Source organism: Bacillus sp. Marseille-Q3570 (assembly GCF_946151055.1).
Taxonomy (GTDB): Bacteria; Bacillota; Bacilli; order Bacillales; family Fictibacillaceae; genus Pseudalkalibacillus.
The window spans coordinates 1-163,994 of sequence record NZ_CAMGYZ010000009.1; the positions used below are offsets into that span (position 1 = coordinate 1).

152 protein-coding genes, 2 tRNA genes and 3 other annotated features are annotated in these 163,994 nt (G+C 41.5%); of the genes, 18 read left to right on the forward strand and 136 right to left on the reverse strand.

What is annotated here, in order from left to right; translation table 11 throughout:
• Positions 1–336: 336 nt before the first annotated feature.
• The 25 genes from obgE to N8M93_RS14825 all read right to left on the reverse strand — a co-directional run bounded on the left by obgE (position 337) and on the right by N8M93_RS14825 (position 21,319).
• The gene (gene obgE / locus N8M93_RS14705) at positions 337–1,623 is read right to left on the reverse strand and encodes a GTPase ObgE (protein ID WP_261133064.1); all 1,287 of its coding nucleotides are present in this window, start codon (positions 1,621–1,623) and stop codon (positions 337–339) included.
• A 19-nt stretch (positions 1,624–1,642) separates the two neighbouring features.
• Complete coding sequence (locus N8M93_RS14710; protein WP_261133065.1) at positions 1,643–2,179, reverse strand: sporulation initiation phosphotransferase B; 537 nt, start codon at positions 2,177–2,179, stop codon at positions 1,643–1,645.
• An 89-nt stretch (positions 2,180–2,268) separates the two neighbouring features.
• A complete protein-coding gene (rpmA, locus tag N8M93_RS14715) occupies positions 2,269–2,559 on the reverse strand; it encodes a 50S ribosomal protein L27 (protein WP_236334226.1) in 291 nt (96 codons plus the stop codon).
• Positions 2,560–2,578: 19 nt separating this feature from the next.
• Positions 2,579–2,902: a ribosomal-processing cysteine protease Prp gene (locus tag N8M93_RS14720; RefSeq protein ID WP_261133069.1), complete on the reverse strand. Its 324-nt coding sequence runs from the start codon at positions 2,900–2,902 to the stop codon at positions 2,579–2,581.
• Positions 2,903–2,904: 2 nt separating this feature from the next.
• The gene (gene rplU, locus N8M93_RS14725; RefSeq protein WP_261133308.1) at positions 2,905–3,213 is read right to left on the reverse strand and encodes a 50S ribosomal protein L21; all 309 of its coding nucleotides are present in this window, start codon (positions 3,211–3,213) and stop codon (positions 2,905–2,907) included.
• A complete protein-coding gene (locus tag N8M93_RS14730; RefSeq protein WP_261133071.1) occupies positions 3,197–3,415 on the reverse strand; it encodes a hypothetical protein in 219 nt (72 codons plus the stop codon). Before N8M93_RS14730 ends, rplU begins: the two co-directional genes overlap by 17 nt.
• Before the next feature lie 227 nt (positions 3,416–3,642).
• Entirely contained in the window at positions 3,643–5,100 is a 1,458-nt protein-coding gene (locus tag N8M93_RS14735) for an Rne/Rng family ribonuclease (protein ID WP_261133073.1), read from the reverse strand.
• 47 nt (positions 5,101–5,147) lie between these two features.
• Positions 5,148–5,894 carry a M50 family metallopeptidase gene (locus N8M93_RS14740; protein WP_261133075.1) on the reverse strand — a complete coding sequence of 249 codons (747 nt, stop codon included), beginning with the start codon at positions 5,892–5,894 and terminating at the stop codon, positions 5,148–5,150.
• Positions 5,895–5,989: 95 nt separating this feature from the next.
• Positions 5,990–6,724: a M23 family metallopeptidase gene (locus N8M93_RS14745; RefSeq protein WP_261133076.1), complete on the reverse strand. Its 735-nt coding sequence runs from the start codon at positions 6,722–6,724 to the stop codon at positions 5,990–5,992.
• Positions 6,725–6,889: 165 nt separating this feature from the next.
• Positions 6,890–7,687, reverse strand: coding sequence for a septum site-determining protein MinD (gene minD / locus N8M93_RS14750; RefSeq protein WP_261133078.1), 798 nt, complete (start codon positions 7,685–7,687; stop codon positions 6,890–6,892).
• Between the two features lie 17 nt (positions 7,688–7,704).
• Positions 7,705–8,394, reverse strand: a complete 690-nt coding sequence (gene minC, locus N8M93_RS14755) for a septum site-determining protein MinC (protein ID WP_261133079.1) — start codon at positions 8,392–8,394, stop codon at positions 7,705–7,707.
• A gap of 62 nt (positions 8,395–8,456) precedes the next feature.
• A complete protein-coding gene (gene mreD / locus N8M93_RS14760; RefSeq protein WP_261133080.1) occupies positions 8,457–8,975 on the reverse strand; it encodes a rod shape-determining protein MreD in 519 nt (172 codons plus the stop codon).
• Positions 8,972–9,865, reverse strand: a complete 894-nt coding sequence (gene mreC, locus N8M93_RS14765; RefSeq protein ID WP_261133082.1) for a rod shape-determining protein MreC — start codon at positions 9,863–9,865, stop codon at positions 8,972–8,974. Before mreC ends, mreD begins: the two co-directional genes overlap by 4 nt.
• Before the next feature lie 12 nt (positions 9,866–9,877).
• The gene (locus N8M93_RS14770; protein ID WP_261133084.1) at positions 9,878–10,921 is read right to left on the reverse strand and encodes a rod shape-determining protein; all 1,044 of its coding nucleotides are present in this window, start codon (positions 10,919–10,921) and stop codon (positions 9,878–9,880) included.
• A gap of 74 nt (positions 10,922–10,995) precedes the next feature.
• Positions 10,996–11,730, reverse strand: a complete 735-nt coding sequence (gene radC / locus N8M93_RS14775; RefSeq protein WP_396125605.1) for a DNA repair protein RadC — start codon at positions 11,728–11,730, stop codon at positions 10,996–10,998.
• Positions 11,699–12,292, reverse strand: a complete 594-nt coding sequence (locus tag N8M93_RS14780) for a nucleoside triphosphate pyrophosphatase (RefSeq protein ID WP_261133086.1) — start codon at positions 12,290–12,292, stop codon at positions 11,699–11,701. The genes radC and N8M93_RS14780 overlap by 32 nt, the downstream gene beginning before the upstream one ends.
• A gap of 549 nt (positions 12,293–12,841) precedes the next feature.
• Positions 12,842–13,873, reverse strand: coding sequence for a hypothetical protein (locus N8M93_RS14785; protein WP_261133088.1), 1,032 nt, complete (start codon positions 13,871–13,873; stop codon positions 12,842–12,844).
• A 162-nt stretch (positions 13,874–14,035) separates the two neighbouring features.
• The gene (locus N8M93_RS14790; protein ID WP_261133090.1) at positions 14,036–14,593 is read right to left on the reverse strand and encodes a hypothetical protein; all 558 of its coding nucleotides are present in this window, start codon (positions 14,591–14,593) and stop codon (positions 14,036–14,038) included.
• Positions 14,590–15,201 (reverse strand): hypothetical protein, encoded by a 612-nt coding sequence (locus N8M93_RS14795; RefSeq protein ID WP_261133092.1) that lies wholly within the window; start codon positions 15,199–15,201, stop codon positions 14,590–14,592. The genes N8M93_RS14790 and N8M93_RS14795 overlap by 4 nt, the downstream gene beginning before the upstream one ends.
• A gap of 5 nt (positions 15,202–15,206) precedes the next feature.
• Positions 15,207–16,175 carry a type IV pilus biogenesis protein PilM gene (gene pilM / locus N8M93_RS14800; protein ID WP_261133093.1) on the reverse strand — a complete coding sequence of 323 codons (969 nt, stop codon included), beginning with the start codon at positions 16,173–16,175 and terminating at the stop codon, positions 15,207–15,209.
• Between the two features lie 15 nt (positions 16,176–16,190).
• Entirely contained in the window at positions 16,191–16,925 is a 735-nt protein-coding gene (locus N8M93_RS14805) for an A24 family peptidase (RefSeq protein ID WP_261133095.1), read from the reverse strand.
• Positions 16,926–16,987: 62 nt separating this feature from the next.
• Positions 16,988–17,404, reverse strand: a complete 417-nt coding sequence (locus tag N8M93_RS14810; RefSeq protein WP_261133096.1) for a type II secretion system protein — start codon at positions 17,402–17,404, stop codon at positions 16,988–16,990.
• A 15-nt stretch (positions 17,405–17,419) separates the two neighbouring features.
• A complete protein-coding gene (locus N8M93_RS14815) occupies positions 17,420–18,631 on the reverse strand; it encodes a type II secretion system F family protein (protein ID WP_261133098.1) in 1,212 nt (403 codons plus the stop codon).
• Positions 18,632–19,681: a type IV pilus twitching motility protein PilT gene (locus N8M93_RS14820; protein WP_261133100.1), complete on the reverse strand. Its 1,050-nt coding sequence runs from the start codon at positions 19,679–19,681 to the stop codon at positions 18,632–18,634. It lies immediately after the preceding gene.
• A 9-nt stretch (positions 19,682–19,690) separates the two neighbouring features.
• Positions 19,691–21,319, reverse strand: coding sequence for a GspE/PulE family protein (locus tag N8M93_RS14825; RefSeq protein ID WP_261133102.1), 1,629 nt, complete (start codon positions 21,317–21,319; stop codon positions 19,691–19,693).
• 115 nt (positions 21,320–21,434) lie between these two features.
• Here N8M93_RS14825 and N8M93_RS14830 point away from each other — a divergent pair, with 115 nt between their 5' ends.
• Both N8M93_RS14830 and N8M93_RS14835 read left to right on the forward strand, forming a co-directional pair.
• Positions 21,435–21,812 carry a prepilin-type N-terminal cleavage/methylation domain-containing protein gene (locus tag N8M93_RS14830; RefSeq protein ID WP_261133103.1) on the forward strand — a complete coding sequence of 126 codons (378 nt, stop codon included), beginning with the start codon at positions 21,435–21,437 and terminating at the stop codon, positions 21,810–21,812.
• Complete coding sequence (locus tag N8M93_RS14835; RefSeq protein WP_261133105.1) at positions 21,809–22,309, forward strand: PilW family protein; 501 nt, start codon at positions 21,809–21,811, stop codon at positions 22,307–22,309. Before N8M93_RS14830 ends, N8M93_RS14835 begins: the two co-directional genes overlap by 4 nt.
• Here the strand turns inward: N8M93_RS14835 and N8M93_RS14840 are convergent.
• The 4 genes from N8M93_RS14840 to N8M93_RS14855 all read right to left on the reverse strand — a co-directional run bounded on the left by N8M93_RS14840 (position 22,306) and on the right by N8M93_RS14855 (position 29,268).
• Positions 22,306–23,295 carry a type II secretion system protein gene (locus tag N8M93_RS14840; protein WP_261133107.1) on the reverse strand — a complete coding sequence of 330 codons (990 nt, stop codon included), beginning with the start codon at positions 23,293–23,295 and terminating at the stop codon, positions 22,306–22,308. The two genes, N8M93_RS14835 and N8M93_RS14840, sit on opposite strands and share 4 nt — an antisense overlap.
• Before the next feature lie 156 nt (positions 23,296–23,451).
• The gene (locus N8M93_RS14845) at positions 23,452–25,149 is read right to left on the reverse strand and encodes a diguanylate cyclase (RefSeq protein ID WP_261133108.1); all 1,698 of its coding nucleotides are present in this window, start codon (positions 25,147–25,149) and stop codon (positions 23,452–23,454) included.
• Between the two features lie 110 nt (positions 25,150–25,259).
• Complete coding sequence (locus tag N8M93_RS14850; RefSeq protein ID WP_261133109.1) at positions 25,260–26,558, reverse strand: folylpolyglutamate synthase/dihydrofolate synthase family protein; 1,299 nt, start codon at positions 26,556–26,558, stop codon at positions 25,260–25,262.
• A gap of 61 nt (positions 26,559–26,619) precedes the next feature.
• Entirely contained in the window at positions 26,620–29,268 is a 2,649-nt protein-coding gene (locus N8M93_RS14855; RefSeq protein ID WP_261133111.1) for a valine--tRNA ligase, read from the reverse strand.
• A 306-nt stretch (positions 29,269–29,574) separates the two neighbouring features.
• Positions 29,575–29,799 (reverse strand) — a binding site (T-box leader).
• A gap of 161 nt (positions 29,800–29,960) precedes the next feature.
• On the opposite strand from N8M93_RS14855, the gene N8M93_RS14860 reads away from it, so the two are divergent.
• Positions 29,961–30,158 carry a hypothetical protein gene (locus tag N8M93_RS14860; protein ID WP_261133113.1) on the forward strand — a complete coding sequence of 66 codons (198 nt, stop codon included), beginning with the start codon at positions 29,961–29,963 and terminating at the stop codon, positions 30,156–30,158.
• Positions 30,159–30,346: 188 nt separating this feature from the next.
• Here the strand turns inward: N8M93_RS14860 and N8M93_RS14865 are convergent, their stop codons facing one another.
• The 9 genes from N8M93_RS14865 to hemA form a co-directional block, all read right to left on the reverse strand.
• Positions 30,347–31,348 carry a spore coat protein YsxE gene (locus tag N8M93_RS14865; RefSeq protein ID WP_261133115.1) on the reverse strand — a complete coding sequence of 334 codons (1,002 nt, stop codon included), beginning with the start codon at positions 31,346–31,348 and terminating at the stop codon, positions 30,347–30,349.
• A complete protein-coding gene (locus N8M93_RS14870) occupies positions 31,345–32,256 on the reverse strand; it encodes a hypothetical protein (protein WP_261133117.1) in 912 nt (303 codons plus the stop codon). Before N8M93_RS14870 ends, N8M93_RS14865 begins: the two co-directional genes overlap by 4 nt.
• Before the next feature lie 12 nt (positions 32,257–32,268).
• A complete protein-coding gene (gene spoVID, locus N8M93_RS14875) occupies positions 32,269–33,372 on the reverse strand; it encodes a stage VI sporulation protein D (RefSeq protein WP_261133118.1) in 1,104 nt (367 codons plus the stop codon).
• A gap of 822 nt (positions 33,373–34,194) precedes the next feature.
• Positions 34,195–35,502 (reverse strand): glutamate-1-semialdehyde 2,1-aminomutase, encoded by a 1,308-nt coding sequence (gene hemL, locus N8M93_RS14880; protein ID WP_261133120.1) that lies wholly within the window; start codon positions 35,500–35,502, stop codon positions 34,195–34,197.
• Between the two features lie 20 nt (positions 35,503–35,522).
• A complete protein-coding gene (gene hemB / locus N8M93_RS14885; RefSeq protein WP_261133122.1) occupies positions 35,523–36,500 on the reverse strand; it encodes a porphobilinogen synthase in 978 nt (325 codons plus the stop codon).
• Complete coding sequence (locus tag N8M93_RS14890; protein ID WP_261133125.1) at positions 36,497–37,285, reverse strand: uroporphyrinogen-III synthase; 789 nt, start codon at positions 37,283–37,285, stop codon at positions 36,497–36,499. The genes hemB and N8M93_RS14890 overlap by 4 nt, the downstream gene beginning before the upstream one ends.
• Complete coding sequence (hemC, locus tag N8M93_RS14895) at positions 37,285–38,220, reverse strand: hydroxymethylbilane synthase (RefSeq protein WP_261133127.1); 936 nt, start codon at positions 38,218–38,220, stop codon at positions 37,285–37,287. The genes N8M93_RS14890 and hemC overlap by 1 nt, the downstream gene beginning before the upstream one ends.
• 149 nt (positions 38,221–38,369) lie before the next feature.
• A complete protein-coding gene (locus tag N8M93_RS14900) occupies positions 38,370–39,197 on the reverse strand; it encodes an inner membrane protein YpjD (RefSeq protein WP_261133129.1) in 828 nt (275 codons plus the stop codon).
• Between the two features lie 26 nt (positions 39,198–39,223).
• A complete protein-coding gene (gene hemA / locus N8M93_RS14905) occupies positions 39,224–40,594 on the reverse strand; it encodes a glutamyl-tRNA reductase (protein ID WP_261133132.1) in 1,371 nt (456 codons plus the stop codon).
• Between the two features lie 274 nt (positions 40,595–40,868).
• Here hemA and N8M93_RS14910 point away from each other — a divergent pair, with 274 nt between their 5' ends.
• Positions 40,869–41,333, forward strand: a complete 465-nt coding sequence (locus N8M93_RS14910) for a hypothetical protein (protein ID WP_261133133.1) — start codon at positions 40,869–40,871, stop codon at positions 41,331–41,333.
• A gap of 329 nt (positions 41,334–41,662) precedes the next feature.
• Here the strand turns inward: N8M93_RS14910 and N8M93_RS14915 are convergent, their stop codons facing one another.
• From N8M93_RS14915 to N8M93_RS15040, 26 genes are all read right to left on the reverse strand, one after another.
• Positions 41,663–42,385 (reverse strand): amino acid ABC transporter ATP-binding protein, encoded by a 723-nt coding sequence (locus N8M93_RS14915; protein ID WP_261133312.1) that lies wholly within the window; start codon positions 42,383–42,385, stop codon positions 41,663–41,665.
• Between the two features lie 32 nt (positions 42,386–42,417).
• Positions 42,418–43,077, reverse strand: coding sequence for an amino acid ABC transporter permease (locus N8M93_RS14920; protein WP_261133135.1), 660 nt, complete (start codon positions 43,075–43,077; stop codon positions 42,418–42,420).
• A gap of 134 nt (positions 43,078–43,211) precedes the next feature.
• A complete protein-coding gene (locus tag N8M93_RS14925; RefSeq protein WP_261133136.1) occupies positions 43,212–44,006 on the reverse strand; it encodes a transporter substrate-binding domain-containing protein in 795 nt (264 codons plus the stop codon).
• Between the two features lie 295 nt (positions 44,007–44,301).
• Positions 44,302–44,883, reverse strand: coding sequence for a ribosome biogenesis GTP-binding protein YihA/YsxC (gene yihA, locus N8M93_RS14930; protein ID WP_261133138.1), 582 nt, complete (start codon positions 44,881–44,883; stop codon positions 44,302–44,304).
• Positions 44,880–47,204, reverse strand: a complete 2,325-nt coding sequence (gene lon, locus N8M93_RS14935) for an endopeptidase La (protein ID WP_261133140.1) — start codon at positions 47,202–47,204, stop codon at positions 44,880–44,882. Before lon ends, yihA begins: the two co-directional genes overlap by 4 nt.
• A gap of 404 nt (positions 47,205–47,608) precedes the next feature.
• Positions 47,609–49,276 (reverse strand): ATP-dependent protease LonB, encoded by a 1,668-nt coding sequence (lonB, locus tag N8M93_RS14940; protein ID WP_261133142.1) that lies wholly within the window; start codon positions 49,274–49,276, stop codon positions 47,609–47,611.
• 210 nt (positions 49,277–49,486) lie between these two features.
• Positions 49,487–50,761, reverse strand: a complete 1,275-nt coding sequence (gene clpX / locus N8M93_RS14945) for an ATP-dependent protease ATP-binding subunit ClpX (RefSeq protein WP_221566317.1) — start codon at positions 50,759–50,761, stop codon at positions 49,487–49,489.
• Positions 50,762–51,121: 360 nt separating this feature from the next.
• Positions 51,122–52,417 carry a trigger factor gene (gene tig, locus N8M93_RS14950; RefSeq protein WP_261133145.1) on the reverse strand — a complete coding sequence of 432 codons (1,296 nt, stop codon included), beginning with the start codon at positions 52,415–52,417 and terminating at the stop codon, positions 51,122–51,124.
• Positions 52,418–52,524: 107 nt separating this feature from the next.
• The gene (locus tag N8M93_RS14955; RefSeq protein WP_261133149.1) at positions 52,525–53,574 is read right to left on the reverse strand and encodes a hypothetical protein; all 1,050 of its coding nucleotides are present in this window, start codon (positions 53,572–53,574) and stop codon (positions 52,525–52,527) included.
• Between the two features lie 315 nt (positions 53,575–53,889).
• Positions 53,890–53,966 (reverse strand) — tRNA-Arg (locus N8M93_RS14960).
• A gap of 151 nt (positions 53,967–54,117) precedes the next feature.
• Positions 54,118–54,191 (reverse strand) — tRNA-Gly (locus N8M93_RS14965).
• Between the two features lie 81 nt (positions 54,192–54,272).
• A complete protein-coding gene (locus N8M93_RS14970) occupies positions 54,273–54,788 on the reverse strand; it encodes a metallophosphoesterase family protein (protein ID WP_261133150.1) in 516 nt (171 codons plus the stop codon).
• Between the two features lie 22 nt (positions 54,789–54,810).
• Positions 54,811–55,404 (reverse strand): XTP/dITP diphosphatase, encoded by a 594-nt coding sequence (locus N8M93_RS14975; RefSeq protein WP_261133151.1) that lies wholly within the window; start codon positions 55,402–55,404, stop codon positions 54,811–54,813.
• Between the two features lie 9 nt (positions 55,405–55,413).
• On the reverse strand, positions 55,414–56,157 hold the full coding sequence (gene rph / locus N8M93_RS14980) for a ribonuclease PH (RefSeq protein WP_261133152.1): 744 nt from the start codon (positions 56,155–56,157) through the stop codon (positions 55,414–55,416).
• Positions 56,158–56,359: 202 nt separating this feature from the next.
• Positions 56,360–57,445, reverse strand: a complete 1,086-nt coding sequence (locus N8M93_RS14985; RefSeq protein ID WP_261133154.1) for a GerMN domain-containing protein — start codon at positions 57,443–57,445, stop codon at positions 56,360–56,362.
• A gap of 203 nt (positions 57,446–57,648) precedes the next feature.
• Positions 57,649–58,443 (reverse strand): glutamate racemase, encoded by a 795-nt coding sequence (gene racE / locus N8M93_RS14990; RefSeq protein WP_261133156.1) that lies wholly within the window; start codon positions 58,441–58,443, stop codon positions 57,649–57,651.
• Positions 58,444–58,470: 27 nt separating this feature from the next.
• On the reverse strand, positions 58,471–58,887 hold the full coding sequence (locus N8M93_RS14995; protein WP_261133314.1) for a MarR family winged helix-turn-helix transcriptional regulator: 417 nt from the start codon (positions 58,885–58,887) through the stop codon (positions 58,471–58,473).
• 288 nt (positions 58,888–59,175) lie between these two features.
• Entirely contained in the window at positions 59,176–60,894 is a 1,719-nt protein-coding gene (gene ptsP, locus N8M93_RS15000; protein WP_261133157.1) for a phosphoenolpyruvate--protein phosphotransferase, read from the reverse strand.
• Complete coding sequence (locus N8M93_RS15005) at positions 60,894–61,160, reverse strand: phosphocarrier protein HPr (RefSeq protein ID WP_261133158.1); 267 nt, start codon at positions 61,158–61,160, stop codon at positions 60,894–60,896. Before N8M93_RS15005 ends, ptsP begins: the two co-directional genes overlap by 1 nt.
• A 15-nt stretch (positions 61,161–61,175) precedes the next feature.
• Entirely contained in the window at positions 61,176–63,251 is a 2,076-nt protein-coding gene (gene ptsG / locus N8M93_RS15010; protein WP_261133160.1) for a glucose-specific PTS transporter subunit IIBC, read from the reverse strand.
• A 189-nt stretch (positions 63,252–63,440) separates the two neighbouring features.
• Complete coding sequence (glcT, locus tag N8M93_RS15015; RefSeq protein ID WP_261133161.1) at positions 63,441–64,280, reverse strand: glucose PTS transporter transcription antiterminator GlcT; 840 nt, start codon at positions 64,278–64,280, stop codon at positions 63,441–63,443.
• A 651-nt stretch (positions 64,281–64,931) separates the two neighbouring features.
• On the reverse strand, positions 64,932–65,156 hold the full coding sequence (locus N8M93_RS15020; RefSeq protein WP_221566329.1) for a response regulator transcription factor: 225 nt from the start codon (positions 65,154–65,156) through the stop codon (positions 64,932–64,934).
• Between the two features lie 131 nt (positions 65,157–65,287).
• Complete coding sequence (locus tag N8M93_RS15025) at positions 65,288–65,743, reverse strand: thioesterase family protein (RefSeq protein ID WP_261133163.1); 456 nt, start codon at positions 65,741–65,743, stop codon at positions 65,288–65,290.
• A gap of 358 nt (positions 65,744–66,101) precedes the next feature.
• Entirely contained in the window at positions 66,102–66,863 is a 762-nt protein-coding gene (gene sdhB / locus N8M93_RS15030; RefSeq protein WP_261133165.1) for a succinate dehydrogenase iron-sulfur subunit, read from the reverse strand.
• A gap of 5 nt (positions 66,864–66,868) precedes the next feature.
• The gene (sdhA, locus tag N8M93_RS15035; RefSeq protein ID WP_261133166.1) at positions 66,869–68,629 is read right to left on the reverse strand and encodes a succinate dehydrogenase flavoprotein subunit; all 1,761 of its coding nucleotides are present in this window, start codon (positions 68,627–68,629) and stop codon (positions 66,869–66,871) included.
• 13 nt (positions 68,630–68,642) lie between these two features.
• The gene (locus tag N8M93_RS15040; protein ID WP_221566333.1) at positions 68,643–69,293 is read right to left on the reverse strand and encodes a succinate dehydrogenase cytochrome b558 subunit; all 651 of its coding nucleotides are present in this window, start codon (positions 69,291–69,293) and stop codon (positions 68,643–68,645) included.
• A gap of 845 nt (positions 69,294–70,138) precedes the next feature.
• Here N8M93_RS15040 and N8M93_RS15045 point away from each other — a divergent pair.
• Positions 70,139–70,612, forward strand: a complete 474-nt coding sequence (locus N8M93_RS15045) for a YslB family protein (RefSeq protein ID WP_261133167.1) — start codon at positions 70,139–70,141, stop codon at positions 70,610–70,612.
• 238 nt (positions 70,613–70,850) lie between these two features.
• On the opposite strand, the gene uvrC is transcribed toward N8M93_RS15045, so the two are convergent.
• The 12 genes from uvrC to zapA all read right to left on the reverse strand — a co-directional run bounded on the left by uvrC (position 70,851) and on the right by zapA (position 84,839).
• A complete protein-coding gene (gene uvrC, locus N8M93_RS15050; protein WP_261133169.1) occupies positions 70,851–72,644 on the reverse strand; it encodes an excinuclease ABC subunit UvrC in 1,794 nt (597 codons plus the stop codon).
• 282 nt (positions 72,645–72,926) lie between these two features.
• Positions 72,927–73,241, reverse strand: coding sequence for a thioredoxin (gene trxA / locus N8M93_RS15055; protein ID WP_221566336.1), 315 nt, complete (start codon positions 73,239–73,241; stop codon positions 72,927–72,929).
• Between the two features lie 378 nt (positions 73,242–73,619).
• The gene (locus tag N8M93_RS15060) at positions 73,620–74,591 is read right to left on the reverse strand and encodes an electron transfer flavoprotein subunit alpha/FixB family protein (RefSeq protein ID WP_261133171.1); all 972 of its coding nucleotides are present in this window, start codon (positions 74,589–74,591) and stop codon (positions 73,620–73,622) included.
• A gap of 15 nt (positions 74,592–74,606) precedes the next feature.
• Positions 74,607–75,377 carry an electron transfer flavoprotein subunit beta/FixA family protein gene (locus N8M93_RS15065; protein ID WP_261133172.1) on the reverse strand — a complete coding sequence of 257 codons (771 nt, stop codon included), beginning with the start codon at positions 75,375–75,377 and terminating at the stop codon, positions 74,607–74,609.
• A gap of 19 nt (positions 75,378–75,396) precedes the next feature.
• A complete protein-coding gene (locus N8M93_RS15070) occupies positions 75,397–76,170 on the reverse strand; it encodes an enoyl-CoA hydratase (protein WP_261133174.1) in 774 nt (257 codons plus the stop codon).
• A 13-nt stretch (positions 76,171–76,183) separates the two neighbouring features.
• Positions 76,184–76,780: a TetR/AcrR family transcriptional regulator gene (locus N8M93_RS15075; protein ID WP_261133176.1), complete on the reverse strand. Its 597-nt coding sequence runs from the start codon at positions 76,778–76,780 to the stop codon at positions 76,184–76,186.
• A 487-nt stretch (positions 76,781–77,267) separates the two neighbouring features.
• On the reverse strand, positions 77,268–78,956 hold the full coding sequence (locus N8M93_RS15080) for an AMP-binding protein (protein WP_314728290.1): 1,689 nt from the start codon (positions 78,954–78,956) through the stop codon (positions 77,268–77,270).
• A 479-nt stretch (positions 78,957–79,435) separates the two neighbouring features.
• The gene (locus N8M93_RS15085; protein WP_261133178.1) at positions 79,436–79,843 is read right to left on the reverse strand and encodes a DUF350 domain-containing protein; all 408 of its coding nucleotides are present in this window, start codon (positions 79,841–79,843) and stop codon (positions 79,436–79,438) included.
• Positions 79,844–79,858: 15 nt separating this feature from the next.
• Positions 79,859–82,216, reverse strand: a complete 2,358-nt coding sequence (locus tag N8M93_RS15090; RefSeq protein WP_261133180.1) for an endonuclease MutS2 — start codon at positions 82,214–82,216, stop codon at positions 79,859–79,861.
• Between the two features lie 25 nt (positions 82,217–82,241).
• Entirely contained in the window at positions 82,242–83,954 is a 1,713-nt protein-coding gene (gene polX, locus N8M93_RS15095; RefSeq protein WP_261133182.1) for a DNA polymerase/3'-5' exonuclease PolX, read from the reverse strand.
• An 87-nt stretch (positions 83,955–84,041) separates the two neighbouring features.
• Positions 84,042–84,590, reverse strand: coding sequence for a CvpA family protein (locus N8M93_RS15100; RefSeq protein ID WP_221566344.1), 549 nt, complete (start codon positions 84,588–84,590; stop codon positions 84,042–84,044).
• Between the two features lie 3 nt (positions 84,591–84,593).
• Positions 84,594–84,839: a cell division protein ZapA gene (gene zapA, locus N8M93_RS15105; RefSeq protein WP_221566345.1), complete on the reverse strand. Its 246-nt coding sequence runs from the start codon at positions 84,837–84,839 to the stop codon at positions 84,594–84,596.
• Between the two features lie 656 nt (positions 84,840–85,495).
• Between zapA and rnhC the strand changes: the two genes are divergently transcribed.
• Positions 85,496–86,443 (forward strand): ribonuclease HIII, encoded by a 948-nt coding sequence (rnhC, locus tag N8M93_RS15110; RefSeq protein ID WP_261133185.1) that lies wholly within the window; start codon positions 85,496–85,498, stop codon positions 86,441–86,443.
• Positions 86,444–86,897: 454 nt separating this feature from the next.
• Here rnhC and pheT read toward each other — a convergent pair whose 3' ends face one another.
• The 3 genes from pheT to N8M93_RS15125 form a co-directional block, all read right to left on the reverse strand.
• A complete protein-coding gene (gene pheT, locus N8M93_RS15115; RefSeq protein WP_261133187.1) occupies positions 86,898–89,330 on the reverse strand; it encodes a phenylalanine--tRNA ligase subunit beta in 2,433 nt (810 codons plus the stop codon).
• Between the two features lie 185 nt (positions 89,331–89,515).
• Positions 89,516–90,550, reverse strand: a complete 1,035-nt coding sequence (gene pheS, locus N8M93_RS15120) for a phenylalanine--tRNA ligase subunit alpha (protein ID WP_261133189.1) — start codon at positions 90,548–90,550, stop codon at positions 89,516–89,518.
• Between the two features lie 481 nt (positions 90,551–91,031).
• A complete protein-coding gene (locus N8M93_RS15125; RefSeq protein WP_261133191.1) occupies positions 91,032–91,793 on the reverse strand; it encodes an RNA methyltransferase in 762 nt (253 codons plus the stop codon).
• Positions 91,794–91,929: 136 nt separating this feature from the next.
• Between N8M93_RS15125 and sspI the strand changes: the two genes are divergently transcribed.
• Positions 91,930–92,136: a small acid-soluble spore protein SspI gene (gene sspI / locus N8M93_RS15130; RefSeq protein WP_261133193.1), complete on the forward strand. Its 207-nt coding sequence runs from the start codon at positions 91,930–91,932 to the stop codon at positions 92,134–92,136.
• A 47-nt stretch (positions 92,137–92,183) separates the two neighbouring features.
• Here sspI and N8M93_RS15135 read toward each other — a convergent pair whose 3' ends face one another.
• The 26 genes from N8M93_RS15135 to N8M93_RS15260 all read right to left on the reverse strand — a co-directional run bounded on the left by N8M93_RS15135 (position 92,184) and on the right by N8M93_RS15260 (position 119,386).
• Complete coding sequence (locus tag N8M93_RS15135; RefSeq protein ID WP_261133195.1) at positions 92,184–93,269, reverse strand: M42 family metallopeptidase; 1,086 nt, start codon at positions 93,267–93,269, stop codon at positions 92,184–92,186.
• Between the two features lie 32 nt (positions 93,270–93,301).
• The gene (locus N8M93_RS15140; protein WP_314728291.1) at positions 93,302–93,802 is read right to left on the reverse strand and encodes a dUTP diphosphatase; all 501 of its coding nucleotides are present in this window, start codon (positions 93,800–93,802) and stop codon (positions 93,302–93,304) included.
• A 127-nt stretch (positions 93,803–93,929) separates the two neighbouring features.
• A complete protein-coding gene (locus N8M93_RS15145) occupies positions 93,930–94,502 on the reverse strand; it encodes a TVP38/TMEM64 family protein (protein WP_261133196.1) in 573 nt (190 codons plus the stop codon).
• Positions 94,503–94,525: 23 nt separating this feature from the next.
• Positions 94,526–94,813: a DUF1294 domain-containing protein gene (locus N8M93_RS15150; RefSeq protein WP_261133198.1), complete on the reverse strand. Its 288-nt coding sequence runs from the start codon at positions 94,811–94,813 to the stop codon at positions 94,526–94,528.
• Complete coding sequence (locus N8M93_RS15155; RefSeq protein WP_396125613.1) at positions 94,810–95,106, reverse strand: HNH endonuclease; 297 nt, start codon at positions 95,104–95,106, stop codon at positions 94,810–94,812. The genes N8M93_RS15150 and N8M93_RS15155 overlap by 4 nt, the downstream gene beginning before the upstream one ends.
• A gap of 458 nt (positions 95,107–95,564) precedes the next feature.
• Positions 95,565–95,924 (reverse strand): 50S ribosomal protein L20, encoded by a 360-nt coding sequence (gene rplT, locus N8M93_RS15160; RefSeq protein ID WP_221566353.1) that lies wholly within the window; start codon positions 95,922–95,924, stop codon positions 95,565–95,567.
• Between the two features lie 83 nt (positions 95,925–96,007).
• Positions 96,008–96,196, reverse strand: a complete 189-nt coding sequence (rpmI, locus tag N8M93_RS15165) for a 50S ribosomal protein L35 (protein ID WP_225064171.1) — start codon at positions 96,194–96,196, stop codon at positions 96,008–96,010.
• A gap of 68 nt (positions 96,197–96,264) precedes the next feature.
• Positions 96,265–96,783, reverse strand: a complete 519-nt coding sequence (infC, locus tag N8M93_RS15170) for a translation initiation factor IF-3 (protein ID WP_261133319.1) — start codon at positions 96,781–96,783, stop codon at positions 96,265–96,267.
• 76 nt (positions 96,784–96,859) lie between these two features.
• Positions 96,860–97,008, reverse strand: a sequence feature (ribosomal protein L20 leader region).
• Positions 97,009–97,428: 420 nt separating this feature from the next.
• Positions 97,429–99,363 (reverse strand): threonine--tRNA ligase, encoded by a 1,935-nt coding sequence (thrS, locus tag N8M93_RS15175; RefSeq protein ID WP_261133201.1) that lies wholly within the window; start codon positions 99,361–99,363, stop codon positions 97,429–97,431.
• Positions 99,364–99,477: 114 nt separating this feature from the next.
• Positions 99,478–99,697: a binding site (T-box leader), on the reverse strand.
• A gap of 78 nt (positions 99,698–99,775) precedes the next feature.
• Complete coding sequence (ytxC, locus tag N8M93_RS15180) at positions 99,776–100,633, reverse strand: sporulation protein YtxC (RefSeq protein ID WP_261133202.1); 858 nt, start codon at positions 100,631–100,633, stop codon at positions 99,776–99,778.
• Positions 100,634–101,045: 412 nt separating this feature from the next.
• On the reverse strand, positions 101,046–101,984 hold the full coding sequence (dnaI, locus tag N8M93_RS15185) for a primosomal protein DnaI (protein ID WP_261133204.1): 939 nt from the start codon (positions 101,982–101,984) through the stop codon (positions 101,046–101,048).
• Between the two features lie 12 nt (positions 101,985–101,996).
• The gene (locus N8M93_RS15190) at positions 101,997–103,352 is read right to left on the reverse strand and encodes a replication initiation and membrane attachment family protein (RefSeq protein ID WP_261133206.1); all 1,356 of its coding nucleotides are present in this window, start codon (positions 103,350–103,352) and stop codon (positions 101,997–101,999) included.
• Between the two features lie 64 nt (positions 103,353–103,416).
• Positions 103,417–103,878: a transcriptional regulator NrdR gene (gene nrdR / locus N8M93_RS15195; RefSeq protein WP_221566360.1), complete on the reverse strand. Its 462-nt coding sequence runs from the start codon at positions 103,876–103,878 to the stop codon at positions 103,417–103,419.
• A 281-nt stretch (positions 103,879–104,159) separates the two neighbouring features.
• Positions 104,160–104,540, reverse strand: coding sequence for an adenosylmethionine decarboxylase (gene speD, locus N8M93_RS15200; RefSeq protein ID WP_261133209.1), 381 nt, complete (start codon positions 104,538–104,540; stop codon positions 104,160–104,162).
• A 626-nt stretch (positions 104,541–105,166) separates the two neighbouring features.
• Positions 105,167–106,207, reverse strand: coding sequence for a glyceraldehyde-3-phosphate dehydrogenase (locus N8M93_RS15205; protein WP_261133210.1), 1,041 nt, complete (start codon positions 106,205–106,207; stop codon positions 105,167–105,169).
• A 187-nt stretch (positions 106,208–106,394) separates the two neighbouring features.
• The gene (gene coaE / locus N8M93_RS15210; protein WP_314728292.1) at positions 106,395–106,985 is read right to left on the reverse strand and encodes a dephospho-CoA kinase; all 591 of its coding nucleotides are present in this window, start codon (positions 106,983–106,985) and stop codon (positions 106,395–106,397) included.
• A 10-nt stretch (positions 106,986–106,995) separates the two neighbouring features.
• A complete protein-coding gene (gene ytaF, locus N8M93_RS15215) occupies positions 106,996–107,649 on the reverse strand; it encodes a sporulation membrane protein YtaF (protein WP_396125615.1) in 654 nt (217 codons plus the stop codon).
• Between the two features lie 80 nt (positions 107,650–107,729).
• Entirely contained in the window at positions 107,730–108,554 is an 825-nt protein-coding gene (gene mutM, locus N8M93_RS15220) for a DNA-formamidopyrimidine glycosylase (protein ID WP_261133213.1), read from the reverse strand.
• A 72-nt stretch (positions 108,555–108,626) separates the two neighbouring features.
• Complete coding sequence (gene polA, locus N8M93_RS15225; RefSeq protein WP_261133214.1) at positions 108,627–111,263, reverse strand: DNA polymerase I; 2,637 nt, start codon at positions 111,261–111,263, stop codon at positions 108,627–108,629.
• A gap of 563 nt (positions 111,264–111,826) precedes the next feature.
• Entirely contained in the window at positions 111,827–113,548 is a 1,722-nt protein-coding gene (gene pnpS / locus N8M93_RS15230) for a two-component system histidine kinase PnpS (RefSeq protein WP_261133216.1), read from the reverse strand.
• The gene (locus N8M93_RS15235; RefSeq protein WP_261133217.1) at positions 113,549–114,256 is read right to left on the reverse strand and encodes a response regulator transcription factor; all 708 of its coding nucleotides are present in this window, start codon (positions 114,254–114,256) and stop codon (positions 113,549–113,551) included.
• Positions 114,257–114,371: 115 nt separating this feature from the next.
• Entirely contained in the window at positions 114,372–114,848 is a 477-nt protein-coding gene (locus N8M93_RS15240) for a MaoC/PaaZ C-terminal domain-containing protein (RefSeq protein WP_261133219.1), read from the reverse strand.
• A 209-nt stretch (positions 114,849–115,057) separates the two neighbouring features.
• Positions 115,058–115,996 (reverse strand): malate dehydrogenase, encoded by a 939-nt coding sequence (mdh, locus tag N8M93_RS15245; RefSeq protein ID WP_261133221.1) that lies wholly within the window; start codon positions 115,994–115,996, stop codon positions 115,058–115,060.
• Between the two features lie 12 nt (positions 115,997–116,008).
• Positions 116,009–117,286, reverse strand: coding sequence for an NADP-dependent isocitrate dehydrogenase (icd, locus tag N8M93_RS15250; RefSeq protein WP_261133324.1), 1,278 nt, complete (start codon positions 117,284–117,286; stop codon positions 116,009–116,011).
• A 143-nt stretch (positions 117,287–117,429) separates the two neighbouring features.
• Positions 117,430–118,545 (reverse strand): citrate synthase, encoded by a 1,116-nt coding sequence (gene citZ / locus N8M93_RS15255; RefSeq protein ID WP_261133223.1) that lies wholly within the window; start codon positions 118,543–118,545, stop codon positions 117,430–117,432.
• Between the two features lie 379 nt (positions 118,546–118,924).
• A complete protein-coding gene (locus N8M93_RS15260; RefSeq protein WP_261133225.1) occupies positions 118,925–119,386 on the reverse strand; it encodes a DUF441 domain-containing protein in 462 nt (153 codons plus the stop codon).
• A 103-nt stretch (positions 119,387–119,489) separates the two neighbouring features.
• On the opposite strand from N8M93_RS15260, the gene ytvI reads away from it, so the two are divergent.
• Positions 119,490–120,608 carry a sporulation integral membrane protein YtvI gene (gene ytvI / locus N8M93_RS15265; protein WP_261133326.1) on the forward strand — a complete coding sequence of 373 codons (1,119 nt, stop codon included), beginning with the start codon at positions 119,490–119,492 and terminating at the stop codon, positions 120,606–120,608.
• Between the two features lie 221 nt (positions 120,609–120,829).
• Here ytvI and N8M93_RS15270 read toward each other — a convergent pair whose 3' ends face one another.
• The 8 genes from N8M93_RS15270 to N8M93_RS15305 all read right to left on the reverse strand — a co-directional run bounded on the left by N8M93_RS15270 (position 120,830) and on the right by N8M93_RS15305 (position 131,772).
• Positions 120,830–121,225: an FxsA family protein gene (locus tag N8M93_RS15270; RefSeq protein ID WP_261133227.1), complete on the reverse strand. Its 396-nt coding sequence runs from the start codon at positions 121,223–121,225 to the stop codon at positions 120,830–120,832.
• 51 nt (positions 121,226–121,276) lie between these two features.
• On the reverse strand, positions 121,277–123,031 hold the full coding sequence (pyk, locus tag N8M93_RS15275; protein ID WP_261133231.1) for a pyruvate kinase: 1,755 nt from the start codon (positions 123,029–123,031) through the stop codon (positions 121,277–121,279).
• 129 nt (positions 123,032–123,160) lie between these two features.
• Positions 123,161–124,120 (reverse strand): 6-phosphofructokinase, encoded by a 960-nt coding sequence (pfkA, locus tag N8M93_RS15280; protein ID WP_261133328.1) that lies wholly within the window; start codon positions 124,118–124,120, stop codon positions 123,161–123,163.
• A gap of 123 nt (positions 124,121–124,243) precedes the next feature.
• The gene (gene accA, locus N8M93_RS15285; RefSeq protein WP_261133232.1) at positions 124,244–125,221 is read right to left on the reverse strand and encodes an acetyl-CoA carboxylase carboxyl transferase subunit alpha; all 978 of its coding nucleotides are present in this window, start codon (positions 125,219–125,221) and stop codon (positions 124,244–124,246) included.
• Positions 125,221–126,075: an acetyl-CoA carboxylase, carboxyltransferase subunit beta gene (gene accD / locus N8M93_RS15290; RefSeq protein ID WP_261133234.1), complete on the reverse strand. Its 855-nt coding sequence runs from the start codon at positions 126,073–126,075 to the stop codon at positions 125,221–125,223. Before accD ends, accA begins: the two co-directional genes overlap by 1 nt.
• Before the next feature lie 120 nt (positions 126,076–126,195).
• Positions 126,196–126,831, reverse strand: a complete 636-nt coding sequence (locus N8M93_RS15295; RefSeq protein WP_261133235.1) for a FadR/GntR family transcriptional regulator — start codon at positions 126,829–126,831, stop codon at positions 126,196–126,198.
• A gap of 29 nt (positions 126,832–126,860) precedes the next feature.
• The gene (locus N8M93_RS15300; protein ID WP_261133236.1) at positions 126,861–128,099 is read right to left on the reverse strand and encodes an NADP-dependent malic enzyme; all 1,239 of its coding nucleotides are present in this window, start codon (positions 128,097–128,099) and stop codon (positions 126,861–126,863) included.
• Between the two features lie 301 nt (positions 128,100–128,400).
• Positions 128,401–131,772 (reverse strand): DNA polymerase III subunit alpha, encoded by a 3,372-nt coding sequence (locus N8M93_RS15305; RefSeq protein ID WP_261133237.1) that lies wholly within the window; start codon positions 131,770–131,772, stop codon positions 128,401–128,403.
• Between the two features lie 150 nt (positions 131,773–131,922).
• On the opposite strand from N8M93_RS15305, the gene N8M93_RS15310 reads away from it, so the two are divergent.
• From N8M93_RS15310 to N8M93_RS15320, 3 genes are all read left to right on the forward strand, one after another.
• Complete coding sequence (locus N8M93_RS15310; protein WP_260412276.1) at positions 131,923–132,249, forward strand: YtrH family sporulation protein; 327 nt, start codon at positions 131,923–131,925, stop codon at positions 132,247–132,249.
• 3 nt (positions 132,250–132,252) lie between these two features.
• Positions 132,253–132,756: a sporulation membrane protein YtrI gene (ytrI, locus tag N8M93_RS15315; RefSeq protein ID WP_261133242.1), complete on the forward strand. Its 504-nt coding sequence runs from the start codon at positions 132,253–132,255 to the stop codon at positions 132,754–132,756.
• A 105-nt stretch (positions 132,757–132,861) separates the two neighbouring features.
• Complete coding sequence (locus tag N8M93_RS15320) at positions 132,862–133,050, forward strand: hypothetical protein (protein ID WP_261133244.1); 189 nt, start codon at positions 132,862–132,864, stop codon at positions 133,048–133,050.
• Between the two features lie 348 nt (positions 133,051–133,398).
• Here N8M93_RS15320 and N8M93_RS15325 read toward each other — a convergent pair whose 3' ends face one another.
• Positions 133,399–134,349: a bifunctional oligoribonuclease/PAP phosphatase NrnA gene (locus tag N8M93_RS15325; RefSeq protein ID WP_261133246.1), complete on the reverse strand. Its 951-nt coding sequence runs from the start codon at positions 134,347–134,349 to the stop codon at positions 133,399–133,401.
• Positions 134,350–134,466: 117 nt separating this feature from the next.
• Here N8M93_RS15325 and N8M93_RS15330 point away from each other — a divergent pair, with 117 nt between their 5' ends.
• A complete protein-coding gene (locus tag N8M93_RS15330) occupies positions 134,467–134,769 on the forward strand; it encodes a YtpI family protein (protein ID WP_261133248.1) in 303 nt (100 codons plus the stop codon).
• A 62-nt stretch (positions 134,770–134,831) separates the two neighbouring features.
• Here N8M93_RS15330 and N8M93_RS15335 read toward each other — a convergent pair whose 3' ends face one another.
• The 5 genes from N8M93_RS15335 to N8M93_RS15355 all read right to left on the reverse strand — a co-directional run bounded on the left by N8M93_RS15335 (position 134,832) and on the right by N8M93_RS15355 (position 139,349).
• Entirely contained in the window at positions 134,832–136,148 is a 1,317-nt protein-coding gene (locus N8M93_RS15335) for a CBS domain-containing protein (protein ID WP_261133250.1), read from the reverse strand.
• 80 nt (positions 136,149–136,228) lie between these two features.
• Positions 136,229–136,474, reverse strand: coding sequence for a hypothetical protein (locus N8M93_RS15340; RefSeq protein WP_261133252.1), 246 nt, complete (start codon positions 136,472–136,474; stop codon positions 136,229–136,231).
• A gap of 82 nt (positions 136,475–136,556) precedes the next feature.
• Complete coding sequence (locus tag N8M93_RS15345; RefSeq protein ID WP_261133254.1) at positions 136,557–137,237, reverse strand: metal-dependent hydrolase; 681 nt, start codon at positions 137,235–137,237, stop codon at positions 136,557–136,559.
• 445 nt (positions 137,238–137,682) lie between these two features.
• Positions 137,683–138,807, reverse strand: a complete 1,125-nt coding sequence (gene ald / locus N8M93_RS15350) for an alanine dehydrogenase (RefSeq protein ID WP_261133258.1) — start codon at positions 138,805–138,807, stop codon at positions 137,683–137,685.
• Positions 138,808–139,184: 377 nt separating this feature from the next.
• Entirely contained in the window at positions 139,185–139,349 is a 165-nt protein-coding gene (locus N8M93_RS15355; protein ID WP_261133260.1) for a hypothetical protein, read from the reverse strand.
• A gap of 150 nt (positions 139,350–139,499) precedes the next feature.
• Between N8M93_RS15355 and N8M93_RS15360 the strand changes: the two genes are divergently transcribed.
• Entirely contained in the window at positions 139,500–139,814 is a 315-nt protein-coding gene (locus N8M93_RS15360; protein ID WP_261133263.1) for a hypothetical protein, read from the forward strand.
• 59 nt (positions 139,815–139,873) lie between these two features.
• On the opposite strand, the gene N8M93_RS15365 is transcribed toward N8M93_RS15360, so the two are convergent.
• From N8M93_RS15365 to sppA, 9 genes are all read right to left on the reverse strand, one after another.
• Positions 139,874–140,395 carry a molybdenum cofactor biosynthesis protein B gene (locus N8M93_RS15365; RefSeq protein WP_261133265.1) on the reverse strand — a complete coding sequence of 174 codons (522 nt, stop codon included), beginning with the start codon at positions 140,393–140,395 and terminating at the stop codon, positions 139,874–139,876.
• A gap of 14 nt (positions 140,396–140,409) precedes the next feature.
• Positions 140,410–141,246, reverse strand: a complete 837-nt coding sequence (locus tag N8M93_RS15370) for an EcsC family protein (RefSeq protein WP_261133267.1) — start codon at positions 141,244–141,246, stop codon at positions 140,410–140,412.
• Positions 141,247–141,509: 263 nt separating this feature from the next.
• On the reverse strand, positions 141,510–142,697 hold the full coding sequence (locus N8M93_RS15375; RefSeq protein WP_261133269.1) for an acetate kinase: 1,188 nt from the start codon (positions 142,695–142,697) through the stop codon (positions 141,510–141,512).
• A 566-nt stretch (positions 142,698–143,263) separates the two neighbouring features.
• Positions 143,264–144,253: a class I SAM-dependent methyltransferase gene (locus N8M93_RS15380; RefSeq protein WP_261133271.1), complete on the reverse strand. Its 990-nt coding sequence runs from the start codon at positions 144,251–144,253 to the stop codon at positions 143,264–143,266.
• A gap of 240 nt (positions 144,254–144,493) precedes the next feature.
• Positions 144,494–144,994: a thiol peroxidase gene (gene tpx, locus N8M93_RS15385; RefSeq protein ID WP_261133273.1), complete on the reverse strand. Its 501-nt coding sequence runs from the start codon at positions 144,992–144,994 to the stop codon at positions 144,494–144,496.
• Between the two features lie 164 nt (positions 144,995–145,158).
• Positions 145,159–145,659 carry a GerW family sporulation protein gene (gene ytfJ, locus N8M93_RS15390; RefSeq protein ID WP_261133275.1) on the reverse strand — a complete coding sequence of 167 codons (501 nt, stop codon included), beginning with the start codon at positions 145,657–145,659 and terminating at the stop codon, positions 145,159–145,161.
• Positions 145,607–146,308, reverse strand: a complete 702-nt coding sequence (locus N8M93_RS15395; protein WP_261133277.1) for a DUF2953 domain-containing protein — start codon at positions 146,306–146,308, stop codon at positions 145,607–145,609. The genes ytfJ and N8M93_RS15395 overlap by 53 nt, the downstream gene beginning before the upstream one ends.
• A 104-nt stretch (positions 146,309–146,412) precedes the next feature.
• Complete coding sequence (locus N8M93_RS15400; RefSeq protein WP_261133279.1) at positions 146,413–146,904, reverse strand: RDD family protein; 492 nt, start codon at positions 146,902–146,904, stop codon at positions 146,413–146,415.
• Positions 146,905–146,915: 11 nt separating this feature from the next.
• Complete coding sequence (gene sppA, locus N8M93_RS15405) at positions 146,916–147,923, reverse strand: signal peptide peptidase SppA (protein ID WP_261133281.1); 1,008 nt, start codon at positions 147,921–147,923, stop codon at positions 146,916–146,918.
• Between the two features lie 188 nt (positions 147,924–148,111).
• Here sppA and N8M93_RS15410 point away from each other — a divergent pair, with 188 nt between their 5' ends.
• On the forward strand, positions 148,112–148,909 hold the full coding sequence (locus N8M93_RS15410) for an NAD kinase (protein ID WP_261133283.1): 798 nt from the start codon (positions 148,112–148,114) through the stop codon (positions 148,907–148,909).
• A 36-nt stretch (positions 148,910–148,945) separates the two neighbouring features.
• Here N8M93_RS15410 and N8M93_RS15415 read toward each other — a convergent pair whose 3' ends face one another.
• From N8M93_RS15415 to N8M93_RS15435, 5 genes are all read right to left on the reverse strand, one after another.
• Complete coding sequence (locus N8M93_RS15415; RefSeq protein WP_261133285.1) at positions 148,946–150,532, reverse strand: amidohydrolase; 1,587 nt, start codon at positions 150,530–150,532, stop codon at positions 148,946–148,948.
• A 206-nt stretch (positions 150,533–150,738) separates the two neighbouring features.
• Positions 150,739–152,328 (reverse strand): acyl-CoA synthetase MbcS, encoded by a 1,590-nt coding sequence (gene mbcS, locus N8M93_RS15420; protein WP_261133287.1) that lies wholly within the window; start codon positions 152,326–152,328, stop codon positions 150,739–150,741.
• 232 nt (positions 152,329–152,560) lie between these two features.
• Complete coding sequence (locus tag N8M93_RS15425) at positions 152,561–152,752, reverse strand: alpha/beta-type small acid-soluble spore protein (RefSeq protein WP_221566401.1); 192 nt, start codon at positions 152,750–152,752, stop codon at positions 152,561–152,563.
• A gap of 92 nt (positions 152,753–152,844) precedes the next feature.
• Entirely contained in the window at positions 152,845–154,053 is a 1,209-nt protein-coding gene (gene thiI / locus N8M93_RS15430; RefSeq protein ID WP_261133291.1) for a tRNA uracil 4-sulfurtransferase ThiI, read from the reverse strand.
• A 1-nt stretch (position 154,054) separates the two neighbouring features.
• Positions 154,055–155,200, reverse strand: a complete 1,146-nt coding sequence (locus N8M93_RS15435) for a cysteine desulfurase family protein (RefSeq protein ID WP_261133293.1) — start codon at positions 155,198–155,200, stop codon at positions 154,055–154,057.
• A gap of 359 nt (positions 155,201–155,559) precedes the next feature.
• On the opposite strand from N8M93_RS15435, the gene brnQ reads away from it, so the two are divergent.
• Positions 155,560–156,915 carry a branched-chain amino acid transport system II carrier protein gene (gene brnQ / locus N8M93_RS15440; protein ID WP_261133294.1) on the forward strand — a complete coding sequence of 452 codons (1,356 nt, stop codon included), beginning with the start codon at positions 155,560–155,562 and terminating at the stop codon, positions 156,913–156,915.
• 419 nt (positions 156,916–157,334) lie between these two features.
• Here brnQ and ezrA read toward each other — a convergent pair whose 3' ends face one another.
• Positions 157,335–159,041 carry a septation ring formation regulator EzrA gene (ezrA, locus tag N8M93_RS15445; RefSeq protein ID WP_261133296.1) on the reverse strand — a complete coding sequence of 569 codons (1,707 nt, stop codon included), beginning with the start codon at positions 159,039–159,041 and terminating at the stop codon, positions 157,335–157,337.
• Positions 159,042–159,253: 212 nt separating this feature from the next.
• On the opposite strand from ezrA, the gene hisJ reads away from it, so the two are divergent.
• Positions 159,254–160,072, forward strand: a complete 819-nt coding sequence (gene hisJ, locus N8M93_RS15450; protein ID WP_261133298.1) for a histidinol-phosphatase HisJ — start codon at positions 159,254–159,256, stop codon at positions 160,070–160,072.
• Positions 160,073–160,124: 52 nt separating this feature from the next.
• Here the strand turns inward: hisJ and refZ are convergent, their stop codons facing one another.
• Entirely contained in the window at positions 160,125–160,805 is a 681-nt protein-coding gene (gene refZ / locus N8M93_RS15455) for a forespore capture DNA-binding protein RefZ (RefSeq protein WP_261133300.1), read from the reverse strand.
• Positions 160,806–160,952: 147 nt separating this feature from the next.
• On the opposite strand from refZ, the gene N8M93_RS15460 reads away from it, so the two are divergent.
• The gene (locus N8M93_RS15460) at positions 160,953–161,432 is read left to right on the forward strand and encodes a GAF domain-containing protein (RefSeq protein ID WP_314728293.1); all 480 of its coding nucleotides are present in this window, start codon (positions 160,953–160,955) and stop codon (positions 161,430–161,432) included.
• Between the two features lie 148 nt (positions 161,433–161,580).
• On the opposite strand, the gene megL is transcribed toward N8M93_RS15460, so the two are convergent.
• Positions 161,581–162,783: a methionine gamma-lyase gene (gene megL / locus N8M93_RS15465; RefSeq protein WP_261133304.1), complete on the reverse strand. Its 1,203-nt coding sequence runs from the start codon at positions 162,781–162,783 to the stop codon at positions 161,581–161,583.
• 364 nt (positions 162,784–163,147) lie between these two features.
• Here megL and rpsD point away from each other — a divergent pair, with 364 nt between their 5' ends.
• Positions 163,148–163,750, forward strand: coding sequence for a 30S ribosomal protein S4 (gene rpsD, locus N8M93_RS15470; protein ID WP_261133306.1), 603 nt, complete (start codon positions 163,148–163,150; stop codon positions 163,748–163,750).
• The last annotated feature ends 244 nt before the right edge of the window (positions 163,751–163,994 follow it).

The window sequence follows — 163,994 nt, forward strand, 5'->3', positions numbered from 1 at the left end:
ATGGCACCAGTACAGTATTACGAGCGCTTTAAAGCAGGGATTTCGCCACAAATAGTGGTCAATTTATAAAAAACTAAGAAAATCAAAGAAATTTAAAGGTCGTGTCTAAAATAAGGGGGCCAGACCGGAAGTGAACAGTTTACATATGAAAGTGAACAAATCAGCCCTTGAGCCCGTGTGGAAGTGAGGCTCGGGGATTCAGGGCTTATGTTTGGAAGTGATTTCTATCTTAGCGACCAAATACTTCCGCTTTTCATTTGCCTGCGAAATTTCGAGGAAATCTGCGTCATGCATTCACAAAAGCTTAAGAAAAAAATAGACCGTCACTACGACAGTCTATTCGATAAATTCAAATTCATAGTCCATGATGCGGACGATGTCACCATCTTCAGCACCGCGTTCTCTAAGAGCATCATCAATTCCCATCCTTCTCAGCTGTTGAGCAAATCGTCTGACTGATTCATCTCTGGAGAAGTCCGTCATTTTGAATAGACGCTCAATTTTGCCACCGGAAATCACAAATGTACCATCATCTTCTCGTGAAAGTTCAAAAGGCTGTTCTTCCTTTTGATGCTTATAAAGAACTCTTTCATCCTCTTCTTCCTCATCATCTATGAGTGGGAATTCAGGGGTTGTTTCTAATTTATTCGCAATTTCAAATAACAAATCCCGTACTCCGTCTTTGGTTATCGCTGAAATCGGGAAGATCGGGTATTCATCTCCAACCTGTTCTTTGAATAACTCGAGATTATCTTCTGCATCTGGCATGTCCATCTTATTTGCAACAACAAGCTGAGGACGTTCTGTCAAACGTAGATTATATTGCTTAAGCTCCTCATTGATTTTCAAGAAGTCTTCGTATGGATCTCTTCCTTCCATACCTGACATATCAAGGACATGGACAATCACTCGAGTCCTTTCAATATGTCTTAAGAACTGATGACCCAAACCGACTCCTTCGTGTGCACCTTCGATCAATCCTGGCAAATCCGCCATGACGAAACTCCTGTTATCCTCTGTTTCAACAACGCCAAGATTTGGACTTAACGTGGTGAAATGATACTCGGCGATTTTAGGCTTAGCTGCTGATACGACGGACAAAAGCGTTGATTTCCCGACACTAGGAAAACCGACAAGCCCAACATCCGCAAGTAATTTCAATTCTAATGTAACTTCTCTCTCTTCACCTGGCTCACCATTCTCGGAAAGTTCAGGTGCAGGATTTTTCGGGGTTGCAAAACGTGTATTCCCACGTCCCCCTCTACCACCTTTCGCAATGACTGCTTGCTGTCCATGATCAACAAGATCAGCAATGACCTTACCACTCTTGACATCAGTCACAACTGTTCCTGGAGGGACTTTGACAACCATATTTTCTGCATTGCGTCCATGCATGTTTTTAGACATTCCGTTTTCCCCTCGTGGAGCTTTGAAGTGACGGTTGTAACGGAAATCCATCAATGTACGTAATCCTTCTTCAACCTGGAAAATGACGTCTCCGCCCTTTCCCCCGTCTCCACCAGCAGGTCCCCCATCTGGTACATATTTCTCTCTGCGGAATGCAACCATTCCGTTTCCACCATCACCTGATTTTATAAATACAGTAACCTGATCGACAAACATGATATTTTCTCACCTCACCTTATGATCCTAGTTCAAGGATATATAACAGTTCATTTTCCTGACAGTAGCTTTCGACGATCGTGATTGAATTATGTAAAGGATTCAGTGAATCCAATGCCTTACAGGATTCCATATCAATTTTCCCTGCAAAATCATAAGTGATTCTTGATCTTCCATGAATCAATTGGATGGTAATCATCAGATGCGGTTCTCCATCTGGTTCAATCAATTTATCAAGCTGACCGATGAATTCTTTGGTCCAGTCATAAATCGTATCGTCAAACGACGAAAGATCTTGTTCGTCACCGATCACTTCATAATCGAGTCGATACTTGTTCTGCTGCCAATTGTATGTTAATAAAAATTCAGCCATTTTCGGCATCCGAAGATTTGAGACCTTCGCCTCGTTCTTCGCTTCATGCACAACGTTTTCTATTATTTCTTTAGCCCGGTCAGTACGGTCTAGTGCTAAGTTTCCTTTTATCAGTTGAAGTTGGTTCAGCCAATCATGCCGAGCATGACGTAATAGACTAACGGGGTCCCATTTTTCCTTCATATCAGCACTCCCAAACGTTAAAAATTAACCGTTTTTTAAAAAGGTATAAGAAGAAAAAAACTCTAACCAGTCCGGTTAGAGTTTATGTGTTACGCTTCTTTGGCTACTGGGTAAACACTTACTTGCTTACGGTTACGACCTAGACGTTCGAATCGAACGACTCCGTCTACCTTAGCGAATAAAGTGTCATCTCCACCGCGGCCAACGTTCTTACCAGGATAGATCTTTGTTCCGCGTTGGCGGAAAAGAATAGAACCACCAGAAACAGTTTGTCCGTCAGCTCTCTTAGCTCCTAGACGCTTAGAGATTGAGTCACGACCGTTCTTTGTACTACCAACACCCTTTTTGGATGCGAAGTATTGCAGGTTTAACTTAAGCATGAGATGCACCTCCTAAAACCTAATTGATTTTGATATATTGACCATAGTCACGTTCGATTGACTTCAATGCAACCAGCATACCTTCAAGTAAAAGCTGTATCTTCTCTGATGTTTGTTCACTTACAGAGGAAGGTGTCTTGAATGTAAAATACCCGCCGTCTTCACGAGTCTCCACTTCAGGTTCAACCTGGCAGAGTTCTTCGATTGCATTTACAGTTCCAAAGGAAACAGCTGTAACTGCTGCACACACAAGATCTTGTCCGTATGGACCTGATTCGGCGTGCCCCGTAATGCTGAATGACACGATTTTACGCTGATCACGAATTATATTGACCCTTAACATGATTATACGTTAATTTTGTCAATAACAACTTTTGTGTATGGTTGACGATGTCCTTGTTTACGACGATAGTTCTTTTTAGGCTTGAACTTGTAAACAACGACTTTTTTCGCACGGCCTTGCTTGTCGACCTTAGCAGTTACAGTCGCTCCGTCTACGAGTGGGCTTCCGACTTTTACGTCATTTCCACCAACCATCAATACACGATCGAATGTAATTGTATCGCCTGCTTCACCATTCACTTTTTCAATGTAAAGCTCTTGTCCTTCTTCTACACGGAATTGTTTTCCGCCAGCTTCAATAATTGCGTACATCATATGCACCTCCTGTTTTACTCAGACTCGCCATTACAGGTGCTTCTGAATCAATATAGCCGTCGTATTTCTTTGTTGCGTCGTTACTGCGGTCCTCAAATAGGATTTCTATTATCCGGTCCTCGAAACTTCCGCGCCTTGAACTACTTGACTCTATTGTTTCATCTTCAAATAAATTGAGCGGCGAATTTCTGCGTTGCATCGTGACTCCGGTCCTCATGTAGGTCATTCTACACTCCGATCCTCGTCCACTTCTGCGCCTTGAACTTCTTGCTCCCTTTATCTGAAATCTGGTTCCAGTATAAATTGAGCGGGGAATTTCGCCTCAATTTTATCATTAAGCTTGAAAACCTGCTTTGAGCGGTTGGAGCATGAGGCTCCAAAAACTAACGAAAAAATCATACCATAAAATAAAAGGCATTGTCAATGTTATTCCTTCTCTATTCGTGCTTCGATCATATCGCATGACCCGATTTGCCTCACGTGAAAAGAAGGATGTTCAATCCCGGATTTTTCCGTTATATACAGTTTAGCAGAAATCAGGCTTGAAAGGTTATTTTCCAATTCATTTTCTGGAGCTTTGATATAATCCCGTAATGGTTTGGAGACTTCCACCCAGATCCCTTCTTCCTCTGTATGACGATGTTCAAATAATGTCCGTTCTAGAGCATAATAGATGGTTTCAACGGATAATTGCCTGTGGTTTGATTTACAAACCGTACATGGTTCAGTCATTTGTGCAGAAAGGCTGTCTTTCACCTTTTGGCGGGTAAGTTCTAATAAACCAAGTGCAGTGAAGCCATGAATTCTTGTCCGAATCGGGTCTTGATTGAACGTGTTTTCAAGACGCCTAATAACCTTGTTTTGATGATCTTTACTATTCATTCGGATGAAGTCGATGACGATCATTCCACTTATATTACGTAGTCTCAATTGTCTCGCAGCTTCTTCTGCTGCGTGTAGATTCGTCTCTAAAATTGATTGTTCACGGTCTTGTTTACCGGTGAATTTTCCGGTATTCACATCGATCACTGTCAACGCTTCTGTAGGGTCTATATTGATATGCCCCCCGTTTTTCAACCAAATAACGGGCTGAAGTGCTTTATGGATCGCCTGCTCAATATTATGATAGCTGAAAAGATTTTCAGTTCCTTTATATAAATAGGTCTTCTCAGAGAAGTCCGGATATTTATTCTTAAAGGATCGGTATACATCGAAGTCATCAAAAATGTACGTCATTTCCTCATTAGAGGTATGGACTAAAGCATGCTCAATCAACGTATTCCCCTCAAACAACAAAGAAGTGCGCTTTAAGGTCTCTGCTTTATCTGTAAGAGTCGTCCATTGCTGCCTGAGTCTTGAAATCTCTTGATCCAACTGTTCAACTGATACTTCTGAGCTCAAAGTACGCATGATCAAGCCTTCAGGCTCTACGGTAAGGTCATCGCCCACTTTTCTCATCTGCTCCTTATCATTCTCTGATAACTTTTTTGAAACGGCTGTGTAGTTCCCGAACGGTAAATAAACAAGGTGCTCTCCAGGTATCGTAATGTTTTCCGTAAGGAGAGGTCCCTTGCTTTTAGAAGCTTCTTTTTTCACTTGGACAATAATCAACTGGCCTTCATGTATCTTTTCGGAAATGATTTTATTTTCCTTCTCCGTTATCGTAACCAAATCAGTCGCATGAATGAATCCATTCTGATCAAATCCCACGTCGACAAAGGCAGCTTGAATACCCGGGAGTATTTTGACGACACGTCCTAAATATATATTACCGGCTTTCGGATAAGCATTGGGACGTTCAAACATGACCTCGACCAATTGGCCATGATTGACAAGCGCAGCTCTCTTTTCAGATGTTGTCATATTAAATAAAAGTTGTTTCAATATAGATCCTCAATTCTCATCTTTTACGTTTGAACTTCTTCTTTATTTTAACGAAAAAGATCCTCGATTGCACATGAACCAGCACTCCTCTTAAAGTAAGCCGATAGAATATCCTTTTCTTTACACATGTAAGGAGGCGCTGATTTTATTAATATGTCATGGCTGCACCCTTTGTATAATCCTGCTAGTACATTTTCTACACTTGTTGCAGGGTGAACGCTGATGATTTTGTTCCTTTTCGGTTTTTCTTCTGTACTCATCCTTTCCAGCAAGAATCGGACAAACACATACGGGTGATGTTTCCATTCCACATAGTGAGCGTAAAGTAAGAAAGTTACGATGATGATCAAATTCAAATGAAATGCAAACCAAAGGAGCGATCCCCCTGTAAAAATGAGCAGGAATATACAGGAGATCAACAACATGGATTTCTTCGCTTTTTTATATGGGGAAAACAAGGTGATGAATAGGAAAAGGAGTTTTCCTCCATCCAGCGGCCAAATGGGAAGTAGATTGAACAATAAAATCATCCAATTCATCGATATAAGAAGTTCAAGTGTATACGGATCAGCTAATCCATTATATATGCAGAACATTCCGAGGCTGATCATCCAAACATGTTGTAGAGGACCTGCTAATGTAACGATGATTTCTTCATGATAAGGTCGATTCCCGTACTCGTCCATTTCCGCAACACCTCCAAAAGGCAGTAGTTCCACTTTAACCAACCGCCATTTGAAAAAAAGTGCCGCGAACGCATGTCCCAGCTCATGAATGAGGATGATGAGGAACAAGACAAGAAACTCCCGAAAGTGACCAGTTGCGATGCCGATCAATGCAATCAGCCAAAGAAGAGGGTTTATTCGTATTAAAGGGATGACCTTGAGCATTATTCAGTGGACAATACTTTCAGAGGATCTACAAACCCGCCGTTATCCTTGATTGCGAAATAGAACATGCCCGCTTCTGATCCCTCTTCCATCGTTACCTTACCTAAAGTCGTCCCCAAATCGATATAATTATAAAGTTTGACGCCGCCATCAATTTTATCAAGCTTTCCATACCAAGATTCGCTCCCATCAAAATGCTGGACCACAACCGTTTTGCCTAATTTGTCCTTTTCACCTACAAAGATGACGAATCCTTCTTTAATGGCTGAAACATCTGTTTTATTACCGGTTTCCAGCAAAATCCCCTGGCCATTATCCTCGAACGATTGAAGGATTTTCGTGTTCGCTGGGAGCGCATAATCTTGCATTTTCTTGCCCGTATCAGCAACCTCGCTCCCCTTACTTTCAGTCGGAAACAACGCGAGCGGTTTTCCGAATTTCTCTTCGTACCATCCTGCGATCGAAGCGAATTGAAACTCCTGATCAAAGGAATTATTGACCAAGGTACGTATAGGATTGAGGTTTTCAGATGGGTTCTTGAAGACGATCCCCACAATTAAAAATAAGCATACCGCTGCCATCAATCGAAAAAGGAATCCCTGGGAAGAAAATAAAGGATGGCCACCTTCATTTCGTTCATCCTTAAAGTCATGGTAGGAATGATTGGAAACAGGTTTATTACTTTTTATGTGATTGTGATACTTTCTCCGTATCTCATCCGCTCTGTTTTTCATAGACACCCATCCTCTACATCTGGTTTGTACATGTTTATGACTTGTCCGGGGTGTTTATGACTATTGGAGATTTACACTCAAGTTTGGATGAAAAGCTGTATAGAGTCATCTAAAAAACGAAAAAGCCGGATTCTCCTGGGTTTCCCAATCGAATCCGACTTTGATTTATGATCTCATTCCGAAGAATTGCTTCACTTTTTTGAATAAACCTTTGTCTTGCTCCAACGACATCAACGGTACAGATTCACCGAGAATCCTGCGAGCGATGTTCCGGTATGCCTGCGAGGCTTTGGTATCCGGATTCAACGCAATCGGTTCACCACGGTTGGAAGCGCGGATGACTAGTTCATCATCTGTAACGATCCCCAATAATTCGACCGCTAAAATCGAAACAATTTCATCGACATCCAGTGAGTCGCCACTTTCCATCATATGAGGTTTCAGGCGGTTGACAATGAGCTTAGGAGCTTCGATTTCTTCCTGTTCCAGTAGACCGATGATCCGGTCTGCATCCCGTACTGATGAGGTCTCAGGATTTGTAACCACGATCGATTTATCTGCGCCTGCAATCGCATTTTTGAACCCTTGTTCAATTCCTGCAGGACAATCGATGATGACATAATCATAATCCTGTTTGAGCTCGGTCACCATCGCTTTCATTTGTTCAGGTTTGACGGCACTTTTATCTTTAGTCTGTGCGGCAGGTAATAAGTATAGACACTCGAATCGCTTATCTTTTATCAAAGCTTGATGTAATTTACAGCGGTTATGTGCAACATCCACAAGATCGTAGATGATACGATTTTCGAGGCCCATGATCACATCCAAGTTTCGGAGCCCGATATCTGTATCGATCAAACAGACCTTCTTTCCAAGAAGTGCAAGTGATGTCCCTATGTTGGCTGTGGTTGTGGTTTTTCCAACTCCGCCTTTTCCAGATGTAATAACGATAGCTTCACCCACAAAACATTCCCCTTTCCCTACAATCGGTTTAAACCGGGTCTGAGCTGGTGTAAGGTGTGCATACGATCGAATTTGATCCTATTGTCCTCTTCATCTAAATATGCACAATCACCAGAGTACTCTAGTTCATTTTCTTCTTCATTTATAAATTGATCTGCAATACGAACTAAGGTTGGTTTCAATACTGAAGCTGCTATGACGGCTGATTTACGACCTTCACAGCCTGCGTGGGCGATCCCTTTCAATGTCCCCATCACAAAAATATTTCCAGTAGCTGCGACAGTACCACCAGGATTCACATCACCCACTAATAGTAAGTCGCCTTGAACCTTCAATATCTGACCAGAGCGTATCATTCTGCTTACAGAAGTGATTTCATTCTCTTTTTTCATGAACTCTGCTTCTTGACGCGTAATGACGTCTGATTCAATTACATCGACTAACAGGTTCTTCTTTTGGTAGATGATATTTCTCAAAGTCTCTTCCTGAGGTTCACTCAAATATCGCTTGCCCACTTTTACCTTCACAGTAATCTTTGGGCTTTCAGATGAATCTTCTGTTCCAGGATAGATCAACTTCGACTCCAGTTCTTCCAAAAGTTGATTGAAAGAGCATGTATCATCAAGATGAAGAATGAGTCCTTCTTTCGTCCCCTTAATCGTTACATGATGAGTATTTGATTTTTGTTGTTTTTGTTTCTGTGCCATTACCCTGTTCACCTCAACATACACAAATTCGACAATGTCAAATGGGAATCCTTTTTTCCACTCTATTTTTCTTGCAATTCCATGGCGATATCAAGCAGCCATTTCCGGAGTGGGTAATACACTAAAACGACGAATACACCATTCAAGATCAAGGTCGGTAGATAACGCTGATAGATAAAGGTTTCCAACATTACTTTCGTGACACCTATTAAGCTATATAACCCATAAATTAAAAATTCAAAAGCAGAAAGGCCAATTAGCATAATGAATACCGTCACAAATATGTTCCCATGGAAATATCTAGCTATGAAGGTCGTCACATAAGCTGTCAATCCCATTGAAAACATATACACCCCCAGCAAATCAGTAAAAATAACATCATAAAGCAAACCGAAAGCTATTCCATAAATGAGACCACGGATCGGTGAAATATACATAGCGATGAAACACACTATGACCACGACAAAGCGTGGGATAAGAATTGTTTCGTTATCCAGGTGCTGTGGTGTAAAAACCTGCATGACGGTACTTTCACTTATAAAAACAAGGTATGTAATAAAAGGAAGAAGAAAGCGGATCATGACGTTTCTTCCTCCTCTATCTGGTCTGGATTCCCGATTTCAACATCCACTTCTTCCATCTTCCGCTTGATGATCATCACATGGTTGATATCATAAAGATCCGCAGCTGGCTCTATGTAAGCAGTTTGCGTCGGTTCGACCTTATCAGGTTCTACTTCTACAATCTTTCCAATCTCCAAACCTTCAGGAAAAATGCCTCCAAGACCAGATGTCGTCACAGTTTGACCTTCTTCTAATTTCTTATCGATCGGGATCATTTTCATCAAAAGCACTTTCTTCTTATCGTCAAACCCCTGAATCAAACCATATACTCTCTCTTTTTCACCATTAACCACTGCCGAAATCCTGCTGTTCGGATCATGGCTGCTTACCAACTCTACACTTGAATGGAATGCTGAAACCTTGTCGATCTTCCCGATCAATCCCTGAGCAGAAATGACAGCCATGTTTGGTTCGATTCCGGCCTGCTTACCTTTATTGATTTTTATGGATTGATACCATCTCTCCGGGGATCTTCCGATGATAGAAGCTTGCCATACCGTATAATCTGACAAGGTTTCTTCTTTTTCCAGTGTGTTCCGCAGGGTTTCATTTTCTTTCTTCAAATCTTTCACCCGGCTCGCGAGTGAATCATACTCATTCAACTGTAACTTCAGGACTTTATTTTGTTCATAGATTTCTTTCATCTCAATTACATTCCCAAAGAAACCCGCTACAAAATGTGCGGGTTTATAAAAGACGGATTGTGTCCATCCAACGGTATCTTGCAAAAATTGTTCTGGCCATGAAATGTTTTCCCGTTCTTTCATGGAAAAACCGATCATAGCCACCAGAACAATCATACTTACTAATAGAATAATCAATCGCTTATTAGAAAAAAACTGCGGCACGATTTACACCTCTTACGATTTTGATTTAGAACGGCCGCCGCCAAATCCTGGTTTACTGCTGATCTGCTGGTAGTTTTCAATTGCTCGTCCAGTACCAATCGCAACACAGTCTAATGCGTTTTCAGCTACAATCACTGGCATTTTCGTTTCTTCACTGATGACACGGTCCAAGTTTCGTAGAAGTGCTCCTCCACCAGTCAGTACGATTCCACGATCCATGATATCAGCAGCAAGCTCAGGCGGAGTCTTTTCCAACGCAAGCTTCACAGCATCCATGATCGTATCGACTGTATCCTTCAATGCACCTGCTACTTCTTCCCCGGATATCGTAATCGTCTTCGGTAATCCAGTTAATAGATCACGTCCACGAATATCCATTTCTTCCATACCATCTGAAACATCTGCAGACCCGATATCCAACTTGATTGTTTCTGCTGTACGTTCCCCGATGATCACGTTATACGTCTTTTTAATGTACTGGATGATTGCGTCATCCATTTCATCACCTGCTACACGGATCGATTGTTTTTCAACAATTCCACCAAGTGAGATGATCGCGACTTCTGTGGTCCCTCCACCGATATCGACGACCATACTCCCAGTCGGCTCCCAAACAGGAAGATCTGCACCGATTGCTGCCGCAAGAGGCTCTTCGATTGTTTCCACATCACGAGCTCCCGCTTGTTTTGTCGCTTCTTTCACCGCACGTTCTTCAACATGTGTGATTCCAGATGGAACACATACCATGACAAATGGTTTTCTAGAAAACACAGAACGGTTTTTCTGAGCTTGTTGAATATAGTACTTCATCATCGTTGCAGTAGTATCGTAGTCAGCAATAACCCCGTCTTTCATTGGACGGCGTGCGACGATGTTCCCAGGTGTACGACCGATCATATTCTTTGCCGCATTACCGACTGCTTCGATGTCTCCACTTTTTGTGTTGATGGCAACAACGGAAGGTTCACGTACGACTACACCCTTCCCTTTTACATATACAAGCGTATTCGCTGTACCTAAATCAATTCCCATATCTCTTGAAAATCCACCAAACATTTATGTAAATCTCCCTTCATTACTAGCAAAACTCATAACTTTGATTATACTCCAAACAGTAAAGCTTGAACAGTCTAAACGTAGCCTTTTTCTTTAAGACTTACAAATTTCCGATCACCGATGATTATATGATCCAAAACATCGATTCCAACGATCTTTCCACACTCTGATAAACGTTGAGTTACTTCAATGTCTTCACGACTCGGATTCGGATCACCACTCGGGTGATTATGGAAGCAGATGATCGATGCTGCAGATCGACGCATTGCTTCTTTAAATACTTCCCTTGGATGGACGATGGACGCATTCAAGCTTCCAATGAATACGGTTTGTTTGTGCAACACCTGATTCTTCGTGTTCAAATAAATACACACAAAATGCTCTTGTGACAAAAAACGCATCTCATCCATCACATAATTGGCTCCATCTTCTGGGGAACGGATGATGTACCGGTCCTCGATTTGAAGCCTGTTCACTCGTTTTCCTAGTTCAAGAGACGCCAGGATTTCGACTGCTTTCGCATTGCCGATTCCTTTGACAGCAATAAGTTCATCTATCGTTGCATCCTTCAAAAGGTTCAATCCTTCAAACTGCTGAATCAATCTATGTGATAATTGAAGAACAGATTCTTCCTTTGTTCCTGAACGTAAAATAATCGCGAGCAACTCCTGGTTAGAGAGAACACTGGCACCTTCCTTCAGCATACGCTCTCTTGGTCTTTCATTCAATGGAAAATCACGGATTGTCAGGGGTTTGATTCCCAAATGCAGATCCTCCTTAGGATATATTCCGTGACTGACTAAGATCATTTGAAATTCCGAATTCTTTCAATTCACGTACTGTCTGTGCTATTGGCAAACCGACTACATTGAAATAGTCTCCCTTGATCTCTTTGACCAGCGTCGATCCATAGCCTTGTATACCATATGCACCTGCTTTGTCTGAACTTTCCCCACTACTTACGTATTCTTCTATTTCCTCAGAAGAGAGATTCCAAAACGTCACTTCCGTCACACCATGGAAAATCCGCTTTTTTTCTTCTGAAATTATCGCGACACCTGTGAATACATGATGGGTTTCGCCAGATAACATCCTCAACATGTCGAACGCTTCTTTGTCGTTTTCGGGTTTCCCTAGGATCTGCTTATTGAACACGACAACAGTATCCGCCCCCAAAACAATTTCAGACGGATTTTTACTATAGATGTCTTGTGCTTTATGTAAGGCCAATTGTTCGACAAATTGTTCTGGAGAGTATTCTTTACTGATGTCTTCAGAAACAGCGCTTTTTTGGACAGTGAATGATAGGTGGGCAATTTCGAGTAATTCTTTACGTCGAGGTGAGCCTGAGGCTAAAATGAGGCTTTTCATGCAATCACCCTTTACGTCTAGAGTAGAGGTTATGATTGTCATTTCACTACTTTTGAAGGGATTATTTACAGAATATCAAATCCCTTCCAGTTAGACAACCAAAATTAGTCATTACCCTCCATTTTTATAATTCGTAAAGGTAGGCACATTTATGACTATATTCTTGTCGAAATATAGAAGAATTTTAGAGGTAATATTTCACAGGTGGATTTATGTAGGTTGATGAGGTGAAATTCTGTGGTGTCTGGGTTATTCCGTAAGTTTCCACGATTACACTATTGAAACTTTGTTACGTTTAGCCATTAACGGACACAGGAGACCTTATTTATCCAAATCACACTGTTTTTCCGAAACTAACGGACGCCAGAGACCCTATTTTCAAAAAACACATGGAAAAACACCAGATTTTTTATAAATAACGGCTCTCCTGTCCGCTAAAATCTCCAAAACACCATTTTTGTCACAAATAACGGCTCTGGTGTCCGTTAAATTTACTGAACATCTTTTTTACAAATAACTGCTACTTACAATCAACATAGAAAAAGCTTTTTAGAAACTGTTGATCAAGGATTTGTAATGGATTACAGCATCCAACTTCGCTTGCTGTAAATCCCATTTATCATCTGTATTTTCAGATATTGTCGAAAGAGCGTTGATGAATGCTACTGACTTTTCTTGTTGTGCTGTTGAAAGGACAGAAACGGAACCGAGGGATTTGTTCTTCCACTCTAGCATTTCAGACTGCATCCCATTGATTCCTCCCGCGTCCGCTGCCAACACTTTTTCAAATAACATCTTTCCTGATTCAACCCATTGGAGCTGATTCTCTTCATTCACAGCAATTTCTTTTCCGGAAATCGTCCATTCTTTCGAATACGCATCTGACACTATGGTTTGGTAGTCAGGAAGGAGTGAGCTCAAATTCTCATTACTGCCAACACCAAAAATGACGCGATTATCCACCGGATCGAACACAGCAGCAAATCCGCCTGCTTTCGCTTGATCAACGACTCCCTGAGCACTCTCACTGGACGTGTAGACACCACCTTGAATGATGTTTGTCTTAATAGAAACATCGATGCTCGTTGATTCAACTGCTGTCCCTGTTGTCCCTGCTTCTGTTCCAGCACGGCTTTCCTGGACGATACCTGTTGATTGGGGCTCTGTATGAGACTTGAACTCATCTCCAGTAAAAATCATTAAAACGATCAAACCGATCATGCAACCGATAATCACTGCACTTCCAATCGGTATAAGCAAGCGTTTCGGAAATTGAAATGACATTTTCGGGGATGGCAGTTGACCCTTGAAAGGCATACGTTGTTTCTTTCTATGGATAGGTAATCCTGGTTTACGGTCATATGAAATCGGTTGGTATTCTTCCAATTGCTTTTCACTTCGGTCCTGGTTAAAGAAATAAGTATTGTCAGAAGGCTTGTCTTTTGGGAGAACCCATTCAAACGGAGTTTCAATAGAATCCCGATCAATTGCAGCTGCAACTTCTTGCTCTTCCTTCGTTTCCAGCACAGGCCTGTCCTTCCCGTTCACTTTGATCGATATTTTATCAGACTCGTTTTGCATCTCTATCAACTCCTTCTATACTCCATCTATTCTATGTACGAACTTCCTTCTTTAGAACACCGATGGTAGAGTGGTAGGAAGACTATATCACAAAGGATATAAAAAAGAACAAGACCCCTGTCGTCTTGTTCTTAAAAGCGTTCGAGTAATTTTGACACACCTTCATTTATAATGATATGTTTCCACTTCCAATTGATAGGTCAACGATTTAGCATTCTCTCCACCACTTGCAGTTTCCAGAGATAAAATTTTGTAGAACCTATCTGAATGTTCAACTGTATCGATGAACGTTTTAACAGAATCCAGATTTGGAGCCTTTACAAGGACTGAAAACGTATTCGGTTGTAAAACCGACAAAGGTTCTTGTCCATCATTCACCCCATTATCACCGGGGCCAGCGTTGTCATGTTGCATCAGAATTTCTTGGATGTCACTTTTAGCAGCATTTTCTGCATTATGCAGGTCAAGGACAATCTGATCTGTTTCTTTGCTCTCTGGTGTCGTATGTATACTTGCTTCTTTTTGATCGCCATTTTGTACGTCCATCTTTTTTCCAGCAGTTTCAATAAAGGTCTTTTCCACCTGAATTTGCGACTTTAACGTATTGATCCGGTCGAGAGAAGGATAAACAATCATCAGATAGCCTGCCACAACTAGCAGGGCTGCGATGATTGAAAATAGAATCATCAACCTTTTTTGTGAAAGAGCCTTCTGCATCATCCTCCCCCTCCTTTTTTAGTGAATCGCTCAGTATGGTAGGCAATCTCAAAATCAGCATAATAGTTTTTGCTTGTTTCCTGTGTTTCAGATGTTTCTTTCGTTTCGCCTTCCAACACCTCAGCAAGCTGCTCACTCTCCTGATCATTTCTCGACACACGGATGATCGTGACATCGATGATTCCATCTGACTCTAGCAATTTCCGTTGATACTCTGCAATTTCCTCTAGTTGCGTAAACGTTGTCCCAAGAGTCACTGTACCACTTTCGGAATAACCGATTTGTTCAATGGATCCCTTTTTTAACGGTCCAAGTATTTCATCGATAACATCAGTTGTAGCTATCCTGCTCGTGATAAGTTTGTTCAATTCCTTCAACATCTCTTGACTATTGTCTGTGCTTTTATTTAATTGCCTTTCGATGTTACTCCGTTCATCCTGCAAAATTTCTACTTGCTTTTCAAGGTCAGCGATTTCCAGCATGGCAAAGATCTTCGTGGTCGTAATCCCTACAATACCTGTAATGATGATAGCCAAAAGGAGCAACACCATTTTCCGGTTTTTCGAAGATGATGTCTTTTTTTGTGGGAGTAGATTGATATCAACCTGCATGTCCATCACTCCCCTTTCAGCCCAAGTCCTACGGTTGTATGGAACATTTTCGGAACCTGGAGGCCTCTCTCAAGCACCACTTTTTCCTGCGGAATTTCTATAAGAGGCAAATCAAAATAAGATGTCGATTGCCTTGCAAATTGCTCTCCTTGAGGATGATCACCACATATGATGAATGCATCAAACGTATTGGATTGTTCCGATAATGAGAATTGATAAAAGCTCATGACACGGTCGATCTCCGTCACAAGTTCATTCCATCTCTCCTCAATATCAAAAGGTTGCGTAATCACCCGGTCGTTGGTAACTTCATCAGCAGGTTCCGGTGATAACATCGGGATGTACCGTGTGAAAAGCGGCACATGCCGATGAAAAGCAGTCGCGTTGACCCCCATTCGATCAAGATGAAGACATAAGTAATGATGATGGTCATCTACCAAATCCAGCTCGGAAAAAAGACGGTAATTTGCAAGCGACGCCAGTTCCACTCCTACAGGTTTCAACTTCACTTCATCCAACACACTTACATACTCTTTCATTACATCCTCAGGTGCCGCAAAAAGTAGATACTCAACCTTTTCTTCCTTTTTCTGCAGCTTATGTAGATCGAATATCGGCTCTTCGAATGGTATGTGAATCGAGGCTCCGAGCTCTACCTGGATATATCCCTTTAATTCATTGTCAGGGATTATGGCTGGAACAGGAACTTTACGGATGACAGAGATCGAATCAGGTATAGCGATCCTGACTTTCTCGCCTTTGATCTTCCATTCCTGTACACACTTGTTAAGCATTTGGGTAAGGAGCTTAAGATTCTCGATCTTCCCTTCTTGTATGACGCCAGAGGGGATGATTTTTTCCCCAACTTTTTCGACAATCAGTGGAGAGCGGCTTTTCAATTTTACATATCGAATACAATCATCCTGGAATACAAGAAAGATCGGGTATTTCTTTTTAAAAGATAACCATGCCATGATGAACAAACTCCTTTAGCTTAAATACCAGCGTAGGATCGGTTCTCCCCAAAACAACGTCACGATTGCGGCTACTACAATGAACGGACCGAACGGCACGTGCTGTTTCCGTTTGACCTTCTTCATCACGAAAAGGCTGATGCCGACGATAGAACCGATAAGTGATGCCAGGAATAACACGAGCAAAATGCCTTTCCATCCGAACATCAAGCCCAATAGCGCAAATAATTTGATGTCACCGCCGCCCATTCCGCCTTTACTGATGACAGCTATTAAAAATAACAGGCTGAATCCGATCAGACTACCTATCCAGGCATCCCACCACGGATCCGTTGGTATCCATAATCGATATAGGATGATGAGGGGTGCAAAAAATAACAGGATCTTATTCGGAATCAACATAAAGAAAAGATCACTAACGAAAATGATCATCAATAGCGAAATCAAAATGAGACTGCCGTACAGCATCGGTGACCATCCGAAATTATGGAAACTGAAGACAAACAGAATGCCCGTCACCAGTTCTATGATTGGATAGATGATCGAGATCCTGGTCTTGCAATAACGGCATTTCCCACTTGTAAAAAAATAAGACAGGACAGGGATTAAATCGATAGGTTTCAATGGTTTCTGACACTTTGTGCAATGCGAACCAGGCAGGACTATCGATTCCTTTTTCGGAACTCTTAACCCGACCACATTGAAAAACGACCCGAAAACCAAACCTAACACGAAAAACAATATGTACATGTTGAATCTACTCCGTGTATAGAAATGAACCCTCTCTGGTGGAGAGGGTTAAGCTTAATGTATTAATTATCTGTACCTTTCAATTCAGCTTCTGTCCAACTTTTCTTACTCATTCCTCCACCATTTAAAGTGATTGAATAAGTCTTCTTCCCATTACTGTTATTATGATTTATGGTTACGTCAGCAACATTGTATGAACCTTCACCGCTTGGGTTTTTGGGTACTGCTTCTAAAAAGCCTTCTCTGCTTAAAGTCTGTGCATTAACTGACGTAGCTGAAGGGTCTTCTGAAAGTACATACAACCTCGCTGCTTCAATAATTTGCATTGCATTTGCTTTATGTGTATCTTCTTTAGTATTTTCAATCAGTTTCCCAATCGACGGAACTGCGATTGCAGCGATTATCCCCAAAATAACGATGGTTGCGAGTAATTCGACTAGCGTAAATCCTCTCTCTGACTTTACCATACTTTTTTTCATTTCGTGACTCTCCCCTTAAAAATTGATATTTTCGTACAGATCAAACATCGGTAACACGACAGACAAGACAATGACACCAACAACGATGGACAGGATCAAAATCAAAATCGGCTCAAGCAGCGTTCGAAGACGATCCGTGATGTGTTCTACCTCTGCTTCATAAAAACTAGCAATCTTATGAAGCATTTCATCGAGGTTACCCGTTTGTTCTCCGAGGGAAATCATATGTAAGACTAAAGGCGGAAAGACCCAGCTGTTTTTCATCGGAACCGTCATCGATTTCCCTTCTTCTACAAAATCGATTGATTCATCCACTATTTTCTTGAAAACTGTGTTGTTAAGGACATTCCTGGTGATGGACATGGATTGCAGGATGGGGACTGAACTAGTGAATAAGGAGCTTAGTGTTCTAGCGTACTCGATAATTAGCGTTTTTTGTATAATCGAGCCAAATATTGGTACTTTCAATATAGCATAATCTAAGTAATATTTACTAGTATTATTTCTCCAAAACGCATATAAGACTACAATTGATAGACAGATGATAGTTCCATTCACCCACCAATAGGTGTTACCGAACTCACTGACAGCTAAGACGATTTTTGTCAATTGCGGTAATTCATTGTTCGAATTTGCGTACATTGCCGTAAATTGCGGAACAACGAAGTAAAGCATCACATTCAGGACGGCGATCGCGACAATTCCGAGTAAAGCAGGATAGATCAGTGCAGAAACTACTTTTTGACGCATTTCATAACGTTTTTCAAAATAATCCGCTAGACGAAGCATGGCCTCATCTAAGTTTCCGCTCACTTCTCCTACACGCGTCAATTGAATGACCATAGGCGGAAAGAACCTTTTATACTTTTCCATCGCGATTGAAAGCGACTCCCCTTCTTGAACCTGTTCCCTGATGGAGATCAACGTGCGTTTGAACGTTTTCTGTGCTGCTTGTTCTTCTAATACTTGTACCGATTGGACGACGGAAACACCCGCGTCCAACAGCGCAGCGAATTGTCTTAGGAAAATGACCAGGTCACGCGGCTTGATCCGTGTGCTGATCGAGAGCTCTTTTGTTAACAAATTTTCTTTGTACTCGACGATCTCTGTGACCGCGATGCCACGTTCCCTCAACATACTGACTGCATTCACACGGGTTTCTGCATCGACTTGGCCATGTGCTTTTTTTCCATAAAGATCTCGACCTTGATACGAATAACTAGGCATCTATACCATCATCTCTTTTAGGTAAGGTTGGGCGGCTTCCTTTGAAATCTTGCCATCCCGGAGTTTTTCTTGTATTGACATTTCCAGTGTGTACATCCCTTGTGACTTGCTTGTCTGCATCATGCTTTTGATCTGATAGATTTTTTCATTACGGATCAGATTCGACACACCTGGATTGTTCATCAATAATTCGGTGACAAGGATCCTGCCATCTTTTTTGATGTTCGGGATCAACCGTTGTGAAAAGACCGACACGAGTACAGAAGCCAGTTGAATCCGAATTTGCGCTTGCTGCTCAGGCGGAAAGACATCGATGATCCTGTCGATGGTCGATGGTGCATCGGTTGTATGGAGGGTCCCCAATACGAGATGCCCGGTTTCCGCGGCTGTAATCGCAGTAGAAATCGTTTCAAGATCACGCATTTCTCCGACGAGTATGATGTCTGGATCCTGCCTTAAAGCAGAACGCAAACCAGCCGGGAATGATTTCGTATCCAGTCCAATCTCACGTTGGACAATGATGGATTGTTGATGTCGATGCAAATACTCGATGGGATCTTCAAGAGTGATGACATGGCGATTCAAGTGATGATTGACATAATCGATCATTGAAGCCAATGTAGTCGATTTTCCGCTCCCAGTCGGTCCTGTGATCAAGACCAGTCCTTGTGATTTGTTCATGATACTTTTCAAAGTATCGGGCAGTCTTAATTCTTCAATAGAGGGAATGATGGTCGGAATCACTCTGATCGCGAGACTAATGCTGGAGCGTTGATAGAAAGCATTGATCCGGAACCTTGACACACCCTGGATCCCATATGAAAAATCAATCTCGCCCAACTCGATGAACTCGTCCCATTGCCGTTCATTCATGAGGGACTTCGCAATCAACTGAGTATCTTCTGGAGTCAATGGTTCCATATCTCGAGGGATGAGTTCACCATGTACTCGAAAAATCGGAGCGAGTCCGATGGACAAATGTACATCAGACGCTTTCAGTCCATGCGCATACGTCAACATTTGATGAATCCGTTCGATATCGTAATTCATGATTACCCCCTAATCGATCGTCGTAACTCGAATGACCTCTTCAACCGTTGTCCAGCCTTTTTTAGCTTTTTCAAGGCCATCATCAACCAACCATTGGATCCCGTTTTCATGAAGGTGTTCCTTGATCCTGGAATTCGAGTTTTTTTGTAGAATATGTTCGCGAATAACATCGTCGACCTGAATTACTTCTTGAATAGGTATCCTTCGATTGAAGCCAGTACATCTGCAGCTTACACATCCTTCTCCAACTTTTAGGGTTCGAACATCCTTGCTTCTTGTATGGAATAATTGTCTTTCCTGGTCTGAAGGGATGTATTCGGTTTTACAATCTTCACAGATCCGTCTGACCAATCGCTGTCCGACTACTCCTGTAACGGCAGCAGAGATCAAGTAGGGTTCGATCCCCATGTCGATCAGTCTGGTGATTGCACTTACAGCATCGTTCGTATGTAATGTCGATAAAACGAGATGGCCGGTAAGGGAAGCTTGTATGGCAATCTCCGCTGTTTCCGCATCACGGATTTCTCCGATCATGATGATATTCGGGTCTTGCCGTAAAATGGATCTTAAACCACTCGCAAAGGTGAGGCCAACTGTATTGTTCACCTGAATCTGATTGATGCCTTCCAGTTGATACTCTACAGGATCTTCAATTGTTATGATGTTGTCTTCTTCTCTATTCAATCGGTTCAAGCCGGTATATAATGTTGATGTTTTCCCGGATCCCGTAGGTCCAGTCAAAAGAATCAATCCGTTCGGTTTATCGAGAAAACTGAGGAAGGTCTGTTCGTTCCGTTCACTCATGAATAAATTGGCCAGACGGAGATTCGTTTTTGAGAGATCCAGGACCCGTATGACCACTTTTTCTCCGAACATCGTCGGAATTGTAGAAATCCGCAAATCGATTTTACTGTTATTCAGCTTTAGCTTTATTCTTCCATCCTGTGGTATTCGAAATTCTGTAATATCCAAATCGGCCATCACTTTGATCCGTGAAAGAATCGCACTTTGCATCGATTTTACAAATGACTGTTCATTCCTGAGCACCCCATCAATTCGGAATCGGACGACTAAATGGTTTTCCTGCGGATCAAAATGGACATCGCTCGCCTGGTTTTCAACGGCATCTGACAAAATCTGTTCCACAACCCTTACTGCAGAGGCTTCTATTTCATTCGTATCTCCTGTCGTGCTGTCTGTGATGATTTCCTTACCGTGACCCCCATAGTACTTATGGATTGCCTGGATGATCTCCGTTTTACTAGCGATGACAGGGGTGATTTGAAATCCGGTTGATAGCCTCAAGTCTTCAACAGAGTAATAATCCAAAGGATCGGCCATAGCAACAACCAGTTTATCGTTCTGTTTTTGAATCGGTATGTACACATTACGTCTCGCGGTTTCTTTAGAAACGAGTGCAGTCAAACTTGAGTCGATCGGTATACTCGTCAGTCGAACATGTGGAATGCCCAATTGGAATTCCAACACTTCAATCAATTTTCGTTCTGTGATGTACCCGCGGTCCAAAAGAGCATCTCCAAGTTTTTGATTATTCGATTTTTCCTCCAGAACTTCATCTAATTGAGCTTGTGTAATCATGCGTTCGTTGACTAAAAGATCCCCTAATCGAACTTTCATTGACTCCCCTCCTTTAATCATGTGCATTTTCCCTTTATATTCTACTATTGTACTATAAAAGAGACCAGAATAATGTTAAAATATAGATTATTATGAAGAAAGTGGTTGGAATTTGATGATACATAATCAAAAAGGACTCTCTTTGATTGAAGTGCTCGTGACTATAGTCATAATCAGTCTCGTCTTTACACTACTTTCGCAATCTACGGATTTTTTCACAACAGCTACAATCAAACATGACGCTCGTAAACAAGCCGTTGAAATCCTAGAACAAGAATTGAATAAGACACTTGATCAGTTAAAAAAGGGGGACTCCGTCCAGGAAACTTATGTCGTTGATCATTTTTTCGTAACCATACACACCGCCAAACTATCAAATCCAGAAGAAACTCCTTCTACTTCTTTACCGCAGCAAGTGTCAATGTCAGGTGTTTTCGATGATAATGAACCAAAGCTAGTTACGGTAACCGTTTCATGGGGGGATCAGAGATGAAGAATGAACGTGGAATGACATTAGTAGAATTATTAGCAGCAATTGCAATCTTTTCCATGATTGTCGGTGTCCTTTACAGTTTATTCTCTTTTGCCCAGGCTTCCTGGAAGCAAACAGAAGGTGTTGCTCGTACTGAAACACAAGTGCAAGAACTGAAGACTGTGCTGACACGGGAACTTGCTTCACCGGTTTACCTCAAGTTGTGCGATAGCGAAATACACTTTGAAACGCAGGAAGAAACCTTCAACATTCTAGCATTAGAAAACAATCAACTTCACCTTTATCAAAATGAAGAAAAATTCTCGACCGCCTCTCTATTACATCAATTCACTCTACCAGTGGATCATTTTGAGTTGTTAACCCAAAATAAAAACCCGGTCTCATTCGGAGCCGAGGTAAAAGAAGGATACTCTTATCTTAAAATTTATTATAAAAAGGACGGTTTAAAGAAAAAGGATGTTAATCTATTGATTCCCATCAAAATCTTCGCATATTAATCTTCTACCACTTGTCCAGAAGCTTTTTTAATGATATCCGACTTATTTTTATTTACATAAATAATAGAGTTATGTATAAGTATATCTTTATCCAGGGCTTTAATTTCATCCGTTCCTTTATCCATACCAGCATAAATATAAATATACCTTTCCGCTTTAATTGTAGATTCTAGAATTGAGACATTTCCATAAGGTGCATTGAGTAATATGAAGCTATGGTTACTGTTTCCTGTACTGATCAATTCGGTCTGGTCAATTGTAATATTCCCAGCATTTGAAATTAATGAGATCTCTGATTGCCCATTATGATTGGTATTGATCGTGTTTCCACCTTTGATCGAAAGATTTCCTTCAGTGATGATCGTCATTTTATTTGTTTCATCATACACATGATTTTCGCCAACACTGAAAACTGTCACATCTCCTTTAATGGTTACATTGTCAAAATTTTGTATGAATTCTTGAAATGACATCCACAGCGTTTCTCCATTCAGTTTTTCAATAAGGACTTCTCCATTGGCAACCTTCTCTACTGCAGTCATTCTATGTTCATAGAAATAGGGTTCATCAGCATTCTTTTGTTGATCTTGATTAAGGTCCCCTGCAATCGCTCTGGTGACAACTGTATACTCACCTGAATAATTCTCCAATTGTTCAGAAGTCAATCGATTGCCCTCGCTATCTTCTGCGTATTGGTAGAGGTGCAGCTTGTGCATTCCATCTTTCATGACGTGCAACGGGTTTTCTAAGGTATATGTATAGGTCTTCAAATAATCAATTTTGTCCAAACTATCCTGCAGTTTGAACGTTTCCATCGCGCTCACGGATAGATTGACAGCTTGTTTTTGTTGGAGGATCCGGTTCTCATTCATAAATAACTTATTGTACCAGTTAAACCCAGCTGGGATAAGGATTCCAAGAACCATGATGACCATCAATACAATCACAAGTGTACTTCCATTATTCGATTTGAGGTTACGAAGCATATGATCACCAGAGTTTTTCAAGATATGTAAAAAGGGGATGTCCAAAAATTGCCCGAGTCTCTCCGGACTCAACAACATTTTGAGAAAAATCGTGGTATTGATACAAAATGTTGGGTTGGAGGTGTCTGACACTTTTCTTCTAGGACAGCCCTGTTCCTATCCGATATAGCTTGCAACTTTATTTCTTCCTTGCTGTTTTGCACCTGTATACATTGCCCGGTCAGCATTCCGAATTAACGTCAGTGGATCCTCACCTTGTAATGGAGCAGTTGACACCCCAATACTGACAGTCAAATGGATTCGTTTATTGCGCAGGTCTCCAAGGTCATTCTTAATAGTGAAATGCGAACTTGAAATGTCTTCCCTGATTGCCTCAGCAAGATCCAAGCTCTCTGCATGATCCATATTCGGAAGGACGATGACAAACTCTTCCCCGCCGTATCTTGCTACAGTTCCATGTTTTCCTATGATATCTACAAGTCTATCGGCAACCTGACACAATACGATATTGCCGGCTTGGTGACCATACGTATCATTTACACGTTTGAAATGATCGATATCCAACAGGATAAGCGAAAATGGTTTATGGGTCTCCTCATAATTCACATACATTTCTGAAAGCATATCCTCAAAATAACGGTAATTGTAGAGATTTGTCAGGTGACACCGTTCACTTTTGTTCTTCGTAGCTTCATAGTTCTTTGCCTTATCGATTGCCACTGCTAGATAGTTTGATAATATTTCAAGGATCATCGCATGTGCTTTGTCGTATGCTTTCTTCTGATTCGATGCGAACGTGATTACACCTACTACTTCATGGTTCCGGATCATTGGAACGGAAAGGACGGATTGTACAGAAACTGGCAATAAACCTCTTGAATATTTCCGCCATTGATGGCGTGCTGTAAAACGGAGACTATGACCGCTCTCCCACACTTTACCGCTTATTCCTTCCCCTTTTAATAGATAAGGATGGTCAGCGTTGAAGGCGTTCTTTGATTCGTATTTCCGATTAACTTTCAATTGCGTTTCATCTTCAATATCCAGTATGTACGCATAATCGACTTTCAACATTTTCGTCATACGGTCCATATAGATATCTAATATTTCATCTACTTTCAAGCTTTCGGTCAATTCTTGTCCAATTTTACTCGTAAACTTCAGTAAATGGTTGATCTTCTGGCTGGAATGATACATATTCACAAATAATGAAATGACGACAAAAGGGATACCGACGAATAGAATGGCTGTCGTACCAAGTTGTGAGTAAATGATGTAGAAAGTGATCCCGACAGGAAGGATGAATGACTCCATGAACATTTCCCAGAGGAAATCTTTATCAAACAATGAGCTCGATTCTTTATAGATGTATCTACGCAATAAATAGAGGATGAAATGGTTCGTAAGGATAGCTGTAAGAGAGTAACCGAGAACTGGTATGATCTTCGGATACTCATTCATCCCCAATCCGCCGACTTCTCCACCAAGCAGGTAATAGACCAATGCTGCTGATGCAGAAACCAACATGAACATGAGTGAACTTGTCCCAAATCGATAGAGCGGATATTTCAACCTGATCATCGAAGCTGCAATCGTAATCTGTACGAGGACCAATTCGATCAGTAATCCGAAATGCAGGAAGACGGCGAGGGATATCCCTTGTATCAGGGAGATGTTCGTCCCCTTCACATGGATCGGGAACAATGAAACGACAACCATCATGATCAACATGCCGATAATATCTAACCAATAGCCTTCTAATGATGGTATCGAGTAGGTGAAGAACGCCCACAGGACCAAAGTCCATGCTAACGCACAGAGCATTATGAGCACACGTTTTGCACCTTTTGTCATATTCATCCCCCCTCGCCTTTACCCTTACAATCCGATTGAGTCTAACGTACTATTTATCCTTATTCACATTTTATCAAAACTTCTCAAAAAATGTAATTAAAATATTCAATTTATTTCATATTTTTGAAAATTTCCCTAGCCATTGATATGAAGTATAAGGATCCTGTAATAACGAGGACATCTTCCTCACCCATTCGATCCATCTCTAAGCTCAATGCAGTATTAAAATCCTCTTCTAGGTCTTTTGGTTCATATTCACTTCTTTCAAATAACGATTCCGCGGAGCTGGCCCTCGGAAAATCGAAAGATGTAAACATGAGGTGATCGATGCAGTCGTAAAGTTCAGATAGCATTTCATTGACCGGCTTATCCCTTAAGGCACTGAAGATGATTCTCTTTTTTCGATTTGGATAATGGCTGGTCAAGGTTTGTTTGAGGCTTTCGATTCCTTCTTTATTATGAGCACCGTCGAGAATAATCAGTGGGTTTTCATTTACTTGTTCAAAACGACCTGGCCATTGTGCTTGAAATAAACCGTCAAAAATATGTTGTTCTTGAATTTTGAGATCGATTCGTTCACCCAATGATTCAATCAAGACAATCGCCATCGCTGCGTTTTTCACTTGATGGTAGCCATTCATTTTCACACGGAGATTTTCATAGATTCGAGATGGACTCTTTAACGTAAAGGATTCTCCCTCTTCCAATACTACATGATCGGTTATGAAATAATCTTTTTTCAAGCGAGTGATCGGTGCCTTTTGCTCTTTCGCCTTTTCTTCCACAACTTTGATGGCTTCTGCTTGTTCAACCCCAGTGACAATAGGAACTCCGGCTTTGATAATTCCGCTTTTTTCGTAAGCAATTTCTTGCAATGTATTACCCAAAATTGCGGTGTGGTCATACCCGACGTTCGTAATGCCTGTGAGTATAGGTTCGATGACATTCGTTGAATCGAGCCTCCCCCCGAGCCCAGTTTCAAATAGGATGATATCGGCTTTACGGTACCTGGCGAAATAAACGATCGAGAGGATCGTCACAACCTCGAACTCGGTCGGTGTCCCTAAATCGGTAGCAGCCAATTTTTCAGCTATAGGTCTCACATCATTCGCTACGCTTACCAGCTCGTCATCCGTCATCGGCTCTCCGTTGATGGAGATCCGCTCATTGAAGCGCTCAATATAAGGTGAAGTGAATGTCCCGACGGTAAAACCTGCTTCTTGCAAAATACAACGCATATACGTTAAGGTGGATCCTTTTCCATTTGTTCCGGCAAGATGGATGGCTGTCAAGTCTCTTTCGGGGTGGCCAAGTTCCTTCAACATCCATTCCATCCTCAATAATCCGGGTTTCATGCCAAAGGCGAGAAGTTCATGGATCCAGTATAATGTCTCTTCATAAGTTTTCATTTCGCTACTCCTTGATAACTATGAAGAAGACGAATCACTATGATCCGTCTCCTTCACTCGATTAATTCTTTAATTCCTTGATACGCTCTTCAACCTTTTGTCGATTTTCCAGATACGTTTTTTCCTTTTGACGTTCTTCTTGAACGACTTTTTCCGGTGCTTTCTTGACAAATCCTTCATTACCTAGTTTTTTCTGTACGCGCTCAACTTCTGAGTTCCATTTTTTATACTCATTTTCCAAGCGTTTGATCTCTTCTTCAATATCGATCAACCCTTCTAGCGGTAAGAAGATCTCCACACCGCTGACGATTGAGGTCATCGCTTTTTCTGGTGCTTCTAGTTCAAGTCCCATCGTCAATGGCTCTGGGTTACAGAAGCGATCCAGATACGTTCGATTCTTCTCCAATTGTTTAAGAATTTCACCCGTATGAGGCTTAAGCTGAATTTCGATCGGTTTGCTTGGCGGTACGTTCATCTCCGAACGTGTATTACGGACCGAACGAATGATTTCAGTCAACACCTTCATTTCCTTTGCAGATTCTTCAAAATGAAGATCCTTGCGTTTAACCGGCCAATCAGCAACTGTTATCGAATCACCTTTATGCGGGATATGTTGCCAGATTTCCTCGGTTATGAATGGCATGAACGGGTGAAGCAGGCGTAAAGTCTGATCGAGGACATATGCAAGAACAGATCGGGTCGTTTTCTTACGTGCTTCATCCTCACCATAAAGGGGAAGCTTCGCCATTTCGATATACCAGTCACAGAAATCATCCCATATGAAGTTGTATAACGTTCTGCCAACTTCTCCGAACTCGTAGGCATCAATCAATTTGGTAACGGATTCGATCGTTTCATTCAGACGAGTCAGGATCCATTCATCAGCTAGTGATTTCTCACCGGATAAGTCGATTTCATCCACTGTCATACCATCCATATTCATCAATGCAAAACGTGAAGCGTTCCATATCTTGTTTCCGAAGTTCCAAGTCGATTCAACTTTTTCCCAATAAAAGCGGAGGTCGTTTCCTGGCGAGCTTCCTGTTGAAAGGAAGAACCGAAGTGAGTCAGCTCCGTATTTATCAATGACATCCATCGGATCGACACCGTTTCCAAGTGATTTACTCATCTTACGTCCTTCTGAGTCCCGAACCAATCCATGAATCAGAACATCCTTGAATGGACGTTCACCAGTGAATTCAATCCCCTGGAAGATCATACGTGCAACCCAGAAGAAAATGATGTCATAACCTGTTACCAATACATCTGTCGAATAGTAACGCTTGAAATCAGCAGACTCTTTATCCGGCCACCCCATTGTAGAAAACGGCCATAGTGCCGAACTGAACCAGGTATCGAGTACGTCTTCATCCTGTTCCCAGTTTTCTAGATCTTCTGGTGCCGTGCGGCCGACATATATTTCACCGGTTTCTTTATGGTACCAGGCAGGAATCCGATGCCCCCACCAAAGCTGTCGGCTGATACACCAATCACGGATGTTTTCGATCCAACGCATATACGTCTTTTCGAAGCGGTCTGGAACGAAATGGACCTTGTTTTCTTCCTTTTGCAATTGGATAGCTTGATCAGCTAACGGCTGCATTTTTACGAACCATTGTGTGGAGAGATATGGCTCGACAACCGCTCCACTTCTTTCAGAATGACCAACTGAATGCATGTGGTCTTCAATTTTGAAAAGGACACCCTGGTCTTGGAGGTCTTTGACGATCTTCTTCCGACATTCAAAGCGATCCAACCCTTGATATGGACCTGCTTCTTCGTTCATCGTTCCACCTTCATCCATTACGAGGATCCGTTTAAGGTTATGACGGTTTCCAATTTCGAAGTCGTTTGGATCATGTGCAGGAGTAATCTTGACCGCTCCTGAGCCAAATTCCATGTCAACATAATCATCTGCTACGATTTCGATTTCACGGTCTGTGATCGGAAGCTTAACTTTTTTACCAATCAAGTCTTTATATCGATCGTCATTAGGATGGACAGCAACAGCAGTATCTCCAAGCATTGTTTCTGGACGAGTCGTCGCTACCTCGATATGTCCGCTACCATCTGCAAGAGGGTATTTCATATGATATAGGGCGCCTTGTACATCCTGATAGATGACTTCGATGTCTGATAATGCAGTCTTCGTCTGTGGATCCCAGTTGATAATGTATTCTCCACGATAAATGAGACCTTTTTCATAAAGCGAAACGAAAACCTCTTTAACAGCGTCGGATAATCCTTCATCCAGTGTAAAACGTTCGCGGGAATAATCCAGGGACAGTCCTAGCTTCGACCATTGCTTCCGGATGAACTCAGCATATTCATGCTTCCATTCCCAAGAAACCTCCAGGAATTTTTCACGGCCGAGCTCGTATCTCGAAGTTCCTTCTTCCTTCAACTTCCCTTCTACCTTGGCCTGCGTAGCGATCCCTGCATGGTCCATCCCTGGCAGCCAAAGGGCATCATAACCTTGCATACGCTTTGTACGGATCATGATATCTTGTAACGTTGTATCCCATGCGTGTCCAAGATGCAGTTTACCGGTTACGTTCGGTGGCGGGATCACGATGGTATAAGGCTTCTTGTCTTCCCCGCCTTTTGCTTCGAAAAACTTTCCATCGAGCCAATATTGATACCATTTTTCTTCTGTCTTTTGTGGATCATATTTTGTCGGCATCGAAATTTCTTGCTCTTGTTCAGACATTTATTACTCCTCCTTTAAACATCATCATTCATTTTAATTACAATTCTTTTTTAGAATCCGGCTTTATAACCTTAGTAGTTGATTTGTTTTCCAGTTCCCTACGTGATTAAGCGGTTGCTTCCGCTTTTCTTGAGTCCGCGGATAGGGAGCGAATTTTCGTAAAATAACCAATGAAAATATCAAAGCCTTGATAAAGAAAACTTGGCTAAGTCAAGCCTTAGCGCAGGCTGAGCCTTAGTTGCCCTTATATTGAAGAAAGTATTTATACTTTCTTCAAATGAAATAAAAAAAACCTCTTTTACATCCTCAAAGGACGAAAGAAGTTCGCGGTACCACCTTTGTTTACAGCTCAATAATAACTAGCTGCACACCTCTAATCGATAACGGTCAGAATCCGACTTCTCTTACTTTTCTGGTTCAGAGAAGTTGCTCAAGGGTGACATTCAACTGCTACCTCCTGAGAAATCTTTCAGCTGATGATTTCCCTCTCTTTAGGTTTCACAATCTACTCTTCCCTATCGAAGCATCCTATACATTTTTAAGCACGTATCAGTAGTATATAGTTTACCTTTTGAATTGTCTTATCGTCAATAGGCTTTCCACAAATTTTCTCTTTTAAACAAAAATGGGCACGGAAGTTAGGCAAGTATCATAACATATAGTAATCCCTGTAAAAGAAAGGATTCATCACAATGAGGAGACGTCGAGGCTTCAACAAATACCGGTTTCATTATCACCTCCGACAATTCAGAAGCATCTGTGAGCAGTTTGTCTTTCCGTTGTTGATATTCCAGGCGATCCGGACACTGCTGTTCCCGTCGGCATTCGATATCATACTTGTAGTCATCCTTCTTGCTCTCCACCTGGCGATTTATTATGAATTCTGGTGATGTAAACCCAAACCTTAGTGATGGCCGAGCCTTTAGTTCCTTGAAAAAGCAATTGCTTTTCTTTCGTGCCGTACATTGGTTCCGAAGCCGCCAGCTTGTACACTTATATTGTAGAAGGTATTCTTTCTTCAAGTAAAAAAACAAAAACCCTGCTTGAAAGCAGAGTTTCTCGTTCAAATTGTCAGCCGCTAATTTGGTGTCGTTTGAAGAAACTGATCTGTAAAGCGGTCAAGAGATTTCATGACATTCAATTTGCGATCCAATTTACGGACAAGCTCAAGCTGGGAGATATCTGGAGAACTTTGGTACATCTGGATTGTAGAAAATACAGGTTCAGGGAACTTCAGATAACTTGCAAGTAAAATCTTTTCCTCTGGTAATAATGGCAGATGGCTCTCATAACGTTCTAGCCAATCTATCGCTACATGTTCACTCCATTCCGGATATTGTGCTGCTGTCCGGAAGAAATAGGCCAGGTCACGTACAGGAGTATCTAGTATCGCCCTTTCAAAGTTGATGAAGCTTCCTTCACCAAGTTGATCCTGGACGACATGCCCCCTGAACGGACGGCCATGGCATAAAACGCTCCGATAGCGCTGGTGTTCTTCACAGCCTTTATACCATTCCGAGACTTTCTGTTTTGCTTCTTCAGCAATCCACATCATTTTATGGAACTGGGAAAGATAGCGAAGTTCAAAAGGTGAGATATATGTTTGTCGTTCAGCTAGCTCAGTGAACCTCTCCATCTCCAGCTGTCTTTGCTCGAAACGCCTCGTCAGTCCAGTATATGAATCCTTGATCACTTCTTCTGAGAAAGATTGCGCTTTTACGGTATTGGCATGGAGTTTTCCAAGCTCCTCGATTATGAAATCCTCATAAGGAAAGCTAGAACGCGAGTCGTTTTCATACCATTTGGTCAAATAGTAGTAACGGTTGTTGACAACAACATAAGGATCGCCATATTTCGTCCTGGTCAATGGAACGACATGATCATACCCGATTTCATTGAGCCGGTCCATGCAATGCAAGAACCAATCCACCTGTTCCTTGTTCATGGTCGTTTCTTTAAGGGCGAATGTTCCACGTTTTGAAGTAATACGTTGAACATGGCCATAAGACTCGATTTTTTCTGGGAACAAGTCATAATAATATAGGATGATGCCATCGATTGACATTGATGAGGCTTTCATCGTACCACCTTCTTTGCGCGGTGCTCAATCCAGTGAGAAACCTCTTCTACTAGCAGTCTGTTCGATTCCCACTCACGCTCGAACATATCCAATATTTCACTTGGTGATTGACCTTCTGTTGATTCGAGCCGCCGCACACACCTTTCCACCTCTCTTGGTGCAATGAGATCTGCTGATAGTAGTTGATCATATCCACCTTCAAGTGGAAAATGATCATGGATCGAATCAAGCACTCTATACATCGATTGGGTATCCGTCGCCAAACGCCAATCAGAAAGAAAATCACATAACCCTTTCATGCTGTATTCAGGGGTATTATCCCCGCCCTGCCAAAACAATCTTCCATGGACACGCTTTCCCTGATGAGTCAAAATAGTTGACTCCAACACAGGAATTTTAAGGTGTTTGAATCGATTTCTTATCGTTTCGACAGTCCTCAGCCGCCTTTTTGCCTCAGGTAGGCTTCGATTAAGAACTGGCATGTTTAGGTCTGATCGATTCAATCCATACTTTTCTACCATCTGCTCTCTTGTTTCAGAGAAATATGCATCCTGGTCGTCTGCATTTTCAACTCCTAGAGCTAATAATTTACCGATGAACATCCCCCACGTTTGTTCATGGTTGTGCTTCGGAAAAGGTTCATACCTCTCATCATGGAGAGTCAGGAATTGGCCATCATAAGGAAGGAACCACTCTGCATCCAACGTCCGGATCATCCGATCTGTCAACACATTGTTGCTTTCCAGACGTTCTCTCCAGCTGAAATGCCAGTTCATTGTCGATTCATCTGACCAGATACGAACTCTTTTCGTTCCAGCATCAGTTTCCAGAACTTCATTTTTATGTTTCCAATGCAACGGTTTTAGAGGGTAGTGTTTTTCGATGAGCTCCAGTATATCCATGCTCATAAGGACACCATCCTAACGTGCTGAAACTGGTATATATAAAATTTGTCCTTCTTCAATCTCTTCACTCTCTAGGCGGTTGACCCGCATAAGCTGACTAGGCGGTACATCATATCTGCCAGCAATCGAATCTAAGGAGTCACCTGCTTGGATGATACACATCTTCATCTTTGTGAGCTCTTCGTCATCCCTTGTAAGCATCTTTGTTAAATAAAGTGCATTTTCTTCACGCGGTGGACGGCTGGATGACGTCTCCTCTACCTCTTGCTCTTCATATACCTCTCCGGACTCTTCCTCATAGTAATACTCATGGTCCTCTTCTTCATACTCAAATTGTTCAGGACGATAGGTTTCTTCTTCCTCGTATTCGATTTCAAAGCTAGAAGAATCTGAATCATCCATATCACTGTCATATTCATATGATGCCGAACGGTCATAATGCTCTTCTGCCCTGCTCATAAATTCAACTTGAGGCTCTCTCCTCACAGCTTGATATTCTGTTTCAACATTTTCATCTTCTTCACTTTGCGGGGCTCGACGTGATTCGAATTCCAGGATAGGGAATGGATTCGATCCACCTTCATATAATTCATCATCGTCATCATCTTCTTCACGAGTTTCATAAACTTCATTTTCATAAACTGACTCTTGATGTTCAAAATCTTCAGCAACATATCCCTGGCTTTCATAAACACCTGTGACACTGACAGCTGCTGAAACCTCAATACAAGAAGGTGTCGGCATGTCATAATCAAAGTTATCAACCGTCACGTAAAGTTCATCCTTATCATGAACTCGATTCTTCGGGAGGGTGATATCAACAGGGAAACGGTGATCCAACTTCACTACATCATTTGATACTTCATTCAATTGGGAAAAAGAGCGATATCCAAGGAAGTTGGAGTCTTCTGCAGATGGCTCTTCCTCCTCTTGGTCAGCGCGTCTGTATTCACCCGTCAAACAGAGATACCCTTTAATACAGATTTGATCATCCACTTCTTCAATCGTCACTTCCGGGTCCAAGGCTACACTATAAAGCTCCTCAACCTCCTGTCCCTTATTTAGCCATACTGATTCTTCTATTGAAAACTGTAACTTAGACTGATTACGCTCTGTCAAAGCAAGCTCCCCCTCTCAACACAATTATTCCTGTACAATACAGATGTATGTCTGAGTCGTGATTTTATACCTAAAAATGACACGGTTAATGACTGTTCCGAAAGATTGTCCAATTTAGGGACTAACTTTTAAAATTAGGATATATCGTTTATACCAAAGGTGCTTTTTTATTGGCTCTGATGCGTCTCACTTTAACGGACACAGGAGACCTTATTCGGGACAAAACAAGGTGATTTTGCAATTTAACGGACATGAGAGACGCTATTTTGCGAAAACAGTAAGTTTTATCAGCTGAATCAGGTAAATAAGGGCTCTGGTGTCCGTTACGTACCTGAAATTTGGGATATGACCACAAATAAGGGCTCTGATGTCCGTTAGATGTTCTAATTCAATATTTCTCCCGAATCGCAGCTCTATTTTTCTTATGTTTCAAAGGCTCTTTTCTAAAAGATTGTTCCTTTTGAGTCATTTTAAAAAAAGCACCTTGTGCAAGTTGATTGGAGAGCAAGGTGCGAGACTCCTGCGTGATCAGAAGGACGGGTGAGACCATTCCATGTCGCAGGCGACGAGTGGGCTCACAGCACGCCCCGCGGAAAGCGAGCATCCTGGAGCGGAAATCAACGACTTTTAAAGAAAACTTGGCGAGACCAAGTCTTCTGTAGGTCGAGCCTTAGTTGCCCTTATACTGAAGAAAGTATTTATAATTACTTTCTTTAAGTGCAAGAGCAACAACGTTTGCAAAAACAGCCGTTCACAAAAAAGCAGGCAGGATATGTATGATATCCTGCCTGCTATCTTTGAATGCTTGCTATTTGGTGACTTTTATTTTTGTAGAAATTCCGCTACTTCTTTAAAGGCGTTGTCGCTTGCTTCAATCGTTTTTTCAATATCCTCATCTGTGTGTTTCGTAGATAAGAATAATCCTTCATATTGTGACGGCGGAATGGAGATGCCTTGATTGATCATGGCCTTGAAATACACTGTGAATGCATCAAGATTGGAAGAGCTTGCCGTTTCATAATTGATGACTTCATTGTCAGTGAAGAACAACCCGATCATCGAACCTGCACGGTTGATATGATGCGGAATCCCATGTTTTTCAGCAGCATTTGAAAGACCGTGCTGGAGTCGGTCTGCTTTTTTACCGAATTCTGTATAAGACTCTTCTGTCAATTGACGCAATGTTTCATAGCCAGCAGTCATCGCCAATGGATTTCCTGATAACGTACCAGCTTGATAGATTGGTCCGCTCGGTGCGATCCGATCCATGATTTCTTTTTTACCGCCATACGCTCCAACCGGCAGTCCGCCTCCGATTACTTTTCCGAGACACGTCAAGTCAGGTGTCACTCCAAAATGACCTTGTGCGCATTGGTATCCGACGCGGAATCCGGTCATTACTTCATCAAAAATCAATAATGTATCGTGGTCTTCTGTAATCTCACGCAAGAATTCCAGGAAGCCGTCCTTAGGGGGAACGACACCCATATTACCTGCAACTGGCTCTACAATGACACCTGCAATATCCTTACCGTATTGTTCAAATGCGTATCGAACACTTTCCTGGTCGTTGTATGGAACCGTAATCGTGTTCTTAGCTATTGATTCTGGAACTCCTGGACTATCTGGCAATCCAAGTGTTGCAACCCCAGAACCAGCCTTTATAAGGAGTGAATCCCCATGGCCATGATAACACCCTTCAAATTTCAGGATCTTGTTACGTCCTGTGTATCCCCGCGCGAGACGGAGAGCACTCATTGTAGCTTCCGTCCCTGAGTTCACCATTCTCACAACGTCAATGGATGGTACGCGTTCAATCACCAATTCTGCAAGTTTTGTTTCCATTTCATGTGGAGCACCGAAGCTAGTCCCTGCTTCAGTCGCTTTTTTCAATGCTTCAACGACATGATCATCTGCATGGCCAAGGATTAGCGGCCCCCAGCTCAACACATAATCGATATATTCATTATCATCCAGGTCGTAGATTTTAGAACCTTTCCCGCGTTTCATATAAATCGGATCCATATCTACAGATTTGAAGGCACGGACGGGACTGTTTACGCCCCCTGGCATGAGTGGTGTCGCTTTTGAAAATGCTTGTTTTGATTTTTCGAATGTACGATTATTCATCTTAACACCCTTCCTATCGATTATCTTTCATCAATGTAACGTGACGCATCCTTTGCGAAGTAGGTGATGATCAGGTCTGCACCTGCCCGTTTCATACCTGTAAGTTTTTCAAGAACAACTTCCTTTTCGTCGATCCAGCCATTTTGTGATGCTGCTTTTATCATCGAATACTCCCCACTTACATTATAGGCGACTAGCGGCAATGCGAAACGGTCTTTGATCTCCCTTAAAATATCGAGATATGCAAGTGCCGGCTTGACCATAAGGAAGTCTGCTCCTTCCTCATAATCCGATTGTGCCTCACGGATCGCTTCAAGTCGATTAGACGGGTCCATCTGATATGTCTTCCGGTCACCGAACTGTGGTGAACTATGAGCTGCGTCACGGAATGGCCCATAGAAGGCAGAAGCATACTTGACTGCGTATGACATGATCGGAATATCTTCAAAGCCAGCTTCATCAAGTCCAGCACGAATCGCTGCTACGAATCCGTCCATCATATTGGATGGCGCAATGATGTCTGCTCCAGCTCTTGCTTGGGAAATCGCTGTCTGTACTAACAATTCCAGAGACTGATCATTCAAAACATCTCCATCATGGATGACCCCGCAGTGGCCGTGGTCTGTGTACTGACAGAGGCATGTGTCAGCAATCACCGTCAATGAAGGATAGTTTTCTTTGATAAAAGTAATGGAACGTTGAACGATTCCTTTTTCTTCATAAGCAGATGTACCACGTTCATCTTTATGTTGTGGCACTCCGAAAACAATGACAGATTGAAGACCAAGCCCAGTAATCTCATCAAGTTCTTCTTGTAAACGGTCCAAGGAATAATGGAATACACCTGGCATCGAGCTGACCTCTTCCTTAACTTCCTCACCTTCTACAATAAAGAGTGGGTAAATCAAATCTTCTTTTCGTAAAAATGTTTCCCGCACTAATGAACGCATACTACCAGTTCTTCTTAATCGTCGGTGTCTTTGGAATGCATTGTTCATCGTCGTTCCTCCTTTTCTAAATAAGACTCGAGCGAAGCAATCAAGCCTTCTGCCGTATATTCTTCTGCAACGATATCAGCAGTTACTCCATATTCTTCAAGTGTTTCAGCGGTTATCGGTCCGATACACGCACATATCCGATCATTTAACCTTTTATCCACCTTTGCCAATTGAAAGAAGAAATGAACGGTGGATGAACTCGTAAACGTAAGGATATCAACATCTCGATCTCTCAATGCTTGGTGTAATGCTTCTTTATTGGCATCATTAGGGACGGTCTCATAGGTGATGACAGGTTCAACCTCTAGACCTGATTCAGTCAATTCACCCTCGATGATACTTCTTGCTAAATTCCCATGTGGAAGCAAAATACGCTCACCTTTGACCGTTTGACGTATGAACTCTTTCGTAAATTGTTCCGCTACAAACCTTGAAGGGACAAAATCTACTTTAACTCCATACTTTTCCAGGAGTTCTAAAGTCTTCTTTCCGATCGCTGCAATTTTTAATGATTCAAGAAGCTCAATTGAATGGCCCTCTTCCTCTAACTGTGTGAGAAAATAACGGACCGTGTTTTGACTCGTAAAAACGATCCACTGAAAATGTTCTATCTCGTGGATCGCTCTTTTTAATGCTGTATTGTCTCTTGCTGTTTGAAATGAAAGAAGAGGGATCACAACAGCTTCCCCTCCCCTTTGTTCAATTGAATGGACAAGCGGAAGAGCCTGTTCTTCAGATCTTGTTATTAATATTTTGTGACCTGAAAACGGCAGTCCCTTTTCCATTACTGATCAAGCTCCTTTTTAACCCGATCTAATATATCTTTCGCACCACGACCACCAAGATCCTTAGCTAATTGGACTCCGATTTTTTCTGGGTCAGTGCCCTGAATTGTATCTTTGATGATTGTCTTTCCATCTGGAGTAGAAACAAATCCTGTAAGTGTGATTGTTTTCTTGTCATCGTCAAGCTCAGCGAGTCCTCCAATCGGAACCTGGCATCCACCCTCAAGAGTACGTAAAAACGCTCTTTCAGCACGAACAGTATCGAATGTATCTGGACAATTGATTTTTTCCAACCAAGCCTTCAGCTCCTGATCACTCCCTCGGCATTCAATCGCAAGTGATCCTTGTCCCACTGCAGGAATGCAAACGTCCTTCTCCAGGTATTGACTGACGACATCATCAGACCATCCCATACGTTTCAATCCAGCTGCAGCTAAAACAATGGCATTGTAGTCTTCATTTTCTAGTTTTGCAAGTCTTGTATCAATGTTCCCACGTATCCATTTTATAGAGAGATCCGGCCGTTTCGCAAGCAATTGTGCTCCTCTTCTCAAGCTGCTCGTCCCAACCACCGCCCCTTCAGGCAATTCTTCAAAAGGCGTATGATTTTCAGAAATAAGCGCATCGCGATAATCTTCACGAGGCGGGGTGCAGGCAAGTTCAAGTCCTTCTGGGAGAATAGACGGCATATCCTTCATACTATGGACAGCGAAGTCGATTTCCTTATCGATCATAGCCTGTTCAATTTCTTTAACAAAGAGACCTTTCCCTCCCACTTTTGAAAGGGTCACGTTCAAGATTTGGTCTCCCTTTGTTACAATCTCTTTGATTTCGAACTCGAATGGTGCTCCTGCTTTCTTCAATTGCTCAATCACCCAACGTGTTTGGGTAAGAGCCAGTTTACTTCTTCGAGAACCGATGACAATCTTACGCATAATTGACCTCCAGACAAAAATTCTTTTTCATGGTGATATTCCACAATTTGACGGTGTCAGGCACGACAATTCAGCCCTTGTACTCCAAGAGTTCCAGAAATGTGCCTGGCACCCTTGCTGAATACGCCGTTTATTCTTCATTAATAAAGTTAATACCACAAATGAAACTCCGTTAAAGTAGCCGCTAAAAAGTAGTTGATCAGTATGACGAGTAGCCCTGCGACATTCCAGTATGCTAACTGGCGCCCGAATGCCCCTTTGCCTACCTTCAAGTACAAGTAGATCCCATACACAGATAAGACGATGAATGAGCTGATCACTTTAGCGTCTGTGAAAATCGCTTGTGTCTCGTACACTTTATACCCATAAATCAGCCCTAGTATCAGGCTTAGGAACAGGATCGGGACCCCAACCATATTCAGTATGAAAGGCAGTGTTTCCAAACGTGTAAGGCTTTCAAAACGCCACATCCGTTTTCCCACTTTTTTCTGCTTCAGCATATTGTATTGTACAAGATACATAATCGATAGAATGCTTGAAACCGTAAAAGCTCCATAAGCAATGAAGGCCATCGTAATATGTATGATCGCCAACTCGTTGATCAGTTGATCGGAAAATGCTTCTGAAACTTGATTATTTGGAGCAAACCAACTGACTGCCATGAGGATGAAACCGATGATATTCGTAAAAAACACAAAGAAATGCACACGGAAGAACCAGTTGATCAACAATGAAAGGGTGACGATCACCCATGAATAAAAAAATAACCCTTCCGTAGGCGTGAGTATCGGAAAACGGTTCGCTTCAAAGATCCGTAATAGTAAAACAAATGATTGCAATACCCAGACAATAGAAAGCAACCAGAAGGCAATTCTGTTCGCCTTCCGGTTGTTTTGTAAGAAATCCATGAAATATCCTAATACGCTGAGAGCGTATAAAATAATTGTAATATCGTAAATCCACCTGATACTACTCACGATACAACTCCTCTCCTGGGAGCAAGCTAATTCGCCGCTGGGTTGGAGACAGTTTGAAACGATTTCTCCGATTCTACCTCAGTCGACTTATGTTCGCGAGCAAGACGCTCCTCTTTTAGTACATGTTCCAACTCTTCTTCAATCCCGAATAACTGTGTGAAAAGCTCTAAATGCTCATTAGAATCAGGTTCTGCAGCCAACTCTTTCACCTTTGTTATCGGATCACGGAGCAGTTGGTTGATGATGCTCTTTGTATGTTTGCTGAGAACTTTACGTTCACGATCGGTAAGATCAGGCATTTTACGCTCGATGCTTTTCATCGTTTCAGCTTGAATGGAAAGAGCTTTTTGTCTTAATGCAGTAATGACAGGAACAACACCTAATGTATTGATCCAGTTCAAGAATGCAAGCAGTTCCTCTTCAATAAGGACCTTGATCTTAGCAGCCTCTTCCTGACGTTCGGCCAAATTCGCCTCAACGATTCCTTCAAGATCATCAATGTCATATAAAAAGACGCTTTCAAGATCCTGCAAGTCAGGGGAAAGATCACGTGGAACAGCGATATCCATCATGAACAAAGGCTTCCCTTTACGCTTTTTCAAAACGGGTGCTACGTTTGCCTTTGAAAGCACAAATTCTGTTGAACCTGTGGAACTGATGACAATGTCCGCTTTTTGTAAAGAAGATTCCAACTCTTCCATGGTAGAAGCTTGTCCGTTGAAACGGGCTGCCACTTCCAGAGCTTTTGCATATGTGCGGTTGAGTACTGTAATTTCATCAACCCCATTACTGCATAAGTGTTTTGCAGTAAGTTCGCCCATCTTTCCGGCACCGATGATCAAGACATTCTTCCCCTCTAGTCCATCGAAAATCTTTTTAGCAAGCTCTACTGCAGCATAGCTGACAGAGACTGCATTTTCTCCGATTTCCGTTTCGGAATGGGAACGTTTTGCTAGTGTAATGGCTTTTTTGAACAGTTCGTTGAAAACGGTACCTGTTGTTCCAATCTCTTGGGCTGTAAAGAAACTTGAACGTACTTGTCCAAGAATTTGCGTTTCGCCAAGAATCATTGAATCCAATCCGCAAACCACCTTGAATAAATGCTCGATGGCATCTTCACGTTCCTGGATCTGCAAATATGGGTTCAGCAAATCTTTATCTAATGAAAACCAATTCGCTAAAAAGGCTTTAATGTAATATCGGCCTGTGTGTAACTGATCAGCGACGGCATATATCTCAGTACGGTTGCAGGTCGATACGATGACACATTCTAGGATACTTTTTGTTTTTCTTAAAGACTGTAAAGCTAATTCTAACTCACCAGGTTGAAAGGAAACTTTTTCGCGTATTTCAACTGGAGCAGTCTTATGATTAAGTCCAACTTTTAAAATGTGCATCGTTCGTCACCCCCTGTTTTTATGTAAAACGAAGTAAATAATATTATTCCCACTTGCATTATAGCATGTGTGTTAAATCATAGCAGAAACAAATGTGAACAGTGTTTGAAAGTCTTATGGTAAGATGATTTTTAGCAGGCAAAAATCAGTATTCCCTAAAATCCAAATTTTAGTATATCCTTGCTTTATCAAGGCTTGACACACATATAATGTATCAAATTTCGAAGGTTTTCGCAAAAGAACAACATGATTCATGCTATATGAGGAGGAGATTATGAAACAAGGTATTTTTCCAGGTACATTGATCGCAGGGTTGGGTGTATATTTTTTAGCAAGACAATGGTCTGTCCCTTTCATTGGTGAAATTGATGTACTTCCTGCATTTTTACTAATCATCGGGATAGCGTTCCTCTTGCAAAAGAATGAACCGTACGCGCTTTTCTCAGGAGTAGTCATTTGCGGGATTGCAGTCCATTATTATGCCAGTGGAAATATCGCCAACTGGCCGGCACTCTGGATTATATATTTCCTCAGTATCGGGATTGGCTTTATCTTACAATATAATAAAACAAAGCAAGGAAGTATCTGGATCGGCGCGGCTTTAATCATCATTTCCCTGATTGCCCTGTTTTCAACCAATACAATCGGAATCATCAATACTATAGTCGATTATACGGAACAATTCTGGGCAGTCATCCTGATAGTGATCGGGTTTTACCTGATACGACGGAAAAAATAGTCCACTGGAAAAGTTTCCAGAAAAACCGGCATAGGGTGAACCATTAATTCCAGAAAAATTCAAGATAATTCTAGATATTTTTTGTTAATTCTAGAAAAAATGAGCACGATTCTAGAAAATAATCCGAGAAAAAAGTACTAAGATGCATCATGTTTAGCATATTAGCCCTCAACATCCATTTCTTCAACTACCGAAAAAGGTGTTGCCCGTTTGCGGACAACACCTTTTTCACACTTAAAGAAAGTATAAAAATACTTTCTTCAGTATAAGCGCAACTAAGGCTCAGCCTTTACCAAAGGCTTGGCTGAGCCAAGTTTTCTTTATATCGTTTAGAGGATTGAGCTTAAGAAATCTTTCGTACGTTGTTCTTTCGGATTGTTGAACAGGTCTTGAGGATGGCCACGTTCAACGATACGTCCATCATGCATATAGAAGACCCAATCTCCGACTTCACGTGCGAAGCCCATTTCATGGGTGACGACGACCATTGTCATTCCTTCCTGTGCTAATTGCTTCATGGTCGCTAAAACTTCCCCGACAAGCTCAGGGTCTAATGCAGAGGTCGGTTCATCGAACAACATGATATCAGGCTTCATAGCCAGAGCTCTTGCAATAGCTACACGCTGTTTCTGTCCACCAGACAGCTTCGAAGGATACACATCCGCTTTTTCTGCAAGACCTACTTTCTCAAGCAGCTCTTTCCCTTCTTTTTCAGCTTGAGAACGGTTCATACCTTTAACCATCAAAGGTGCCTCGATGACGTTGCCAAGAACCGTTTTGTGGGGAAACAGGTTGAAGTGTTGAAAGACCATCCCGATTCGCTCACGGACCTTATTCAGGTTTTCTTTCTTAGGGTCGATCTCTTTTCCTTCCACGATGATTTTTCCACCGTTTTTGATTTCCAGGAAGTTCAGACATCTAAGCAGGGTACTTTTCCCTGATCCACTTGCTCCTATCAATACGACAACATCATTTTCTTTAACTTCCATATCAACATCTTTCAATACATGCAAATCGCCGAAACTCTTGTTCAGCTTTTCGATTTTGATCATTTCACGTTTTTCAGTCAACATCAATCACTCCCTTAATCACTTGCAGATAGCTTCTTCTCCATCAGGCTTACGACAGCTGTCAATAAGAACACAAGAATCAGATAATATACAGCTACGATTAGTAGATACGTCATTGAATCGAAATTATTTGCACCTGAAGTAGTAGCGACATTAAACAGCTCATACATTCCGATGAAGGCCGCTAATGATGAATCTTTCAATCCAATGATGAACTGGTTACCGAGTGGAGGAAGTGCCCGCCGAAAAGCCTGAGGCAGGATGATTCGACGCATGGTCAATCCATTCGTCATTCCTAATGAGCGTCCAGCTTCCATCTGCCCTTTATCAATTGATTGGATCGTACCTCTGAAAATCTCTGCAATATACGCACCATTATGGAAAGCCAGTGCGAGTGTAGCAGACCAGAAACCTGAAATATTGTACTCGGAAAGTCCGAAGTAAAAGATGAAAATCTGTACAATTAACGGCGTCCCACGGACGATGTAAATGTAAACATTAGCGATTGCTTCCAAAACTTTGATTTTAGAAATTTTCAGCAACGCAAAGAAAAGTCCTATGAATATAGCAATCAAAATCGATACAGCCGTTACTTGCAGTGTTAAAAGCATACCTTTGAAAAAGACAGGATAACTCTCTATGAATGTGGAAAAAAAGTGCGAAAAACTAGGCAAAGTATATCAGCTCCTTAATACCTCAAAAATACAAGTTGAATCGTATAATTCCTTTGGAAAAGTTATGCAATACATGTCTTAAGTAACAAATGTGCGCAAATCTGCGCACATTCGTCATCTTCCCATTTCAATTCTTATTCTCCTTCAGGATCAGATGTGATATCGTCTCCAAAGTACTTTTCACTCAATTCTTTCAATGTTCCATCTTCTCTAAGCTTCTCTAGTGCTGCGTTGATATCTTCAAGAAGCTTTTCATTATCCTTTGCGACAGCAATTGCTTGTTCACTGCGTCCTAGAAGTTCTTTACCTTCGATTTTAAAATCATTTCCGATTGCTTCCTTACCTGTAACGAAGTCTGTTATGACTGCGTCGTGCTTCCCTTCACTTAACGCTTCTAGAGCAGTGACATCACTATCATAAATTTTGATATTGCTTGTCATTTCTTCAGCACTCTTCGCATATGTCGAACCTTTTGAAACTGCGATTTCTTTATCCTTCAAGTCATCCTTCGTTTCGATATCGCTATCTGGTCTTGTGAAAATTTGTGGACCAGAATAATAATATGGTTCGGAGAAATCTACATGTTCGGCACGTTCAGGTGTGATCGTGTGGCTGGCAACTGCTGCATCGAACCGTCCAGTTTTAACACCTTCAACGATACTTGCAAATTTGAATTTCTGTGGACTGGGTTCCAAACCTAGTTCTTTCGCAACCGCTTCAGCTACCTCAATATCGAAGCCTGTCATTTCACCTTCTGCGTTAGTGGAACTGAAAGGTTTGAATTCTCCGGAAGAAGCAAACGTGAACTTTCCATCTTCTTTGAGGTCATATCCACCATCTGCACCTCCACCGCCATCTGAACCACCGCAAGCTGCCAGAAGCATAGAAAATGCTAATACCATGACTGCCCATAAACTAACTTTTTTCATTCTGTTTTGACCCTCTTTCTGTAGATTTTTGGATACTACACTTGAGAGAAACATACAGTGGCAAATAGACCATAAACCTGATTTTTCAATACATCCTATAAAGTATGTAGTGGAGACAATGCCCACTGTCATTCTACCGACCATACTTTCTATATCTCTCAACCTCTGTATATTTCCCTTATCTAAGACGAACTAAACAGCACCTTAGTCCTACTTTCTCAAAGTATCCTAAGTACTACCTTCTACATAAAAACAAAAAACCCTCCCCGTTTTTTAAAACATGGAGGGTTTCAGCTTATATAAGGCTTTCAATAGTCGACCAGACTTTTTCTTTTCCGAACGATGTTTCTGCTGAAAATAGGAGGACCGGCTGCCCTTGTTCAATCGTAAGGGTTTCACGGATCTTTTTGATGTGCTGTTGGTGCTTCCCTTTAGGAATCTTATCCGCTTTTGTAGCTACGACAATCACAGGGATCTCAAAATGCTTCAGCCAATCATACATCAACTGATCGTCCTTTGATGGTGCATGACGCAGATCGACTAATAAGACAACTGCCCTTAACTGCTCACTTTCCATCAAATAGGTCTCGATCATCCGTCCCCAGGCATCGCGTTCTGACTTGGAAACTTTCGCGAACCCATAACCAGGGACATCCACAAAATACATCTTGTCATTCAGAAGATAAAAATTCAACGTTTGTGTCTTGCCGGGTTTTGAAGAAGTCCGTGCAAGGGCCTTACGGTTGATCATTTTGTTGATGAACGATGATTTCCCGACGTTTGAACGTCCGGCAAGTGCAATTTCCGGCTTCTGATCATTCGGGTATTGTTCTTTCTTAACGGCGCTGATAATCAGTTCAGCTGTATTTACTTTCATTTTCCCCCACCTATCAATGCTTCTTTTAATACCTCATCCAAATGAGAGACAGGTATGAAGGTGAGATCCTTCTTTACACTATCCGGAATATCATCCAGATCCTTTTCATTTTCTTTAGGGAAAATGATCCGCTCCAATCCTGCTCGATGGGCACTTAATGTTTTTTCTTTTAAACCGCCAATTGGAAGTACACGACCTCGGAGAGTGATTTCTCCGGTCATCCCGACTTCTTTTCGGACAGGGCGGTTAGTGAGCGCTGATATAAGCGCTGTAGCCATCGTAATCCCTGCTGAAGGACCATCCTTTGGTGTAGCTCCTTCCGGCACATGGATATGAATATCATTTTTCTCAGAAAACTCAGGATCGATATTCAATTCTTCAGCACGAGAACGAATATAACTGAAAGCTGCCTGTGCAGATTCCTTCATTACATCGCCAAGCTTCCCAGTCAAGATCAGCTTTCCTTTCCCAGAAGATACTGAAACCTCTATGGAAAGTGTATCTCCGCCGGCAGTCGTATAGGCGAGACCCGTAGCAGCACCGATTTGATCTTCTTCTTCCGCTTGTCCGTATCGGAATTTAGGTTTGCCCAGGTAATTTCCAAGCGTTTTCTCAGTAATGATGACACGTTTTTTATCGCCTGAAACAAGTTCTTTTGCTGCTTTTCTACATAAGGAAGCAATCTGTCGTTCGAGATTACGTACACCTGCTTCACGAGTATAACGCCGGATCACTTGCATAAGTGCCTCATCACGGATTTGGAATTTTCCTTTCGTCAATCCATGTGCTTTCGTCTGTTTCTTTACAAGGTATTGATTCGCGATGTGGAGCTTCTCAACTTCAGTATAGCCAGCAATCTGAATCATTTCCATCCGATCCAACAACGGTCCAGGAATCGTAGAAATGTTATTAGCGGTCGTTACAAACAACACTTTAGATAAATCATAAGGTTCTTCAATAAAGTGATCGCTGAACGTATTATTTTGCTCAGGATCAAGCACCTCTAACAAAGCTGATGCTGGATCGCCGCGAAAGTCATTGGACATCTTATCGATTTCATCAAGTAAAAATACCGGATTCACCGAACCAGCTTTTTTCATTCCCTGTATGAGCCGTCCTGGCATCGCACCGACATATGTTCTACGGTGCCCGCGGATTTCTGCCTCATCCCGTACACCACCTAGCGAAATCCTGACGAAGTTACGACCAAGCGTCCTTGCAATCGAGCGGGCAAGAGATGTTTTCCCGACTCCCGGAGGTCCTACCAAACATAGGATCGGTCCTTTCAGAGAATTTGTAAGCTGTTGTACAGCAAGATATTCAAGGACTCTTTCCTTCACCTTTTCAAGTCCATAGTGATCCTCATTCAGGATTTTTTCAGCATGATTGATATCAAGATTGTCTTCCGTCTCTTTTACCCAAGGAATATTCAAGAGCCAATCGATATAGTTACGGATTACGCCGCTTTCAGCAGAGCTTTGCGGCATTTTTTCATACCGGTCCAGTTCTTTCAGTGCCGTTTTCCTAACGTTATCAGGCATTTGGGATTCTTCGATTTTTTCCCGTAGTGACGTGACTTCCCCAGCTTTACCTTCTTTGTCACCCAATTCCTTCTGGATGGCTTTCATCTGTTCACGAAGGTAATATTCTTTCTGGGTCCGTTCCATTGACTTTTTGACGCGCTGGCCGATTTTCTTTTCAAGACCGAGTACTTCTTTTTCATTGTTCAGAATTTGAATGATTTTATTAAGACGGTCTTTGATCTCGAGTGTTTCTAAAATTTCTTGCTTTTGTTTGATTTTTAACGGCAAATGGGATGAGACGATATCTGCCAATCTGCCAGGTTCTTCGATGTCTTGGACAGATGCAAGAGTTTCAGCTGTCACTTTCTTCGAGAGGTTTATGTATTGTTCGAAATGATGCAATAAGGTACGCATCAGAGCCATTTCTTCAGCATCTGCCTCATCACGCTCCTCGATCAATTTGACTTTCACTTCAAGATATCCTGTTTCTTCTTCATCTTTATATGAAGTGATTTCCCCTCGTTGAACTCCTTCAACAAGGACTCTGATTGTTCCATTCGGAAGCTTTAGCATTTGATTGACTTTTACAATCGTCCCTAATTTATAAATTTCATCTTCCGTTGGTTCTTCTATGGCCACTTCTTTTTGAGTGGATAAAAATATGTGCTGGTCGTCCATCATTACTTTCTCAAGGGCTTGTACAGACTTCTTGCGTCCAACATCCAAGTGGAGAACCATACCTGGATAAACAAGAAGACCTCTTAGTGGCAACAATGGTATTTTTCTCGTTTGAGCCATAGAAACACACCTCCAAGTTCTATTTAACACGCTGATCTTAAATTCCTTCCCTGATTTCAATGGAAAAGCCGGAAAGAAAGCATTCAACTCAGCTTCATGATCATAACGAAAAATAGGTATTTCATCTTATCAATTTTACCCGTAAATCCAAGGTTTGTCTAATAAGTACCATTCATATTTGTCTGTTGTTAATGTACGCTTATGATTCAATATATAGGTCCTGGAAATCTATAAACAGTGGAAAGATACGAGACTCCTGCAGGAAAAGGGACCCAAGCGATAGTACCCAACACTTTTAAAAGGATCTTCGAGTATGAAAATGAACTTCGACTGAATACCACCACGTCCTATGGTGAACGTCGATCCACGGCATTAACAATATAGTACAAAAAGAAACCCCCGCCTCAAACAACCTTTGGCGAGGACTCTTGCGTAGTGATACTATCGACTCTTTCTTTATGATATTTTTCCTTGAAGACGTGTTCAAAAACCTCTTCTAAGTGTTCGACGTATACAATTTCGACACCTTCGATTTGTTTAAGGATCGATTGTTGGTTTTCTTTTGGTACAAAGACAGTTTGGACACCTGCTTGACTTGCGGCTGAAACTTTTGCAAAGACACCGCCAACAGGTTTTACACTTCCGTGTATACTGATCTCACCCGTCATCGCTATTTGATTGTCCACTTTAATACCCTTGATCGCAGAATAAATAGCGGTTGCGATCGCTATACCTGCTGAAGGTCCATCGACTGGAGCACCACCTGGGAAATTGATATGGATATCATAGTTACTAGAAGGAACGCCCATTCTTCTAAGGACCGTCAACACATTTTCAACTGAACTTTTCGCCAGGCTTTTACGTCTTATCGATTTGGATTGGCTTCCGATGCTCTCCTCCTCGACGATACCTGTAATCATAATCGAGCCTTTTTCTTTTGATGGAATCACGGTCGCTTCAATTTCAAGAAGAGCACCAGTATTAGGGCCATAGACCGCTAATCCGTTGATATAGCCGACTCGAGGAACTGGATATATCTTGGATTCCATTCGAGGAGACAACTGACTTGAATGGAGGACCCATTCTATATCATTTTTTGTCAGATGGTTACGATCTTCAGTTATCGCCAGGCCTGCTGCGATCTGAACACTGTTTACAGCTTCGCGCCCATTCCGAGCATACTGGGAAAGTAAGGTCAAGGCACTTTCTTCAATTGTAAAATGGATTTTCTCAACTGCTCTCTTTGCAATGCGGATGATATCATTGGCAGTAAGCTCTTTGAAAAAGATTTCAAGACACCTTGATCGGATAGCAGGCGGAATTTCATCAGGAGTCCGTGTCGTTGCACCAATCAAGCGAAAATCAGCCGGTAATCCATTTTGAAAAATATCATGGATATGCTGGGGAATCTGGTTGTTCTCTTCACTGTAATAAGCACTTTCTAAAAAAACTTTACGATCTTCTAATACCTTAAGAAGCTTGTTCATTTGGATCGGATGCAGTTCTCCGATTTCGTCGATGAAGAGTACTCCGCCATGCGCATTCGTGACTGCCCCTTGCTTCGGTTGTGGAATACCAGCTTGCCCCATCGCTCCCGCGCCCTGGTAGATCGGGTCATGGACAGAACCGATCAGCGGGTCGGCAATTCCACGCTCATCAAAACGTGCTGTAGTTGCATCCAACTCTACAAAAACAGCATTGGGTTTGAAAGGGGATCGGGCATTTTTCTTTGCTTCCTCTAATACAATTCTTGCAGCAGCAGTCTTCCCGACTCCTGGTGGCCCATAGATGATGACGTGCTGGGGGTTAGGACCACATAACGCCGCTTTTAAAGCCCGGATTCCTTCAGCCTGGCCTATAATTTCATCAAAGCGGGATGGTCTCACTTTTTCAGATAATGGCTCGCTTAACGAGATACTTCTCAATCTTCGAAGCTGATCCATTTCCTTTCGTGATTCTTTATCTATCGAGACTTTTTGAGTCCGTTGATTTCGTAGTAAATTCCAAAAGTAGAGACCGATGATGACGCCAAAGAACAGCTGGATGATCAATGCTATTCCTGTCCAACTCATGCCTTCCCCTCCTATATGTATGTGTTTTCGTATCAATTAGTATCTCCGAGCATGTGTTGGACTAAACGTTATTTTCTGAATTGGATGAAGGAATTTACTTTAAATTAAGCTGCTATTTCGTTCATTTGAATAGTTAAAGGATACAAGGATGCTTATTTTTTGACAGAAAAAAACACTCTGCTCGAGGCAGAGTGTTTGATCAATCACTCATTATGCACTTTCTTTAGGTTTCTTTTTTTCATCGATAACAGTACCATCTTCAAGAACAAGCTGCGGCGGTACTTTATCTGTAACAGTTTCTGCGGTAATGACACACTTGTTGATATCTTCACGTGATGGAAGATCGAACATTACATCAAGCATGATACCTTCAATGATGGAACGCAGACCACGTGCTCCGGTTTTACGTTCAATAGCTTGCTTCGCGATTTCGCTAAGGGCATCATCAGTGAACTCAAGCTCGACATCATCCAGCTGCAACAACTTCTTGTATTGTTTTACAAGTGCGTTCTTCGGTTTAGTCAGGATTTCAACCAATGCTTCTTCATCTAGCGGCGTCAAGCTGGATGTAACAGGCAGACGACCGATGAATTCAGGTATAAGCCCGAATCGAAGCAAGTCTTCAGGTAATACTTTTGATAAGTATTCACCTTGTTTAAGTTCAGCTTTTTCGGAAGTCTCAGTCCCGAATCCGATGACTTTCTTACCGAGACGACGTTTAACAATCTGTTCGATTCCATCAAATGCTCCACCACAAATGAACAGGATATTCGTGGTATCGATTTGGATGAATTCTTGATGAGGATGCTTACGTCCACCTTGAGGAGGCACACTTGCAACAGTTCCTTCAAGGATTTTAAGTAAAGCTTGTTGTACACCTTCACCAGATACATCACGTGTGATCGATGGATTTTCAGACTTACGTGCAATCTTGTCGATTTCATCGATGTAAATGATACCGCGCTCTGCTTTTTCAACATCATAGTCTGCAGACTGGATCAATTTGAGCAAGATATTTTCCACATCTTCCCCTACGTAACCAGCTTCAGTTAAAGATGTAGCATCAGCAATTGCGAACGGTACATTCAAGATACGCGCTAATGTTTGAGCCAGTAATGTTTTACCGCTACCGGTCGGTCCGATCATTGCTATATTACTTTTTGCCAGCTCAACATCATCTGATTTTTTAGATGCGTTGATACGTTTGTAATGGTTATAAACCGCTACGGACAGCGATTTTTTCGCTTGGTCCTGACCGATTACATAATCATCAAGGATTTTCCGGATTTCTTGTGGTTTCGGAACATCTTTAAACTCAACATCTTCTTCCGTTCCAAGTTCCTCTTCTACGATTTCTGTACACAATTCGATACATTCATCACAAATATAGACACCTGGTCCGGCAACCAGTTTACGTACTTGATCTTGTGTCTTACCACAAAAAGAACATTTCAATTGCCCTTTTTCTTCATTAAATTTAAACATTGAATCACCCCTAAGAATGGTTTGGATGAGTTGTTACTTTTAGTTATTTGTCATAGTGTGTATTTTACACATTGAAAGATTTCCAATATGTTTTGAGAGTAACAAATCTGTCTTTGGAATCCATTATTGTTATGTATTTGATTTTATCACGAAGAGCCGTAAAACAAAAATAATAACGCTTTGTTATGTAAAATTCAATTGGTGATATGTATCAGTATAGTCATAAAACAGCAGGACGATTCCTAAATAAAAAATATATTTTCGTCACTCACACACAATGATATTCGAGGCTGAAAAGAGCCATTTTTGTATAAAACAAGGCACGAAAATTCGCGCCTTGTTTTAATATCTTACTTTATATTATGCAACAGTCTTGCTATTCTCTACAAGAAAATCGATTGCTTTACGAACTTTCAAATCACCCTTCAACAAGTCCGGGCCACCTTGCATAGCTAACATTTGCTTCATCTTTTCAACTTCCATTTGGTACATTTCAGCCATCTTCTTGATTTCTTCTTCAACTTCTTCATCAGAAATTTCGATGTTTTCAGCTTCAGCGATCGCTTCAAGAGTCAAGTTTGTACGAACACGCTTTTCCGCGTCTTCTTTCATTTGTTCTTTCAATTGATCTTCAGAAGTTCCTGAGAACTGATAGTACATATCAAGGTTCATACCTTGCATTTGTAGACGTTGGTCGAATTCCTTCATCATACGGTCAAGTTCAGCATTCACCATTGCTTCAGGCACATCGATTTCTGCGTTATCAGACGCTTTTTGAACAAGTTGATCTTTCATTTCATTTTCAGCTTGAGTTGTTTTATCATTTTGAAGACGCTCTTTGATTTGGGTTTTCAACTCATCAAGAGTTTCAACTTCTTCATTAGCATCCTTAGCGAATTCATCGTCAAGCTCAGGAAGTTCCAGCTGCTTGATTTCATGAATTTTCACTTTGAATGTTGCTGCTTTTCCAGCAAGCTCTTCAGCATGGTATTCTTCAGGGAATGTTACTTCAACATCCTTTTCAGCTCCAGCTTCTTCACCTTCCAGTTGCTCTTCGAATCCTGGGATGAATGATCCAGAACCGATTTCAAGGGAATAATTCTCAGCTGTTCCGCCTTCGAATGCCTCACCATCAACATATCCTGCAAAATCGATGACGACAGTATCGCCTTTTTCGACTTTCCCATCTTCTTTAACTGTCAGTTCAGCATTCTTCTTTTGAAGAGCTGTCAATTCTTCTTGTACATCTTCATCTGTCACTTCTGTGTCCTGCTTTTCAACTTCAAGGCCTTTGTACTCGCCAAGTTTAACTTCAGGTTTTACAGTAACAGTCGCTTTGAAAACAAGGTTTTTACCTTTTTCCATTTGCTCGATGTCAACATCAGGTTGGTCAACAGGGTCGATTCCTGTTTCTTCTACTGCTTGGCTGTATGCGCTAGGAAGCAGGATATCTAGAGCGTCCTGATAAAGTGCTTCTACTCCGAAACGCTTTTCAAACATTGAACGTGGTACTTTCCCCTTACGGAAGCCTGGTACGTTCACCTTTTTAACGACTTTTTTGAACGCTTGATCCAATGCTTCATTTACACGTTCAGCATCGACATCAATGGTCAATACACCTTGATTACCTTCTTGCTTTTCCCATTTTGCACTCATGACTATAATTCCCTCCAACATTTATCTTCTTATAACTTCATTAACGTACGAATGAGTTTGCAACCACTACATTATAACACATGAACATTGGTTTTCAACTAGTTCAGCTAGTCATCCTGCAGACCGACTTCTTTCATTGATAGACGTTCGATTTCCAAGATCTTTTCAACAACATCATTAAGTAACTCTTCATCCAATGAAAAGGCAACTTGCAGTTCGTCTCCATCATAATCCATACCATTCAACCTGTGTGCAACCTCAAGAACCGCCACTGCCCATAATTGTTCATTGAGAGGTTCGGGCTGAAACGGATAGATCATGAACAAGTAATGATCCCAAATTTGCACGGCCATTTCTAGCAAAGTCGGGTTCTGTTGCTCAAGTTGATGCTCAATAATCGTCTTTACGAGTCGGTAAAACTGTCCTTCCGGTATATCATGTAGTTGATCAGGACTAACACTCATCGTCTTGCCAAATTTATGTATACGGATTGATTCTGATGCGTCACCATCTTTCAACATCTGTAATACAATGGTCTTCAACGATGGATTGGCATCGGGATATGTAAGAAAATTCTTCAACTCGCGGCGTACAGCCGGTTGATCTGGCTTTTCTATGGATTGGACAGCTTGCCATTGTTTTTTCGAGTCCGAAGACTTTAATTGGTCTGAGAGATGCTCAAGTTCCTGATCGGAAAATTTCGTTTCAAAAACAAAGTCCTCACTCGGTTCTTCCTCTGCCATTTTGCGGCTGAAATATAAGAGTTGGTAGAAATTTTCGGCCATTTGCGGTGGCAAGCTTTGTTCTTGTATGACAGCTTCGAGGATTTCCACTACTTCTTCATAATCACCTAATTGGATGAGGATCGATATGTAAATTTGAAGGACATCATAGTACTCTCCGATGTCTTTTTTAAGAATCTCGTCACATTTTTCCTTTGCTTCCCTTAGGTCACCTAACTCAACCAGGCTCAAGACCACTCCAACGTTGCCTTGTGGGTGATCAGGTTCCATTTCGATCAACTGCCGGAAAAAATTCAGTGATTCTTTGTATTTCTTTTGTTTAAGGGCTGACATTCCCTTATTCACAAGCTTTGCAGTAAGGTTTGGGAAGTAAACGATTTTACTGTCACGCGGCCCTTTATGGTCTTTTTCCAAAACAATCTCCCCGCTTTTTATCAATCGTTTAAAGCAAGTTTAGCAGTTTAACTTCCTAAAAACAAATGTTTACATATTAATTCTATATTACAGCTGTCTTTACTGTTTTATTCAATAGGGTTCCGATTTAGGGGTTTTCATATGTAGCATTTATGGGGCAGTTTAATCCTGCTTTTTTGTGCTCGAAGTATCTTATGAACTGTTCATACAGACATTCAGCACAGTATTTCACGCTAAAGTGGTCATATATATTTCATAGTATAAAAAAACGCTCCCAAGCTTTTATGCAAAGGAAACGTTAGTATGTATTAAGTATGGCGTCCCAGGAGCGATTCGAACGCCCGACCGACAGCTTAGAAGGCTGTTGCTCTATCCTGCTGAGCTACTGGGACATAATATCAAGAAGCCTATTCATTTTTTACAACCATCCTGTCCCTTTCTCTACAAGTTAATTCTTGATGGTGATGCGTCGGGACAACTCGTTGACTATTCACCGTGGTATCGCTCGTTGCTGAGCTACTGGGACATAATTCAAGGTGTAAATGGAGCGGGTGATGGGAATCGAACCCACGACCAGAGCTTGGAAGGCTCTTGTTTTACCACTAAACTACACCCGCATCAATCAGCGACAATAATTAATATATCGAATTCTGACTGAAATGTCAATGGTTTTCTTTATGGTCGTGCGTCCATTTCCACTAAAGTTCATATTCTGTTGATAAATCAGTCAATTCCTCTCCATCATATTCAAAGAATCGTACTCTGATATGACTGTTGTCTTTGCACTCGCAGATTGCATAAGTCCGTTCACGTCGATTTCTTGGTAAGCGAAGACTGCCTGGATTCACAAAAACCATGCCATTTTGCTCGAATGATTCTGGAACATGGGAGTGGCCGAAGAACACTAGATCCGCTCCTTGTTCCTCAGCTTTATAAGCCAAATTCATATAAGACATTTTTACATTGTATAAATGGCCATGGGTAACGAATAACCGAAATCCTTGTTCTTCAATAAGGGTTTCATTGGGAAAATCATCATGCCCTAAATCCATATTCCCCTGGACATTGTTGAAAGGTTTCAGCCTCTCATCGTCTGACGGCAGTTCAGAGTCTCCACAATGAACCATCACATCAACCTGGTTTTTATGCAGGTCGACAACTTCTTTCAGTTCTTTGGTAAGACCATGGCTATCACTTACGAGCAGAACGTTCATGTCAGGTCCTCCTTTTATGATTTCAAAAGATTTCAGACCAAGCGTTTCGTAATTCATGCAGCGCATTTGCACGGTGACTGATTTTGTTCTTTTCCTCAGAGATCATTTCAGCTAATGTCTTTTCTTTTGAAGGAACATAGAAGATTGGATCATAACCGAATCCATTCGTGCCTCTTCTCTCGTTCAGAATAAGCCCTTCACATTTTCCTTCGACACTACTCGTTTCTTTCCCCGGTTGGGCTACTGCTAAAACACATACGAATCGGGCGGTACGTTGTTTTTCCGGTACAGGAACCAATTCGGCGAGTACTTTTTCTATATTAGCCTCATCATTCTTTTCTTCACCTGCATATCGTGCCGAAAAGATTCCGGGCCGTCCGTCGAGTGCGTCAATGACCAACCCGGAGTCATCCGCAATGACTGGCATATGAAGTTTTTTTGCGATTGTTTCTGCTTTGATGCTTGCGTTCTCTTTAAAACTGGACCCCGTCTCCTCTATCTCTTCATGAAAATCCAAATTTCTCAGAGAAATTACACTTATCCCGAACTCTTCGAACATTTTGCGGAATTCCTTGACCTTCCCCTCGTTATGGGAAGCAATGATAATTTTATCCATTTCAATCACCTACTTATCTCCGATCAAAAGATGGGCATCCCCTAATGCATTCTTTTGGTGTACGATGAGTTCTGTAATTCCTTTATCCGCTAACTCAAGCATCGTTTGTAACTGATTATAGGAGAAGGTGGCCTCTTCACCTGTACCTTGGAGCTCTACAAATTCTTTTCCACCAGTCATGATTACATTCATATCCACATGTGCTTTTGAGTCCTCTTCATAGCAGAGGTCCAAAATTTCCCCGGTTTCTGGTACTACCCCAACAGATGTAGCTGCTAAAAATTCTTTTATCGGCATCTTTTTTATGACTTCCTGCTCAATAAGTTTGTTGAACGCCATCGTCATAGCAACAAATGCTCCAGTGATACTTGCTGTACGCGTTCCACCATCGGCTTGGATCACGTCACAATCAATCCAACATGTACGCTCCCCTATTTTTTCAAGGTCAACAACCGATCGTAGTGCACGGCCAATCAATCGTTGAATTTCCATCGTCCGTCCTGAGACTTTCCCTTTACTTGATTCACGGATATTCCGTTGCTCTGTGGCCCGAGGCAACATTGAATATTCTGCTGCAATCCAGCCTTTCCCTTGATTTCTCATAAATGGGGGTACACGATCCTCGATACTCGCTGTACAGATGACCTTCGTATCCCCTACAGAAATCAATACAGAACCTTCTGGGTGTTTAATATAATTCGTTTCGATATGTATTTTCCGTAACTGATCATTCATTCTTCCATCTGTTCTCATTGGTTATTCCTCCTCTTTACATCACACTATCGATTAGTATGACCAAGTCAAACAACAAAGTATGCTTTTGGCCATTTTACACACAAATAAAGAAAACTTGGCAAAACCAAGCCATAGGCTACTTTCTTTAAGTATAAGAAAAAGGCGGCTGAACACCGCCTTTACTCTTTCTATCGTAACATAATTACCTGATCTATTCATTTTAAAATTCTACAGTGTTTACATTGACGGGGCGTGACACAGGTTCTGTCAACAGTTTTCCATCCTCACGAACCACTTCACTTTTGCCATTTACTTTTATTTGTACCTTGTCAACTCCTGTAATTTCGGTCAACGACAATACGAGTGAGTTAAGCGTCGCATCAGATATTGCGGTATTCTTTGCTTCACCTAAAATTGCTTCATTGAAATTGAGTGTTATGACACCATCTTCTTCAACTGGAGCACTGACAAGTTCAACTTCATTCCTCATATCCGTCAACAGCCCGGATTGAAGGGATGGACCGCTTAACAATTCATCCACAGTCGCTTTAACGAGACTTTCATTAGAATTTACCTTTCGTGTTACCGGAACGTAATAGAATTGATCGTCGCCATTTTGACCAATGAAATAAACGGTTACAGTCTCACTACCTGTGACATCGACAACCCCATTAGTTTCGATGTTGATTCCATCTGCACGCGTCATGTTCTCACCGATGGGGGTTTGATTGACCGGCATGACTTTCTGGTCTTCACCATTGATTTTGATTTTTACTGCGTGGACATTATCAAACTGGGTAAGCGTATACGTCAATGATTGTAAGATTTTCATTTCATCTTCTGCTGCGTATTCCTTGAAGTCTTCCGAGAAATCGATTGTTGCAGTCCCCTGATCGATGTTCAACCCTAATACCTCAGTGCCTGCAGGTAAAACAGCTCTCATGCCATTCGGGATGGAGTTGGACGCTTTTCCGTCTTTCACTAAGTATTCCACCACTTGTTTAGCAGGGTCTTCCTCGATCGGCATGTTCATCGTCTGTGGAACGACCAGTCCTTTTTCATCGATCAAGTATACTTGCAATTGATGTGATTCTGTGGCACCTGCTGGCGCATCCTTCCCATCAGCCAATGCATCTGTGTCTTTATCGGCATCCTCTAAAGACTCACCGTCATTCAGATAATTGACCTCCTGGGGCGGATCGATTTCATTATTTGTTTTTTCTGTTAACAAGCCACATCCAGACATTAGCAGCAATAGACCTGTTAAAAGAGAAACAAAGACCATTCTCCTCTGCTTCTTCCTCATTCCATTCCCTCCTACAATGGTTTGTACTACTATATATACGAGCCATCTGTCCAATTAGACCATCGTTCTATAATTTTAGGAAATGAAAGGTAAAGATGCATTAGATAGCTTTTTTAATGAGGAATTAAGGTTAATCCCTGTGCCCGTTAAGGTAAGAACCGAGTGTTGAAATAAGAAAAGTGGCACAGTTATGCTGTGCCACTCTATAATTCGATATGCTCTATGTGTTTTACACTTTGATCAAACCACTCACTGCTCAATCGGTTAAAAATTTGACTCGAACCTGTTGTAAAAAAGCGATGCTCAGGAAGACCGCTGCCTGAGTATAGGCGGTTGCTATAATACAGGATTGTACTCACTTCCCTGGCTGTCTCTGCTCCAGAAGAAATGATCTGAACATTGGTTCCCAGCACTTTTTTTATGATAGGGGCCAGGATCGGATAATGGGTACAACCGAGAATCAAAGTATCAATCGGTAAATCGCTTAAAGGTGCAAGTCTTTCATAAACCACTTGTAAGGTTTCTCGGGTATCGATCATACCACTCTCAACCAATGGCACGAATTCCGGACATGCAAGACTATGCACATTGACCTTACTATCAATGTTTTGCAACGCTTTTACATAAGCTCGACTGTTGATCGTTCCTTCAGTACCGATAACACCTATTTCACGATTCAACGTATTTTTAATAGCTGCTCTCGCTCCAGGATGGATGACCCCGACAACAGGGATCGGCAGTTTATGCTGAGCTTCTTCCAATACAGCCGCTGTTGCGGTATTACAGGCAATCACGAGTAATTTAATATCTCGTTCCAAAAAATAATGAATCATTTTCCACGTATAGGTTCGGACTTCTTCCAAAGGACGAGGGCCATATGGGCACCGTAATGTATCACCAAGATAATAGATCCGTTCTTTGGGCAGCTGCCTCATCACTTCGCGGGCTACAGTCATCCCCCCGACACCAGAATCAATTATTCCTATAGGATTATTCAAATAAACCCCTCTTTTTCTCTGTTAAGTCTAGTTGGTAGTTTGAGAATTCATTTTGTCATATAGGAGATGAAGGCTTTGATGAAGGCTTTCGATTTCGTCATCAGAAAAATGCTCCGTCAAATCTTTAAGATAATTCTGTCTCCGTTTAATGACCTCTTCTATTATTTCGTATCCTTTATCAAGTTTCTGTATGCGGACGACACGACGATCTTTCGGATCACGTATCCTTTTAACTAGCCCGTTATTTTCCATTCGATCAATCAGATCGGTAGTCGTGCTATATGCAAGATACATCTTGTTTGAAAGATCTCCGATTGTCATTTCATTTTGTTCAAATAACCATTGTAATGCTACAAATTGAGGTGGTGTAATAGAGAAATCATTCAATATTTCCCTGCCCTTTTGTTTTATATGTGCTGAAATCATTCTTAGTGCTTTTTCCATATCATTGATTTTCTCTTGTTTTACTTGCTCCAAATACGTAACCTCCTGACACAGACTGTTAGTTCTATTTTGCGTTGTTTAGTGGTTTTTTTCAACAACATTTCCCAATAATCAGAAATATTTTGTTCTTAAAGGTATTTCCAGGGTCTGTTTTTTTGATGGAGTGTCGAATAGAAAGCCCGTAATCAGACTTTTATGGCAAAAATCAAAAATAAAGTATTAAAAAGCCAATCCTAAAAACAAATGACCCAAGAGGTGATCTTATCCTCGCGGGTCATCTAATTGCTGTTATTTCAAGAAATGCTGTTGTACATATTGTTTCACTGATTCGTCTGTATCAAGCTGGAGGACATCATCCATATGAGTGGCGACTTCCTCTTTGCTCAATTTCAGAATCTGACTGCGACCAGGGAGGATAGATGTGGCACTCATGCTGAACTCATCAAGTCCCAAACCAAGCAGGATAGGAATCGCAATTTCATCTCCGGCCATTTCTCCACACATACCGGCCCATTTACCGTTTCTATGCGCAGCATCGATTACATTTTTAACAAGTCTTAAGATTGCTGGATTATACGGTTGATATAAATAAGAAACTTGTTCATTCATTCGGTCAGCCGCTAACGTATATTGGATCAGGTCATTAGTCCCGATACTGAAGAAATCGACTTCTTTGGCGAATACGTCCGCCATGACTGCGGTAGAGGGAATCTCAACCATCATCCCGATTTCGATCGAATCGGAAACTTCAACACCGTCTTGTTCAAGCTTTTCTTTTTCCTCTAGAAGGATTGTCTTCGCCTGACGGAATTCATCAAGTGTCGCAATCATCGGGAACATCACTTTCAAGTTCCCATAAGCACTTGCTCGCAACAATGCTTTCAGTTGTGTTCTAAAAATCGTTTGTTGATCAAGACAGAGTCGGATCGCACGATATCCTAAGAACGGATTTAATTCCTTCGGGAGATTCAGATAAGGTAGTTCCTTATCGCCTCCCACATCCAATGTACGGATGACGACAGGCTTCCCTTCCATTTTAGAAAGAACATCCTTATATGCCTGGAATTGTTCTTCTTCCGTCGGTAATTGATCACGGTTCATGTATAGGAATTCAGTACGGTATAATCCGATTCCTTCTGCTCCATTATTCAATACCCCTGTAAGATCTTTCGGGGTACCGATGTTCGCAGCCAGTTCGACGTGTTGACCATCAGCTGATATGGTCGATTCATTGACCAACTTAGCCCATTCCTTCTTCTGTTCTTCATAACGAGCACGCTTTTGCTCGTACTCAATTTTCTCGTCCTCTGACGGGTCAATGATGACGACTCCATCAATACCATCAATTATGACAGTCGTGCCGTTTTCAACAGATTCTGTGATTTCCTTAGTCCCAACGACAGATGGAATCTCCATGGAGCGGGCCATTATCGCTGAATGGGAAGTTCGTCCTCCAATATCTGTCGCAAAACCTTTGACGTAAGTTCTATTCAATTGAGCTGTATCTGAAGGTGTCAAGTCATCAGCGATGATGATCACTTCTTCAGTAATCATACTCGGTGTGTTGAATTCAACATCCATAAGATGGGCTAATACTCTTTTTCGAACGTCACGGATATCTGCCGCTCTTTCTTTCATATATTCATTGTCCATGTTTTCAAACATGGAAATGAACATACCTGAAACTTCATCTAAAGCACTTTCTGCATTGATTTTTTCGTCATTGATTTTACCAGTTACATTATCGATCAATTCAGGGTCTTGCAGGACAAGAAGATGGGCAGCAAATATTGCTGCCTTGTCTTCTCCCAGTTCTTTTTCAGCATGATCTTTGATGCCTTCAAGTTCTTTTTTGGATTGGTCGATTGCTCCCTTAAACCGCTCAACTTCTGCGGAAGGATTCTCGGTTGTGGTTTTTTCTACTTCCAATGCTGGATTTTCAAGTTTGAATACCTTAGCAACCGCAATGCCTGCAGATGCGCCAATTCCTGTAACGCGTTGGCTCATTACTCAGCTAATCCTTCTTGTTTCAGAACTTCAGTTAAAGCAGAAAGTGCATCATCCGCATCGTTACCGTTTGCTTTGATTGTAATTTCAGAACCTTGTTGAATTCCTAAAGACATAACACCCATGATCGATTTTAAGTTGACTGTTTTTTCTTTGTGCTCAAGTTCAATATCAGAGCTGAATTGTCCTGCCTTATTCACCAATGTTGTCGCAGGTCGTGCGTGTATTCCTGATTCACTTGTTACTGTAAACTTTTTTTCTGCCATGTTTCCTCTTCCTTTCTACTTTTCAATTGAAATGATGTCGTTTTCTTTTAGATCAACTGATCCAGACTTCTCTATCTTTACTTTTTCTCCTTCTTGGAGATTCGTAAACACAATTGGGGTAATGATGGATGAAGCATGCTTTGAAATGTAATCAAGATCAGCTTTCATCAGTGTCTGACCATGTTTGACCTCGTCTCCTTGCTCTACCATTATTTCGAAACCTTCCCCTTTTAAGTTGACGGTATCAATTCCAAAATGTATTAAAATTTCTCGTCCGCCAGCTGTTTCTAATCCAATAGCATGCTTCGTCGGAAATACATTGACCACTTTCCCATCAATTGGTGATACGACTGTTCCATCTTCTGGTTTAATCGCAAAACCATCTCCCATCATCTTTCCTGAGAAGACTTGGTCTGGAACTTCGGTGATTGGAAGGATTTCTCCCTTGATCGGTGATACAATCATTTCCTTCTCCTCCTCTAAATCGCTTTTCAAAGCATCAGGAGTAACATCTTCAATTTGTTCTTGAACTTCTTCATCTGTGTCAGTTTCGACCTTGCGTGGACGTTTACCTTTCATGATATCTTGCATTTGTGATTTGATTGAATCGGACTTCGGACCGAAAATCGCTTGAATATTGTTTCCTACTTCAAGTACTCCTGATGCACCTAATTTCTTCAATCTCGCTTTATCCACTTTCTTAACGTCATTGACAGATACACGAAGTCGAGTGATACAAGCATCTAAGTGTGATATGTTCTCTTGTCCGCCAAGTCCTTCTAAGATGTTATAAGGCAACTCGGAAGTGCTCGATTGAGTCGTGTCTTCATCCTCATCCTCAACATCCTCGCGGCCAGGAGTCATCAGATTGAATTTACGGATCGCAAATCTGAATCCGAAATAATAGATGACTGCGAACACAAGACCGACTGGGATTACAAGCCACCAGTTTGTTTGCGGATTGATGACTCCGAACAGGATGAAGTCGATGAGACCTCCTGAGAAAGTCATTCCGATTTTAACATCTAACAAATGCATTGTCATAAAGGATAGTCCAGCAAAAATCGTATGGATTCCAAATAATACTGGCGCTACGAACAAGAATGAAAACTCGATCGGTTCTGTTATACCCGTCAAGAATGATGTTAAGGCTGCTGAAGCCATTATACCAGCAACAACCTTTTTACGCTCAGCTCGTGCTTCATGATAAATCGCAAGAGCCGCTGCCGGTAACCCGAACATCATGAATGGGAATTTACCTGTCATGAATGTTCCGGCAGTCAAGTTTTGCACACCATCTTTAATTTGTTCGAAGAAGATCCGTTGGTCTCCTCGCACGAGATTACCCGCTTCGTTCGTATATGACCCGAATTCAAACCAGAACGGTGCATAAAAGATATGGTGCAGCCCGAATGGAATCAATGCACGTTCAATGACACCGAAAACAAATGCTGAGAATGTTAGATTTGCATGGACCATATTCTCAGAAAATGCATTCAAGCCATCCTGAACCGGCGGCCAGATGAATGTCAAAATGACACCGAGAACGACTGCACTTGCCGCTGTCGCAATTGGCACGAATCGCTTCCCTGCGAAAAATCCTAAGTAAGATGGTAAATCAATGTTATAAAACTTATTATACATGTAGGCAGCTACGATACCGAGTATGATCCCGCCAAAAACACCTGTTTGTAAAGTAGGGATACCTAATACTAGCGCAAATGCCGGATCGGCGTTTTCACCAGTTACATCAGCAATTTCAAGCCCCTGGATGACGCTCATCGTGGCATTCATGATCAAGAATCCGACAGTGGCAGCAAGTCCTGCTACACCGTCACCGCCCGCTAAACCTATGGCGACACCAACCGCAAAGAGTAATGCGAGGTTATCAAAAATGATCCCTCCGGCTCTTTCCATGACTGCGGCAATCATTTCGATCACGGCATTATCAAGAAAAGGTGCCATTTCCAATAAAGTCGGGTTTTGCAATGCATTACCAAACGCTAGTAAAAGACCTGCTGCTGGTAAAATTGCAACTGGTAGCATCAATGCTTTACCGACTTTTTGTAAAGTACCAAAAGCCTTTTGCATTTTTTCATACCTCCATTGTTATTATTGGTCACAATAGCTTAAGAATACGGTTACAGAATGAAAAAAAGACATGAGTAAAAAAGACCAAAATGCACCTAAGGTATATACTACCCCTATTTTGCGCATTTCAATAATCTTCTTTACTCATGCCTGATCGTATCAGTAACACGTAAAGTGTTTATTCTAATTCTATTGTGGTGAAAGCCTTTGCAAATGCATTGTTAAGTATACCGCTTCTGCATCTGAAACGTTCTTGCCGATCTTATGTTGCATGACTTTCATCAGCTTCCATGCAAGATTGTAGCATATAGGGTACTCTTCTTTCAACACTTTTGCTAGTTTATCCTGGTTACCAACTTGTTCCTCATGCTCGATACGATCGATTCCGTGTCTTAAATGTTGAATGAGCCTTAAATAATCAATACTCGAGCGATCAATTGATATATCCAATTGTTGTTCGATAATATGAATTAACGTGTTGATCAGTTGAGAGTAACTGTTCAACTTAGAAACGGACCGATTAGTGGCTGCACTGTGAAGGTGAAGCGCTATGAAACCAATTTCTCCTTCTGGAAGATGAACTCCTGTTTCTTCTTCTATCAAACTAACCACATCTTTAGCAACCGCGTATTCTTTCGGGTAAAGCAGCTCTGTTTCTTTTGAAAAAGGATTGACGATATCGATTCCTTGTTGGATCCGTTTGATGGCAAAAGCGATGTGATCCGTCAAAGCGATATGGATATGTTCATTGAACTTGACTCCTAATTGATTCTCACTGTAAAAAATCACTTCATTCATGACCAATATGAATGATTCATCGACCTGAGACAGTAATTGCTTATACTGGTGTTGTTCTTCGACATCATTCAAAATGTATAACTTGTCCACACTTGGACCATCAAGAATATCATCCTTTTTTTTAGAAAAACCGATTCCGTTGCCGATCAATACAACTTCTAGATGATTGGAATCACGTGCAATGACAACGTTATTGTTTAAAACTTTTAAAATTGTATACTGCCTATCCATGCACCGCCATCCTCTCATCATTTTACATCATAATCAAACGACAACATCATACCTAAACGCACACGCACCGTCAATAGTTATTATAACAGTCTTACTATTTTGTTCTAGTCCATTTAATGCCAGCTTTTTCTGAAACACAGCTTTAATTTTAAAAAGCAAAGGCTATTTTCGTAAACTTTGTTGCTTTTGCACTTAAAGAAAGTAAAAAATACTTTCTTCAGTATAAGGGCAACTAAGGCTCGACCTACAAAGCCGCCAAGTTTTCTTTAAAAGGCGTTGATTTCCGCTCCAGGATGCTCGCTTTCCGCGGGGCGTGCGGTGAGCCCACTCGTCGCCTTGCGATCCTTTTCAAGGAAGCATTTTGTGCTCCTGCGTCTACAAGAAAGTCCTGTCGAAGCGAGCTTCCTCGTCGCATGCCTTGCGAGGAGATTATTCAGGTAGTAGGAACGCTGATCCCGCAGGACAAGGAAAGCTTCGGCAGCGTTATATCGCACGAAGAAAATGCGATTTTCATTTTCGAGGAGTCTCGCACCTGGCTCTCCAATCAACTTGCACAAGGTGAGTTTTTAAAAATGACTCGATAACAACAATCTTTTAGAAAAGAGCCAAAGCAAAAAAAGAGCGGCTTTCATTTTTGAAAGCCGCAAACCTCTAAATTTCCAACTCGCCAAGCCGCAATAGCTCGACGACAGCCTGGGAGCGCCCCTTGACACCTAGCTTCTGCATCGTATTGGAAATGTGATTCCGAACAGTTTTTTCACTTATAAAAAGTTGTTCAGCAATCTCCCTGGTCGTCTTGTCTTGAACAAGAAGTTCGAATACTTCTCTCTCCCTTTTTGTAAGTAGAGGCTTCGGTCGGTAGTGTTTATCTTTCAATGAATTTCACCCCTCCTTGCATGGGCTAACGAGCTGCGTTTCATGCAGAAAAGATATTTAGTCAACATATCATATGAAGGGATGAAATTGGTCGTGACTTGACATATTCAAAAATAATTGAAAACAGAGGTTTATTTTTGCATATTCTTCATGCGATCAACCATACTAACAGTCCATTTTTCAGGAGCACCTTTATGTTTATCGATATGGACGATACGTCCCCGCCCTACCAAAACAGGGTTTTCTTCTGAATTCTCTGCTAAATAATGCAGATCGATCGAGGTAGTTCCAATATAGGCGATCTTCACAAAGATTTTCAGCGTTTCATCAAAAAGAACTTGTTCCAGGTAATTACATTGAAGATCCGCAACGACCGGGATTGTCTTGCTATCCGGTTTATTCCACTCTTGCATGAATCCAAGTTCCTTGAAAAGCCGGATTCGTGCATCCTCAAAATAAACAAATGGAATTGTATTATTCAAATGGTTGAATGGATCGACTTCAGAAAATCGGACCTCGACTGTCGTATAAAAGTGAAAACCTCTCCTCCAGCTCTCCCAATCCTGAATATAATCTATACCTTTCATATTTCCCTCCTTGCTGATGTATTTAAAGTATCTTGGTAATGCCAAGCCTTAGCGCAGGCTGAGCCTGGTTGCCCTTATATTGAGAGGGTGGGACAAATGAACTTTGTTCAATAGAAATTCCGAACAATTTGTCCGGGTTTTCTTTATTGAGCAATAAATGAAAGTTCCGCTTCGCCAACATCCTTCGCTTTTCGTCTTTCATTCTATCCATTATATTTTATTGTTCGTCTTCTCAGCTGGCAGTTATAGTTTTATCCAATTCTCTTTAAATGAAAAAATGAATACCTATTCATTTTTTCGTGATAAACGAGGACTGACTCTATTAGCCAGTCCTCATATCGTTTATCGTAAACAACGATTATTGTGCATCGGATCCAAAGAAATTTCGGAAAGATTGCAATGATGTATCACGGTTCAATGCGGCAATCGAAGTCGTCAAAGGAATTCCTTTCGGACATGATTGGACACAGTTCTGAGAGTTCCCGCAATTTGCGAGTCCTCCATCGCCCATTAGTGCATTCAGTCGTTCTGCTTTATTCATTTCTCCGGTCGGATGTGCGTTGAACAAACGAACTTGAGAAAGTGCAGCAGGACCGATGAACTCAGATTTATCATTGACATTCGGACATGCTTCTAAACAAACTCCACAGGTCATACATTTTGACAATTCGTATGACCATTGACGCTTGCTTTCCGGCATACGAGGTCCAGGTCCAAGATCGTATGTGCCATCGATCGGGATCCAAGCTTTCACTTTTTTCAACGCATCGAACATGCGGCTGCGGTCGACTTGAAGGTCACGTACTACCGGGAAGGTTGCCATCGGCTCTAGACGGATCGGCTGTTCCAATTGGTCAACCAGTGCCGTACAAGATTGACGCGGTTTTCCGTTGATCACCATAGAACAAGCTCCACATACTTCTTCAAGGCATCCCATTTCCCATGTCACTGGTGTCGTGTTTTCACCTTTACTATTCACAGGATTCCGGCGGATTTCCATTAAAGCCGAAATCACATTCATGTTCGCACGATAAGGGATCTCGAATTTTTCATCATAAGCTGCAGAATCAGGGTTATCCTGACGCTTGATAATAAATTGAATCATTTTTCCTTCAGCCATGATTATTATTTCTCTCCCTTCTTCTTAGAGTAGTCACGCTTACGTGGTTTGATGAGAGAAGTATCAACTTCTTCATATTCGAAGTCTGGACCATTCTTCTCTGGATTAAAGATTGCTTTGGTCGTCTTCAACCATTCTTCATCGTTACGGTCAGGGAAGTCAGGTTTATAATGAGCTCCACGGCTTTCGTTACGGTTCAATGCACCGAGAGTGACAACACGTGCTAATTGTAGCATGTGCCATAATTGACGCGTAAATGAAACACCCTGATTGCTCCACTTCGATGTATCATTGATGTTGATATCCTTGTAACGCTCCATCAACTCGACAATTTTATCGTCTGTTTCTTTCAACTTATCATTGTAACGGACAACGGTCACATTATCTGTCATCCATTCACCGAGCTCTTTATGAAGCTGATAGGCATTTTCCGTACCATCCATTTTCATGATCTGCTCAAGGTGATCGGTTTCTTTCTTAACTTGACGCTCGTAAATTTCCTCAGGTATATCCTCGATTGTCTTTTCAAGACCCATAACATATTCTGCAGCCTTAGGACCTGCAACCATACCACCGAAAATGGAGGATAGAAGCGAGTTAGCTCCTAAGCGGTTTGCACCATGCTGGGAATAATCACATTCACCTGCTGCAAAGAGACCAGGGATATTCGTCATTTGATCGAAATCAACCCACATACCACCCATTGAATAGTGGACCGCCGGGAAGATTTTCATTGGAACTTTGCGAGGGTCGTCACCCATGAACTTCTCATAGATTTCGATGATACCACCAAGTTTAATATCAAGTTCTTTAGGATCCTTGTGTGAAAGATCGAGGTAAACCATGTTCTCACCGTTGATTCCAAGCTTTTGTCGAACACAGACATCAAAGATTTCACGTGTTGCTATATCACGGGGTACCAGGTTCCCATATGCAGGATATTTTTCTTCAAGGAAGTACCAGGGTTTACCGTCTTTATATGTCCATACCCGTCCACCTTCACCACGAGCAGATTCACTCATTAGACGGAGTTTATCGTCTCCCGGAATCGCTGTAGGGTGAATTTGGATGAACTCACCATTGGCATAGTGAACACCTTGTTGATAAAGAGCTGAAGCTGCTGAACCAGTATTGATGACAGAGTTGGTCGACTTACCGAAAATCACACCAGGTCCGCCAGTAGCCATGATGACAGCATCAGCTTTGAAACTTTGGATTTCAGAAGTCTTCAAGTTTTGTGCAACGATTCCACGGCATATATTATCATCATCAAGAACCGCTGATTGGAAATCCCAACCTTCATATTTCGTTACAAGCCCTTGTACTTCGTATCGACGGACCTGCTCATCAAGCGCATATAGTAATTGCTGTCCTGTAGTAGCACCAGCAAATGCTGTACGATGGTGCTGTGTACCGCCGAAACGACGGAAATCCAATAATCCTTCAGGTGTACGGTTGAACATGACACCCATACGATCTAATAGATGGATGATACCAGGTGCGGCATCACACATTGCTTTTACAGGAGGTTGGTTTGCCAGAAAGTCCCCACCATAAACTGTGTCATCAAAATGTTCCCAAGGAGAGTCTCCCTCACCCTTAGTATTTACTGCTCCGTTTATTCCGCCTTGTGCACAAACGGAGTGAGAACGTTTAACAGGCACGAGTGAGAACAAGTCAACGTGTGTCCCTGCTTCAGCGGATTTGATAGCAGCCATCAAGCCGGCTAGTCCTCCACCTACAATTATGATATTACCTTTGCTCATCGTGACTCACTCCTTATAGAATTGGTAGGTTTGATGCAAAAGCAAACCATTCTGGATTTACAAATGCAAAAATGGATCGTATTCCAACGATTGAAACTGCAAAGAAAATTCCGATTGTTACATACGTTGCGATCTTTTGGGAACGTGGCGATTGGACAATTCCCCAGCTTACAAGGAAGGACCATAGTCCATTTGAGAAGTGAAAAATCGTTGAAATTACGCCAACAATATAAAATCCAATCATGAAAGGATTATCGAGAATCTCTTCCATCATTGAAAAGTTGACTTTCGCCCCAAATGCAGCTTGTACACGTGTTTCCCATACGTGCCAAGAAATGAAAATAAGCGTGATAATTCCCGTTACACGCTGCAACAGGAACATCCAGTTACGGAAGTACCCGTAGCGGCTTACGTTGTTACGAGCTTGGAACGTTATGTACAATCCGAAAACAGCATGGAAAATGATCGGTAAAAAGATGATGAAAATTTCAAGGAAATAACGGAATGGAAGTGTCTCCATAAAGTGTGCTGCAGCATCGAATGATTCACGACCTCTTGTCGCGAAGTGGTTTACTGTCAAGTGTTGAATCAGATATAAACCAATTGGTATAACACCAAGTAACGAATGTAGTCTTCTTAAAGCAAAATCTCTAGTGTCAGCCATATCTGTGCCCCCTTCTAAATAAGTGTTGCCGCTGCAAAATCAATACATTTTTGAATACCCGATCATACGTTCAGAAATACTGTTATCCGAAGACAAGCTCCGACAAGAATTGATAACATGTCTATTGTACTCCCATCATATAGGACCGTCAAGAAAACGAATACATCCGATTTTAGAAATATCTAGAAGGTGAAAACCTAATGCTGTTCACTTTGAATGTTCATTCAGAATATAGAAATTCGCTCCTTTTCCGTGGGTTTACGAAAGGCGGAAGCGAGAACAGATGCGCTTTAAAAGGTCACTGGAAAACTGACCAGAAGGCACGAACTAAACATAGTCTCACATTTAAGATGTAAGACAACGTGTTGCCGTTGCAAAAAGTTTAAGTGATCCAAGTTATTTGTCGATGGTCTAGACAGCTTTTATGTCTTAGCCTAATTCCGCTCGTTCATCCTTGAAACAAATTACCCCTACACATTAACGGATACTGGAAGCCTTATTTGACCAAAACAATAGGATAATACTACTCTAACGGACACCAGGACCCTATTCTGCAAATATCATAGAAATTCAGCTGCTTTTTTCACAAATAGCGGTTGTGGTGTCCGTTAAACTTCAGATACACTTCATTTTGATACAAATAACGGCTCTGGTGTCCGTTATCTGAATAACATGCTGCTTGAACTTACCTGCCACGTTTAGTTTTCCCAAAATAGACGACTTCATTATCTAGATCATCCATTATATCAATTTAGCCCATTACCGTGAAAGTTAAAGTCGCCCTTTGTCATTCATCTTAAAGATAGTATAATAAAATAATATGAGTGAAGGAGAGGGGAATACATATGAAAAAAGACAATGATGTCCTTCCAGAACCGACGAACGAAACAGAGGGTTACTTATTCGGGTATGAATTGATGAGGGATGTACTGTTGCCTGAATTATTAGGTAAAGAAGATCATAGTCTACTATACTGGGCTGGGCGGACACTTGCACGCAAATATCCTATGGATACTACTGAGGAACTGATACAATTTTTTGCTGCAGCCAACTTTGGAGAACTTCAATTAAAAGAAGAAACTTCCAAAACGATCACTTTCGAGTTAAGCTCTGATCGGATCTCCGAATTGTTGAGAAAACGAATGCACGAAGGATTCCAACTTGAAGCAGGTTTCTTAGCCGAGCATATCCAACGGCAAAAAGATAGAGTCACTGAATCTTTTGAAGAGATTAAAAGAGGTAAAGAAGACAAAATCATTTTCACTGTACAATGGGATCGTAAAGATGAAATCTCAGACACGAATATGTCTGAAGTTTAGTTGAATAAAAGACGATACATATAAATGAGGCTGTCCTATAAGTGTCTGAGTCTCTCCGTACTTATCGACATTTTGGGAAATAAAATGTTGTATCGGAGTGGCTGACACTTTTTATTTTGGATAGCCTCATCTTTTTGTTTTTTTCCGAATTGCGGATTCTTGTAATCAGTAGAGCAAATTTGTGGCAATAGTTGTTAAAATCACAACATTTACTTACCCCCTCACTCCACCAATAAAATTAATCATCTGTCTTCCTCGATTGCTCAGTAAAATAAGAAACAATCGTTTCGGCCACGGATGCAGGGATTTTCGCTTCTTTCAACTCATCTGCAGAAGCTTGCTTGATCTTTTTAAAGGAACCAAAGTGTTTCAATAAAGCTTTACGTCGCTTTTCTCCGATTCCCGGGATCTTGTCTAAGCTTGACTGAACCATCCCTTTTTCCCGAATTTGGCGATGGAACGTAATTGCAAAGCGGTGGACCTCATCTTGAATCCGTTGCAGCAGATAGAATTCTTGACTGTTTCTAGCAAGTGGAACCACCTGTGGGGGATCACCAATCATCAATTGTGCTGTATTATGCTTATCATCTTTTACAAGTCCACAAACCGGTATTGATAAACCTAATTCATTCTCAAGGACATCGATTGCCGCACTGATCTGACCTTTTCCTCCGTCGATGATTATAAGATCCGGGAGAGGTAAATCTTCCTTTAGAACCCGTGAATATCTTCTTCTTGTTACTTCTTTCATGGATGCATAATCATCTGGACCTTCAACGGTTTTGATTTTATACTTCCGATATTGCTTTTTATTCGGTTTTCCGTCTGTAAAAACAACCATAGCAGAAACAGGATTTGTTCCTTGGATATTGGAGTTATCGAACGCTTCAATCACATGCGGGGTTGCTATTCCTAGATGTTTCCCTAGCTCTTCAACTGCTCTGATCGACCGTTCTTCATCCCTTTCGATCAATTCGAACTTTTCACTCAATGCAATCTGGGCATTTTTCGTTGCAAGATTCACCAGATCCTTCTTTTTACCACGCTGAGGTTGGGAAACCGGAATATCTAAAAGTTCTTCTAATAAATGATGTTCCACATGTTTCGGAACGAAAATCTCTTTCGGGATGATGTGGTTCTTTTGCAAATAAAACTGTCCTACAAAAGATAAAAATTCTTCTTCAGAATCTCCATAAACCGGAAATAGGGAGACGTCACGTTCAATCAACTTCCCCTGACGTACGAAGAATACCTGGATACACATCCAGCCTTTATCAACATGATATCCGAAAACATCCCTGTCCTTTTGATCGGTATGCACCATTTTCTGTTGTTCCATTACCGACTCGATATGCCGTATTTGGTCCCTAAGTTCTTTCGCTCGCTCAAACTCAAGCTTTTCAGCAGCTTCTTCCATCTTTCTTTGGAGATCTCGTTTCACTTCTTTATGCCCACCGTTAAGAAAGCGGTAAATCCCTTCGACCATTTCACGGTTTTGCTTTTCTGTTACATCATACACACACGGGGCAAGACATTGACCCATGTGATAATACAGACAGACACGATCCGGCAGCGTCTTGCATTTTCTCAACGGATAAATCCGATCAAGGAGCTTTTTCGTCTCATTTGCTGCATACGCATTCGGATAGGGGCCGAAATATCTTCCTGTTCCTTTTTTTACTTTTCGAGTTGTGATCAATCTAGGTTGTTTTTCATTGGTCACTTTGATGTATGGGTAGCTCTTATCATCCTTCAACATAACATTGTAGCGCGGGTCATGTTTTTTGATCAGATTCATCTCAAGAACAAGCGCCTCTAAATCGGAGGTAGTGACGATATATTCAAAATCATGGATCTCCAGAACAAGTCGTTGTGTTTTGCCATCATGGGAACCAGAGAAATAAGACCGGACTCGGTTGCGGAGATTCTTTGCTTTTCCTACATATATGATCGTGCCGTTCCGATCCTTCATCAAATAACAACCAGGTTGATCCGGAAGGACTGATAGCTTTTGTTTCAATTTTTGAAGCATATTTCAAACCTCCTTAAGGAGCAACATTTTTTCTTTATGTATAGCAGTTTTATAAAAATTTTGTTCTTCATGGAATGGAGTAATGCCGAAAATTTTTGGCTGTGGCATATACGAGAATCCTAAGGATCGCCAGCGGAAAGGGAGTTAATTCCGTAGAAATCCGCAATATGATAATTATAAATTGATTGTATCATCATCGAACATTTAATGGAAAAAAGTCACTCTCGGAGCGTGAAAAAGAGGCTGACCCGTTAAGGAATCAGCCCCTGTTGATTACAAGTTTTATTGGTGCTTATTGATAAGGTCGACTAGTGCTTCTTTTGGTTGGAAACCGACAACTTGATCGACGACTTCACCATTTTTGAAAAGCATCAATGTCGGGATACTCATTACACCGAACTTTCCTGCCGTTTCCTGGTTTTCATCTACATCAAGTTTAACGATTTTAACACTATCGCTCATTTCACTATCAATCTCTTCCAATACTGGTGCAATCATTTTACAAGGTCCGCACCAAGGTGCCCAAAAGTCAGCTAATACAAGACCTTCACTTGTTTCTGAAGTAAAGTTTTGGTCAGTTGCTTTCACGATTGCCATATTCATGCCTCCTCATCATTTCGCTTACAATGCAAAGTATATCACCTTACAAAAAAACTTCCTAATAATTTGTTTTCACTTGTAGCATACCCGATTTTTCAAAACTCACACACTATTTTCGCTAGCAAATCCAGCCTGTTGGCTAAGGATCTGTTCATGTTTATTGCGATCCGCAAGCCTACTGGCTAAGGGGTAACGTAAGGCTCGGTTTATCCACTGAAAATCAACAAAGTCCTTTTACAAAACATTTGTAAATAGGATTGACTCATCTGGTGCCGCTCCTTCTATCGTATACTAATACAAGTATTGATGTGAGAAGTGAGGACTCCGGATGAGTCATTGTTAAGATTCTTGTATTCTTTTATAATGTAGCCCTTATTACACGAGTACTTTCTTGAATTCTTCTGTCAGTTTTGGCACTACTTCGAAAAGGTCCCCAACAATCCCATAGTCAGCTACATTGAAGATATTCGCTTCTGGATCTTTGTTTATAGCTACGATGATCTTTGAGTTGGACATACCAGCCAAGTGCTGAATCGCTCCGGAAATACCACAAGCGATATAAAGATCCGGTGTAACGACTTTACCAGTCTGGCCAATTTGAAGACCGTAGTCGCAATACTCAGCGTCACATGCACCACGGGATGCACCGACTGCTGCCCCAAGAACTTCTGCAAGTTCTTCCAATGGTCCAAAACCGTCTGCAGATTTCACTCCACGACCACCAGCAACGATGACTTTCGCTTCGGAAAGGTCGACACCATCTGTGGTCTTCTTAACGATTTCTTTGACAATCGTACGTAGATCCTTGATTGTCACATCCACGTTTGTCACGTCTCCTGAGCGGCTTTCATCTTTATCAAGTGCTGCAATATTGTTTGGACGGATTGTGACAAACAATACACCATCCGTGATGATTTTCTTCTCAAACGCTTTTCCAGAGTAGATCGGACGTGTATAAATTAGGTTTCCACCTGTATTTTCGATTCCAGTGATATCTGAAACAAGTCCAGATTCAAGTTTAGCTGCAAGGCGCGGAGATAGATCTTTCCCCATTGCCGTATGACCGAAAACGATTCCTTCAGGGTTCTCCTGCTCAATCACCTGCACAAGTGCTTGAGAGTAACCGTCAGTTGTATATGCTTTCAATTTTTCGTCTTCCACTACCAACACACGGTCTGCACCATAATGGATCAGGCTGTTAGCTAAACCGCTGACTGATTCTCCGCATAGGACGCCGACGATTTCTCCGCCTTCAGAAATCTCTTTCGCTGCTGCGATCGCTTCATATGATACGTTTCTTAGTTCTCCGTCTCTGACTTCTCCTAAAACTAATACTTTTTTAGCCATGGTTCCTCTCCCCTTCTATATCACTTTTGCTTCAGATCGTAACAATGACACAAGCTCTTTCACTTGATCGTCTACTTCCCCTTCAAGGACTTTTCCAGCTTGTTTTTCAGGCGGCAAGTAAACCTCCAGTGTTCTTGTCTTCCCTTCAACATCATCCTCATCTAAATCTAGATCATCCAGCTCAAGCTCTTCAAGAGGCTTTTTCTTTGCTTTCATGATCCCTGGGAGTGATGGATAACGAGGCTCATTCAATCCTTGTTGAGCAGTGACGAGAACTGGCAAAGACGTTTCAATCACTTCTACGTCTCCTTCTACATCACGCTCAATCGTTGCAGTCGTACCATCAACTTCTAGTTTTGTAATCGTCGTGACATGCGGGATATCCAATAACTCCGCCAAACGTGGACCGACTTGTCCAGATGCACCGTCAATCGCGACATTACCACCTAGGATGATATCCACTTCTTTATTTTCGAAATACGCGGCAAGGATTTTTGCAGTTGAATATTGATCCCCATCTTCTACATCTTCATCATCGATCAATACAGCTTTATCAGCACCCATCGCTAGAGCTGTACGGAGTTGTTTATCGCTTTCTTCTTCTCCTACAGTAACGACAGTGACTTCTCCACCATGTTCATCACGCAATTTGATTGCTTCTTCTACGGCATATTCATCATACGGATTAATGATGAATTCAACACCATCTTCACTGATCTTACCGTTTTCAATCGCAATCTTTTCTTCCGTATCGAATGTACGTTTTAAAATCACATAAATGTTCATTTACTTTTCCCCTCCAGTATTAACGGTCTTTAAATTCTGGTTTGCGTTTTTCTATAAAAGCTTGAATACCCTCTTGTCCATCATGAGAAGCAAATGCTTTTCCGAAGAATTCAGTTTCTTTTTTTGCGCCTGCTTCGTATTCACCTTTTCTCGCATAATCTACGAGTTTCAATGCTAAATCCACTACAATAGCGCTTTTCCCTGCAGCTTTTCCAGCTATCTCATAGGCTTTATCCAAGATATCATCATCTGAAACCACGTGATTCGCAAGACCCAATCGATGTGCTTCGGTACCGGAGATCGGTTCGCTTGTCAAAAGCATTTCTGTCGCCTTTGCTGCTCCGACATAATGTGGAAGTCGTTGAGATCCAGCAAATCCTGGCACCAAGCCAAGTTGTAGTTCCGGCAATCCTAATTTTGTATTTTCTGTCACAATACGCATGTGGCATGACATCGCCAGTTCAAGGCCGCCCCCAAGTGCTGCACCGTGTACAGCAGCTATGACAGGTTTCGAAAATTGTTCGATCCGATCAAACACCTGTTGTCCGAAAGCACCGAGTTCAGAGAATCCATCCGCATCTTTAACGGTCGTAAATTCCTTAATATCTGCACCAGCTGAAAAGAATCTTCCTTCCCCGCGGATGACGATCGCTTTCACATCTGTATCCGCTTCCAATTCATCAAAAACGGAATCCAGTTCTTTGATCATCGGAGAACAAAGTGCATTAGCGGGTGCGTGTTGCAATAAAATCGTGCAAATGTGGTCTTCCTTCGAATAGGATAAATACTCCAAAATCTCTCCTCCTCTAACTTGATCTATAACGAAAGCCATTAATCAATAATTCGTGGACTGGTTTTGCAAGCGCTGTCAAATCAAACCGATGATCATTCATTACCCAGCTGGTAGTCGTTTCATCTATGGTACCGAAAATCATCTGCCTGACAATCCGGATATCAAGGTCAGGATGGAAAACCTTCTCCTCGATTCCTTCATAGATGAGTGAATCGACAAGTTCAAGGTACCTTTTGAGTACTTCACCGATTTTAGCCCGAAGCTCTCGATTCGTCTGACGGAGCTCCAACTGGGTGACGATTGCAAGTTCATGGTCCACAGATAGCTGCTTGAAGTGCATTTCAATCAACGTTAACAGCTTATCTTCTACAGAATGCTTTTGTTCAATTTCATCTATTGTCGTATCGATAAAACGCCCCATCTTTTCACGAAACAAAGAGATGAGTAGATCCTCTTTGTTTTTGAAATAAAGATAAATGGTTCCATCGGCCACACCAGCTTCACGTGCGATCTTTGAAATCTGCGATTGGTGATAGCCATGTTTTGCTATGACCGTTACAGCTGCATCAATTATCTTTTCATACTTTGGCCCTTTTCGTTTTACGGTCATATGTTTTACCTCCACATAAAGAAAACGTGGCAAAAGCCGAGCCAAAGGTGACGGCTGAGCCATAGTTGCCCTTATACTTGAAGAACGCAAGATACTTCTTCAAGCGATCAAAAAATGAATGAACATTCACTCGGGTTAATTGTACTGTAGTTGAAGGTAAAAAGTCAATGAATCTTTCGTATTTTTCAGAATTTTACGCATCCATTCTCAAGTATACATTTAAGTGTTGAGAATGGCAAAAATTTTCCGTCGCCGAAGTAAAAAGTTTAAGCTTTTAAGCACGTTTATAGATGATCGAGCTGATTTCCTTAATATTTTCCATCAAAAAAACTGTACAGACCGAAGTATACAATTTCAAACAGTCAAATGGATCATTATCTCTACAACTCAGGACGAAACGCTACAATTTTGAAATTACCTCTACAACTTCAAAATTATCTCCATACATAAAAAAGACCCCACTGGAGTGAGGCCCTTCGACGTATCTTCATGCATTCTGTTTTTGCTTCATTTTTTCTTTTTCTTCTTCCACTAGTACTCTGCGAAGTACTTTCCCAACCATTGTCTTCGGAAGTTCTTTTCTGAATTCGTAAAGGCGCGGTACTTTAAAAGAAGCCAGGTGTTTTCTGCAATGTTCATCCAGTTCTTCCTCGGTACAAGTTGCGTTATCCTTCAAAACCACGAAAGCCTTCACCGTTTCTCCACGGTATGGATCCGGCACCCCTATGACGGTAGTTTCCAATACTTTAGGATGTTCAAAAAGGATCTCTTCAATTTCACGAGGGTAAATATTAAAACCACCTGCGATGATCATATCCTTTTTCCGATCAACGATATAAAAGTATCCGTTCTCATCCATGTACCCCATATCACCAGTCAGAAGCCAGCCTTCATGGAAGGTCGAAGATGTCTCTTCCGGATGGTTCCAGTAGCCTTTCATCACTTGCGGACCTTTGATCATCAGCTCGCCTACTTCATTCACCTCGGCAATCGTACCCGATTCCGCTGACAAAATCGCAGCTTCGGTATTCGGCCACGGTACGCCGATACTACCTTTCATACGTTTGTCATAAAGGAAGTTCGCATGGGTGACCGGTGAAGCTTCTGTTAATCCGTATCCTTCTACAAGATTTCCTCCGGTGAGGGACTCGAACTTCTCTTGAACCTCTACAGGCAGTGGTGCTGATCCACTGATACAACTTGCAATTGAGGACAAATCAAAAGACTTGATATTCGGATCATTCAATAATGCGATGTACATCGTCGGTGCACCCGGAAACATCGTCGGCTTATGCTTTCCAATCGCTTTCAATACTTGTTTCGGATCAAACCTAGGGAGAATGATCATTTCTGACAAGTACATGATCGAAAAGTTCATTACACAAGTCATTCCATAAACATGGAAAAACGGTAGTGCACCAAGAATTTTCTCTTCACCATAGTTAGCCTTATACATCCACGTTCGACATTGTATCGTGTTCGCGACGAGATTGTAATGTGTCAGCATGACACCCTTTGCAGGTCCAGTTGTTCCCCCTGTATACTGCAACAGTGCAAGATCTTCTATCGGATCGATGTTAAGCTCGATCGTTTGTGCTGAGGCTTCATCAAGCAGCTTTTTGAAAGCATGGACTTTATCATTGTATGTTACATTGACAACGATATTGGTCTGCCTCTTTTGCACGAATGGATAGATGAGATTCTTCGGAAACGGAAGGTAATCTTTCACACCTGTCACTATTACATTTGTCAATTCTGTACGGCTTTTGACCGCCTCGACTCTCGGAAACAACAGATCCAAACAGATGATCATTTTAGCTCCAGAGTCGACCAATTGATGTTCCAGTTCCCGCTCCGTATACAGGGGATTCGTCTGCACGACTATTCCGCCTGCCATTAAGATGCCATAATAACTGATGACTGCTTGCGGGCAATTCGGCAGCATGATCGCTACCCTGTCACCTTTCCGTATGCCGAGTGAACGTAATTGGTTTGCCATTTTCAGAGAACTTTCATACACTTCTCCATACATCATCCTTTTGCCTAAAAACTCCAACGCAGGTTTTTCTGGATGCTTGCTTGCGGCATCCTCCAGATAAAATTGCAACGGCTTCTCGTCAATTTCGACTTCATGAGGGATTTCTTCGGGATATTGCTGTAACCATTTTTTCTCCACCTTAATCTCCTCCTTTTATACCGCTCCTTTCCATTAAAAACTCACTCTCTACCACCATTATAATGAAAACGGATTCAATTTTACATATATTTAGAATATTTTTTCACTTAAACAATTTTCCAATTCGTTGATTTACAGCGGTTATCAACCATTCCCCCTGTTTTAAACATATGAAAAATGTCGATGAAAAAGACCTTGCAGGGCATAAATACCCGGGAAGGTCTTCTCAGAAAATATAAATAGTATTTTGTAATGTTTCTTCGTGCGATGTGACGCTGCCGAAGCTTTCCTTGTCCTGCGGGATAAGCGTGACAGGTGAAACCATTCAATGTCGCAAGGGGACGAGTGGGCTCACCGCACGTCAAGAGCAACTACGTTTGCGAAAACAGCTTTAAAATAAGAGGTAAATAACTCCTGCCAGAATAAACAACCCACAACAAACCAGCAGGATCTTCCACAATGTTTCCATATGTTTTCACCTATCCAATTCCACTGCCAATTACAAATGATAACCCAATCGAGATAATCATTGAGATCATACCGACAGCTCTATTATCCTTTTGAATTTCTTCATCAATACGGAAACGGGGCGTCAGAAATTCGAACATGAAATAACCGATCAACATCAATAGGAACCCATACGCGCCCCAGACCATCATATCGATGATCGTATCGTTATGCGCAATCGAGTAACGGAAAATGTTAGCTATTCCGAATATTTTTCCACCAGTCGCCATTGCGACTGAAAGATTCCCTTTACTGATTTCTTCCCAATTTTTATACTTTGTGACAATTTCAAAAACAGCCAAGAAAACAACTAGACTTAAAACGACAACACTATAGTTTGCTACGGTTTCAATGTAAGGATTCGTCAACCAACTGCTCATTTCCGCCCCCGCTTTCTATTTCAAACCAACTATCGTCACACCGCTTCCGCCTTCACCTGCTGAACCAAGCCGAGTTGATTTTACATTTGGATGCTCCTTCAATAAAGATTGGACACCCTTTCGAAGAGCGCCTGTCCCTTTCCCGTGTATGATGGATACTTGTGGATATCCAGCTAATAGGGATTCATCTAAAAATTTATCAACAGCGCGTAAGGCATTTTCATAACGCTCGCCTCTCAAGTCAAGTTCCGGCTTTGTGACAGATGACCCTTCAACTTTAACGAATGGTTTCGGTTCACGTTTCTTTTCGGCCTTGATCGGTTCAAGCTCATTCGCCTTAACCGTCATCTTCATGATTCCGATTTGGACTTGATATTCATTTGAGCCAACTTTTTCTACGATGTGCCCCTTTTGGTTTACAGTCAATACTTTCACTTCTTGTCCTGGTTTCAGGTTTTCTGGTGCTTTGTTCGTTTGTTTCACTTTCTTTTTCAATTTCGAATCAAAATCCGGAGTTGCCTCATCCAGACGTTTTTGCGCTTCAATCAGCTTGTGCTCTTTAACATTCCCATATTCTTTTTGATACGTGCGAAGCTCTTTAAGTATAGCATCGGCTTCTTTTCGTGCCTTTTCAACTGATTGTTGCGCCTCTTTTTCAGCCTTTTCATAGAGCTTTTCTTTAAACTGTTCGAATTCAAGCAATTTTTTCTCTAAATCATGTTTTAATACTTCGGCTTCTTCATGAAGTTCTGTTGCTTCAGATCGTTCACGTTCCGCTTTTTTCTGAGCATCTTCCAACGATGCAATCATAACATCGATCTTGTTGTTATCTGCACTGATATGAGCTCGTGCATTCTCGATGATCTTCTCATTCAATCCGATGCGTTTTGAAATTTCAAAAGCATTACTTCGTCCAGGCACCCCGATCAATAAACGATACGTAGGTCGTAATGTTTCTACATCAAATTCCACACTCGCATTCATGACACCTGTCCGATTGTAGGCGTAAGCCTTCAATTCACTATAGTGGGTCGTCGCTACAACCTTTGCCCCACGTTCATTTACGTAATCGAGAATTGAAATCGCTAGTGCAGCACCCTCTGTTGGATCCGTTCCTGCACCTAATTCATCAAAAAGAACCAACGATTTGAAGTTGACTTTATCCAAAATGTTCACGATGTTGGTCATATGTGAAGAAAACGTACTTAAATTCTGTTCAATGGATTGTTCGTCTCCGATATCGGCATAGATTGTCTCGAACACCGTTACCTCGGACTCCTCTTCGGCAGGGATCTGTAATCCCGACTGAGCCAACAAAGACAATAGACCAATCGTCTTCAGAGTGACCGTTTTCCCTCCCGTATTCGGTCCAGTAATGACAAGGGAATTGTAATCTCCTCCTAACTCGACATTGATCGGTACGACTTCCTCAGCTGGAATCAATGGGTGCCGTGCACGCTTCAAATGGATATATTCTTTGTCATTCAATATCGGTTTTGTCGCTTTGATTGAATGACCGTAACGGGCTTTCGTAAAAATGAAATCAATTTCAGCGAGGACTTTGACATTATGGCTGAGAAAGCTTGAAACTTCAGCCACAAGCTCTGTCAAGGCTTTCAATATCCGTTGGATCTCTTGATTTTCTTTACTTTTAGCCTCTTTCAACTGGTTATTGATCGTCACAACAGCCTGCGGTTCAATGAACAATGTAGCACCCGAGGCTGATTGGTCGTGGACCATTCCGCCGAAAGCAGAACGATACTCCTGTTTAACCGGAATGACATAACGTTCGTTACGTATGGTGACAATAGCATCGGAAAGCATCTTTTGAGATTTTGAGGAGCGTATGATCGCTTCGAGCTTTTCACGTATACGAGACTCATAGCTTCTCAACTGCTGGCGGATCGTTCTCAATGCTGGACTTGCAGAATCCATCACATGACCTTGATCGTCGATACAGTCTTTTATTTTAGTTTCGATTTCCATCAATGGATCGATCTGCTCCACAAGATCTTCGAGGATCGGGAGCTCAATTTCATCTTCAAGCATACTTTCTATAAATCTTTTGAACCTTCTCCCCCCATAAATTGTAGTTGCAATATCAACCAATTCCTCGGGATTGAGGATTCCTCCGATTTCACTTCTTTTGAGAGAGGCTCGTATGTCACGAATCCCTCCTAATGGAACATGTCCTTTCAAGCGAAGGACTTGAACACCTTCATCTGTGCTGCTCTGTTGATGGACAACATTTTCGAAATCCGTCCAAGGAACCAAATCATTGATCTTTTCTTTTCCTAATGAGGAGGAGACGTGCTCGAGTAGCTGTTCTTTGATTTTGTTATATTCTAAAACTCTTAAAATTCGTTCGTTCACTTGTAAGCCCCCTGTTAACATTCACTTACTTATGCCTGTCTAAGAAAGTTTTGAATTCTTCCAAACTGTAAGCGTTCAGGACATTTTCTTTTTTCAACAACGCCTGTTGACCGACACATACCCCGATCTCCATATGATCCAAGGTATCCCTGACGTGGGCATCGGTATTGATTGACAGCTTAACCCCATTCTCCTGAGCTTTTTCAAGCCATCTCGGAGCCAGGTCCAACCTGTTTGGATTCGCATTCAATTCCAGCGCAGTATTTGTTTCAGCAGCCATATGAATCAAACGGTCGAAATCCACAGGATATCCATTTCGCCGTCCAATGATCCTTCCAGTTGGATGTGCAATAAGATCCACATGAGGATTATTGAATGCCGTTTCCAAACGTTTCATAATTTTTTCTTCATTTTGTGAGAAGGATGAATGGATCGACGCAATGACAAAATCCAACTCTGCTAATAGAGAGTCGTCATAATCCAATGATCCATCCGGTAATATATCCATCTCAATGCCGGAAAATATCGTGATATCATCCCATTTCTCATTTACTCTTCGGATTTCTTCTTGTTGTTCTTTGATCCGTTCCGGTGTCAGACCATTAGCGACACGTAAATATTGAGAATGGTCTGTGATGACGATATGGCTGTATCCTCTATGTCTAGCTGCTTCAGCCATCTCTTCAATGGAATTTGCACCATCACTCCACGTCGTATGCATATGGAGATCACTCTTAATATCTTCTAGTTTCAGATAATCGACTTTGTTTTTAAAAAGTTCAAGTTCGTTTTTTCCTTGCCGGACTTGAGGAGGTATGAATTCCAATCCGAAGTGGTTGAAAAATGCTTCTTCGGTTTCAAAAGTCTTGATCTCCCCTGTTTCAGAATCCTCAACACCATATTCACTTATTTTTTCAGAGCGTTCCTTCGCAAGCTGTCTCATCTTTACATTGTGTTCTTTCGAGCCTGTAAAATGATGCAGTGTTGATGCAAATTCTTCAGGTTTTACCAGACGGAAATCGACCGAAATATCATAATCATAGGTGACGACTACTGATACCTTCGTCGTCCCAGAAGCGATGACCTCCGTTACGTTTTCAAGCTTTTCGAGCTGTGGAGCGACTTTCTCAGCAACTTGGGTACCGATGATTAAATCGATATCCTTGATCGTTTCACTATAACGGCGTACACTTCCTGCCCTGGAATAACGCTCAACACCATCCAGCAATTCAAGTTGTTCTTCAATTCGGTCCGCAATCGGCAACATCATCGCGATTGGAAGACGTTCAGGACGCTTGCCGAAGTCTTCGATAGCTGCAAGGATCTTCTCTTCTGTTTTCTTACCGAACCCTTGCATTGATTGTACTTTATTTTGTTCACAAACTTCTTTCAATGATCGGATGTCTGTTACGCCAAGCTCATTATAAAGCTTTGCGATCTTCTTACCACCGAGCCCAGGCAGATGGATCAAACTGAGCAAACCTGCTGGCAAATCTTCTTTCAACTCTTCCAGCAACGAGGACTCTCCGGTTTCTATAATTTCTTCGATAACGGATAATGTCCCTTTCCCGATCCCTTTTATTTTTGATAGGTCGTCCATTTCAGAAATGGTCCTCGAATCACTTTCCAATGCCTGTGCAGCTCTTCGATAAGCCGAAACTTTAAAGCTGTTTTCACCTTTTATCTCAAGGTATAGAGCAATCTGCTCCAAAATCCTAATAATTTGCTTTTTGTTCATCAGATGACCCCCCTCTTTAAGAACTTGTTCAAAAGGTTGTGCATGTAGAAAAAGGGCATGACTTATAAGTGTCAGCCCCTTTGCCAGTTAGATCTTCGTATTGATTTCAGCGATCCACATGCTTTTTATTTTTTCAGAAAATACCGGTGTATGCTCTACCATCGCTTTTGCAATAACAGAATCCCCCATAGCTGACTGAACCGAGGTAAGCGGAACAAGGGCAGCAATGTATAGGAAAAGGAAGATGACCAAATACACCTCTACGAAACCTAACACGCCTCCCAACCAGCCATTGATCGTCCTCAATATAGGAAGGTCCGCCAGGAAGTCCAACATCGAACCTAAAATCTGCAAAAGGATCTTTGTAGCAAAGAACAACATCGCAAACGCAATTGCACGATAATACGCATCCTCTAAAAATCCAGCATTCATGAAAATCGCGAGGCTGCTTTCCTCTGACACAGTTGGATACGGAATCCACAGCCTCAGTTTTGGAGCTAATTCATCGAAATAAAGATAAGCGATGATAAATGCAGCAATGAACCCAGTCAAATGGACAAGCTGCAGGATCAATCCCCTTCTAAGACCGATGAAGAAACCTACCACCAATACCCCTATTAAAATCAAATCAATCATTTGTTATTCCTCTTTCTGTTTCTCTAATTGCCTGACACGTTCTTGTAATTTCAAATAATCACTCGTAATATTGACGGCTGTCAAAACAGCTAGTTGCTTTGCATCAAGATTATTGCTTTGATGTCGAATTTCTCTCATTTTCTTATCGACAATCGATGCTACTCTGTTGACATGTCCTGCATCTTCTTCTCCAACAATGGTGTATTGCTGACCATAAATATGTACAATCGTTCGATTACCGTTAGACACCCAAAAGCCTCCTAACTCGAAAATAACTAATCATTATCTTAACACGAACTACTGAGAATGGGAATAATGAGACTCCACGGTTTGACATATTATTACAAAACGATAATCCTTCCATTTCATTTTACTTAATATGTTAATGCAATTTCAACCTATTTCTATTCGCATGCCTCGACCGCCTCCGTTATAATTGTGTTAGGTCTTATCGTTAAGAGGAAATCAAGTGAACTTTACGATATTATGTCAACATGACTGGTCGCTGGATAGATATACTTCCTGCGAAAACTTACTTTCGCACATTATCCACGCTGAAACCAAGTTGCACTGACCCGTTAACGGACACAGGAGACCTTATTTGGCCAATATAATTGAAATTTACAAACTTAACGGACATCAGGGACCTTATTTCGTAAATATCATAGGAAATCAGATACTTTGTTCACAAATAACAGCTGTGGTGTCCGTTAAAGTTTCAGAAACAGCGGTTTTGTCACAAATAACGGCTCTGATGTCCGATAATTTAAATCATGGATTCATGGTCTCGCTTGGCCCGCTTTTTCCCGTAGGAGTGACGCAAATTCACTTTAATCACACATAGTAAGAAATCAACAGTATTATTTCACAAATCCTATACTAAAAGAACGAAGGTGACTGATGGAATGTCTCATGCCGTATTGAAATTGGATCAAGCACAACTCAATAAAATAAAAAATGAATATCACCCATACATACAATCGAATGTTCCTCAGGGAGGTTTATTTGTCGCAAAAGTGGAAGGTTGTACGATCACTGCTTACAAATCAGGAAAAATCCTATTCCAGGGTCCTGCTGCTGAACAAGAATCCTCGAGGTGGAGTGAAGGAGATACTGTTTTAAAAACAAAAGAGGTAAAGGGCCGGAAGAAGCATGCTTATCTGCCTCCTGAACAAGTGGGATCAATGTCCATGATCGGATCGGATGAAGTGGGCACAGGTGATTTTTTCGGACCAATCACTGTCGTAGCCGCTTTCGTTTCAATAGAACAACTTCCGCTTGTCAAGGAGTTGGGAGTAAAGGATTCAAAACTACTGAAGGATCCGCAAATCATCGAAATCGCAAAGGATCTTATTCAAAGTATCCCATACAGCCTGTTAGTGCTCGACAATCCGAAGTACAATGAACTGCAAAGTAAAGGGATGTCACAGGGTAAAATGAAAGCGAAGCTCCATCAGAAGGCGATCAGCAATGTGCTTCAAAAGGTATCAAATCCAGATAATGTTGATGGTATCTTAATCGATCAATTTTGCGAACCAGAGATTTATTTCAGACACACTAATTCACAACCTGGTAAAAAACCTCCCATCTATTTTGAAACGAAAGCAGAAGCGCTCCACCTCTCTGTAGCTGCAGCCTCAATCATCGCCCGTTATGCTTTTCTCAAAAAGATGGATGATTTATCCGATTCGGTCGGTCTTCCGCTTCCTAAAGGAGCTGGTCCACATGTCGATGAAGCTGCGGCAAAGATCATCTTCAAGCATGGCATAGATGGTTTGAAGAAGGTGAGTAAAGCACATTTCGCCAATACACACAAAGCATTGAAGCTAGCTCAACAAAAGCGTAAGGGATAACATTAAAGACTCACCGAGAAAAATTCGATTTGGAATTTTTCATTCGGTTCACAAAACATCCCTCACTATTCAGTCTTTATTAATACTAATCTCCAAAATGAAATGCTGTGTTCGCAAACTTTGTTCTCTTGAAAGTCGTTACTTTCCGCTCCAGGATGCTCGCTTTCCGCGGGGCGTGCGGTTAGCCCACTCGTCGCCTTGCGACCTCAGGAGTCTCCTTTCCAGGGAGCATTTGTGCTCCTGCGTCTACAAGAAAGTCCTGTCGAAACGAGCTTCCTCGTCGCATGCCTTGCGAGGAGATTATTCAGGTAGTAGGCACGCTGATCCCGCAGGAGTCTCGCACCTTCCTCTCCAATCCACTTGCACAAGAATGACCCAAAAGCGACAAACTTTTAGAAAAGAGATAAATGAAAAGAAGAGTAGACGCCACTCAGGTGTCTACCCTTTTCTCCTATCAGCCTCTCATTGTTGCATTGAATTTATCTTTCACGTAACTGAGGACTTTACTGTGTACGCTTTCAACATCTTCATCTGTCAGAGTTTTTTCAGGATTGTAATAGGTAAGAGAAAATGCAACTGATTTTTTCCCCTCATCCATGTGCTCCCCTTCATAGAGGTCGAAGATGGACACCTCTTTTAATAACTCCCCACCTGCGGCTCTAATACCAGATTGGACATCCCCAGCACGGACATCCTGATCAAGGATCAAAGCGATATCTCGTGAAATCGACGGATAACGTGGTAAAGCTGAATATACTACCGGCTCTACATCCGTTTCAAACACTACATCCAAATCAAGCTCGAATAGATATGTTTCTTTTACATCCCACTCTTTTTGATCAGCAGGATGCAATTGTCCGACAACCCCGATCTGTTTTCCATCAAGCAAGACGATCGCTGTACGACCAGGATGGAATCCATCCCGTTTAGCCTGTTGATATTCAATTCGTTCACTTACACCAAGCTTTTTGAACATACCGTCCAGAACACCTTTGACGACATAAAAATCAACAGGTTTCTTTTCTTGCTGCCAAGGATGCGAATGCCATAAACCGGAGAAAGCGCCAGCAAGCTTCTGATGCTCATTCGGGAGTTTTGTCAAGTTATTCTCATCTGATAAATAGGTTGATCCGACTTCAAAAATGGCCACATCGTTCAACTGACGGTTCTGGTTATATTGCACAACTTCCAATAGTTGCGGCAACATGGTACGACGTAAAACTGCCCGCTCTTCACTCATCGGCATCGATACAGAAATGTAAGCCGGATCCTCTTCTGTAGCCAAACCGTGATAAGCGTTTGCCTTCTCCTTCGTAGTAAGTGAATACGTAAGTGCTTGATAAAGTCCGACGCTTTCCAGGTAACGACGTACTTTACGTCTTTTCGTTTGAGCCGGAGTCAGACCTCCAGTTGTTGTCGCACCTTCAGGGAGTGTTGCAGGGATCTTATCATAGCCATAAATTCGTCCGATTTCCTCAATCAGATCTTCTTCCAACGTGATATCCGGACGTCTGGCTGGTACTTCGACCCTGAACTCATCCCCTTCGTTATCGTATGAAAACGCAAGTCGATCAAAGATCTCATGAATTTCACTTGTTTCTATCGATGTACCTAATACTTTATTTGCCCGTTCACCACGAACAATCACTGTTTCTGGATCGACGAATCTCGGTCCTGCTTCTACAATCCCTTGAAGAACTTCACCACCCGCAAATTCGGCCATCAATTCTGCAGCACGATTGGCTGCTTCATAGACACGGTTGCGGTCAATTCCTTTTTCAAATCGTGTAGATGATTCACTGCGCAGTCCAAGGTCTTTTGAAGATTGACGGACAATAGAAGGGTTGAAGAAAGCAGCTTCCAGTAAAATCGTCGTCGTTTCATCTGAAACCTCTGAATCTGCTCCACCCATCACACCAGCAACAGCGACTGGCTGTTTACCGTTCGTAATGACTAGATGGTGTCCCTCAAGCTTGCGATTTTCATCATCTAATGTCTTGATTTCTTCTCCTGGTGCTGATCGTCGGACAAGCACTTCCTTTGATCCAAAACGGTCATAATCAAATGCATGAAGCGGTTGGCCATATTCAAGCAGGACATAGTTTGTAATATCAACGACGTTATTGATTGGACGGATTCCAGCTGATATCAAACGGTTTTGCATCCATTCAGGTGATGGTCCGACTTTAATATTTCGGATTACTTTTGCCCCATAATATGGATTATCTTCGTAATTTTCAACCTGTACTGAAACATAATCCGATGCCGATTCACTATTTTCATTCAATGTCGGCTTTGGTAATGTCAGTTTTCTTTCAAAGACTGCTGCAGTTTCATATGCAACACCAATCATATTCAAACAATCAGCACGGTTCGGTGTAAGACCTAGTTCTAAAATATGATCGTCTAAATTCAGATAGGAGAGCGCATTCTTTCCGATCTCTGCTTCTTCCTGCATCACATAAATGCCGTCCGCAAATTCTTTAGGTACCATTTTGGCATCGACACCTAGTTCTTCTAATGAACAGATCATACCATTGGAAACTTCACCGCGAAGTTTCGCCTTTTTGATTTTGAAATTACCAGGGAGGACGGCCCCGACTGTTGCAACCGGAACATTTTGTCCAGCAGCTACATTAGGAGCCCCGCAAATGATCTGTACTGGTTCACCTTCCCCAATGTTCACTTGACACACATTCAATTTATCAGCATCAGGATGTTGTTCACACTTTTCAACATGACCGACAACCACACCAGAAATGCCTTGATTCAAAGACTCGACACCTTCCACTTCGATACCGCTTTTCGTTATACGATCAGCAAGCTCATCAGGTTGAATACCGTCGAGATCCACATATTCTTTTAACCAATTATAGGATACTAACATGAATTACACTCCCCATATTTAATGTTTATGAATGATTAAAAATTGATTTAAGCGAAATTTGTGGCACTCTGCGGGAAAAGCGATCAAGGCGAGCCCCGCAGGGACGGAGGAGCGAGGAGGTTTGCGGATCCGCCCGTGTGAGAAATATTTCGCAAAAATCAATAATTATGAATCGAACCTAAATTTCATGCTCGTTTGAATTGTTCCAGGAACCTAAGATCATTCGAATAAAAATGACGGATATCATCAATTCCGTATTTCAGCATCGCTATCCGTTCTGGTCCCATACCGAATGCGAAACCTGTGTACTCTTTTGGATCGAATCTAGCCATTTCAAGTACAGTCGGATGGACCATACCAGAACCTAGAATTTCAATCCATCCGGTTTTTTTACAGATTGAACAGCCTGATCCGTGACATTTAAAACAAGAGACATCGACTTCCACAGACGGTTCAGTGAATGGGAAAAAGCTTGGGCGCAGACGAATTTCACGGTCTTCTCCAAACAATTTCTGCGCAAATAATGTTAATGTCCCTTTCAAATCACTCATCCGGATGTTTTTATCAACTAAAAGTCCTTCTATCTGCATAAATTGGTGGGAGTGTGTCGCATCATCCGTATCACGGCGGTAGACCTTACCAGGACTGATGATTTTGACAGGACCTTTCCCTTTGTGTTTTTCCATAGTCCGCGCTTGAACCGGAGACGTCTGTGTCCGTAGTAACAAGTCTTCCGTGATGAAGAATGAGTCCTGCATATCTCTTGCAGGGTGGTTTTTCGGAAGATTCAAAGCCTCGAAGTTATAATAATCGGTTTCAACCTCAGGTCCCTCAGCGACCGAAAAACCCATTCCGATGAAAAGATCTTCAATTTCTTCGATCACTGCAGTAAGCGGATGTGCATTCCCCTGTCGAACCTGGCGGCCCGGCAATGTTACATCGATTGTCTCTTTACTCAACTGTCTATCCAATTCTTCTCTTTCCAACTTCTCTTGTTTCGCTTCTACTTTAGTCGTGATGGCCTCCCTTACTTCATTAGCCAGCTGTCCCATCTTAGGGCGTTCTTCTGCCGGGAGTTTTCCCATCCCTCTTAAGACTTCAGTAATGGGGCCTTTTTTGCCTAAATACTCAACACGAATATCCTGCAATTCTTTTAAAGAAGATGCTTGTTCAATCTTTTCTACAGCTTCCCCTTGCAGGGTCATCAAACGATCTTGCATAACTGGTTCCTCCTTTATCTTCTTACCTTGATACAAATGTTTATCTACACGATGTAGCAGCAAAACGATAATAAAGAAAATTTAGCGCAGGCAAGCCTTTTACGCCAGCTGAGCCGTTACATTTATATTGAAGAAAGTATTCATACTTCCTTTAAATGCAACAAAAAAACCTTCATCCCAGAAAGGGACGAAGGTATCGCGTTACCACCCTAATTAACAGCCAAAAACTGATAGCTGTTCACTTCATTATGTAACGGTTTCCCGGCACAATCTTAGCTCATCGAAAAATCGATCAGTGTTCGAAAGGCAACTCCGGAGTGAATTCCATCATATCTACCATAAGCACGCTCCCAGTCTCTGGCGTCCTCTCCCTGAATGGCGATCCTTGATGTACTACTTTCCATCATCGTTATTTATCAATGATTTAGTTAACTATACTGTATTATAAGGAATCAAAAACGTTCCTGCAACTATTATCGCCTTATTTATGTTCTTTTAGACCATATAACAATATACCGGCAGCTACTGCGACATTTAACGATTCCGCTTGCCCGTAAATCGGCACATAAAGGTTTTGATGAGACTTGGCTAAAAGGTCTTCATGCACCCCATTCGCCTCATTCCCTAAGAGCAGCGCATATCCGCTCGTATCTTTTATGGAAGTATACGGTACACCACCTTGGAGCGACGTACCGAATACTTTGATTCCGTTCTCTTTCAACCGAATAATCCATTCCGCTATATTTCCTTTTACAACCGGTAAGTGGAATACTGATCCCTGAGTCGATCGAAGTACCTTGCTATTGTAAAGGTCTACCGTTCCGTCACCCAGGATCACACCATTAGCGCCTGCACTGTCAGCTGTTCTTATGATCGTCCCTAAATTACCAGGGTCCTGGATTCCATCAAGCAATATATACGTGCCATCAAAAATGATTTGCATATCGTCATTTGACGCATGGACGATGGCGACTATGCCTTGCGGCGACTCGGTATCAGCCAGTTCTTCAATGACAGATGGAGCAACGATCCACGTTGTCACGTTCCCTGTATGCCAATCTGAAGGGATTCGAAATGATTCTTCAACGATCAAGTCCGTTACTTCCGCATTATGCAGTAATGCTTCTTCAACCAAGTGTGGACCTTCGATGATGAACGCCCCTGCTTTATCTCTGCCCTTTTTTCGTTTTAACTTTTTCCATTCCTTGACTCGTCCGTTTTTAGGCGATGTAATCCGGTTCATCTTTTTCATTCCTTAATTGAAAATAATAATGCTATTATACGTGATATTCATACATAATCCAATTCGAGTGGATAAAAACTATCCACATACAAATGCTATGTACATCATTCCTAAATGAAAATCAGAGGTGAAAAGTATGGATCTTAACTTAAGAAAAGCAGTTTTAGCAAACGTTTCTGGAAATAACCACGATGAATTAGAGAGTACAATCGTGGAAGCGATCAACAGCGGTGAGGAAAAGATGTTACCTGGTCTCGGTGTCCTTTTCGAAGTCATCTGGCAGAACTCAGATGAATCAGAAAAAAAGGAAATCCTCGAAATCCTTGCAGAAGGTCTTCAATAATACGAAGTTCCACAAAAAATAGGACTCCTCATGGGTCCTATTTTTGTTTAGAATTGTACGATCTGCTGGACTGTTTTTTCATCAAGACCTTTTACGAGTTCAACCATAAGCCGTACCGTATGATCATAATCATCCCTGTGGATCATGGATGCATGTGTATGCAGATAACGGGTGGCCATTGTAATAGATATGGCAGGAACCCCGTCATGAGTGATATGGATATTCCCGGCATCTGTTCCTCCGCCAGGTGTTGTATCAATCTGATAAGGGATGTTATTTTTTTCTGCTGTTTCAAGTACAAAGTCCCTTAATCCTTTATGGGAAATGGTTTTAGCATCATAAATAATGATCTGAGGACCTTCACCAAGCTTAGATAAGGCATCACGATCGGTAACCCCTGGGGTGTCCCCTGGAATCCCTGTATCGATTGCGAATGCAATGTCGGGTTTGATCATATTGGCTGTAGTCTTTGCTCCACGTAAACCGACTTCTTCCTGGACAGTACCTACACCATAAACCGTATTCGGGTGTTTGATTTTTTTCAATTGTTTCATCGTTTCAGCTACGATGGCACAACCAATCCGATTATCAAATGCTTTAGCCAGCAACATTTTAGGATTGCTCATAACTGTAAATTCAAAATACGGGATAACGGAATCTCCAGGTCTGACCCCGATTTCCAGGGCGTTCTCTTTATCGGTAGCGCCAATATCAATGTACATATCTTTGATAGGTACCGGCTTTTTCCTGGCTTCAGGGGTGAGAATATGAGGCGGTTTCGATCCAATGACACCGACCACATCACCATTCTTGGTTTTTATCGTCACACGCTGTGCAAGTAAGACTTGCCCCCACCAGCCGCCAACAGTTTGAAAACGCAAAAAGCCTTTATCATCGATGCGTGTGATCATGAAGCCGACTTCATCCAGATGACCTGCCAGCATGATGCTCGGACCATTTTTAGAACCTTGCTTTTTTGCGACCAAACTACCGAGATTATCAAAATAAACCTCATCCGCGTAAGGTTCGATGTATTTTTTCATCACTTCTCTCGGTTCTGATTCATCGCCAGGAATCCCTTTGGCATCCGTCAACTCTTTAAGCATAGTGAGTGTCTCATCTAAATTCTTCATGAAGAACCTCCTGATGTCTAATCGTGGTGTTATCAATACCCCTGATCTTGACGTGTGTGGTTCACCTTGTTCTTTGATAAATAAGCGTCTTGTATCTCTTCAATGGTAAAACCTAAAATTCGTCCGATCATCAGATAGTCTTCCATTAATTGATTGTAATTATTGATGTCTTCACGATTGTTTTTGAATGTGGCAACACTCTCATACACTTTCAAAAAGGCATTGATTGTTTCTCCCTCAAAGTTAGCCGGAATATGTACACGTTCTGGCACCTCGAATGGAAGGATCAATCCGATCGATAGCAAGAAATGAACGCCATCAACGTATTCTTCAAGAATGATATCTTTTGAGGAAGGTGGTTTCGAGCTCCAGAATTTGAAGCATCGGGTTTCATTCGCAAGCTCACCAATTTCCACAAGCAAAGCGAGAATTTTTTTATCCAATAAATCCGTGTTTTCCAATCCCCGTTCTGATTCAATACGGCGATCGAGTTCATTTTGCATCTTATACATTTGCTGTAAATTCAGGTCCATTATGTATCTCCTCTCCTACTGCTCCATCAAGTATACCAAGGATCTACACGGACCTTAAAGGATTCTGTTCATCAAAAAGTGCCGATATCCTCGTATAGAGAATTTCCGGCACTCGTTCGGGAAAAATTCATCTTGCGTCCGCAAAAAAGTCCTGCCATTTGTAAACCCATTCTTTTCGCCGTAAAACGTAGAACAACACAGCGAGAATACAGAGGATGCTGATCATCCAATGAAGCGTCAATTTGTTCAACCAGCTTCCAAACGAGGTATAGACGATTGCTAAAGGGACATTTGTGTATAAGGACAGCTTCGTATAATCTTTAAAATTCCTTGCGATTTCAATGATACATAATGAGATGAGATGAAAATGAAGAAATGGGACCAATCTTAAGATGGTGATTTGTCCGATTGATAATTCAGACCGTTTACCAAACCATCTTTCTTTCATGTGCATGACTTTGCTGAATGATTTCGGTAATGATTTTACAAGTGCATAAAAATAAACGCTCACCAACGTTACACCGATTATGGAGTAAATTGTACCGAACACTACCCCAAAAACAACACCGCCTAAAATACATATGAATCCGACTGGAATGAATAAGAATTGCCGTAAAATATGCAGGAATATAAACAGGATCGGGGCTAATGCACCACTTTTACCGAGCCAATGGATGAGTTCCATCGCATGCTGTTCCATTTACATCCCCCCCCATACTCAATTTATGTGATTGAGAATGTCATTAGACCTTTACCATTCACGGACAAGTAGATGTATAGGGCGATCTGCAGAATAATCAAAACAGGAATTCCAATACGAAAGGACGTGTGTTTCGTCTTATGGCGGAACAATTGCATGCCTGTAAAAATACCGATTGCCCCACCTATGAGGGATACAATCCATAAATGAACCTCAGAAACTCTCCATTTTTGTCTTTTCGCTTTTTGTTTATCGATAAACATGATGATAAGGCCGTAAAAATTGATTATTAGTACTAAATAGATGATCATTGTTTTCGTTTCCTTTTCTTATCATTGGACTTTTTCGTTAGTGGAATCACACTTGCAGGCTGCTTCCGGATCCACTTTACGTATTTGTGTATCTTCTCATTTGTGCGAAGAGATTTTAAATCTGGATAAAAAGTAGCAAGTTCTTCATTTGTGAAAAGAGCGTGAACCTGTTTATGGCATGGGATGCATAGATGGGCTATTTCACCGAATGTACCACCGTATTCCCGGGGCACAAGATGATGCTCCGTCGTAGTAACTTCTTGTCTGCCGCATAATTCACATATTGATGTCATATGCATCCTCCACTCATTCTTTAAGTAACTAATTAAAAGCGTACTTTAGATCCGCATTATTCACGATATCAAGGTAAAACCCGGCTTTGAGTACGTCAAAATCGGTTTTTTTGTGTTTTCATGTACTCAAAACTGGGCTATGAGTACATCAAAATCGGTTTTTCGGGTTTTCATGTACTCAAAACCGTGCTATGAGTACATCAAAATCGGTTTTTCGCGTTTTCATGTACTCAAAACCTCTACTCTCCGTCATATCAAAGAGATTATTTGGTTTGGCTCTTTTCTAAAAGATTGTTGCCTTTGAGTCATTTTAAAAACTCACCTTGTGCAAGTTGATTGGAGAGCAAGGTGCGAGACTCCTCGAAAATGAAAATCGCACTTTCTTCGTGCGATGTTGGTTTTATAAAATACTAATAAAATATAAAAAAGGCTGACTACGAATAGTCAACCCCTGTTATTTAACCTTTTAGGCTATCTTTTGCTTTGTTCGCTAGTTCTGCGAATGCTTTTTCATCAGTTACAGCAAGTTCAGCTAGCATCTTACGGTTAACGTCGATTCCAGCTTGCTTCAATCCGTGCATCATACGACTGTATGAAATTCCATTCATACGAGCTGCTGCGTTGATACGTGTGATCCATAATTTACGGAAATCACGTTTCTTTTGACGACGGTCACGGTACGCATAACGTAGTGATTTGAATACTTGTTGTTGAGCAACTTTAAATAATTTATGTTTCGCACCAAAATAACCTTTAGCAAGTTTTAAGACGCGTTTACGACGACGACGTGTTACATAGCCACCTTTTACTCTTGGCATTGTAATCCCTCCAGTATTTTTCAGTATTTATTATTGTTCAAAAAAGCAGGCGAACAGTGGCTTTTTGAACGGTTTATGACACTTTAGATCATGTCTTTGATACGCTTGTAGTCTCCACTGGACACAAGTGCAGATTTACGTAGCTTACGCTTTTGTTTTTGAGACTTGTTACGGAACATATGGCTAGTAAATGCGTGTGAACGCTTCAATTTGCCACTTCCAGTTTTCTTGAATCGTTTAGCAGTCCCTTTATGAGTTTTCATTTTAGGCATAGTAAAAGTTCCTCCTTTGGTTACTTGTTCGAAGAAATTCCGTTCATATTCGTTGTCCAATATGAAAGTTATTTGCTTTCAATCGGAGCAAGAATCAAGAACATACTTCGGCCTTCCATTTTAGGCTTGGATTCGATCGTACTAAGATCCTCACATTCCTTTGCCATACGCATGAGCACGTCACGTCCTAACTCGGAGTGAGTGATCGCACGTCCTCGGAAACGGATGGACGCTTTGACTTTGTTCCCTTTTTCAAGGAACTTTCTCGCGTTACGAAGCTTTGTGTTGAAATCGTGCTCTTCAATATTCGGGCTAAGACGAACTTCCTTCGTCGTAATTGTCTTTTGATTCTTACGAGCTTCTTTTTCTTTCTTCTGTTGCTCATAGCGATACTTGCCATAGTCCATGATTCTGCACACTGGCGGTTTCGCATTAGGGGCAACAAGAACAAGATCCAGATTTGCATTTGCTGCAATTTCAAGTGCTTCTTGACGAGATTTCACGCCAATTTGATCTCCATTGGCGCCAATTAGGCGAACTTCGCGAGCGCGAATGCCGTCGTTGACCATCATGTCCTTACTAATAATGAGCCACCTCCATCGAATTTTACAACCTAATCTTTTTCTTGTAAGTAAGGCAAATCTATTGTTGATATACTAAAAACAAATAGAAAAAGCGTCGGCGCATACCACACCCACACTGAAAGTTTCCGATATTGATCTTTAATTGATCATCGAAACTGGTTCATTGTACCTGTCAACTGTACATCTGTACGCCGATCAGGTGAGAAGCGGGTGCTTCTGCTTGTTTTACAAGAATATACGATTATATCACATTAGAATCATATCATCGATGTCGCACTGATGTCAAGCCATCTCGAGTGCTTCATTTCAACCTTTATAGCGTACCTGATTTCTCTGCAAAAATCAAGGTTTATTTTTCAAAATGCAACAGCTTCTTATTAATACAATAAGGTTGGATCATAAGATGCCTACCCTTTATTAGTGGACAGGAGAGACCTTATTCACCTAAAACCATTGATAAAAAGTCCATTTTCACACGAATAGCGGAACAGTTGTCCTCTGATTTTTGAAAATGCTGCTTTTTGTCTCAGATAACGGAACAGATGTCCTCTAATTTCGATCGTTCACCATCTGGACAATATGATATTAAAAAAAGCGACCCTGACATCAATTTTCATCGACGTTTCGGGTCAGCTCTTTTCATTATTATTAACTATGCTCAACCTCAGTTTTCAAACTATCTTTGAAGCTTTCTAGTGATACAGTTTCGGAATCCTGTTCACCGTACTTCCGTACGTTGACAGCATTCTTTTCGATCTCCTGGTCACCGACAACGAGCATGTAAGGAACTTTTTGCATTTGCGCCTCACGGATCTTGTAACCGATTTTTTCTTCACGGGAATCGACATCGACACGGATACCATTCGACTTCAGTTCTTCCTGTACTTTATATGCATAATCCATATGGACTGCAGAAACCGGGATTACTTTTGCCTGTACTGGTGCTAGCCAAGTCGGAAGCGCCCCTTTGTATTCTTCGATCAAGAAGGCGACAAAGCGTTCCATAGTCGATACGACTCCTCTGTGGATGACGACCGGACGATGATCCTGCCCATCGCTTCCTTTGTAAGTCAAATCGAAGCGCTCTGGTAAATGGAAGTCAAGCTGTACTGTTGAGAGTGTTTCCTCTTTTCCGAGTGCAGTCTTCACCTGGACATCCAGCTTTGGTCCATAAAATGCTGCTTCACCCTCCGCTTCGACATAATTCAGATCCATATCTTCCATTGTCTCTTTCAATAGTGCCTGGGCTTTCTCCCACATTTCATCATTATCGACATACTTTTCTTTATCAGCTGGATCACGATAAGACAGTCGGAACTTGTAGTCATTGATTCCGAAATCTTTGTATACCTTTTGGACAAGTTGGACGACACGGATAAACTCATCTTTCAACTGATCTGGTCTTACGAAAATATGGGCATCATTCAATGTCATTGAACGTACACGCTGTAACCCTGCGAGTGCCCCTGACATTTCATGGCGGTGCATGGTCCCGAGTTCCGCGATACGGACAGGCAGGTCACGATAACTGTGCATTGCATTTTTGTAAATCATCATATGATGCGGGCAATTCATCGGGCGAAGTACAAGCTGTTCGTTATCCATTTCAATAGGAGGATACATATCTTCTTGATAATGATCCCAGTGACCAGAGGTCTTGTAAAGTTCCACACTACCTAGGTGAGGAGTGTAGACATGGTCATAACCAAGCTTCACTTCAGTATCCACGATATAGCGTTCGATGACTCTTCGAATCGTGGCACCTTTCGGAAGCCAGATCGGCAGTCCCTGACCGACTTTTTGTGAAATCGCAAAAATCTCTAATTCTTTACCTAGTTTACGGTGGTCACGTTCCTTCGCTTCTTCGAGGAAATGCAGATGCTCTTCCAGCTCAGATTTCTTATTGAACGCAGTGCCATAAACTCGTTGGAGCATTTGATTGTCACTGTTACCTCTCCAATAAGCACCAGAGATATTCATCAATTTGAATACCTTCAATTTGCTTGTTTGCGGCACATGGACACCTCGACATAGATCGAAGAATTCTCCTTGATGATAGAAGGTGATTTTTTCACCTTCAGGAATCGCTTCTACCAGCTCAACTTTAAGATCGTCACCAAGATTTTCGTACCTGCTGATCGCCTCTTCACGGCTCACTTCTTCACGAGTGATTTCAAGGTTTTCATCAACGATTTTCTTCATTTCTTTTTCAATCTTAGGGAAGTCTTCTTCAGTCAGCCTGTGCTCCATGTCTATGTCATAATAAAAACCATTTTCGATTGTAGGCCCTACACCAAGCTTGATTTTTTGATCGGAAAAGACACGTTTGATCGCCTGTGCCATAAGATGCGCTGTACTATGACGAATGATTTCAAGACCTTCTTCAGAATCGGGCATGACAATTGTTATTGCTCCATCCTCTTCTATCGGTTGACGTAGATCAAGCAATTGATCATCAAGTACTCCAGCGATGGCTTTCTTTTTTAAACCAGGACTGATCGACGCAGCGATTTCTTCTGTTGTTACGCCTTTATCGAACTCCTTGACTGCTCCATCTGGAAAAGTAATTTTCACCTTTGACATGGTCATTCACACTCCTACTTTAATAAATACAAATATAAGTTAACTAGCCTTGCGCAAACTAGAAACAAATCTTTTTACCGTTAAAAATGGAATTAAAAAAACACCCATCCCTGGAAAAGGGACGAGTGTCTACTCGCGGTTCCACCCTCGTTCCGGCAGTCGTATACCGGCACTTGGAATCATTTAACGGTCATTTACCGTCAACGGTTACTGGAAGTTCTCCGTTGAAGTTCAGAGGTGGTAAGTGCTTTTTACTTGGTGAAGAGATTTCAGCAGATTCTCTTCTCTCTGGAAACCAGTATCAAAAGACTCATATCCTCATCGTTACTTTGGTATTGGTAATTGTTATGTAGTATTATATGCAGTCTACCAAAGAAAATCAAGCCTAAAAATACCAAAATATATATTTTTGTCACTTTACCGCAAATTTACGATTTGGAAGGATACGGACACGCTCTTGAAATACATTTTGAATGGTGCGGTTCATCGAATCATCATCCGAATCCGTATATAAATAAATTTTTTCTGGTGCAATCTCAATCAGCACCTTCAATAAATCAGAAGCGATTGCATCCAGATATGCCTTGGCTTTCCCGTTCACCAGCTGTTCCATATCAGTTTCCGTCAGTTCATAATAATGTTCATTATAAATTCTGAAACGTTCCCCCTCAAACTTCAGATGTACTGTTGAAAACAAAGAAACCCTTGACTTCACGAACTGCCTCAATTGATTGATGAAATCTTGATATTCCTGTTCAAATTTAAATTCATCAATTGCACATTCGATATATTTGGTTAAAAGTTCCCTGTAAGGTTTAAGGCGAAATTGTAAAAATGATTCATAAGAAAAGATCATTTCGGAATCAAAAAAATCCTCTAATGCATTGACGATCATATCTTCTCTCGGTGGGAACCCCTTGATTAATGGGATATTTTCAGTGTTACCTTCGATCAGGGACTGTGTGATGGATAAGATTTGAAGCTGCTCATCCTCATCCGTGAAATGAAATTCCGTTTCCAAAATCCTTAAAATCCAAGCATCTTCTCTAGTACGAATAATATGTTTCGCTAGAAAAAGTAATATGGTAGGTTTCAACATGTCACTAACCGGATCCCTTGGATCTAAATAAATGTCCAACGCATTCTCATCAGTATAGTGAATCTTTATGGGAGTCGACCGGTTGGGTATGTGCTGATTATTAAGTAATTTAGTAATTCTTTTAAACAAATAATGGCCTTCTTTTTCATCCAAGAAATGAATCGTAACCAACCTTAATCCTCCTTGTCCACAATCATTGTTACAATATATGAACGACAAGGGAGATTATTCTAAGGAATGACTTTTAAAATTGTTCTGCGTTCGTTGAAGACTCATGCTGATTCCGCTGGTTTCACATTTATTCAACTGAAAATTAATTATAACGGACATAGGAGAACTTATTTGTCCAAAACATTATGATTTTACAAAACTATCGGACATGAGAGACCTTATTTCGTAATTACCGTGGAAAATCAGTTGCTTTGTTCACAAATAGCGTCTCTGGTGTCCGTTAAAATTTGCATCAAAAAAGGAGACTGTCCAGATAAGTCAGCGTCAGTCCGAATTTGACAACATATTGTGGTGTTGATACGAGATGTTGTTAACGCGTCTGATACTTTACTTTTAAGACAGTCCCCTCAAACTATTTGTTTGTTCTTCTGTTTTCACCGCCGAGTGAGATCGGGGTGGTAAAGTGCTTGATCCGTTCCATGATCCGTTTCGCCTTTAATTGTTCAATCCCACCTTTTTGAGAATAGGAAAGATGCTCCTCAAGCTCTTCGTAATCGTAATTGGAGGTATAGCAAGTCGGCAGCTTTTCCATCATACGGTATTGGAGAATTGAACCCAATACTTCATCCCGGATCCAACTAGACATGGTTTCAGCACCGATATCATCAAGAACCAATACAGGTGCCTTTTTGATCACATCCAACTTTTCATCGACTGTTTGGTCGCCAATTGACGTTTTCATTTCCCTGAAAAAGTCAGGCGTATATACAAGAATCGTCTGGATGTTCCTCTTCGCAAGTGAGTTTGCAATTGCTCCCATGAGAAAGGTCTTCCCAACTCCGAATTGTCCATTGACATAGAGACCTTGGGATGAACCTTCTGGACTGGAGACAGCTTTTACAAACTCGGCTGCCTTCAGGGTCGCTTGATACCTCTCTGTGTCTTTCTTATCAAATTGCTCAAATGTTGCTGAGAGAATATCTTTCGGAATGAAATAGCTTTTTATCAACGATTGGAGATTTTCCAATTCATCCTGAGCAATTTTATTATGGCATCGGTTATACGTTACATCGATGATTTGACCGTTGATGAAAAGCTGGGGTTCATACCCTTTAAGCATATTTTGACAACGCTCTAAGTCAAGACAACCCTCACAATTTTTAGATCCTTCTACAAACTCCAATAATCTTGGAAGGCTCCTATCGATCATTTGATTCGTAATTTCCGGATGAGTCTGATGAAAGGCTTTCCAGTCGGGGTGCGCTAGTACCTTTTTCTTCACTTCAATCAATTCTTTTTCTACTTTCGGACGATCAGCAAAGCCTTTCATCGATTCTGATATTGATTTCACACTTTACACCCCCTATAGTCCTTTCAAATATTCTTCAAGCCATTTTTCATCTGTTTCTGAAACCGGTTGATTTTCTTTATCTGTTTTAGGTGAAGCCATCCACTTTGGAAGCTTGTCTTTTCTGACATTCTTTTGTTGGACTGGTCTTCCTGTCTTTGATTTCTGTTGTTTAAAGGATTGATAACTTTTATGTTCAGCTTTGGCAAGTTCCATCGCTTCTCTTACAGAAGAAATTTTCTTGCGCTTCCACTGACTTGCAATTTTTTCGACATGAGCGTGGATCAATTTCATATCATTCGTATTCAACACATAATCGATCAGGACATTTATGACACCTGCTGAAAGCTTCTGGTCGAACATGATTGAGTCGATCAACTTAAGATCGGCACTAGCAGCACGCCCCCCCTCGCTGTATTTTTCAAGCAATGCACGAGGGGATATCGTTTCAAACGTCTTAATCATCATTTCCTGGGGTGATAACTCTTCTTCATTTTTATCGACCGAAATTTCCTTTTGCCTGCGTTCACTAAGGCGTGGTAATTGACCCGGTTTTTCAATCTTATACCAGCGTTGCACCTCTTGCCTTAACGAGTACGGGGTAAGCTGTTCGTCCCTGAAGTAAGCTTGTTGTACGATACTGCTCATTTCCAACGGAGAAATTTGATAAATGAACGCAAGACGATGAATGGATTCCCGAATGCTTTCCGTTAACACCTCTGATGGTATGATAAAGCTGCTCAAGTCCCGTACAAGCGTATTGAAATCGAAGTCATCCTCTGAAAAGGCAGGAGCATTCCCTTCCATATCCTTCGCACGGTCATTTCTGGAAATGGACTGGTGGATCTCCGAGTCGGTCGCCGCTCTGATTTCGGATTCATGTAAAGAGGAAAATACATCGTTGAAACTGGCTGTAACCTCCTCGTATTCATCATGAGTTTCATTTGTGAGAATAAAACGGTTCCTGACATCAAGATACCTTTGTTTTCCCAAACGTCCATATAAATAGACACTCAAAACATCGTCCTGGAAAAACTGCTCCGGTTTTAATATCGGCTGTAATTCATAGATGAAAATGCGGTCATCTTCAATTCTTTTCCGATAGGTCTTCAATAATCCGATCGCCTCTAGCTTTTTCCGCTCTTCAAAGATCTGCTGCATATTCAATTGTGTCTGGTTCATCAATGTATGGTGTGAAGATGCTCCATTTAGGTTTTCGCTAAAGAGAGTCATATATAGACTATATGCTCTGGCACCTACCAATGGTTGATACAACAGTGTCACCATCTTCAATTCTTCAGCTTGTATCCGTCCACTGCTATACACTTGAAAGCGATCGACAGGAAGTAATTCTTTCCAATGATTTTCCATCTACTTCACCTTTTATCATTCATAATTGGTAAGTGAAAAAAGAGCTTATGTATATGTAAGCTCTTTACTCGTTCTCTCGTTTTATTAAATCTTTAAGTTCATCGATAAAGACATTGATGTCCTTGAATTGCCTATAAACGGATGCGAATCTTACATATGCTACTTCGTCAATCTTCGCCAGGTGGTCCATCACCCGTTCACCAATTTCTTTACTTTGGATTTCTGAAGAGCCATCATTGCGCAAATCTTTTTCAACCGTATTCACGACTTCTTCAAGAACCTCAAGTGGTACCGGCCGCTTTTCGCAAGCCTTGATCAATCCACGTAAAAGCTTGTCCCGGTTGAATTCTTCCCTTGTGCCTTCTTTTTTCACAACAACAAGAGGAATTTCTTCCACTGTTTCAAATGTGGTGAACCTGTAATTGCATTTTTCGCATTCTCTCCGTCTGCGAATCGAACGTCCGCCATGGACCGGGCGCGAATCTAACACCCTGGTACCGTTATGTTGACAATGTGGACAACGCATTTAACCAACCCCATATCGATAAACTTCGCTTTATATAATGTCATATTTAGTCGAATTGTAATATTATCCTTAACTATAATGATAGTGGAAAGGTCATCCCATGACAAGAAGTTTTCATATGATCAAATGTGACCTTGGATTATTCACCATTAAAAAAATAGCAAAGCCAAACCTTTGACGTAGACCGAGTTTTAGTTGCGTTCATATTGAAAAAAGGATTTATGCTTTCTTAAAATGTAAAAAAGGTGTGCATCTGCACACCTTGATAGTCATTGTCAATATTAATATGCTGAGACCTTTTTCTGGCCGACTTTAACTGGACCCATACCTCTTGGAAGTTCTACATTTTCTTTAGATGAAGCTCCAAGTGCTTCTGCGATATAATCTGCAGCGACGTTAGGATCAAGATCACCACACGTATAAACATCAATACTTGCATAACCATGCTCTGGAAAACTGTGAATTGTTAGATGTGATTCAGATATGATCACAACTCCACTTACTCCATGAGGTGCGAATTTGTGAAAGGCTACTTCTCTCACCTCTGCACCAGATTTCAGTGCAGCTTCTACAAATAGTTGTTCAATATAAGGCATATTGTTCAACTTCTCTGCATCACAACCCCATAATTCAGCAATCACATGACGTCCCATTGTATCCATTTGCATAGTCCCCCTTCAATAATAATCATGCCTTCAAAAGCATGCGGAAATGGAGGTTTACCACGGGGGAAAGTTAGTCCAAAGAGGTCCTAACCCTTTAAGTAGTATCCAGTTCCTAAATTGCTTATAACTTGAAGTTCACGATGAACAGTATACTGCTTTTCTCTATTTTTTGCAAGAGAATTTTTTCTCCCAGTCTGATTACTGATTTCAGCACCTATACATACTCCTTCAAACCTGTACAAAAAAGGATTGGCTTGATTTTTTCCTGAATGCTAGATCTTCTCATTTACGCACCATCGCACCATAAGTGCCCACTTCTAATTGCGGACAACTGCATGGCTGAAATAAAAATCCGTGATCCATGGTGAACGTGAAGCCAACACATCCTGTGCAAGTGAGGAGGCTTACGGATGTGGGGAATGCAGGTAAGTAATGTCCAGCTCAGCGACCAGTCACTTGTGTATCACTTCAAACATCCTGCAGCGGTATAGCCTCCTCTTCAGTTTTCCTGGTCGTTTGCCCGTGGAGTGGGAGTGAATTTCACTTATACCTAAAACAATCTTAATAATGAAATTAAAAAAAGGATTGGCCATTAGAAGCCAATCCCCTATTTCACATGTTATTTACGCAGTTCCTGACAATCGCTTGTCAGTTAAGGCATCAAGTGTTTCTCCGACTTTTTCTGCAAGATCTACAACTCGGCAAGAATATCCCCACTCATTGTCATACCACGCAAGAACTTTCACTTTACGGTCTTCGATGACCATTGTGGACATCCCATCAATGATTGAAGAATTTTCATTTCCATTGAAATCAATCGATACAAGTGGATCTTTCGTATATCCTAAAATTCCACTTAACTTTCCTTTCGATGCCGTTTCGAGTGCTGCATTGACTTTTTCAACTGTTACATCACGCTTTACATCGACAACAAGATCGACGAGGGATACGTTCGGTGTCGGAACTCGCAGTGCCATACCGTGAAGCTTTCCTTCCAATTGAGGCATGACTTTTGCAATCGCTTTAGCTGCGCCAGTGGAAGTCGGGATGATCGATTGTCCACAAGCACGCGCACGTCTCAAGTCCTTATGGGGGTTATCGATATTTTTCTGATCATTTGTATATGCATGGACAGTCGTCATTACACCATTTTCAATTCCAAATTGCTCATCAAGAACTTTAACGACCGGTGCAAGACAGTTTGTCGTACAAGAAGCATTCGATAAAACATGGTGCTCTTCCGGAATGTAAGCGTCATCATTTACACCCATGACAATCGTCAAGTCTTCATCTTTACCAGGAGCTGTTATGATGACTTTCTTTGCTCCCGCTTCTAAATGATACCCAGCAGTTTCCTTGGATTTGAACTTTCCAGTCGCTTCAATAACGATATCAACGTTCAGTTGAGCCCAAGGCAATTGCTTCGGATCTCTGTTGCTTAATAATTTGATTTCTTTTCCATCTACAATCAAAGAATTTTCCTTAGCTTCAACCTCAAGGTCGTAAGTACCATGAATGCTATCGTACTTGATAAGGTGAGCCAGTGTCTCAGAAGGATAACTTGCATTTATCGCTACAACATCTAATTGTTGGTTTTTCATCGCTTTACGGAATACCATTCGTCCAATTCGACCAAATCCATTAATGGCTACTCTAGCTTTCATGTTGAATCCCTCCACTATCTATAAAGTGCTATACTTTTTTCTGAAAATCTAAAATTAGTATAACATATTATATGTAAAAGGGAACACTAAATTTATTAATAATAGAAAAAACAGGCCTATGCCCGGCCTCTAAAGTTCAAAATTTCGACATATACTTGAAGAATAGCGAATGAGAATCCTACTTCCCTTAGAGTATATCCCATTTAGTAAATATATGTATCAATTGCTGACGGCTCTCTTCAAACGTCCCATTATTATCAATGACATCGTCTGCCCATTTTTTCTTATCGTCCAATGGGATTTGTGAACGGATGCGTGATAAGGACTCTTCAGCGGACGAATGATCCCGGTCCATCAATCTTCTTAATTGGGTTTCCTTATCCACATACACTAGCAATGTACGATCAACCATATGAGTCAGTTTGCTTTCAAACAGCAATGGGATATCCATGACGACATCTTCATGCTCTTCCAAAAGCTCTTCCCTGTGTCCAATCATCCGTTTACGTACAGCTGGATGCACAATGCTGTTCAGCTTCAAACGTTTCTCTTCATCATTGAAAATGATTGAACCTAATTTTTTCCGGTGCAAATTACCGTCTTTTTCAAGAATTTCTGTACCAAAAAATTCAACGATTTGCTTGTATGCTGGCTCGCCCGGCAGCACAACTTCCCGGGCGATCTTATCAGCATCTATGACAGGAATATTCATCTCCTGGATCATTTCAGAAATGGTACTTTTCCCACTTGCGATTCCACCTGTCAAACCAACAATCAATTCTAACACCTCACAGTTTGAAAATACCTAACACGATCAGCATGAGTCCAGGAAAAAAGCTGATTAACCGCATTTTCGGTAACGCAGATAGCACTCTTCCAAGCTTCATACCAGTGACAAGGAACAACACGCTCATCGTTGATACAAAAACAGCCGTCATCAAATGCGGAAATCCGAGTAAGGAAGCACCTAGACCAGCAGCAAAAGAATCCAGGGACAGTGCCAATCCAAGCAATAATGCTTCAAGGCCTGCAATTGTTCCGGAACGGTCGATATCTGCAGCTGCAGGTGTCCGGAGGATTTGAATGACGATCCCTAACGAACGGATTTCCATGTTCCAAATGTATTCTGATTCATTCTTTTTAAACGCTTCTTCCTCTGGTTCAGCACTACTTTTGAAAAATTGCCATAACACATACATGCCTAAACCGATGAGCAAGATTCCACCCAACTTGCCTGCAAAAGCAGGAGAAACGAATGTACTGATGATCGTTCCAACATTCATTGCGGCAAGTAACATCAGAGCAGAACAGAGTGCAATCAGAATGATAGAGAAATACGTAATTTTCATGCGTCGTACACCGTATGTTACACCAACACCGAAGCTGTCCATACTTACAGCTATCGTCAGAGTCAATAGGGCTATCCATCCTGTCACTTCCATACATCCTCCTTGCTTCAGCGCTAGGATAGTATATGGAAGGTGCCCATCCGATGTACGGCATTTTCATGAAATTACCCCAATTACTTTTGGCAGCTCGGGCAAATATGTGTGCCTCTTCCGCCTACCACAATCCGAATGATTTCTGTTCCACAGTTCAAACAAGGTTCTCCTTTCCGGGCATAAACCGATAACCTTTGCTGGAACATCCCCATATCCCCCTGGGAATTGACATAGGATCGGATCGTGCTGCCTCCTTGCTCGACCGCTTCCATCAACGTTTCGACAATTGCTTGATGCAACTTTTCCACTCGCTTTTTCGATAAGGATCTGGCTTCTGCTTCAGGGCTGATTCCAACCTTGAAGAGCGCTTCATCTACATAGATGTTTCCAAGACCGACCAATATAGTCTGATCTAATAATACGGGTTTGATTTTCCGGGTCGTTTTCTGGAGCTTATTCCAGAGTTCAATTGGTTCGAAGGTGGGATCGAAAGGTTCAGGACCTAATTGAGATAATGGTAAATGATCCTCTTCCTCTCCAAGCGGATAAACATGCATGGTCCCAAACTTACGGACATCACGGTACCGAAGTTCTGATTCGTCCGTGAATGAAAAGATCACATGCGTATGCTTATCTGCTTCTTCCTCATTTTCTACATAAACATAACGACCTTCCATCCTCAAATGAGAAACCAGAACAACATCGTCGAGGATTATTTTCAAGAATTTCCCTCTTCTCCCTATTGAACGGATCGTCTGACCCACCAACAAGGATTTGAATTCGACTAAATCATCTGGATGTTTGATGATTTTTGCCCACGTTACAGTGATATCTTCTATTGTTTTTCCTAGTACGAGATTTTCCAATGTTCGTCGAACGGTTTCTACTTCTGGTAATTCAGGCATTTCTGATCTCCCTACCTAAAAATCATAATGGTACCCGGCTTTGCATTCAGAAGACCGGGTACCTGGATGATATTATTTTGCGTCGTACCATGTATTTCCGTATGAGTAATCTACTTTCAATGGAACATCCAATTGAACAGCATGCTCCATGACATCCGGTACGATCTTTTCAAGCTTTTCGATTTCGTCTTTTGGTGCTTCAAAAATCAATTCATCGTGAACTTGCAAAAGCATTCTGGTTTTAAGCTTTTCTCTTTTCAGGCGTTTCGCCATCTCTACCATCGCCTTCTTGATGATATCGGCAGCTGATCCTTGTATTGGTGTATTCATTGCTGTTCGTTCAGCAAAACTCCTCAAATTGAAGTTACGGCTTGTGATCTCAGGGAGATATCTCCTGCGATTCAACATCGTCGTTACATATCCATCTTGTTTGGCTTGTTGTTTGATATCATCCATATATTGTTTGACACCTGGGAAACTTTCCAGGTAACGTTCGATGAATTGTCCCGCTTCCTTACGTGTTATGTCAAGGCTTTGTGACAGTCCATAATCACTGATACCATAGACGATTCCGAAGTTGACCGCTTTCGCTTGTCTCCGCATATCAGCAGTCACTTCATCTTTTCCAACATGGAAGACATCCATTGCTGTTTTCGTATGGATATCCAGCTCATTATTAAATGCATCTATCAATTTATCATCCTGTGCGATATGGGCAAGAACACGTAGTTCAATTTGGGAGTAGTCCGCAGCGAAAACAACCCAATCTTTTTCCGATGGTATGAAAGCCTGGCGGATTTTTCTGCCTGCTTCCAGACGAATCGGAATGTTTTGCAGGTTCGGATCGATCGAACTCAATCGTCCGGTCTGCGCGAGTGCTTGATTGAAACGGGTATGGATTTTCTCCGTATCACGATTCACCACTTTCAACAACCCATCTACATATGTGGACTTAAGCTTACCAAGCTGACGGTAGTAAAGGATTTCTTCGACGATTTCGTGCTTATCCTTCAGTTTTTCCAGAACATCAGCTGACGTTGAATAACCTGTCTTCGTCTTCTTGATGACCGGTAGCTGCATTTTTTCAAATAGGATTTCACCAAGCTGTTTCGGTGAATTGATATTGAATTCCGTTCCTGCCAATTCGAAAATTTTCCCTTCTATCTTTTCCAATTGGTCGTTCAGCTCAACCCCCATCTCTTCCAATCGGTTCACATCGACCTGGACGCCTTGCTGTTCCATCTCGCCGAGCACTATGGAGAGAGGCATTTCTAAATCGTAAAAGAGCTGATCTTGTTCATTTTTCTTAAGACTTTCTTTGAGATGAGGAACAACTTCACGGAGCATATTCGCTTTACGTACAATATGTTCACTTAAAGCCTCTTGGTCTGGAACTTTTTGCTTTGCACCTTTACCGTAGACGGTTTCATTGCTTGATACCCCCTTAAAACCAAGCCTGTTTGAAATCGAGGCGATATCATGAGAAGAGTCGGATGGGTTCAATAGGTAAGATGCAATTAGAGCATCGAATTTGATACCTTTTAAACGGATGCCTTTCCAAGCAAGTGATACAATAGCTTGCTTTGCATCAGCTGCATACTTTTCTACTTTTTCATCCTCAAGCCACTCGATCAGACAGTCTGATTTCAATGCTACATCTGTCGGAATGAAGTACTTCCCTTCATCACTGACAATTCCGATACCTAAAATATCAGAATTGTGATAGTTTTCGGCTAAGCACTCGATGACGATTGCAGCATCTTGGCCGAAGTCGGTTTCCTTAACCTCTTCTAAAATTTCGTAGTTGATTTCTTCAGTCGGCTTATCCGCTTCTTCAGCAGCACCGCTGTCCACTCTGTCTAATAGTGAGTTGAATCCAAGCTCCTTAAAGAGTTTGATGACTTTTTCAGAGATTTCATTTTCGTACTCACAACCGTCGAGTTTGATTTCAATCGGTGCTTCCACTTCAATCGTTGCAAGTTTTTTACTCATTTCAGCTTGTTCTTTATTATCTTCAAGTTTTTCCTTCAGTTTTTTCCCTGAAATTTGATCGATTGAGTCGAGCACTTTCTCAATCGTTCCAAATTCCTTCAAGAGCTTGATTGCTGTCTTTTCACCGACACCTGGCACCCCTGGGATGTTGTCCGAACTGTCTCCCATAAGTCCTTTCATGTCAATGATTTGATCAGGTGTCAATCCGTAACGTTCCTCAACGAGCTTCAAGTCGTATGTATCCACATCTGAAATGCCCTTTTTAGTGAGTGCGACATGCACATGATCGTCAACCAATTGAAGCAAATCCTTGTCTCCGGTGATGACTTTGACATCCCATTCCTTCGACTCTGCCTGCTTCGATAAAGTACCGATGATATCATCCGCCTCGTACTGCTCCAGTTCATATCGTTTGATACCGAAAGCATCCAGCAATTCACGGATCAATGGCAATTGTTCAGATAGTTCTGGTGGTGTCTTTTGCCGGCCACCTTTATATTCATCAAAGGTTTTGTGACGGAATGTCGTCTTCCCTGCATCAAATGCAACAAGCATATGACTTGGCGTTTCCTCTTCCAGCACTTTTAATAACATTGTTGTGAAGCCGTACACTGCATTCGTGTATACACCTTTATCATTGTTTAAAAGGGGCAATGCAAAGAATGCACGGTATGCAATACTATTCCCATCTACTAAAACGAGTTTCTTTTTGCTCATTCGATTTCCTCCTCGTTCAACACTAGCTACATTTTATCATGTTTGGATTTAGAAGGGAAAAAGGGAGGGTGTATAGTTTTTAAAATGACTCAATAGCAACCATCTTTTAGAAAAGGGCCTATTGAGGGTTCATTGTGCAACTTTGGAGTGAAGTCGTGCAATATTTAAGAGGCTGGTACGAAACGATAACTACCAACAGAAAAGACGAACAATAAAGTTTTATAGATAAAAGACGAAAAGCGCAGGCAACATCCGTAGACTCCTGCGGGAACAACACGAGTCGAAGACCCGGGAAGAAAGCGGTCTGTGATTTCTGAGGAGGCTGTGGCCGTGCCCGGGGAAAGCGAAGGATGTTGATGAAGCGGTACCTTCATTTATTGCTCACTCGAGTTTTCTAAGTGAAAAAATTCATTTGTCCCACCACCTTTAAACGCAAAAAAAGACGAGAGCCGTAGGAGTGCTCTCGCCAACAATAAGGGGATCCTTTGAAAAGGATTTTCGAGTTCAGTTTAGCAATGGATTGTGAAGTGCCAATATCGTAGGTGTTAATATTGTGTAAATGTTCAGTCTTGTCTTACTTTGAAAAAAGCTAGTGTAAACGTCGTTCCAACCTCTCTTTGGCTCGTCACCTTGACTGATCCTTTATGGGCTTCGACTAAATGCTTGACGATTGCTAGTCCAAGGCCAGTACCTCCTGAATTTCGGCTTCGGGCTTTATCTACTCTGTAGAATCGTTCGAACACACGCGGAATTTCATCTTCTGTAATTCCAATTCCAGTATCCTTTACTTCTAGGTGTATCCTGTCGTCGACCTCTTTTCCTTTAATCCATACGCTTCCGCCATTAGGCGTGTAAGATAATGCATTATTCAGCAAATTGATCATGATTTGTTTCATACGAGCAGAGTCACCTTCTATTTTAAGGTCTCCCTCAATCTCAACGAATACCTTGATATCTTTTTGTTCTGCTCGTGGTTCGAGTAATGTGACCACATCATTCACAATGGTTTCCAGGTTGATCCTTTGCCAGTTCAATTGAAAATTGGATTGTTCCATTTTCGTAAATTCGAGCAAGTCTTGAATCAAATTTTGCAGCCGATCGCTTTCCTTCCATATGATCGTTAAAAATTTCTCCCTAAGCTCTTTGCTTTCCATTGCTCCATCCAATAAGGTCTCCGCAAAACCTTTTAATGAGGTAACAGGTGTACGCAATTCATGCGAAACATTGGCTACGAAATCTTTTCGCATCTGCTCCAGGTTTTTAAGTTCTGTGATGTCATGAAAAACAAGGACAATTCCTTTTATTTTGTCTTTTTGACCCAAAATCGGTACACATGTTAAATGAAAATGTTTCCGGTCGATGCCGATTGATAACGTGACTTGTTTCTTCACAATTGTTTCGGTTAGAAATGTTTCATCAACCAGCTCGATAACATCCTCGTTCGGCATAACTTCATGGTACAGTGCTTCTTTCCAGTTCTCTGAATCAATTTCAAAGAGAGTTCTATAGGCACGGTTCATCAAGTTGATATAGCCTTTCGAATCGATCAGCAACAATCCGCTATCCATGTTTTCAATCACTGTTGACATCCGTTCTTGCTCTGCCTCTCTCAACTCGGTGATCTGTTCGAGATTCCGAGCCAGTATATTAAGGGAGTGGTTCAGTTGACCCGTCTCTTTCAACTGGTATTCATGTGTCCTGGCTTTGAAATTACCGCGGGCGAGTTCTTTTGCAACACGCATAGCATCATCAACGGGTTTTACCAGCTTTCCAGTCAATCGAAAGGTAACTGCAATCAATAATGCGTAACTTAAAAGGATAGTAAGTAAGACAGGAATCCAGTAGCGGCGCACTTCATTGGTCAGTGTTTTCTCTTCAGCAGATATGACGAGATAATCGGAAGTTGATTGTTCAGGTGAAAGTGTCATGACAAAATCAACTCTTCCATCACGCTCGATTTTTTCCACGTTTTCAGATGGTGTGAACTTTTCCTGTTCAGTAAACGGCGGTTTTTCAAATGTTGTCGCCGCAATCTCTCCCCCTTGTGTAATATACGAAACTTCCCCATCTGTACTGCCTTCATACTGATTCAACGTCTGCTGAAGGTCAGTGTTTCCAAGTTCGATCGCCTTTGAAACAAATTGGAGCTGTTTGGCATACGAATCAAATTGCTCGCGCTCCATGGCACCGATTGAAAGATTAGCAATAGCGAAACTTAACAACAGGAATATGCCGCTTGCAAATATGATGAAAGAATTTAAAATCCTGCCGCGAAAGTTAACCATTTACTGAGGTCCATCCAATTTATATCCTAGTCCTCGGATGGTTTTGATATAAATCGGTTTTCTGGTATTCTGTTCAATTTTTTCACGAAGATGACTGATGTGGACATCGACGATCCTTGTATCACCGACAAAATCATAATCCCAGATCGCATTGAGCAATTGCTCACGTGAAAGGACTCGTCCTCGGTTTTTGATAAGATAGACGAGTAGTTCGAATTCTTTTGGGGTAAGTTCAAGCAGTTCACCCTCGAAAAATGCTTCATAATTGTCTGGGTAGACTTTCAAATCCCCTACCTTCATGGATTCCAGATCGTCAGGTTGAGATGTTTGAGATGTAACATATTGGCTTCTTCTCAATATCGCTTTGACACGCGCCACAACCTCTCGAGGACTGAATGGTTTTGTCAGGTAGTCATCCGCTCCAAGTTCTAAACCTAATACCTTATCGAACTCATCGTCTTTAGCGGTCAGCATGAGTATCGGGATCAGAAGCTGCGATTGACGTAGATTTTTACATACGTCCAAACCATCCATCTCTGGAAGCATCAGGTCCAATACAATCAAGTCGGGTTGTTCTTCACGGGCAAGTTCCAGCCCGGTGACACCATCCATTGCGGTGATCACTTCAAAACCTGCTTGTTCCAAATTGAATTGCAATAATGTATTGATAGACTCTTCGTCTTCGATTACTAGGATTTTTTCTCTCATCTTAACGCCACCTCATCATATGGACATGATTTTGATTTTATTTTTACACATCAAAGCGAAAAAAAAAACAAAAAAGACGAAAACGTCTCTTTTGTTACCGAATTTTTACACTGGCTTAAAAATTATCAAATGTCCGTGAGGTGATCGAACGTGGTGCATATGGTGGACAAACTTCCAGTTCACCATCGATGACCAGTGTCTCAGACTCGTCATAACCCTTGATTATCATAGTCACAACATGCTTTTCCGTATCGACATTTGTGATTTCAAATTTAAGTATGATCGTTGCGTAGTGATAGACAGGCTTCGGAAAGGAAATCGTTTGTTTTAATATAGAACTTCCCGGGCCAGGCAAATATTTACTGACAGCAGAAGTGATAAAACCAGTCAGCATGATTTGCGGGACCACCGGTTTGTTGAAAGGGGTCAATGATGCATAATCATGTTGGATATATAATGGATTGTTATCATCTGTCAATCCAAGATATAACAGAAGATCTTTATCCTCGATCGTCTCAGTGATCTCTAGTTTTTCCCCCACATTTATCTCATCGATTTTTCTGCCGAGCTTTCGTTTTTTCCCTAGTAACATGTCAGTTCCCTCCTCGTGAAGTAAGCGTTTACACCATTTGCGAAAAAGAAATGCCAGATGAATAGAAACATTCTGACATTATGGTGTAAAAGAAAATTGGCTGATTATATTTGTTGATAAATTACTCAACAACAAAAATTAACTAAGCCTAGTGTAAAGAAAGAATTCGAGAAAAGTTCCCGAATTCCTCCTTCTACATTGTTCCATTATTAAGTTAAAACATTCATGACATTTCGGACGGAGTCGGCTGATTTGTCCAATTGAGCTTTTTCATCATCTGTCAATTCAAGCTCAATGATTTCCTCAAGACCTTTTCCTCCAAGGACAGTCGGTACACCTAAGCAAATTCCTTCGTAGCCATATTCGCCTTCAAGATAAGCGATTGCTGGAAGGACACGGCGTTGATCTTTAAGGATCGCTTCCACCATTTCAACAAGGGAAGCAGCTGGTGCATAGTACGCACTGCCATTTCCTAATAGCTGTACGATTTCACCGCCACCTTTACGAGTCCTTTCTACGATTGAATCCAGGCGATCTTTGCTGATCAATTTATCTAAAGGAATTCCTCCGGCGTTTGAGTAACGGATCAATGGCACCATATCATCACCATGGCCGCCAAGCACAAATCCACGGATATCCTTGACTGAAAGGTTCAGTTCTTCTGCAACGAACGTACAGAATCGTGCCGTATCAAGGATACCAGACTGACCGATTACGCGGTGTTTAGGGAAACCAGATTCTTTAAGTACTGTGTAAGTCATTGCATCTACCGGGTTCGTCAAAACGAGGATTGTGCATTCTGGAGAGTATTTCACAATTTCCTGTGTCACACTCTTCATGATCTTCGCATTTGTATTGACGAGATCGTCACGGCTCATACCTGGCTTTCGTGCGATACCAGCAGTGATGACGACGATGTCAGAACCTGCTGTGTCTTCATAGTTTGCCGTACCAGTAATTTTCGAATCAAATCCTTGGACAGGACTTGATTCAAGCATATCCAGCGCTTTCCCTTTAGTTGGGTTTTCCATGTCTGGAATATCTACAAGGACAACATCTCCAAGTTCTTTTTGACCTGCGATGAATGCGGTAGTGGCTCCAGTGAAGCCACCGCCGATTACAGAAATTTTATTACGTCTGTTTCCCATGTATACCACTCCTTATGCCATATTTTTGATCAGTTCGTTACCGAATTCTGAACATTTAACTTCAGTGGCACCGTCCATAAGACGTGCGAAGTCATATGTCACGACCTTGCTTGCAATCGTCTTTTCCATAGACTTCATGACCAATTCAGCTGCTTCGGTCCAGCCGATGTGTTCTAACAACAATACCCCTGAAAGAATGACTGAAGATGGGTTGACTTTATCCAAACCTGCATATTTCGGAGCAGTTCCATGAGTTGCTTCAAAGATAGCATGTCCAGTTTCATAGTTGATGTTCGCTCCTGGAGCGATTCCGATTCCACCTACTTGCGCAGCAAGTGCATCTGAAACATAGTCACCATTCAAGTTCATTGTTGCGACAACATCGAACTCTGCTGGACGTGTAAGGATTTGTTGAAGGAAGATATCAGCGATTGCATCCTTGATGATGATCTTGCCAGCAGCTTCAGCGTCAGCTTGTGCTTTATTTGCAGCATCCTTACCATCCGCTTCGACGATACGGTCGTACTCAGCCCAAGTGAATACCTTATCTCCGAATTCTTCTTCAGCAACTTCATAACCCCAGTTTTTGAAAGCACCTTCTGTAAACTTCATGATGTTTCCTTTATGAACAAGTGTAACGCTCTTACGTCCTTCATTCAGTGCATATTCGATTGCAGCACGTACAAGGCGTTTTGTTCCTTCCTCTGAAACAGGCTTGATGCCGATACCAGAAGTCTCAGGAAAACGGATTTTATTTGCACCCATTTCTTCTTGCAAGAACTTGATGACTTTTTTGACTTCATCAGAACCTTTTGCAAATTCGATACCCGCATAGATGTCCTCAGTGTTCTCACGGAAAATGACCATATCAGTATCTTCCGGCTTTTTTAGAGGAGATGGAACGCCTGTGAAGTAGCGGACTGGACGTAGGCAAGTGAACAAGTCCAATTCTTGACGCAATGCTACGTTCAATGACCGGATACCACCACCAATAGGAGTCGTCAATGGTCCTTTGATCGCGAGTATGTATTCACGAATCACATCCAGCGTTTCAGCTGGGAGCCATTCACCAGTTTGATCATAAGCTTTCTGGCCAGCTAGGACTTCTTTCCATACAATCCCTTTTTCTCCGTTATATGCTTTTTCAACAGCAGCTTCCAATACCTTAGATGCTGCAGCCCAAATGTCTGGTCCAATTCCGTCACCTTCGATATAAGGGATGACCGGGTTGTTCGGTACGTTCAGTACCCCGTTATCAACTTTAATTTTTTCTCCATTTGACAAGTTAATTACCTCCTGATCGTAAAATCTTATTTTCGTTGTTTATCGTAACAGATTTTTTATCAAATGACTCATAAAAAGCGTCTGATGAGGATCATGTCATGATGAATCTCATCCGACACTTTAGCAGTAAGTCGACATTGGTCATTTAATCAGCGATTTTCAATTGTGACATATTTTTGCTTATCAGGTCCGATGTATTCTGCACGAGGACGGATCAGACGGTTGTTTTCATACTGCTCTAAGATGTGCGCTAACCAGCCTGAAACTCTGCTCATCGCAAAAATAGGTGTGAAAAGATCATGTTTCAGTCCAAGGCTGTGATATACAGATGCTGAGTAGAAATCAACATTAGGAAGCAAGCCCTTTTCATTCGTCATCAACTCATCCAGCTTTACAGACATGTCATACCACTTGGATTCTCCTGTAATGTCAGTCAATTGCTTAGACATTTCACGAAGGTGCTTTGCACGAGGATCTCCATTCTTATATACACGATGTCCGAATCCCATGATTTTTTCCTTACGTTCAAGTGCTTCTTTCAAATAAGATTCGACGTTTTCTGGTTCACCGATCTCAGTAAGCATCTTCATTACTCTTTCGTTGGCTCCACCATGAAGCGGTCCTTTCAATGCCCCGATCGCTGCTGTTACACCAGAATAGATATCGGATAGTGTCGCGACACAAACACGGGCTGTGAATGTAGAAGCGTTGAGCTCATGGTCAGCATGAAGTACTAATGCTTTATTAACAGCTTTTTCGGAGATTTCATCAGGTTCTTTTCCGTTTAGCATGTACAAGAAGTTTGCAGCATAGCTGAGTTTTGTATTTGGTTGAATGACTTCTTGGCCATCACGTAAACGAGAGAATGCCGCCACGATGGATGCAAGCTTCGCCTGTAGTCGAATCGCCTTTGTGAAATTCGCTTTCTCATTCATTTCATCTGCTTCACTATCGTATAAGCCTAATGCAGATACAGCAGTTCTGACCGCCGCCATTGGATGGATTTCATCAAGCGGAAAGCTTTTCATCATATCCAATACTTGCTGTGGTAAAGCGTAATGCTTGGATAATTCAGCATTGAAATCATCCAATTCTTTTCGGTTCGGTAATTTACCATACCAAAGTAAGTAAACAACCTCTTCAAAACTTGCATAATCTGCAAGATCGTCAATATTGTAGCCGCGATATGTCAGTACACCATCGATGATCGAACTTACCGAGGATGTTGTAGCTACAATGCCTTCTAAACCTCTAGTGGTAGTCATGGCTCTCTCTCCTTTTAATAAAATTGATTTCTCTGTTCTCTTAATACAATAAAGCACGTGCCCAAAAAGTTTGACGAACTTTTTGTATCAAAGAAATGTTTACCGTGAAGTAAACACATTAATTAAGGAAGGATAAAACGCATACATATTAATTATAAACAAGTTTCTGAACTTTGTGAACGCCTACGACTCGAAAACCTTAATATATCAACGCAATTCTCTAAATTAAAGACAATTTAACGCAAGGTTTTGATGGTCATAATTCCATTTTATGGCACGGAAAATACTGACTTACCGTTGGCGAACCGCAAGATCACTCGCAACCAGCTCTTGGAATTCGTGTAAATGTATATCGACTTTCAACAAGAAAATCATACCTTCATGAAATGTAGTTTACGACTTTCATGACCATATATGCAATTCCTGCTCCAATCAAAGGACCGACTGCGATACCATTAAAAAGACTTACTGCTAAAATTGTTCCAAAGACCAGGGCGGTTGTGATATGCGGATCCTCAGCGAGGAGCTGGATTCCGTTTGCAGCGATTAATGCAACCGCAACTCCTGATCCCAGTGCAATCCATGCATAAGACGATTTCAGTGCTTCTCCTAACTGTTTGAAGCCGATATCACCAGTGGCGATTGGAACAAGAACGGCAATGGTGATAATCGTTACACCCCATTCAATCCCCTTTTTTTGAAAGGCTGGAAAGATTTTATCGCCAAGCCCAACCCATTTGATGACAAGCAGAAAAACAATTGCAATCAATAAGGACTTGTTCTTTGCCCAAAGCGCAATGCCTAATAATACTAACAAAAATAAAGCTGGTTGATCGAACATTCTCTTCTCCCTCTCTCATTTTCATTGAATCTTACCGCCTATAATTGTAAAATAATACTAATCCACAGGGCGACCGACCACCCTGGCGAAAGGATCGATGCAGTTGAATCTTCATTATGTATATAGCTTTTTAAGATTTCTATTAGTCATTGCAATCATCATCTTTTCTTTTTATGCCCTGCTGCTCACCGCGAAAGTCACCTATCCATTCATCATTGCTTTTTTCTTAGCTCTGATGATCAATCCGCTCGTCAATCTTCTTGAGCGGAAGGGAAAAATGCCTCGGGGAATTGCCGTCATGATCATATTGATCCTACTGATCGGGCTGATCGCCGGCTTCTTGACATTGTTGATCAGCGAGATGATTTCGGGATTTGGTTATCTTGCGGAAGTGATCCCGCAGCATACCCAGACATTAGTCCATTTCGGCCAAGCATACTTCACTCAGCAAATTTTACCGATCTACTATGATTTGGTAGCAATGTTCAAGAGTCTTGATCCATCACAACGTGAAACCGTAATCGGTAACATCCAATCAATTGGCGAGAATATTACTGAAAACGTTAAAGCGTTTGTCCAGTCCGTGTTGATTGGATTACAGAACTTTTTACTTAGCTTGCCTAATGTTGTCACGGTTATGATTTTTTCTTTACTTGCTACGTTTTTCATCAGTAAGGATTGGTACCGGTTCAAAGGCTGGTTAGAGAGAAAAACCCCCGAACGGACTGTTGAAAGCGGCAGAAGTGTCTATAACGAGCTTCGTAAAGCACTCGTTGGATTTATTAAAGCACAATTGACACTTATATCAATAACCGCGGGGATCGTATTGGTAGGACTTCTTATTTTACGAGTTGATTATGCTATTACCATTGCTATTCTGATCGGTATAGTCGATCTCTTGCCTTACCTTGGCACAGGAGCCGTTTTCGTCCCCTGGATCATTTATTCCTTTGTCATGGAAGAATTCACCCTGACGATCGGATTATCAATTTTATACGGTGTCGTCATCATACAGCGACAAATTATGGAACCTAAGATTCTATCTACAAGTATAGGATTAGATCCTCTTGCTACATTAATCTCTTTATTCGTAGGTTTCAAGTTATTCGGTTTCCTCGGACTGATCATCGGACCTGTCACTCTGGTTGTTATTCGAGCTTTGAACCAGGCGAATGTATTCAAGGATATATGGCATTTCATCATCGGTAAAAAAGCAGCGTGACATGATACGGGATCGACCGGTCATTTTTGTAAAGAGACACCTTGGGCAAGTTGATTGGAGAGCATTGCGCGAGACTCCTCGAAAGTGAAAATCGGATTTTCTTCGTGCGATGTACCGCTGCCGAAGCTTTCCTTGTTTAAGTGCAAGAGCAACAAAGGTTGCGAAAACAGCGTAATTTAAAAAACTGGACTGACTATATGTGTAGTCAGTCCAGTTTTTAGTTATCGCCGGATGGTGAATGAAAATTGACCTGAGTCAATTTTCTTTTGTATGAATCGTCTCATCCCGATTTTAACGAACGCCCGGGTATAAGGAATCAACAATAAAAATCCTACAGTATCCGTGATGAAACCCGGGGTCAACAACAAAGAGCCCCCTATCAGGATACAAATGCCATCTAAAATCACATCATTCGGTATTTGCGCATTCTGCAATTGGATTTGTGCCAGTCTCAGAGTTTGCATGCCTTCTTTTTTGGCCAGCCATGCACCAATGATACCTGTTGCGATGATGAGTAGGATCGTAATCGGTACCCCAATTGTATTTCCAGACCAAATCAAAATACCTATTTCCATTGCAGGTACGATAATGAGCAATAATAAGAGAATTCGAAACATAGGCTCGCCCCTTCAGAACGGTGTTACTTCCATTATATCTGAAATTACGACTTATAGCACACTTGTCTTACCGCTGTATACCACACCGCGCGAGCCATCAACAGTTATATCCTGTCCATCCTTTAGGAGTTTAGTTGCGTTCTCAACTCCTACGATGACAGGAACTCCAAGACTTAGTCCAACTACAGCCGCATGACTTGTCAATCCACCTTCTTCGGTTATGATGGCAGCAGCCTTTTTCAATGCCGGCATCATTTCACGATCCGTACCGATTGTAACAAGGATATCCCCATCATTGACTTTTGAAGATGCATCTTCTGCATTGTTTGCGACTACAACCTTCCCTGCAACAGAACTTTGTCCGATCCCTTGCCCTTTTGCAATGACATCTCCGACTACATGGACCTTCATCAAATTAGTTGTTCCTGTTTCTCCAACAGGAACACCTGCTGTGATAAGGACGAGGTCCCCGTGATTGACAATGCCGGATTTAAGAGAAGCATTGACTGCAATTTCCAATAATTCGTCTGTCGATCTCGCTTCCTCACTGAGCTGAGGTGTAACGCCCCATACGAGGGACATTCTTCGGCAGACCACCTCTGAGCTCGTCACCGCAATGATCGCTGCTTCAGGACGGTATTTTGAAATCATACGTGCAGTATGACCACTTTCGGTCGGAGCAATGATCGCAGAGATATTCAAATTGTATGCCGTGTGAGAAACTGATTGACTGATCGCATCCGTAATAGTCAACTTGCTTGATTTGCTTCTAGAGTGAAGGATCTCTGCATGATTCATCGCAGTTTCTGCTTTCATGGCAATCTTATGCATCGTCTGAACAGCTTCAATTGGATATAGACCTGCAGCTGTTTCACCTGAAAGCATGATTGCATCTGTTCCATCAAAGATCGCATTCGCGACGTCACTAGCTTCGGCACGTGTAGGACGCGGATTACGCTGCATAGAGTCAAGCATCTGAGTAGCTGTTATAACAGGCTTCCCTTTATCGTTACACTTTCGGATCAATTCTTTTTGGACAAGTGGAACTTCTTCCGCAGGAATTTCAACACCAAGATCTCCACGAGCTACCATCAAACCATCAGAAACTTCAAGAATTTCGTTGATATTATCGACGCCTTCCTGGTTCTCGATCTTTGGGATGATCTGGATATGCTCTGCATTATGGCGTTCGAGGATCTCGCGGATTTCTAATACATCCGATGCCCGGCGTACGAAAGATGCCGCGATAAAATCGACTCCCTGACGAATTCCAAACTCGATATCACGTGCATCTTTATCTGTGATCCCAGGTAGATTTACGGAAACGTTCGGGACATTAACACCTTTTTTGTTTTTCAATGTACCGCTGTTCAAAACGCGCGTCTGGAGCTGGTTGTTTTCGACTTTTGTGACTTCAAGTTCAATAAGACCATCATCAAGCAGGATTGTTGAACCGACCTTTACATCATCCACCAGGCCTGGATAAGTGACTGAAATCTTCGTATCATCTCCAGAAACCTCTTCCATGGATACGATAAGGTCTTGTCCAGCTTTCAATTCAACTTCGCCATTTTCCAATGTACCCGTTCGAATTTCCGGCCCTTTCGTATCAAGTAGAATTGCTACTGTTTTACTTGTCTTTTCAGCTGCCTGACGGATATTTTGGATACGAGCACCGTGTTCGTCAAAATCCCCATGTGAAAAATTCAGTCGTGCGACGTTCATCCCTGCATTGATCAGTGATGTCAATGTTTCTATCGTTTCACTTGCTGGTCCAATTGTACAAACAATCTTGGTATTCCTCATCATGTTCCTCCTTGGAATTAACTCTTCTATATGTTTCTAAAGGAAACTTGGGACAGCCAAGCTTTAGCGCAGGCTGAGCCTAGTTGCCCTTATATTGAAGAAAGATAGCAAACCTTTCTCCGGAAACCTTTATATCGAAAGCTCTTGAGAGAGCAGGTACATCTCATTATCGATTTTGTGGGATTGAGACAGAACATCATTTATGTCATGTGCAACGATATTGTTCTTTTGAATCCCAACTGCTTTTCCAGCTTCTCCAGCAATTAACATCTGGACCGCTTTAGCTCCAAGCCTGCTTGCTAACACACGATCAAACGCAGTTGGTGAACCGCCCCGTTGGATATGGCCTAAAACAGTGACTCTAGTCTCATAGTTCGTCGATTCCTTGATTTGATTGGCGATATCGACCCCACTGCCTACGCCCTCTGCCACGACAATGATGCTATGCTTTTTCCCACGGTCATGTCCTCGGCGTAACCTGTCAGTGATCTCTTCCATTTTAAAGTCTTCCTCAGGAATCAAAATTGATTCAGCTCCACCAGCAAGTCCTGACCAAAGTGCAATATCTCCAGCGTTACGTCCCATTACTTCAATGACATAAGTCCTTTCGTGGGACGTAGCAGTATCACGTATTTTATCTATCGCATCAATAGCAGTGTTCAACGCAGTATCAAAACCGATCGTGTAATCCGTACCAGGGATATCATTATCGATCGTTCCAGGTAATGTAATTGTCGGGAAACCATGCTCCGTCAGTTTTTGGGCACCACGATAAGAGCCATCACCACCGATGACGACTAGACCATCAATCCCGAATTTCTCCAGTTGTTTAACACCTTTCATTTGTCCTTCGTGCGTCTTGAATTCTTCACATCTTGCGGAATATAGCATCGTTCCGCCCCTATGGATGATATCACCAACAGATCCAAGCTCCATCTTTTCGATATTGCCTTCGATCAAACCAGCATATCCATGATAAATCCCGTACACTTCTATTTTTTGATATATTGCTTCCCGTACAACAGCTCGTACAGCTGCATTCATACCCGGGCTGTCTCCTCCGCTTGTCAATACTCCTATCCGCTTCATATCTTTCACCTCGACCAATAGTTGTGTTTGTTGTGTTCTTAAAATATCATGTTCCAAAATGGAAGACAATAGACAATCATCCAACAGAAAAAGTGCTTTCCCATGACAGGAAAAGCACCTTCTTTATTTTACGCTGATGGAATCGCTTTCAAAGGTATATTGTCCGATTTTTTTGTATTTTTCATAACGATGAGCGACTAGTTCCTCACATGTCATGTTAGATAATTCATCTAATGATGCTTTCAGCACTTCTTCTATGTGTAAAGCTTGTGTTTCAAGATCTCGATGGGCTCCTCCTTCAACCTCAGGGATCATCTCATCAATGATACCCATATCAAGCAGGTCAGGTGCTGTGATTTTCATCGCATCAGCAGCCCTTTTGGCTTGAGTTGAATCTTTCCACAATAAAGCTGCTGCTCCTTCAGGTGAAATCACAGAGTACCATGAATTTTCGAGCATGTGCACATGATTTCCTACCCCGATCGCAAGCGCTCCACCGCTAGCACCTTCACCAATAACGATGCATACGACAGGCACCTTCAATCCTGCCATTTCCACAAGGTTGCGGGCAATCGCTTCACTTTGTCCTCGTTCCTCAGCAGACATACCAGGGTACGCACCTTTTGTATCAAGAAGACAAACAATCGGACGGTTGAATTTCTCTGCCTGTTTCATCAAACGTAATGCTTTTCGATATCCCTCTGGGTGAGGCATTCCGAAATTCCTTCGAAGGTTCTCTTTTGTATCCTTACCACGCTGATGACCGATCACAGTTACAGGCTTACCATGGAATTTCGCGATTCCTCCGACGATAGCTTCATCATCACCGTATAACCGATCACCATGCAGCTCAAGAAAATCCGTGAAGAGAGTGGTGATGTAATCTAAAGTTGTCGGTCTTTCCGGATGGCGTGCCAACTGGACGCGATCCCAGGGGGTCATGTTACCGTATATTTCTTTCTCGACTTTCTCCAACCGTTCTTCCAATCGTTGAAGTTCATCACTAAGATCAATCCCTTTTTCATCCATGAATCTCTTCAATTCAGCTATTTTACTCCGCAATTCCTTTGCTGGACGTTCAAACTCTAATTCTCCTACCATCACTCTTCACCTCCTTCATGAATATCCAATACATTTGCAAGTGTCGCTTTCATTTTTGTTCGATGTATTACGGCATCCAACTGACCGTGTTTCAATAGAAATTCAGCTGTTTGGAAATCTTCCGGCAGTTCTTGCCTGATTGTCTGCTCTATGATTCTTCGGCCGGCGAACCCTATCAATGCTTGGGGTTCAGCAAAATTATAATCCCCGACGGATGCAAAACTTGCAGAAACGCCTCCTGTAGTAGGGTGAGTCATGACAGAAATAAATAATAATCCTTCTTCATGATGACGTTTCAATGCAACACTTGTTTTTGCCATTTGCATCAGGCTAAGGACCCCTTCTTGCATTCTAGCTCCACCAGATGCGGTAAAGATGATGAAAGGCTTTCGCTCATCTGTAGCTGCTTCAATTGCCCTTGTAATCTTCTCACCTACAACTGATCCCATGCTACCCATCCTGAAGTGCGCGTCCATCACCGCAAAAATGATGGAATGACCATCTATGTCCCCTTTTCCGGTCACAACCGCCTCATTGATTCCTGTTTTCTTCTGATCTTTATCGATCGTTTCCAAGTAATTCGGAAAATTCAACGGGTTTTCTGTTTGCATTTCTTGATTGATTTCATTAAACGTACCTTGATCAATGATCAGGTTGATGCGCTCTTTTGCGGTCATCCTGAAATGATGATCACATGAGATACAAACTTTATGAGCTTTATTCAGTTCCTTTGTCGTCATGATGGATTTACAAACGGGACATTTGGTCATCAGTCCTTCAGGAACATCTTGCTTTACTCGATCAGATGGGATTGTTGCATATTTTCTTTTTTTGGCAAACAAGTCTTTTAACAAGTTGTTGCACCTCCATAAAACACATATAAAAATTCTCAAGCACCATGACAGCCGTTCTAGCGTGATGAATTATCAAAACGCTTGATGGCTCTGGTACAGAACCATTTATTTTAAATTTTATTACTGCTGAAATCTCTGAATGGAAGCTAACTGCGTTTCTTCCACCCCAGCCTGGATCAACGATGCAATGTGCCGGTAGTCGGATACACAATAGGTGTGATCCCGAGTGGAACCTGTATCATCGTACTCATTCAATTCAACCCATAGCCGGTACAACAAAAAATTTTGCGCTGCATCAAAAATAATTTTGAAGAAGTCCCAATCTATTGGAGAAGGGACTCCTTTTGTATCGTATTTCTCCATACGTTCAAGCTGAGCCTGTAATTTCAAAACCTGTTCATTCGTCCTTCGTTCAGCAGCAAGTACAATCGCATTTTTCTCAATGAGGTTTCTGGTTTCTGCGAGTTCCTTCCTTGCTGTTGCATCATTCAAGATAAAGGAAGCAAGCACCTCGACAAGGCGATGCTTCCTTGGCTCTTTAATAAATGTCCCTTCGCCTCTACGTGTTTCAATCAACCCTAGTAATTCCATAGCCCTCAGTGCTTCACGGACAGAAGATCTGCCGACATTGAGCCTTTCTGACAATTCTCTTTCTGAAGGCAGCTTGTCCCCCGGTTGAAGCTGGTCATCAAACATGATCGTTTTCAGCTTATTTAAAATCTCTACGAACATTTTTTCACGAGGTTTGGTTGTCATTAATAAGGCACCCACTTTTAGAGGCTGGTTTATTTTTCATCAATCAGAGCTAAACGACGGGTTTTCGCTGCAATTTCCTCAGGATCGACCTCGATTCGAGCCACACCTGTTTCCATTGCCGCTTTTGCCACTGAAGCCGCTACTGCAGGGGCAACTCTCGGATCAAAAGGTGCCGGAATGACATAGTCATCTGCTAACTCAGTCGGTTGAATAAGATCAGCAATTGCATAAACAGCTGCGATCTTCATTTCTTCGTTTATGTGTGTAGCACGGGTATCTAGTGCTCCACGGAAAATCCCTGGGAAAGCAAGGACGTTATTCACCTGGTTGGCAAAGTCAGACCGGCCTGTTCCAATCACTTTAGCACCTGCTTCCTTCGCTTCAACCGGCATGATTTCAGGGACTGGGTTCGCCATAGCGAAGATGATCGGATCATCGTTCATTGTTTTCACCATGTCAGGAGTCAATGCCCCTTCAACAGATACACCGATAAAGACATCCATTCCTTTGACCGCTTCTTCTAACGATCCTTCTACTTGCTGCCGGTTCGTAAAATGAGCAACCTCAGCTTTGACCCTGTTCATCCCATAAGGACGTCCTTCATAGATCGCACCTTTAGAGTCACACATGATGATGTCTTTGACACCGAATCTGTTCAGGAGCTTGATGATGGCGATTCCAGCAGAACCGGCACCATTTACTACGACTTTGATGGATGACATCGACTTTCCAGTCAATTTAAGAGCATTCACCAACCCAGCCAATGTTACGATTGCGGTACCGTGTTGATCATCATGGAAAATCGGAATGTTCGTTTCCTTCTTCAAACGCTCTTCGATTATGAAACAATTTGGCGCAGCGATATCTTCCAGATTGACCCCACCGAAAGTCGGTTCGAGCAATTTGACTGTCTGTACAATTTGATCGACATCATTCGTATCAAGACAAATCGGGAACGCGTCTACTCCAGCGAAGCTTTTGAATAGGACAGCCTTTCCTTCCATGACAGGGAGTGCTGCTTCAGGGCCGATATTGCCGAGTCCCAGTACCGCTGTTCCGTCAGAAACTACAGCAACAGTATTCCCTTTCATTGTATATTCATAGACTCTGTTTTTATCTTCATAAATATCCTTGCAAGGTTCTGCGACACCAGGAGAATAAGCAAGACTCAAATCAGTCGCATTTCTCACTGGTACTTTTGCTTTAGATTCTAGTTTACCTTGGTTGATTCTGTGCATATGCAGTGCTTCTTCTCGAGAAACAGACATAAGTTCATCTCCCTTATCCATTTAGCTTTGTTCATTCTAAAGTTGATTCTTCATTAAAAATTTCTTCAAGTGAAATTTACGACTCCCGATCTCAACAATAAAGATAACAAAGCCTTATTTTTAAATAATAGCTACGTCTATTGAAGCATAAAATACACCTTAAAATAAACAGAAAAATAAACAGAACACATTGTTTTTTACAATGCTGAACATTTGTATAATCATATAACCCGAAGTGGTCAGACCACCTATCGACCTATCCATTATAACAAACCTGGTCAAGCTGTAAAGAATTAACGTTTTATTTTAAAACGACATTTTGTGTGCCAAGCAACGCTTCAAACTTTACAACACATTCCCGAGTAGGGTCAATGCTGAACTCCTTTGATAATTTTACAGTTTTTCTGTCCTGTTCGTAATACAAAATGACGTCGGTGTTTCCCGGATATTGGAGAACGATTTTTTTGATTTCATGGAGTACCCCTCGTTCTTGTTGGGATGGTTCTACCTTAAGAAATAGACTATTCGTTTTCTTCTCATTTGGTTTCGGGAGTGTTTGAAGATCAGCAGCTTTATCAATGATGACCTTCAATCCATCAGACGGGTCCACTTTCCCTTCGACAAGAAGAAGACTTCCGTCTTGATATAATTCAGCATTTTGCTGATAAGCTTTCGGGAAAACGATTCCTTCGATTTCTCCTGTTTCGTCACTGAACTGGACAAAAGCCATCCAATCTCCTTTTTTTGTTTTGATCAATTTTGCTTTTGTGACCAAGACGCCTAGTCGAATCTGTTGCTCCTTGTTATCAATCTCACCAATTTTACTACGGTTGTAAACATCAAGGACCTGATTAAACTCTTCTAAAGGATGTCCTGTCAAATAAAAGCCTAACACTTCAAATTCGAACTGCAGGGTTTCCTTATCTTGAAACGGCGGAACGTCTTCCATCACAGGTTGATCAGAGCTTTGATCATTTTCGAATAAATCGATTTGATCTTCTTCCTTCGCCTTTTGGATTTTTGCACCATAATCGATGGCGACATCGAGATTTGCCAGAAGCTGAGCCCGGTTGGTTGAAAAAACATCGAGACATCCTGCAAGGATCAGTGACTCCAACGATCGTTTATTCATCGTTTTCAGAGATACCCTTTTACACAAGTCGAAGATATCCAAATAAGGTCCCCTATGCCGTTCTCGTAATATCGCTTCGATTGCTCTGATACCCACATTTTTAATAACAAGAAAACCCATCCGTAAGCCATCGTCCTCGACCTTGAAGCCTGCATCGCTTTCATTGATTGAAGGGGGATATACCTGCATCCCTTTTTGACGTGCCTCGCTTAGATAAGCTGCTGTTTTCCCATGATTACCAACTGTACTGCTCAACAGTTCAGCAAGGAAGTGCAACGGATAATTCGCTTTCAAATAAGCCAATTGATAAGCGATAACACTGTACGCCACAGCATGGGAACGGTTGAACCCATAATTAGCAAACCTGACGATCAAATCGTAAATGTCATTTGCGACATCCACGTCATACCCTTTGCGAGTCGCCCCAGTCACGAAATGATTCCTCTGTTCATGAAGGACTTCTGCTTTTTTCTTACTTACTGCCCTTCTGAGCAAATCAGCTTCCCCTAGAGAAAATCCTGCCATAGTCGAAGCAATCTGCATGATTTGCTCCTGATAAACTATGACTCCGTAGGTTTTGCCTAAAATCTGTTCCAGATCAGGATGAGGGTAGTTCACCTTAGTCTTTTGATGCTTGCGCTCGATGTAGGCTGGGATGTTTTCCATCGGACCTGGTCTATATAAAGCATTGACCGCGACGATGTCCTCGAATTCTGTAGGCTTCAACTTTCGTAGCACTTTCCTCATGCCATCAGATTCCAATTGGAAAATTCCTGTTGTATCCCCTTTGCTTAATAGCTGATATGCCCTGTCATCATCAAACGGCAGGTCGTTGAGAAACACTTCCTCTCCAATACTTCTCTTAATCGAGGTTCTGATGTTTTCCAGCAAAGTTAAATTACGAAGACCTAGAAAGTCCATTTTAAGGAGTCCGATCTCTTCCAGACCATCCATCGTATATTGTGTCAGATCAAGGAATTCGCTTCCTGTCTGTGTGGGCACAACCTCATTGAGAGGATCTCTGCTGATGATGATTCCTGCTGCATGTGTTGATGAGTGTCTCGGGAGTCCTTCGATCGTTCTTGAAATATTCCATAAAGTCTGGGCTTCTTCAGATTGATCAAGCGTCTTTTTAAGCAAGGGGGACTCGTTGACTGCTTTTTCCAACGTAATCCCTGGCCTTGAAGGGATTTGTTTAGCAACCTTATCGACAAGGCGGTTATCGAGATTCAATACACGCCCGACATCCCTTACAGCGGCCTTTGCAGCCAATGTACCGAACGTAATGATTTGCGCCACTCGTTCTTTCCCATATTTATTCGAAACATATTCGATGACTTCGTCTCTACGGGTATCAGGAAAGTCAATGTCAATATCAGGCATCGTCACTCGTTCGGGGTTCAAAAACCGCTCAAAAAGGAGTTCCTGGTCGATCGGATCGACTTGAGTAATATATAACACGTATGACACAAGTGAACCTGCTGCCGATCCCCGTCCAGGTCCTGTCATGATTCCATTTTCTCTGGCAAACTTCATGAAATCCCAAACGATCAAGAAATAATCATTGAAACCCATTTCCTGAATAATATTCAATTCGTAATCCAGGCGGTTGATCACTTCGGAAGTTAGATTGGCACCATACCGCTCTCTGACCCCTTCTTCACAAAGCTTCCTCAAATAAGAACCACTTGTCTCATCTGAAGGTAATGGATAATGGGGGAGGATCGGATTCCCGAATTCCAGTGTTACATTACATTTGGCAGCAATCTCTTCTGTGTTTTGGATCGCTTCCTGGATATGAGCAAAATGTGCTTCCATCTCCGGGATGGATTTGAAATAGTGCTCATTCGTCGGAAACCGCTCGTGATCTACATCGGTCAGTTTCGTGCCAAACTTTATGGCGCGCAATGCCTCAAACGCATTCGCATCGTCTTGGTCTATGTAATGGATATTATTCGTTGCCACCACCGGAGTATCAGTCTGCTTTGAAAGTTGATTGACATTCAGATTGAGCTCTTTTTCCCTTCCAATTCCGTGATCCTCTATCCCTAAATAAAAATCTTCGCCGAATGACTTCTTCATTTTACTGCACATCTGTACAGCGATCTGCATGTCAGTCTGGAGAAAGCGCTGGATAATCCCGCTCACCCCGGTTGATACAGCAAGAAGCCCCTCGCTGAACCTATGAATATCAGCCAGTCCAAGTGCTGGCTGCTCTTTCCCCTTATATGTCTGGAGCATGGAACTTATTTTGATCAATTGCCGATAACCGATATCATCTTTTGCATATAACAGAAGTTTGGCCGGAGACGAATTCTCGTCGGCAGAAAAATGAATATCGACTTCCAGGCCAAGAATCGGTTTTATCCCTTTTTCCTTACAAGATTTATAGAACGAGAGTATGCCATACATGACATTTCGATCAGTAAGTGCTAACGCAGACATCCGATATTCTTTTGCACGTTCGGTCAACCTGTCTATCCTGCAAGCACTTTCCAACAATGAGTATTCACTATGTACATGCAAATGAACAAATCCCATTTGAGTCACCCCCTTCTTCCTTTTCCTATTTTCATTATATACAAGACAGTGACAACATGAAATGAAGCATACTTATTTGTGGTTGTCCATACTTATAAATAGAGAGGGTATATCAGAATATCAGATTCTCAAGTTAAAGGTGGGATCTGCTTGGTCAGAGAATTTGTTTCAACAACTATCATTTATTATTGTATAGCCTTTGGAATCATATTAGGTGGGTGCTTGGTCGGGGCGATCGGGATGATGTTGACTGGAAAGCCACCATTCCTTTCAATGACACAATTATCTAAGAGCTTGAAAATATGGGCGATTGTCGCTGCAATCGGAGGGACTTTCGATACAATCGATAATTTTGAAAGAGGGTTCGAAAGTGAAGCATGGATAGAAGTCATAAAGCAAATCCTCTATATCGTCTCCGCTCTCCTTGGAGCAAATTCAGGCGGGGTGATCATTCAATGGATTACACAGGAGGATTAGAAGATGAGGATTCCTCCCCTCTATCGCCGTAAAGGGTATCAGAGGTTTTTTGCCGGCATTGTGATCGGCTTCATCATTGGGTGGTTCTTTTTTCTTTTGAGTTTAGGTGGTTTACAGGATTTTTACATGACTGAGATCGATCGAAGGGATGAAAAGATTAGAGGCTTGAACGATGAATTCAAACATTTCAAACAAGATTATGAAGAAAAAAATAAAGAAAATGAAAAGAAGCTTCGCATTCAAGAGATTAAAGTCACCTTTTTAAATCGGGAACAGGCAGGATTGAAAGGACTACAGATAATCGAGCTTGAAAATGCAGTGAAATCAGAGCTCCATGACGTGTTGACAAAAGATATTGAATCAGTCGGTCAAAACGCTAATTTATTGATCCGGACGCTTGAAAACAAAAACTTTCTGATCGGAAAAGAAGAGTATAATGTAAAAGTCTATCAAATGCATCTTTATACAACATTACGTTTATATTTGAAAATCGAACAGGTAAAATAGGCTTGTTTTTTGACAATTGTGAGACATTTGAGTTTCATCGTTAGCAAAGTACATGCACATCGTATACAATATAAATAGGAATAAACGTGTTTAGGGGGATTGTGTATGATCATCAATCGAAAAGAAATGGCAAAAGCGAAAGTCGAAAAGTTGAAAAATGGCTATTCTGCATTTGCAGAAACGAAAGAAGTTGCCGAACTGATTAAGAAGCAAGCGACTGAACTAAATATCGAATTTGTAGAGGACGTGACAGAAATTGGTTCCTGGTTCATCCCAGCCAAACAACAATTATAATGAAATGAAAACATAGCCCCGCCTTTTTCAATAAAGGAACTGGGGCTATTATTTTTTGTGAGTGAACCCTCATGCGGGATATGCGAACCAAGTGTAACCAACAGCCATGCTTCCAGTTAACGGACATGAGAGCCGTTATTTGTGAACAAAACAGTGGATTTCCTATGATATTCACGAAATAAGGTCCCTGGTGTCCGTTAAGTTTGTAAAATTCCATTATTTTGGTCAAATAAGGGCTCCTGTGTCCGTTAAGGATAGTCAGTCATCAAGTAACCTTCGTAACTAATCGGGTTGCTTCCGATTTTCGTTTGCCCGGGAAAGGGCGAATCCGTATAAAGGGAATAAAGCCTATTTTGATTTATATGAATGACAAGCTTCAACGAGATCCTCAATGATCTGTTCAGTCTCTTCGATGGTATAGACGGTAGCCCCCGAAGCCATTGGATGCCCTCCGCCATTATATTTGGCTGCAATCGTGTTGACGATGGGTCCTTTGGAACGAAGTCTAACACGATATTGATCAGGTTCCTCTACAAAGAACACCCAGGTCATAAGTCCTTCCACGTTCGAGAAAGAATTGACAAGTAAAGATGATTCATTCGGGGTCGTATTGAATTTCTCCATAACTTCCCGCGTCAAGTACATATAACCTACACCAGGATCGAGATATTTGAAATTGGATAAGACATGACCATTCAATCGTGCTAAGTTCAATTTCACTTTATACATCTCTTCATAAACTGCAGAGATATCGAATTCATAATTCCGTAATTCACCTGCATATTTCATCGTTTTCTCAGTCGTATTCGGAAACAGGAATCTCCCCGTATCTCCTACGATTCCTGCATAAAGCAATCCTGCACCTTTATCTGAAAGCTTGAACTGGTGTTTTTCCTTTCCATATAAGTAAAACTCATAAATCATTTCACTTACACTACTTGCATCTGTATCGACCCAGATCAGATCACCATAATGATCTTCGTTTGGGTGGTGATCGATTTTAATGATGAAATCCCCGGAAGGGTATCTTTGATCACTGATCCGTGCTTGATTGGCGGTATCACAAATGATGACGAGTGCACCATCATAAACACTATCTGGAATGGTGTCCATTTCAATCATGAATTTCAGGGAATCTTCTTCTTCACCAACGACATATATCGATTTGTCCGGGAAAGAAGATTTTAAAACTTCAGATAATCCACCTTGTGAACCGAGAGCATCCGGATCTGGACGCACATGGCGGTGGATGATGATTTTTTCATATTCTTTGATCTTCTGTATGATTTGTTCTTTCATTACGGACTCCTTTAACTGTAACCTAATGTTCACTTTAGATAACGACTAAGTATAGATTTTATATCCTTTTTTCTATACAATGGTACTCGAATGATTCAACTGTATTGGAGGATTATCATGCCTGTATTCATCATCATTATCGTTTTATCAATCAGCCTTTATATATTCTATAAGATCAAAGAGTTCCGCGTAAAGGCTCCTTATGAGAAGAAATGGACGAAATCGAAGGCTAACATCGCTCTTGGTGTTTTCATAGGAATATTCGGACTAAACCGTTTGTTCATCAATGAGTCCACCTATGATCTGGTCATCGGCGGTGTGTTTCTGGTTTTAGGTTTGATCAATGCATTCATGGGATATAAAGCGTATAAGTACTTCCTTCCCCTTGCTATAGAGGAGAGAGAACAACCCAATTCATAGATTATTTGGAGGCTGTCCAATTAGTGTGAAACACTTATTGGACAGCCTCATTTAGAAGTTCATTAAAGGTGGCGTTCGATAAGTTGGGCCATCATGAGGGCTTTTCCGACTACTTCCCCTTCATGATAGATTTCGACGTCAACTTTCCCATACCGTCTGCTCAGTTCTAGGATCTTTGGTCGGATCGTAATCTTACTATCGATTTGCACAGGCTTTAAGAAGTACAAAGTGATATTTTCTACAACAAGGTCACCCTTCTTCTTCTTGCGCAGAGCCCTGCTCCCGACCTCGGAAACCAATGTTGTCATCACGCCATAAGATAATGTCCCTAAATAATTCGTCATCTGTGGAGTGACTTCACAGGTGAAAAACACATCTTGTTCATTTTCATTATCACGGACATTACTTGTAATCAAGTCATCAAATGTTTCGCCGATCTGCGGTTGTTTTTGAATCATTTGCAGGGCTTTCAACACATCTTGCCTGCTGATGATCCCTTGCAGTGTTTGTTGGGAATCCACGACCGGTAAAAGTTCTATGCCCTCCCAAATCATCATATGGGCTGCGTTTGCAACAGATGTCGTCGCGCTGACAGTGATCGGATTTTTTGTCATCACCTTTTCAATCGCCAAATCATTGTTTTTACCAATGATATCTTTGGAAGTCACAATACCCACGATCCGGTTCTTCTTATCCACTACAGGATATCGGCTGTGGTCGGTTTCTTTATTCAACTCATACCATTTCGTAACCTTCTCATCATTAACAAGATAATTGGTCTGCTCAACCGGAATGGTGATATCACTTACGAGGACGATCTCCTTTTTGATCAATTGGTCATAAATGGCACGATTGATCATCGTCGCTACCGTAAATGTGTCATAACTAGTTGAAATGACGGGAAGTTCTAATTCATCCGCGAGTTTCATAACCGTTTCATCTGTATCAAAACCACCAGTAATCAACACAGCGGCTCCGGCTTTCAAACCAAGCGCATGTGCTTTGGTACGGTTTCCAACGATCAGCAAGCTGTCAGGATCCACATATCGCATCATCGCCTCAAGTTTCATGGCACCGATGACGAATTTGTTCAGTGTCTTATGCAGCCCTTTTTTCCCACCGAGAACTTGTCCCTCGACAACATTGACGACTTCAGCATAGGTCAGTTTCTCGATATTTTCTTTTCGTTTCTTTTCAATACGGATTGTGCCGACCCGCTCTATCGTGCTGACCGTCCCCTGGTTTTCTGCATCTTTTATTGCCCTGTAGGCTGTACCCTCACTAACAGAAAGAGCTTTTGCAATTTGTCTGACAGAAATTTTACTGCCGATTTCCAGTGTTTCGATATACTCTAATATTTGTTCATGTTTTGTTGACATCATTTCACCAATCTTTCTAATAAAACCGATCTCCGCAAATTGCTAAGTCTTTCCTATTATACTAAGGGTATACCTTTACATCAATGCTGTCTGATTCTCTTGCGTTCTTTTACCGGGCGTCTCAGTGTTATCGTTTGTTTTGATTCTTGAGGATACTTTTGGAACAGCAACACAGAAAAATTTCCGCCTATAACGAGCAAAGCAAAGAATAACCAAACCCCAGAAAACCATCCGCCTAATCCTGTCCCGATCTCAGGTAGATAAGGAACAGCAAAGTAGACAAGTGCAAGGGCACTCAATAACGATAAAATCAGTCTATTCTTCATAATCGTTCTCCTTCCTTGTACATGAGGGATGTCCTTATATTTAACCTATGCAGACCCCTTTTAAGAAAGAAGAAAACGTGTATTAAAGTTCGATGGATTCTCCAGATTTCAGAACTTGTCCTTTTTTACCTTCCAACTCATTTACAAACGCTTCAGGATCTTGTTCAATTACAGGGAACGTATTGTAATGTACCGGTACGACATAGTTCGCCTTCAACCAGCTTGCAGCAATGGAAGCATCTTCTGGCCCCATCGTGAAATTGTCTCCGATTGGCAAGAAAGCTAGATTGATGTAGTTCTGATCGCCAATTAATTTCATATCTGAAAACAGTGCTGTATCACCAGCATGGTAAACAGTTTTATCTTCTGCAGTAAAGAGGATTCCCGCTGGCATTCCTGTATAAATGACCGTACCATCCTCTTCGGCATAGCTTGAACCATGAAAAGCTTGCGTCAACTTCACTTTTCCGAAGTCAAATTGATAGGCCCCGCCGATATGCATCGGGTGGGTTTCCACATCTTTCGTACCTAGATAATTCGCCAATTCAAATGGTGCTACGACCAAAGCATTGTTTCGCTTTGCAATATCAACTGTATCTCCTACATGATCATTGTGACCATGAGTAAGTAAGATCACATCAGCTTTTACCTCATCCGCTTTGATATGACATTGATCATTGCCTGTAATGAAAGGATCAATCCAAATCGATTTTCCATTTGTTTCAATAGCGACTACTGAATGTCCATAATACGTTACTTTCATTCAAGATCTCTCCTCTTTCATAATTTAGTATCTGTTTAATTCCTTCTCCTTCAGTCTTTCCGTTTCCTTCTGACAGAAACTAAAAGACAAGGATTGCGCAATTTGCCGGAAACTAAGTAGCCCATTCTTACTACCAAAACGAGAGCCTATCCATTTTGTACCCGTTTCACCCTTCATTTTACACATCCGAATTCGAATTTAAAAACTTTAATATATTTGTTTTCGATTTCTGCGAAATTCACTCCCTCTCCGCGGGTAAACGAAAAGCGGAATCGACCTGCCTAATCACGTAGGTCACTGGAAAACTGACGAGAAGCCTGTTTTGTTTGAAATCAAAACTAAACAAGAGCAGGTAATATACCAAGCCTGCTCAAAGTCATAGTCTAAACTTATATTAATACAAGAAAAGACTGACACCACAGTGCCAGTCTCAGGTCATTTCGAATTATCTTTTATTTGAGAGCATTTCTCTTACATCGTTATATTCCAATCCATGTGCTTCTGATACTGCCTCATAAGTGACATAACCGTCGAGCGTGTTAATGCCTTTAAGAAGCGCTTCATTATCACTGCATGCTTTCACATATCCCTTATCTGCAATTTGTAATGCATATGGGACTGTAACATTCGTCAATGCAATCGTAGAAGTACGCGGAACCGCACCTGGCATGTTTGCAACAGCATAATGGACAACTCCATGTTTCTCATACGTTGGATTATCATGTGTTGTAATGCGATCTGTCGTTTCAAAAATACCGCCCTGGTCGATTGCCACATCTACAAGAACCGATCCTTTTCTCATAGACTCGATCATTTCTTCTGTAACCAATTTAGGCGCTTTAGCTCCAGGGATCAGCACAGCACCAATGACAAGATCTGAATCCACTACTGCCTCGGCGATGTTCAAAGGGTTAGACATCAAGGTATTGATATCAGAGCCGAAAATATCATCTAACTGGCGAAGACGCTCTGGATTCAAGTCGATGACAGTCACACTAGCACCAAGACCTACAGCAATTTTCGCTGCATTCGTCCCTGCAACTCCTCCACCGATGACCGTTACCTTACCTCTGCGCACTCCTGGGACTCCCCCAAGCAGGATTCCCATACCTCCGTGAGGTTTTTCTAGAAAAGAGGCACCGATTTGTGTAGCCATTCTTCCAGCTACCTCACTCATCGGTGTCAACAATGGAAGACTCCGGTTTGGAAGCTGTACCGTTTCATACGCAATACCAACCACTTTATTTTCAATCAGCGCTTTTGTCAATTCAGGTTCAGCAGCTAAATGTAAATATGTAAATAAAATAAGTCCTTCGCGGAAATATTGGTATTCTTCTGGTAATGGTTCTTTAACCTTCATAACCATTTCCATACTCCACGCTTCAGTTGCAGTATCTACGATCACTGCTCCAGCTTCCTGGTACTGTTCATTTGTAAAACCTGATCCAAGTCCTGCATCTTTTTCAATGAAAACTTCATGCCCGGATGTTGTCAGATTGACCACTCCAGCTGGTGTCATTGCCACACGGTTTTCATTGTTTTTAATTTCTCTTGGTACACCAATACGCATTTTTTGCGACCTCCTAAATCAACAAATCTTCAATAAAAATAACGCTTGAATCCAGTCCAAGATGACTGCCATTTAAAGATAACACCAAATGCCAAAAAGAAAAAGGGGAAATATCGTTTGAATGACTGAAACAAGCGCATTTTTACGGCATTTCCATACGTTGCCATCATAACACAAAATAATAATTAAAGTAGGCTTTTCGAATGTTTTCACAGGGAGTTTAAGAAACTTATGTTAGTGCCTGACGAAACAGCCAGACACCATATAGGTCAAGCTATAAAGAAAACTTGGCAAAGTCAAGCCTTTGGCGCAGGTTAAGCATTAGTTGTCCTGATATTGAAGAAAGTATTTTATGCTTTCTTTAAGATGTGAAAAATTCATCTCAATTGATTTTCATCTTCTTTAAGTTGTTCTTCGACGTTTTGGGGGCCTGGCTGGTCGATCACGCCGCTTTGATAGGATTGCATGATCTGTTGTTGAACTTCCACTTCGCCATTGGTTTCAAATTGATACTGCCGGTTTTTACCCTTTTGTTTATCCATGGTGAGTCGCCTCCTTCTCATACGAACTTCTTGAATAGTATGTGAAAGGAACTCATTTGTTATTTGAACCAATATGAGGGAATGTGATCTGTTGAGGATAGCCGAATATCACCATTTTATGTACAATGTTATATGCAGGGGGAATGACTAATGACTTATACATTTACTATAAATGAGCGATTAGGAATCAAGCTGCCATTACTAAAGCGCTCTTGGGACAACTATCCTAAAGAAACACAAGAATTGATCTTATCTGAATGGGAGTCAGTCCGAGGTAAAATTCCTGATAGGATCAAGGAACTCGAAAATGAAATCAACGATAGACAAAGCCAACTTTATCGGGAAGAAGACTTTGAACGTTCTTGTGAACTGAATTCTGAAATATCAGAATTAGCTTCTATCATCAATGATCTCTGGATTTGGTATCGTGCCGATAATCGCATAACGAGAAAAAGTCATTTTTAAATCAACAAAGTGCTTTTACATAAGCATGTAATAAACTCAGAAGGATGACCCCTATCGAGTCATCCTTTTCCTAAGTCTTTCCTTATTTCCCGAACAACATGATTTATTTCAGGAAGAATCAATTTATTCATAGCAAGCTTAACCGCACCGCTTGAGCCCGGTACTGAAAAGATCGCCGTGTTATTCGAGACACCAGCAATAGCCCTGCTCAAGATCGCTGCTGAACCGATATCCTCTGTGTAACTCAACATCCTGAAGAGTTCACCGAAACCAGGGATTTCTTTATCGAGAAGTTCTGAGACAACCTCAACAGAAATATCCCGCTTCGCTATACCGGTTCCTCCATTCATGATAATAACATCCGTTTCGGAATCACTTGTTCCGCCCTTCAATACCTCATGAAGAATCATTGACTCATCTTTTACGATTTTATAAGAGGAGATTACGTGGCCATACTCTTCAAGGGCATTTAAAATATACTTCCCACTCTTATCCGTTTCTTCAGTTCTGGTATCACTTACGGTGATGACCATCACCCGCACATGATCAGGTGCTTCCTGTTTATGTTCCTCTACACTCATCACATATCACCCTCTTAGTCATGTTTTTCTAATAACCAACGTTTCTGATAAAACTGATTCGCAAAGTCTGTGATTTGCCTTGAAAGCTGGTAATTTGCTGTTGCACCATATACCATCCCCATCAGCGGAATACCCTGGATCAAACGTTTCCTTAACATGAAAAGGACCATTCCCTTACCGACCAAACCAACCAGATGCCTCATCCATTGACTGTCAGCAACCAATTCATCCGACTCAAAGAAATACGGATTGATTTCCTGATCCAATACCTCGCTCATCAGCTGCTCCCAGGCTTCTTGCTGATGCTGTTTAGGTAGAGTGGCTGCATGGAACAACTTCAAGGACAGCATTGTTTCATAAGGTTGATTGATTGAATAACCGTACGAAAGGGCAAGTACTTGAATCGATCTCAAGTGTGCCGCGATGCTTGCCGGAATATCGATTCCTAAAAATAATATACCTCCAGCTCCAGAAAGCCCACCCTGTGCAAAAGAAAGCAGTCTATGTTTCGCTACTTGATGTTGAGCTATGTATCGAAGCTGTTCGATCTTGCAATCCTGTACATCTTCCCAAACTTCAACATCTTTGTTCATCGATTGAGCTGCCAATAACACCCTTTGTTTCGTATCTTGTTGAAATTGTGAGTTCAAGATGATTGAATGCAAATGAAAAAGCAGGTTATCGATGGTTTGAAGGACTTTACTACGAATATTGGGACTTATCCTGTTAAAAGCGTCTACAAAGGTCTTTTCGTAAGTCCTGTTGAAGTCAGTCGGAACATATGTAAAATATTCTTGCTCCCATTTTTCGATTGAAGACCATACTTGTTTCTCGTTCTGCGACCATTCCATACCGAACACCTCCACGAAGAACTTTTCATTCATTATACCAAAATTAGCGCGAAGACTATAATACACATGAAAGTAAACCCTTGAGGAGTACTTGTGGTCTCGCCTGGCTTGCTTTTCCCGCAGGAGTGACGTAATTTTCGTTTGAAATCAACATCTTAAGCCTATCCTAAAGATCTTTACCCTACAATTTTGAGGTTTTGGTTAAATCATCACAGTAAAAAAGAACTCCACCAGCATGGTGAAGTTCTTAATCTGAAAATATATTATTGGGCAAGTCGTACTGTGTCTCTTGCAATCATCACTTCTTCGTTTGTAGGGATGATCAATACTTTTACAGGGGAGTGTGGATAGTTCAAAAATGCTTCCTTTCCACGAACCTTGTTTAAAGCCGGATCCCAGTAAACACCCATGAATTCAAGGCCTTTAAGGACTCGCTCGCGGATGACATCACTGTTTTCACCGATTCCGGCTGTGAAAATGATTGCATCGATCCCATGCATTTTTGAAGCGTAAGAGCCGATATATTTATGAATTCTTCCTCCGAAAACTTCAAGTGCCAGCTCAGCTCTTTCGTTTCCAGCGGCAGCTTTCTGTTCGATATCCCTTAAATCACTGGAAAAACCGGATACTCCAAGAAGTCCGCTTTCTTTATTGAGGACATTCATCACTTCTTCAGCGGTTTTTCCTGTTTTCTCCATGATGTATGGGATGAGCGCAGGGTCAATGTTCCCTGAACGGGTCCCCATCGTTACACCAGCAAGCGGTGTGAAGCCCATAGACGTATCGATTGATTTCCCACCTTCAATCGCAGCGATACTTGCACCATTTCCAAGGTGGCAAGAAATCAACCGTAACTGTTCAATCGGTCTTCCTAATAATTCCGCACAACGTTGAGAAACATATTTATGGCTTGTCCCATGAAAACCATACTTACGGATACCATATTCCTTATAGTAGTCATAAGGAAGGCTATACAAATAGGATTGTTCTGGCATCGTTTGATGGAACGCAGTATCAAACACAGCTACAGCAGGCACATCAGGCAGGATTTCTTTAAATGCACGAATACCTACGATATTTGCAGGATTATGCAGTGGTGCCAAGTCGGACACCTCTTCAATTTCCTTGATGATCTCTTCTGTGATCAGCACAGAATCATTGAATTTTTCACCGCCGTGTACGACTCGGTGTCCAATCCCTTCAATTTCATCGTAAGAGTCGATGATTTGATGGGACATAAGTTTTTCTAACAGCATCTTAACCGCAACAGCATGGTTCTCAATATCTGTCACTTCTTTTACCTTTTCACCGTTCACTTCAATTGTAAAAACACTATCAGGAATTCCGATACGTTCGACAAGCCCTTTGGTAACTACTTCTTCCACAGGCATTTTCAATAATTGAAATTTAAGTGATGAACTTCCGGCATTAATGGCGAGTACCTTTCGCATATATAGACAACTCCTTCGTTGTTCAAGTTCATTCCCAAAAACCAATTACCATTAAACCACCGGTCGATGGTTTCCTGCAAGGAAGGAAAACGTTTTCCATCAATATTTGTTATTTTCAGATTTGAATCCGATTTCATACTCTCTTTTCACTTTGATAAACTTTATTCTTGATTTTGCGAAATTCATTCCCTTTCCGCGGGCAAACGAAGAGCGGAAGCTTAAGCAAACTATCCTGGTGGAAACCAAGTTGCACGAACCCGTTAACGGACACAGGAGACCTTATTCGACCAAAATAATGGAATTATACAAACTTAACGGACACCAGGGACCTTATTTCGTAAATATCATAGAAAAACAACTGCTTTGTTCACAAATAACGGTTGTGGTGTCCGTTAAAATTTAGAAACAACGATTTTGCCTACAAATAACGGCTCTGGTGTCCGTTACCTGAAAACATAGCGGCGGGGTCTCGCCTTTCTCACTGTTCCCAGCAGGAGTTGCGCGAATATTGCTATAATCAACCCATTCTTAATCATCATTATTTAACAAAGCCTTGTATGTTTAAGTTAACCAGTAAATGAAGTCTTAAACCAGGCATCGATTTTTTTCATGATCGATTGCAATGCTTTTGGATCCGAAAAGCTAGGAAGCTCTGCCATCAATGCTTCCTTAGGAGCTGCAACACCTTGACCTCTTTTCTGGATGAAAAAGATACTTTTCGCTTGTTCTTCCTTTTTAAACATCGTCAACGGTAATTGGAGAAGCCCGTGGATGACTGCCTGTTCTTTAAGGTACTTGTTCAACTTCTGAGCTTCATCGCCTGCAAATAAGAAATTCGGAATCAGGAAGAACAGGAAACCTCCTTCTTTTGTATGGTTTAACGCTTGTTCGATCATCAAATGATGGGCAAGGGAGTGTCCTTTTTCAGCCTTCAATCGGTATGTGGATGCCGTCTCATCGTTTGGATAATATCCGACTGGCAGATCTGTGATGACAAGATCAACTGGATCGATCATCAATGACTGCAAACTGTCCTGATGATAAAGCTGAATATCGTGCTCCTGTGCATTCAGGTTTACATAAGCAAGCTTAATCAACGTTTCATCAACCTCAGAACCATAGCTGAATACTTTCTTTTTCGTTTGATTCAGGAATGCTGATACAAGGTTCCCAGTCCCGATTGCTGGGTCCAAAAGTGTGATCCTTTCCTTTTTGTTCATAGCCTTTTCGACTAAATAGCCAACGAAAAGAGCAACGGCATCAGGTGTCATCGCATGTTGGGACTGTACACCCATTTTCATTCCTTGCAAGATCGCCAATTGGTATCCTTTACGGATTTCTTCCTTGGATAATTCATCTAATGTGATTGATTCATATTTATAGATGAGATCATTCTTCGTTTGTTCATCAAACTTATCAGGCATTCCACCCTGTACCAGATTTTCTCCAGTCATGATCAGACCATCAAGATATGTAGTCTGTTCTTTCTCAGAAAGGATCGTTGCCGTTTCGTGTAATAATCTATAGAATGATTCGACTTTCTTAAAATCAGCCATGCAAATTCCTCCTATCTTACAACTAGCATTATTGTAACAAAACACCAAGAAATAATGAAAACATGATTTTCACCTTGAAGAAAACTTGACAAAGCCAAGTCTTAACCTGGGCTGAGCCTTAGTGGAAAGTATTTATACTTTCTTTAAATGTAAAAGAGGCCAACCAACCAAAGGTTCGGACCGCTGACCAAACTCTGGAGGTTAACCTCTTTTGTTTACTATTATTGTTGAAATTCTAGTTTACTGGGCAGACTTGGCAGCCTCAATCGCCGCCTCATAATCCGGATGATCCGTCGCTTCACTAACATACTCAACATAGGTCACTTTATCATCTGAGTCGATCACAAATACAGCACGAGTCAATAGACGTAGTTCTTCAATTGCTACTCCATAAGCTTTACCGAATGAGAGGTCACGGTGATCGGAGAGTGTTTGAAGGTTTTCTACACCAGCAGCAGCACACCATCTCTTTTGAGCCATCGGTAGGTCAACACTTACAGTCAATACTTTTACATTATCAAGCTTTGCCGCTTCTTCGTTGAATCGGCGCGTCTGCTGATCACATACACCCGTGTCGACAGATGGAACGACACTGATCAATCTTACAGAACCTTTTGTATCATCCAATGTTACAGGAGACATGTCGTTTGCCAACACTTTGAAGTCAGGAGCTGCGTCCCCTACTTTCACTTCATTCCCTAATAGCGTTACTGGATTTTGTTTGAATGTTACATTAGCCATCATTAACAACTCCTATTTTAAAAGGTATTCTAACACGTTAATGGTAAACTTTCTGAAAATTTGTTTCAAGTAATATGTAGTCCTGAATCATTTTTTCGAGTACAATACACCTAAGATTTAAAAAAGGGCTGCTCTGGTTTTAAGCTGCCCTTCATCTATATCATTTAAAAATCTAAATCTTGCTTTTGGCGTCTTTCATTCTGATGCTGTGACTGATTATTATTGTTGGATTGATTTTTATTCGAATCAGATTTCATCTGAAAGCCACTATTGTTCATCATCCTTTGAACTCGATCTACTACTTGAGGCGCTAAGTCAAGAAGCCGTTCGTACAAATGTGTACTATTATCGAGATGGATGGTCTTCACTCCAGAAGAATTCACAATCAGAAACGCGATTGGCGTGATTGAAACACCGCCTCCGCTTCCACCGCCAAAAGGATGAGATTCTCCCTCTGAAGACTCTCGTCTTGATTGACCTGAATTGCCTAAAGCACTGAACTGGCTTCCTCCAGCAGCAAATCCAAAACCAACCTTTGAAACTGTTAGAATCACACTTCCGTCCGGTGTTTCTACTGGATCACCGATAATTGTATTCACATCAATCATTTCTTTAATATTTTCCATTGCTGTTTGCATCAAGCCCTGAATTGGATGTTCTGACATGCTGTTTCCTTCCCTTCCAATTTTTTACGATCAGATATGCTGCGAGCATAGCTTGCCCGATTTGAAAAGAAAACATACATAATAAATTTGTTTGCACAATAGGGGCTTGAAAAGAAGGCGTAACCTCAAGGACAGGTGGTTTTTCCATTCGCGTTGCAAAGCTTAGAAAGCCTGCCACACTACCCTTGATCGTCCACAACAATCCGGCAAAAATTCCAGTTGAAGCAGCATCCCCGGTACCAATTGTACTGACCCATTGATATTCTTCAATCGTTACTTTTTTTAAGAATTTACGGACGATGCTTCCAAGTTGATAGACAGAATCCATAAGCGCTTTTGTTTCTTGTACTCGTGCAATTAAGGACTCAGCCTCAAATGTCATTTCTTTCGTATCGTGAAGTTTTTTATTGCCGATTTCTGATTCAGTATCGTATTCCATGTGCATAAGTCCATCACCTTCGAGGTCTATATCATTCAATGGTATTTCCCAAGAATAATCGAATAACCCTTTTAAAAAGTGGGCATGTATGAAACACGTATCATCGTTTCCTTGATGGACATATTTGATGGTTACCCGTACCCGGCTGATCATAAGGATACCTATCATCAAACTGATAACGAGTATGATTCCTATAATCCAATACCACATGAGGATCACCCCGAAGTCTCTGGACATACTGTTTCTCTTGTTAATTTGACTTTATAAAAAAATAGACCTATCAGCATTATGTACTGACAGGTCTCTAACAATACCTATTTTCGAGTGTGGACGACTCTCGTATCTGCAAATATATCATGCAACGATTGTTTTTCATTTGTAAAAGCAGCGATGATATACCCGATCAAGAAGATGGTTTTACTGATGAACCGGCCAATCACTTCCCGAAAAAGCAGGGTGGTCCATGGTATATTTTCATCCATATCTTTTGGAACTACTTTTATTGCAAAAAGCATTTTTCCTAATGTCTGACCGAAGAAACGAGTCATCAATACAAAATAGCTGTAGAAAATGATTGCAGCTATTACTGTCTTTAATGAAAACATCCCTCCATCAGATAAAGGCAAATCACGTAATACCCATATCGGCTTAACGATCAGACTGTTCAGACTCCAAATGACGAGCAAGTCTAAGAGGTACGCCCAGAACCGGATCCAAAATCCAGCATATACCCTGTTTGTATTTCCATAGTTCAAGGTCTGAGAGGGTTCTGGGGGATGTCCTTCACCTGATAATGTTTGCTCCAATCCAATCCCTCCTATTCCGTATATAGATATTTGATTTGCGGTGTATTCGTTTGACTCATCAATTCTTGTATCCCTAACAGATCTCCATTAGGCTGGAACAATTTTTGCGCGGTCATGTCCAGGAAAGAATTCCAACCAAGGCGATTTTCATACTTGATGACATTCAAATGGGAATTCCCGAGATCTTTTTTCATTGCTTTGATCGTATCCTCCTGATCACCAAGTTCATCGACAAGATCTGCTTCTTTTGCTTGTTGCCCATCATATACCCTGCCGTCTGCCAATTCTCTCACGTTATTTTCTGAAAGCCCACGGCCAGTAGCGATAACATCTACAAATTGATTGTAGGAATTATCAACGATGGATTGTAAGATTTTCCTTTCCTCATCTGTCATTTCACGTGTAGGGGATAGGATATCTTTATGAGTACCGCTCTTGATCGTCTCCCATTTCACCCCTAGTTTATCAGCCAATTCTCCATAATTCATCGACTGAATGATGACACCTAGTGAACCTGTCAATGTTGAGGAATGGGCAAATATTTTATCCGCAGGTGCAGAAATGTAGTAGCCCCCTGACGCAGCCATATTACCCATCGATATGTAAACCGGTTTTTTATGTTCCTTTTGTATAGTAGTGATCGCATCATGGATCTCTGCGCTTTCGACCACTCCGCCGCCTGGGCTATTCACCCGAATTATGATTCCTTCTACATTTTTGTCCTCACCTGCATGCTCGAGCATATCAAGAAACCTCTGGTGATTATAGCCTGGAGATTGGAATAATGATGTCGCATCACCAGTGTCTTGAATGACACCCTCGACGTTCAAGAGGACAATATTCCGTTTATCGCTCCCTTTCTCCACGACCTTTTCGACAAATGGATCATCTTCTAAAAATCCTCCGCCTTGTAAATTCGTAAAGTTATCAGATGCAGCGGATGATAATACATTCATGATGATGGATCCTATGAAAAGTACTGCTGCAATTCCAAGTGCTGCCCAACGTTTTCCGCTCATAAGAAGCCTCCTAGCATTATTACATTGGTAAGATTGACCAATCTTTGTTAGAATATCATATTTTCAATTTGTATGATGATAATTTGACAAAAACTTTTTAAAAAACGAAGATAAAACTAGCATGTCTAATTTTTAATGATAAGAATCGGGTAACATTAGATATTACTGGAAATCATAGGAGGTTTATGATGTCAGAACGTAAGAATATCCATTTTTTCTATAAGAAAGACAGCCAGTTTGAAGAACAGGTCATCCGATTGAAGAACCTCGCCATTGATAATGGATTTACATTGGTGGAGCAAGCCGACCATGCTAACATCATCGCTAGTATCGGGGGGGATGGCACCTTCCTTCAAGCCGTCAGGCAAACTGGATTTCGCGAAGATGCTCTGTATGTCGGTGTGAGCACCGGACAATTAGGATTTTATTGTGACTTCGACATCGAAGACCTTTCAGGAATGATAGATGCCATGTTGAATGAACAGGTAGAGGTCCGTAGATATCCGACCATAAAAGTTGACATGGAAAACGATGCTTCATTTTATTGCTTGAATGAATGTTCGATTCGATCGGGCATCATTAAAACTCTGTCACTCGATTTGTATATCGATGATTTATTTTTTGAACGGTTTAAAGGAGATGGGATGATCATCTCGACTCCGACTGGAAGTACCGCATACAACAAGTCATTAGACGGGGCGATCGTTGACCCGAAACTTCCATGTATGCAAATCAGTGAAGTAGCGTCGATCAACAATAACCATTATCGTACCCTTGGGAGTTCTTTCATTTTAAGTGATACAAGATCACTCAACATCCGGCTAGTAAACGAAGGAAACAACTTCCCGATCATAGCGATGGATAACGAAGCCCTTAGTATACGAGAGCCTGGATCCATCAACATTTGCCTTTCTGATAAAAGGATCAAGACTGTAAAGCTGAAGGATAATTCATTCTGGCATAAGGTGAAGCGTAGTTTCTTATAAGCCCCGTAAAAAAACTCCCTGCGAGGGGAGTTTTTTTTATCCGTGATAAACAATAGTATTGTTAACCACAGTTTTCGCTACTTTGACATTCGGAATCGCTTCTGGATCAATATGGAACAAGTCTTCAGTCAAAATTGTGAAATCTGCACAGAACCCTTTTTTGATCATACCTGCTTCATTTTCTTTCCCAATAGCATATGCGCTACCTTTCGTATATAATTCGACCGCTTCATATACTGATAATTTTTGGTCCGGATAAAACCCCTCATGTTTATCACCATGCTTTTTACGCAAGACAGCAGCATAGATCGTCAGTAGGGGATCTGCAGTTTCGATTGGTGCATCGGAACCAGCAGCACATGCAATTCCTTCTTTTAATAACGTTTTCCATGCAAAACTGTATTTCATCCTACCTTCCCCAAGACGTTCAATAACCCAAGGGAAATCGGATGCGACGAAATGTGGCTGTATATCAATAATTACAGGAACCTTTTTCAAACGCTCGAGCAGGTCTGGCCGTACAACCTGTCCGTGGACGAAACGGTCCCTTAAACCTGCAGGAGGTGGGATCTCTTCAACGGCATAAAGAGCAAATTCCAACGCAAGGTCTCCGATTGTATGGATTGCGACTGGCATTTGATAATGACGCGCCTTTTTAACGAGTTCTTTAAGGTCTGTCAATGAATGGATTGCTACCCCATACGTTTCAGGCATATCATTATAAGGTTTACTTAAATAGGCTGTCCTGCCACCTAAAGCACCATCAGCAAAAATCTTCATCGCACCGAGCTCGACAAATCCGTTCGATACACCAAACTTCAATCCTTCCTCATGCATGTCTGCAACAACTTCATGATGAACCAAAAGATTTGCTTTGAACTGAAGTTGATCCGGATTGATGACTTTCAAAAAAGTATCGTACGTCCGTTTGAATCCCCCATAATAATTGAGATCCTCACTGTGTCCGCCGACAAGCCCTAGACTCGTAAGATCCTGTACAGACGTAGTCAACGCACGATGAAGATATTCCTCGGTCACTTTCGGCAGGGCATCCTTTACTAATTCTTGAGCTTTATCCAACAGATATCCGGTAGGTTCACCATTTGTATCCCGTACAATGACTCCTCCTGGCGGATCCTCTGTATCTTTTGTTATTCCTGCAAGCTCCAAAGCCTTAGAGTTGGCAAGCAGAGCATGCCGGCAGATCCGGGTCAGTATCATCGGATGATGTGGAGCAATTTCATCAAGTTCGAAGCGATGAAAAATCTTTCGATCCATGAAGTTGTTTTCGTTCCATCCTTCGCCAATAATCCAATCACCGACAGAAGTAGAATAGATCTTCTCTTTCAAGGTCGTCTTCATTTCTTCAGCAGACATCACTTCCGAAAGATCCAATCGCAACAGTTTTTCTCCATGCCCGATCATATGTAGATGACTATCGACAAACCCCGGATACATGACTGCCCCTTCTAAATCCTCTATATGATCAATTTGATGATTCTTTTCAATGCGTAAACGGTCACCGCAGTCGATAATTGTATCGTCTTCAACTAAAACAGCTTCGACTTTATCGAATTCATGTTCCATTGTATAGATGGTGCCATTTGTCCATAACGTTTTCATAATCACACCTCAATTACTATCCCTATTTGTACCAGCATACCTAAGATTCGATTGTAAATCCACAAATAACGAAGACTTGGCAATGCCAATCCTTAAGTACAGGCTGAGCCTTAGTCCAAATTGTGTTTCCCACGTATATATTATTACTATTGACACGGCAATTTGTGTACATAACAAAGGACCGGCTAATGCGGTCCTTCGTTGTTCTAATTTACTGTTGTTTTGTTTTCTTTCATCCTCAATTCGATCCGTCGAATTTTACCAGAAGTAGTCTTCGGAAGTTCATCCACAAATTCGATCAACCGCGGATACTTATAAGGTGCTGTCAGCTTTTTAACGTGATCCTGTAGAGCTGGTATCAATTCACCAGCTGAAGCTTCTGATGGATTTTTCAACACGATAAAGGCTTTGACGACATGCCCGCGAACCTCATCTGGGCTTCCTACTACAGCGCATTCTTTAACCGACGGATGTTTGACGAGTGCGTCTTCGACTTCAAACGGTCCAATTGTATACCCAGAACTGATGATGATGTCATCGCCTCTACCCTCGAACCAAAAGTACCCATCTTCATCCTTCTTCGCTTTGTCTCCCGTAAGATAATAATCCCCTCGGAATGCCATTTTTGTCCGTTCTTGATCTTTATAATATTCCTTGAATAGTGCAGGCACATCGCGATGAACGGCAATATCTCCAACCTCGCCGACCTGGGCGGGTTGCCCTTCCTCGTTGATGATTTCGACATGGTTGCCAGGTGTAGGTTTACCCATTGATCCTGGGCGGACTTCCATCCCTTCAACAATACCTACAAGCAGTGTGTTTTCTGTCTGTCCGTATCCATCTCGTACGGTCACGTTGAAGTAGTTACGGAAAATATCGATGACTTCCCGGTTTAACGGTTCTCCGGCAGAAACAGCACTTTGTAAGCTTGAAAGGTCATACTCCTTCAAATTATCTACTTTTGCCATCAATCTATATTCCGTTGGTGTGCAACAAAGCACATTGATTTGATTTTTCTCCAATAGATCTAAATATGTGTTCGGATCGAATTTTCCATTATAGACAAATCCAGTTGCTCCTGTACCTAGGACAGATACGAATGGACTCCAAATCCACTTTTGCCATCCTGGTCCAGCGGTAGCCCAAACGATATCATTTTCTTTAATGTTCAGCCACGACGTTGCAGCAGTCCGGATATGAGCATAGGCCCATCCATGTGTGTGAACGACGCCCTTAGGATGGCCTGTCGTTCCAGAGGTATAAGAGAGGAATGCCATGTCATCACTGTTCGTAGTCGGAAGTTCGGTTGATGGGTCAAAGGATCCTGTCACTTCTTCAATCGTAGACCATCCTTCAGCTTTTCCTCCAACCGTAATTTTATATTCCAAACTTTCAACAGGATCAACAATGTCATCAATAAGTGAAGTCAATGGTTCATAAGCTATGACCGCTTTCACTTCACCATGATTGATTCGATAGCTTAAATCTTTCGGTCGGAGCATCTCGGAACAAGGGATGACAACAAGACCTGCTTTCAAAATCGCCAGGTAAACTTTATACGTATCAATCAGACGCGGCATCATGACGAGAACACGGTCACCTTTGTTTAACCCTAAGCTAAGTAAGGCTTTTGCAAGGTCATTTGCTTGATCAAATAAATCTTTGTACGTGATTTCATCTACTGCACCCTGTTCGCTGAGCCATTTGATCGCGACACGCGAAGGGTCTTTCGCATACTTTTCCATTTCTTCAGCTGCATTGTACTGTTGAGGAGCTAATAAGGTTTGATTGTTCAAAGCAGACGCCTCCTTATGTATTCATTTCACCTTCTATTATACATAATTTTTGGAATATTTTCATTTTTGGTGTGATCAAGTGGAATGTATGAACGAAATCTTTTCACTTTTCGAGATATTCTGTTCACTTCATAGGTTTTTCTGTTCACCTCGCTTCAAGGAAAACAACAAGAAAGGCCAGCATCAGATGCTGACCTGTTTTCCATCAGTATTATGTTGTAGAAGGTGTGTGTTACTTTTGAGGTTGTTGACCTTGAGCCATAGCAACTAGACGCTTAGTGATTTCACCACCAACAGATCCGTTAGCGCGAGCTGAAGAGTCAGGACCAAGTTGTACTCCGAATTCAGAAGCAATTTCAGTCTTCATAGCGTTAAGAGCTTGTTGAGCTCCAGGTACTACTAATTTGTTTGATTGACGAGCCATGATATTCACCTCCTTTGTACCCATAGGTTACGGAGGCAAAGGCGAATTCATACTCGCTTCTAAGTGGTAAATCTTGATAAGAAAATCACAAGTTAAAATAAGTCTTCGAACGCATTGTCACGGGTTTCAGTCACCTCTTTAAAGTGTACAGTTTCCGTATTGTTTACAGCTTCGTCGACAAGTGCATCGATTTCCATATATTGCTCAAACCGATTCGCTTTTTCTCGTCTTGGTTTCGTTTTCGGTGCAGATGGCAAGAACACAGTACAACAATCCTCATAAGGACGGATCGAGATATCATACGTGCCGATCTTCCTTGATACTTCCATGATTTCAATTTTATCCATTGTGATCAAAGGTCGGATGATCGGAAGGTTCGTCACCTCGTTGATCGTATTCATGCTCGACAATGTTTGACTGGCTACTTGTCCTAAACTTTCACCTGTTGCTATTGCCAACGCATCATTTTGGGCAGCCAGTTTTTCTGTAATTCGAAGCATGTAACGCCGCATGATCGTCATGCTATAGTTATCAGGAATTTGTTTTTTAATTGCTTTTTGCACATTCGTAAATGGCACAACATGCATCTTGATCGTTCCACCGTATTTCGTAAGTACTTGCGTCAGATCCTCAACCTTTTGTCTTGCCCGCTCACTCGTGAATGGAGGACTATGGAAGTGGACCATTTCAACCCGGATTCCACGTTTCATCGTCAAGTATCCTGCAACAGGACTATCAATTCCACCAGATAACATCAACATGACTTTTCCGCTACTGCCAATCGGTAATCCTCCAGCACCAGGATAGTTGATGCCACTGATATAAGTCGCTTCGGGTTTGATTTCCACTTTGATTTCTATATCAGGATGATGGACATCAACTGTAATATCCTCAGAATTCTTTAAAACGTATCCACCGATAAGATGGTTCAATTCCTGTGAATCATGCGGGTATTGCTTGTAATTTCTTTTAGTTGAAATTTTGAAGGTCTTAACAGAAGAGCCCGCTTGTTTCAATGCCTCAAGTGCTGTTTTTTGGATATTCTCTAATTCAAGGTCGCACTTTACAGCCAGAGTCAAACCTTGGATACCGAATATATCTTGTAATTTCTCCACAATTGGTTCGTGATCAGCCCCATGCAGTTCAATAATCATACGATCGAAAGCTTTTTTTACATTGACACTTTCAAATGGCTTCAATTTCCTTCTGATCGTATCCCTTAATTGATTCACAAAGTGATGCCTATTTTTCCCTTTAAGTGATAATTCTCCATATTTGACTATGATGTGGTCGTAAATCATATTATTCCCTCATTACTTTCTTTAAGTTATAAATGGCTTCTTGAAGGATTTGGATGAACCTTTCTCCTTCGTTACGTGTATTTTCAAAACTGAGACTTACACGGATTGCACTGTTGGCCCGTTCACTTTCATGTCCTGTCGCTTCTAATACTCTACTAACTTCAGTCGATTTGGAAGAACATGCAGATTTCGTCGAGACAAATACTTCTCTTTCTTCTAAAGCATGGATCAACACCTCTGGCTTGATACCCGGTACGGAAAAATTAATAATATGAGGTGCACTATAATCCTCTGGCGTGTTAAGGAATATACCTTCTATTTCAGATAGCTCTAATCGTATATAATTCTTTAACCGAACAAGGTTGTCCATTTCGTATTTTGATTTTTCCATTGTGAGCCGAAGCGCTTTTGCCATTGCGATGATTCCAGGTATATTTTCTGTTCCAGCTCGATGTTTGAATTCCTGCGATCCTCCGTGAAGAAGTGGGGATAAGGTCACACCGCTCCGCACATATAGGAACCCGACACCTTTTGGTCCGTGGAATTTGTGGCTCGAAAAGGAACATAAATCAATACCAGATTGTTCATACTGAATAGGAACTTTCCCTATCCCTTGAACATGATCGACATGGAAAAAGATCTTCGGATGCTCTTTCAACAACCTGCCGATTTCTTTTATAGGTTGAACTGTTCCAAGTTCATTGTTTACATGCATCACAGAAACGAGAATCGTATCATCTCTGATTTCATTTCGCAGATCTTGAACAGAAACGCAACCTTTTCGATCCACTGGTAAAAAAGTGACATCGAACCCTAACTGCTGAAGCTGCATGAATGATTCATAACAGGAAGCATGTTCAATTTCTGTGGTGATCAAATGTTTACCCCGTTTCTGATGACGAAGTGCAATTCCTTTGATTGCCAGGTTGTTCGCTTCCGTACCTCCAGAAGTAAATACAATCTCTGCAGGATTGACACGAATAAGACCTGCGATTTGATTTCGGGCTGTACTGATCAGCTTTTCCACTTCGCCTCCTAAACGATGAATCGAAGAAGGATTAGCGAAATAGTTCTCAGCCACAGTCATATACGTCTTCATCGCTTCAGGATAAGGTTTGGTTGTCGCACTATTATCAAAATAAATCATGGTTTCCTTTACCCCTTTAATAGTCGGCTTAGAATAAGCCAAAAAAATGATATCATTGCATCGTTTAATAATATCATATCTATATTGGATTCCAAACATGAGAATCTATCCATCATAGTTCGACATGATTTGACAAAATTTTAAATACAAAATCTTTTCCTTATCTAGCACACAATTCTATTTTCAAAAGCAAAATGAAATATTCTTTAGCAAATAAGAGATGTACAAATATTTCAAATCAAAACAATCTTTCAACTTTTTACTAAAGTATCTATTTTTCGTAAAGATTGTGTTAAGCTTTAACCGATTTTAGAAAACTTAATGATTTCAGTCGATAATTGTCATGGAGGTTTTACAGCATGAAATCTACAAAATCCCTTTCTTTTAAGGATACATTTACAATCGGACTTATGATGTTCGCTTTATTCCTTGGGGCTGGAAATATGATATTCCCACCATTACTTGGTCAAACTGCAGGAACGAACGTATGGATGGCTATTTTGGGCTTTCTGATCACAGGTGTCGGCCTGCCCCTTTTAGGAATTGTGGCAATTGGTCTGACAGGCGGAACATTAAGAGATCTGGCTGGTCGCGTGCACCCATCTTTTGCAATTATCTTTTCTACATTAATCTATTTAGCGATCGGCCCATTTTTCGGAATTCCGAGAACAGGCACAGTCGCATTTGAAATAGGCGCTGTTCCTTTCTTACCTGAAACAATCGATCCCAACGGCATGCCTTTATTCATCTATACAGTCATCTTTTTCGGCATTACTTTTTGGTTTGCTTTGAACCCGACCAAACTTGTTGATCGAATCGGTAAAATCTTAACGCCGATACTCATCGTTGTCATTGGACTGATTGTAATAAAAGGCATCGTTAATCCTATTGGGAGTATTTCAACTCCATCAGGTGAATATACATCGAATCCGTTATTCAATGGTTTCATCAATGGCTATTTGACGATGGACGCGATTGCAGCTTTAGTCTTCGGGATTGTGGTTATCAATGCTGTAAAATCCAGAGGGGTTTCTGATAAGAAAGAAATTGCAAAAGCAACAACGAAGGCAGGAATCATTGCTGTCAGTGGACTTGCGTTAGTCTATCTGTCTCTAGCTTATATCGGAGCAACGAGCAGGAATGTTCTCGGTGCAAGTGATAATGGTGGAACGATTCTTACCGGAGCTGCAGATGTGTTATTCGGTCAGTTCGGAATCATCCTGCTAGCTGTTGCGATCACATTCGCCTGCCTAACTACATCAATTGGACTGGTGACAGCTTGTGGAGAGTATTTCAATGGAGTCATGCCGAACGTATCGTACAAATTGATTATCGGCATATTATGTGTGTTTAGTGCAGCTGTCGCTAATGTCGGACTTACACAATTGATAAACATGACTTTACCAGTATTGATAGGAATCTATCCGCTTGCCATTGCACTTGTCGTTTACTCCTTCTTACATCGACATTTCGGCGGCTATCGCGAAGTATATATTGGTGGTTTGCTCGGTGCCGGGGTTATCAGTATTTTCGATTCATTGAATGAATTGAACGTGAACATAACAGCTATTACCGACGTATTGAATGTATATCTACCTTTATTTGAGCAAGGTGTCGGTTGGATCACACCTTCATTGATCGGTGCGATAATCGGATACATCATCGGACGAATTAGATCGCAGGCAGCTCAAAATACAAATCCGAGAAATGCTTAAAGAATCAGCCCTCGAGGCTGATTCTATTTTTTAACCTCTAGTAATCCTGTAGAAGTAAAACTCCAGCTGGATACAAATCAAGCGGTACCCTGGTGAGAAATAAACAAAGCGGGTCAGGAAAGCTATCAAAATTTTTCACGAATTAAATTAGAGGACCTCAGAGACCTTATTTCCCCCAAATCCCTCACCTTTAGATAATTAGAGATCACCAGAGACCTTATTGGCCAAAAACTTGGATAAATCAGGTCCAATTCACCCGATTAGCGGAACAGTTGTCCTCTATTTTTTAAATCAACCCTTTTTGTCACAAATAGTGGAACGGTTGTCCTCTAATTTCAACTAGTCCAAATTGGTCAGTTTGCAATGTAAAAAGAGGACCTGTCTCCAATTTTCATCGGATACTCAGGTCCCTACGTTGCTCAATATACTTTTTCAAACTCTTGTTGATAATTTTCTTCAAGATCTCTAATGATCTGAGGATCCACTGTATGCAGGGCTTCTGCTGCATGTTCCATGGCCTCTTCATAATCATAGGTACGGAACGATTGTTCAGCCTCGGAAAGCTTTACAGCAACTGCTACATACTGTCTGCGATAACGGTTTCCGTGTTGGATCAACCTCTCTGCCCAAATCGCTCGATCAATCAGTTTATACGTCTTAGCATGTACATCATCAATGGCTTCTTCGGCTTCAATCAACCTATGGAGAACTTCAGCCATTTGCAATGGTTTATCATTCAGCTTCATTGAAACAGTTTGTAATTTGGTTTCAGCATCATTAAGTGATGCATAATACTGATCTGGCAAGCCTGGTAAATTATTTCGATGGATTTCTTTTTTAGCATCAATCAGCTTTTTCCGGAATTCATGGATTTTTTCCACAGCTTCCAATTCATCTTTACGAAGATTTTGCAGCTTTTCTTGATAGATCTCTGTCATTTCCCGAAGATCCTCAAGTTGTTTTGTTACACTTTCGAGCATCTCTTTAAGTGATGTATAGGACTGGTTATTTTCATCAACAGAATGAAAAATCGCTCCGACTCTTTTTTCCAATTTCTCAAATGATGTTTCCAGACGTTCTTGAAGATCGATGTTTTCTTGTTCGATCTGATAACTTAACCGAACCACGTTCGTCTCTTCTTTCATCTTGTTGATTTCCGTCCCAAGTTCCTCGACATCAGCTTGTACCTGTTTGCCGTCTGTCATCACATATTGCTTGGCTAGAACTTCCGCTTCAAGACGATCATACAGTTCTTCGATTTTCTTATTCATCTGAGCAATCTCTTCTTGAGCATCCTCAATATCGACGTCATTCACTTTTTCCGTGACGATCTGATAAGCATAGTCGATGACTTCAAGTTCTTTTTCAACACCCAGCTGCTCGACACGGAATCCCTGATCTGACATTTCCTTCAGGCCGTCTTTCAACTGTTTGATCGTTTCAGGAATTTCAGACTGCAACTGATACAACAACTCTGGTACGACTTCTAATTCATATTGCAAGCGACGGATCTTTTCATCAAGCTGAATGATGTAGGTACGTGCTGCAATGTGGTTTCCATTTTCAGTCTCTTCATCATAACTGGTGAAATCTGCAGAAATGTTCTCCAGACGCTTTTCAAAGGTCTCAACCAATGGACCAAGTGCTCGGTAATGGGTGAGCAGATGCTTTCTTAATTCTTTATAACTCTCTTTAAGCTCACCGATCTCTTTTCGGTTCAATTCTTCACTTTCAACGAATTCATTGATTTCAGATGAAATCTCATCTATCTTCTCTTCTATACTGAAAAGTGATTTCCTAGTGTCACTCAGAATGCCTCTTGCCTTTTTGAAACGATATTTATCCGCGGCATCTTCAGCATCGAATAGATTCTCTTCAAGTCTAGGAAGTTGGACGGTAACGATGTCGTCCCATTCTTCACGCCAAACCTCGAATTTCTTTTCAGTTTCCCCAATCATTTCCAATGCTTTCACTTTCGCGATCTCATCAGACAAAGGCTTATTCATGATATTGACTTTTTGTGTTTCCAGGTGATCGATTTGATCATAAATTTTCTTGCGTGTGTATGTACCGAATGCTATGAATATTGAAACTAACACGATCAGTGCTATAAAAATATATATCACAGGGACCATCCTTTCTTCCCTTTTTCAATTATGTATATTAGACTTATATAAATATCGACATATTTGTTCATTTTTCGCCAAATTTCACTCAGATTCGGCGTTCATCGTAACTACTATAATACCATGTATGCTACTTTTATAACTACATTTTTTCGAAAATTTGATAAAAAATTGCTTTTTTCTTACAAAAGTACCAATTCAGGAGGGTGAACATGAATATTTTTGACGGTCATATCCATACACCATACTGCCCGCATGGCACTAAAGATACGTTCAATCAGTACATCGAACGTGCAATTGAACTTGGATACAAGGGTATGACTTTCACCGAACATGCTCCGTTGCCATCAGGGTTCAGTGACCCTACCCCGGACCAAGACAGCGGTATGCAGCTTGATGATCTTGAAAATTACATTGAACATCTTTCTCAGCTTAAAAAGGAATACAAAAATGACCTTCGTATTAAGACCGGACTAGAGATTGATTACATCGAAGGGTTCGAAAGAGAAACCGTATCATTTTTAGACCATTATGGTCCTTACCTGGATGATTCGATCTTGTCTGTCCATTTCTTAAAAACAAAAAAAGGATACCATTGCATGGATTACAGCCCGGATGTTTATGAAAAGCTACTAGAAGAAACAGGATCAATCCATAATTTATATTCACTCTATTACGATACGTTAAAAAAATCAGTTAAAAGCGAATTAGGTGCATATAAACCAAAACGAATCGGACATATCAGTCTAGTAATGAAGTTTCGAAAGAAATATCCGAACAATGCTATCAATAAGAAGGAAATCCTAGAAACACTCGATATGGTTTCAGAAGGAAAATTTCAGTTAGACTATAATGGTTCGGGTGTAAATAAACCTTTATGTCGGGAACCTTATCCATCAGATTGGATTATTTCAGAAGCCTTGAAAAGAAACATCCCTCTTGTTTATGGCTCAGATGCACATCAAGCTGGGGAACTGGGACAAGGCCTGGATAAACTGCAGAAAGAAGCACCGCTGTCACAGCCTGGTTAGGAGGCTGAAGCGGTGCTTTAATTTTACGCTGCTTCATCAAATTGGAGCAAATTCAGCCTGTTCCAATACTTGAATTCGCTAATTTTTCTTTATCCTTTCCTGAAATCGATTCCGAATCATATTGGATACACAACGTATCATTCACCCAATCTTGTAGGGCACTTGAATATTTGGATGTAAAATAGCGATCGTTCACCGAGAATTGGTAGATTTCCCTTACATATTGTGGGTATAAAAAAGGCATGAACAGCATGCTTCTCAACTGCATCGTCACCATGTTTTTCGAACACGGCTTGAACTCCTTCTGTTTCACACCTTGTTCAAGGATCGTAGTCAAGTAGAATTTTTCCTTCATGAGATAGGTCGTCATGATTTCACGCACGAGGGTGGTATCGATGCTGATTTCACGATGAACAAGCCTTGCAGCCTGTGATCGGCCTTGTTGGTAACTTATGACCTCTTCAATCAATCGGATCAGACATGTCCGAGCAGAATCCTTTTCCAGTCTTTCATAAGCATCTTGTAAAACATGAAGATACCCTTCAAGGAATGACGACATCAAAAATTCAAGAAGCCCTATTTTTCCACCAAAATAGTAGGAGATGAGAGAGACATTCACTCCAGCTTTTTCGGCAATATCACGAACAGAAGTCCCGGCATAACCATTGTTATTGAAAAGGGCTGCGGCTGATTCTGCGACTTTTTCTTTGGTGATGGATAACGCCTTCTTCATGGCAAATCACCTCAATATACGATCATTACTAACACCTTTCTTCTTTTACTATAGAAATCCTTTGAAAATCCTTCGACATATAAGGTGAATGTTTCAACAAATTCTGATATGATAAGACTAATTTCTTAGGATTGTGAGGGAATGCTCGTGTTTCACGTCGAATCATACGCGGGAAATCGTGAAGAAAATTATGAATTACTGAACAAACAATTGAAAGCATTATTGGAAGGTGAAACAAATCAAATCGCAAACCTTGCAAATGCCTCAGCACTATTAAATCAATTCCTTAACGAAGTCAATTGGGTCGGGTTCTATCTTTTGGATGATGACGAGCTAGTGTTAGGACCGTTCCAGGGACTACCTGCCTGTGTCCGAATTCCTCTCGGAAGAGGAGTTTGTGGAACTGCAGTAAAAGAAAACAAGACGATGCTTGTTGATGATGTTCATCAATTCCCTGGACACATTGCCTGCGATGCAGCCTCTAGGTCCGAAATCGTCGTACCGATTGTCAAAGACGAAAAAGTGATTGGTGTTCTCGATATTGATAGTCCTGTCACATCGCGTTTTGATGAAATTGACAAAAAGCATCTTGAACAATATGTGCAAACGTTGAGAGAATATCTTTAAACTAGGCTCTTTTCTAAAAGATGGTTGCTTTTGAGTCAATTTTTAAAAACTCACCTTGTGCAAGTGTGTTTGCAAAAACAGCCTTAAATTAAGAATTATCTTATATAGAAACGAGGTTGCGCGGATGGCAACCTCGTTTTTATACATTTTATACGGTTTCTGATTTTCTGATATGACTTTGCAATGCTTGCTCGAGATCTTCCCAAATATCTTCTCTTGCTTCTAATCCAACAGACAGTCGGATCAAGTTATCAGTAATACCCATCCTCTCCCTCGCTTCGTACGGGACGACGGCATGGGTCATCGTAGCCGGATGCTGGATCAACGTTTCTGCGTCACCAAGGCTTACTGCAATTTTCAATAGCTTCATCGAATTGATGAGATCCTGTGCGTCCTTTTTATTGCCTTTTATTTTAAAAGAAATCAAGCCGCTTGAACGAACCATTTGTCTTTGTGCTATTGGATAATCAACAAATTCCGGATCTCCTGGAAAATAGACGGATTCGACAGCAGAATGTTCCTTCAATTTCCTTGCAATATACATCGCATTATCACAATGTCGGTCCATTCGGACAGGTAGTGTTTTCAACCCACGCAACAATAGCCATGCATCAAAAGGTGACATGATGCCCCCAATATCCTTTTGAGTTGTAGCTGCGATAAGATCGATTGTTTCTCTATCACTAACAACGAGACCTGCTACGACATCACCATGGCCACCGATATATTTCGTCGCACTATGAATCACGATATGGGAACCAAGTTCTAGCGGTCTTTGCAAATACGGGGTGCAGAATGTATTGTCGACGACGACCTTGATATGATACTTAGCTGCAATCTTTCCGACCATCTCTAGGTCAACAAGAGCCATTGTCGGATTGATCGGGGTCTCTAAGAATATGATTTTCGTATTGGGTTGGATGTGGGCTTCGATCACATCTGGGTTTGACATAGCAATCAGATCGTGTTCCACATTATACTTCTCTTTGAGCATTTGAAGGAGCCCGAACGTACACCCATAAACACCCTGAGAGCATAAGATATGGTCATCTGACTTCGTCAATCCCATAAGTACTGCAGACACAGCAGCCATTCCAGAGCCAAAGGCCAGTCCCTTCTCTCCACCCTCTAAAATTGCAATACGCTCTTCCAGCATTTTTACCGTCGGGTTCCCGAGTCTTGAATAGATATAACCTTCTTGTTGCCCCGCAAACCTCTGCTCCCCGGATTCTGCATTCGGAAATACGAATGTGGAAGTAGGGAAAATCGGAGGTGCCAATGCTCCATGATGCTGCTCAGACGAATACCCTGAATGGATGACTTTTGTTTCGAACTTGCTGTCTTTCTTCACTCTTGAACACTCCTTTCTCTATATGTAAGCGCTTTCTGTCCATATCGTATCACAATCATTGTCATTTTGTGTTAAATTATTTTTGTATTTGTTTTTCCAGAAAAGTATTTAAAAGAAATTGTCCTCCTTGACTTTTACACCCAAACGTTATACACTGTTCTTTGTGTAAATTAAGACAGCCATGTGAATTCATGTGAGCCCTCTCATTATGTTCCTTGCAATTGCGGCTGAATCAAATTGCAAAGGTGCATCACGTAGCTTCATGCTGTCGAAGTGAAGGTGTATGAAAACATAATGGACACATGAACGATCACACCGGCACTGTTTTTTTTACAACAAAAAAATAGTGAAGGAGGAGCTATTAATGGCTCGTTATACAGGACCAAAATGGAAATTATCCCGTCGCTTGGGAATCTCCCTAAGTGGAACAGGAAAGGAACTTGAAAAGCGTCCGTACGCTCCAGGACAACACGGTCCAAACCAGCGTAAGAAGATCTCTGAATTCGGATTGCAACTTCAAGAAAAGCAAAAGCTTCGTCATATGTATGGAGTGAACGAACGTCAATTCCGTCGTATGTTCGATCAAGCAGGAAATATGAGTGGTATCCACGGTGAAAACTTCATGATTCTTCTTGAATCTCGTTTAGATAACCTTGTTTACCGTTTAGGACTTGCGCGTACTCGTCGCCAAGCTCGTCAATTGGTTGGACACGGACACGTTACTGTTGATGGTAAGCGTGTAGATATCCCATCTTACCGTGTAGCTCCAGGCCAAGTAATCGGTTTACGTGAAAAATCCCGTAACCTTGACATCGTTAAGGAAGCGTTGGAAGTAAACAACTTCGTACCTGAGTACCTTACATTTGATGATAACAAGCTTGAAGGAGCGTACACTCGTTTCCCTGAGCGTTCTGAACTTCCTGCAGAAATCACAGAAGCACTTATCGTCGAGTTCTACTCACGTTAATCGTAGCTTTCGAAACCCCTCTTGCAACTTGCCAAGAGGGGTTTTATTATGGTTTCGTTTTAATGGCTCTACAATATTTGTTGGGGTATAAGAAAAATTCACGTAAAAAAACACACAAGCTCCTATAACCTGTACACTTGAATTGACGAGAAACAAGAGTGGGGATAGGAGTTGTGTGTACGTGCATTTTAACATGGTTTTACCAGGATTAGAAGGTGTAAAGGTAACACGAGCTGAGGAGGTA

Excerpts from the sequence above, each read along its gene's own strand:
- obgE (WP_261133064.1), bottom strand. The coding sequence starts at position 1,623 with ATGTTTGTCGATCAGGTTACTGTATTTATAAAATCAGGTGATGGTGGA.
- N8M93_RS14710 (WP_261133065.1), bottom strand. The coding sequence starts at position 2,179 with ATGAAGGAAAAATGGGACCCCGTTAGTCTATTACGTCATGCTCGGCAT.
- rpmA (WP_236334226.1), bottom strand. The coding sequence starts at position 2,559 with ATGCTTAAGTTAAACCTGCAATACTTCGCATCCAAAAAGGGTGTTGGT.
- N8M93_RS14720 (WP_261133069.1), bottom strand. The coding sequence starts at position 2,902 with ATGTTAAGGGTCAATATAATTCGTGATCAGCGTAAAATCGTGTCATTC.
- rplU (WP_261133308.1), bottom strand. The coding sequence starts at position 3,213 with ATGTACGCAATTATTGAAGCTGGCGGAAAACAATTCCGTGTAGAAGAA.
- N8M93_RS14730 (WP_261133071.1), bottom strand. The coding sequence starts at position 3,415 with ATGCAACGCAGAAATTCGCCGCTCAATTTATTTGAAGATGAAACAATA.
- N8M93_RS14745 (WP_261133076.1), bottom strand. The coding sequence starts at position 6,724 with ATGAAAAACAGAGCGGATGAGATACGGAGAAAGTATCACAATCACATA.
- minC (WP_261133079.1), bottom strand. The coding sequence starts at position 8,394 with ATGGCACAGAAACAAAAACAACAAAAATCAAATACTCATCATGTAACG.
- mreD (WP_261133080.1), bottom strand. The coding sequence starts at position 8,975 with ATGATCCGCTTTCTTCTTCCTTTTATTACATACCTTGTTTTTATAAGT.
- N8M93_RS14770 (WP_261133084.1), bottom strand. The coding sequence starts at position 10,921 with ATGTTTGGTGGATTTTCAAGAGATATGGGAATTGATTTAGGTACAGCG.
- radC (WP_396125605.1), bottom strand. The coding sequence starts at position 11,730 with ATGATCTTAGTCAGTCACGGAATATATCCTAAGGAGGATCTGCATTTG.
- N8M93_RS14780 (WP_261133086.1), bottom strand. The coding sequence starts at position 12,292 with ATGAAAAGCCTCATTTTAGCCTCAGGCTCACCTCGACGTAAAGAATTA.
- N8M93_RS14785 (WP_261133088.1), bottom strand. The coding sequence starts at position 13,873 with ATGCAAAACGAGTCTGATAAAATATCGATCAAAGTGAACGGGAAGGAC.
- N8M93_RS14790 (WP_261133090.1), bottom strand. The coding sequence starts at position 14,593 with ATGATGCAGAAGGCTCTTTCACAAAAAAGGTTGATGATTCTATTTTCA.
- N8M93_RS14795 (WP_261133092.1), bottom strand. The coding sequence starts at position 15,201 with ATGCAGGTTGATATCAATCTACTCCCACAAAAAAAGACATCATCTTCG.
- pilM (WP_261133093.1), bottom strand. The coding sequence starts at position 16,175 with ATGGCATGGTTATCTTTTAAAAAGAAATACCCGATCTTTCTTGTATTC.
- N8M93_RS14805 (WP_261133095.1), bottom strand. The coding sequence starts at position 16,925 with ATGTACATATTGTTTTTCGTGTTAGGTTTGGTTTTCGGGTCGTTTTTC.
- N8M93_RS14810 (WP_261133096.1), bottom strand. The coding sequence starts at position 17,404 with ATGAAAAAAAGTATGGTAAAGTCAGAGAGAGGATTTACGCTAGTCGAA.
- N8M93_RS14815 (WP_261133098.1), bottom strand. The coding sequence starts at position 18,631 with ATGCCTAGTTATTCGTATCAAGGTCGAGATCTTTATGGAAAAAAAGCA.
- N8M93_RS14820 (WP_261133100.1), bottom strand. The coding sequence starts at position 19,681 with ATGAATTACGATATCGAACGGATTCATCAAATGTTGACGTATGCGCAT.
- N8M93_RS14825 (WP_261133102.1), bottom strand. The coding sequence starts at position 21,319 with ATGAAAGTTCGATTAGGGGATCTTTTAGTCAACGAACGCATGATTACA.
- N8M93_RS14830 (WP_261133103.1), top strand. The coding sequence starts at position 21,435 with ATGATACATAATCAAAAAGGACTCTCTTTGATTGAAGTGCTCGTGACT.
- N8M93_RS14835 (WP_261133105.1), top strand. The coding sequence starts at position 21,809 with ATGAAGAATGAACGTGGAATGACATTAGTAGAATTATTAGCAGCAATT.
- N8M93_RS14840 (WP_261133107.1), bottom strand. The coding sequence starts at position 23,295 with ATGCTTCGTAACCTCAAATCGAATAATGGAAGTACACTTGTGATTGTA.
- N8M93_RS14845 (WP_261133108.1), bottom strand. The coding sequence starts at position 25,149 with ATGACAAAAGGTGCAAAACGTGTGCTCATAATGCTCTGTGCGTTAGCA.
- N8M93_RS14850 (WP_261133109.1), bottom strand. The coding sequence starts at position 26,558 with ATGAAAACTTATGAAGAGACATTATACTGGATCCATGAACTTCTCGCC.
- N8M93_RS14855 (WP_261133111.1), bottom strand. The coding sequence starts at position 29,268 with ATGTCTGAACAAGAGCAAGAAATTTCGATGCCGACAAAATATGATCCA.
- N8M93_RS14860 (WP_261133113.1), top strand. The coding sequence starts at position 29,961 with ATGAGGAGACGTCGAGGCTTCAACAAATACCGGTTTCATTATCACCTC.
- N8M93_RS14865 (WP_261133115.1), bottom strand. The coding sequence starts at position 31,348 with ATGAAAGCCTCATCAATGTCAATCGATGGCATCATCCTATATTATTAT.
- N8M93_RS14870 (WP_261133117.1), bottom strand. The coding sequence starts at position 32,256 with ATGAGCATGGATATACTGGAGCTCATCGAAAAACACTACCCTCTAAAA.
- hemL (WP_261133120.1), bottom strand. The coding sequence starts at position 35,502 with ATGAATAATCGTACATTCGAAAAATCAAAACAAGCATTTTCAAAAGCG.
- hemB (WP_261133122.1), bottom strand. The coding sequence starts at position 36,500 with ATGAACAATGCATTCCAAAGACACCGACGATTAAGAAGAACTGGTAGT.
- N8M93_RS14890 (WP_261133125.1), bottom strand. The coding sequence starts at position 37,285 with ATGGAAAAGGGACTGCCGTTTTCAGGTCACAAAATATTAATAACAAGA.
- hemC (WP_261133127.1), bottom strand. The coding sequence starts at position 38,220 with ATGCGTAAGATTGTCATCGGTTCTCGAAGAAGTAAACTGGCTCTTACC.
- hemA (WP_261133132.1), bottom strand. The coding sequence starts at position 40,594 with ATGCACATTTTAAAAGTTGGACTTAATCATAAGACTGCTCCAGTTGAA.
- N8M93_RS14910 (WP_261133133.1), top strand. The coding sequence starts at position 40,869 with ATGAAACAAGGTATTTTTCCAGGTACATTGATCGCAGGGTTGGGTGTA.
- N8M93_RS14915 (WP_261133312.1), bottom strand. The coding sequence starts at position 42,385 with ATGATCAAAATCGAAAAGCTGAACAAGAGTTTCGGCGATTTGCATGTA.
- N8M93_RS14925 (WP_261133136.1), bottom strand. The coding sequence starts at position 44,006 with ATGAAAAAAGTTAGTTTATGGGCAGTCATGGTATTAGCATTTTCTATG.
- yihA (WP_261133138.1), bottom strand. The coding sequence starts at position 44,883 with ATGAAAGTAAATACAGCTGAACTGATTATCAGCGCCGTTAAGAAAGAA.
- lon (WP_261133140.1), bottom strand. The coding sequence starts at position 47,204 with ATGGCTCAAACGAGAAAAATACCATTGTTGCCACTAAGAGGTCTTCTT.
- lonB (WP_261133142.1), bottom strand. The coding sequence starts at position 49,276 with ATGAGTTGGACAGGAATAGCATTGATCATCCAGCTGTTCTTTGGCGTC.
- clpX (WP_221566317.1), bottom strand. The coding sequence starts at position 50,761 with ATGTTTAAATTTAATGAAGAAAAAGGGCAATTGAAATGTTCTTTTTGT.
- tig (WP_261133145.1), bottom strand. The coding sequence starts at position 52,417 with ATGAGTGCAAAATGGGAAAAGCAAGAAGGTAATCAAGGTGTATTGACC.
- N8M93_RS14970 (WP_261133150.1), bottom strand. The coding sequence starts at position 54,788 with ATGAACGTTCTGCTCGTAAGTGATAGCCATGGTCTTACCAAAGAACTG.
- N8M93_RS14975 (WP_261133151.1), bottom strand. The coding sequence starts at position 55,404 with ATGGATAAAATTATCATTGCTTCCCATAACGAGGGGAAGGTCAAGGAA.
- rph (WP_261133152.1), bottom strand. The coding sequence starts at position 56,157 with ATGAGAACAGATGGAAGAATGAATGATCAGTTACGGAAAATACATATC.
- N8M93_RS14985 (WP_261133154.1), bottom strand. The coding sequence starts at position 57,445 with ATGAGGAAGAAGCAGAGGAGAATGGTCTTTGTTTCTCTTTTAACAGGT.
- N8M93_RS14995 (WP_261133314.1), bottom strand. The coding sequence starts at position 58,887 with ATGGAAAAAGCACTAAGAATGATTTCAGCACATATAAAACAAAAGGGC.
- ptsP (WP_261133157.1), bottom strand. The coding sequence starts at position 60,894 with ATGAGCCAACGCGTTACAGGAATTGGCGCATCTGCAGGCATTGCGGTT.
- N8M93_RS15005 (WP_261133158.1), bottom strand. The coding sequence starts at position 61,160 with ATGGCAGAAAAAAAGTTTACAGTAACAAGTGAATCAGGAATACACGCA.
- ptsG (WP_261133160.1), bottom strand. The coding sequence starts at position 63,251 with ATGCAAAAGGCTTTTGGTACTTTACAAAAAGTCGGTAAAGCATTGATG.
- glcT (WP_261133161.1), bottom strand. The coding sequence starts at position 64,280 with ATGGATAGGCAGTATACAATTTTAAAAGTTTTAAACAATAACGTTGTC.
- N8M93_RS15025 (WP_261133163.1), bottom strand. The coding sequence starts at position 65,743 with ATGAAAGGTATAGATTATATTCAGGATTGGGAGAGCTGGAGGAGAGGT.
- sdhB (WP_261133165.1), bottom strand. The coding sequence starts at position 66,863 with ATGGCTGAAGGAAAAATGATTCAATTTATTATCAAGCGTCAGGATAAC.
- sdhA (WP_261133166.1), bottom strand. The coding sequence starts at position 68,629 with ATGAGCAAAGGTAATATCATAATTGTAGGTGGAGGACTAGCCGGCTTG.
- N8M93_RS15040 (WP_221566333.1), bottom strand. The coding sequence starts at position 69,293 with ATGGCTGACACTAGAGATTTTGCTTTAAGAAGACTACATTCGTTACTT.
- N8M93_RS15045 (WP_261133167.1), top strand. The coding sequence starts at position 70,139 with ATGAAAAAAGACAATGATGTCCTTCCAGAACCGACGAACGAAACAGAG.
- uvrC (WP_261133169.1), bottom strand. The coding sequence starts at position 72,644 with ATGCTTCAAAAATTGAAACAAAAGCTATCAGTCCTTCCGGATCAACCT.
- trxA (WP_221566336.1), bottom strand. The coding sequence starts at position 73,241 with ATGGCAATCGTGAAAGCAACTGACCAAAACTTTACTTCAGAAACAAGT.
- N8M93_RS15060 (WP_261133171.1), bottom strand. The coding sequence starts at position 74,591 with ATGGCTAAAAAAGTATTAGTTTTAGGAGAAGTCAGAGACGGAGAACTA.
- N8M93_RS15065 (WP_261133172.1), bottom strand. The coding sequence starts at position 75,377 with ATGAACATTTATGTGATTTTAAAACGTACATTCGATACGGAAGAAAAG.
- N8M93_RS15075 (WP_261133176.1), bottom strand. The coding sequence starts at position 76,780 with ATGACCGTAAAACGAAAAGGGCCAAAGTATGAAAAGATAATTGATGCA.
- N8M93_RS15085 (WP_261133178.1), bottom strand. The coding sequence starts at position 79,843 with ATGAGCAGTTGGTTGACGAATCCTTACATTGAAACCGTAGCAAACTAT.
- polX (WP_261133182.1), bottom strand. The coding sequence starts at position 83,954 with ATGAACAAAAAGCAAATTATTAGGATTTTGGAGCAGATTGCTCTATAC.
- N8M93_RS15100 (WP_221566344.1), bottom strand. The coding sequence starts at position 84,590 with ATGATTGATTTGATTTTAATAGGGGTATTGGTGGTAGGTTTCTTCATC.
- rnhC (WP_261133185.1), top strand. The coding sequence starts at position 85,496 with ATGTCTCATGCCGTATTGAAATTGGATCAAGCACAACTCAATAAAATA.
- pheT (WP_261133187.1), bottom strand. The coding sequence starts at position 89,330 with ATGTTAGTATCCTATAATTGGTTAAAAGAATATGTGGATCTCGACGGT.
- pheS (WP_261133189.1), bottom strand. The coding sequence starts at position 90,550 with ATGCAAGATCGTTTGATGACCCTGCAAGGGGAAGCTGTAGAAAAGATT.
- N8M93_RS15125 (WP_261133191.1), bottom strand. The coding sequence starts at position 91,793 with ATGAACCGGATTACATCGCCTAAAAACGGACGAGTCAAGGAATGGAAA.
- sspI (WP_261133193.1), top strand. The coding sequence starts at position 91,930 with ATGGATCTTAACTTAAGAAAAGCAGTTTTAGCAAACGTTTCTGGAAAT.
- N8M93_RS15135 (WP_261133195.1), bottom strand. The coding sequence starts at position 93,269 with ATGAAGAATTTAGATGAGACACTCACTATGCTTAAAGAGTTGACGGAT.
- N8M93_RS15140 (WP_314728291.1), bottom strand. The coding sequence starts at position 93,802 with ATGGACCTGAATTTACAGCAAATGTATAAGATGCAAAATGAACTCGAT.
- N8M93_RS15145 (WP_261133196.1), bottom strand. The coding sequence starts at position 94,502 with ATGGAACAGCATGCGATGGAACTCATCCATTGGCTCGGTAAAAGTGGT.
- N8M93_RS15150 (WP_261133198.1), bottom strand. The coding sequence starts at position 94,813 with ATGATCATCTATTTAGTACTAATAATCAATTTTTACGGCCTTATCATC.
- N8M93_RS15155 (WP_396125613.1), bottom strand. The coding sequence starts at position 95,106 with ATGACATCAATATGTGAATTATGCGGCAGACAAGAAGTTACTACGACG.
- rplT (WP_221566353.1), bottom strand. The coding sequence starts at position 95,924 with ATGCCAAGAGTAAAAGGTGGCTATGTAACACGTCGTCGTCGTAAACGC.
- rpmI (WP_225064171.1), bottom strand. The coding sequence starts at position 96,196 with ATGCCTAAAATGAAAACTCATAAAGGGACTGCTAAACGATTCAAGAAA.
- thrS (WP_261133201.1), bottom strand. The coding sequence starts at position 99,363 with ATGTCAAAGGTGAAAATTACTTTTCCAGATGGAGCAGTCAAGGAGTTC.
- N8M93_RS15190 (WP_261133206.1), bottom strand. The coding sequence starts at position 103,352 with ATGGAAAATCATTGGAAAGAATTACTTCCTGTCGATCGCTTTCAAGTG.
- nrdR (WP_221566360.1), bottom strand. The coding sequence starts at position 103,878 with ATGCGTTGTCCACATTGTCAACATAACGGTACCAGGGTGTTAGATTCG.
- speD (WP_261133209.1), bottom strand. The coding sequence starts at position 104,540 with ATGGATACAATGGGACGTCATGTGATTGCTGAATTATGGGGTTGTGAT.
- N8M93_RS15205 (WP_261133210.1), bottom strand. The coding sequence starts at position 106,207 with ATGAAAGCTAGAGTAGCCATTAATGGATTTGGTCGAATTGGACGAATG.
- ytaF (WP_396125615.1), bottom strand. The coding sequence starts at position 107,649 with ATGGAAGTGACAGGATGGATAGCCCTATTGACTCTGACGATAGCTGTA.
- mutM (WP_261133213.1), bottom strand. The coding sequence starts at position 108,554 with ATGCCTGAATTACCAGAAGTAGAAACCGTTCGACGAACATTGGAAAAT.
- polA (WP_261133214.1), bottom strand. The coding sequence starts at position 111,263 with ATGAGCAAAAAGAAACTCGTTTTAGTAGATGGGAATAGTATTGCATAC.
- pnpS (WP_261133216.1), bottom strand. The coding sequence starts at position 113,548 with ATGGTTAACTTTCGCGGCAGGATTTTAAATTCTTTCATCATATTTGCA.
- N8M93_RS15235 (WP_261133217.1), bottom strand. The coding sequence starts at position 114,256 with ATGAGAGAAAAAATCCTAGTAATCGAAGACGAAGAGTCTATCAATACA.
- N8M93_RS15240 (WP_261133219.1), bottom strand. The coding sequence starts at position 114,848 with ATGTTACTAGGGAAAAAACGAAAGCTCGGCAGAAAAATCGATGAGATA.
- mdh (WP_261133221.1), bottom strand. The coding sequence starts at position 115,996 with ATGGGAAACAGACGTAATAAAATTTCTGTAATCGGCGGTGGCTTCACT.
- citZ (WP_261133223.1), bottom strand. The coding sequence starts at position 118,545 with ATGACTACCACTAGAGGTTTAGAAGGCATTGTAGCTACAACATCCTCG.
- N8M93_RS15260 (WP_261133225.1), bottom strand. The coding sequence starts at position 119,386 with ATGTTCGATCAACCAGCTTTATTTTTGTTAGTATTATTAGGCATTGCG.
- N8M93_RS15270 (WP_261133227.1), bottom strand. The coding sequence starts at position 121,225 with ATGTTTCGAATTCTCTTATTATTGCTCATTATCGTACCTGCAATGGAA.
- pyk (WP_261133231.1), bottom strand. The coding sequence starts at position 123,031 with ATGAGGAATACCAAGATTGTTTGTACAATTGGACCAGCAAGTGAAACG.
- pfkA (WP_261133328.1), bottom strand. The coding sequence starts at position 124,120 with ATGAAGCGGATAGGAGTATTGACAAGCGGAGGAGACAGCCCGGGTATG.
- accA (WP_261133232.1), bottom strand. The coding sequence starts at position 125,221 with ATGGTAGGAGAATTAGAGTTTGAACGTCCAGCAAAGGAATTGCGGAGT.
- N8M93_RS15295 (WP_261133235.1), bottom strand. The coding sequence starts at position 126,831 with ATGACAACCAAACCTCGTGAAAAAATGTTCGTAGAGATTTTAAATAAG.
- N8M93_RS15300 (WP_261133236.1), bottom strand. The coding sequence starts at position 128,099 with ATGTCTGTTTCTCGAGAAGAAGCACTGCATATGCACAGAATCAACCAA.
- N8M93_RS15305 (WP_261133237.1), bottom strand. The coding sequence starts at position 131,772 with ATGGGATTTGTTCATTTGCATGTACATAGTGAATACTCATTGTTGGAA.
- ytrI (WP_261133242.1), top strand. The coding sequence starts at position 132,253 with ATGAGGATTCCTCCCCTCTATCGCCGTAAAGGGTATCAGAGGTTTTTT.
- N8M93_RS15320 (WP_261133244.1), top strand. The coding sequence starts at position 132,862 with ATGATCATCAATCGAAAAGAAATGGCAAAAGCGAAAGTCGAAAAGTTG.
- N8M93_RS15325 (WP_261133246.1), bottom strand. The coding sequence starts at position 134,349 with ATGAAAGAACAAATCATACAGAAGATCAAAGAATATGAAAAAATCATC.
- N8M93_RS15330 (WP_261133248.1), top strand. The coding sequence starts at position 134,467 with ATGCCTGTATTCATCATCATTATCGTTTTATCAATCAGCCTTTATATA.
- N8M93_RS15335 (WP_261133250.1), bottom strand. The coding sequence starts at position 136,148 with ATGTCAACAAAACATGAACAAATATTAGAGTATATCGAAACACTGGAA.
- N8M93_RS15340 (WP_261133252.1), bottom strand. The coding sequence starts at position 136,474 with ATGAAGAATAGACTGATTTTATCGTTATTGAGTGCCCTTGCACTTGTC.
- N8M93_RS15345 (WP_261133254.1), bottom strand. The coding sequence starts at position 137,237 with ATGAAAGTAACGTATTATGGACATTCAGTAGTCGCTATTGAAACAAAT.
- ald (WP_261133258.1), bottom strand. The coding sequence starts at position 138,807 with ATGCGTATTGGTGTACCAAGAGAAATTAAAAACAATGAAAACCGTGTG.
- N8M93_RS15355 (WP_261133260.1), bottom strand. The coding sequence starts at position 139,349 with ATGGATAAACAAAAGGGTAAAAACCGGCAGTATCAATTTGAAACCAAT.
- N8M93_RS15360 (WP_261133263.1), top strand. The coding sequence starts at position 139,500 with ATGACTTATACATTTACTATAAATGAGCGATTAGGAATCAAGCTGCCA.
- N8M93_RS15365 (WP_261133265.1), bottom strand. The coding sequence starts at position 140,395 with ATGAGTGTAGAGGAACATAAACAGGAAGCACCTGATCATGTGCGGGTG.
- N8M93_RS15370 (WP_261133267.1), bottom strand. The coding sequence starts at position 141,246 with ATGGAATGGTCGCAGAACGAGAAACAAGTATGGTCTTCAATCGAAAAA.
- N8M93_RS15375 (WP_261133269.1), bottom strand. The coding sequence starts at position 142,697 with ATGCGAAAGGTACTCGCCATTAATGCCGGAAGTTCATCACTTAAATTT.
- N8M93_RS15380 (WP_261133271.1), bottom strand. The coding sequence starts at position 144,253 with ATGGCTGATTTTAAGAAAGTCGAATCATTCTATAGATTATTACACGAA.
- tpx (WP_261133273.1), bottom strand. The coding sequence starts at position 144,994 with ATGGCTAATGTAACATTCAAACAAAATCCAGTAACGCTATTAGGGAAT.
- ytfJ (WP_261133275.1), bottom strand. The coding sequence starts at position 145,659 with ATGTCAGAACATCCAATTCAGGGCTTGATGCAAACAGCAATGGAAAAT.
- N8M93_RS15395 (WP_261133277.1), bottom strand. The coding sequence starts at position 146,308 with ATGTGGTATTGGATTATAGGAATCATACTCGTTATCAGTTTGATGATA.
- sppA (WP_261133281.1), bottom strand. The coding sequence starts at position 147,923 with ATGAGCGGAAAACGTTGGGCAGCACTTGGAATTGCAGCAGTACTTTTC.
- N8M93_RS15410 (WP_261133283.1), top strand. The coding sequence starts at position 148,112 with ATGTCAGAACGTAAGAATATCCATTTTTTCTATAAGAAAGACAGCCAG.
- N8M93_RS15415 (WP_261133285.1), bottom strand. The coding sequence starts at position 150,532 with ATGAAAACGTTATGGACAAATGGCACCATCTATACAATGGAACATGAA.
- N8M93_RS15425 (WP_221566401.1), bottom strand. The coding sequence starts at position 152,752 with ATGGCTCGTCAATCAAACAAATTAGTAGTACCTGGAGCTCAACAAGCT.
- thiI (WP_261133291.1), bottom strand. The coding sequence starts at position 154,053 with ATGATTTACGACCACATCATAGTCAAATATGGAGAATTATCACTTAAA.
- N8M93_RS15435 (WP_261133293.1), bottom strand. The coding sequence starts at position 155,200 with ATGATTTATTTTGATAATAGTGCGACAACCAAACCTTATCCTGAAGCG.
- brnQ (WP_261133294.1), top strand. The coding sequence starts at position 155,560 with ATGAAATCTACAAAATCCCTTTCTTTTAAGGATACATTTACAATCGGA.
- hisJ (WP_261133298.1), top strand. The coding sequence starts at position 159,254 with ATGAATATTTTTGACGGTCATATCCATACACCATACTGCCCGCATGGC.
- refZ (WP_261133300.1), bottom strand. The coding sequence starts at position 160,805 with ATGAAGAAGGCGTTATCCATCACCAAAGAAAAAGTCGCAGAATCAGCC.
- rpsD (WP_261133306.1), top strand. The coding sequence starts at position 163,148 with ATGGCTCGTTATACAGGACCAAAATGGAAATTATCCCGTCGCTTGGGA.